Below are 229661 nucleotides of genomic sequence, written 5' to 3'. Positions count from 1 at the left end.
AAAGGCCGGTTCCCCCACCGGCCTTTTTTTATTATCCAGGCTTATGCAAACTGTCGCGCGACCCTCTCAGGTTCCACGACAGTTCTTTGGCACTTAGCCGTTCACTGCCAGACGCTTTTCTTCCCGGCCGGTCTTCATGCGCTCAGCCAGCAGGAACGCAAGTTCCAGAGCCTGATCGGCGTTCAAGCGCGGATCGCAATGGGTGTGATAACGATCCTGAAGGTCGCCTGCCGTCACGGCGCGCGCGCCACCGGTGCATTCGGTGACATCCTTGCCCGTCATTTCCACATGGATACCGCCGGGATGCGTGCCTTCGGCGCGATGGATCTGGAAGAAGCTTTCCACTTCCGACAGAACGCGGTCGAACGGGCGTGTCTTGTAGTTGTTGAGCGTGATCGTATTGCCATGCATGGGATCGCAGGACCAAACAACCTTGCGGCCTTCACGTTCGACGGCGCGGATGAGGCGCGGCAGGTGCTCTGCAACCTTGTCATGGCCAAAGCGGCAAATCAGCGTCAAACGACCGGCTTCATTCGTCGGGTTCAGGATGTCGATCAGCTCCAGCAGGCCATCCGCTGTCATGGAGGGGCCGCACTTCAGACCAATCGGGTTCTTGATGCCGCGGCAGAATTCCACATGCGCGTGGTCAGGCTGGCGTGTGCGGTCACCGATCCAGATCATGTGACCGGACGTTGCGTACCAGTCGCCGGAGGTGGAATCAACGCGCGTCAGCGCCTCTTCGTAGCCCAGCAGCAGCGCCTCGTGGCTAGTGAAGAAATCCGTTTCGCGCAGGCTGTGATTGTTTTCCGAAGTAATGCCAATGGCCTTCATGAAGTCCATCGTTTCAGAAATACGATCAGCAAGCTTGCGATAACGCTCGCCCTGCGGGCTATCCTTGACGAAGCCCAGCATCCACTGGTGCACATTGTCCAGGTTGGCGTAACCACCCATGGCAAATGCGCGCAGCAAGTTCAATGTCGCCGCAGACTGGCGGTAGGCCTGCAATTGCCGATGCGGGTTCGGAATGCGCGCTTCTTCGTTGAATTCAATGCCGTTGATGATGTCGCCGCGATAGGATGGCAGCTCAATATCACCCTGCTTTTCAATGTTCGAAGAACGCGGCTTGGCAAACTGGCCGGCAATACGGCCCACTTTCACGACCGGTTGCTGCGCACCGAATGTCAGAACGACAGCCATTTGCAGGAAGGCGCGGAAGAAATCGCGGATGGTATCGGCACCATGTTCCAGGAAGCTTTCGGCGCAGTCGCCGCCCTGCAGCAGGAAGCCATTGCCCTCAGCCACATTGGCGAGAGACTTTTTCAGGCGACGCGCCTCACCGGCAAAAACGAGTGGCGGGAAGGTTGCAAGCTGAGCTTCGGTTGCCTTCAGCGCACCCGCATCCGGATAATCCGGAACCTGCTGGATCGGTTTGTGCCGCCAAGAGTTCGGGGTCCAGTTTTCTGCCATCGTCGTCCGTCCTGTTGTGCCGGCCCTGCCCGGTGCCGTAATCAAGTCGGCGGCTTATAAACCTTTGTCCTCACCTTGCATAGGCCCGTTAACGACTCCTGCCGTCTCTGAGGGGATAGCCGGACCGATGAGTGCCTTGCCTCGCTGCTCCCCTTTCTGCGTCCCCTTGCTGCCTGCGTCAGCGGGGAGAGAACCGCAACGCTGCATGCCGGAACGCAGATCAGATGCAGCCGCACGCCAACCGGGATTTCTTCAACCAAAACGCGCTGTAACCGACTGGATTATATTGGAAAATGATCGATTTGACCTGAGGCTTTTTATCAATCGTCAACCACGCTCATTCCGGAAATTATAAGCCTTTGTCCTATATTGTGTCATCGTGATTTAAACTGGATGAGCAAACGTTGGCTATGCTTAACTTTAACGGCAAGACATTTTCAGGCCGGCTGCAACTACGGCCATTCCATAAATTTGTCCGCGACGAGGCCGGTAATTTCGGCGTCCTCAGCGCTTTGATCATGGTTCCGCTCATTGGCATCGCCGGCCTCGCGGTCGATTTCGGCATGGCCCTTGATGAACGGCAGGCCTTTATGAATGCTGCCGATGCCGCAGCAGTCGGCGCTCTATCTGAAAAATCACCGAGCGTCGCACAGGCCATGACGATGTCGAGCGACGGAGAAATCAAGATTGGCACGCAGGATGCCGAGAGGCTGTTCCGGGGCCAACTTCCCGCCAGTCTTTCAAGCAAAGTGACCTCTGTTAGCGTTACCATTGAACGCAAAGGCACAGCCCTCACCTCGAAAGTCGCGTTCAATGCGGCCATTCCCACCACGTTCCTCCGCATCATTGGCAAAGAGGCTTTTCCGATCGCTGGCGCTGCCTCCGCCAGCTATCAAACCAACGCCTTCATCGATTTCTTCATGCTGCTGGATAACACCCCGTCGATGGGTTTGGGCGCTACGCAAAAGGACATCGACAAGCTCAAGGAAAATACATCTGCGCTTCTGCGAGAGAGGCATAGGGCACCTCAAGGCTGTGCTTTTGCCTGTCATGCCACGAACCCCGATTACGCATTCGAAAACACTCTGGAAAGTGCCAGGAAGATGGGCATCAGATTGCGTATCGATGTGGTGAAAAGTGCAACGCAAGCTCTGACGGAGGATGTGGAGAAATACCGGCTCCTCGCAAACCAATATCAAATGGCGCTCTATTCTTTCGGCACCACAGCAGACAATGTTCGGCTGACAGAGATTGCAGGCCTCACCACTGATATGGTGAGCCTTCGCAAATCGGCTTCCATGCTCGACCTCATGTCCACGCAGAAAAACAACTACAATGACAACCAGTTGACTGACTTTAGGAGCACATTCTCAGCGCTGAAAAGCAGAATTGGCAAAGGCGGTGGTGGCACCAGCGCCTCAGATCGCCAGAAGATCGTCTTCCTCGTATCAGATGGCGTAACAGACGCCGCCAAGGCGGACTGTTCCCAGCCGTTGAAAGATGAAACGCGCTGCATGGAAGAAATTGATGTGGACGATTGCAACGAATTGAAGAATAACGGCATCAAAATTGGCGTCGTTTACACAACCTACCTGCAAATGCCGGACGACGGTTTCTGGACTAATCGCATCAAGCCGTTCGACAAGAAAATCTCGCCCGCAATGCAGGCTTGCGCCTCTCCCGGTTACTTCATCGAAGCCTCGCCGGATCAGGATCTCACCGCTGCCATGCAGACGCTGTTCCGCAAGCTCTTGAGCGCGCCACGCCTCACAAGCTGATAAGGAAAAGGGAGGCCTCACGCCTCCCTCACCTCATGTCAATCAATCCGCTCGCCACCTTTGACACGGTAGCTTGGCTTGTACATCGTCACCAGCTCTTCCGCCGCCGTCGGGTGAACAGCCATGGTGCGGTCGAAATCGTCCTTGGTCACGCCAGCCTTTAATGAAATGCCCAGAAGCTGCGCCATTTCACCGGCATCATGGCCAAGCACATGGGCACCGACCACCTTACGGTCGGCGGCATTGACGATGAGCTTCATGATCATTTTTTCCGCACGCCCCGAAAGCGTTGCCTTCATCGGGCGGAATTCGGCGCGATAGATTTCGATCTCCTCGAACTTCGTGCAGGCTTCTTCTTCAGACAGCCCAACCGTACCAATTTCCGGCTGCGAAAATACGGCAGTGGCGATCAGATCGTGATCCGGTGCGGTCGGGTTGTTCTTGTACTCGGTCTCGATGAAGCACATGGCCTCATGAATGGCCACGGGGGTCAGTTGCACGCGGTCGGTCACATCGCCCAGTGCAAAGATGTGGGGAACGCTGGTGCGGGAATAGGCGTCCACCACCACGGCACCGCGTTCGTTCATGTCAACGCCCGCTGCTTCAAGCCCAAGCCCTTTGGTGTTGGGGTCGCGACCCAGCGCCAGCATGATCTGGTCTGCCACCAGCGTTGCGCCCGCCTTGGTACGGGCCGTCAGTCCGCCTGCAGGCGATTGGGTCACTTCCTCGATGATATCCGTGAGAATGATACGGATGCCCTTGTCCACCATCGCCTTGTGCAGGCCCTGGCGCATATCCTGGTCAAAGCGGGAGAGAATTTCCTTGCCACGGTAGATCAGGGTCGTATCGACGCCCAGCCCGTGAAAGATATTGGCAAACTCCACGGCAATATAGCCGCCGCCTGCAATCAGGATGGATTTCGGCAATTCGTCGAGATGGAAGGCCTCGTTGGACGTGATGCAGAGTTCGGAACCGGGCAGAGAAGCATGCGGGTTTGCCGTGCCGCCCGTTGCGATAATGATGCGTTCTGCCGTCACCAGCCTGTCTGTTTTCACAAGCCGGATTGTGTGGGCGTCCACCAGTTCCGCACGCGTTTCCAGAAGCTCGGCGCCCGCATTTTCCAGCCCGCGCCGGTAGAGCCCTTCCAGCCGGTCAATCTCGCGATCCTTGGCGGCCACCAGCGCTTTCCAGTCAAACTGGCTCTCACCCACTGTCCAGCCATAGCCAGCAGCATCCTCGAAATGCTCATGATACTGCGAGGCATAAACGAACAGCTTCTTCGGCACGCAGCCGCGGATGACGCAGGTGCCGCCATAGCGATACTCCTCTGCGATGGCGACCTTCTTGCCCAAGCCTGCCGCAAGCCGCGCAGAGCGCACACCGCCCGAACCGCCTCCAATGACAAACAGGTCATAATCATAGGCTGACATGGGCTTCTCCTTTAAGCAGTCGAACTAGACGATGGTTTTGCATATAGGGGTGGTAGCAGCAAAAAGAAAAGCCCGGAACTGGCCGGGCTTTGCTTGGAAATCTGTTTGCCGCAAGCTCAGGGCTTGGCTGGCTGGCCTTCAACTTCTGCTGTCGGCGCCTTCACCTTGTTGGCATCCATCACCGTGCGCAGCTTGGCAGAGCTGTTTGCCGTCAGGTCGCGAGAAATACCATTTGCCCAGATTTCAGCGGCGCGAACGGTTTCACGCTGCACCAGCGGCAGGGTCTGGAGATATTTCTTGCCGACCGGCGAGGAATAGAAAGCGGCAATCTGCTTCAGTTCGTCGGCCGTGAAGGACTTGGCGAAGGTGGTTGCCACTTCCTTTTCCAGGTCGGCGCGACGAGGTGCGAGTGCCAGGGCTTCCGCGTCAACAGTCTTGGAAATCTGATCCTGGAAGTTCGGCGAAGCGACGGTGTATTCGCTCTTCAGGCGCTCTGCCAGGTTCGGCAGAATGTTGTCGAAGCGATCGGTTGCGTTCAGCGATGCAATGGCATCCTTCGCAGCCTTCAGGTGATCGGCGGAAACTTCCTGCGCGCTGGCTGGAGCAGCAAAGGCGGCACCCGAAAGAAGAATGGCAAGCGCCGCAGCACGGCCCAGAACCGCATGTCTGATCATTGTCTCGTTGCTCCTGTCTTTCATTTCGCTTGCAGCGTCCGCGCGCCTGCCGGCCCGGCAATGATCGCGAAAGACGCCATGTTGATGAATAACCCGTGTTCAACGACGCCGGGTATTGAATTCAATTGAATCGCCAAAGCCTCTGCATCAGGAATACGGCCAAAAAATGCGTCGAAAATATAGTGTCCACCGTCCGTGGTGAACGGCCCGTCGCCGGATTTGCGCAGCTTGATTTCGCCGGAAAGGCCAAGCCTGGATGCCAGTTTTTCAATGGCAATGCGCGTCGTCGTCAGCCCGAAAGGATTGACTTCGATCGGCAGCGGAAACTTGCCAAGCGTTTCCACAACCTTGGTCTCGTCGGCAATGACGATCATGCGCGAGGATGCCGAGGCAACGATCTTTTCGCGGAGCAAGGCACCGCCGCCGCCCTTCACAAGGCGCAGGGCTGCGTCCACTTCGTCTGCGCCATCGATGGTCAGATCCAGTTCCGGCAGCTCGTCGAGCGATTTCAGCGGAACGCCAAGCTCCAGGCAGAGCCGCGCTGTGCGCTCGGATGTCGGCACACCTTCCACTTTCAGTCCGGCGGCAACCTTCTCCGCCAGCAACCGCACGAACTCCTCGGCTGTCGAGCCGGTGCCAATGCCCAGCCGCATTCCGTTTTCGACATGTTGAAGTGCAGCTTCCGCCGCCTTGATCTTCATTTCCCGGGCGTCCATCCGCCACCAGCTCCCCGTCAGTTTCGACGTGTGCTGTTTACACGCCTCGCCCCGCAAACAAAAGTCCTGTTGTGCTTTCCTCAAGGCCAATCGACTGGCCCATGACAACCGTCAATCATAAAGAGGGCTCTGGCTGCGTTGCAAAGGCCGCATTGGCCACATAGTTTGCGGCCACAATCACAAGCAGGAAGGCTCCAATCTTGTCCGCACCCCTCGTCATCTTTGATCTCGACGGCACGATGATCGATACCGCGCACGATCTCATCGACAGCCTGAACTATACGATTGCGGCACGCGATCTTGCCCCCGTCACGTTTGAGGACCTGACGCATCTGGTGGGCCAAGGTGCCCGTGTCATGATCCGCCGCGCCTTTGCGCTGCGCGAGCAGCCGATTGATGATTCGGAGGTGGAAAGCCTGCTTGAACGGTTTCTTGGCCACTACAAGGAACATATGCCGGGCAAGAGCCGCGCCTACGACGGGTTGGAAGCCTGCCTGGATCGGTTGCAGGCTGCTGGCTATGCGGCTGCCGTCTGCACCAACAAGATGGAGGAGCTTGCTCTTCCGCTGCTGGAAAAACTGTCACTGACCAGCCGTTTCTCGGCCATCACGGGCGGCGATACTTTCGCGGTCCGCAAACCGGATGCGGCCCATATTCTTGGAACGATCGAACGGGCGGGGGCGCTGCCCGCACGCAGCATCATGATTGGCGACAGCATCAACGACATCATGGCCGCCCGCAATGCTGGCGTCCCGTCCATCGGCGTCACCTTCGGCTATTCCGATGTCCCGGTCGCCGAGTTGAAGCCCGATCACGTCATTTCGCATTTCGATGAGTTGACGCCTGAACTGGTGTCCGGCCTTCTCGCTCACCGAAACTGAGGCAGAAAGAGGCCGCCGGAGCGTCAGTTCCGGCGGCCTCTTGGCGTGGGATGGTTATTATCGGTTTTGCGCGACCGGCTTCACCAGCGCAGTGATACGGCGCACGGTCACGCGGCGGTTCTGCTGCTCGGCAGCTTCCGTCCTCACCTTGAGGTAGCGTTCGCCATAGCCCTGCGTCACCATGTTTTCCGGCGGAATGCCAAATGCATCCGTCAGAACGCGAGCAACGGATTCGGCACGGCGGTCAGAGAGAATGAGATTGCTCTCATCGGAACCGACTGCATCCGTATGGCCTTCGATCAGGAAGGTTTCCGCCGGATCGCGGTCGAGCACCTTCTTGATGGCCTCTGCCACCTTGCGCAGGCTTCGGGCCTGATTCATCGGAATCTCCGCACTTCCCGTGGCAAAGGTGATGGTATCGAGGTCGATACGGCGCACCTTGTCGCGGATACGGGCCGAATAGCGAACTTCATCGACGGAGTAGACGCGCTCCACACGCTCCACCGGCGGCTGCTCCAGAAAGCGATAGTAATCGCGATCGGGATCGGAGGTCGTGTCGATGATGTACTGGTTGACCGGGATCGTCAGGCGCATGGGTGGCAGTTCGTCGCCGGGATCACGCCATTCGTAATCGCGGTCGCCGCGCTCATCCGCCAGTTCAGGCGCATAGAACAGCACATATTCGCGGCCACGGCGATCAACGCGTGAACGCTGGATCACCTCGCCATAGCGGTTGCGAACCGTCACAACCTGAATACCGTTTTCCCGTTCGTAGATTTCGCGTGTGCGGCCGCCCGGCAGGCGTTCATATTGCGGTCCATAGCCGTCTTCGATGAAGCGGTCGCTATCGTCGTGACGAACAATGGTGCGATTGTCGATCTGGATGATCGTCCGGTTGTCTTCCACACTGCGCACATCGCGCCAACCACGCGGATCCTCAAAGCGTGGACGCTCGGTCAACCGCTCGCCGCGTTGGGTCGCGAAGGATTCGATGCGAACCGGGGCGGCGCGCTGCCCATCCGGCGCGGCCTGTGCGGCTGCATCCGACGTGGGTGGCGGAGGCGGTGGAGCGGATGGTGCGGCTGCGGGCTGCACCGACTGCCCTTGCACGGGCGCTGCATCCTGACGGGGAAGATTGCGACGCTCACGCGGAGCACCGGCAGTCGCGGGCGCTTCCTTGGCGCTGTCCAGCACGGCTGCGCCATTTTCGACGGGCAACACAACAGGCCCAGTCGCCGATGCCGGATTGTCGGCAATGGCCTTGGCGCGCTGGATTTCCTCAGGCGTCTTCGGCGCGGCAACAACCGGCTGGCTTCCCGGTGCTGCCGGGGCTGTGGCAGGGGCATCAGAGCGCTCCTGCGTTTCTGCACCAGAAGGAGGTGGCGGTGTGCCGGGTGCGGCAGCGGGCGGCGGGGTGCCGGGGGCAGCCTTTGGCGCAGGTTCAGCACCTGGGGCCGCTGGAACTGGCTGCTCACCAGGGCGTGCAGGCGCAGCGTCCGCTGGTTTCGCCTCAGGGGCTTTCGCCGCAGGCTCCGCTGGCGCCGGTGCTGGAGCCGGCGCAGGTGCCGGGTCTGCGGCCTTCGGTTCAGGCTTCGCGGCGGGCGCTTCTGCGGGTTGCTCTGCCGGTGCAGCAGGGCGGGCTGCAGGCTCCTCAGCGGCAGGCGCTTCGCGCTTGGGTTCAGGCTTCGTTTCCGCTTCAGCTTCGGGCTTGGGCTCCGCCTTCGGCTGCGGCTCTGGCTCTGCCGGGGCCTCGGCCTTCGGTTCGCGCTTCGGTTCAGGCTGCGGCTCTGGCTTTGGTTCTGGCGGGGCTTCAGCCTCCGGCGCAGGGCGTGGCTTTGGCTGCTCCGGTTCCGGCGGGGGTGGTGCAGGCTCTGCAGGCGGCGGTTCCGGTGCGGCCTCAGGTGCAGGTTCGGGCGCACGCTGCGGTTCAACCTGTTCGGCCTCACCGCCCGGGCGTGCTTCACCTTCAGGCGCATCGCCGCCCTTGGGGCGACGTAGCTTCAGTTCTTCCTCGCTCTGTCCTTCAGGTCCGGCGGGCTGATCCTGCACACGGATGATGTGGGAACGGCTCTCCACCGGCAGGCTCGGGATTGTCGGCATGGCCGCATGCACATCCGGCACGATCAGGCTCATGGAAATCAACGGCATCGCCACGCTGGCGAGAAGTCCTTTACGCTTGGGCATTGTAGCTCCCTGGCTGCATTTCGTCTTCGTCCCTTCACCCGCCACCTTCTTCTGAAACTGAGGTGGGCGGCTCGCACCAACGGCAAGACGTGGGTTTTGTTCCAGGAGAGGTTAAGGCCCTCGCGCATGAACGAAAGCTGAAACAGGGTAGCAGCAATCATTCAGACTGAGTGCTAAGCTACTGATTCCAAAATGTTATTGGCGTCATTTACCTGTCACTTGTTAAGCTTCGCTTAAGCGGAGAGTGCTGCAATCGGCGTGCGGATATTCTCCGCCAAAGAGGTCAACTCCGAGGGATTCACGATATGACGCCTGAAATGGAACTGATGCTCAAAGGCTATGGCATGACGACCGCGCAGATCCTGTACCGCATGCCGGACCACCCCACCCTGCTGCAAACCTATATCTGGCAGCATTACGATCTGGCCCCGGAATTTCCGGAGATGAAGAGCTTCCTCAAGTTCTGGCAGGAGAAGCTCGACGGACCGCTCCACTCCGTCCGCTATGTGCACCGAAAGCTCATCGCGGCGAATGAATGGCGGGCCCTGAAGGGAGAATTCATCATCCACTGAGGCCCGCGCAAGGCGCCGATCTTGCCATTGCGCCCACATCGGCTTAAAGCCGCCCCTTGAGATATAAAGAGGCGGCCATGAAAAAGATCGATGAAGAAGCGCTGGCGGAAGCTTACAACCGTGCGCTTGCCCTTGAGAAATCGGGCGATATAGACGCCGCCGTGGCTGCCTACCGGCAGGTGCTGGAAATCGACCCTGAGGATCATGGCGGCGCTGCGGTTCGCATTGCGGCCATGGGGCGCGGTGAAACGCCTCCCAAGGCCCCCGATGCCTATGTGGAAACCCTGTTCGATCAACATGCGGACAGCTTCGAGAATATTCTTGTCGAACAGCTCGGCTATGCGGTGCCTGTTCTGGTGCGCCAGCGCCTGCAGGACCTCAAGCTCGGCCCCTTCCAGCGCATGCTGGACCTTGGCTGCGGAACCGGGCTTACCGGCGGTACGCTTCGCGATATGGTCGAAGATATTACCGGGATCGACATATCGGAGAACATGGTCGAAATCGCCCATGAGAAGGATCTCTACGAGACGCTTTACGTTGCGGAAGTCGAAGACTTTCTCGAAGACAACGATGACGAAGCCTTTGATCTCGTTACGGCAACCGATGTCCTGCCTTATCTCGGCGCGCTGGAGCCTCTGTTCTTTGGCGTGGCCGAAAACATGGTCAGCGGCGGCATCTTTGTCTTTTCGTCCGAAACCCTGCCGGATGACGTTTTTGCTGGCCGCAGCTACATGGTCGGTCCGCATCAGCGTTTCGCCCATGCGGAAAGCTATGTGCGCCAGCGGCTGACGGAGACCGGCTTTGAAGTCCTGGAGCTGACGGATATCAACGTGCGTATGCAGGATGGAAACCCCACCCCTGGCCATCTGGTGGTTGCGCGCTTCAAGGGTTGAGTCTGGTTTTCTAAAACCATTCCAATTTCGTTCGAACCGTTCTAGTTTGCACACTCAATCTAGGCAGGGCGGAGATTCATGCTGTATTTTCTAATCAAGGGCCTTCACGTCGCAGCCGATATGATCTGGGTTGGCGGCATGTTGATCAATGCCTTCGTGATTGCCATGGTCCCGCCGCCCATTCGTGGTGGGGTGATTACGGCTCTGCGCCGTTACGATCGCATCGTTACCACAGGGGCACTCGGCCTCGTCTGGCTGCTCGGCCTCATCCTTGCCTTTGGCTACATCGGCTTTTCCGGTGGCTGGCTCCACCTCAAACTGTTGATCGTCGTCATGCTCTCTGCGCTGCATGGCATGCAGAGCAAGTGGCTGCGCCGCATGGAGGCCGATCCCCTGCTCGATCCTCCGGCCTTCGTGCGCAAGGGCATGCCCATTGTGCTGGTATCGCTGGTGATTGTTGTAATGCTCGCGGAAGTGAAACCCTTCTAAATTCACCGAACTCCCACAGAATGCGGTAACGGCATTAGTAATCCAGTGAGGAAAACGAAAATGGCGAAAGTAGCCTTCATCGGTCTCGGCGTTATGGGCTTTCCGATGGCTGGTCATCTGCGGCAAAAGGGCGGACACGATGTCGTCGTCTACAACCGCACCACCGCCAAGGCAGAGGCTTGGGTCTCGCAATTCGGAGGGGCGCTTGGCAAGACGCCCGCCGAAGCCGCCAAAGATGCGGATTTCGTCTTTACCTGCGTGGGCAATGACGACGATCTCCGCTCTGTCACGACGTGTCCCGATGGCGTGCTGTCCAGCATGAAGGCAGGGGCAATCCTCATCGACAACACCACCGCCTCCGCCGAAGTGGCACGAGAATTGGCGGAAGCGGCCAGCGGCAAGGGCTGCGGCTTCATCGATGCCCCTGTCTCCGGTGGACAGGCTGGCGCAGAAAACGGCGTTCTCACCGTGATGTGCGGCGGCGACGAGGAAACTTTCGCCAAGGCGAAGCCTGTGATCGATGCCTATGCCCGCATGGTTGGCCTGATGGGGCCCGTCGGTTCCGGCCAACTCACAAAAATGATGAACCAGATCTGCATTGCGGGCGTGGTTCAGGGGCTGGCTGAAGCGATCCACTTCGGCAAGAAGGCCGGGCTCGACATCGAGAAAGTGGTTGAGGTCATTTCCAAAGGTGCCGCAGGCTCCTGGCAGATGGAAAACCGCCACAAGACCATGAATGCCGGCACTTACGATTTCGGGTTTGCCGTGGATTGGATGCGCAAGGATCTGGATATCGTATTGCGGGAAGCAAAGCGCAACGGCTCCACATTGCCACTGACCGCACTGGTTGATCAGTTCTACGGGGACGTACAATCCATGGGTGGGAATAGATGGGACACTTCATCCCTTCTTGCACGCTTAGAGAGAAATAAGTGACGAATAGATATAAATCTCTAATTGCAGTAAAAAACTCGAATATTCTTAACTACAAAAGTTTTTGTGATTAAGAATGACTGCAAGAAATAGTGGGTAACATCTTACTTTTAGGATTCCTAACATTAAACCCACCATTAAGGAGTTCGGTTGTAACCTCCATACTGTATACACGCGATCTATGACAGCCAGTCACAAAACCGGCTTCAGAGGTCAACCAATGGAGCTATGACCCGTGAATTTCCTGGACAATATAAAGATCGTTAGCAAGATCGCCGTCGTGATCCTGTCGATGATAGCTGTCAGCCTTATCGTGGCGACCGTGAGCTACACCTCCAGCTCCGTTCAATCCCAAAACGCAGATATGACGGAGCACACATACAATGTGCTCTCGAAGATCAACGGCATGATGTCGGCGATGATCGACCAGGAAACCGGTATGCGCGGTTATCTTATCGCAGGGGACAAGAAGTTCCTCGAGCCACAAATTGCAGGCGCTGCTGCCTTCAAGGAAAACCTTGCCGCCGCACAGAAGCTCACCTCTGACAATCCTGCTCAGCAAACACGCTTGAAGGAAGTGGCAGCGCTGGCCGAGACCTGGACCTCCAAGGTGGTGACGCCTGAGATGGAGTTGATGAAGGATCCGGCAACATGGGAAAAGGCGCGCCAGATTGAGATTTCCGGCGCGGGCAAGGCGTCCATGGATGGGATTCGTGCCAAGGTGAAGGAGCTTTCGGATGCGGAAGTCTCTCTGCTTGCCGTGCGCAGCCAGGCAGCTACGTCTGCGGGTGAGCTGGCGCGCAACAGCGCCCTCGTCGGCGGCGGCGCCATGTTCCTTCTCTCTGTACTCGGCCTCATGCTGCTGAACGCCAAGCTGGTTCGCCCGCTTCGCTCCATCAACGATGTCATGCTTGAGCTGGCGCGTGGTCATAACGATATTGCTGTTCCTGGTCGTGATCGTAAGGACGAGATCGGCGCCATGGCGCAAGCCGTTGAAGTCTTCCGCCAAACTGCGATCAACAAGATCGAGAGTGATAAGCAGGCAGCAGAAAGCCGGTCGGCGACGGAAGCAGAGCGCGCTCAGAACGCAGAAGCGGCCCGCATTCGCGCCGCTGAAATGGAACAGGCAACTTCAGGCTTGGCAGAAGGTCTTCGCCATCTCGCCAATGGCGACCTCACCTTCCAGCTCAGCCGGCCATTCGCCAACGATTTCGAAGGTCTCCGCCAGGATTTCAACGCGGCTGTCGATCGCTTGCGCGATACGCTCTCACAGGTTGCGCTGTCGACTCAATCGATCGATTCCGACTCGCGCGAACTCAGCACCAGCGCGAACGATCTTTCCCGCCGGACCGAGCAGCAGGCCGCTTCTCTCGAAGAAACCGCCGCAGCGCTCGACCAGATCACGGCAAACGTTACCAACTCTTCCAAGCGCACGGAAGAAGCACGCCACGTTGCCATCCAGGCTAACAAGTCTGCGCAGGAGTCTGGTCAGGTCGTGTCGAACGCCGTCAACGCCATGCAGCGGATCGAGCAGTCATCCAGCCAGATCTCGAATATCATTGGCGTGATTGATGAAATTGCATTCCAGACAAACCTTCTTGCTCTGAATGCAGGTGTCGAAGCCGCACGCGCTGGCGAAGCGGGCAAGGGCTTTGCAGTCGTCGCACAGGAAGTTCGCGAACTCGCACAGCGTTCCGCACAGGCAGCCAAGGAAATCAAGGACCTCATCCGTACATCTGCCGATGAAGTCGATAATGGTGTGAAACTCGTCATGGCCACGGGAGACGCGCTGAAGGTGATTGAGGAACATGTCGTTTCAATCAACACACAGCTTGATGCCATTGCCACCTCTGCCCGCGAGCAGTCTGTCGGTCTCGCGGAGGTCAACACTGCCGTCAACCAGATGGATCAGGTGACCCAGCAGAACGCCGCCATGGTAGAGCAGGCTACCGCAGCCAGCGGCAATCTTGCCGGTGAAGCCACAAAGCTGCGCCAGTTGATCTCCAGCTTCCAGCTGGGCGGTCAGGGTTCCACCTATTCCGCACCGGCCACCGTCTCGCGCCCAGCTCCGGTTGCCGCTTCGGCCTCTGCCAACCGCGCAGCACCGGCACCTTCCCCTGCCCGCAAGCTGATGAACAAACTCACTCGCGCTGTGGGTGGCGGTGGCTCGGCTGCCGTTGCCGTCGCAGCAACGGAAAGCTGGGAAGAATTCTGATCCCAACGCCCATAACAAAGAAAGGGGCTGGCGAACCATCGCCAGCCCGTTTTCATTGGTTCGATTAAAACCGGCTCAATCCTCGCCGGCTCTCTGGTTGTCCAGCATCATGTAGTCCAACGGAAGTTCCGTCGTGTACTTGATCTGCTCCATCGCGAAGGCAGAGGATACGTCGCGAATTTCGATCTTGGCGATCATCCGCTTGTAGAAGGCGTCATAGGCGGCAATATCCGGCACCACAACGCGCAGAAGATAATCGACATCACCGCTCATGCGGTAGAATTCCACCACCTCCGGGAATTCCGCAATCACTTCGGAGAAGCGCTTCAGCCATTCGATCGAGTGACTATTGGTGCGGATCGATACAAACACCGTCACCTTGGTGTTGACCTTGGCCGGATCGAGCAGGGCCACGCGACGGCGGATTACGCCATCCTCTTCCATCTTCTGAATTCGGCGCCAGCACGGCGTCGTCGACAGCCCCACTTTCTTCGCCAGATCGGCTACGGCAAGTGTCGAGTCTTCCTGAAGAATTCGCAGGATTTTGCGGTCAAGACGATCCATTTCGGCTCCCTCTGAGATTATTTTTCTTCATACCGGGAAAAATGGAGCATGTAACCGAAAATCGTTTCAGCGAATAAGGCTATCCACACTCTGTCGCAAAATGGGAATAACCTCCTCGGCAAACCACGGGTTCTTCTTCAACCATCCACTGTTGCGCCAGCTTGGGTGGGGAAGAGGCAGAATGCGCGGCACGCTGTTGACCATGAAGCTCGCCCGCCAGTTGCGCACGGTTTCCGTCATGGTTCGCCGCGCCAGAGTGCCCATATGCCAGCCCTGCGCATAGCCGCCCACAGCAATCACCAGTTCGATCTGTGGCATGGCCTCCAGTGCCGCGCGTCGCCAAAGCGGCGCACATTCGGTCCGCGGCGGCAGATCGTGCCCTTTCTCGTCATAGCCGGGAAAGCAGAAGCCCATTGGCAGAATGGCAATGCGTTCGGCATCGTAAAATTCCTCGCGGCTCACACCCAGCCATTCGCGCAGACGGTCACCGGACGCATCGTTGAACGGAATTCCGCTTTCATGCACGCGCAAACCGGGTGCCTGTCCGGCAATCAGAATTTTGGCGGTGGAGGAGAGAACAGCCACCGGACGCGGTTCATGCGGCAGTTGATGTTCCAGCCCCCTTGCTGGCACGTCTCGGCACAGCCTGCATGCGGCAATGGCATCAGCCAGCAGCCTCAGCCTATCTTCTTCCGGCAGTTTCAAAGCCACCTCAGCGATAGAATTTCCGTCACAGCGCCCCACATACCCTCACTGGCAGCAGCGTCATTCTCTATGCGCTTACGGTCTCGCCACGCCCGTGGATTTTCGAAAGCACCAATCCAGATGCCCCTGCGGTCAATTTCCGCCTGATGCTGCTCTCTTCGATAGGTCAATAGCGAGGTTGAAAGCGCCATTCCAGCGCGCACCATGGCTGCATTCACATTCTGGCCATTGCCGTAGCAGGTCACGAGAAGACGGTGGTATCGGTCCGTTTGCGAACCCTCACATTGCATCTCGTGGTCTTGCATCAGCTTCGCAAGCGCCTCTCGTGCCGCCCGCCCGCACGGCCAGCTCTGGCCGTTTGCGTCACCGCAGGTCTGGTCAAGCTCAGGCGCATCAATGCCTGTCAAGCGAAGGCGATGCCCCGCCTTTGTCAAGGTGTCGCCATCAACGGCATTGAAAGGTCCAACCAAGATCTCCCGGGGCTCACTGCCGCTCAACCGCGCCGCGATGAGGGTGAGAAGCCCGAGAAAACAGGCTGTCAGCAGCAGATCCTTGCCCAGCCGCATCCGCCGTCGGCTGCGATACTGTGTCATCTTATTCCTGACGTAAATACAAACGGAAGCTTGTGAAAGATGGCAAACAAATTCTTTCTGGCAGGATCTTCTTAAGATTTCCTCGCTAGGGTGTTGCCAATCCGGATTCCGATTAAGTGTGGTCATGAGTAGCGGCGTCAGTACCTCCACAGATAAGAACATCGTGGATAAATCCCGCAGCCACCGCAACAAAGCGGTCTCCAAAGCCGTGCGCGCAACACGCGAGCGCCTGCAATCCAGCGCCAATGGCAGCCATGGCTTTGCCCGCGATGCGCTGGCCCTGCACATCAACAATGTGCTGCAAGCCGCCCTCATCATCCCGGCCTTCGTCGCCATCGTTGCAGCCATCGGCACCTATATGGTGGGCGATGCCTCGCTGCTTCCCTGGGCGCTGCTCACGCTTGCGGTGCACTCGATCAATCTCCTGCTTGCACGGCGCGCGTCCCGGCTGGAACTCACCTCCGCCAACACGTCGCGCTGGCAGCGCCTTTTCCTGTTTGGCCAATTGTTGATGGGCCTTTGCTGGGCCATTTTCGCAGCCAGTGAATGCGATGCCTGCGGCGCGGAAAACGGCTACTATTTCTTCAAGGGCGGCGCATTGCTGCTCGCCATTTCCATCACCGCCATCAGCAATGTGTCCCTGCGGCTGGCGGTCATTGTTGGCTTCATTCCACCCCTAATCGCGCTCAGCGTCGTATCGATCACGGGTGAGCGCGCGATGGATATCGCCCTCAGCGGCATGTGCGCAACGGCGGTTCTGCTCTTTCACTACATATCCGACAGGTTGTATCGGTCCAACCTGACGCTGATGTCCTATCAGTCGGAGAAGGACGATCTGATCGCCGAGCTGGAAGTGGCGAAATCCGTCTCCGATGAGGCGCGCCGCCGCGCGGAGGAGGCCAATCTGGCGAAATCGCGGTTTCTGGCCTCCATGTCGCATGAATTGCGCACGCCGCTGAATGCCATTCTGGGCTTTTCGGAAGTCATGAGTTCGGAAGTGCTCGGCCCCATGGCCAACCCCACCTACAAGGAATATGCTGCCGATATTCATCGCTCGGGTCAGCACCTTCTCAATCTCATCAATGAAATTCTCGATCTCTCCCGCATCGAGGCTGGCCGCTACGAACTCACGGAAGAGGCGCTATCGCTTCTGGAAGTGGCCGAGGATTGCATCGGCATGGTGCAGCTGCGTGCCCGCGCCAAGAACATCACCATTCATCAGCAGTTCGAACCCAATATGCCGCAGGTCTGGGCGGATGAGAAATCCATCCGGCAAGTGCTGTTGAATCTTTTGTCCAACGCCGTCAAATTCACCAATCAGGGTGGCGAAGTCACCGTCAAGGTGGGCTGGACAGCGGGCGGTGGCCAGTATGTCGCCATCAAGGATAACGGCCCCGGCATTGCGGAAGAGGAAATTCCGATCGTGCTGTCCGCCTTCGGGCAGGGCTCCATCGCCATCAAGAGCGCAGAACAGGGCACTGGCCTCGGGCTTCCCATCGTACAGGCCATTCTCGCCAAGCATGATGGTCAGTTCATCTTGCGCTCCAAGCTGCGCGAAGGCACGGAGGTCATTGCCATCCTGCCCGCCACCCGCGTGCTGCAAAGCGTTCCGGCCGTGGCCGATACGCAAGCCGTGGAACCGCGCCGCAAGAGCTTCGCCTGATACCTGGCGCTTTTCCAGTTTTCAAACGAGTAACAATAGAAATGGGCCGCCCTTTCAGACGGCCCATTTCAGGATAACTTTTTGCCTCAGTGCGCGGTCGGTGTGCTTGCCGTGCTCACGCCCGCTTGCGCAAAGGTTGCCATGCCGGAATGGCAGGCCGCAGCGGATTTTACGATGCTCGCGGCCAATGCCGCACCGGTTCCCTCGCCAAGGCGCATGCCCAGCGCCAGAAGCGGCGTTTTGCCCAGCTTCTCAATCGCCTTCATGTGTCCTGGCTCACCGGAAACATGGCCAATCAGGCAGTGGTCAAGCGCGGTCGGGTTGGCAGCCTTCAGAATGGCGGCGGCAGCGGTTGCCACATAGCCATCAATCAGAACCGGGATTTTCTCCACGCGGCAGGCGAGAATAGCACCCGCCATGGCAGCCACTTCGCGGCCACCCAGACGACGCAGCACTTCCAGCGGGTCTGACAGATGACCCTTGTGGAAGGCCACGGCCTGCTTCACGGCAGCAATCTTGCGCTGCAGAACCTCGCCTTCGGAACCGGTTCCCGGCCCCACCCAGTCTTCCGCCTCACCGCCGTAGAGCGCAAGGTTGATCGCAGCCGCAATCGTGGTGTTGCCAATGCCCATTTCACCGATGCAGAGCAGATCGGTGCCGCCAGCAATCGCTTCCATGCCAAAGGCCATGGTCGCGGCGCAATCGCGTTCAGAAAGTGCCGCCTCGCAGGTAATGTCCCCCGTCGGGTAATCCAGCGCCAGATCGAAAATCTTGAGGCCCAGATCGTTTGCGGCGCAGATCTGGTTGATGGCAGCACCACCGGCGGCAAAATTCTCCACCATCTGCTGCGTCACCGATGGCGGGTAAGGCGTAATGCCGTGCTTGGCAACACCGTGATTGCCCGCAAAAATCGCCACCAGCGGGCGGTTGACCGCCGGGGCGCGGCCGGTCCAGGCGGCCAGCCAGAAGGCAATCTCTTCCAGACGGCCCAGCGAACCCTTGGGCTTGGTCAGTTGTGCGTCGCGTTCGCGAGCTGCAACCAGTGCCCGCGTATCGGGGCCCGGCAGCTCACGCAGCAGCGCGCGAAAATCGTCGAATGGCAAGCCGCTCATGCTCATCGGAACACTCTTCCTTCATCTCGTCACATATCGCCCTTTGAGCGGACGATGGAATCTGATTTGCTGCGCCTTCCATAATCAGCCACGCCCGGAGGAACAACTGCAAAACGCCCGTGACTTCATGAATGATCTGGCACGCTCGGTCGCTTTCCTGTCGCGACTGCCGGTCCCCGCGCGGTTTTTCCTCGGTCACGATGGTTCCGTGTCCCGTGCCTGCCGCGCCTTTCCTCTTGCTGGCTGGTTGATTGCGCTCATCCCGGCGCTCGTTCTGATGCTGCTCGCCAGCTGGCCGGAAGCACGTCTCATGGCCTGCCTGCTTTCACTCGTCCTCCTCGCTCTCATGACTGGCGGGCTGCATGAGGATGGGCTGGCCGATAGCGTCGATGGGCTTTTTGGCGGGCGGGATCGCGACCATGCGCTCACCATCATGAAGGACAGCCGGATTGGCAGCTTCGGCGTCATTGGCCTCATCGCAAGCTTCGGCCTCAGGGCCTCGGCGCTTGTCGCCCTCTGCGGGCTTGGCAGCAATGGGCTGGCTGCTCTTGCCCTTGCCGCTGCGGCCTCATTTTCACGCGGGCTTATGGTCTGGCATTGGGCGAAACTGCCGCCCGCCAGACAGGGCGGAACAGCGGTTGCGATGGGCCAGCCGGAGGCAAAAGCCACACGTTTCGCCTTGGGGCTCGGCACCTTCCTTACCCTGCCCTTGCTGGTATCGGGCGTCTCGCCTCTCTCGCTTCTCGCAAGCCTCGGCCTCAGCCTTGGTGCCGCCCATATCTTCACCACCTATGTTCAGCGCAAGATTGGCGGGCATACCGGCGACACGATTGGCGCCACACAGCAGATCACGGAAATGACATTGCTCTTCGCTCTTGTTGTCACCTTTTGAACACACGATATTGGCGTCATGATTACACCTTGCATTCTCGTCTGCTCGCTCGACATCGACACCGGCCTTTGCGTGGGCTGTGGCCGCACCGGAGAAGAGATCGGCGCATGGACCAGCCTGAGCGATGACCAGCGCCGCGAAGTCATGGCTGAACTTCCCTCCCGATTGGCAGGCATTGCCAGCGCTTCCGAGATTTATCCAGCCAAGGAACCCGCCTGATGCTGTTCGTTATCCTTGGCATCCTTGGCGCTGGTCTTGTCCTTTTGATCTTTAACAATTCGTCCGGCCAGACCTTCGGGCTTGCCAATGACGATTTTGCCAGTCTTGTCCAACTGTCTGCCATTGCAGTTCTGCTCTCGGCTGGTGTGCTGGCAGGCCGGCGCGGTCGCGCCTCGGAGGCCTTGCGCAACATCGCTGTCTGGCTGGTGGTCGCGCTGGTGCTGGTCGCGGGCTATCTCTACCGCTACGACCTGCAAAGTTTCGGTGCCCGCATGACAGCCGGGCTGATACCCGGCAGTCCGATGGTGATGACCACAAGCGAAGGCGGCAAGGAGGTCATCCTCTATCGCGCCCGCAATGGGCATTTCCAGGCGCAGGTGAGTGTGGACGGCAAAACCATCCCCATGCTGGTGGATACCGGCGCAAGCTCCATCGTGCTGTCGTGGGACGATGCGAAAGCGCTCGGTCTGGATATGGATGGCCTCTCCTTTACCGTTCCCGTTCAAACGGCAAATGGTCAGGCCATGGCGGCTCCCGTCCGTCTTGCCTCTGTCGCCATTGGCCCTATTCAGCGCAACAGCCTGCGCGCCCTGGTGGCCGAGGATGGGCGGCTGGAGGAAAGCCTGCTCGGCATGAGCTTCCTGTCCACCCTTGGTTCGCTTCAAATGCAGACGGATCAGCTGCGTCTACGCGACTGATCCGTCTCTAATCGCTTCTGCTTGTTCACTTCCGCAGCCGGTAGCCGGTTCTGAAAATCCAGAACAGCAGGCTCAGGCAGACGGTGAGGAAGACGCCGATCATCACGAGGCTGATGAGAGGGTTCACATCGGAAATGCCGTAGAAACTCCAGCGGAAGCCTGAAACCAGATACAGAACCGGGTTGAGGTGGCTGACCGTCTGCCAGAAGGGCGGCAACATGTCGATGGAATAGAAGCTTCCGCCAAGGAAGGTCAGCGGCGGCACGACCAGCATCGGCACGAGGTTCAGCTGCTCAAAGTTATCGGCCCAGACACCGATGATGAAGCCGAACATGGAAAAGGTGATCGCCGTCAGCACCATGAACAGCAGCATCATGAAGGGGTGCTCGATGCTCAGATCCACGAAGAAGGACGCCGTGGCCAGAATGATGAGGCCGATGATGACACCCTTTGTTGCGGCGGCTCCCACATAGCCGATCACGATTTCCGCCATGGAAACGGGGGCCGACAAAATTTCGTAGATCGTGCCGGTGAACTTGGGGAAGTAGATGCCGATCGAGCCGTTGCTGATGCATTGACCAAGCAGCGTCAGCATGATCAAGCCGGGCGTGATGAAGGCTCCGTAAGATACGCCGTTCACCTCCCGGATCTGCGATCCGATGGCCGTGCCGAACACGATGAAATAGAGCGATGTCGTCAGGACTGGCGAGATCACGCTTTGCAGAAGCGTGCGCTGCATGCGCGCCATTTCGAACAGGTAGATGGATTTGATCGCTTCCCAGTTCATGCGCGGTCTCCCACCAGCGATACGAAAATGTCTTCCAGCGAGCTTTGATGGGTCGAGATATCGCTGATGCTTAAACCTTCCCGCTCAACGGCGGCCAGCACGGCACCGATGCGGCTTTCACCGGCACCATTGCCATATTCATGGATAAGGGCGCGTCCCTCTTCCGCCAGCGTCACGTGCAGCTCGGCAAGCGCTGGCGGCAGCGCCGTCACCGGCTCCTTCAGCTCAAGGCGCAATTGCTTGCGGCCCAGCTTGTTGAGAAGGGTCCGCTTGTCTTCCACCAGCAGGATTTCACCCTTGTTGATGACACCGATCCGGTCGGCCATTTCCTCGGCCTCTTCGATGTAGTGGGTCGTGAGGATCACCGTCACGCCGGTTTCGCGCAGACGGTTGATGGCAGACCACATGCCGCGGCGAAGCTCGACATCCACGCCCGCCGTCGGCTCATCCAGAAAAAGCACGCGCGGCTCATGCGCCAGCGCCTTGGCAATCAGCACGCGACGCTTCATGCCGCCGGAAAGTTCGCGCAGCTTGTTGTCGCGCTTTTCCCACAGGGAGAGGTCCTTGAGGATCTGCTCGATCAGCTTCGGGTTCGACTTTCCGCCATGCAGGCCGCGTGAGAAATTCACCGTGTTCCACACGGTCTCGAACTGGTCCGTGGTCAGCTCCTGCGGCACGAGGCCAATCAGCTTGCGCGTTTCGCGAAAATCGCGAACCACATCATGTCCGCCAACCATCACCTTGCCGCCACTGGGCATGGAAAGGCCGCAGATGATCGAAATCATCGTGGTCTTTCCGGCACCATTCGGCCCCAGCAGCGCAAGGATTTCCCCTTGCCTGATGTCGAGGCTGACGCCCTTCAGGGCGACAAAGCCGTTATCATAGGTCTTGGTGAGATTTTGAATGGATACAATCGCGGACATCGCGTGCTCAAAGCTTTCTACAGGCGGTACTTGTACCGCTTATATAGGCACAAGCATCCGTTTTGCAGGGGGAGCTCGCTAGAACACAGTGTCAACTTTTGCGCGGCGCGAATGTATGCTCCTGCGTGGGAAACTGACCCGCCCTTACCTCACGCGCATATTCTTCCGCCGCCTGCCGCACCTGCGGCGCGAGATCCGCATAGCGTTTCACGAAACGCGGCTTGAAGGCATCGAACAGCCCCAGCATGTCATCGCACACCAGCACCTGCCCGTCACAGGCGGCTGATGCGCCAATGCCGACCGTCGGCGCCGGAATAGAAGCAGTAATGGCCCGCGCCACCGGCTCCACAGTCCCCTCGATGACAATGGCGAATGCACCGGCTTCCGCTACGGCTTGAGCGTCGCGGGAAATCTTTTCCGCTTCCGCATCGGTATGACCAAGGGCGCGGAAGCCACCCGCCGTGTTCACCATTTGCGGCATCAGGCCCACATGCCCGAACACCGGAACGCCCCGGCTGGTGAGGAAAGCGATTGTTTCGGCCATTTCCGCCCCGCCCTCCAGCTTCACGCCGTCGCAGCCGGTTTCCTGCATAATGCGCACGGCATTGCGGAACGCCTGCTCTTTTGATTCCTGATAGCTACCGAAAGGCATGTCCACAATCACACACGCCGCCTCGGCACCGCGCATCACCGCTTTGCCATGAGCAATCATCATGTCCATCGTCACGGAAACAGTGGTCTCCATGCCATAGAGCACCATGCCGAGGGAATCGCCCACCAGAAGCAGGTCGCAATGGGCATCGAGCATGCGCGCCATCGGGGTTGTATAGGCCGTCAGGCAAACCACCTTCTCGCCACCCTTCATCGCGCGGATTGTGGTAGTCGTCTTGCGTTTCATCTTGGCAGAGGCGCTCATGGCGTTTCTCCCGTCTGAGAAATTGAAATGACCCGATTATCGAGAAGCCTCGTCGTGCCGATGCGGATGAACAACGCAATGAGAACCGGCTGATCCTGCACCGTCTCCACCCGCTCCAGCGTTTCCGGGTGCCGCACCGCCACCACCTCCGGCACCGCCAGCGGCTCTGTCCGCACAAAAGCCATCAGCTTTTCTTCCAGCTCCAACGGGTCACCCACACCAGCGTGGATCAACCGCTCAGCCTCATCCAGCGTGCGCGGCACGATTACCGCCGCCTGGCGTTCCTCGGAAGAGAGATAAACATTGCGCGATGAGCAAGCCAGACCATCCGCCTCGCGCACGGTCGGCACCGGCACTACGCGCACCGGCTGCGCCAGATCCTCCACCATGCGGCGGATGACCTGCACCTGCTGGTAATCCTTCTCGCCAAAATAGGCGGCATCCGGCTGCACGAGGTTGAACAGCTTCGTCACCACGGTCGCCACACCGGCAAAATGGCCGGGCCGAACCTCGCCTTCCAGCTGGCTGCCGATGGAAGGCACATCCACCACCGTTGCCATGGGGCGCGGGTACATTTCACTTACCTCAGGCGCGAAGAGAATATCCACGCCCTCCACTTCCAGCATGGCACTGTCGCGGACCAGATCCCGCGGATATTTTTCCAAGTCCTCGTTGCGGCCAAATTGCAGTGGGTTGACGAAGATGGATGCCACAACGGCAGAATTCTCTTCCCGCGCACGGCGCACGAGGGTCAGGTGACCAATGTGAAGATAGCCCATGGTCGGCACAAAGCCGATGGAACGTCCTGCACCGCGCAGAGCCGCAATGGCTTGCCGCAATTCGTCCCGCGTCTTGATGATCTGCACGCTCGCTCCCCAGACCGTGTTCAGTCTAAAACGGCCCTTTACAGCAGAGAGCCGCCAAGGGAAAGACGCCTGCTATCAATCGCAGTAACGGTTGCCTGAAGCCCGGCTTCTCAGATCGAAGTGGAAGTGGTTCCAGTGTTCCTTGTTGCTGCCTGGACCCAGCACCGTGTTGAAGTATTTGCAGCTATCGCTACGCACCGATTTCAACAACGCACCCTCGCGGAAGGAGAATAGCCCCTTCTTGCGCACGTCAATCTCGTGGCCGTTCTTCAGAACGAAGCGACCGACATCAATCGCATTGCCACGCGCGTGTTCAGACATGGGGTTGTAGCGCTGGCGGCTATTGTTCATGCGCCGGCAGGAATAGCCACCCATAGGCTCGATACGCCCAACGCCGGTGAGGTAGCGGATGCGGGCCGCTGGTGCCAGCTCGTTCTTTACCCATTGGGCAAAGGCAAGTGTCGTCTGGCAGTTCAGTGTCACGGCCGGGCTCACCTGGATATTGCCAGAAAGCCCGACCAGTTCCACCGGATAGTCTATCCCACAGCTTGGCCCATCGGAAATGCGCGGCTTGTCGCGAAACTGAACGCCCAGCCGCTTGAGTTGCGCACGGCAACTCGCTTCGGATGCAGGCATGGGCGAAATATCGGTGCGGGACGATTGCGGTGCTGCCGTCGGGTTGCGCGGCATCAGCATCGCCACTTCCTGCGGGCTTGCTTCCTGAACCCGGCTGGGTGCGACCACGGGGCTGCGGTCATTCCAGCGCGGAGCCGTCTCGGCCACATCCTGCCGGGCAGGCCGCGCAGTGCGTTTCTGCACCGGTGGCGGTGCAGGGGCATATTCGTCCGCAATCGGCTGTGTAGCTGCAACAGTCCGCCTCTTCACTGTGTAAGGCGCATTGGTGCCAATGCCGTCCACCACCGGCTGGCTGGAAGCACCTTCTGCAATATCATTGTTCTGCTCCTCGGCCAGTCCCACAACGCGCGGTTCGGCGGTTGGCGCCGGTGTCTGGTTCACGCCCAGCGCATCGTCGGCATTCACACCGTTGGCGCTATAGGTCAGGGTGCCAAGGCTGCGCGGGGGCGCTCCCATCTGGCGCGGTTCCGGGGAAGCAGCGGCCATTTGCTGCGGCGGCTCCATGGCGTGATAGGCGTAATCGGTCTGCGCAACCGGCTGTGGCTGCGCACCATAGCCCTGTGCCGAATATTCCTGCTGCACCGGCAGATGGGTGGGCTTGATGGCGCTCACGCGGGAACCGCGATCAATCGGCGCGGGCGGCACAAGGCCATCCGCCGTGCAGCTCATCAAACTGCTGGAAATCAGAAGGAAGGCCAATGCCCGCCGGGAGTTTGAAGCATACGCCATACCAGGCCTCATCATGCGGGAAAGCCACACATGGAAACCTTAGGCAATCACGGTAAACAAAGCCTTGCCGCATAGAGGTCATTTCAAGGCAGGAATGCGCCAAAACACCGTCTTCTGCCTCAAACATAAACGAAAAGGCCACCGGAGAAAGAAGGGATGGACTTGCTGCTTCATCATCAACCGCTCTATCCTGCATCGCAACATTTCAGGAGCAACGATGTCGAAGTCCCCATCTGATCATGCCACCGGCGAGCTTACCTTGCGCACCCTTGCCATGCCGGGCGATGCCAACCCCGCTGGAGATATCTTCGGCGGCTGGGTCATGGCCCAGATGGACCTTGCGGCAGGCATCCGCGCGGGCGAGCGCGCACGTGGACGTGTCGTCACGGCTGCCGTCAAGGAAATGGCGTTTCAGCGTCCGGTCAAGATTGGCGATACGCTGGGCATTTACACGGAAATCACCCGGATCGGGCGAAGCTCCATCACGCTGAATGTCGAAGCCTGGGCCAACCGCTCCCGTCGCGGCACGGTGGAAAAGGTCACCGAGGCCACCTTCATCATGGTCGCGGTGGATGAGGATGGCGAACCCATGCCGGTGCCGCCAGCATGAGGTGCCCTCCTAGAGATGGAGTCTGAATTATAAAGGGTCGCTTATCATAAGTTCCTGATGATAGTTCTGAAGCGTCGAGAATCTGTATTCTCTCAGCACATTCCTATCACCGGCATTTGCTGCTTTGATGTACTTTTTGATATATTTTTCAAATCGTTCGCGGATAAACAGTTCTCGATCTGCGATTTTCACAAATTCGTCTTGGGGAATATGAAAAGCCTCGTCGGAAACGTGGCTCTCATCCTTGATGAGAACTGCTTTGGAGTAGTCGAGACCCTTGGTGTCCTTCGTCAGGAATGAAGAACGATGAGTGATGTGAGAACGCAGCGGAATCCCAAACAGCATACCGTTCTCTAGTCTCACCATGACCACGCCATAGCCACGAGTCTTCTCGGCAGCAACATCGCCACCGGCACCAGTGTGCAGAGCCTCTACCAACCCGCTGTTTTCATTAAAAAAATCGTCATTAAGTTTAACAATCTTGATGATCTTCATGAAAAATTCCGGCAATAAAAAAAGGCCCGAAGGCCTTTTCTTGTCAGTCGATGGGTATTTCAGTTTTTAACGTGGGGCACACCCTACCTCCACATCAGTCAACGGGTATTTCAGTTTTTAACGTGGGGCACACCCTACCACCACATCACGCTACTGGTTATATCGCTTCATCTCAGCTTACGTCAAGAGACGGCCTGGGTTGCTGGCAAGCTGGCCACCCCTTTCCTCACGCCCATCACACCCGCAAATAGCGCGAACCGGGATCGAAGTTCAGCCCCGGAAACACCTTGCCGGAAAGGTTGGCGGGTGTCATGTCGAACTGGCGGTGCAGCAGGGCTGCGGCCAGTTCGCGCAGGTCGCTGGTTGGGGCAAGATCCCTCCCCCCCAGCAATTGGCTTTCGTCCAGCCCCGGCCAGTCCGCCATCACCTGGGCGGCCTGCAAGGCCCCGCCGGAAAGAACGGCAACACTGCCGGTGCCATGTCCGGTGCCACCCTCATCGTTCACCGTAACGGAACGGCCAAACTCGGTCATGGCGAGCACAATGGTTGTCGCCCATGCACTATCGCCCATGCCATCGCGCAGGCCGTTGATGGCGGTTGCCAGAAGGGATGCCTGAAGCGCAAACTGCTCCTTCTGGTGCGCGTGCGTGTCCCAGCCAGTCAGGGAAAAGCTGGCAATGCGGTAATCGTCCTTCAGCAACGATCCAGTCAGCCTGCCCAGTTCAGCCGCGCCGGATATACGGGTGGCGGGATCGTAGAGCGGCAGCGGCGGATTGAAATCCAGAGCCTGTGCCATGGCGGCATGAAATGGCGCATCCCCCTCATAGAGCCTGAGCAGCGCCTGCGCCTCGTCCTGTGCCAGGGCAAAATCGGCCTGCGTCGTCCAGATGTCGCTCTGGTTCGCGCCCGCCATGATCAGTTCCACGGAAGTGGTTATGTCCACGGCCTTTCGCGATGTAGAGCGCGGAATAAACGCAAGCGCGCGGTTCAGCCAGCCGCTGCGCAGGCTTCGCACATCCGTGCTTCCCGTTTCCAGCACATCCTGCGCGTCAATATGGCTCTGCCCGCCGCGATAGGAGGTGGCAACCGCATGCACGAAGGAAAGTTGCCTTGTCTGCCACAGCGGCATCAGAGCCTCGGCGGCGGGGTGCAGTCCGTAAAAGCCGTCAAGATCCAGCAATCCGGTGGCAGGCGTCAGCGCCAGTTCCGGCCGCAGGCGGGCAAAATCTGCATCGCCATAAGGCTGCACCAGATCAAGCCCGTCCATTCCGCCACGAAGCAGAATGACGATGAAACGATGATCGCCCTGCACGGCGGCAAAGCTCACGCGGGAGGCCAGCGGCAGTGCCGCCATGCCTGCAGCGGAAGCCAGAAAGCCACGGCGGCTCAAGGGAATAGGCGTGCCGTTCGTTGCCATTGAACATCAGCTCCTGTTGAACTGCGGGGAAGCAAGGGCAATGGTATAGGCATGCACCTTGTTCGGCGCATCGGCCACGCATGCACGGGTATGATCGCTGACGCCATCACCCAGCGCAGATTGAAGAAAATCCAGCGGCGAAACATCCTGTGCCAGCATACGAACAGCCATGCGCGCCCAGGATATGCGCTCTGTCAGTTGGTGTGCCGAAAGCCAGCTTCCGGCATCGTCAGGAAAACCATTCGGGCTTGGTGGTTCCCAGACCGGCTGGCCCATCCGTCGCAGACTTTGAAGCGTCAGCAATCGCGCCGCACTTGGTTGGCGCCGGGGCACCACCACCTTGCCATCGGGCGGCGCAACGGCATCTCCGCCCTGATCGTCGTCGGCTTTCACCAGCGCCTCGAACTGCCCGCCCTTCACATCGAAGGCCCGCAGCGCGGACACCACGAAACCAAAGGGGGTCACAACCTTTCTGGCCTCCGGCGCAAATGCGAGAGGGTGTTCCAGCATGGCTTTGTAAACGGCGCTCAAATTCCCGTCACTGGCCTGCCAGGCTGCAACCATGCTTTCGACCAGATCCGCAGGCACTTCGTCAGCAATGAAAGAGCTGGCCAGTTTTCCGCATACGTGCTGCGCTGTGGCCGGATGCTGCGCCAGATCCGCCAGCATCTGCATGTGATCGGAGCCGTTACGCGCCGTATCGCTATAGCTTTTACCCAGCAGCTTCTGCGCGCCGGGCTCAGCCCGTCCGGGACGGTTGGAAACTTCCAGCGTGCGGGCGTCCACCGCCAGCCCCGTCAGAATCAGTGCCGCGCCCGTCACGTCTTCCGGTGTAAAGCCCCCATGCGGTCCCAGCGTGTATGTTTCCAGCAGTTCCTGGGCAAGGCTACGGTTCAGCGTGCCGCCGCTGCGCTCTGCGGCAGGCGATTCCGGGCCGACGGAACTGGATTGGTCGAGATAGATCAGCATTGCCGGATGCAGCACGGCTGCCCGCAAGAGATCGACGAAACGGCCCCGCAAATGCGGGCGAATGGCTTCCGCCTCGAAAAGCGATGTCAGAAGACGCAGCTCATAGGTCTTGGTCGCATTGATCGAGAAATGATTGACCCAGAAACCGGCCAGGCGTTCGAAGAAGCCATTTTCCGAAGCAACCGCCTGCGCCACCCGCGCCAGGGCATCGCGCCGCAGCAGGCGCTCTGCCTCATCCTGCGTTTCCTTTCGCAGCGAAGGGTTTGGCCGTCCGTCCTGTGCCGCCCGTGCCTCCACAAGCCTGACGGATACAAGCCGCCCCACCGCCTCCCGGCGGCCCGTATTGCCTTCATGCGGAAACCGGGGCCTGGCCGCGCTGCCGCGTTCCAGCTGCAGCATCAGACCCGCAACATCTGCCGGGGGTGTTTCGCCCGGCTTCAGTCCATAGCCGAACCGTCGTGCCGCAATTGTCGCGAAGGAAATAGCCATCCAGTTACCTTGTAAACTCTGTGTTATTTAACCCGCAGGCGCGCGGCAATGCTGCCCTCTTATGGAAAGTCCGAATCCGATCGACGCAACAAGGGGCCAGCGAATGCGGCCATTTTCGGGACAATGTGATTCTTCCTCGGCAAATTAGCCAGTCTGGCCGGACCATCCAAGGTTTGTGACGAACCTGCGACAGAAAATGGGGCACCGGCTATGCTTCGCAAGGATTGAGAGTTTCAGTTTAAGACAATCTTATCGAGCCTGCATATACAACAACCGGCGTTGAAAAACTCTCTGCTCGCGGCCACCGGGAGGCAACGATCACCCAAGTGCAGTCACATGGTCTGTCAGCAGAAATATGTCAGGTCCAGGCCGAAACCGTCTGGAGCCGATGCCTTTACACAATCGCCACCAATGCAGGCATATCGGTTACGGCCTGTGCTCTCCTTGCCATTCGCGGCAATTCGGACGCCACTGCCTATTACTGGCTCGCCTCCATTGCGATCACGCTTTTCATCCGCTACCTGTTCTATGTCGCTATCCGCTGGACCGATCTCAATCGGGTAGCGCCGCATATGGCCTTGAAGCTGCTCAGCTTCGGCGCCTTCCTCACGGGTATCGCCTGGGCCTCCCTGCCCTTTGTTGTCCCACAGTTCGATCCACTGACGACGGATGCCTGGCTCTATCTGATCATGCTGGGCATATCCATCGGCGCGGGGCTGCTTGGCATTGGCTATCGGTGGCTGTCGCTCTGTTTCTCCATGCCCATCCACCTCTCCGTCGTGGTGTCCGTTCTGCTGGCCGGGGGCGCATTTTCCATCGTCATCACCATTGATGTCGTCGTGCTGACCCTCCTGCTCTATCGCGCCTGCTGCGGCAACGAGACCGCCTTTGTTGAAAGCGTTGCCCGCAAGCTGGAAGCTGCGGCCCTGTCCTCCTCGCTCACGGCTGCGCATTCGGAAATGATGCAGGCCAATGCCCGCCTTGAACTGCTGGCGAATTGCGATCCGCTGACGGGTCTTGCCAATCGCGCCGCCTTTAATGAAACCCTTGCAAGGGCTATTCGCGAGGCTTCGAAGAACCATGCGAAGCTCGGCCTGCTGGTTCTGGATCTCGACCGATTCAAACACGTCAACGATACGATGGGCCACAAGGCAGGCGACGACCTGTTGACGGAATTCGGCCAGCGCCTTCGGAACGCCCTTCCCACGGTCAATACCTTCATTGCGCGGCTTGGTGGTGATGAATTTTCGATCATCGTGACCGGCAGCGATGCCGTCTGCGAAGCAACGCGCGCCGCCGAAATCGTTCTCAGTCAGGTGCGCAAGCCGTTCAACCTGAATGGCCAGACCAGCACCATCGGCACTTCGGTGGGACTCGCGCTTTATCCTGAGCACGGAACGGACGCCGATGAGCTGTTCGTCTCGGCGGACATGGCGCTGTATCGCTCCAAGGAACAGGGCCGGGGCCGCTGGCGCAAATTCGATCCCATGCTGCGCGCGGCAGCCGAACGGCAAAGACAGATCGAGACCGATGTGCTGCGGGCCATCGAGGCCGGTGAGCTTGAAGCATGGTTCCAGCCGCAGGTCTGCCTGCACACCCATACGGTTCTCGGCTTCGAGGCGCTGGTGCGCTGGCACCATCCCACGCTCGGCTTCATTGCGCCGCCGGAAATCGTTCAGGCCGCTCATGCCATCCACTCGTCCGACCGGTTGACGGGCGCCGTCACCGATGCCGCCTGCACCCTGCTGCGTGCCCTGCCAGATATGGGGCTGCCGAATGCGACTGTCGCCATCAACGTCTCGCCGCGTGAATTCGCGCTCTATTCCGTATCGGAAATGCTGGCCGCGAAGGTTGCCCGCCATGGCATTCGCCCGAACCTGCTGGAGATCGAGATCACGGAAGAGGCGCTGCTCGATACGGTCATTGCTGGCGCACAGCTGAAACAGCTTGAGCAATCCGGTTTCACGCTGGCGGTTGATGATTTCGGCGCGGGCCACTCCTCCCTCACCCGCCTGATCGACCTGAAGGTCGATCGGCTGAAGATCGACCGCGGCATCATCAGCGGCCTGGAGCGTTCGGATCGCAACCGTGCGATCATCTCCGCGCTGATCCGGCTGGGTGAGGCGCTTTCCATGTCCATGCTTGCGGAAGGCGTGGAAACGGAAAGCGAGGCAGAAACGCTGCGCACGCTGGGCTGCTGGATGGGGCAAGGCTATCTCTTCGCCCGGCCCATGCCGATGCCGCGCATTGCCAGCTGGCTGCGAGAGCATGGGGAGAAGCAGGGCGCCGTCTCCCGCGTCGTCGCGTAACCTCAGAGCCGCTTGAGGCAGAAGGAGAAGTGGGCATCCGGCTCCACGGTCAGAAACTCGAACTGCCAGCCATAGTCGACGCAGAACTTGTTGACCGCCTGCACCACGCCATACACCACCGGCTTGATGACATTGCCGGTGCAGAAATCATGGCCGCAAATGCGCCCGTCGCGCTTCACCTTGGCATCGCAGAGAACCAGCTCGTTCCAGGTATTGGCGAAGGAATGGTCGGTGTCGATATAAACCCAATCGAACGTACCATCCGCGAAACCCGGCAGCATCTCCGTCGAGCCGCCCAGATGCAGCTGCACCTGCCCGCTTTCGATCTGATCCGCGAACATGCTCTTCACCCGCTCGTGCCCCTCGTTGTAGCGGTTGAGGTCCCACGGATCGATGAGATGCAGGGTCGCTGGCCGGTTGAATTCCATGATCTCCTGCGAATAATCGCCGAACGCCACGCCGATTTCCGCCACCACGCCGCCATGCGGCAGCCGATGCAGTAGCTCGGTGCGGTTGGGCAGCAGGCGGCAGTTTTCCGTGTGGTGCAGGGAAAGCATGGTGCGCGGCGTGCTATTCTTCAGCGCGATCCGCTTTTCGAGGGAAAGCATGGGCAGTGACTCCGTTTGCGAGTCAATTATGGAAACATGTTCTCGGATACAAGTCACAGCGCACTGTTCCCAATTTGTTTCGCGCCTACCCTTCCAATTTGGAAGGAGTCTCGCCATATTCGCGGGCATGGCCAAAGCGACGAAAAACACCCCATCCAAAAATCCCGGCACTGGTTTCGAGGAAGCGCCGCAAAGCGCGTTCGAGGGCGCGCCGCTCTCCGGTTCGGTTTCGGATTGGGTGAAGCAGCTTGAGGCGGAAGCGGAATCGTCCGCGGTGGAAACGCAGCGCGAAATCGCATCGAAAGCGGGCAAGCACCGCAAGAAGATAGAGATCGCTGCGCGTGAGGAAGCCATTCGCCAAGCGAAGGAAGAAGAAGCTGCCAGAGCGAAGCGCAGCGGCCAAGCGGCCGCCGCCGGTCGTCCGGCGCCCCGTGCGGAGGCCAGCCCGAAGGGCGGTGCGGCCGTGAGCACAAATAAAAACACCACGTCGCAGAAAACCTCCCGCGGCGTCTCCATTGGCGCCTCGTCGGATCCGCAAACCCGGGCGGCAGCGGGCCTGAACCCGGTCGCGGGCATGGATATCAGCCTGGAGGATGCGCAGTCGCTTGCCCCCGGCGCGGTCACCGCCACGGTGGATGCGCTGGCGAAGCTTATCGAAAGCGGCAATCCGCTGTTCAAGGATGGCAAGCTGTGGACACCGCACCGCCCTGCCCGTCCGGAAAAGTCGGAAGGCGGCATCTCCATCCGCATGGTGTCGGAATACCAGCCGGCGGGCGATCAGCCCACGGCGATTGCGGATCTGGTGGAAGGCATCAACGGCGGCGAGCGCAGCCAGGTTCTGCTGGGCGTCACCGGCTCGGGCAAAACGTTTACGATGGCGAAGGTCATCGAGGCCACGCAGCGGCCTGCGGTCATCCTCGCGCCGAACAAGACGCTGGCGGCGCAGCTTTATTCGGAGTTCAAGAACTTCTTTCCGGATAACGCGGTGGAATATTTCGTATCCTATTACGATTACTACCAGCCGGAAGCCTATGTGCCCCGGTCGGATACCTATATCGAGAAGGAAAGCTCCATCAACGAGCAGATCGACCGCATGCGCCACGCGGCCACGCGCGCGATTCTGGAGCGGGATGATTGCATCATCGTCGCCTCTGTCTCCTGCATTTACGGTATCGGCTCGGTGGAAACCTATACGGCCATGACCTTCCAGATGCAGGTGGGAGATCGTATCGATCAGCGGCAATTGCTGGCAGATCTCGTGGCCCAGCAATATAAGCGGCAGGATATCAACTTCGTGCGCGGCTCCTTCCGGGTGCGGGGCGATACGATTGAGCTTTTCCCCGCCCACTTGGAAGATGCCGCCTGGCGCATTTCCCTGTTTGGCGATGAGATTGACAGCATCACCGAGTTCGATCCGCTGACGGGCCAGAAAACGGGCGATCTGAAATCGGTCAAGATCTACGCCAACTCGCACTATGTCACGCCGCGCCCCACCTTGAACGGCGCGATCAAGGCCATCAAGGAAGAGCTGGCGCAGCGTCTGGCAGAGCTGGAAAGAGCGGGCCGCCTGCTGGAGGCGCAGCGTCTGGAACAGCGCACGCGCTATGATATCGAGATGATGGAGGCCACCGGCTCCTGCAACGGCATTGAGAACTATTCGCGCTATCTCACAGGCCGCCGTCCGGGCGAGCCGCCGCCCACGCTCTTCGAGTATATTCCGGATAACGCGCTGATTTTCATCGATGAAAGCCATGTCACCATTCCGCAGATCGGCGGCATGTACAGGGGTGACTTCCGGCGAAAGGCCACGCTGGCGGAATATGGCTTCCGCCTGCCCTCCTGCATGGATAACCGCCCGCTGCGCTTTGAGGAATGGGATGCCATGCGCCCGCAAACGGTCGCCGTGTCGGCCACGCCGGGCAATTGGGAAATGGAACAGGCTGGCGGCGTCTTTGCCGAACAGGTCATCCGTCCCACGGGCCTCATCGATCCGCCGGTCGAGGTGCGCAGCGCCCGCACCCAGGTGGATGATGTGCTGGGAGAGATCAAGGAAACCTCGCTCAAGGGCTATCGCACGCTGGTCACGGTGCTGACGAAGCGCATGGCGGAAGACCTCACCGAATATCTGCATGAACAGGGCGTGCGCGTGCGCTACATGCACTCGGATATCGATACGCTGGAACGCATCGAAATCATCCGCGATCTGCGCCTCGGCGCGTTTGATGTGCTGGTCGGCATCAACCTGCTGCGCGAAGGTCTGGATATTCCGGAATGCGGCTTCGTAGCCATTCTGGATGCGGATAAGGAAGGCTTCCTCCGCTCGGAAACCTCCCTTATTCAGACCATCGGTCGTGCGGCCCGTAACGTGGATGGCAAGGTCATCCTCTATGCGGATAATGTCACCGGCTCCATGAAGCGCGCGATGGAAGAAACCACCCGCCGCCGGGAGAAGCAGATGGCCTACAACACCGAACACGGCATCACGCCGGAATCGGTCAAGGCCCGCATTTCGGATATTCTGGATAGCGTGTACGAGCGAGACCACGTGCGCGCCGATATCTCCGGTGCAGCAGGCAAAGGCTTTGCCGATGGCGGCCATCTGGTCGGCAACAACCTCCAGAGCCACCTCAACGCGCTGGAAAAAAGCATGCGCGATGCCGCCGCCGATCTCGATTTCGAAAAAGCCGCTCGCCTGCGCGACGAAATCAAACGCCTCAAGGCCGTCGAACTGGCGAGCATGGATGGTGAGGATTGGTCGGCGCAGCCGACGGAACGATCCAGTGAATCGGTCCGAAAAACGAACGCCCGGAGCCATAGCGAAGGGCCAAGCGGCGGCGAGTCAATTCAGACCAACAGCGAAACCTCCTACTTCGCCAAACCCTCGCTGGATGATATGGGCCCCGGCACAGACACGGCCAAACCACTTTTCCGCAAAAGTGAGGAGAGGTCCGCGCAGCGGAGCAATCGATCCAGTGAATCGATTGCAGCAACGAACGCCCGGAGCCAAAGCGACGGGCATCACGGCTCCCTGTTTCGCAAGAATAGTTTAGATGAAATGACCGTGGGCCGAACCGAAAAGCCCCTGCCCGGCAAACTGCCGGAAAAGCCCGAAACCGCATCCACTCGAAAAGCCCCCCTCCTCGAAGGCCAACCCGAACGCATGAACTCCGACGACCCCCGCCCCCTCGTGCGCGGCAAAGTCGGCGCGGGCTCCTACGAAGATCCGATGGACCAAAAGCGCAAGGGCCGCACCAAGGGCAAGACAGGCAGACCGGGGCGGTAAATCAAGCTAGCGAAACGACCGCCCTCACGGAGAATCTCGGCACCAGCCGCAAGTCGATCTCACCCTTTAGTTGGGGTCCGAAAGACGGGCAGAGACACGCGGCTCTGCCCCACAATCCGGCAGGACAGAGGGGGGGCTTGCCCGCAATCCATCAAGACCGAGGCGACCGTTAAACCTTCCAAGCCCACCACAACCGCCCTATATCCCAGCCATCATGATCTTCGAATTGATTTATGAACTCTTCGCCTCATTGCTTTTCGATAGCCGCCCCAAATCGTGGTTTTGGCGGGCAGTCAAATGGCTGCTGATTGGCTTGTTTTTCGCATTTGTCGGGTATGTGTTGTATCGGGTTTATAATTAGATGGAGCCTTAGCTTATAAATCTGACTGAGGCTAATCGTCGCCCAACGAAGCGCTCCAATCCACCCATAGTTGGATATTGCATTTTCAAGCCCCGCGTGTATTTTTCAACGAAATTTTGGTGTTTAGGGTTGTTAGATACGCATGGATGACGACAAGACTCTCTACTGTATTAAGGGATTTCGCTCCCTGCTTGATTTTCAGATCCAACTTAATTCTGGTCTGAACGTGATTGTCGGACCAAATGGAGCAGGAAAGACAAATTTTATTGAATTTCTTGACTTTATAAATTCACTAATTCGCTTCGGCGCCGCTAATGCAGTATCGATGAGCGGAGGCGTTTCGAAGGTTTTTAGTACGGAAAATTTTAATAAAAAGACCCCTTTACTTTCCTGCGAGATAACATCTACCGCTCTAATTAACACATCCGAAGACAAGATAGAATTAAATAAGAACTTCAGGTTCAGGTATTTTATAGAAGTAAAATTTAACAAAACAGAATCACAAATATACATCTCTAAAGAAAAAATCACTGTCTACAAGTGCCACGATCCGCACGAGACGGTTGTTTCACTGCAAAAGGTTGGTTCAATACAAATTACTAGAAATGGTATAAGCGATTTTTTGGAGCCAAAACTACACATTACAGACCGCATATATGCTAAAAGTGAAAGAAATCCTTTTTCTTACACGAGACCTATCTATGGCCGAAAGGAAATAAAGGACGCTTTCGACAGGACGGACATTCAGTCTCTCGAACCAGATCAAAGTATTCTATCTGTAAGGCCCGTTTTTTCCGCGATCGACGCAATGCGAAGAGTAATCGGGAGAGGAAAATCCTTTAATATTATACCTGAAAAAGCGCGTAACGCTGATCATATAAGCAGATCACCATTTATAGAACCGGACGGCACAGGACTATCTTCGGTTCTTTATTTTTTGAAAAAGCTGAAGGATGGTAATTTTGCGAAGGCACCATATGCATTTCGTGTACTGGATCCAGATGCGTTTAGCACAGTGATGCACTGGACCAACCTAGTATTGCCGGAGCTTGAAGATATTAATATTACTCAGGACCTTCATTTAGGTCGTTACGTTGTTACGCTTTCAATCCGTAAGGAGAAGCCGCTTCGCGTTTCCATCCAAGCAGCAAGCGACGGCACAATCAAATGGCTAACTTTGATTTGCTTGATTGTTACGAACAGAGGCATGGGATGCCTCGAGGAGCCAGAAAACTTTCTACACCCTAAAATGCAATCTTACTTAGTTGAGATAATACGAGATTCGATAAACGAGCATGGAAGAGACTATTTTATAATCACTACCCATAGCGAAACACTGATTAATTCCTGCAAACCAGAAGAATTGATCATCTTCCAATTCGGCTCTTCAGGCACAAAATGTATAAGGTTATCACACCCAAGCAAAATTAAGGCGGAAATAAACGATACCGGGTTTGGCTTAGGTTACTATTATGCAGCTAATGCACTGTAAAAAATACTTAACATTTATAGAAGGCACTATGGAGAGAATGTTTGTTAACAACAACTTTCCAAATGTCCACGTGATCCCTATCCAGAACGGCGACAGCTGGACTGTTGAAAGTCTCGCAAAGCGTATCGTCAGCATGTTCAAGACGAAAAACATGGAAACGGATAAAATCGTTGTGTGGCTTGACCGCGAATCTCAAGTTAGGTCCTCCGACGAAATAAGACAGATTATTGCCTCTGCATTTCAAGGGATTGGTGTCGAAGAGCACAAACTAGCAATCTTCATACCTGACAAGATGACAGAAAACTTAATTCTTGCAGATGAGGATCTGATTAGGAGCGAGTTCGGGATCGAAGATTACAGTTATCCAGGAGACGGCACACACGGAAAGTCTGAGCTCAAGAATCTTTACGAGAACTATAAAAAGAAGAAGTACAAGGAAACAGATCACGGCGTGCAGTTGTTAAAGAAGACACACTTGTCGAGGGCATGTCAGGCAAGCCCACCTGTTCAGCAACTTCGCGATGCGTTGCCGCAAAACTGTTGGTGGAATAGATAAGAAAAGCAGATCATATGCGTTTGACGTATCTATTTTGGAGATTATTCTAGGCAGCATTTTGAAGGCGCTTTCTCCGCTGACCTTATATATGTTACACGTGTTAGCACAAATCCCACCACACCCCACAAAATCAATCACTTACCATTTTTCCATACACCACGCCAAAACCTGTGTTTCAATTTGCCCGTTCCGCAACGGTTACACCAGCAGGCGTGCTGGCGATGCGGGGCCGGCGCGGGTGTGGGGGGCAAGACGCAAAACCCTCATGTCCGGGTACGCGGAAAATGGTCTCCCTCTGGCGACAACGGGGGAAGCGGTCAGGCGTCGGACGTCAGCCTGTCCCTTCATCTCCGAAGGAGCGCGCCGGGCGTGCCTGTGCGGCACACATGGGGAGTGGTGAGGGTTAGGCTTCGCCGTCTGTAGTCCGGCCGGTTTCCGGTCAGGCGGCGGTCAAAGGGCTTCCCCCATCATTCCAGGCAGAGAGACCGGAGTCGCGTGCAAAAACCGCTGAACGGGGCGCTGAGAGGTGTCACTTTTCCCATACCATACGAGGCAGCTTTCAGCGCCCCGGCCATATCAGAGTTTCAAACCACGGGCTGAACAGGCCGCGTGACCATAAAGGCACGTCCGGCGAAGATGGCGCGCTTTTATGTCTGGCGGCGCTTGAGAAATCAGGACCAGGAGCGGGAGGCGGAATGGGCAAGTTTCGGGAAATCAGTGAAAGAGAAAACTATTTTCGCATCCTGGCAGAAGGCACGGCCATGCCCGCCTTCCGCTGTGAGGTGCGGGCCTGCCGCCGCGCTCAACGCTGCGTCGGTCCTCTTGCGGAAGGATGCCTGCCCGTCTGCTTCACTCCGGTGACCGAATTGCCGAAACCGGTCGAGGATTTCCTCATGCTCGTCGCGGACATGGCCAGTTCATTCGGGGGGAGAAAGAATGATCTGGCTTGGCTTTGTAGCGCCGATCCCGCTCAGCTCCTCATGGCTGAGAAGATCCTGTCTTGCGCCTTCGCGCCGAAGAGAGCCAAAGCCTTCCGCCACTGGCTGGCGAAAGTATCTGCCCCGCCGAAGCCGAAGCCCGCGCCTACCCTCGCGCCACCGCAGCAACAGCCTCAGCACACACAATACGAAACCCGGCGGTATGATGAGCCAGAGCGCCTTGATGACATCTGGGGATGCGCGGAACGTGGCCAGCAGATCGGCAGCGAAACTATAGTTATCCGTCATCCTGATGGCTCCCGCACGGCCTTCGCCCCATCGGTAGAAAGCCATGCAGCCAGCAACAGCCAGCACAGCCGAGTTACCGCAGGGCACAGCACACGAAACACGAACGGAGAATTTGGCACGCCAAAGGCCAGGTTGCTTGGATAAGGCCCCTGGCGGCCGGGGAGTTGGAAAGCCGAGAACAATCGACCGCCCCGACCTTTGGGTGCAAGCACCTTGGACATGCGTCAGGGCCTCCCCAGCCATAGAAGGTGGAGAGCTTATAAGCCAAGCTCAATCACTCAGCCACCAAATAGTAGCTGAGAGGACATCTCGTATCGCGGATGCCAGCCGATGTTCTTGGGGTTTCCACGCCCCAGGACAGACCCGTTCAAGCCGGTCCCACAACCACGTTATGTCACTGTGGTTGTGGCATCCACTGCAAGATGTGACAGGTTTTTTCCGTGGATGCGTATGTCTTCACGCTCTTTGCCAGCGGCCACTGCCGGAACATCCCTCCCCCTCATCTGTTTTCACTGCTCCCAACCAAGAGGAGAAACCCATGGCTGAACTGGCTCACACCTTTGTCGAGGCGTTGAAGCGTCTGGAGGCAGAGCGCGATGTGGATGGCATTTCCGGTCTGTTTGCCGCGGCGGCGGAAATTTCCAATCCGCTGGTGCAGCATCGTCACGGCGAGGCCAATGGTGCCAAGCGCTTCTGGTCACAATATCGCGATAGCTTCGACGCGATCGCGTCCGATTTCCGCACGGTCAAGGAGGCCGACGGCACCTCTTTTCTGGAATGGACCAGCACGGGCTCCATGAACGGGCAGGATTTCACCTATGGCGGCGTCAGCGTGCTGGAGCATGACGGCGAGAAGATCACCGCCTTTCGCACCTATTTCGATACGCGCCATCTGCCTGTCGCCCATGCCTCCGGCGGCGCGGGAACGGGCCGGGTGCAGATTTCCGGCAAGAGCAATGGCGGCACCTCTTCCGATACTGAGCAGCAACTGGCGGATACGCCCGCCGATAGCAACAGCGATCTCGACCGCGCCCAGCGGGAAGCGGCAGAGCAGCGCGCCAGCGGCGGTTATAACTGATCGGGCGCTAGTTGGGCGCGGGCGGGTCCGGTCCCTGTCCGCGCCATCGTCCAACGTCTGCAAAGACAAATCACACCGCGTTAAAGGGTCATAAAGTCGGATTTGCCATAAATGCCGCAAACAAGCATTGACTAAAGGAAGTAGAATGATCGGCTTCGTCAACACTCACAACCAGCCCGTGTTCATCAATCCGGCGCAGGTTTTGTATGTCACCGTTTATGAAGCCGATGTGTCGATTATTGCGCTTGCCCTGGCTGGCAATGGTGGCAAGCCGCTCTCGCTCTATGTGCGCGGCAATGTCGATTATGTGCAGCGCCGCATTTCCGGCCATATGCAGGAAGATGTCTGATTGTTTATCCGGCTAATCTTTCCGCATCCGCCTTTGGCCCGGCGCTGAGATCGACGGCGGCAAAGGCGGTGGCGATCAGCTCCGGGCTTGCGCCCGGCTTGGTCGCTTCCGATGAAAGTATCTGCCGGAAGCGCCGCGCTCCCGCGAAGCCCTGAAACAGCCCCACCATATGCCGCGTGACATGGTGCAGCCGCCCGCCCGAGGCGATCACCTCATCCGCATAGGCCATCATCGTGTCGCGCAGCGCCAGCCAGTCGAAGTCTCGCTCCGCCTCGCCATAAATCGCCGCATCCACGCCCGTCAGCAGTCCGGCATTCTGATAGGCGGCGCGGCCCAGCATCACGCCATCCACATGCTCCAGATGCGCCGTCGCCTGGGCCAGATCCTGAATACCGCCATTGATGCCGATGAAAACATTCGGGTTCGCCCGCTTCATCGCATAGACGAGATCGTAATCCAGCGGCGGGATCTCGCGGTTCTCCTTCGGGCTGAGGCCCTGCAGCCAGGCTTTGCGGGCATGAATCCACACCGCATCGCTTCCCGCTGCAATCACCTTGCCCAGAAATTCCGGCAACACCTCTTCCGGCTGCTGATCGTCCACACCGATCCGGCACTTCACCGTCACCGGCAGGCTCGTCACCTGCTTCATGGCCGCCACGCATTCCGCCACCAGATCCGGCGTCTTCATCAGGCATGCGCCAAAGGTGCCGCTCTGAACCCGATCCGATGGACAGCCGACATTCAGATTGATCTCGTCATAGGCGAAATCAGCAGCAATCTTCACCGCCTCCTGCAATTTGGCCGGATCGGACCCGCCCAGCTGCAGAGTGACCGGATGTTCCGCCGCATGGTGCGAAAGAAGCCTTTCCCGAGGCCCATGAATAATCGCATCCGCCACCACCATTTCGGTGAACAGAACCGCATTGCGCGAAAGCTGCCGGTGCAGAAACCGACAATGACGATCCGTCCAATCGATCATAGGCGCAACTGCGAAAACCGGAGCCGTGAAGTAAGCGCTGTTCTTGTCTGCGGCGGTCATTTGCAACTCGTTCTTCTTCACTCTTCGCTTCAGGCAGCGGAAATCCGTCCATTCGCGGCGTCCTTTACCACGGCTGTCATGTCAGCGGTAGGCGCTTCCTTTTCAAGGATGCTCGACTGAAAATAGAAACTCTAAAGGAGCGCAATTTTCTATTGAAGAAAGAAACTATAGATCGCCTAAAAGATGACAAATTAAATCTTGTTTATGCGGGAATTGCTGTTTATACGACCACTGTTTTTCAATGGGCTGATGGGCCATAGCAGGGGAATGAGTAACCGATGAAGCGTTTGTTGGGGCTAGCGGGATTGTGCACGGCAATGGGTTTGACAGCGAGCCCGGCGTTTTCGGCATCCACTCAATATCCGCTCAAGCTGGAAAATTGCGGCGTCAACATCACCATCAACAAAGCTCCCGAACGGGCTATTACCCTTGGCCAGAACAGCGCTGAAATCATGCTGATGCTTGGCCTTCAGGACAAGATGGTCGGCACAGCCTTCTGGCCAAACAAGGTTATGCCGGAGCTGGCGGAGGCCAATTCCAAGGTGAAGGTGCTGACGGTTGAATTCCCGACATTCGAATCCATTCTCGCCCAAAACCCGGATTTTGTGGCTGCTGCCCTGCCAAGCCTCATCGGCCCTTCGAGCAAGGTCGCAAAACGCGAAGATCTGGATAAGGTTGGTGTCACCAGCTATCTCTCGCCAAGCATGTGTGTAAAGCCCGGCGTCAAAACAGACAAATCGGGCTATGGTGATCGTTCCGCTCTTTGGAACATGGACGCGCAGTATAAAGAGATTGAAGATGTAGCCCAAATCTTCGACGTTCAGGACAAAGGCGCGGCTGTCATCGCAGATTTCAAGAAGCGTGAAGAAGCGCTGAGGGCACAAGCTCCGAAGGATGGCAAAAAGCTCTCCTATGTCTTCTGGTTCTCCAGCCCCTCGCCGTCAGCCGATGCCTATCTGGGCGGCAAGAACAGCGCCTCCGGCTTCATTGCAGATGTGCTGGGCGGCACCAATGCGATTTCGTCTGAAGCAGAATCGCCTGCTCTGAACTGGGAAACCATCATTGCTGCCGATCCTGACGTCATCGTCGTTGCGCAGGTCGATCGTAACCGCTGGGATCTTGACAAGGCGGAAGCCAAGATCAAGTTCCTGAAGTCTGACCCAGCAACGAGCCAGATGAAGGCTGTCAAAAACAATGCCATCGTGGTGATGAACGGCCAGGCAATGAACCCGAGCGTGCAAACCATTGGCGGTGCTGAAAAGATTGCTGAACAGCTGAAGGCGCTCGGACTGCGGTGAGCATCGTGGCGGAACAGAGCAGGTCGGTTACAATCGCGCAGCAGCTTCCCGTTGCTGCCGGTTTGCTCGTTGCCTGTTTTGCCGCAATCAGTCTGGTTGTCGGCATCAGTGTAGGAATTGGCGACATGCCAATTCCTCTTTCGACCACCTACGCAGCCATTACCAACAAGCTTGGCTGGACGTCGATCGAATTGAACCGCATTCATGAAACGGTGATCTGGGATTACCGGCTTAGCCGGGCTCTTGTCGCGGTTTTCTGCGGAGCAGGTCTCGCACTCTCCGGTGCGATCATGCAATCGATGCTGCGTAATCCACTAGCCGAACCTTATGTGCTTGGCATTTCCGCAGGCGCTTCGACTGGCGCTGTGGCTGTTGCCATTCTCGGCATTGGCGCTGGTGCGGTCTCCATGTCTGCAGGCGCCTTTGCCGGTGCTTTTGCTGCGTTTTTCCTTGTTGCCATTCTTTCCAACGGTGCGCGCGGCGGGGCCGATCGCACCATTCTGGCGGGCGTTGCGGCGTCGCAGCTCTTCAATGCAGCAACATCCTATATCGTCACCACCTCCGGCAACGCGCAGCAGGCGCGTGATGTGATGTTCTGGCTTCTGGGAAGCTTTGGTGGCGTTCGCTGGCCGGAATTCACCCTGGTTTCCATTGTGGTCGGTCTGGCCCTGATCGCCTGCATGCTCTACTCGCGTGTTCTCGATGCCTTTGCTTTCGGCGATGAATCGGCGGCAGCACTTGGCGTCAATGTCGGCCGTACGCGCATTATTCTTTTCGCACTGACAGCCATTATGACAGCGACAATTGTCAGCATGGTGGGTTCCATCGGTTTCGTCGGCCTCGTCGTGCCGCATGCCGCGCGCTTTGTGGTTGGCCCCCTGCACCATCGGCTATTGCCAGCCTGTGCCATAACCGGCGCAATTTTCATGGTGTTGGCAGACATCGCCTCGCGGACACTCATTCCGCAGCAAGTCCTGCCCATCGGGGTCGTAACTGCGCTTGTTGGCGTTCCCTTCTTCGCGATTATTCTTTACAGGCTTCAGCGAACCCCATGACGATCAAGGCTGATAATCTGGTCTGGAAGATCGGTTCCAAAACGGTCGTAAACGGTGTTTCTTTCACGGCAGAACCGGGAAAGATGCTTGGACTTTTGGGGCCCAATGGATCTGGCAAGACCTCACTGCTGCGCCTGATTGCTGGTTTGAAGCGCCCCAATTCCGGTCGCATCACGCTGGATCAGGCGGATCTTGGCTCCATTGGCCGCCGCACCATTGCCCAGCGCGTGGCATTTATTGAGCAACACGCGACCACCAATTCCAATCTGCGGGTTGTAGATGTTGTCAAGCTCGGCCGGTTTCCCCACCGTTCCATGTTTTCCGGCTGGACCCATGAAGATGACCGCGCTGTGACTGAAGCGCTGGAACGGACCGGCATGACAGCCAAGCGCCACGATGCATGGCAAAGCCTTTCCGGCGGTGAGAAGCAGCGCACCCATGTGGCGCGCGCGCTTGCCCAGTCTCCAAAAGAATTGATTCTGGACGAGCCGACAAACCACCTTGATGTTCAGCACCAGATCAGCCTTTTGCGCCTTGTGTCCGCCCTACCCGTAACGAGCATCATCGCTCTGCACGATCTCAATCATGCGGCCATGTTCTGCGACAATCTGATCGTGATGCAGGAAGGCAAGATTGTCGCGGCAGGTTCACCACAAGAGGTTCTGACTCGCGATTTGCTGAAGAGCGTGTTCAAGGTCGAAGCATATGTGGAAACATCGCCGCATCACGCGCGGCCCCATATCCACTTCGCACGATAAATGTGATGTGAAGAGACTTCTCATCCGCCGCATTTTTTCGGGGCCATGCTGTGAACCACGTCACTGAAAATCCGACTATCGGGATCATGCTGCGAATCCTGAGCGGCTTTCTGTTTGCCGCCATGTCCATCTGCATCAAGATGGTGGCAAATCAGGTCCCCGTGGGACAGATCGTATTCTTCCGGTCCGCTTTCGCGCTGATCCCACTTGTCGTGTTTTTGTGGGTGAGGTCTGAATTTCCCCGCGGGCTTTATACCAAGCGTCCCTTCGGTCACCTTCTGCGATCAAGCCTCGGTGCTGCTGCCATGTTCGCATCCTTTGCGTCCATTGCGCGGCTTCCATTGGCGGAGGCAACCCTGCTCAGCTATCTTTCCCCGACCTTCACCAGCATTGCCGGCGTGTTGCTGCTTTCCGAGCGGCTGACAGTGTGGCGCATCGGTGGCGTTCTGTTCGGTCTGGCTGGCGTCATTGCGCTTGTCGGGCCGGAGCTTACCCATATTGAGCTGAATGGGGAGCGCATGTGGGGCTACATCTTCGGGCTTATGATGGGGATTTTGACAGCGTTCGCTCTTATCATGGTTCGAAACCTGAGCCGCACCGAAAACCCTGGTGCCATCGCGTTTTATTTTGTCATCGCCTCAATGGTGGGCGGACTCTTCACCATCCCCTTCGGCTGGGTCGTACCGGATCTGTTCGGGTTATCCATTCTTGTTCTGGCGGGTCTGTTCGGCGGATTTGCCCATATTGCCATGACGCTGGCTTTCCGCCATGCCGAAGCTTCGCTTCTTGCACCCTTCGAATACCTCGCGATTTTGTGGCCAATCCTGGCGGATGTGATCCTGTTTCACATCCCGCTCTCTTTCGCATTCCTGATTGCTCTGCCACTGGTTTTGACCGGAGCAGGCCTTGCGGCAATGGAAGGCCGCAGAACCCGCCGCAGGGATGTGCGTGACTAAGGCACCGACGAGACGCCAGCCTCTTCCTGAACGGGTGATCCTGAGATCTACGAGATAGCATCTCGGGGCCAAGAGAAACCACCTGCAAAGCTCTCTTCTCTTTGCTTTCGCGCAGTCCGGACGCAAAACCGCTAACGCACTTTTGCTGGACCTGCGCTAGATGCCGGGATGGAGATCGATGACCCGTGTGGACACTTTGCGGGCCAGTTCGGGATCATGCGTGACCATCAGAACAGCAAGGCCGGTCTCCTCGACGATCTCCAGCAGAAAATTCATCACCTCCTGCTGGCTGACCGGATCCAGGCGTGAGGTAAATTCATCCGCGAAGAGAAAAGCTGGACGCAGCAGCAAGGCCCTCGCAAGAGCAAAGCGCTGAAGCTCGCCGCCGGATACCTGCGGCGGCAAGCGATCAAGAAGCCCTTCCTGCAGTTTCAGGCGAACGCACAATGCCTCCACCTCTTGCCAGCTTCGCCCGTGCAGGCGCACGAGATCCTTCAGCCCTGCCCGAATGGTCTGATGCGGTGCGAAAGCTGCGGGTGGATCCTGGTAAAGCTTCTGAAAGCGCAGCGGAGAAAGCTCACCATCACGGGTGACAACACCTGCGTCAGTCTTGATAAGGCCGAGGAGAATGTTGCCTATCGTTGTTTTTCCGCAACCGCTTGGCCCTACGATCGACACCACCTCACCTGCGGACACTTCGATGTTGAAGTTGGAAAACAGCAGCTTGTCGGCGAAACGTTTCTGCAAACCGCTTGCGACAACGACCGTCTTGCCCGTGGAAGCGATTGACCGATCTTCCCAGTTCTTCGGATCGGCGGCAATCAGGGCCCGCGTATAGGGATGATTGGGGTGCTTCAGGATCTGCTCTGCCGCGCCATATTCAATCAGCTTTCCATCCAGCATCACACCAATGGTTCCGCCGATCGCTTGAGCCACGGCAACATCATGGGTGATGGTGATGAGCAGGCGTCCGGCATCCGCTTCACTGCGCAGCCCTGCGGCAACCGCATCGCGCATGGCGCTATCCAGCCCCTTTGTTGGCTCATCTGCAATCAGCAACTCCGTGCCAGCCGCATGCGCAATGGCAATGGCGACGCGCTGTCCCATTCCGCCCGATATCTGGAACGGATATAATTCGCCAGCCGTTGCGAGCGAAACCTCCGAGAGGTTCTTTCCGGTATCGCGCTGGCTTTCGGCCTTGCTCTTGCCCTTCACATAGCGATGAACCTCAGCAACCTGCGCACCCACCCGCATGGTCGGATCGAGCGCCAGCCATGGCTCCTGCGGCAGCAGGCCAATACTTGCGCCCCAGCGGCGGCGGCGCTGCGCAGGCGTTTCCCGCAACAGATCGGCACCGTTGAAGATTATGCTGCCGCTTGCCGTAAGCCCTTCGGGAAGATTCCCCATCACCGCCTGCGCGACCAGGGACTTACCGGAGCCGCTTTCGCCGAGCAGGGTCAAGGGCCTGCCCTTTTCCAGCGACAGCGTTACACCGGATACGATGGCGCCCTCTGCCGTGTGGATGGAAAGATCGCGGATCTGGACGCTGTTTTTCAATTGAACATTCATGCTTTCTCTCCCTGCGCCGTCATTTGCAGGCCGAGCACCAGAAGGAAGATCAAGGCAGCCGGCAGAAGAACATGCAGCGGCGCTTCCCCGAAATAGGGCAGAAGCTCTACAATCATGCTTCCCAGTTCCGGTGTTGGCGGCTGCAGGCCCACACTGATTGCACTCAAGGTGGAGACGGCAATGATGGCCGTTGCCATGGCAAAGGTGGACAGCGTGGCGATCATGGGTGCGATGACCGGCAGAACATAATGGGTGAGTATGTAGCGCGAGCTGAAGCCAAGCATGCGCGCCGCCTCAATATGCGGCAGGGCGAGGATTGAGCGGGTGCTTGTTTTGGTGACCCGATAGAACTCGACCCAGAGCGTCAGGGCGAGCCCCAGAAAGAGCGGACCATAATTGCCGGGCGAAAAGGCGAGCAGCAAAAGCACCAGCATGAGGCCCGGCAGGGCCAGCAGCACCGTTGAGAGAAATTCAAGGCCGCGCTCCAGCCAACCGCCGCGCCAGGCGGCCAGCAGCCCGAGAAGAACACCCGGTATGGCGGCAGCCAGCATGGTGAGGAAGGCAAGACCAAAGGAAAGGCGCGCACCATGGGCCAATCGCGCCAGAAGACTGCGGCCGTAATGGTCTGCCCCGAGAAGATAGTCGCCGCCAATCGGCGCAAGGCTGGCGCCAAAATCCTGCGCTGCCGGATCGGCGGCAATAACCATTGGCCCGAGGATGGCAAAGGCGGCAAGCAGGAGCAGAAGGGCAATGCCCGCACGGCGAACGACGTTGACGCCCTCTGCCCGCGAGGAAACGGATTGGTTCAGAACAGTCATGCTTCTTTCCCCGCGCGCGGATCGAGCCAAAGAATTGCGAGATCGACGATGGTGGCAATGGCGACAAACATCAGGCCCATGGTCAACGCAGTTCCCTGCACCATCGGCACATCGCGCTCGATAATGGCGTGAACCAGCGCATGCCCGATGCCGGGATAGGCAAACAGGGATTCGACAACCACAACGCCTTCAATGAGATAAATTGCCTGCAGACCCAGATAGGAGACCACCGGGATGGAGGCATTGCGCAGCCCGTGACGGCGCACCACGACTGATTCCGGCAAGCCTTTGTAGCGTGCGAAAGCGAAATAGGGTGCCCTGGCAACGGCGGCGACGGCATTTCGCGTGACCCGGCTGGACATTGCGGCCAGACCGAGCGCGAGCGTGAGCGCTGGCAGCAGCATTTCACGCGGGGAACCGAAGCCGGCAGGCGGCAACCAGCCCAGCTGGCGTGAAAAGATCATCATGAGGATGAGACCGAGCACGAAGGGAGGAATGGCCCTGAAGGTGACGGCTGCCAGCAGGCCGCCGCGATCTGCCGCCCCACCGGGCTTGAGACCGGCGAGAAGACCGATAACAGGCCCGATCAACAGCGATAGCAGGAGCGCTGACAGGGCAAGCCAGACCGAGGCACCCAATTGTACATACAGTTCATGCGAAACGCGGCTGCCCGTGACCAGCGAATGGCCGAGATCCAGCTGTGCCAGATTTCCCAGCCAATCGAAAAACTGCACGACCAGCGGCCGATCCAGCCCGAGTTCCACGCGGACCTTCTCCGCCGCATCTGCAATACGCGCATCCGGCCCATAGCGACCTGCCGCGATACGCATGGCCGGATCCCCCGGCAGAACGCGCATCAGCACAAAACACAAGGCCCCGACCGTCATCGCGACAATGGCAGCCTGCCCCAGGCGAGGAAGAATAAACCTCTTCATCATGTTACCTTCACTTTGCCCAGTGGACAGAAGAGAGGCGGTAATTCACCTCGAACGGATCGACATCCACGCCGCTTATGCGCTTGCTGGAGGCAATGGCCAGCTCAGACCAGGTGACCGGAATGGTGGGCAATTCCTGTTGCAGGATTTCCACGGCCCGCTTCTGGAGCGGCGCACGAATGGCAGGGTCACTGGTGGAAGCCAGCTGGGACACGATCTCCTGCATGTCCTTGTTGTCCCACCCCATGGAACCCCAATCGCCACCGCCGGGGCCGTAATCCTGCAAGAGCGCGCCGACCGGATCGGGAACGATGGAGAACAATCTCGACACCAAACCCATTTCAAGCGTGCCATCCTTGTGGCGTGCCGGGATTTCGGAACTGTTGCCGACGGATACCTTGACCTCGATGCCGACCTGTCGCAATTGCGCCTGCAGCGCCGTGGCGATGGGTGGCAGCTCCGGCCAGCTGGCATAGGTGAGCATGGTGACACTGAAACGCTTGCCATCCTTTTCAAGAATGCCATCCGCACCCGGCACCCAGCCCGCCTTCTTCAACAGCTCTCTGGCATGCTCGATATTCTTCTGCTGCGGCTGGATATCCTGGAAATTCCAGCCCTGCATGGAGGGCGGGAAAAGCTGTGTCGCGGCCAGATTGCCATTGCGGAGGATGACCTTGCTGATGCCAACGCGATCTATGGCTTCGCTGATGGCCTGACGCTCTTCAACCTGATCGAAGAAAGGCGAGGCAGTATTCAGCTTCAGAAGCCGCGTGCGCGGAATGGTGGCCACCTGAACCGTGAGTTTGGGATTGGATTTCAGCCGATCAACGGAAACCGGAAGCATGGAAAACACGAGATCGGCTTCGCCGCTCTCTGCCATCAGAGCGCGCGTTTCCCCCTGCCCTACAGCCAGATAATTCACCTCGCTGATGCCCGGCTGCCCGCCCCACCACTGGCCCGACGCCTCAAGCTCCATCCGTGCAGGCGGCACCAGGCTCTTCACCTTATAGGGGCCGGTACCGATGATCTGCGTTACTTTTCCTGTCGAATCGAAGGAGGATGGAGCAAGGATGATCGTGCTGAAATGGACAAGGAATGCGGGCAAAGCCGAGAAAGGCTTGCTGAGCGTGAAGCGAAGCTCCTGCTCACCTGCCGAAATGTCCACGATGGGTGCCTGGCTGAGAAGACCAACGCCACCCAGCGAACGCTGAAGAATTGCCGCCGCCGCCTGTGCGGTAACCGGCGTGCCATCATGAAAGACCGCATGCGCACGCAGTTTGAAGGTCCAGACAAGGCCATCCCCGGAAACCGACCAGGATTGCGCCAGACCTGGCGCCAGCTTCCCCTGCCGGTCTGTCGTGACCAGGGTTTCCGCCACCTGAAGGCGGCTGAAGATATAGCCCGTCTGCGCCGGTTCGAGACCTGCAATTTCCCAAGGTCCGGCAACCTTCAAAGCCTCAGCCTGCGCATGATCCACGGGCATGGATGCGCCAAGCGCCAGCATGAGGAAGAGTGCTTTGGTGATGCGCATGATAATCTCCGTTCCGGCGAGCCTTCCAATGTTGATGGCTCCTTATGTAACGTTATTACATACGTCAACCTCGATGTGATGATATAACATGCGGAAGATGTGGATATGCAAAATCCGAGACAAGCTTTCTGTCATCGTCTACTGAGAGTGGATGGATAGAAGGATGCCTGCATGACCAACACCGTGATCCCCTTGCCCGCTCCCACACTTCTGCCCGTGACGAGAACGGATGCGCTTTTTCCTGTTCGGCGCGTTTACTGCGTTGGCCGCAATTATGCCGATCACGCTATCGAAATGGGCCACGACCCCTCGCGCGAGCCGCCCTTCTTCTTCCAGAAGAACCCGCAAAACCTGGTGACCGATGGAGTTTTTCCCTATCCGCCGCTCTCGCAGGACGTTCACTTCGAAGTCGAGCTGGTCATGGCTCTTGGCAGGGGCGGACGCGATATTCCTCTGGAGCAGGCACTGGATTGCGTCTGGGGCTATGGCGTCGGCATCGATTTTACCCGCCGCGATCTTCAGGCCGAGCTGAAGAAGGCCGGAAGGCCGTGGGAAGCGGCAAAAGCCTTCGAGGCATCGGCGCCGGTTTCCTCCCTCATTGCTGCGGCTGAGATCGGGCATCCGCAATCCGGTGCAATCTGGCTCGATGTGAACGGCGTGCGCAAGCAATCCGGCGATCTGGCGCAGATGATCTGGAAGCTGCCGGAAATCATTGTCGAACTTTCCAGGCTCTTTACGCTGGAGGCAGGCGATATCATCATGACAGGAACACCAGCCGGTGTCGGTGCCGTCTCGCGTGGCGACACGGTGACATGCGGTGTGGAAGGCGTGGCAGATCTTTCTGTCAACGTGGTGTGAAATAGGAAGGGAGGAGAAGACCGATGGCGCTTTATGGTTTGGGAGAATATGAGCCGAAGCTTCCCGCCTCGGGCAATTTCTGGATTGCCCCCACTGCTCAGGTGATGGGCAAGGTTGCGCTTGGCGACGAGGTGGGCATCTGGTTCGGCGCGGTTCTTCGCGGTGACAATGAATGGATCACCATCGGTGCACGCACCAATATTCAGGAAAACACCGTTATCCACACAGACTGGGGATTTCCCACCACCATCGGCGAAGGCTGCACCATCGGTCACAGCGCCATCATTCATGGCTGCACGATTGGCGATAACTCGCTGATCGGCATGGGTGCCACTGTTCTGAATGGCGCAAAAATCGGCAAGAACTGCCTCGTGGGTGCCAATGCGCTGGTCACGGAGGGCAAGGAATTTCCGGATAATTCGCTGATCGTCGGCTCGCCCGCCAAGGCTATCCGAACACTGGATGAAGCGGCCGCGGCGAAGCTCCGGCTTTCTGCAGAAAGCTATGTGCAGAACTGGAAGCGGTTTGCCGCGGAGCTGCGTCCGCTCTGACGGAGCTTATCAATTCGAGCAGGAGGCGCAGAGGCCACGGACTTCAATCGTGGTCTTCTGCGGCTTGAAGCCGCTCTTTTCCGCCCAGCCCGCCAGGCGACCATCGATCGTGTGATCGTGGAACTCGCTCACCTGCCCGCAGCTTTCGCAAATCGCGAAGGCCACCGTACCGTGCTGACAGCAGGCATGTTCACGATGGGCACAGGCGACAAAGGAGTTGATGCTTTCGAGGCGATGCACGAGCCCCATCTCGAGCAGCTTTTCCAGAGCGCGATAGACCTGAAGCGGCGCGCGAAACCCGTGTTCACGCAGCTTGTCCAGAATCGTATAGGCGCTCATCGGGGTCTCGGCATGCGATAGCACGTCCAGCACCAGAGACTGGTTCTTGGTCAGGTTCGCCGTGGTCATCGAGATCCTCCGGGCTCTGCCTTCGCTTCGGCCGCTGCGGAGCGGGGCCAGGGCAAAAGGCTTGCGATGAATAGGAGCAGTGCGGCCACCACGATGGATGGCCCGGACGGCGTATCCTGATAGAGCGAGCCAAACAAGCCCAGCACCACCGAGATGACACCAAAGAAGGACGCCAGGACCGCCATACGCTCCGGATTGGGCGAGAAGCGACGGGCAGTTGCGGCTGGAATGATCAGAAGTGCGGTGATCAGCAGAATACCGACGATCTTCATGGCAATGGCAATCACCAGTGCCATCAGCAGCATGAAGAAGAAGCGCGCACGCTCAGGCCGCAGCCCTTCCGCCTCTGCCAGTTCATGACTGACCGTGGAGGCAATCAAGGGACGCCACAGAAAGGCAAGCCCAGCCAGAACCATGATGCCTCCTGCCCAGATCATGACGATATCACTGACGCTGACAGCCAGAATATCCCCAAACAGGTAGCCGATCAGGTCAATGCGCACCCAGGTCATGAAAGCGACAATGACCAGCCCGATGGCAAGTGTGGAATGCGACAAAATGCCGAGCAGGGAATCTGCCGATAGCGCGTTGAATCTCTGCAGGGACAGGAGCAGCAGCGAGACGAGAACGCCGACCGCAAAGACGCTGAGCAGCAGATTGACCTCAAACAGCAGCGACAGCGCCACGCCCAGGAGGGCCGAATGCGCCATCGTATCGCCAAAATAGGCCATTCGCCGCCAGACCACGAGGCAACCGAAGGGGCCGGCTGTGATTGCAAGACCGATACCGGCAAGCAGCGCCCGAACGAAGAAATCATCCAGCATGGTGCTTCTCCGCCGAGTGTTCGTGACCGTGATCGTGTGCATGATCATGGTGGTGGTGATCATGGTGGTGATGATCGTGCGTATGATCGTGGTCGTGATGATGACCATCGCCGGGGTGGCAATGGTCCGTCACGCTACCATCGCTATGGCGCACGCGCCCATCCGGCAGATGGGTATGGTCATGATGATGATCGTAAAAGGCAATGCCCGGACGCGAGACACCGAAGAGACGCCGATAATCCTCGCTTTGGCTGACCACCGCCGGTGTGCCACGGCAGCAGACATGGCCGTTCAGACAGATCACCGTATCCGTTCCCGCCATGACCACATGCAGATCATGCGAGATCATCAGAATACCGCAGCCGCTGCGTTCGCGAATATCGCCAATCAACTGGTAAAGCGCGGTTTCACCGGCAAAATCCACACCCTGCACCGGCTCATCCAGCACAAGCAGATCAGGATCTTTGGCAATGGCACGCGCCAGAAGCGCCCTTTGGAACTCGCCACCGGAAAGGTTCTGAACTTCGGCCTTTCTGAGATGCGGGATCGATACGGCGTTCAATGCGCCCTGTATTTTGTCTTCGCTGATGCGGCCTGTGAGATGCATCAGGCGCTCAACCGTCAGCGGCATGGTGCGATCGACCGAGAGCTTTTGCGGCACATAGCCGATCTTCAGCCCTTCCGCACGTTGAACCTGCCCTTCATCCGGCTTGAGAACGCCGATAGCGAGCTTCGCAGTGGTAGACTTGCCTGCGCCATTGGGGCCAATCAGCGTTACGATTTCGCCCTGGCGAATTGTGAGATCGACACCCCGGACAAGCCAGCGTCCCTGCCGCTGGAGACCGGCGCTCGCCAGCGAAACCAGCAGTCGATCCTTTTGCGGTGGCCTATTCAGCATTCAACTTCCTGACTGAGATTGCACCCTGCTATCGCACACGCTATAGGGTAACGCAACTTATGTAATAGTGTAACGGCTGCCTGAAAAGGACCCCCGCGTGAAGATTTTGCCCGCTTCCCTCTTCGCATTCACAATGCTTTCCTGCGCGACCCCTGTGCTTGCCGCACCGGAGGTCGTGGTCTCCATCAAGCCGATCCATTCCCTGGTGGCAGGCGTGATGCAGGGTGTAGGCGAGCCCAAGCTGATCGTCCAGGGCGCGGCATCTCCTCATACCTACAGCATGAAGCCATCCAACGCCCAGACGCTTGAGAAGGCAGATATTGTGTTCTGGGTGGGCATCAACCTCGAGACCTTTCTCGACAAGCCTCTGGACGCGCTGGGCAAGAAGGCCAAAGTGGTTTCACTGGCGGATTCACCCAATGTAAGCCTGCTTCCCTTACGTCAGGGCGGAACCTTCGAGACCCATCAACATGAGGCGGAGGACGGCGACGCCCACGACCACGCAGGCGCCCACGGCCATGCGGAAGCCCACAAGGACGCCGGAGCCCACAAGCATAACCACGCTCATCAGCACGCCGAAGCGGATGGCCACAAGCATGGGGACCACGGACACGATCACGACGCCCATAACCATGACGACCACGGCGACCATGACGATCACAACCATTCGCGCTTCGACATGCATATGTGGCTCGATCCTCACAATGCAAAAGCCATGGTCAAGGAGATCGAAGCCACGCTCTCCGCATCCGATTCTGCCAATGCAGCGGCATACAAGAAGAACGCCGAGGCCCTGATCGCGCGCATCGATCAGATGGACACGGACATCGCCACGAAACTCGCGCCTGTCAAGGACAAGCCTTCCGTGGTGTTCCATGACGCCTACCAGTATTTCGAGCGCCATTACGGGCTGAACGTTGTGGGATCGATTACGGTGAGCCCGGAAACAGCTCCCGGTGCGGCACGTCTTTCTGAAATTCAGGCCAAGCTGAAAACACTGAATGCGGGCTGTGTTTTTGCCGAGCCACAGTTTCAGCCGAAGCTGATCGAGGTTGTGACCGCTGGCACCAAGGCCAAGAGCGGCACGCTGGACCCCGAAGGCGCCACACTGAAGGAAGGGCCAGACCTTTACTTCCAGCTGATGCAGGGTCTTTCCTCATCCATGGCGGATTGCCTGACCAAAGCATCCTGATCAATCGAAAAGCGGCGGGTTCAAACCGCCGCTTTCTTTCTGTTATCGACCCGCGATAATGCTGGAGATGACGCCGCTGGTGATGCCGACCAGCAGGAACTGGTTCTCCACCCGCACCCAATGATAACCACGCGGCGGTGCGGAAAGGCGGTAACGGCGGTAATCCCGGATTTCGCGCAGGCGCGCACGCTCGGCACGCGACAGTTTTTGACCGCGATGCCAGCGCGGCTTCTTCACGATGGTGCGCTTCTCGATGATCGTCCGCTCGACCGTGCGGCCACGATCATGCGCCTTCGAACGGTGGTCCTGAGCCTGCGCCATGGGCGCTGCCAGAATGGTGGCAGCAGTCAACAGGGTGATGAAGCGCTTCATGTTTCAATCCTCGTATTTCATGAACTTACAAGGACATATTAGAGTTTTCTAAATGAATGGGGCGTGAACCGAATATTAAGTTTTATTAATATTAGCTTGGACTTAAGAGGATTATTTCAAGCAAAACTGGAAGGAGCGCCACAAAAAAAGCGCGGCACTCCTTCCGAACCATATTTAGCGGGACGGACCTTCACGCTCAGCCGAAGCGGCCCAGAGGTTGATATCCGCATCCTTGGCAAAGACTTCGATTTCAGCCAGTTCCGCTTCCGTAAAGTCAGGCTTATCCAAGGCCGCGACGCAATCCACCACCTGCTCCGAACGGCTGGCACCAATCAGGGCAGAGGTAACGCGACCACCACGGAGAACCCAGGCGATTGCCATCTGGGCCAGCGTCTGGCCACGCTTCTCTGCAATGGCGTTCAGGCCACGCAGGTTCTCGATGTTGCGATCGTTGAGGAAGGCTGGACGCAGGGACTTGCCCTGTGCGGCACGGCTGTCATCCGGGATGCCACCGAGATATTTGGAGGTGAGCATGCCCTGCGCCAATGGCGAAAAGACGATGGAGCCGATGCCGAGATCATCCAGCGTATCCAGGAGGCTATCCTCCTCAACCCAGCGGTTGATGATGGAATAGCTCGGCTGATGGATCAGGCACGGCGTGCCAAGATCCTTCAGAATGGCTGCGGCTTCACGCGTGCGCCTGGAATTGTAGGACGAGATGCCGACATAGAGCGCGCGGCCGGACCGCACGATGTGATCCAGCGCGCCGCAGGTTTCTTCCAGCGGCGTATCGGGATCGAAGCGGTGCGAGTAGAAGATATCGACGTAATCGAGCCCCATGCGCTTCAAGGACTGATCGCATGAGGCGATCAGGTATTTGCGGCTTCCCCATTCGCCATAGGGACCCGGCCACATGTTATAGCCCGCCTTGGAGGAGATGATCAGCTCATCGCGGTAGCCAGCGAAATCGGTCTTCAGGATCTCCCCGAAGGCAAGCTCGGCGCTACCCGGCAGCGGGCCGTAATTATTGGCAAGATCGAAATGCGTGATACCGAGATCAAATGCCGTGCGGCAGATATCCCGCTTGCGTTCATGCGGCGTATCATCGCCGAAATTATGCCAGAGCCCGAGCGAAATCGCCGGAAGCTTCAGGCCCGAACGGCCACAGCGATTGTATTTCATGCGGGAATAGCGGTCTTCAGCCGGTTGCCAGGCCATGAGTTCTCCTCCGAAATCGGACACTGAAATGGATAAGCCGCAGCCGAATGTTGACGCGGCGAAAAACAGCCGACGAAGCAAAGGGATGCCCCGTCGGCCTTTGATGCTTGATCAGGCGTTGAGGCCGCTGCCCCAGGGACCGTGATGCTTGTCCACACCATCCACGCGGTCGAAACCATGCGCGCCGAAGAAATCACGCTGCGCCTGAATGAGGTTGGCCGTGCCACGCCCACGACGATAGGTATCGAAGTAGGAAAGCGCAGAGGCAAGCGCCGGAACGGGCAGGCCCGACATGACCGCCGTGGAAACAACGCGGCGAAGCGCGCCATCCGTTTCCTGAACCAGCTGCGCGAAAGCAGGCGTTACGATGAGGTTGGCAACATCCGGATCCTTGGTGAAGGCCGATGTGATCTCATCCAGGAACTGCGAGCGAATGATGCAGCCCGCGCGCCAGATCTTGGCAATGGTTGGCATTGGCAGGTTCCAGCCATACTCCTTGGACGCCGCTGCCATGACGGCAAAACCCTGTGCATAGGCAGCGATTTTTGCCGCCAGCAGCGCATTTTCCAGATCGTCCAGGAAGGAAAGACCGTCTGTGCCAGGCATGGCCACCGTTTGCGGCAGGCCGAAAATCTTTTCAGCAGCAACACGCTCTTCCTTCTGGGAGGAGAGAACGCGGCCAGCAACGGCAGCTTCAATGCCCGTGGCAGCGACGCCGAGGTTTTGAGCCTCGATAACGGACCATTTGCCGGTGCCCTTCTGGCCAGCGGCATCGAGAATGACATCGACCATCGGCTTGCCGCTGATGGGATCGTTCGCGGCCAGAACCTTCTCGGTGATTTCGATGAGATAGGAGTTGAGACGGCCTTCGTTCCAGCGGCCAAACACCTTGGAGATTTCCGGAGCAGACAGTTTGAGACCGTCGCGCAAAATGCCGTAAATCTCCGCAATCATCTGCATATCGGCATATTCGATGCCGTTATGGATGGTCTTGACGAAGTGGCCTGCACCGTCATTGCCAAGCCAGGCAACGCAGGGCTCGCCATTGAATTTGGCGGAAATGGAGGTGAGAACCTTTTCAACGCGCTTCCAGCTATCTTCCGTGCCGCCGACCATGATGGAGGGGCCGTGGCGCGCGCCTTCTTCACCGCCAGACACGCCCATGCCGATAAAGGTCAGCGGGCTATCCTTCAGCGTGTCGAAACGGCGGATCGTATCGCGGAAATTGGCATTGCCAGCATCGATCATAATGTCGCCGGACGACAAATATGGCTCCAGCAATTTCATCTGCTGATCGACAGGATCACCGGCCTTGATCATGATGATAATGGGGCGCGGCGGGCGAATGGCCGCGACAAACTCTTCCAGTGTTTCGCAAGGGATAATCTGCCCCGCCAACTCACCGGCTTCTGCATAGAATTTGCGCGTTGCCTCCGGAGTGCGGTTGAAAACTGCGATCTTGTTGCCCTTCTCCGCGATGTTAAGCGCGAGATTGGAGCCCATGACGCCAAGACCGATAAGGCCGATTTCTGCCTGTTCCACGGAAGTGCCTCCATTGAGATTGGACGGGTGTTTTGGCACTCAACTAGGTAAGGGGCAAGGCAAAAGCCATGACAAATCGTTTAAATTTTCAGATGCGGATGGATGCTGACCGCCGCGTGCAATGGGCCGAGCGTTACTGTTGAAGTGTGGCGGGGGTGGCATATCTCGCATGAGAGGCCCGGAGGAAAGATCATGATCACAACATTCGAAACCAGAGCTATCCATGTATCGATCGCGTGTGAGTGGACAAAGGTTTACGCCTTTGCGTCCAATCCACACAACATGGCGCTCTGGGCCTCTGGATTGGGAAGCGGGCTGAAGCCCTCAGGCGATCACTGGCTGGCCGATGGTGGCCCAATCGGTGAGGTCAAGGTGACATTCGCAGCAGAGAACGATCTGGGCGTTCTGGACCATTGGGTCGAGATGCCATCCGGCCTCATCGTCTACAACGCATTTCGCATTGTGCAGAACGGCGACGGCGCCGAGGCAATCTTTCTGGTGACGCGTCTGCCGGGCATGTCTGCTGAGCAGTTCGAAAGCGATGCCCGGCATGTGGAAAAGGATTTGAGAAGGCTGAAGCAGCTGCTGGAAGAGCAGATCACCGCTTGAGGCTGTGCTTGATGTTCCAGCGGTCATGATACCAAAGCCACTGTTCAGGGTTTTCCCTGACCCAGCTTTCCACCTTGTCGTTCAGCATCTGGCCTGTTGCCTGAACGTCCACGGCACCCGTGGCGGTGCGCGGGATCTCAATCTTCGGCTCGATTTCCAGCCGATACCGATTGCCGGGAAGCCGGATGCAGCGGGCCGGATAGACCTCGCAATCAAACTGGCGCACCAGCTTGGCAAGAAGCGGGTTGGTCTGCACTGGCAGCCCGAAGAATGACGTGCTGAGCCCCTTCTGGAACTTCTGGTCTACCAGCACGCCGATGCCCTTGCCTGCCTCCAACTGCCGCGCCAGAGCAAAGGAAGAGCCCGCGTGAGACGGCACAAGCTTGCCCATTCTGGCGGAACGGAAGGAGAAGACTTTTTCCGCGATATAGGGGTTGTTCGGCGGGCGGAACATGACCGTCACGTTCAGGCCGAAGGCAGAACCCGCGACAGGCAGAAGTTCGAAACAGCCGGTATGTGCCGTGAAGACGATGAAGGGCTTGGGATCGTCACGCAGACCGAGAAACAGCGGAATGCCACTTACCTCGATACGACCCGGCTCTTTCGCCTCCGGATCGAAATCGAACAAACGGTCGAGAAACACATATTCCGCCGCAAGCCGCCCCATATTGCCCCAGCTTGCCAGCGCGATACGCTCCCGCTCCGCTTCTGATTTCTCAGGGAAAGCGTTGGCGAGGTTGACCAGCATCAGCTTGTGACGGCTGGTCATAGGTCCGACTTTCCGCACCAGCCAATCTGCGAAGTTCAAGGCGGGATCAGCCGGAAAGATCTTCAGGAAATTCAGGAAGCCGAAAGCGATCTGCGCCAGCAGCCATTGCCGGAAATGGCGCGCTGCCAGCACAATTCTCGTGATCAGCATCTTCAATGGATCAATCCATCCGCAAGATGATTTTGCCGAAGATCTGGCGGCCTTCCATGCGCTGGAGGGCCTTGTCGATATCGTCAAAGGTCACTTCCGTATCGATGACCGGATGAACGATGCCGCGCGCCATTTTCTGCATGGCATTGGCCATGTTTTCCATGCGGCAACCGAAGGAGCCAAGCAGCTTCAACTGCTGCTGGAACAGCATCATCAGGTTCATATCTGTCGAGACACCGGAGGTGGAACCGCAGGTGACCAGACGGCCGCCGCGCTTCAGGCACAGCATCGAGCCAGCCCAGGTGTCCTTGCCGACATGTTCGAAGACGACATCGACGCCCTTCTTCTTGGTGAGCTTGCGCACGACGCCTTCGAAGCGGTCGGTCCGGTAATTGATGACGTGATCGGCACCCAGTGCCTTTGCCTTCTCGATCTTGTCATCGGAGCCAACCGTGGTGATGACGGTGCAGCCAATCTTCTTGGCAAGCTGGATGGCCGCAGTTCCAATGCCGGAGCCGCCGGCATGAACGAGAATGGTCTCACCGGGTTCGAGCTTGGCATTATCGAACAGCATGTGTTCGACCGTGCCGAAGGTAACGGGCGCAAGCGCTGCACCGACCGCATCCACACCCGGAGGTGCAGGCACCAGCTGGCGGGCCGGAATGTTGATCTTTTCCTGCGCGAAGCCATCCAGATGGAAGCCGTGAACGCCGGAAACATGTTCGCAAAGATTATCCCGGCCTTCGCGGCACGGCTTGCAGAGGCCACAGGTGCGCGCACCATAGATCGAAACCAGCTGGCCCGGCAGGACATTGGCAACGCCGGGGCCGATAGCCTCGACGACGCCGGAGGCTTCCGCACCGATGGTGAGCGGCATCTTGCGCTTGGCAAAGGCCATGCCGCGCCAGCCCCAGACATCGATGTGATTGAGAGCCACCGCCTTGACGCGCAGCGTTACCTCACCAGGTGCAGGCGCTTCCGGCTCCGGAATGTCCGTTGCTTCAAGGCGTCTATCATCGATCAGTTGCAAAGCGCGCATAGATTTTTCCTTCGCCCGAAGGCGTCAAAGACTGTGTGCTGGATAGCCAATGTGTTGGAGCCGGCTTTTAAGCTGGCTCTGCTGTCATGACAAGACTTGCATTCTGCCCGCCAAACCCGAAGGAATTGGAGAGAACCGCCTTTACCTGCTGGTCCCGTTTCACATTCGGCACAACATCCAGAATGATCGAAGGATCAGGATTCACATGATTGATGGTGGGCGGCAGCGTGCCGGTCAACATGGTCTGGATCGAGAACACGGCTTCGACAGCGCCTGCCGCCGTCAGCGTATGACCAATCATCGACTTGTTGGACGAGCATGGAATGGAATCCTTCAGGCGATCCCCGAAGACCGCCAGCATGGCACCATATTCCATCTTGTCGTTTTCCGGCGTGGAGGTTCCATGGGCGTTGATATAGCCGATGGCGCTTTCGTCCAGCCCCGCATCGGCCAAGGCCGCGCGGATGGTGGCAATGGCAGGCCCACCATCCGGCGACGAGCGCGTGCGGTGGAAATGATCCGCCTTTTCACCACAGCCTTTCAGAATGCCCAGCACTTTCGCGCCGCGAGCAACCGCCGATTCCAGCGATTCCAGCACGAGGGTTGCTGCACCTTCGGCAATGACAAAGCCGTCGCGATCCTTGCTGAAGGGCTTGGATGCCTTTTCCGGCGGGTCGTTCTGCGTGGAAAGCGCCGACAGAAGCGCAAAGCGAATGAGGGCTTCGGCGCTGACGGAACCATCGGTACCGACTGTCAATGCGCGATCCGTGCGGCCCTGACGAATGGCTTCCACGCCAAGCTGGATGGCCGTTGCACCAGACGCGCAGGCTGTGGACAGCGTGACCGGCAGACCACGCGTGCCGAACGCATCGGAAAGACGCTCCGAAATCGAGCCGAATTGCGCCGCTTCCAGAAATACCGGATCCGGGCGCTGACGCATGGCCGCCAGGAAGCGGTCATAGGCATCGTCCTCACGCTCCGGCGGCGGCGCTCTGTCTGCCAGCTCGAAACGGGCGCTCCATTCCGGCTCGACCGGCGGAGCGGCGAGGAAGAGAGGGCCGTTAAAATCGCCTGAAAGACCGGCCTGCGCGAGAGCTTCCTGTGTGGTGGCATGTGCGAAGGCATAGGAGCGCTCGACAGCGTTTTCACGCGGGAGCTTGATAAAATCCACCGTACCGCTGATGCGGGTGGAGAGCCCTTCGGTGGGGAAACGCTCAATCTTGTGAATGCCGGACGTGCCGGAGGTCAGCGCTGACCAGTTGTCAGTGAGCCCCTGCCCCAGCGATGTGATGACGCCCATGCCGGTAACCGCAACAATCGGGCGGCCCAGATGATCTCTGAATGCGTTCGTGCTCATCTTTGATCCTCAACCGTTCGCGGACAGAACTGCCAGACCTTCGCCGCGGATATAGCCGACGGAGGTGACAATGGCGCGGTGTGCCGGCTGCTGCATGCTGCCTTCATGATCCGGATCGAAGGCTGGAACCGTTGCCTTGCCATCCAGCGAAAGCGCGGCCAGCGCCAGACCCAGCGGGAACTGTGCTTCCATCCCGTGCCCGGTTACGCCGCCGAAGCCGCGAATAGGTGCGCCGGGGAAAATCTTTTCCAGAACGGACTTTTCACGCGAAGCCAGTTCGCTCATGCCGCTGCTGCCGGAGAAAACGACGGCATCCTTTGCACCGCCCTCCGCCAATTGGCCGAGACGCTCCAGGCGCTGCTCGAACTTGCCGTTGTCGCGATTGCCGCGATCAGCTTCGATACCATCAATCACAGCATAGATATGCGCGCCACGGGCCTCGGCATATTCACGCGATTCCAGCACCAGAAAGGCACCGACGGAACCCATGATCATGCCGCCGCCTTCTGAGCCATCACGCGCCCAGAGCGGTGCCCATTCACCGGTTTTATGGGCGCGGATACCTTCAACGAGCAGAATGATATCCGCACGTTCGGCAACGAATGCGCCACCGACGAGAGAATGGGTGGACTGCCCAGCCTTGATGCGATGATAAGCGGTTTCAACCGCAGAGATACCGGCGGCCTCCTCACCCATAAAAGTGCGCGAGGAGCCAGTGACCTTATGAACGATGGAAATATTGCCCGCCAGCAGGTTGGAAAGCTGGGCGAGGAAAAGCGTCGGGCGCAGTTCGGTCGTCAGCTTCTCATTGAGAAGCCGCTCCCGGTCGTTGCGCTTCAGGGCCTCGTTGACGATCAGGCTATCCACCTTGATGTCACGCTCACCGCCGCCTGCCGCAACGATCATATCCATCGTTCCGCAAGCATCCGCATTGTCCTTCAGCCCTGCATCTTCCAGAGCCAGACCTGCGGCGAACACGCCAAGACGCTGCCAGTTTTCCATCTGGCGCTGGTCACCTCGCTTGGGGATCTGCTGCGACCAGTCGATTTCCGGCATGGGATGGATCGGATACGGCTTGAACCGCTCCACATCCACATGGGGAGGAAGGATCTCGCTGCCGGTCAACAAGGCCAGATGCGGTTCCTTGCCAACGCCACGGCAGGTGACGATGCCGACACCGGTAATTACAACGTCATTGGCTGACTTGCTCATTTCAGCTTCAACCTTTCGGATGCGCGCCCTCAACGGGATGAAAGCGCGTTCATTAGTCCAACTTCGCCGGCGCGCTTGCGCACGATCTCGGCAAGGGGCACTTCATCAAACGGCATGGTGCGCAATTTCAATTGCGCATCGCAGACCTTTTTGCCCGCAGACGAAATTTTTGCCTTGGTCACCGCGTAGCCGGAACCCTCGTGCTCAAGAAACACATCGATATCCAGAACCGCATCAGGTTCCACAAAGCTTCGCATTTTCGCGCCATCAACCGACATCAGAAACGGCATGGCCGCAAAATCGGAAGCAGCGAGAACGAGAAAACCGCTCGCCTGCGCCATGGTCTCAATAAGCAAAACCCCCGGCACGAGTGGCATACCGGGGAAATGGCCTTCAAAGACCGGGCTATGGCTGGGCACCACGGATTGGGCCCGGAGAGTCTTGGCATCGAGATCGACCGCTTCGATACGGTCGATCATCTGAAAATACTCAAGAAGCATTAGGCTTTGCCGCCAGCAATGGCATTTCAGCCCTTCGCTGCCCTCAACTCATCGATCTTGGCGCAGAGGTTCTTCAGAACGAAGTACTCTTCGGTGGAAACCTTGCCTTCGTTCACTTCCTGAGTCCACTGCTCGAGCGGGATCTTGATGCCGAACTCCTTGTCGATCGCGAAAACGATATCGAGGAAATCAAGGCTGTCGATTCCCAGATCGTCAATCGTATGGCTCTCAGGCGTAATGGTCTCACGATCGATTTCGCTGGTTTCAGCAATGATGTCGGCGACTTTGTCGAATGTAGCGGTCACGCTCATATCCTCTGAATTCTGTCAGTTAGAGTTCCACATAGGGAAATCCGGCTTCAATGCCAATGGCCTGCGAAGCCCGGAGCGGAATTTTGCACTGGCACTGTTGCGTAAACAGCAATTTGTTGTTGACGAGGCGATCAGGCAGCCCGGCCAGAAACAAGCGCCGCACGGATAACCGCAAGAACTTCATCCGCCTTTACGGAAACGGCGACCTTCTGGCTTGGCAGATCATCCCATGCGCCAGGCGGGAAACCCCGGCCATCCGGCTTCTGTATGGTTTGTCCGTCCGCAATGCCGCCGCAGACGACACGGATTGAACCGCTGCGGGTTTCAAAAAGATCGGGACGAACCAGATAGACGGCCGCGCAGCTATCATGAATGACCATGCCATCGCCCACGCGCGTCTTGTAAAAGTCTATATAAAGCTGTGAAATATCCGACAGAAGCTGGATATCGGAGCCGCCTTCCGCCACCATATCCGCCAGATAGCCGCTCGTCATCACCGTCTGCATCGTGACATCGAGGCCAATCACGACGACCGGCCAAGGGGCCGTCATCACCACATCCGCCGCTTCCGGATCACCATGAATATTGGCCTCCGCCGCAGGCGAGACATTGCCGTTCACATCGAATGCACCGCCCATGATAATGACGCCGCGAACGAGCTTGGTGATTTCCGGATCCGCCTTCAGGGCAAGCGCCAGATTCGTCATGCGACCGACCGCAATCAGGGTCACTTCGCCCGGATGGGCGCGCACCGTATCGATGATGAACTGGAATGCAGGACGCGAATCGGCAACCCGGTCAATGTTCTCCGGGATCGGGACATTGCCGATTCCATTATCGCCATGGATGGCAGTCGGCCAATAGCTTCCACCCCGCGAGGGATCGAAGGTCTGCCCTGCCCCTTCAGCAACGGGCGCCGGAATTCCCCAGGCGGAGCCGAGGTAAAGCGCATTGCGCGTGGTCATCTCAATCGGCGCATTACCGAAAACGGTGGTTACGCCCACAAGATCAATCTGAGGATGCTTGTGCAGAAAAAGCAGCGCCATTGCATCGTCAATGCCGGGATCGGTGTCGAAGATGACCTTGTGCATTCGGATATCCTTACTCTCAAATTTGTCCGCACAATAACTGGCGGTGGTAAAGACGCAAGACTGCCCGGCAAGCACAATCGGACGTTTTGCACCGGAGATAGACTTGCACATGGGCAGCGACGGTGACAGAAGGCGCAAGCCTCAATTCTGACTGGTCAATCCCCGTGCACGATATCGCCTTTCACCTTCTTCTGCTGCTGTTTGCGGCTGCCGTTCTGGCTGGTTTCATCGATTCGATCGCCGGAGGCGGTGGACTGGTGACGCTGCCCTGTTTGTTGCTGGCGGGGTTTCCGCCGCTGGAAGCGCTGGCGACAAACAAACTGCAGGGAACATTTGGCTCCGGTTCCGCAACCTTTGCCTATGCGCGGCGTGGCCATGTGAAATTGAAAAAGCAGATGCCGATGGCGCTCATTGCCTATGTGGCAGCAGGCATTGGTTCGTTGATCGCCTCACATGTGCCCGGACATTATCTCGCAACAGCAATCCCCTTTCTGCTGATCGGCATTGCTCTCTTCTTCGCGCTCAAGCCGAGGCTTTCAGATGAAGACAGCACGCAACGGATCACACCGACCATCTTCGCGGTAACGGCAGTTCCGCTGGTTGCCCTTTACGATGGCATTTTCGGACCAGGTGCCGGATCGTTCTACATGCTGGGCTTTGTCATGCTGGCAGGCTTTGGCATGTTGAAGGCTACCGCGCACACGAAGCTTCTCAACCTCGGCTCCAATCTTGGATCACTGACAGTCTTTGCGTTGAACGGTGCCATCTTGTGGAAGGTGGGGCTCGTTATGGGGGCTGGGCAATTGATTGGAGCGCAACTGGGTTCCGGTCTTGCCATGCGCAGCGGCGCGAAAATCATCAAGCCGCTTCTGGTCATCACCTGTATTGCGCTGGCGACAAAGCTGCTGTCAGACCCCAACCACCCCGTTCGCATGTGGCTTGGCTTCTAGACCAAAACCGCTACTTCATTTTGAGCGGTAGCCCCGCGGCAATGAAGAAGACCTCATCGGCAACCTCCGCCAGACGCTGGTGAAGGCGCCCCGCATGGTCCCGGAACTGGCGGGCCATGCGATTCTCGGGCACGATGCCGAGGCCGACTTCATTGGAGACGAATATAACCTTGCCTTGAAAATCGCGAAGGCTGGCAATCAGCAATTCAGCCTCCGCATCGACATCCGCATCCGCCATCATCAGATTGGTGACCCAAAGGGTGAGGCAATCGACCAGAATGACGTTTTGCGGCTCGGATATTTTCGCAAGAGCTTCCGCCAGTCGAAGCGGTACTTCATGAGTCTGCCAATGCTCCCCGCGCTGCATGCGATGCAGCGTAATACGCTCCCGCATCTCGTCATCCCATGCCTGGGAGGTTGCGATATAGTGGCGCGTCAGGCCGCAATCGGTGGCAAGACGTTCTGCAAAACGGGATTTTCCCGAGCGTGCGCCGCCGAGAACAAAAGAGATGCGGGCCTGGGTTTCCAATGACATGACACCCTAGAGAAGGCAGGAGACAGGCCCTGCGTTGCAAGATGCGAAAGCGGCAAATTCGTAGCTGAAGAGGTTGCCGCCTTGCTGATCGCACGCGCTTTTCGCAGGGCCCTTGAACCCCGGAGAAGCGCACCCGGCGGCGAATGCCGCCCGTCAGCGGGCTTTGACCGTGGATCCAATTGTTTGGAACAAAAATAAACGCTGCGCATCCATTGCGCAAGAGCAAGACATTGCTCGCCACGTGTAAAGCGGCTCCGGTACGCACTACCTGCCGGAGCCTCTGCGGCGCTGCCACGGCCAACTGATAGCCCGATAAGTGTTACCGAGGCGTTAGCGCCGGATGCCTTTTTCAGCAGCGACGCAATTTTCTTCAAAATGTTCTGACGCGATGGAAAGCAGGCGGGTTCACAACACCGCGTTTACCGCCCTCAACCGAGGGAAATAACTTGATTTTTTTGGTGATTGCGACACGCTGTTTTCCATGTTCGACATAGATGCAACCAGGATGATGGGATGCGACAGAGCCTACTCTTTGCCATAGCAGGAACGGCACTCGCCCTCTTCAGTGCGCCGCAGGCTGCCTCTGCCTGCGGCGAGGTGGAGATCGCCAGCATGAACTGGGAGTCGGCCGCTATTGCAGCCGAAGTGGACAAGTTCATTCTGGAAAAGGGCTTCGGCTGTCAGATCCGGCTTGTCAAAGGAGACACCATCCCGACATTCGAAACCATGCTTGCCAATGGCAAGCCGGACATTGCGCCAGAACTCTGGGTCAACTCCATCAATGAAAGGCTCTCCGAAGCCGTGCGCTCCGGAAAGCTCGCTCAGGGGGCGGAAATCCTGGCCGATGGCGCCGTTGAAGGCTGGTGGATACCGAAGTTCATTGCCGATGCACATCCATCCATTCGCACCGTTCAGGATGCGCTGGCCAATCCGCAACTTTTTTCCAAGGAGAATGGCGAAGGGCGAGGTGTTGTTCACAGCTGCCCGCCGGACTGGGCTTGCCGTGTCACAACAGCCAATCTTTTCCGCGCTGTCGGCGCACAGGACAAGGGTTTTGATCTGCTGAATACATCGAGCGGCGAGGAACTCGAAGCATCCATCGCCAAGGCAATCGCGGCAAAGACTGGCTGGCTGGGCTATTACTGGGCGCCGACCGGAATTCTGGCGCGGCATGAAATGGTGAAGCTGTCCTTCGACGTACCCTTCGACCAGCTGGAGTGGGATAGCTGCACATCGGTAGCCGGCTGCCTCAATCCGAAGGTCAACTCCTACCCCACATCGCAGGCCTTTACCCTGATGACCGCCGCCTTTGCCCAGAGGGAACCGGAGATTTCATCCTATCTGCAACAGCGCAAATGGGGAAATGCGACGGTGAGCGCGCTGATTGCCTGGAAGGACGACAATAAAGTAAGCCAAACGGAAGCAGCCCGGCATTTTCTCAAGGAAAATCTCGGCATCTGGACCCGTTGGCTTTCGCCGGATGTGGCAGAGAAGGTAAAGTCTGCGCTTTAACCATGTTTGTATGTTCTACTATTGAGAGCGACTTGCCCGGCCTGTAACTTCCAAGCAAGGAATCAAGCTTTGCGGGGTAGAACAAACATGAATGCAGTCGCTTCTATTGGCAGCCGTGAGACTGTTGCAGATGCCTTGGCCGGGATGAGCCAGGATCACGAAAACTGGCTGAAACTGATGATGGACAATCCGGCAGGTGACGATGTGCTGCTCGACGGCATCCACCTGTATCTTGATAATGCCTCAGGCGCACGCTTCCTCAATACCTTGAAGCTGCAGCAATGTGGTCAGTGGCTGGGAAACATCACGCCCGGCCGGCTTCAGATCAGGCTCATGGAAGCGGCCAGATCCAGCCAGCACCCCGCCTATACCGCCTTTCGTGAAGGCCTTCAGAAGTCCGGCGGCGTGGACAAGGCCTATCCCAAGGCAAAGGTGTAAGCCTCCGCGCCCTCCACGTCTGTCAAACTGCGTTGAGCGGTTTTGAATGCCCGAAAACCAAGTGCGAGCATCTCAGATGATTCCGCTTTGACCGGGAAATGCTCCGGTGGACAGAAAGGCCGTCCTTACGCTTGGCGAAGGACGGCCTTTTTCATGTCTCAAGCTTCAAGCCCGGAGTTACTCAGCGCGCTGCGCGCTCGACATTTCTGCCAGCATCCTGAGTGGCATTGACCGTGTTGGCAGTATCCTTACCAATGCCGCGAATCGTATTGCCGCACGAAGCGAGCGAAGCCATAGAGGCGAGAAGAGCAGCGACGACGCAGACCGATTTGACCGTCATGGTGAATAACTCCAAGAAAAAAAATGGACGACATAGAACCGGAAATTCGATTTCCGTGACTGCTAACGTACAAAGCAGGAAAAGGTTCACATCGTTGTGAGCAAATTTGCGCCTCAAGTCAGACGCCCCCGGAGCGAAGGCAACCACATGACGAAGAATACACAGCGTCTGCTCATTCTCACCGCGGGCGGCATCAATCCGCAGGTCATGGTCAACGCGCTCAAGCAGCGCTTCCCATCTCTGGAAATCATCGAAGAGGATTACGAGAGCAAGCTTTCCGTGCTGAAGCGCCGCGCAAGGAAACTGGGCTGGGCACAGGCAATTGGCCAGTTGGGAACGATGGTGTGTTCGCGACTTGGGAAAAAGGTCGCCGCGCAAAGAAGTGCCGAGATTATCCGGCAGTTCAATCTGAACCCGGGACGGGACCATGACATTCCCACCACACGCGTGACATCCCTGAACGATGCGCAGGCCGTGGCGGCGATACAGCGCTATCGGCCCGATGTGATCTTCACGATTTCCTGCCGTTTGCTTTCCCGATCGACACTGGCGGCAATCACCTGCCCCATCGTGAATTTTCATGCCGGAATCAATCCGGCCTATCGCGGCCAGATGGGCGGCTACTGGTCTCGTGTAGAAGGCGATGAAGCCAATTTCGGCGGGACACTGCATCTCGTCGATGCGGGAACCGATACCGGAGCCACTCTTGCCGAATTTCGCGTCAAACCCGCAGAGAATGACAGCATAGCCACCTACCCGCTTTTGATAACAGCCGCCGGTACGCAAATCGCCATCGATACGCTGGAAAAGCTGTTAGCGAACGAGATCGAGCCCTATTGCGCGACAGGACCTTCACATCTGCGCTTTCCGCCGCCACTGTGGACTTACCTTTGGCTGGGTTTCACGCGCAATATCTGGTAAGCCACAGCCATCCTTTGCCGCAATATGGCCAATCCACAGATTGTGGTGTCCGTTACGACTTGATGCCGGGCCGTAACATGCATTAAACATTCGTGTCTGATTTCTGGAAAGTTTGATCCAGGTCAGCTACGCGCAGGGGCGATGGCATAAAAAGAGATCAGGCAGAAAGCCTGTCTCAAGGTCTCCACCCGGCATGAAGCTGGGCGCACAGAATGGAAAGGCCGTACAGATGCATTATGACTGGAGTGGCGCCGAGCACCGTCGGCGGACTTATCTCAGATTTAGCTGGCTGGTAATTTCAGTAGCAGTGGTCCTGACAGCAGCAATTTTACACCTGAGCTGACCTGACAGCTCTCCTTTGATGCAAAAGCTGGATCTGGCAGAAGAATCGTTTGCCGAACTGCCAGATCTTCATCCACATGCGCCAATCCTCAGGCTGCATCCTGCTCCATTTGCGCATAGGCTTCACGGATTGTCTCCGAAACAGCCTTGGCAGGAATCGAGAGATCCGCAAGCGTCAGCAATCTCACATCGAAAGACATGAGTTCCGGCATTCCCTCGCGCGGCCCCAAAACCCGCATATCATCTGTCAGATAGGAGCGCGCCAGCGGTGCGACGGCGAGATCGGAAATGACCGCAGCACGCTGCGCCATGGTGCTCGCGCTGAGATAGGCAATGCGATAGGGGCGCTTCGCCTCATCCAGCTTGCGCAACGCATCCTGCCGCCAGAGGCAACCGTCTTCCCAGATCGAAACCGGCAGCGGATCCTGCAAATGGGCAGCACCGCATTTCGCTCCGGCCCAGACCAGCTTTTCGGTGTAGACAACCTCGCCTTCGCTTTGCAACTGGCGGGAGGAGGTGTTGATAAGCGCAAGATCCAGGCGCTGTTCTTCTATGCGCTTGCGTAAGTTCGTACTGGAATCGACCGTCACATCGACCATGATGCCCGGGAACTTACTGGCGAAATCGCGCAGGATACCGGGCAGAAGGCGTTCGGCGATGTCATCCGCAGCGCCCAGGCGGACAACGCCAGACAGTTCCGGCATGACGAAGCGCGAAACGGCCTCATTGGAAAGCGCGATAAGCCGCCTTGCATAGGACAGCAGGATTTCACCCTGCGGCGTAAGACTGACGGAGCGCGCATCACGCAAAAAGAGCGTCGTGCGCAACTGATCCTCGAGCTTCTTGATCTGCATGGAAACTGCCGATGGCGTGCGCAAAACCGCTTCGGCAGCCGTAGAGAAATTTCCTGTATCCGCTATCGCAATAAATGTTCGCAGCACGTCATTATCGAGCAGCGGAAGATTGGCGCGGAAAGGAACCGTCATAATCCTATCTTTCAAAAAAACTTATATTGAAGAGGATACCAGTTTATTTCCCTTACAGTCAATTGAAAGCAATTCCGCACCAGAAGAATCACTCATTTTGATATTTCACATCAAAAACATTTTCTTTTTTGATAATTTATCTCATGCGACCTTTCGAGATATCGAAAGGAGCCGATCATGTCCTGCACAACCTGCCCTGCCCTTGAAATGTCGCCTATACCTGCCGTTTCGCCCTTGAAGGGGCTGCAAAGCCTTCCGGCACGGTTCATTGATCGGCTTGCGCGAGCCTACCGCCAGCACAGGGAACTGGCTCACCTTGAAGCCTTGCCGCTTGATCTTCGCAAGGACATTGGCTGGCCGGCGGCAGATCTGTGCCGACATCGGCAATACCATTCTGCCAAACAGCCGCTCTCTTGAAGAGAGCCACGGGGCAGGTTTTATCGCCGCAATGTGAGCAGTTCCCGGCCTGTCGCACACAGAACATCTTGCGCGCCGCCGTTCGTTGCTTCAATGTCGCTTTCAGAACACTGCAGCCCGACTGTTCACGCAAGGAATAGGGGCTTGCCACGGAGCCCTCACATGACCACAAAACCGCAGGTCAAAAAAAGAACGCTAGTCTTCTTCCTCGTCCCGGAATTCACGTTGCTGCCGTTTGCTGCCGCAGTCGAAACACTGCGGATTGCCAACCGTATGCTAGGCTATAGTGCCTACGAATGGCGGCTGACCTCGGCCGATGGCCAGAAGGTCTATTCCTCAAGCGGCATCGCGGTGGAGGTTGATTCTTCCCTCACCGATGAGCGGCGCAACCTGGGCGGTGAACACCGCCCCAACATGGTGCTGATCTGTTCCGGCATCAATGTGGAGGAATTCGCGAACCGCTCGGTCTTCGCCTTTCTCCGCGAGACCTACAATCGCGGTGTTGCGGTTGGCAGCCTCTGTACGGGCGCCCATGTGCTGGCGCAGGCCGGCCTGTTGAATGGCAAAAGATGCGCCATTCACTGGGAAAACCTGCCCGGCTTTGCAGAAGCATTTCCGCAAGCGGAGGTCTACGCCGATCTCTACGAGGTCGATGGCAATCTCTACACCTGTGCGGGTGGCACAGCCTCTCTGGACATGATGCTGAACCTCATCGGTCAGGATTTTGGCGAGACGCTGGTAAACCGCGTATGCGAACAGCAACTGACGGACCGTGTGCGCAATCCGCACGACCGTCAGCGTCTGCCATTGCGGGCGCGGCTGGGCGTGCAGAACAACAAGGTGCTGCAAATCATCGAACTGATGGAGAGCAACCTTTCCGAACCCCTCTCGCTGGTCGATATTGCTGACAGCGTTGGCCTTTCCCGTCGGCAGATCGAAAGACTGTTCGCGCAGGAGATGGGGCGCTCCCCTGCCCGCTATTACCTGGAAATCCGGCTGGATCGCGCACGCCACCTTCTGGTGCAATCATCCATGCCGATTGTCGAAGTTGCCGTTGCCTGCGGCTTTGTTTCCGCCTCGCATTTTTCGAAGTGTTATCGCGAAGTCTACAACCGCTCGCCGCAGCAGGAACGCGCAGACCGCAAGCTGGTTTCCAGCACGCCGCGCGCCCGCATTTCAGCCTGACCAAACGCAAAGAGGCGACCCTGAAGGTCGCCTCTGAGCTCGGGAGGTCTGTTTACGTCAAGCCGCAGGGCGCTGCTTGTTGGCCTGATTGCTCTTGATCTGAACCAGGGTATCGAGGTTCTGATTCACGCGGCAATAGAACTCTTCGTCAATGAAGGGGCGCAGCATGAAGTCATTGCCGCCAGCCTTCAGGAACCGTGCGGAGAGCAAGCGATCCGTTGAAGACGAAACGCCGATAATGCGTAGCTCGTGTGACCCGCGAACGGAGCGAATACGGCGAGCCAGTTCGAAGCCATCGATATCAGGCATGTTGTAGTCTGTTACAACGAGGCCGATATCCGGGTTCTTCTTGAGAATATCCATAGCCTTGGAGCCATTCTCGGCTACGCTGACGCGGAAATTGTAGCGCTTCAGACGCGTGGAGAGCAGCGCGCGGGCCGTCGGGCTATCATCGACAATCAGCACGTGATGGCGATGATTGGTGAGGAAGCGGCAAACCGACTCGACCAGCATCTCCACCGCGAAGACATTGTCCTTCAGAATGTAATCGACAATATCCTTTGCCAGCAGCTTTTCACGTGTCTGCTCGTGGAACGTGCCCGTAAACACGATGGTGGGAATGTTCAGGTCCACCAGATATTCCAACGCCTCGCCGTTTTCCGCACCGGGGAGATTGATGTTGGAGATCGCGAGCGTCACCGGCTCTTCCGACAGCTCATTGGCCATCATCAGATCTTCGTAGGTACGGCAAATCTCCGCATCGATCCCGAAGATCTCTTTGAGCCGCTGGCGGATCATGGACGTAAAGACGTTCGAATCTTCAGCAACAATAATCCGGGCTTCCGGAAACTGTTCGCCTGTATACTGCATGCCGGAAATGCCAAGATAAGTCATGATCGCCTTCTATCTCCTCAACTGCTGAGAATTTAAAGCAGATCACGTTGCCAAATATTTAAACGCAAAGGTGGCGAGAAATGGATTTCAATAGAAAAGCGGCCCAAAAGAGCCGCTTTCCAAACTATGGTCAATTAAGTCTTATTCAGGCGCGCAGGACATTGTTGTCCGGATCGAATGGGCTTTCGCCCACAACCTCTGCATCGTAAAGCGAACCCAGAATTTTGACCTTCAAGCGTGTGCCAATTGCAGAATGTTCTGGATTGAGCATGGCAAGCGCCAGAGATTTCTCAACGCGCCAACCATATCCGCCGCTCGTGACGCGACCGACCACCTGACCGGCCTCGTTGTAGATTGCCTCAGAGCCGCGTGCATCGACATCCGTCGTGCCCTTGACCTCGAGCGTGCTGAAGTTCCACTTCAGGCCCTTCTCCTTATAGGCCAGCAACCCGTCACGACCGATGAACTGCTTCTCAGGCTTGATGAAGCGCTCCAGGCCGGATTCATAGGCATTGTACTCGATCGACAGTTCGCGGCCCATGTTGCGGTAGGATTTCTCCACCGCCATGGAAACCATGGCCCGGATACCGAAAGGCTTGATACCGAATTCAGCACCAGCTTCCATCAGCTTGTCGAAGATGTAGTTCTGCATTTCGATGGGGTGATGCAGCTCCCAACCCAGTTCGCCAACGAAGTTGACGCGCAAGGCATGAGCCGTGGCCACACCGACGGAGATCTGCTTCGCCGTCAGCCATGGGAAATCCTTGTTCTCAAGGCTGGTGCGGGTCAGCTTCTTCAGAAGATCGCGTGACTTCGGACCGGCCAGCACAAGCACCCCGTATTTCTGGGTGATGGGCTGCAGCGTTACGGAACCGTCCTTCGGAGCAAGGCGCCACAGCAGATCATGGTCATGCGCTTCCAGACCACCGGCGGAAACCATGTAGAAGCGGCCAGGAGCCCATTCGTAAATGGTGAACTCTGCCTTCACGCCACCTGCAGGTGTCAGTATATGCGCCAGCGTGATGCGGCCGCGCTTCTTCGGAATGGCGTTTGCGAAGATGCTTTCCAGCCATGCACGAGCACCCGGACCGGAAACCTCGATCTTGGCAAAGGGCGACATATCCAGAACGCCGACATTCTGCGTGACGTTCTTCACTTCATTGCCGACATGCTGCCAGTAGTTCGAGCGGCGGAAGGACCACTTCTCGACATAGCGCCCGTCATCCAGTGCCGGTGCATAATTGTGGTTGGTGATGACGTCCGCGCCAACGCCCTTTTCGCTTTCCGGCAATTCATAGCCTTCCGGCGCATACCAGTTCGCACGCTCCCAGCCGTAAACGGAACCGAAGACGCCACCGAGCTTCTTGAGCTTATCGTAAATCGGCGTGGTCTTCAGCGGGCGAGCAGCGGAGCGCTCCTCATCCGGATAGTGCATTGTGAAGACGTTTGCATAGGCCTCTTCGTTCTTTGCGATGAGGTAACCCTCTGTCGCATAGGGGCCGAAGCGGCGGGGATCCACACCCATCAGATCGACGGTGGGCTCGCCATCCACGATCCATTCCGCCAGCTGCCAGCCAGCACCGCCAGCCGCGGTGATACCGAAGGAATGACCTTCGTTGAGCCAGAAGTTCTTGAGGCCCGGAGCCGGACCGACAATCGGATTACCATCCGGCGTATAGGCGATCGCGCCGTTATAAACCTTCTTGATGCCGACTTCGCCGAATGCCGGAACGCGCGCAATCGCGGTTTCGATATGCGGCATCAAGCGATCCAGCTCCTCCTGGAACAGTTCGTATTCGCTTTCCGCCGAAGGGCCATCGACATAACAGACCGGCGCGCCGACTTCGTAGGGCCCAAGGATCAGGCCGCCAGCCTCTTCGCGCATGTACCAGGCGGAATCGGATTCACGCAGGACGCCCATTTCCGGCAGCCCCTGACGACGGCGCTCCTGAATGGCCGGGTGCGGCTCTGTGACGATATACTGGTGCTCGACCGGGAGGACCGGAATGTTGATACCAACCATCTCACCCGTTTTGCGGGCGAAGGAACCCGTACAGGAGATGATGTGCTCGGCAGTGATTTCGCCCTTGTCCGTCGTGACCTTCCACAGCCCGTCCGGCTGCTGCTCGATGGCCGTGACAGTCGTGTTACGGTAGATGGTTGCGCCGCGATCACGCGCGCCCTTGGCAAGCGCCTGCGTGAGGTCGGCAGGCTGGATATAGCCATCGTCAGGATGCTGGATCGCACCGAGCAGACCATCGGTTTCGCACAGCGGCCAGATTTCCTTGACCTGCTCGGGCGTCAGAATATTGACCTTGACGCCAATCGTCTCTGCGATACCGGCATAGTACATATACTCGTCCCAGCGATCCTTCGTGCGGGCGAGACGGATGTTGGAAACCTTCGAGAAACCGACATTCATGCCAGTTTCCTGCTGAAGCTCCTCATAGAAATTTACGGAGTATTTGTGCAGCTGGCCAACCGAATAGGACAGGTTGAACAGCGGCAGCAAGCCGGCTGCGTGCCATGTGGAGCCGGAGGTCAATTCCTTCCGCTCGATGAGTACGACATCGCTCCAACCCTTCTTGGCCAGATGATAGAGCGTTGATACGCCGACAACGCCGCCGCCAACGACGACTGCCCTCGCATGTGATTTCATCGATACGACCCCTCTGATATGGCCGCGAACCCGTGGCAGGTGCGGCGGAATAATACGGGCTGACTATGCAATCACAGGGGCTTTGCCAAACGCCTGTTTACGACATGGGAACCGCTTGCCGCGACTCTGGAAAAATTCCTCCGCCTCAGACGGAAGGCTTCGGATTGGCATCCTCCGCTCCAGCCAAAGCTTCCTGCGAACGAGACGCATCGGCTTGCTTTTCTGCGACGGGTGGCCTTGCCGTATAGAGTGTTCCGCTCACCTGGATATCCTGTCTGGTAAAGGGAATCTCGATTCCTTCTTCGGCAAACCGCCGCAGGATTTCGCCGCGCATGTGGTTGCGCACGCCCATGCCATCCGTGATATCCGCCACATGGAAGCGCAGCTCGAAATCCAGCGAGGAAGCGCCGAAGCGCAGGAACTCCACATGCGGTTCCGGATTGCGAAGCACCTGCGGCACACTGGCGGCAACCTCCAGAAGCAGTTCGATGACGCGACGCGGATCTGAGCCATAGGCAACACCGACCGGAATTTCCGACCGCTGCATGCGGTTGCGATGGGTCCAGTTGCCCACCGCCGCATTGATGAGATCGGAGTTTGGCACAATGATCGACTGCTTGCGGAAGGTTTCGATTTCAGTTGCGCGAACGGAAATGCGCTTCACAATGCCTTCAGTCGTGCCGGTAATGATGTGATCGCCAACCTTGAACGGCCGCTCCACCAGCAGGATGAGGCCGGACACGAAGTTCGACACGATGTTTTGCAGGCCGAAACCGATACCGACGGAAAGCGCACTGGCGACCAGCGCAAGGCTGGAAAGATCGATGCCCGCCGCGGAAACACCCACCACGACAGCCACACCGAGGCCCAGATAGCCGATACCCGTCTTGACCGAGTTGCGCACGCCCGCATCCACCTGGCTGCGCGCCATCACATTCCGGTCGATCCAGCGCTGTGCAAAGCGGGTGAGCATATAGCCCGCGAGGAACAGCAGAACGCCGATCAGGATGCCGACCAGCGAGATATTGATGTTGCCGATGCTGATCTGCGTGAAGAGCCGGATGGCGGCCGCTTCAATGTCCTGAATCTGGAAGCCCCAGGTCAGGAGAATCATGGGCACGACAAAGATGATGGCAAAGGCATAGATGCTGAGGCCAGCCACGAGACCGATCTGATCCAGCGCGATCTCATTGAGCTTGTAGCGGGCGGCCGCATAGCGCCCCACCGAGGTTTGCGCAAAGGCCCCCTGCTTGCCGACAGCCTTGCCGGACAAAATGCCGATATAGCCAGTGACCAGCAGAGCCCCCGTCAGCACGATTTGCGTCGCCATGAAGCGAGCAAGCCCGATATAGCCCGATAGCGCCGCCAGGATGAGCGCGATGCCTATGGTGCGAAGAGCGAGCGGAAAGCCGCGTGGCCACGGCCGCCCTGGGGCATCCGGGTCCATTTCCTTGGCCAGTACGGGCTTGAGGAAAGACATCATGATGATGATGGCGCCGATCAGCAGCGAGGCGGCAAGGCTTTTCACGATAGCCAGGACCACCGGAGAGTTAAGGACCTCGCCCACCTCGGTCAGTACGAAGTCCAGCCCGTTGATCAGCGACATGGAGAGGAACAGCCAGAACAGAACCCGCGCGCCGCGATTCGTGACGCGCACCAGCCGCCAATGCGGGAAATCTGGCGCCAGCACCAGCGAGGAAAGCCGCGAAACGAAAGCGACCGCCCAGACGAAGCCCAGGGAGCTACCAATCAGGGGACGGATGTCGGGCCGCAACACACCAAAACTATGCAGGAAGAAATAGGTCGAGGTCAGAAAGGCCGACAGGCTGATGGTGGACAGCACCAGCGACCAGAAGGCAAAGGACAGGCGCGTGATATAGGGCGGGTTATCCAGGCTCAGATCACGTTTCACCATTTTGCCGAGGGCGCGGTAGCCCCCGGCCAGGAACAACAGTGCCGCACCAATCGAAAGAACGATCGCCGCCACCAGCTGCAGTTTCTTGAATTTCCAGGCAAAGGTCAGCCATCCCGCCATGGTTTCCCGGAAACCGGCCACTTCTTCGCCGAAGCTTGAAGCTGCATCGACCATGACGCCCCAGGAGAGGTCCGTATGCTTGAGCAAGGCATCGGAGAAGAGACGACGGCGCTGCTCGGTGATCCTCGCCGACAGATCGCGCGCGGTATTGGCCAATTGACCGATTTCAGTCGAGGCCGCAGTGACTTCCGCGCGCTCCGCCAGAAGGCGACTGCGCTCTTCCGTCACGACCGGGGCTTCCGGCGGCTGACCTTCCTGCGGGGGATCGCCAAGCTCCTTGACGCGCGCCTGGATCTGCTCCAGCCGCTGCTTCAAGCTTGCCGTGTGCTCGTTGAGTTTTCCGAGGGTATCGTCCGCCTGCGACTTGAGATCGGCAAGCTGCAGATCATCTACATCTTTCGCACCCGATCGCGCACCAATCGAATCCAGCACTTTCCTGGCTTCGGCAACATGCGCCTGCAGCTTGGCTTCGCCCATGCTGGCGGCCTTTGGAGGAGGCTGTGGCGCATCCTGCGCAAGAGCCGCTAACGGAGTTGCCGCCGAGAGCGAAAGGGCAACGAGAATAAACAGCATCGCCCGCAAGGCAGGAAGGGTGAAACCTGGCGCAATTTTCTGCAACGTCGTGACCTCAAACAAGCGGCACCATGATGGGACCGAACGGGTGGCAAGGGATGCTTCGAGTCTTGCCGATTCGCAATGGGCGGCTCTTGAAGATGATGCAGGCGGCGGAACTAAGGCATTCATCCAGCAAAGGAACACAATGCCGCAATTTGCGTTGTCTGGCCGTCAGAGGTTCACAATGTGAGAGGGCTCCACAATGGAAGATGCAGGTATCGGCTGGATCGCAGCAATCATCATCGGTGGCATTGCCGGTTGGCTCGCAGAGCAGTTCATGAAGAGCAACATGGGCGTTCTCATGAACATTCTGTTGGGTATTGTCGGCGCAATCGTGGCCAACGCCATTCTGGGCGTGTTTGGCGTCGCGCTGGGTGGCTGGATCGGCTACCTCATTGCAGGCTTTATCGGCGCATGCATTCTCATCGCCATCGGCAGGGCCATCAGGCGCTAGGACAACATTTTCAAGGGGCCGGCCCGCTGCGGCAGGTCGGCCCCTGCCCTCAGGCCAATGTGGGCACCACCGCCCTTACGCCCAGAAGCTCGGCCAGCCCCTCCACCGCCAGATTATGATCATCCCTTTGCGGCAGGCCGGAAACCGTGACGGCACCAATGCACCCAACGCCCTTGACGCGGATCGGGAAGCATCCGCCATGCGAGGCAAAGTCAGCGGTAGAGAGTTCCCATTTCGCTTCCAGTGTCGTTTCGAGCCGTTTCAGCTCCAAACCTATGGCGTAGCTTGGCCTTAAAAGCCGCAAGGTCAGATTGCGCTTCCTGCGGATCCAGTGCTCGAAGTCCGGCCTGCCACCCGGCAGATTCGTGAAGAACGCCTGCATGCCGTTGATGGTGACATCCACCGCCAGAACCTGTCGACGCGACACGGCAAGTTCGCGCAATGTCGCACCGAGGCTCCACGCCGTATCCAGATCGAAGCGGTCAAACTCCAGGGCCCGCTCCTGTTCGGCAATAATTTCCAGGTCTTCGACTACGCTCATCGTGTTCCTCCCGCTGCTTCGCGTTTGCGGCCTAGCTGAAACACCGAAGAGGGCCAGAGCAAGCAGTTTTTCCACAAGGTGGCAAAAAGCCCGCAAATGCCGGGCTTTCCCAGAACAGGCGAAACGCGGTGCGAAAATTTTCAAACTTTTTTCGAATGGACGCTAGACAAGGCATCAAAGCCCCTTTATACGCCCCCTCACACCACGGCGCACACAACACCAAGCGCCGACGGGATGGGTGATTAGCTCAGTTGGTAGAGCAGCTGACTCTTAATCAGCGGGTCGTAGGTTCGAGCCCTACATCACCCACCAAAACACTTCAACATCTTGGAATGATTTGTTTTCCGCTGCGTGGCCATATTTTTGGCTGAGTTTTCCGTCGTGCATCAACGCAACAAAAAGCCGCCTGGTCGTGACCGGCGGCTTCCTAGATCAAGCGAGTTTTTGGCGCTTCAGGCACGCGCATCCATGGCCTGATCGACTTCCTCAAGGAAGAGGCGCTGCAATTCACTTTGCACCGCATTCATGAAAAGTCCGGCCTGAAAAGAGACCTCTTCCTCCGAAGCCCCCTGCCGGGAGAGGTTGGCAGCAAATTGCGCCATTTCAGAGCGCCAAAAGAGATTGGCTTCTTGTCCGTGGAGGTTCAGCAGCGCTTGCGCACAACGCCGGATCTCTGCCGTACGACGGTCAGCGGGAAAATGGGCTAGCGACATGAACTCTCCTATACACACTCGCTCGAATCAAACTCACTACACGCCACAATCGCCTGAAGTGGTTCTCAAATTCTAAACGAAGCCCATTGAATGCCATCTTCGTACTCTTCTGGCGCAACAAACTGACGACAATTCCGCCTCAGCACCAAGGCTTGTTGGCATCGGCCACGCCATGCACCAGCCCCTCGTGCACCATCTGACGTCCGATGGAAGCACCATTGCGCAAAACCACGCGCAACTGCCGCCCGGCATTATCCTCGTTGCGGTTAGGCCAATCGGTCAGCTCAAACGCTCCCGCATTCAGGATATCCCTGAGCCGGACTTTGGCAGCAAAGCCTTTGGAACGCTCCTGCGGGCAGCGGGCATCTTCCGTTCTGGGTGCCGAAATATCGGCAAGACTGATCTGTTGCTTCTTGAACCAGAAGGTGGCGCCATCGACCACGCAGTTATCGAGGCCCGAGGTTCCGCAGAAATAGAATGTCCCGGTAAAGCGCTTTCCGACGAGATCCGCCGGTACGACGCGGGCAGCTTCTGCCTCTGGTTTGCGCACAGGAGCCGGGACACTGGCTGGCGGCTTGGCTTCGCTGCCGCCGAAATGGGGAAGCTGAAGCGAAGCAAGCGAGGATGGCAGATACGGTTTCAGATGCCGCGCATTATCAGCGAAGGCAATCACCCCCGCCACGCCTGCCAGCGCAAGCAGCCATGGCAGCATGCCGCCACCTGAGCTTGATCTGGAACCGGATTTGCGACGCCGCTTGCGTCCCTTGGCAGATGCCGCTTGAGCCATTTTTCGCACCTCTCTGCAGGGTTCGACTGGCGCGAACCATAACGGCTCAGGTCTCACGACTTCGTTAAGACGGCCTTTACCCTACCGAGGCTCCACGCGTTTTCCATGGTTTGGAACTTCCGCTCCCATGACCGGTTTGGCCTCTGCACCATTTCGGGAGGTCAAAAATGGAACGCACGCAGTGGAGAAGACCGGTTGAAGCCGGCGGCATGGCGATTACCGATGCGCTTGAAGCGATTCGCTTCATGGATCATCGCTGGCCCCAATTGAAGGGACAGTGCTTCTCGCGCGCCCATAGCGCCTGCCTTGCGGCGCTGGATGGCCGGGTAGATGCCGATGCCGCCCGTCTGCGCTTTGCAGAGGCTGTCGAGGAAGCAAGCTTGCAAACGCCGCATTGATGGATCATGCGCGCCTCCCCGCACGCCGGGGAGGCTTTCCCGTTGTGGATGGCCGCTGTTGGTCGCGAAGTGGCAACAGCCGACGGAACAAGCCTCGACTCCGCAACGTTAGGCCGGGGAACCATAACCGCAGGCGGCACCATGCACTCAGATCCGGCAATTCACGCGCAGTCTATGACACCCTCCCCGCTCAATCCCCGCATCTATTATGTTCATCCCCTCATGTTGCGCGGCATCGAGGCATGGCGCGACCTCTTCCGGCATGCCCGCGACCTAGGCTTCGACACGGTTCTATCGGCCCCTCTTTCCCAGAGAGTGGGCGGAGCAAGCCTCTTCGTCTCATCCGATCCAGACCGGACCGATCCGGCCCTGGAACTGCCCGAGAATCTGTTCGATGCCATCCGGTTGCTGTGTGAGGCCGCCCGTGCCGAGCGGCTGGATTTCATGCTGGACGTGGTCGTAGACCGACGCCCTCTTTCAAATGCAGCTGTGGCGCGCCCGCTTTCGGACCCTCGCATTTCTCCCCTCGCCGCAAAAAGCGAACTCCTGCAGGATGCACCGCCGCAAGACCGCGACAATCACTTTCATGATTGGGAAAATAGAATCCGCAACCTTGCGGAAGCGGGAACCGCCGGATTTCGTTGCCTCGGGCTGGATCGCGTTCCACGCGATGTCTGGCTGAGGCTGAAAGCAGCCTGCGGAGACGCGCATTTTCTCGCCTGGACGCCGGGAACGGATTTTGCACTTCGCCGCACTCTGGCAGGCGGCATATTCGAGGCATGCTTTTCCTCATTGGCCTGGTGGGACATGCAGGAACGCTGGTTCCTGGAAGAATATGAGATCCAACGCGGATACGGCACACAGATAACCTTTCCCGAGGTACCTTTCGCCAAGCGGCTCGCCCATGGCATCGACAGTGTGGAAATTCGCGAACGGCGGGCGAGGCAGCGGCTTTTTCTTGCAGACCGGCTGGGCCAAGGCTTGATGATCCCGATGGGGTTCGAATTCGGCGCTTCCTCACCGCTTGATCCCACCTACGGAAGTGGCGACGGATTGCGCGGGCTGCGTGTTCAAGGATGCTACGATCTCTGCGGCGATATCCGCGCGCTGAATGCGCAAGCGACGGCGGATCCGCCGCAGCAAGCTCCTTATTTGCGCCTTGTCTCCACCGGTCAGGGAACCGTCGTCTCTCTTCTCCAGTCGCAACAGGAAGATCTGCGCAATGCGCGGAAGGTTCGGATAATCGTGCTGAACCGGGATGAACGCCGCTCCAGCGCCGCGCCGATGAGTTCTCTTCGGGAAGCGGCATCTGCCTTTCTACCGCTCAGACAGGCGGACAACGAAAACCGCGAGGTAGCCGCATCGCTTCGGCTTCAACCGGCAGAACTGCGCATCCTTGAAGGCGAGACCTCACCCGTGATCACGGGCGCTGTCGAGGTTTCGGATGCGGCAACGGCTGCGGCCGGGGCGCGTCTTGCCATCGAAAACATCACCCCTTGCGTGGATGGCGGGCGTTTTCCGGTGAAACGAATTGTCGGCGAGACCGTGGTGGTGGAGGCCGACCTGTTTGGCGATGGGCATGACCCCATCTCCGCCGCGCTTTTCTGGCACGCTGCCGACGAAGAAGCCTGGGAGGAAGTGCCCATGCGCATGGTGGAGAACGACCGCTGGACGGCTGAGTTCACGCCGCGCCGCATGGGGCGACACGAGTTTGCAATTGAGACCTGGCGCAACCCGTTCCAGATCTTTCGCTACGAGTTCGGAAAAAAGCATGATGCCCGGCTGGATTTGAACCTGGAGATACAGGAAGGCATTTTGCTGGTCCAATCGGCGCTGGCGCTTGCCGATGAGCGCGTGAAGCCTGACCTTGAGACCCTGCGGCAAGCCCTTGAAAGCGCAAATGTGGAAGAGCGTATCGCTCTCCTTCTGAAGCCGGAGACCAGCGCGCTGATGGCACGGGCAGACCGTCGACCACACCGCGCGCGCTCCGCTCCGGTGCCTCTGGATGCCGAGCGCAAGGAAGCGGCCTTCGCCAGCTGGTATCAGATCTTCCCGCGCTCGCAGAGCGGCGATCCCAACCGCCACGGCACCTTCGACGATGTCATTCAGCGGTTGCCCGCCATTCGGGACATGGGCTTTGACGTTCTTTATTTCCCGCCAATCCATCCGATCGGCACGACCAACCGCAAGGGGCGCAACAATTCGCTGAAAGCCGGACCCAACGATCCCGGCAGCCCCTATGGGATCGGTTCCGAGGCGGGTGGACATGATGCAATCCACCCCGAGCTTGGCACCTTCGAAGACTTCCGCAGACTGGTGGCCGCTGCCCGGCAGCACGGATTGGAAATTGCACTCGATCTGGCCATTCAGGCCTCGCCCGATCACCCCTGGCTGAAGGATCACCCCGGCTGGTTCGACTGGCGGCCAGATGGCACCGTGCGCTATGCCGAGAACCCGCCAAAGAAATACGAAGACATCGTCAATGTCGATTTCTACGCCAAGGATGCTGTTCCCTCCCTCTGGATCGAACTGCGCGACATCGTGCAGAAGTGGGTGGATCAGGGCGTCAAGCTCTTCCGCGTCGATAACCCGCACACCAAGCCCTTCCCCTTCTGGGAGTGGCTGATTGCCGATATTCGCAACCGCCATCCGGAGGTTGTTTTCCTATCGGAAGCCTTTACCCGACCGAAGGTGATGTATCGGCTGGCAAAGATCGGCTTCTCGCAGTCCTACACCTACTTCACCTGGCGCAACACCAAGTGGGAGCTGGAAACCTATATGCGCGAGCTGACGCAGGACGAGCCGCGCGAATTCTTCCGTCCGCATTTCTTCGTCAATACCCACGACATCAATCCGGACTTTCTGCAGGACGCGCCGCGCCCGGCCTATCTCATCCGCGCGGCGCTGGCTTCCACACTCTCCGGCCTGTGGGGTGTCTATAACGGATTCGAGCTGTGCGAGGGACGCCCCGACGCCAAGCGAAAGGAATATGCAGATTCCGAAAAATACGAAATCCGTGCCTGGGACTACGATCGCCCCGGCAATATCAAAGCCGAAATTGCAATGCTGAACCGCATTCGCCGCGAAAACCCGGCGCTTCACTCTCACCTGGGCCTGCGGCAACTGATTGCCTGGAACGACAACATCATCTTTTTCGAGAAAGCCAGCCCCACGCGAGACAATGTTCTGCTGGTGGGTGTGAACCTCGATCCCCACGCAGCACAGGAGGCAGATGTCGAGATACCGCTATGGGCATGGAACCTACCCGACCATGGCACGCTTAACCTGGAAGATCTGATCGGCGGACAGAAATTTTCGCTGACCGGAAAGTGGCAGAGGCTGCGGCTGGAGCCGCACATGCCCTTTTCCATCTGGCGCGTGCGATAGAGTTTGGGAGGATACATATGGACATGATGCAGAACCCGCAGGGCCAGAACAGCGACCAGAACCTGCTGTGGTACAAGGACTCGATCATCTACCAGCTGCATGTGAAGTCATTCTATGACAGCAATGGCGACGGCATAGGCGACTTTGCCGGTTTGACAGAAAAAATCGACCACATCGCATCGCTTGGCGCGACGGCGATCTGGCTATTGCCGTTTTTCCCATCTCCCCGCCGCGACGATGGCTACGATATTGCCGACTACGGGGAAGTGAGCCCGGACTATGGCACGATGGATGAATTCCGTGCCTTCGTGGATGCCGCGCATCAGCGCAACATCCGCGTGATCATTGAACTCGTCATCAACCATACCAGCGATCAGCATCCCTGGTTTCAGCGGGCACGCAATGCGCCGGCGGGATCACCGGAACGGGAATTCTACGTCTGGTCGGATACGGACCAGAGATTTCCCGAAACGCGCATCATTTTTCTCGATACGGAAAAATCCAACTGGACCTGGGACCCCGTGGCTGGCGCCTATTACTGGCACCGCTTCTACTCCCACCAGCCGGACCTGAATTTCGATAATCCTCAGGTGCTGGATGAACTGCTGAACATCATGCGCTTCTGGCTGGAGACAGGCATTGATGGCTTCCGCCTGGATGCCATTCCCTACCTCGTGGAGCGCGAAGGCACGATCAACGAGAACCTGCCTGAAACCCACGACATTCTGAAAAAGATCCGTGCCGCACTGGACGCGACCCATCCCGGCAAGATGCTTCTGGCAGAGGCCAACCAGTGGCCGGAAGATACAAGCGAATATTTCGGCGATGGCGATGAGTGCCACATGGCGTTCCACTTTCCGCTGATGCCGCGCATGTACATGGCGATTGCCAAGGAAGACCGCTTCCCCATCACCGACATCATGCGCCAGACGCCGGAAATTCCGGAGAACTGCCAATGGGCGATCTTCCTGCGCAACCATGATGAACTGACGCTGGAAATGGTGACCGACGAGGAACGCGACTACCTCTGGAACACCTATGCAGCCGATCGGCGCGCCCGCATCAATCTCGGCATTCGCCGCCGTCTTGCGCCCCTGATGGAGCGCGACCGCCGCCGCGTGGAGCTGATGAACGGCTTGCTTCTTTCCATGCCCGGAACGCCGGTTCTCTACTATGGCGACGAGATCGGCATGGGCGACAATATCTATCTCGGAGACCGCGACGGGGTGCGCACGCCCATGCAATGGTCGCCGGATCGCAATGGCGGCTTTTCCCGCGCAGACCCCGCGCGGCTCGTGCTGCCGCCCGTCATGGACCCGCTTTACGGCTATGAGGCACTGAATGTTGAGGCACAAAGCGTCGATCAACACAGCCTGCTGAACTGGACGCGCCGCATGTTGGCGCTGCGTGGCCGCCACCCCGCCTTCGGGCGCGGCTCCTTGCGGTTTCTGACGCCCGGCAACCGGAAGATTCTTGCCTATCTGCGCGAATATGACGGCGAGACGATCCTGTGCGTGGCCAATCTCTCCCGCCTGCCGCAGGCGGTGGAACTCGATCTTGCGGAATTCCAGGGACGCGTGCCGATTGAGCTGACCGGCATGTCGCCCTTCCCGCCCATCGGTCAATTGACCTATCTGCTGACCTTGCCGCCTTTCGCATTCTACTGGTTTCAGCTGGTTGCGGAAGCGGACGGCCCGGCATGGAGAACGGAGCCACCAGAGCAGATGCCCGACCTACAAACGCTCGTCATCCGTCGCGACATGACGGAACTCGTGGACGAGCCCCATCTCGTTCAGACGCTTTCACGAGAAATCCTGCCATCCTATCTTCAGAAGCGCCGCTGGTTTGGCGCAAAGGGCGAGCACCTGAAACACGCGCGCTTCGTTTCAGCCATGCCAATGGGCATCACGCACAACATCCTGCTGGGCGAGTTGGAAGCGGAGCTGGAAGGTCACACGGAGACCTACCTTGTTCCCCTTACCCCCGCCTGGGATGACACACAGCCTTCTGCACTCGCTCAACAGCTTGCTCTTGCGCGCATTCGCCAGGGCAGACGCGTTGGCTTCCTGACCGATGGTTTCAGCACGGAAGCCATGGCACGCGGGGTCATTCGCGGCCTGTGCGAACGCTCTGTCATTTCAGGGCGGGCGGGGACTCTGGAATTCCTGGGCACGGACCAGCTGGATTGCATGAGCCTGGCGGATGATATGCCGGTACGCTGGCTCTCGGCCGAACAGTCGAACAGCTGCCTGATTATCGCCGACATGGCCATGATCAAGCTCATTCGCCACATATCGCCGGGCATCCATCCGGAAGTGGAGATGACGCGCTACCTGACCGAGGTGGGTTACCAGAACACCGCCCCGCTTCTGGGGGAAGTGGTTCGCACCTCTCCCGAGGGCCAGCGCTTCACCTTGATGATCGTGCAAGGCGCCATCCGCAATCAGGGCGATGCATGGAACTGGATGCTGACCAATCTGCGCCGCATTCTGGATGACATCGGCATCAGCGCGCCGGATCCCGAGGCCCAGATCGATCTGCTGAAGCCGCTGGTGGATTTCAGCGGCACGATTGGCAAGCGGCTGGGAGAGTTGCACGCGGCACTGGCGCAAGACACGGACAACCAGAACTTCGTTCCCCTGCCCGCACTTGAGGAAAATTGCGAGCTGTGGCGCGCAAGCGCGGTTGGCCAGATCGACCGGGCGCTGGACATTCTGGAAGAAGAAATCGGCCATCTCGACCCCGATGTCGCAGCCATGGTCGCGCCCTTGATCGCACAGCGCCAGCATCTGATGGAACTGGCCGCGCATCTTTCCAGAGCTGCGGAGGGAACCATGATGATCCGCAACCACGGAGATTTCCATCTCGGCCAGATACTGGTTGCCGAATCGGATGCCTACATCATCGATTTTGAAGGCGAGCCCGCGCGCGAACTTGCACAGCGCCGGGCAAAGACCATTCCGTTACGCGATGTGGCGGGGCTGCTTCGTTCGCTCAGCTATCTGGCAGCAACGGCAGAACTTGAAACAGAAGCAGTTGCGGAAACGGATACGCCGGAACGCAGCACCATCATTCGCAGTTTCGTGGAAGCGGCAGAGACAAGCTTCCTTGAGAATTACTTCCAGGCAGCGGCCACCTCCCCAAACCTTCAAGTGGATGACAACAGGCGTCGGCAGATGCTGGACCTCTATCTGCTTGAAAAGGCGGCCTATGAAATCGCCTACGAGGCGCGAAACAGGCCCAAATGGCTTCCCATTCCCTTGCGTGGCTTTGCAGCCATTGTTGAACGACTCTCGGAAAGATCGGCATGAACATGGAACGTTCCGAATTGATGGCGGGCCTTGACCGCCACGCCATCGAAGCACTTGTGGCGGGCCGTCACGGAGACCCGTTCTCCATTCTTGGGCCCCATCCCATGCAGGGCGCCTGCGTTATCCGCGCCTTTTATCCGGGGGCGGAAGGCGTTGAACTGCTTGATGCTTCGGGCATGGCCGTCATTGCCAGAATGCACCGCATACACGATGCTGGCCTGTTCGCGGTCTCGGTCGCCCCAACTGAGCAATATCGACTGCGCATTCTCTGGCCCGATGCCGAGCAGGTAACGGAAGATCCCTATTCCTTCGGCCTGCTGCTGGGCGAGCTGGATCTGCACCTGATCGCCCAGGGCACACACTATCATCTGGGCCGCACGCTGGGTGCGGTGGCCATGGAGCAGGACGGCATATCGGGTGTGCGCTTTTCCGTGTGGGCACCCAATGCGCGGCGCGTTTCCATTGTTGGCGATTTCAACTCCTGGGACGGCCGCAGAAACCCGATGCGGCTTCGACGTGAGGCAGGCATATGGGAACTCTTTGTGCCGCGTGTTGGCCCCGGAGACCGCTATAAATTCGAAATCATCGATCAGCAGGGCAATCTGCTGGCGCAAAAGGCGGACCCGGTGGCACGCGCCAGCGAGGCAGCACCGGCGACGGCATCGATCGTTGCATCCAGCCAGCCCTTTCGCTGGACGGACGGCGAGTGGATGCGGGAGGCAGCCGAACGGCGCGTCGGCGAAGGTGCAATGTCTGTCTATGAGGTCCATCTCGGCTCGTGGCTGCGGATTGCCGAGGAGGGCAACCGCTCGCTGGATTGGGTTGAACTCAGCCAGAGGCTGGTTCCCTATGCTGCGGACCTCGGCTTTACCCATATCGAGCTACTTCCGATCATGGAACATCCCTTCGGCGGCTCCTGGGGCTATCAGCCGCTCGGGCTGTTCGCGCCCACCGGCCGCTATGGCACACCGGAGGACTTTGCCTATTTTGTGGACCGCTGCCATGCCTGCGGCATTGGCGTCATCCTCGATTGGGTGCCAGCGCATTTCCCGACCGATCCCTGGGGGCTTGCCCGCTTCGATGGCAGCGCACTTTACGAGCACGAAGACCCGCGCGAGGGCTTTCACAAGGACTGGAATACGCTGATCTACAATCTGGGACGCAACGAAGTGAAGGGTTTCCTTCTTGCCAGCGCGATGGAATGGCTGGAGCACTTTCACATTGACGCCCTGCGCGTCGATGCGGTCGCTTCCATGCTCTACCGTGATTATTCCAGAAATGCTGACGAATGGATTCCGAACCAGTATGGCGGCAGGGAAAACCTGGAATCCGTCGAGTTCCTGAAGCACCTCAACAGCATCATTCACCAACGCTGCCCACACGCCTTCACGGTGGCCGAGGAATCCACCGCCTGGCCTGGCGTGACAAAGCCGGTTGAAGAAGGCGGGCTTGGCTTCGACTTCAAATGGAATATGGGCTGGATGCATGACTCGCTCCAATACATGGAGAAGGAGCCTGTCTATCGGCAATATCACCACGGAATGATGACCTTTGGCATGGTCTATGCCTATTCCGAGCGTTTCATGCTGCCGCTTTCCCATGACGAGGTGGTGCACGGAAAGGGTTCCCTGATTGGCAAGATGCCGGGTGACCCTTGGCAGAAAATGGCAAATCTTCGCGCCTATTTCGGCTTCATGTGGGCCCACCCCGGCAAGAAGCTTCTGTTTATGGGCGGAGAGATTGGACAGACAAGCGAGTGGAACCATGATGGCTCAGTCGTTTGGGATCTTCTCGATCGGCCGGACCATGCGGGCCTTCAGCGGCTGGTGGGTGACCTGAACCGCATCTACAAGGCGGAGCCAGCGCTGCAATTCGGCGACCTGCATCCCGAAGGCTTCCAATGGATTGTTGGCGATGACGCCGCAAACTCAGTCTTTGCCATGCTGCGCAAACCGCACGACGGAAAAAGCCTTGTTCTGGCCATTTCCAACATGACGCCGATCCCGCGACACGGCTATCGCATCGGCGTGCCGCAGGCAGGATCGTGGAAGGAGATCCTGAACACCGATGCTGGCGTCTACGGAGGCTCCAACCTCGGCAATATGGAAGCGCATTCCGAACCGGTTCCGGCACACGGAAATCCGCAGTCGCTACTGCTCACCCTGCCCCCACTGGCGACCATCTACCTGAAGTGGAACGGGTGATACGCAACGACCAGGCCTTGTCGCGGCGACATCACCCTCTTTCGAAGTGCACCGAAACAACACATGAAACGATTCTCTCTGGCGACTGAAAAACAAGCAAATGCAATAGTTTGTATGCAAAATGACCAACCGCATTTTGGTAGGGATTAATGCGAATAGGCGCTTGAAGTCAAAAGAGGCTGTCCATATTAGCTCTTCAGTAAGGATTAATATGAATGACTCTTGAAACTCTGCTGGACTGTCAGGAGCGTGGCTCCAATGCCCGCATTCTCGGGGCTGTTGCGCATGAGAACCCTTATCTCGATCGGACACGCCTCAACATACCCGATGACGAACGTCGGCTTCTTCGTGATGCCTGGAACTTTGGTTGGCAGGTAGAAGATGCTGCGCGTCAAATTGGGACGGGCATTTACCTTTCGTTAAGACACGAAGCAGCTTTGGCCGCAGGTCGGATGGCTGGCGCTTGAGCCGAATCGGACGCGCAGTCTATCTGACACGAGCCGGTATGATACCGGTCAGGGGCTCGCGGACCCCCTACTCATCATGAGTTGGTGAGCCCCGCCTTCGCCAGGCGTCCGCAACATGGCGAGCATGCAAGAGAGAACGACCAGCGCGCCTTCGGCGACTTAGGCGTTCCCGGCGCTTCCGGTGCCGCCGAGCCCGACAAAGGCAATCCCACAGACGCTACAGCACAGTCAGAACTCCCCCTTTCGGGGAGCAGAAGACCCGCTTGCCCTCAAGCGTGGTCAGCGAGTTTCCCGACCGCTCGAATCCGGCTGGGATGCAAAAAGAAAACCCCCGGCTTTCGCCGAGGGTTTCTCCATAACAGGACTTGAAGCTTGGCTTACTCGGCGTCGCCTTCAGCAGCCTTCTTCTTCGGAGCAGCCTTCTTCTTCGGAGCAGGTGCTTCCTCGCCTTCAGCAGCGTCCGAAGCGTCTGCCTTTGCAGCCTTTTTCTTCGGAGCGGCCTTTTTCTTTTCAGCCTTTTCAGAACCTTCAGACGCGTCTTCATCGTCTGCGAGCAGTTCTTCCTTCGAAACGGTCTTGTCCGTTACGTCAATCTCGGAGAGCAGCTTGTCGATGACCTTCTCTTCAAAGATCGGCGCACGCAGCGAAGCGGCTGCACCCGGCGTATTGCGGAAATAGTCGAGAATTTCGCGCTGCTGGCCCGGGAACTGCTGCAGCTGAGCATAAAGCGCGCGCTGCATTTCTTCTTCGGTTACTTCAACGCCAGCCTTCTCGCCGATTTCGGACAGAACGAGGCCAAGACGAACGCGACGCTCTGCAAGCTTGCGATATTCTTCGCGTGCTTCTTCTTCCGTCGTGTCTTCGTCGGCGAAAGTCTTGCCGGACTGTGCGAGGTCGGTGTTGATCTGGCGCCAGATGTTCTCGAACTCGGCGTCAACCAGCGTCTGCGGCGTTTCGAACTTGTACTGTTCGTCGAGCTGGTCGAGGATCTGACGCTTGACCTTCTGACGCGTGACATTGCCGTACTGGCCTTCGATCTGGCCACGTACGATTTCCTTCAGCTTGTCGAGCGATTCGACGCCAAGCTTGGACGCCAGTTCGTCGTTCAGCTCAACGGCTGCCGGAGCTGCAACTTCCTTGACGGTGATGTCGAAAGTAGCTTCCTTGCCGGCCAGGTTGGCAGCAGGATATTCAGACGGGAAAGTTACGGTGATGACCTTTTCATCGCCAGCCTTGACGCCGACGAGCTGGTCTTCAAAGCCCGGGATAAACCGGCCGGAACCCAGAACCAGTTCTGCATCTTCGGCAGCGCCGCCATCGAAGGCTACGCCATCGACCTTGCCGAGGTAGTTCATGGTAACGCGGTCGCCATCAGCAGCAGCGCCTTCCTTCTTTTCGAAGGTGCGCGCGCTTTCAGCAATCTTCTCGATCTGCTCGGTGACTTCCTCGTCGGAAACTTCCACCACTTCACGGGTGACCTTGATGCCGCTCGTCGGCTGCAGCTCGATGGCCGGGATCACTTCGTAGGACAGCGTGAATTCGAGGTCAGCCTCAGCGCTGAGGATCTTCTCAGCTTCCGCCTCGTCTTCCGTCATCTTGATGCTTGGCTGCGTCGCAGACTTTTCGCCACGCTCGGACAGGATCGCGCTTGGGCGGTCACGAACGATCTCGTTGACAAGCTCGGCCATGATCGACTTGCCGTAAACCTTCTTCAGGTGCGCGACGGGAACCTTGCCAGGACGGAAGCCGTTGATACGAACCTTGTCCTTGGCCTCGGCCAGGCGCTCGTTCATGCGCTGTTCCATATCGCTGGCCGGGATAACGACCTTGATTTCGCGCTTCAGCCCTTCAGCGAGCGTTTCGATAACCTGCATTGTCATACCTTCATAATCATGCGGCGGTGCTCACACAGCCGTGGTTTCCATGAGCACGACGCCGGAGCTTCGCCGGTCGTGGCTTCTATGCAATCTCGTTTGCGCTGGGGTCTCATGCGCCAACCGGCCAAAACGGCCTGCGGCGACAGACTGTCGCGACTTGGTGCGGGTAGAGAGACTTGAACTCCCACGCCTTGCGGCACCAGAACCTAAATCTGGCGTGTCTACCAATTTCACCATACCCGCGCCCCAAAACCGCGTCGAAATCCTCGCGCAGAGGCCTTCCGGAGCGCGGGTCTCTATAACAACCGTTTTTCTGCCACGCAAAGGAAAAATGACAATGCCAACAGCAAGAACTGCAAATGCCGCTTTCACCGATCCTTGCCGGCATATGGTGGGCATTGTCACCGCACCACGGACCAGCATGAGCAAGACATGTACAGAGCGCATGGCTATCATGCCAATATCGCACTGCACAAAATTGCGGTTCCGTCGTATACATTGTTCAACAAAGGGCGAAAGCCTGACGATATTCGACTGATCGCCTCTCCTCCTCCCAGCGATCGTCGATAAGACCGGTGTCTCCTCCTCCCAACGCCGGTCACCCCTAACGACGCCCACCGGATCTCCTCCCCCGGTGGGCGTTGTTCGTTTTAGCACCCCTCAAAAAGCAAACAGCCGCCCAGCCACCCCAGAGAGGGCCGAATTGTGGCATCCTGCCCACATTTGCGCCACAACCCTTAATGCTTTTGGCCAAGCATTGCACGCCTCGCATAGGTGGCATACGGGATGCGCGCTGTTCTTATTCGCAGCGTAGCATATACTGCACTTAATCGATTGAGACGCACCTGCGTTGCAGCTCAGCAAACCATGAGGACAAGACCATGAACATCGCACGCTCGCTGAACAACTGGCGCAAGTATCGCCAGACCGTAACGGAACTGGCCCGCATGTCGGACCGCGAACTGAATGACCTCGGCATTGGCCGCTCGGAAATCCGTCGCGTTGCACGCACGGCTGTCGGCATCTAATCGCCGAACATCCCCGGGCCCTGCCCACCTCAAAAGCCTCCCCTTGCGGGAGGCTTTTTTGTTGCCGCGCCCGCGCTGGAACGCTTCCAGTGAAAGCGAAATCAGTTGAAATGCCCTACCGCTTTTGTGTATTCGCAACCTGGACGCAAAACCGCTGACGCGCTTTTTGCCAGACGGCTTCTGGGCACTGCACAAATTCTGTCCTTCTGCCCTCAAACGCCGCCAATTTCAGCACCATCCTGCACAAATGCATAGCAGTCGCCTGGATTTTGCACTGCACAGTCCTGTTTTACGGATGTATAAGGAACTCATCGCTCAGCCACTAACGGACCTGAGCAGAACCGAACCTGAGGAACCTAAAATGAACCCGATTCGTCTCGCAAAGAGCTGGGTCAGCTACCGCCGCACGATGAACGAACTCCGTGGCCTTTCGAACCAGGCCCTGTCGGATATCGGTCTGACGCGCCACGACATCCGTTCGATCGCTGCACGCTCATTCCGCTAATACAGCGCCCTCCTCGGCTTAGCCGGAGGTGCAGCAGATAGTGGTGAATGCATAGCCCCCTTGCAGATGGCTCGGGGGCTTTTTGCTGTCCGGATGTCAGCGCGTGTCTATCCGCGATGGCCGATGGGGATCCTCTCGCTCTCGCTTATTATGCGTTCCATTCAGCCTGTGAACGTAAATCCCGCCTTGCGGCGTGCTTGATCTTCTTGCCTGAGGATGACCGCGCGCCGCCCTCTGTGGCACGCAACGCTATAATCCTTCGTAGATCACCGATTTGAGCCTCTGGATGGGCGTGTGCAGCAAGACCGGCGCCTAGGGGCAAGCTTAAAAACACGGCAATCGCCAAGAGCCGGATACATCCGTTCCGGCTCTTATTCGTTTCTGAGTTCCTGAACTGAAAACAGTACATCGCTGAGACCGATCAGAACCGTAGACCAGACCAAAAGCACCACTGCGCCTCCTATAAACCCTGCGCCCCCTGCCGTCTGGATGGCATCGCGCATTCGTCCGGCAACCTCGCCTGGAATCCACCACAACTCCGGTGAGGGCCCAAGATAGGCACCGATCATGACTGTTGAGAGTGACAGGACAAATACGATGAGGACCGACGCCATGGATGAGCGGAACAGAATCGTCAGCAGTGATGTCAATGCGGCCAGCACCAACAGTTCGAGGCACGCGGTCAGCAGCGAAAGCAGGAACTGCGTCAGGCTGCTTGGCGCCACCGTAAACGACAAGCCACCATCGCCTGCCATTGCCACCACGCCGGTCAGCGCCACATCCCCTGCCAGCACGAGCGCCATGCTCAGGAAGAGGCAGAGAAACGCGGCGATGAACTTCGCCAACCAAAGCTGGGCACGGCTTCTTCGCGGTATGAGGTGACGCCAGGTGGCGTAGCGGTAATCGACAACGAAGATCGACGCGACACCAAGCGCAAAGAACAAGTGTGCGAGGCTATTGCCTGAAATGCTCAATGACTTGGCGGCAGTGGCAAGCAGATCAATGCCTTCCGCACTATTCATGCTGCCCATTCGGCGAAAGACCACGGCCTGCATCAGCATCTTCGCAATCAGGGCAAAGAGCGGCACGATGAAAAAACCGGCAGCAAACAGGCTCCGCTGTCGCCCGATTTTTTGCAATTCAGCCAGAATGAGATGCATCATGAGCGAACTCCATTTCGCTCGTTCCGCGTCTGCGCAAGAAAGAGCGCCTCCAGATTGGGGCGAACCCATTTGGCCTGGTGGATATCAAAGCCCTGCAACACGAGGGACTTTAGTAGGTCCGGCACCTGCGATCGCTCGATATTTACCCCTATGCCCTCGCCTTCAACCCACGCCGTATCCCCAAGACGATCCAGCACCGCCGCATGGGGTTTTGCATCCAGCCAGAGATACTCATTACCCCCCAGAAGATCAGAGACACGCCCCTGGGAAACCACCTCGCCGTGGCTTAGGATGGCGACCTGATCAGCCACCTTTTCGACCTCGTCAAGAAGATGGCTGGAAAGCAGAACGGCAATACCCTCCTGCTTCGCCAGGTCTTGTATCAGACTTCTCATTTCAATCATGCCATCAGGGTCGAGGCCATTGGTCGGCTCGTCGAAGATGACGGCCTGGGGCCTGGCAATGAGTGCTGCGGCCACCCCCAGCCTCTGGCGCATACCGAGCGAAAACCCGGAAATCTTCTGATCTCTTGCATGTGACAGGTCAACGCGACGAAACAGGACATCCAGATCGGGACGCAGACCAGATACATTCGCGAGCACCGCAAGAAATTGCGCCGCTGTCATGTAGGGATAGAAGGTGGGAGACTCGATCAAGGTGCCAAGTTTGGCTCTTCCTTGGGCATCCGCCGGCTTCTCGAAGAGAGAAATCTGGCCGTGATCAGCTTTGATCAGACCGCAGATAATGCGCAGCAAAGTGCTTTTGCCTGCGCCGTTCGGACCAAGCAGCCCGTAGACTGCCGCCTCCGGCACGTCCAGGGATACGGCAGTCAGGGCCTGAACCTGCCTCTCTCCCCAACCAAAACGCTTAGAAACTTCGAAGAGAGAGATCGCATTCAAGGCACTTGTTCCCTATTGAAACTCGAAGATCTGGCGGAAGACGCCAGGTGCGATGATCGAAAGCGGGTTGACGATGAGTTGCGGCTTCTCAAACGGGCCGCTGACCTTGAAGGTGATGCCGAGCAACCCGCGATCACGCCCATTGCCCAGAATTGTTCCGATGATCGGCAGTTCCGCAAAAAGCCGGTTGAGACCATAAGCCGGCATGAAAGTGCCAGTCATATCCATGCGCCCCGCCGCATCGCGCAGCATTCCCTGGAATGTCGCCCCGATCTGCTCGCCCCGGACAACGCCATTCTCGACGGCCAGCGCGCCACCGCGATAAACGATCCGTGCAAAGGCACGCTGGAATTTCGCGGAACTGACGTCGATGTCCTTCTTCACGGCCGAGTTCAAGCTGCGGCCATCCTGCCCCGGTGTCGAGACCATGGACTGCAAGCGGCTCTCATTGGCCAGCGAAAAGCTCCGAATATCGATATTGCCGCTCCAATTGGGACCAGCCTCATTCTCCAGCCGTATATTGAGAAGGCCACCACGCATATTGTTGTAAAGGTTGGCAAAGCGCGCCAGAGACCCGGCATCGCTGCTGGTCAGCGTTATGACATCGCCTCTACCGCCAGTGCCGGTCTTTGCCACCACGGCCTGTCCGCTGTCTGTCACCCCGGCAAAGTCGAGCGACTGCAGATCGCCCTCTCGCACAACGATTTCGCCATTGGCATTTCCGATAACTTCGTCATTGAAGCCGATCACGCGGTCCAGCTTGAGTTTCACCCGCGCCGCCGTGCTGTCCTTGCCGTTGGAAGAGCTTGCATCGTCGCGATCTTTGAGCTTCGCCAATACAGGTCGTAAATCCGCTGTATTGCCGCTGGCGGTGATATCAAAGCCTCCCTTGTTTCTGCGGATTGCAACCGCAAAATCATCCGATGGCGAGAGCTTTACGCGGGAGAACTCTGCGGATGAGAGGCTGCCATTGCGCACAGACACATCACCGCCCACGCCGAACCCGTCACCGGACAGTTCCAGTTTGCGGATATCGACATTCCCATCCTTCGCGGAAACTTCCAGCGTTGCCTTGGCTGGCACGCCACTGCCCTTGCTCCAGCCCAGCCAGGGCACGGAAAGGCGGCTGCGGGATAGATCGACCTTCAGCGCCTGGCGGTTGGCATCCAACCGCGTCAGTTCAAGGTCAATGCTGCCGTTGATGATATCGGAAAGACCAGGGGCAAGCCTTTCCCTTTGCTCATTATTCAGCGTGCCCGTCACAACCAGCTTCTTTTCCGCCTTGGAGCGATCGTTGAGCGGCTGCACCAGTTCGATATCAGCTGGCACGCCGTCGATTTCAGCATCGGCGTCGATGCGAACGGCCTGAGAATCCACGGAGAGCAATCCGTTCGCCTTCGCGATGTTGCGCCCTTCCACGGCCTTCAGCAGCTTCACGTCTTCCAGGTCGACTTCGGCCTTGAACGTCGGCTCAGGAGGCTGGTGATCTTTGATCAAGCCGAATCTTGCGCTCACGTTTACGCTTGCTTTCCCGGAGAAATCCTGCGGCGCAAAATCCGTACCCTTGAGACCTTCGATCGGCTTGAAAGAAGCCGCTTCAGCAATCGCATCGGCATTGCCTGAAAGGTTCAGTTGCAGATCGGCCATCAATGGCTTTGCGTAGGTGGACGCCATCTTGAAGGTCCCGCCATCAATATCCACCGAGCGACCGGACGGAAAATAGGAGGATGCCTTGGAGACGTTCACGGCCAGATGCTCGCCCTTTAGATCGAAGTGGCCAGCGATGTTACGAATGGGGGGAATATCACCCGTCAGGTTCAACCTCGTATCGGCAATATCGAAACTGATGCGCAGTTCGTTGGCATCCAGTTCCATCGGGATGCCTGGCCCCTTCATGCGGCCTTCCGGAATGAACACGGCGATGGAGCCATTGGTGACCGTTCCGCCAAACATGTTGGCCACCACCCAGTCGCGCGGCTTGCGCGCCATCCAGAATGGCCACAGCTGCTTGACTGCCGCCACCTCCATCTTCGGAAGCTGGCCGCCAAAGCTTATTTCAGGCGAAACCTTTCCCGGAAAATGGATCTTGAGCGAAGCGGCCATCTGCCCCATTGGGCTGGACACCTGCATGTCATCGAATTCCAGACGCCGATCTGCGGTCAGAAAGCGGCCAGCCGCCCGAAGGTCGAAAACAACGGGAGCTTCACCACCTGCCTCGCCCTGCGCATGGCCGCCGCTGATCAGTAGATCGAGGCCAAATCCTGGCCGTTTCTCTTCCTTGTTGAGCCTGTCGAGATCGACAACCGCGCCGGTGAGGGGAAGTCTCGTGGGGCCGAAACGCAGCTCGGAGGGTAGAATCTCGATTGAATTCTTGGCGAAATCATAGGCAACGCGCATCTCTGCGCCTGAAAGATCCTGCGGATAACCATCGAAATAGATCTTTCCGGGCGCATGTGTGATTTCAGCCTTGATCGCGGGCCTTGTCTCAACTGTATCGCGCGAGGCCGTCAGGTTAACGTCCACGGACCCTTCCAGGCCCTCGCGCGGCGCGCCATCAGGCATGCGCTGTAACAGAAATGGTGTCAGATCAAGGCTGGCAATCTTGGCCGTCAATGCACGGGTGACGCCATTTTCCGCAACAGAACTCACGCTCAAATCGGCACGGCGCCCGTCCAGATGCATGATCCCCTTGAGCGCCACCTGCCCCTCATCGTTGAGGCTGAGGTTCAGCTCGTCAATCACGAGGGTGGAAACATTGCCCTCACGGTCGGGAGGGAACTGGATGTTGATCCCCGCAATGCGGACGGAATTGGTTTTTGTTCGCTCGATCAGGCCCCGTGCCTCATCAAGACGTTGAAATGCCTGCTCCAGCGTTGCCGGCAGCAAATCAACCCTCGTCGTTGATAGATCCATCGGCTCGCTTGCCGGGAGCAAGGCGGTATCGAGATTGATCGTATCCGCCTCCAGATGACGGATCGACACACGCCCGCTGGCCAGCGCCAGGGGATCAATGGCCAAGCGGATCGAGCCGGCATTGGTCAGATGCGCGCCGGTCGCAACCTCGATGATGTCAACCTTGCGGGCCTCCAGTGCCAGCCGAAAATCCGAATCGAAACGGATGGCCGTTGAACCTACGGTCGCCTGATAGCGCGGCCCAATAGCACTGTTCAGAGCGGCCTGTGCACGGCTGTTCAGCGCTCCGTCGATTGCGCCGGTTTCAATGGCAAAAAAACCGCTGGCGACAGCCGCAACGGCGAGCAGCACAAAAATGACGCAGAACTTCATGAAGCTGCGCCACCGCGATGTCGGCACAGGGCAATGCACGATCAATGGATCATGCGTCTGCGCAGACGGCATCTTGTGCAATGGAATCAGATCCTTACGGCGGAAACTGACTTTTTCCCCTCGAATTTCCGCCATGTCGCTCCGAATTTTGAAGAGGCACGAGAATCAGGTGATCTGGACCTGAGCGGCGCCAGTATATACCGATTACGGCAAGATTGACCCCACAAGCTGGCGAAAGAAAGGAAAACAATGTCCGGACCCGCAGTAGGAGATACCGCCCCCGATTTTACGCTTCCGCGCGATGGAGGCGGAACGATTTCCCTTTCCGCTTTCAAAGGAAAAGCGGTCGTCGTCTACTTCTATCCCAAGGACGATACGAGCGGCTGCACCGTTGAAGCACTCGATTTCACCGCGCTTGCCGCTGAATTCGACAAGGCAGGCGCTACCATCATTGGTATATCGCCAGATTCCGCCGCAAAGCACGACAAGTTCATCAAGAAGCACAGTCTTGGAATTGCGCTGGCCGCCGATGAAGAACAGGCTGCCGCCAACGCCTATGGCGTGTGGAAGGAAAAAAGCATGTACGGCAAGACCTATATGGGGATTGAGCGTTCCACCTTTCTCATCGACAGAGAAGGCAAGATCGCCAGAATATGGCCGAAAGTGAAAGTTGCAGGCCATGCGCAAGAGGTGCTTGAAGCCGTCCGGGCCTTGTGAGACATCACGGAGCCATGACACAGGCTCCTGACAATTATCTTCCTTCCGTGACCTCGTTGAGAGGCGGCGCCGTAGCTGCGATCGCCTCCGCCGATCTCGACATCAAGACCGCTCTGGCGCAGAACGTTGCCACACGTTGGTTCGAGCGCCGCCTTTCGCTGCGCTCGCCGCTCGATCCAACCGTGCCGGAGCGCCCCGGCAGGCCGGATAAGCCGGAGCTTGTGCCGCCGAAAGCCGTGGAGAAACGCTCGCTTCATACACTCAACGGACGGATTGCAACACTTCATGCCATCGCCCATATCGAGCTGAATGCCGTTGATCTGGCGCTGGATATCGTCGCCCGCTACGCCACGGAACCGGTTCCGTTTTCCTTCTTTGATGGCTGGATGCAGGTAGCATTCGAAGAGGCCAAGCATTTTCGAATGGTTCGCGACAGGCTGCGCGCGCTCGGTGCCGATTATGGCGACATGCCCGCTCATGATGGCCTTTGGCAGGCCGCCCACTCCACGCGCAATGACCTGACGGCGCGCCTTGCTGTGGTTCCTCTGATCCTGGAAGCACGCGGGCTGGATGTTACCCCCTCGCTCCAGGCGAAGATGCGCGAGACCGGCGATCTCGAAACAGCCTCCATTCTCGATGTCATCTACAATGACGAAAAGGGCCATGTGGCCGTGGGTGCCAAGTGGTTCCGTTTTCTCTGCGCCCGTGAACGAAAGGATCCTGCCGCCACCTTCAAGGAACTGGTCAGGCTTAACTTTCGCGGTCCGCTGAAGCCACCCTTCAACGATCTGGCGAGAGCAGAAGCAGGGCTCACACCTTCCTTCTATCGCTCTCTGAGCCCGATCAGCCACGCATAAGCTCGCCGACTTAACTACCTGTTAACCTTAACGCGATGTAGTCAAACGCGTTAACTTCAGGCGATTCAGGTGCGGGGAATTCAAGTGGCAAGAGATGGCGACCATCGCATCTTTGGCAAACGCCGCACCGAGCACATGCTGATCCTCGCCTCCGGCGAGCGCGTGCGCCACATGACGATCCGCCCCTGGATGATTGTCACAACGCTGAGCTCCTTCGCGCTTGTCACACTCTGCTACCTCGGAGCCACCGCCTATCTCGTTCTTCGGGACGATCTGATCGGTGCGTCGATGGCGCGTCAGGCCCGCATGCAGAATGATTATGAGGATCGCATTTCCGCGCTGCGCGCCCAGCTGGATCGAATCACTTCTCGCCAACTGCTCGATCAACAGGTCGTGGAGCAAAAGGTGGAGCAATTGCTGCAGCAGCAAGATGCTCTGTTCTCCAGGCACGGAAAGCTGGGCGGACTGATGCAAAGGGCGGAAGATTCCGGTCTCTCCGTGCCGGGCACCAAGGCATCCGCTTACCACCCTGAGGACCTCCAGCAGCAAGGCAGCCTGAAGGGTGGACACAAAGCTATAGAAGGCATCCTCGGAACCTCAGGCGCAGCTTCGATCAAACCCGCACAGCCTTCCGGACAGGAGAGCGTTGCCGACCAGGCCGACCGGGTATTCTCGAAAGTCACGCTGTCTCTGAAGAATGTCGAACAGGAACAACTGAAACGCATCCGCAGCCTCACCGCCAACGCCTCCCGCACAGCAGAGGCCATGGCGTCCATCATGCTGCGGACAGGCGTGCAGGTGCCCGAAGCAGGCGCTGGCGGAATAGGCGGACCTTTCGTGGAGCCCGTCAGCGCCAACTCCTTCGACACCTCGATAACCGCGCTGGATCAAGCCTTGAGCCGCCTGGAAAGCGTGCGGAAGGCAGCGGTCAGCCTGCCCTTTGCCAATCCTGCTCCCGGCCATGAAATCACCAGCGGTTTCGGCAACCGAATCGATCCCTTTCTTGGGCGGCTGGCCCTGCATGCCGGTGTCGATTTTCAGGCAGATCTGGGTACCACCGTCAAAGCAACCGGTTCAGGCAAAGTGGTCAATGCAGGCCCAAGCGGCGGTTACGGCAACATGATCGAAATCGACCACGGCCAGGGAATCACCACCCGCTATGGTCATTTATCGTCCATTCTTGTTGCTGTGGGCGATACCGTATCGGCCGGAGAGACAATCGGACGCGCCGGAAGCACCGGGCGCTCCACCGGGCCGCACGTTCATTATGAGGTGCGCCGCAATGGCGACGCCATCGACCCGATGCACTTTCTGAACGCCGGCCTTAAGCTGACCACATATCTGAAATAACGAATGACTTAATCATAATTGATCAAAATGCCGTGCCCGATTCATCAATTCGGCGCCGGACCTTACGGCTTTTCTTGACTTTCCACACCATTGCGCTTATCTCGCGGCATCATCGGACGCTATCGCGGTTCCGATCAAACCATGTTCCTCGTGAACCTGAACGGAAATAGTTTTCTCTTTGACCACATTCGCTGATCTCGGCCTGAGCCAGAAAGTCCTCTCTGCTGTCACCGACGCGGGCTACTCAACGCCCACGCCAATCCAGGCGGGTGCGATTCCGCACGCGCTCCAGCGTCGCGACATCTGCGGGATCGCGCAGACAGGGACCGGCAAGACAGCGTCCTTCGTTCTACCGATGCTAACCCTGCTGGAAAAGGGTCGTGCCCGTGCCCGCATGCCGCGCACGCTGATTCTGGAGCCAACGCGCGAACTCGCAGCGCAGGTTGCGGAAAATTTTGAAAAATACGGCAAGAACCACAAGCTGAACGTGGCTCTCCTGATTGGCGGCGTTTCCTTTGAGGAACAGGACCGCAAGCTGGAGCGTGGCGCGGATGTGCTCATTTGCACCCCCGGTCGGCTGCTCGATCATTGCGAGCGCGGCAAATTGCTGATGACCGGCGTCGAGATTCTGGTCATCGATGAAGCCGACCGTATGCTCGACATGGGTTTCATCCCGGACATCGAGCGCATCGCAAAGATGATCCCGTTTACACGTCAGACACTCTTCTTCTCGGCGACAATGCCGCCGGAAATCCAGAAGCTGGCTGACCGCTTCCTGCAAAATCCCGAGCGCATTGAAGTTGCACCGCCATCATCCACGGCAAAGACCGTGACACAGCGGCTTGTAGCCTCCCACAACAAGGATTACGAGAAGCGCGCCAAGCTGCGTGATCTGATCCGTGCGCAAGACGACTTGAAGAACGCCATCATCTTCTGCAATCGAAAGAAGGATGTTGCGGATCTTTTCCGCTCCCTTGATCGACATGGCTTCTCGGTCGGCGCTTTGCATGGCGACATGGATCAGCGTTCGCGCACGACCATGCTTGCCAACTTCAAGGATAACAATATTACCCTGCTGGTTGCCTCTGATGTCGCCGCTCGCGGTCTCGACATTCCGGATGTGAGCCATGTTTTCAACTTCGACGTTCCGATTCACGCCGAAGACTATGTCCACCGCATTGGCCGCACGGGCCGGGCTGGCCGTTCCGGCCGCGCCTACACGCTCGTGACCAAGGCGGATACGAAATATGTCGATGCCATCGAAAAGCTCATTGGTGAGACGATCGAATGGCAGGATGGCGATTTGTCAGCGCTGCCCGCGCCGATGGAGAGCCACGACAATGAGCGCTCTCGCAAGGGACGTGACAAGGACAAAGGCCGCGGCAAGCGCGGTGCCGGTGCAAAGAGCGAATCTCGTCATCAGGACGACACGCAGAAGGCCGGTTCGGACGTAACGGAAACAAGGACGGAAAGCGTGAGCGCAGAACAGCCGAAGGTAGATAATCGCAGGCATAATCAGGGTCGCAACAGCCGCCCCTATCCGGCGAATGACGACCATCGCGAGCGCCGCAGAAACCATCATCGCGATCACGACGATGGCCCGACGCCGGTTGGCTTCGGTGACGACATTCCCGCATTCATGCTGATCGTTGCCAACGCCAAGGTTTGACCTTGGCCGCCGGTCTCCCAGGCGTTGACTTTCCCGGTCTCGGCACAGGGCTTGTTATCGTTCGCGGTGACGGCAAGCTGCTGCTCTACAAGCGTGTGAAGGCACCCGAAGCCGGCCACTGGAACATCGTGGGCGGCAAGGTTGATCACATGGAGCATTCCTCCGTTGCTGCAAAGCGCGAAGCCGAAGAAGAAACCGGTCTGAAGATCGGTTCCGTTCGGTTTCTTTGCCTTTCCGAGCAATTGATCGAAGCGGATCGCCAGCATTGGATCTCTGTGATCTATCTGGCGGAAGATGTGGCTGGCGAAGCTCGGCTTGCAGAGCCGGACAAGCTATCGGAATTTGGCTGGTTTTCCCCGGATAAGCTTCCCTCTCCCTTGTCGGCATTTGCGAAAGCTGCGGTCGCAGCACTCGCTGCAAATCCGTAATCGCGTGATGCTTCAGCGCTTCCTGCTGCCCGACTTGGTGGCAGCTCTTTCGCCTGCCTCGCAGGCCAATCTTGCCCAGCGCACCATCAGGTCTGGATCGTCCAAAGCCTCGTCAGGCACGGACCAATAGGGCATGAGCACAGGCTTGCCGCGCTTTCCTTCATAAGACCATTGCCGCGCACCGGCAGCGGCAAAAAGCGGTGCGCTTTCCTCATCCGCCTTCAACAAAACCTCATCGTTCAGGTCTATGGCGAAGATCACGCCGTGGCGGTAGATGCCTTTGCCGCCGAACATGCGGCGAATGGTAATGGGCGCAACAGCTTCGAACATTTCCTCAAGCGCTTCATTGTCCATAGCTTATCCCCGCAAAACGCCGCCTGCTCTTTCAACCGCCTCCGCCGTGTCTACATCGAGATGAGCTGCCTCACCAATTTCAATATCGACAACAGGCAAGCCACAGGTCTCAATCACCTGACGCGCCCCAACATCGCCTTCCAGAAGCGCAATTTCTGAAAAGGTCACGCGCGGCAGAATGACGGGATTACCACGCTTTCCGCCCGCAGACGCACGAATGATGGCACGCCCTTGCAACCTTCGAAAGGCCGCCACCAGCGCCGCGAGATCATCCTCGGAAACGGCGGGCATATCGGCAAGAAGCACCATGACGCCAGCGACATTCTTGAAGGCTTCGGCCAACAGGCCGGATTTGATTGAACTCGCCATGCCGGAGGCAAAAGCCTCGTTGCGCACACACTCGATGGGCAAATCGGCAAGCGCGGCCTCGACATCCGCCGCGCGAAAGCCGGTAACGGCCACCAGAGGCCCAGCCTGTGTGGCAAGGGCACGTTGGGCCATCCGCCGCACCAGCGGCACACCATCGAACTCAGCCAGAAGTTTATGGCCCGCACCGCCCATGCGGCGTGCCTGCCCCGCTGCCATCAGCATCATGCCGACCGATAGCTCCTCTCCCTTCCAAGGGGAGATTTCACGCGGTTGCGGCCTGCTGGGAATTTCCATCAACAACCCTCCAACACCCCAACCCGTCAGTTCATTGCGTGAAAGTGTGAGACCGCACAACAGTCGATCCAGCACCCAGTCGAAGCCATTTTCCTTAGGTGACCGGGCACAACCTGGTGCCGCAATCAGAGGGACATCGCCTTTATGCCCCAGCACAAGGAGATTGCCCGGATCGACCGGAAGCCCCACCTGATCGACAACGCCACCCGCCATGCGCATTGCGCTCGGCAGAACATCTTCAGCATCACACACTGCGGATGCACCAAACAGCACGATCATTTTGGGACCGGAGCCATCCATGTCGGCCAGCGCATCCAGAATAGCCTGCGCAACCGCCTTTTCATCATGCGCCACACGCCGCTCCGAAACGATCACGCTGCCGGAAGCAGCCAGTCTTCGCTGCAAAAGTTGCGCCGTCTTATCGAGAACCGAACCCTTCAACACCGGCAATTGCGTCTGGATCAGCGCGACGGAATACTGCCTGTAGGCTTTGACGTGCATGAAGCTCTCTCCCGCCGCCAAAGCCGCAGCCAATTCAACCTTTGCACCGTCCACCGCCAATGGGATGATCTTGATCGTTGCGACCATATCTCCCGCCTTCACGGGTGCTGCATCTTTCAGGCAGGCAAGGGTAATGGCTGGGTCCACAGTGTTGAATGCATCCACCTGCGCTTTATCGACGGTGAACAGCCCATTGGCGCTTGCGTAGAAATTCACCCGGCCGGTTGCAGGTGCCGATGCATCAATATTCTCCGCTCTGATGGCCGAGGCAAGCGCACCAGCCGCCTCGTCCTCCGTCATGTCGCCGGGTTCCAGTTTCGCCACGACGACCTCTTCGATGCCATTGTCCCGCAGAAGCTGCACACAGGTCGAAGTCAGAATTGTCCCCTTCGGCAGGCGGCCTTGCGGATGTGCAACGCCGTGCGCGAGCAACGCACCCTCCGCCTCAGCCAGAGGCACAGGCCCGAACTTCATGCGCTTCTCCCCGGCAGCGCGCGAAGGCGAAAGGATTGTACAATCTCTGCCATAATGGCGAGGGCAATTTCCTCGGGGGTTGAAGCCCCTATATCGAGCCCGATGGGTGCCTTGATGCGGCCGATCTCTTCCTCTGCCAGCCCCATGTGTCGCAATCGCTCAACACGCTTTGCATGGGTTTTGCGGCTGCCTAATGCCCCGACATAAAAGCAATTGCGGCGCAGCGCTTGCGCCAGTGCGGCATCGTCGATCTTCGGATCGTGGGTCACAGCAGCAAGCGCGGTGTGGGCGTCCAGCGGCGTCTTTGCCAGCACATCTTCCGGCCAGTCGGCAATCAGATCCACGCCTGCAAACCGCTCGGGCGTGGCGAAGGCCGTGCGAGGATCTACGATCGTCAGATCGAAGGAAAGCATGGGCGCCAAGCGCGCCAGTACTTGTGTGATGTGAACGGCACCGATGGCAACAATACGCGGCGGCGGCAGGTGAACATTGAGAAAGACCTCGCCGGTCTCTGTCTGGCAGAGGCCGGATCTGCCGCTGCGGAAGGCAGTTTCGACGGAAGAGGCAAGTTCGCCCGCAACCGCCTCACCTTCCTCAACAATCTCGGTCAAGCCAGACGCGAGATGCGTCAGCACCACAATGGCCTGCCGCTTCTCCCGCGCCTGATTGATGCGCTTCAAGATGTCCAACTCCATCAGGAGAGCCTTTCCACGTAAACGCGAATGCGGCCACCACAGGAAAGACCAACGCGCCACGCCGTTTCATCCGCCACGCCAAATTCGAGGATCCTTGCTTGGCCGTGGTCCAACACCTCCAGAGCTTCGGTAATGACCGCGCCTTCCACGCAGCCGCCGGAGACCGAGCCTTCGAACTGACCTTCATCATCAATGACCAGATGGCTACCGACCGGACGGGGTGCGGAACCCCAGGTTTCGATTACGGTCGCCAGTGCCACGTTTCGGCCTGCCTTCTTCCAGTCTTCCGCAATCGTCAAAGGATCAAGTTCGCGCATAAAGATCTCTCCCTTCGAGATAGCGTCTGGGATCATGGTTGCGGCCAGGGCCAGCGGCCCCAAGCGCGGACGCAAGCTCTGCAAGAGAGCTTATGTTGTGCACCGCCCTCAATTCGTCCACATGGGGTATCATCGCCAGAATACCTTTTGCCTTGGCCTCGAAGGCATCGAAACGCAGCAGCGGGTTCAGCCAGATCAGGCGCCGCGCGCTTCTGTGCAAGCGGTCCATTTCCGCTTCCAGTTCTTCCGTGCCTTCACGCTCAAGGCCGTCGGTCATCAACAGCACCACGGCACCGCCGCCCAGAACGCGACGGCCCCATTCCTTGTTGAATCGACGCAGCGACAGCCCGATGCGGGTTCCGCCAGACCAGTCCTCCACGGCATTCACACAGGCAGCCAATGCCTCATCCGGGTCACGCTGGCGAAGCATCCGCGTCACGTTGGTGAGCCTTGTCCCAAAGAGAAAGACATGCATGCGCCTGCGTCGCTCCATCAGGGCATGGCAGAAGTGCAGCAGAATGCGGGAATATTGGCTCATAGAGCCGGAAATATCGATCAGGATGACGAGAGGCGGTTCACGCCGGCGCACCTCTCTGAATTTCGGCAGAAGAATATGACCGCCGCTGCGCATGGCCTGGCGAAGAGTTGCCCGCGCATCAATCCTGCCGGGGCATCTCGCCGGAGTAAACCGCCGCGTTGGTACGGTCTGTAGTGGCAGCGCGAGCGACGCGATGATTGTTCTTGCCTCAGCCAGTTCCGCTGCCGACATCTGGGCGAAATCCGCCTTCCGCAGAACTTCCGAAACGGAGGCGGTGAAGCGGGCATCCGTCTCAATTTCCTCTACCTGCTTCTCCGATTGAGCTTCGCGGTGCTTGGCAACCAGCGCATCGCTGACACGAGAGGCGGCGGGTCTCGGCTTCTCCTTCTCGTGAGTGGCCGCAGCACGCGGCGACATCATCTGGATCATTTTTTCGATCAGATCGCGCCGCCGCCAGAACAGCCGGAAGGCTTCATCGAAAACGGCAACGTCCTCACGGCGCTTGACGAATATGGATTCCAGAGCCGCTCGAAACTCCTCGCGCGAGCCGATACCGACCAGCCGCGCCGCTTCCACCGCATCGAGTGTCGATTGCGGCGACGTCTTCAAACCCGCTCGACGCAGCACGCGGGAGAAATGCAGGATGTTCTCTGCAAGCTTTCCTTCTCCCGGCGGCACCGGCGGCAAGATCGCTCCATCACGAGGTGCCAGACCGCTCATCGGCTCATCCCGCAGCCCGAAGTTCCGCCTGAACCTCTGACAGGATGCGCGCGCCCTCCCCACCCTTGATGCGTGCGATGTCATCCTGATACTTGAGCAAGGTCCCCAGCGTATCCGCAATCGTTTCGGGGTCCAGTGCCAGACGATCCAGCTCCGTCAGCGCCGTTGCCCAATCTATCGTTTCGGCGACCCCGGGATTCTTGAACAGATCGACCATACGCAGCTTTTGCACATAAGCGACAACCTCTCGCGAGAGCGCTTCCGCCGCCTGCGGCACCTTGCGTTGCAGGATTGCCATTTCCTGCGCCGCATCAGGATAGTCCACCCAATGATAGAGGCAGCGACGCTTCAGCGCGTCATGAATTTCGCGCGTGCGGTTGGTTGTGATGATGACAATTGGCGGCTCAGCCGCGCGGATAGTGCCAAGTTCAGGTATCGTGACCTGATAATCGGAAAGCACTTCCAGCAGGAAGGCTTCAAACGCCTCGTCTGTCCGATCCAGTTCATCGATCAGAAATACAGGAGCAACCTCGCCTTCCTGCGACAAGGCTTGAAGCACCGGCCTGCGGATCAGGTGACGCTGCGAATAGAGACTGGCCTCGATCCGCTCCCTGTCATCAAGGCCCGCAGCTTCGGACAGGCGAATATCCAGCATCTGCGCCGGGAAGTTCCATTCGTACACCGCCGAGGAGATATCGAGGCCCTCATAGCACTGCATACGAATGAGCGGGCGATGAAGCGCCTTGGCCAGCGCCTTGGCGATTTCCGTCTTGCCGACACCTGCCTCGCCCTCGAGAAAGAGAGGACGCTTCATCCTCAGCGCAAGAAAGACGACCGTGGCGAGGCTGCGCCCCGCCAGATAATTCTGCTGCCCCAGCAGGTCGATCGTATCATCGATCGACGCTGGCACCTGATGCACACGCTCCTCAGCCATACGTCCTCCCAACGTTAAAGAGGATGCTACATTGCGTGGAAGGAACGGTCCAGATAGATCAACGGCGAGGCTGCCGGTCCCAGATGCATGGCCACCACGGTGCCGATCATGACGAAATGCGTTGCGATTCGGCGGATTTCCAGAAGCCTGCAGTCAAAGGCGGCAACCGCATCGGTCAGGATCGGAGCGCCGGTGGAAAGCGTGGTCCACTGCCCGAGCGCGAACCGATCCTCGGTGGGGAGGTTTTCGAAACCGGCAAGGGCACGCGCAAGAGGCTGGTGATGGACGGCCAGCGCATTGAGCGCAAAGCGGCCGCTTTCCTCAAAGATCAGGTTTTTTGCGTTGTCGGCGTTAAGGCAGGCCAGCACGGTGGCAGGACTATCCGAAATGGAGCAGGCCGCCGTTGCAGTCACCCCGCGTCGCACACCATTCCATTCGGTCGTTACCGCTTGAACATGGCCTGCATAACGCGCCATTCCATCCCGGTAGATAGCTGGATCGACGGCCTCATTCGTCAGCCTCTCGGAAACTGTCACTCATATCCTCCCGGCGGTCATGCGCCATATTGGTCGATCTATCGGTTCGAATGGCGGAGCTTTTCCACGCAAGCCTGCCACTGTCTACCGAATTCCTTTGACGCCGTCATCGCAGCCGCTAAATGTTGCCCCATGCGCGCAAGACCGAACGCCTCTTTTCACATCCTGGGCATCACCGCCTTCTCGCTTCTGCTGACGGCGAAGCTTGCCGGAGCAGCGACGATTGGAATCGTCGCCCCCCAGACTGGTCCCTACGCATCGTTGGGCGAACAGATCATACGCGGCGCATCCGCCGCTCTTGGTGTTCAGGACCGGGCTGTGACCATTCACGAAACATGCGAGCCCGGTAGCGGCAAGGCAATTGCCGAACAGCTGCGCAACGAGGGCATTGAAATCGCAATCGGTTTTCTATGCGTGGAAACGCTGGCCGATGTTCTACCGGAGCTGAAGGACAGCCAGATTCCGGCCATGACTGTTGCCGTCCGCTCCCGCCTTCTTGCGGAAGACGCGCAACGCAACGGATGGCCCTTCTTTCGTCTTGCCCCGGCAGACGGGCAGGAAGCCGCGGCCATGGCGGATGCTGTTCTCACGCACTGGCAGAACCAGTCCGTCGCCTTGGTGGATGATGGAACAATCTACGCCCGCGACCTCATCTCCGCCGTTCGCCAGAAACTGGAAGCAGGTGGCATAAAGCCGGTGTTTGTCGATACCTTCCGTCCAGGTCAGGAACAGCAGCTTGCTCTGGTGCGCAGGCTGGCAAAGGCAGGCGCAACCCGTGTCGTCGTTGGCGGCGATCGCTCCGATGTCGCAATCATGGCCCGTGATGCACAGAAGGAAGGCTCCAGCCTCGTCTTTATGGGCGGCGATGTGATGAGAGCAGCGAACCGGCCCGTGCCCTTAAGCGATGGCGTGCTGGCGGTGGCCCTGCCCGATTATGCGAAGCTGCCGGATGCGGATGATGCGGTGTCGATCATGCAGATCGCCGACTTCGTGCCCGAGGGCTATGCCCTGCCCGCCTATGCTGCTGTACAGACGGTCATCGCCGCAGCGGAAAAGGCGAAAGGCGAAGATAAACGCCTGGAAAGCGCGCTGCACGGAACAAGCTTCAACACCGCCATCGGCACCATCAGCTTTCAGCAGAACGGCGAACTGGCAGACAATCCCTTCCGTCTGCAAGAGTGGCGACACGGCGGATGGCTACCCTTCGATCAGGTGACCGAGTAGGGCCTAACACGTGGATAACTCGCCCCCGCACCTGCATGCACCGTAACGCTCGTTAACAATGCCCCCATTGCGGTGATTGTACCTCGCTTGGCGCAGTGGTAGAGGGCTGCAACGAACTGCGCTGGAGGAAGATGATGCCTGCACCCGTCCTTATTGCACCTTCGGTCCTGGCTGCCGATTTCTCGAAGCTGGGTCAGGAGGTCCGAGATGTCGTTGCGGCGGGTGCCGATTGGATCCATCTCGACGTTATGGATGGGCATTTCGTACCCAATATCTCCTTCGGTCCCGATGTCATCAAATCGCTGCGCCCACACACGGATGCCTATTTCGACTGCCATCTGATGATTGCACCGGCAGATCCCTATCTGGAAGCCTTCGCCAAGGCTGGCTGCGACAGCATTACCGTTCATGCAGAAGCAAGCCCTCATCTTCACCGCTCGCTGCAGACCATCCGCGCACTTGGTAAGAAGGTGGGCGTAACCCTTAATCCTGCGACACCGCTCTCCGTTCTGGAAAACGTGCTCGACGATGTGGATCTGATCCTCATCATGAGTGTCAATCCAGGCTTTGGCGGCCAGAAATTCATTCCCGCGATGAACGAAAAGATCCGGTCGGCCCGCGCGCTCATCGGCAAGCGGCCCATTGATCTGCAGGTCGATGGCGGCATCACGGTGGATACAATTGGCGCTGCAACGGAAGCGGGCGCCAATGTCTTCGTTGCTGGGTCGGCGGTCTTCAAGGGCAATAGCGTCGAAAGCTACAAGGCCAATATTGACGCCCTGCGCAAGGCGGCGGAAGGCGGCGCGAAGTGAGAACAAGGGCGGACGCGACAAACAAGTGCCGCGTCAGCCCGCAACGACTTGTGCTTTATGCGCTCTGTTGGGGCGTCGTCTGCGCCCTGCTCGTTGTTCTGAATCTATTCTTGGCCGGTCGGCTCGCCACGCTGCACCTTCCCTCGCTGCTGGCAGTATTTTCCGCTGGCGGTGCGGCGGGCTGGCTGCTCTCCGCTCTCCTGCTCCTGGCGGGCCAATCGTTTCTACGGGGCAGGTTTCTGCGCTTTGCCCTCGCCTTCCTGCTGCTGTTCTGTACGACGCTTTTCCTGACGTCCGGATTGTTCGCCCTTCACTATCGCTCATTCTACGCGCAGTGGCACGCAGACGCGTTCAGCAGAGACTGGATTCTCCAGTTCATTTTCACCTCCGCATCAGCAACATATCAGTTCTTCGTCATAGGAACGCGCCTGTTCGGAGTGGCATCCATTCCTGCTTTCCTGGCGGGAAGCGCCATTCTTATCAGGTCCATCCGTTGAGATTGGCACCTTCCTTTGGTAAAGCGGGCCAACTTACACAGCCGCAAGGAACGAGCTTAAATGATCCCGCGCTATTCCCGGCCAGAAATGGTCGCCATCTGGTCCCCCGAAACCAAGTTCCGCATCTGGTTTGAAATCGAAGCTCATGCTTGCGATGCCCTGGCAGAGCTTGGCGTGATCCCGAAGGAATCTGCCCGGACGATTTGGGAAAAAGGTGGTGCAGCAGAGTTCAATGTTGCCCGCATTGACGAGATCGAAGCCGTTACCAAGCACGACGTTATTGCCTTCCTCACCCATTTGGCCGAGTTCATCGGGCCGGATAGCCGCTTCGTGCATCAGGGCATGACATCCTCCGACGTGCTCGATACGACGCTCAACATCCAGCTGGTTCGCGCCGCAGACCTTCTGTTGGCAGATATGGACCGCGTTCTGAATGCGTTGAAGACCCGCGCATTCGAGCACAAGGATACGATCCGCATCGGCCGCAGCCACGGCATCCATGCCGAACCAACCACCATGGGCCTTACCTTCGCGCGCTTCTATGCCGAGATGCACCGCAACCGCGAACGCCTCGTCAATGCCCGCGCCGAAATCGCAACCGGTGCCATTTCAGGCGCTGTCGGCACTTTTGCAAACATTGATCCGCGCGTCGAAGAACATGTCTGCGCAAAGCTTGGCCTGAAGCCGGAGCCGGTATCGACGCAGGTTATCCCGCGCGATCGTCACGCGATGTTCTTTGCCACGCTCGGCGTCATTGCCTCGTCGATCGAAAACGTCGCCATCGAAATTCGCCACATGCAGCGCACCGAGGTTCTGGAAGCGGAAGAATTCTTCTCGCCCGGCCAGAAGGGCTCCTCTGCAATGCCCCACAAACGCAATCCGGTGCTGACCGAAAACCTCACGGGCCTTGCACGGCTTGTGCGCATGGCAGTCACGCCTGCCATGGAAAACGTTGCCCTCTGGCACGAGCGCGACATTTCGCACTCCTCCGTGGAGCGCGGCATCGGTCCAGACACCACCATTACACTGGATTTCGCACTGAACCGTCTGGCTAACGTTATCGAGAAGCTGGTCATCTACCCGGACAATATGCTCAAGAATCTCAACAAGTTCCGTGGGCTTGTTCATTCTCAGCGTGTTCTGCTTGCGCTTACGCAAGCTGGCGTCTCTCGTGAGGATGCCTACCGCCTCGTACAGCGCAACGCGATGAAGGTCTGGGAGCAGGGCAAGGACTTCCTTGAGGAACTGCTGGCCGACCAGGAAGTGCGCGCTGCACTTTCCGAAGATGCACTGCGCGAGAAGTTCGACCTTGGCTACCATACCAAGCATGTCGACACGATCTTCAAGCGCGTCTTCGGCTGAGCATATCAGCAAGCGGCGGCCATAATCCGCCGCTTGCTTTCTATCGATATTCAAAGCAGCGCTTTACTCGCAGCGATACCGCGCATCATCCTTCGCGTCAGCGATGCCCGATGCTTTTGCGATCTGCGGATAAGGGCAATAGATTGTCTTTGTACCGACGAGTTTCCCCGCCTCCTTATTTTCGGAACTGATGCCAGCGGATACCGCTTGCGGTGCCTCGCCCTTTTCCACCCACGCCACCAGCGGCGAAAAGAAGTCGAAATCGTCGAAGGACGGTCCGCCCGCACCATGCGGCATGCCGGGGATGCGGTAAAGGCGAACGAAATCACTCGCTGTATTGGCATTATTGACGTTAAGCTTCCGGTACCAGTTAATCGTATCAACCACGGAGAACACTGGGTCGGCCTCACCGTGGAAGACGATCATCTTGTTGCCAGCATCACGAAATGCCTCAAGTTTCGGGTTGTCAGAACTTGGCGGGATCATGAACTCCGCAGCTGACTCCTTGAATTTGCCGCTGGTGGCAAAAATCTTGGGCGCATCCTTATCGAAGTCGAACTTTGCCAGAAATTCAACCAGGTCATCCGGCGTTCCGCCAACCGGAACCGGCGGTGTCGTGAAAATCTGTGCCAGTGAAGCGGCACCCATCACGCTGATGATTGGCCGCTTGCCCCAGGCTTCCACTGGACTTTCCAGCTTCCAGGTGCGCCAGTTCATTGATGCCATACCAGGATCCCAGGTCCAGCGGCTATAAAGCGCTTCACCCTTGCTATTGACCGGCCCTTGATGGCTTTTGATGACGGCTGCTACCTGCTTTTCGCTCAAGCAACCGGAAGTGCCCTCCTGTTTGCATTGAAGTGTTCTCGGATCAAATTTTGCCTCGCAAGAATCGGCATCCGAAACGAGGCCATCCTCTACTCCGTCCAAGGTGTCGCAGGTTGAAAGAATTGCACCGGCCAACAGTTCCATGTCCTGGCGGGAAAACGCCTTGGCGAGATCAGCGTTCACAGATTGCCAGGCCTGGACATCCCAAGCGTGCTGAATAGCTGCCTTAGGCAGGTTGAAGCCTGGATAGCCAACCAGCAATCCATCAAAAGCGTCCGGCATTCTGCTCGCCGCCATCAAGGCGTGACGCCCGCCGTTCGAACCACCTACGCCATAGGCATGGACAACTGCCTTGCCGTAATACTTCTCAATGAATGCCCGCGCGAGCGGTTGAAGCGTGGCAACGGCTTTGTAACCATAATCCAACCTCGCTTCAGGGTCTAAACCGAATGCCGCACCACCCGCGATACCCTTCTCAGGGTAGGCTTCGCCATCATGTCCTGCATTGCTTGAGATGACTGCAAAGCCACGGGTGAGCGCATTCTGCTTCTTGTCACCACCCATTAGCCGCCCCAAAGCGGGAACGACCACGCCATCATTGCCACCATTGAACTGGTGAACCATGCTGCCATTCCATTGATTTGGAAGCCGTATTTCGAAACGGATTGAGTATGTCTTGCCGTCCACGCCCTTTCGCTCAGGGGTCGAGCCACGTATCAGGCAATGGGCAACAGGAATGCCCTCCGTCGAGGGTGTCGCTACTGCCTCATTGATCACCAGCCCTGGAACCGCCTGGGCGTTACTGAGCGCATCCTCACACGTTTTGGCAGTGGCGGCATCAGCCATGCAGAGCAGCGTCAGAAAAGATACACCTGTACAAATTGCTTGCTTCATAATTTCCCTCCCGGTTTCACCATCGCCACCCCTGCGATGAGAAGATCATAACAAAGAATGAGAAGTAGAGTAGTATGTGTCGCATACAAATTTGGGGCAAATGGCAGGCTTGACGTGAAGGAAATGCGGCAGCACATAAGCGCCATGAAAGCATCAGAAGCAGATATTCTCATCATTCCCGGCTATACCAATTCCGGGCCGGCTCACTGGCAGACACGTTGGGAGTCCAAGCTACAGACCGCGCGCCGCGTTGAGCAGGCCGAATGGTCCAAGCCTGTGCGTGAAGATTGGGTCGCCCGTGTCGCGGAAGAAGTGAATGCCTCCACCCGGCCTGTCGTGCTTGTGGCACATTCGCTCGGCGTGCCGACAGCAATTCATGCCGTTCCCCTGTTTCGCAACAAGGTTGTCGGCGCTTTCTTCGTTGCCCCACCGGATGTGGCCAATCCGGAGATAAGGCCAAAACATCTGATGACATTTGGCCCCTACCCGCGCGATCCATTGCCTTTCCCATCGATTACCATTGCAAGCCGCAATGATCCCTTTGGCAGCTATGAGCACGCCGATGATATTGCCAATGCATGGGGCTCACTGCTGATCGATGCAGGAGAAGCTGGCCATCTGAATGCAGAATCCGGTCATGGTCCATGGCCGGAGGGCACGATGGTATTTGCCAAGTTCCTTGCAAACCTAAAACCCTGAAATCCTGAAACTGCGATTGACGGCGGCAACGAATCTGCGACTGTGTACAGTCGTCGGGCTAAGTTAGGCTGCGCTTAACCTAACCGATTATGGATTACACCTATCCGGAAACGGGGTTGGCTGAGCCGTGGAACTGGGAAATGCACTTCCTGCGACTGCCCAAGGCCGGTTGGCCGCATTTTTGGAATGCGTCGACCATATGCCGTTGGCGACAGCCGTGGTGGAGCCGGATGCCGGTCGCTTTGTGCATGCCAATCGATCCTTCAAGGAGACCTGGTTCACGCCCGGTGCTCGAACGCTGGCCTCGCTGATCGAACAGGAAAATCCGGCAAAGATTGCCAAGCTTCTGTCTCCAGCCCCCCTGGCACCGGACAAGAGCAGAAGCGAGGTTCTTCGCATCTCATTGCCAGAAGGTGGCGTGGCATGGGTGCGGATGTTTGCTCGTCCGTTTCAACTCGATATTGCAGAAAATGCCACGCTGTTGATGGTTCAACTGGTTGACCTCACCAGCGACAAGCGCATGCTGGACGATCTCGTCGCGCGTGAGACACGGTGGAACAGCGCGCTTGTCAGCTCTGCATCCGGAGTTTGGGATCATGACTACCGGGCGGGCAGAAAATATTATTCGCCGACATGGCGGCTGATCCGTGGAATGTCACTGGAAGATCCCCTGCCGCCTTCGAAAGAGGCCTGGCTGGAACTGGTACATCCGGAGGATCGCGCTCATACGCTTTATGCCATGGAACGACAGGAGGCCGGAGACCCGGATTACCTCGTTTTCGCCTATCGCGAAAAGCACAAGGATGGCCATTACGTCTGGATTGAGTGTCGTGGCGCATGCGTCGACCGCGACGAAAGCGGACGGGCGATGCGCGTGGTCGGCACGGACACCGACATTACAAGCCGCAAGGAAACCGAGCAACGCGCAGCCCGGGCCACCCGCCGTCTGGAAATGGCGCTTGCCATTTCCGGTGTTGGTGTGTTCGAAGCGGATCTGACATCCGGCGATGTGGACTGGGACGAGCGCATGTATGAGATATACGGCGTCGACCCAGCCATCAGGATTAACGTTGGCCAGACATGGGAAAGCTTCCTGCATCCTGACGATGCGGCACGCGTTCTCGCACGAGTCGAAACGCATCGCGCGTCACATGATTGCTTCTCGGATCAGTACCGCGTGAGACTGTCGGATGGAACGGAGCGCGTCATCCGCAGCTTCAGCATGATGTTCATCGATGTCGACGGTCACACCAAGCTTGTCGGTGCGAACTGGGATGTGACCCAGGATGTGCAGATGCGTGAAGAGCTTGAGCGGGCAAAGATGCTGGCCGAGGCACGTGCTACAGAACTGGAAGAGACGCGCAGCCAGATCGAGCATAACTCCCTGCACGATTATCTGACGGGCCTGCCCAATCGGCGCTTCCTGGATAGGAGGCTGAAGCAGGAGAGTGAAAGCTGCGCATCGCAGGAACGTGCGCTTGGCGTCCTTCATATTGATCTCGATGCCTTCAAGCAGATCAATGACAGCTTTGGACATAGCGCAGGCGATGCCGTTCTTTGCCATGCTGCAATGGTTCTGAGGGAGGCGGCAGAAGCCACTCGTTTCGCCGCTCGGTTAGGCGGAGACGAGTTCGTCTTGATCGCCCCCTTCACAGGCAGCAAGGCACAATTGGCAGACATTGCCGAGAGCGTCCTGCATGGCCTGCATAAGCCTTTCGTTCATGAGGGCAATCAACTTTGCCTCGGCGCAAGTATAGGAATTGCCTGGGCGGCAGGATCGCGCATCGACTGCAATCAGGTTTTACAGAATGCCGATATTGCGCTCTACCGCGCCAAGGGCAGCGGAAAAAACCGCTACGCATTTTTCTGAGTTAGCCGCTTTTCATCTCTTCGAGAATTTCTTTGAGCAAACCATGCATGCGCGTTGTCAGTTCTGCGTCATCAAGCGGTAGTTTGGCATCATCAAAATCGCGGCGCAATTTCATGAGAAGTTCCGCATCTGACGGATGCTCGATGGCCCAGTTGGCGAGGTTTTCGGCATAAAGAAGAGGATCCTGTTGCCCCAGCACCTCGCCCGCCCAAAGACCGATCATGCGGTTTCTGCGAACCTGAGCCCTGAAGCGGAAGGCTTCCTCAAAGGAGTATTTCAGCTCCTGCGCCTTGGCGCGCTCTTTCAACGAAATTGTATTCATGCTCCGCTCCGCCCGCAGCCCTTTGGTTAAGATAAGGATATCAGAAGAGAATGATGCGCCTCAATATTTGCCGAAGGGTATAGCAACACGGTGAATAAATGCCTCCATCGCGCTTTCAGGCTGCGCCGAAAGGATCAAGCTGCATTGTGAAATGAGAGGATTTCCGTTATTGGACCGCTCAACCGAATTTCCACAGCGCCGCACCGGCGCACGAACAACGAGACAAGAAGTCATGAACCGTCGCCGCCGTATCTACGAGGGCAAGGCCAAGATCCTGTATGAGGGCCCCGAACCGGGTACGCTGATTCAGTTCTTCAAGGATGATGCCACCGCTTTCAACAAGAAGAAGCACGATGTCATCGACGGCAAGGGTGTTCTCAACAACCGTATCTCCGAGTACATCTTCACCCATCTGAACAAGATCGGCATTCCCACCCACTTCATCCGCCGCCTGAACATGCGCGAGCAGTTGATCAAGGAAGTGGAAATGATTCCGCTGGAGATTGTCGTGCGCAATGTCGCCGCGGGCTCTCTCTCGGAACGCCTCGGCATTGAAGAAGGCGTCGTATTGCCGCGTTCCATCATCGAATTCTATTACAAGTCGGACCAGCTCGCGGACCCAATGGTGTCTGAAGAGCACATCACCGCTTTTGGCTGGGCCAATCCGGCCGAGCTGGATGACATCATGGCGCTTGCCATTCGCGTAAACGACTTCCTCTCCGGCCTCTTCCTCGGCGTCGGAATCCAGCTCGTCGATTTCAAGATCGAATGTGGTCGTCTCTTCGAAGGCGACATGATGCGCATTATCCTGGCGGACGAAATCTCGCCGGATAGCTGCCGTCTCTGGGATATCGAGACACGCGAAAAGATGGACAAGGACCGCTTCCGCCGCGATCTGGGCGGATTGCTGGAAGCCTATTCCGAAGTGGCTCGTCGCCTCGGCATCATCAATGAAAACGAACCGATCCGCGGTACGGGTCCGGTTCTCGTACAGTAATCTCTCAGGGAGCAAGCAGTGATCAAGGCACGCGTAACCGTTACTCTGAAGAACGGCGTTCTCGACCCGCAGGGCAAGGCAATTGAAGGCGCGCTCGGCAGTCTCGGCTTTGACGGCGTTCATCAGGTTCGCCAAGGCAAGGTCTTCGACCTCGAATTGGACACTTCCGATCGTGCCAAGGCTGAGGAAGAGCTGAAGGCCATGTGCGAGAAGCTTCTGGCAAACACTGTCATCGAAAACTATTCGATTTCGCTGGCCTGATTGCCCGCACAAGACGGCGCTTCTTCGCAAGGCGCCGCAACTCCCGATCAGGATTGGAAGGCGACTTTGTATCGCCTTCATCGAGGAATAGAGACTTAACTCCCGCTCCTTTTCTGGAGCCAAGGCAAGGTTGAACGCCCCATGAAGTCCGCCGTTGTCCAGTTGCCCGGCCTGAACCGTGACCGCGACATGATTGCTGCCCTGACCCGCATCTCGGGACAGGCGCCCGTTACTGTCTGGCAGACGGAGACCGAAATTCCCGATGTCGACCTCATCGTCATTCCCGGCGGCTTCTCTTACGGCGACTACCTGCGCTGCGGCGCGATTGCAGCGCGTATGCCGGTTATGGAGGCTATCCGTCGCAAGGCCGAAGCAGGCGTAAAGGTCATTGGTGTCTGCAACGGCTTTCAGATTCTCGTGGAAGCGGGCCTGCTGCCCGGCGCATTGATGCGTAACAGCTCACTCAAATTCGTCTGCAAGCAGATCAAGCTGGAAGTGGTGAATGCCGATACGGATTTCACCCGCGCTTACGCTCAGGGCCAGATCATTCGCTGCCCTGTGGCCCATCATGACGGCAATTACTATGTGGACGATGAAACGCTGAAGTCCATGCAGGATAACGGCCAGATCGTATTCCGCTATGCGGAGGGCACGAATCCGAACGGGTCGCTGCTCGATATCGCAGGCGTCATCAACGGCAAGGGCAATGTGCTTGGCATGATGCCCCACCCGGAAAACCTCATTGAAGCGGCACATGGCGGCACGGACGGCAAGGGCATCTTCGCCTCCGCTCTCAACGTTATTGCTGCTTGAAAAGCGCTTCATTATATCAGGATTGAACATGCGCCAGTTGACGTGCAGCCTCGCCCTCTTCGCGACCGTTCTTGCGCTGGCCGCATGTCAATCCAGCAAGCCACGGCCTCCATCAGTCGATCGCGCAGCCCTGCCGACCATGGAACGGGTTGCATTGGCCGCCAATAGCTGCTGGTTCAAATCCGGCGATAGCACCTTCAGGGACTATCGGCTGGCACCGGAGCTGAACTCCTTCTCCGGTCGCCCACGCATTCTGGCAGTCCCCAGGCACAGCCCCGAATCGCGCCCATTGCTGGTTGTACAGGCGGAAGGCAACCCTGCGCGACTCGACGCATTCGGCCCTCTGGCAGACGGCGCGGCAGGCGAGCGAATCAAACGTGATGTGGTTCGCTGGGCAAACGGTGCAAAAAACTGCTGAGTGGCGCAGTTTAGCCCCGAAGCAGCGGCCTTTATACCTTAAACACGAAGCCGGATCGCTCAAGACCGTTCTGTAGTTGCAACAGTTCCCGCTATTTTGTTCCCGAAGCGCTTCTCGATCTTTTTGCCGCTTGCCATCATTCGTTTTGGACCGTCTAACTTCCGATCACATGCGCGTGCTTCACGACGCAGACACGTCGATCCGGGGGTAAGACCGTCAATGCAATCCATTACAGGATCCAACCTGTTCCGCTCACTGGCAGCGGCAACTTTCATGCTTATCGCTCATCAAGCACAGGCGGCGGATACGGCCTCCGCTGGCGGCCCGCTGGAGAAGCCAATCTTCGACGAAGCGCGCTTCGGGGCACTTGTTGCGGCAGACAAGACCTACACCAATGACGAAAAGGGCGCATTCATTTCCGGAATGGTCTTCTTCGACCCCTGGGATCACAACAATGCCCAGGGCTTCGAGAAGTTCATTCGTCCGCGCATTCACGTCGGCGGCGACATCAGCACTGCAGGCGAAGCAAATCAGGTCTATGCCGGTTTTTCATGGACAGTTCCGCTTGGCCAGTATCTCTTTGTTGAAGCCGGCTTCGGCGGCAGCCTGAACGACGGCAAACTTGAGATGGACGGAGGGCGCGGCCCCTTCCTCGGATGCCACACGCTGTTTCATGAATATGTCGCGGCAGGCGTGAACATCACTGAGAACTGGCGCGTCGTTGGCACGCTTTCGCATTCTTCTCATGCCAATCTGTGCGGCGAGCCAAACAACGGCCTCACCCGCGGCGGTGTCATGGTCGGTTACAAGTTCTGATCCTGTCAGGTTTGACAGTCATGAATCATATGGGCGCGACAGGAAAATTCCTGTCGCGCCCAATTGTCTTCTAGGTTAAAGAGACGCCAGCCCGGACCGCCTGTAGGGAAGACGATGACTATTTCGAACCATATCGCCATCACACCTGAACTTATTGCAGCACACGGCCTCAAGCCGGATGAATATCAGCGCATACTCGACTTGATCGGGCGTGAGCCGAGCTTCACGGAGCTTGGAATTTTCTCGGCCATGTGGAACGAGCATTGCTCCTACAAGTCTTCGAAGAAGTGGCTGCGCACGCTGCCAACCAAAGGCCCGCGCGTCATTCAAGGACCGGGTGAAAACGCTGGCGTCGTCGACATAGACGATGGCGATTGCGTCGTCTTTAAAATGGAAAGCCACAACCACCCCTCCTACATCGAGCCCTACCAAGGCGCTGCCACCGGCGTTGGCGGCATTCTTCGCGATGTCTTCACCATGGGCGCGCGTCCCGTTGCAGCTATGAATGCGCTTCGCTTCGGCGCACCGGACCACCCAAAGACAAAGCATCTCGTTTCCGGCGTCGTGGCCGGAGTTGGCGGCTATGGCAACTCCTTCGGGGTGCCGACCGTCGGCGGTGAGGTTGAGTTCGATCCCCGTTACAACGGCAATATTCTCGTCAATGCTTTTGCAGCTGGCCTGGCGAAAACAGACGCCATTTTCTACTCGAAGGCCGAAGGCGTTGGTCTGCCGGTGGTGTATCTCGGCGCAAAGACCGGACGCGATGGCGTCGGCGGTGCGACGATGGCTTCGGCGGAATTTGACGAATCCATCGAGGAAAAGCGTCCAACCGTGCAGGTTGGCGATCCCTTCACCGAAAAATGCCTGCTTGAGGCATGCCTTGAACTCATGGCGACCGGCGCAGTTATCGCGATCCAGGACATGGGCGCCGCGGGCCTCACCTGCTCAGCAGTTGAAATGGGTGCAAAGGGCGACCTCGGTATCGAGCTTGATCTCGACAAGGTTCCAGTTCGCGAAGAGCGTATGACGGCCTATGAAATGATGCTTTCCGAGAGCCAGGAGCGCATGCTCATGGTTCTGCGCCCTGAAAAGGAAGAGGAAGCCAAGGCCATCTTCGTCAAGTGGGGCCTGGACTTTGCCATCGTCGGCAAGACCACCGATGACCTGCGTTTCCGCGTCATCCACCAGGGCGAAGAGGTTGCAAACCTGCCGATCAAGGAACTGGGCGATGAGGCCCCGGAATATGATCGCCCCTGGCAGCCCTGGAATGCGCGCCCGGCGCTTCCCGCCGATCAGGTTGCTGCCCCAACTGATTATAATGACGCTCTTCTCAAGCTCGTCGGCTCACCCAATCAATCCAGCCGTCGCTGGGTCTATGAGCAGTACGACACCCTGATCCAGGGCAACTCTCTGCAGTTGCCGGGCGGCGATGCAGGTGTCGTACGTGTCGAAGGCCATGCCTCCAAGGCGTTGGCCTTCTCATCGGACGTTACCCCCCGATACGTCGAGGCAGACCCGGTTGAGGGCGGCAAACAGGCGGTCGCCGAATGCTGGCGCAACATCACAGCGACTGGCGCGGAGCCTCTTGCTGCGACGGATAACCTGAATTTCGGAAATCCGGAAAAGCCCGAAATCATGGGCCAGTTCGTCGGTGCCATCCAGGGCATTGGCGAAGCCTGCCGCGCTCTCGATTTCCCGATCGTTTCGGGCAATGTCTCGCTGTACAACGAGACCAACGGCGTTGCCATTCTCCCCACACCCACCATTGCTGGCGTGGGCCTTCTGCCCGATTGGTCCAAAATGGCCCGCATCGGCACAGCCAACGACGGCGACGTGCTGATCATGATTGGTACCGACGGCTCGCATCTCGGCTCGTCCATTTACCTGAGAGACATTCTGGGCTCGACGGAAGGACCTGCCCCTGTGGTCGATCTTGCTGCAGAACGTCGTCACGGCGATTTCGTGCGCAGCATCATCCGGAATGGACAGGTCACTGCTTGCCACGATATCTCGTCAGGCGGTCTCTTGCTGGCGCTGGCGGAAATGGCCATGGCATCGCTGAAGGGTGCAAAACTTTCGCTGGAAGAATGCCGCGGCCTGCCGCATGCCCTCCTCTTCGGTGAAGATCAGGCACGCTACGTCATTGCGGTTTCGGCAGACCTTGCGAACTTCGTGCGTGCAAGCGCCGAATCTGCAGGCGTGCCGTTCCGCACACTTGGCAAGGTCGGCGGCGAAAATCTTGTAGTCGATGGGCTGGTCGATATTGCCGTGACGAAACTGGTCAATGCGCATGAGAGCTGGTTCCCCACGTTTATGGCGTGAACCATCTCAAAGCTCTTTGAGAATCCGGTAGAATTTGGCAATCTGGCGAGCAAGACATGCAGCCTTACATGGAAGGAATAAGCCAATGCCAATGCGCCCCGGAGAAATTGAAGACATGATCAAGGCTGGGATCCCGGGTGCCAAAGTCACGATCCGGGATCTCGCTGGCGATGGAGATCACTACGCCGCAGAAGTCGTTGCGGAAGCCTTTCGCGGCAAGAGCCGCGTTCAGCAGCACCAGATGGTGTATGAGGCTTTGAAGGGCAATATGGGCGGCGTTCTGCATGCCCTGGCGCTACAGACTTCTGCACCCGATTAATCGGCTTCGTACGTGATAATCTATCATGGAAATTGATAGCATCCAGTGGATTACTTGACTGGAAATCCCGGTAATCCATGTTATTTAGACCTCAATAAAGTCCGGACCTTGAACCCGGATGAGAAAGGAAATCAATCATGAGCGGAATTCATGAGCTGATCGACAGCGAAGTGAAAGGCAGCGATGTGGTGCTTTTCATGAAGGGCACCCCACAGTTCCCGCAATGTGGCTTCTCCGGCCAGGTTGTGCAGATTCTGGATTACCTGGGCGTAGACTACAAAGGCATCAATGTGCTCGCGGATCAGGAAATTCGTCAGGGCATCAAGGACTATTCCAACTGGCCGACCATTCCCCAGCTCTACATCAAGGGTGAGTTTGTTGGCGGATGCGATATTGTCCGCGAAATGTTCCAGTCGGGCGAGCTGCAGTCTCATTTCCAGGAACAAGGTATCGCTGTTCGCGGCGCTGCCTGAGGGGCCTCCTGCCGACCTGTTCGGCAATCATCTTTTCAAGATCGAGGCGTCGCACCCCTGCGGCGCCTTTGCATTTTCAGGAATACGCACGTGACACTTGCTACCACCACGGCGCCCGTCCGCTTGAAGGGCATGGGCAAACCAGAGTTCATTGCCATGATGGCGATGCTGATGGCGCTTAACGCTCTTGCCATCGATATTATGCTGCCCGCTCTTCAGGAGATCGGTGCCGCATTGAATGTCGATGACGTGAACGAACGCCAGTTCATCGTATCCTCTTATCTTTTCGGCTTTGGCTTTGCGCAGTTGCTGTATGGCCCTCTGTCCGATCGGTTTGGGCGTCGCGCCCCCATGATATTTGGCCTCTCGCTTTACATCATATGCTCATTGGCAATCGTTATGGTTCCAAGTTTTGCCGGGCTTCTTATTCTGCGCTTTATCCAGGGCGCTGGCGCGGCATCCACCCGCGTCATCACCGTATCCATTGTTCGCGATGTTTACGGCGGCAGAGCCATGGCTGAAGTCATGTCGCTGATCATGATGGTCTTCATGATTGTGCCGATCATTGCGCCTGGAACCGGACAGCTCATCATGCTGGGCGGCAATTGGCACATGATTTTTCTCTTCATTGGCATCATGGCCATGCTGGTTCTTGCCTGGATGGTGATGAGATTGCCGGAAACCCTTTCTCCGGACGATGTCCGTCCACTCACCATCAGTTCCATCCTTGGCGGCTTTCGCATCGTGCTCACCGACCGTATCGCTCTGTGCTACACGATTGCCGGTACCTTCATCTTCGGTGCGCTGTTCGGCTTCATCAATTCGGCGCAGCAAATCTATGTCGGCATCTATGGTCTGGGACCATGGTTTCCGGTGGCATTTGCTGCCGTCGCCGCCTTCATGTCGCTGTCATCTTTCGTCAATTCGCGCCTCGTCGGTCGCTTCGGTATGCGCAAGCTCTCCCATGCCTCGCTTCTCGGCTTTATCCTCGTCACCTTCGTGTGGCTGATGGTGCAGATGTTGAGCAGCGAACCCATGCCATTCCTGCTTTTCCTGGCCTTCTTTGCTCTGGCTATGTTCCAGTTCGGCTGGATTGCTGCGAACTTCAATTCGCTCGCCATGGAGCCGCTCGGGCACGTGGCAGGCACGGCATCCTCGGTACTTGGCTTTATGAGCACCGTCGGGGGCGCGGCAATCGGTGCGGTCATCGGCCAAGCCTTCAACGGCACAGCCTTGCCCATGGTGGCTGGCTTTTTCTGTGTTTCGATCATCGGATTGGTCTTCGTCCTGATCGCCGAAAAAGGGCGCCTCTTCCAGGCACATCACCCCCGTACCTGAAAAGGCGGACCATATAAAAAAGAAAAGCCTCGATATCCGCACGATATCGAGGCTTTTTGGTGGATGACTTCGGGCTTACCCCAGGATCTCGCGTTTCAGCATATCCCAAGTCTCCTTATTAGATGCCGCCAGCAGGCCGCCTTCGAATTCGTGTGGACGATAGGGGGAGCCATCCAACTTGGCCACATGCCCACCAGCCTCCTGCACGATCAGGGAGCCACCCACGTGATCCCAAGGCATCAGCTTGTTGTAGAGTACAAAATCCACATGACCGCCGGCCAATATGCGGTACTCCTGTGCGGAGCAGCGATAGCTTGCAAAGAACCTCAGCTTTGCCAGGTTAGTCAAAAGCTGAAGCCGCTGCTCCGCATAGAAATAGGCAGCAGACGCCATGCCGTACGTGGCCTCAAGCGGCTTGGCTGCGGCAGTCGCCAAACGCACAGCGTCTCCATCTGGCCTGCGTAGAAAGGCACCGCCGCCCTTCTCAGCCATCACCCAGTCATCTCCCATTGGATCGTAGATGATACCCGCAATCGCCTCGCCCTTGTAGACGACGGAAGCCATGACGCCGAAGGCTGGCACGCCAGCCGCAAAATTGAAGGTTCCATCCACCGGATCGACGATCACCGCGAGTTCCGCATCTGCAAGCCTGTTCAATAAACTCGCATCAGCGGCAACACTCTCCTCGCCAATGAACAAAGCATCCGGAGCAAACTTCGCAACTTCCGCTTTGATGTAGCGTTCAGCCTGCTCGTCAGCCTCAGTTACCAGATCCGTGGCTTCGGATTTCGCACGCACCTCATGCGCGCCGAGGCGGCGAAAGCGCGGCAGAATTTCCTGCTTCGCGGCCTGCCTCAATACATCCGCAAGCGCCATGATATCAACGGGCATGAGTGAACCTCAATCTCTGGGAGACGGTGCAAGAGCCGCAAAATCGAACAATTGCGGATCGAGCAGATGGGAAGGATTGACGTGCGAAAGAGCACGCAGCATCCGGTCTTTCCGGCCAGGCATTTGCGTTTCCATATTGGTCAGCATCTGCTTCATTGCGTTGCGCTGCAAACCGTCCTGCGATCCACAGAGATCACAGGGAATGATCGGGAACTGCATGGCAGCAGCAAATTTTGCCAGATCCTCTTCCGCGCAGTAAGCCAGCGGGCGAAGAACGAAAAGATCGCTCTCGTCGTTGAGCAATTTCGCGGGCATCGCCGCCAGTCGCCCGCCATGAAAGAGGTTCATGAAAAATGTTTCGAGAATGTCATCGCGATGATGCCCCAGAACAAGGGCATCACAGCCTTCTTCGCGAGCAACGCGATAAAGATTACCGCGTCTCAACCTCGAACAGAGCGAACAGTAGGTGGCGCCCTCAGGCACCTTCTCCTTCACGACTGAATAGGTGTCGCGATATTCTATCCGATGGCGCACACCCAGATTTTCCAAATACCCCGGAAGGATATGCTTTGGAAAATTCGGCTGGCCTTGATCCAGATTGCAGGCCACAAGCTCGACCGGCAACAGGCCGCGCCACTGCAGGTCCATTAGCAGCGCCAGCAGCGAATAGGAGTCCTTGCCGCCTGAAAGGCCAACCAGCCAGCGCTTCTGCCCCTTCAGCATATCGAAATCATCAAGCGCCTGCCTAACCTGCCGCAGCAGGCGCTTACGAAGCTTGTTGAACGCTGTTGTTTGCGGCGCCTTCTCGAACAAGCCGTTCGGAAACTCGTTGGGACCGTCTTCCGCAAGATCGATCGGCTCGTTTGCCGCTGCCAGCGTCACATCATTCTCCGAAACTTGTTGCGGGCTGCAGTACTGCTTCCAACTGCAGCCCTATTCAGGCCTTCAGCCAGCCAACGCAGCAGCCACAGCTTCAATAGCCTCAGCGGCCTTCGCGCCATCAGGGCCACCGGCCTGGGCCATGTCCGGCCGGCCACCACCACCCTTGCCGCCAAGAGCAGCCGCTGCAATCCGCACAAGGTCCACAGCACTGAACTTATCTGTCAGATCGGCCGTCACGCCTGTCACCGCGCTCGCCTTGCCATCCTCACTGACAGCAATCAACAGCACAATGCCAGACTCGAGCGATGCCTTGGCTTCATCCACAAGACCCTTGAGATCCTTGGCTTCAACACCGGACACAGCCTTGCCGAGATACTTGATACCGGCAACCTCACGCACTTCGGAGGCAGAACCGGACTGTGCACCACCCATTGCGAGCTTGCGGCGTGCTTCCGCCAATTCCTTTTCCAGCTTGCGCCGCTCTTCGACGAGCGCCTCAACGCGCGGCAGAACATCTGCCGGCTGCACCTTGAGCATACTGGCCAGCGACTTCACACGCTCATCCTGCTCCGCCAGATAGGCGCGAGCACCCTCGCCCGTCACAGCTTCAACGCGGCGAACGCCTGAACCGACAGCACTCTCGCCAATGATGCGGACGAGACCGATATCACCTGTTGCACCGACATGGGTGCCGCCGCAGAGCTCGACAGAGTAAGGCTTACCCGCCTTGCTTCCTTCCAGGCCTGTGCCCATAGAAACAACGCGGACTTCCTCACCATATTTTTCGCCAAACAGCGCCATAGCGCCTTCAGCGATTGCATCGTCAACGCTCATCAGACGGGTCGTAACCGGGGCGTTCTGGAGAATGATCGCATTGGCCATTTCCTCGACCTTCTGCAACTCCTCAACGCTCATCGGCTTGGGATGCGAAACGTCGAAGCGCAGGCGTTCAGGCGCTACCAGCGAACCCTTCTGTGCGACGTGCGTTCCAAGAACTTCCCGCAGCGCCTCATGAAGAAGATGGGTCGCGGAGTGGTTGGCGCGAAGTTTCGACCGGCGAGCATGATCAACTGTCAGAACAACAGCCTCGTCAGTTTTCAGAACACCTTCGAGCACAGTCGCGGCGTGGACAAAAAGCCCCTCGCCCTTCTTTGTCGTATCGGTGACCTGCAACTTGGCATTATCCGAGGAGATAATACCCGTGTCGCCCATCTGTCCGCCGGATTCGCCGTAGAACGGTGTCTGGCTGACAACGACAAGGACCGTATCTCCGGCCTTGGCATCGCCAACAACACCGCCATCACGAAGAATGGCCTGGACGACCCCTTCGGCTGACTCGGTGTCGTAACCAAGGAATTCGGTCGCACCGAACTTCTCCTTAAGCTCGAACCAGACGCTTTCCGTCGCCTTCTCGCCGGAGCCCGCCCAGTTGGCGCGCGCTTCTGCCTTCTGCCGCTGCATGGCATCATTGAAACCAGTCAGGTCAACGCCAATGCCGCGCGCGCGCAAGGCATCCTGCGTCAGATCGAGAGGGAAGCCATAGGTATCGTAAAGCTTGAAGGCCGTTTCACCATCCAGCGAATCGCCCTTGTCGAGCGTTTCAGTTGCCTCGGACAAAAGCGAAAGCCCCCGCGCAAGCGTGGCGCGGAATTTGGTCTCTTCCAGCTTCAAGGTTTCCGAAACAAGCGCCTCGGCGCGGGTCAACTCCGGATAGGCGCGCCCCATCTCACCGACGAGAGCGGGAAGCAACTTATACATCAAAGGCTCACGCGCGCCGAGCAACTGCATGTGGCGCATGGCGCGGCGCATGATGCGGCGAAGAACATAGCCACGCCCTTCATTTGAAGGCAGCACGCCATCGGCAATCAGGAAGGCCGATGAACGAAGATGGTCGGCGATGACGCGGAAGCTTGCAGCCTGCTCGCCTTCCGCCTTGGCACCCACAACATCTTCCGTTGCGGCAATCAATGCCTTGAACAGATCCGTTTCGAAAACACTGGACACGCCCTGCAAAATGCAAGCCATGCGTTCCAGGCCCATGCCTGTATCGATAGAGGGACGCGGCAGCGGCGTGCGCTCACCGGGTGCCGTCTGCTCGAATTGCATGAAAACGAGGTTCCAGAATTCGAGAAAACGATCACCGTCCTCCTCCGGCGAACCGGGGGGACCACCCCATACATGCTCGCCCTGATCGATGAATATTTCCGAACAGGGGCCGCAGGGACCGGTATCACCCATCTGCCAGAAGTTATCGGAGGTTGGAATGCGGATGATCTTGTTGTCAGAAAATCCGGCAATCTTCTTCCACAGGGTCGCAGCTTCCTCGTCATCGGCATAGACGGTAACAAGAAGGCGATCCTTCGGCAGGTCGAAGCCCTTGGTCACAAGGTTCCAGGCCAGTTCGATCGCACGTTCCTTGAAGTAATCTCCAAAGGAGAAGTTGCCCAGCATTTCGAAGAAGGTCAGGTGGCGCGCGGTGTAACCGACATTATCGAGGTCATTGTGCTTGCCGCCAGCGCGCACAACCTTCTGCGACGTGGATGCCGTCGAGTAGGGGCGCGTCTCAAGGCCTGTAAAAACGTTCTTGAACTGGACCATGCCCGCATTGGTGAACATCAAGGTCGGGTCGTTGCGCGGAACGAGCGGACTCGACGAGACAATCTCGTGACCGTTCTTTCGAAAATAGTCGAGGAAAGTCGACCGGATTTCATTCACGCCACTCATGCAAAACCCTTCTTCACCGCCCGAGCGGTCATCATCGTTCAAAAGCCCTTGGCTTTTATCTTTCTCCCCGACACCTGTCCAGCATCAAGCATCACAAGCAAACGGCCACACAAGTTGCCTTGCGTAGCCGCCACGTCATTATAAAATGCACGCACTGAAATTAAGAGGCCTCATTCAGCGTCGAAACCTCACTCGCCATTTTCAGGACGCCGCATCACCTGGTTCCTCGCATCATTCACCCTGAATCACGCGAAGAGAAGGCACAAGCTGTGTCAAGTGCCGCCTGGAGGCATTTGATTCAGGCGTCCGAATCGCCTGCATCGTCGCCGCTATCCGGTCCACCATTCTGGAGGAAGCGATCTGCAATCAAACCGGCGTTCTGGCGGAGCGCCATTTCGATTTCACGCGCCAGTTCCGGATTGTCCCTCAGATAGGTCTTGGCGTTTTCACGTCCCTGGCCCAGACGTTGACTATTATAGGAGAACCAGGCGCCGGATTTCTCGACAATCCCGGCCTTGACGCCCAGATCGATCAACTCGCCGGTTTTCGAGACGCCTTCACCATACATGATGTCGAACTCGACCTGCTTGAAGGGAGGCGCCATCTTGTTCTTGACGACTTTGACACGGGTCTGGTTACCCACCACTTCCTCGCGCTCCTTCACAGAGCCAATGCGGCGGATATCAAGACGCACCGATGCATAAAACTTAAGCGCATTGCCACCGGTCGTGGTTTCCGGTGAACCAAACATAACGCCAATCTTCATGCGGATCTGGTTGATGAAGATCACCATGCAGTTCGAGCGGGAAATCGATCCGGTCAGCTTACGCAACGCCTGGCTCATAAGGCGGGCCTGCAGGCCGGGCAGATTATCACCCATTTCGCCTTCGATTTCAGCACGCGGCGTCAGCGCCGCCACGGAGTCCACAACCAGAACATCGACAGCGCCAGAACGCACCAGCGTATCGGTAATTTCCAGGGCTTGTTCGCCCGTATCGGGCTGAGAGATCAGCAGATTCTGAAGATCAACGCCGAGCTTGCGCGCATAAACCGGATCGAGCGCATGTTCAGCATCCACAAAGGCGCACACGCCACCCTTCTTCTGCGCTTCAGCGATTGTCTGAAGTGCCAGCGTCGTCTTACCGGAACTTTCCGGACCATAGATTTCGACAATACGTCCTTTGGGCAGGCCGCCAATACCAAGCGCAATGTCCAGGCTGAGCGATCCGGTCGAAACCGTCTCGATCTCCACCACGCTTTCGTTGGCACCGAGCTTCATGATCGAGCCCTTGCCGAAGTTTCGTTCGATTTGCGAAAGCGCCGCTTCCAGAGCCTTGCTTTTATCCACTGATTTTTCCTCTACGAGCCGCAATGAGTTCTGAGCCATTTGAAACACCTTTAGGTTATTGCAGCCCCGCTCGCAACGAAGCAGCTGTTGATGACCAATGTACTCATTTTGTTCTAATTTTCAAGAGCAACTAAAATATTGATCCAAAAAGCATTTAGGGATTTTGTTCACTTAATGTTTTCAACGCCTTGCAAGCACCATGAACTGCATACAGCCAGCGTCTCAGATGATTGTGGCGCGAAAAATCGATTCGCGCCTCGCCCTGTTCAACGCACAACGCCGTGGCGCTCCATCAGGTCTATAGCCGTTCCCACACCATCCTCGGAGCGGATTACACGACCAAGATGACGCGCACTTGCCTGCATCTTTGAACCAGCTGCGGCGGAAAAAGCTTTCAGCAATCGCTCGAAACTGGCCTTCTTCCTGGGGAGCGCGGGCGGCGCAGCGCCGAGTCGGTTCAATCTCGACGCCCAGAAGGGCTGATCGCCAAAGACGGGCATCACAACGGAAGGTATTCCGGCGCGGGCAGCAGCATGCGTGGTCCCCGCCCCACCATGATGAACGGCCATTCCCACATGCTGGAAGAGCCAGTCATGGGGCGCGCGGTCAATAACCGCTAGCTGTGATGTTGTTGTGCCAACGACACCATCCAAACCGCCCCAGCCGGTCACGATTACAGCGCGCATTCCAGTATGCTCAAGGACTTTCTTAAACAGATCGGTCAGCTCCGCCGCGCCGGCGTGATACATGCTGCCAAAGCCGATATAGACAGGCTTTTCCCCATTCTGAAGGAATTCATCGAGATGGGCCGGTGGCTGCCAATTCTCGCTCTCTGTTAGGCCCCACTGACCGACAACCTGTATGGTGTCAGGCCAGCCAGGATACCTTGGGACAAGTGTGGGGCTGACCCCGACCAGCCGAAGATGTGAGGCATTAAGCGTTTTGTAGGGGCTTCTGCGACCAAAAGGAGCAAGACCGAGCTGCGGGCGGATGTGCTCATCATAGGCGGGCTGAATGACATAAGCCATGCTGCGTCGCACGAGCCAGCCAAGGCCGTAGTTCAGGCTGGGAGGCAGCCCATACATGGAAGGCGGCAGCGGAACCGGCGGTGGATTGCTTGAAGGGAAGCTCGGCACCAGTTGGGTTTCGATACAGGCAATTCCCAGCCGCTCGCCTAAGGCACAGCCAAGTTGACTGACCATTCCGTTGCCGATGATGAGGTCAGCGCCCCTGGCGGCAACCATTCCCTGCTCAGGCCAGTTTTTCGAAATTTCCTTGAGCTTCTGCCGGAAGGCGGTCAGCATCTCCCCAATCCTGAGGGCACGTCCCATGATCTTCTTGTCCGTGCTCATCCAGTCGCGGAAATCTCCATCCAGTTCCGCAAATTCCAGGCCATGGCGTTCGATGAGGTTTCGAAACATGGGATGCGTCGCGAGACGCACCTTGTGACCCCTCTGCTTTAAGCCCGCCCCCAGCGCAACGAGGGGGCGCACGTCGCCTTCCGTGCCAATCGTAAAAATGACAATTTGCATTGATCGCTCATTGAAAAACAAAAATCGAAGTTTTGAAAAAAAATTAAGCTGCTCAAGCTTTCACACCAGGTGAAGCACGGCAAAAAGGGACGCGCTCCCACAGATGAGGGGCAGCTTCTTGTCAGCTGGTCGTATAACCGACCAGCCTGCTGAAACAGTATGAGAAGCTACAAGCCTGAGGATAGCGCCTTGGGTGTCAGGCGTCCAGCATTTCGCGAACAGCGACGGCCAACTGCTTCAACGAGAACGGCTTGGGCAGGAAGCCGAACTTGGCATCAGCCGGAAGATTGCGAGCAAAGGCATCTTCCGCATAGCCGGAGACGAAAATGAACTTGAGGTCTGGATAGGATTTGCGCAACTCTCGCAGCAGGGTCGGCCCATCCATCTCAGGCATGACAACGTCCGAAACCACGATATCTACCTTGCCATCAAGCTCTTCCATGATTTCGAGAGCTTCGGTGCCAGAACCCGCTTCGTGAACGGTATAGCCTCTGGTTTCCAGCATTCGCTTGCCGCCACGCCGCACCGCTTCTTCATCCTCGACCAAGAGAACGACTGCTGAATTTCCGGTCAGGTCCAGGCTCTCCGATGCAGGCGCTGGCTGGGCTGCGGCCGCCGTTGTCTTTGCATCGGAGGCAGTCGAACTCTGCCCGTCTGCTGACGCGGGCGCCGCAGCGGGCTGCACTTCCTGTATGTGCCGAGGCAGGAAAACGCGGAAGGTCGTACCCTTGCCAACCTCGGACTCCGGATAGATGTAACCGCCTGACTGCTTGACGATGCCATAAACCATGGAAAGGCCGAGTCCGGTTCCCTTGCCCACTTCCTTCGTGGTGAAGAACGGCTCGAAGATCTTGTCCATAATTTCAGGTGAAATGCCGGTTCCGCTATCGGCAACCTCGACCAGTACAAAATCATCGGCAGGCAAACGTGCATTGGCAAAAGATGCCACTTCGTCTGCCGTCACATTGCGGGTGCGGATCTTGATCGAGCCGCCATTTGGCATGGCGTCACGGGCATTGACGCAAAGATTGATCAGAACCTGCTCGAATTGTGAAAGATCGGTACGCACCGGCCAAAGATCGCGCCCATATTCCACTTCCAGCTTTACATTGGTGCCAGAGATCAGACGATCCACCAGCATGCGCAGATCGCCCACCACGTCGGTGAGGTTCAGGACGGCAGGCCGCATGGTCTGCTTGCGCGAGAAGGCAAGCAACTGACGCACCAGAACTGCGGCGCGGTTGGCGTTGCGCTTGATTTCCATCAGGTCCGCAAAGCTCGCATCCGATGGGCGCGCCTGCAGCAGAAGGTGATCGGAGGAGAGAAGGATAGCGGTGAGCACATTGTTGAAGTCATGCGCGATACCGCCCGCCAGTGTGCCGACGGCATTCATCTTCTGCGTCTGCGCCATCTGGGTTTCGAGAGCTTTCTGCTCTGTCGTCTCCACCGCATAGACGATTGCTACTTCCTCTGGCGCCTCATCGCTCTCATCGATCACCGCGTTGACGTAAAAGCGCACATGGCGCCCCTCATCGCCCGGATGGCGGCAATCAATCGGAGCGATATCGCCCTGGCGGTCCTTGGCGGCAGCCAGTGCGCGCTCAAGATCCTGACGTGCAGTCTCGTGAACGATGACGTCCAAATTCACGCCGGTCTCGACATCGTCACGGGAAACCACACCCGCGAAGAGGCGAAGGAAGGGTGCGTTTATGCGAAGGATTTTCCCATCGCCTCCGATGGAGGCAATCGCCATCGGGGTATTGTTGAAGAATCGCGTGAAGCGCAGGGCAGAGGCAGACTGATCGGCCCCCTCGCCCACCGGACGGTCGAGAACAATGGTCCTGCTTTCGCCCGGCGCCCCGTCGCGCATGGACGACACGCTATGGACGATCCGAACGGGCAGGCTCTGCCCGTTGGAACGACGCAAATCGAGATCGAGCGTTTCCGTCCGCGTAAGCCCAGCACTGGGTTGAACGGACTGGATAAGCGCCATGCCCTCGCCGGCGACAATATCGGAAATGCTCATGGAGCCCGGCACGAACTTCGTCAGATCCAGGCCCAGCCATTCGGCCAAGGTGGCGTTCAGATAGAAGATCTCACCCTTGCGGCCCGCGGAGAAAAAGCCTGCCGGAGCATGATCCAGGTAGTCGATCGCATTCTGCAGCTCGCGGAAGAAGCGCTCCTGGTCCTCCCGCTCGGAGGTAATATCGGCGATCTGCCAGACATCGAGCGGCGCCTTCTGCGTTTGCGGCTGCAGAATCCGGGCCTTGAGGCGATACCAATGGGCACCTGAACCGTTGCCGGAATGACGCCCCAAGGGCTTCATCAGGCGAAATTCCTCATGCGCCTCACGGCCTTCGCGAAGAGCGGCGGTAAGGCGGTAAAGTGCCTCGGTGGCCTCCCGGTTCTTGGAGAGCAGTGCCTCAAGCGATTGCGCATTGCTGGCCTTGGTCGCGCCCGTCAGTCGACCATAGGAGGCATTTGCGTAAAGAATGCGGCCACGATCATCCGTGATGAGAATACCGTCCGGATGGCTGCCCAGATAGTTCGAGGCAAACTCGTCAGACCGCGATTGCGGCATGACCTCGACGAGGCCGATGATGGAAGAAACAATGAAAAAGATGCCGACCATGGCCAGAATGCCCAGGACGCCGAGCACCATTTCATTGTCCATAGCCTGCTTGAAGACGACGAAGGCGATGGAGACGCCGATCAGAACGAGTGCGAGCACCAGCAACCGCAAAACGGTGCCGCTCCGCTGGCCTCGGTCCACCAAGGGCGCATCATAGCTGCCAGACGGCTGCGGTTTCGTCATCACACCTCACAGATTCGGCCATACACCAAGCGAAAGCCATGGAATCGGTTCACATATCCTCCATAGCAAGTTGCACGTCCCCCAAAAAGCTTTGCGCCTAAAGAAACCCGTTGAGAACAGCGTCAAGACCATTGTCTCTGCACAGTTTCCGGCCATATCTCGCGTCAGGGTGACGCTTGTATGGCGCGTCTGGCCGTGTGATCTTCTCTGCCGCCATCCGTTGGCAGATAAAGTGCGCGGCCGCCTTGGCGAGCTTTCGCCCAAGAAAAGACGCATGACGATGTTGGTACGGCCTTGAATAGGTCATTGGGAGCTGAGCAAGATGGTCGAAGACTTCATGACTACCTATGGAAGCCGCCTCATCATCGCCGTTATCGGCGTTGGTATCGGCCTTTTGCTTCTGGTGGTGGCCCTGTATCTCATCCGTCGCCGTAATGGTCCCTCTCCCTTCCTCAAGGGTGGGAGAAACAGACAACCGCGACTTCAGGTTCTGGATGCCGCGGCCGTCGACGCGCGCAGGCGCATTGTTCTCATCCGGCGCGACAATGTCGAGCATCTGGTGATGATTGGCGGTCCAACGGATGTGGTCATCGAGAGCGGAATAGGCGCGCCGCGTGACGGAATAACCATGCCGCTCGATGAGCAGCAGCCGGAGCGACTTCCCATTCCCCCGGCAGAACCCCGGCTGTTGAGTCCGGAAAAACAGGCGCAACTGGCAGCGCCTTCTGTTGCTGCGGAGCCGGTTCTCAAGACAGCGCCTCGCCCGGTGGAACAGGTTTCCCCACGCGAACCCGCCGTGAACCAGAGCCTGCACCCCGCTTCGCAAAGCAAGCCCGCTCAGGCATTCGAGCATCTGCGCCCCGCGAAACCGGAACCTGCCGCAGCGGATCTTCCGCCTGTGAAGCCCACTCCAGAACCGGAAATAAGCCGCGCCGCGCCCATTCTGTCTCCAGCCACAGCCGCCCCACTTACGGCCTCCGCCGCGCCGGATATCGGCTCTGCATCCGATGCCCTCGACGCAGCACGCCGACGGGTTTTCCAACCGGCTCAGGATAGAAGTCCCCTTTCCCCGGCAGTTGCGGCTCAGGCACAGGCGCGCCGCGAACCCCCAGCCCCCGCTGCCACGGCTTCGGATCAGCCTGCAGATGCTGCGCGCACGAAATCCGTCGCCAGCGAGTTCGACCGAATTCTGGAAGAGGAAATGGCGAATAACCTCGCCGCACAGCGGGACGATATTGTGCCAGCTGCGCCGTCCATCCCGACACCGCGCCGCGAGTCCGCCGCACCGCGCGTAACCGGGGCAACACCGGAACCATCGCTGCAAACCGAGATCGCTCGCATTTTCGGTGAAATGTCCGTGACCAAGGATGACCGTCAGGCCTGACCGGGTAGAGGCAGGGCAATAAAAAAGGCACGCGGATCAAGCGTGCCTGGAAAGTTTTGAGATCGTTTGAGGTCGTGGGGATTATTCGTCCCGGTAGACCTTTTCACGCCGTTCGTGACGCTCTTGCGCCTCGATCGAAAGCGTAGCGATAGGCCTTGCATCCAGACGCTTCAGCCCGATCGGTTCGCCGGTTTCCTCACAATAACCGTAGGTACCGTCTTCGATGCGTTGCAGCGCGGCGTCAATTTTAGAAATCAGCTTTCTCTGACGGTCGCGAGCACGCAGCTCAATGGCTCTATCGGTTTCAGATGAGGCCCGGTCGGCGAGATCGGGATGATTGGCGCTTTCTTCTGCCAGATGGTCGAGCGTTTCGCGCGCTTCTCTCAGGATATCATTTTTCCAGGCTATGAGCTTTGCTCGGAAGTATGCCCGTTGATGGACATTCATGAACTCATCATCTTCCGAGAGGACGTAGCTGCTAAGATCGATCTTCTCACTCAACGCAATTCTCCTGGAGAACAGCTCTCACGGCGCGTCCTATACTCCAAGACGATATGGTGATTCAACCCTCAGGGCGGTTCTTAAGCAATTTTTAAATTTGTCGTATAATTCGGCTAAATGACTATTCTTTCATCGATTTCAGGTTATTTGAGACATCATCGCGTTCAACCCAGAAGAGCGAGCTGTGGATAGGTTCAAAACCCAGTGGTATTGACGCCGGACCAAGGCTGTTGCTAGCTGCCTACATTACATCCTTGTTGTGAAGGCTCGATGCAAAACTCTCAGCCACCTGCCGCCAATCGCCTTTGTCTCATGCGTCACGCCCATTCAGGCTGGCCACGCCCTGGTGAGCGGGACTTTGACCGAACTCTGGACGATAAGGGTTTCGCCGAGGCCGAACTGGTTTCCCAGCTCGCGGCAGACCGCAATTATGTGCCGGAGCTCATCCTGAGTTCGACGGCTGTACGGTGTCGCCAAACGACAGAAGCACTTCAACGGGCCTTTGGTGTCGAAACAGAAATCCGCTTTGTCGACGATCTCTACAACGCTCCCATGGAGAACTATCTTTCCCTGATGGGGGCGCAACAAAACGGCTCGATCCTGCTGGTCGGCCACAACCCGGCGATGGAGGCCCTTCTCGAAGCCTTGCTTGGCCCCGACAGAACATCGGCCGTTATTCCGACGGGGTATCCGACTGCCGGTCTTGCCGTGCTCGATAAGGGAGGCACCATCATGGGATTGGCCGGCAACTGGTTGCTGACGGACTTTCTCCAGCCCTGACGCAGGTTACTGATTCGTTCATCGGGTTCTTTTTCCAGTCCTGTCAGTCTCTATATGAGAGACAACGATGGACAGAAACGGATTGAACCTTGTCTCCTTCTCTGACGACCTTCAAAGACGACGCGCTGATTGCGCTCGACAGCCTGACTGACCGGGCTGGTAACCTGCTGAACCCAACAGTGAGGCTCGGCGTCACGGGGCTATCCAGGGCCGGCAAGACCGTTTTCATTTCATCCCTTGTGCATAATCTGCTGCACGGCGGGCGCCTGCCTCTTTTCGAAGCGGTCCGATCCGGGCGGGTTTCCAGTATCCGCCTCGAACCACAGCCAGACGATGCCATTCCGCGATTTCAATACGAGGATCATATTCAGGCCCTCGTCCGCGACCGCATCTGGCCGGATTCCACACGCGCCATTTCGGAGCTGCGCCTCACCATCGAGTATCAGAGTGCCAGCGGCTGGAACCGCTACTTTTCCGCTGGCAGGCTTTCGATTGACATCGTCGACTATCCCGGTGAATGGCTTCTCGATCTGCCACTTCTCACGCAGGATTATCGCGCCTTCAGCGAAAATACAGCCGCACTTGCAAGCCGCGGCGTGAGGCGTGAACTGGCACAGGAATGGCTTTCTCTCGCAGGCTCGATCGATGCTTCCGCCCCGGCAGAGGAAGCCACGGCGAGGCGGCTTGCAGAAGCCTTCACGCGGTATCTGCGCGCTTGCAAATCGGACGAGCGTTCCCTGTCCACCCTGCCGCCCGGGCGCTTCCTGATGCCGGGGGATCTGGATGGTTCGCCCGCCCTCACCTTTGCGCCCTTGCCAAAACTCGGCGAGGCCAGATTTCCGAAGGGAAGCCTCGGCGCCATGATGGAGCGGCGCTTCGAGGCCTACAAAAACATCGTGGTCAGGCCGTTCTTCCGCGAGCATTTTGCCCGCCTGGACCGGCAGATCGTGCTGATCGATGCCCTGCAGGCCCTTAATAGGGGGCCGGAGGCCATTCAGGATCTCGAACGGGCACTTCAGGATGTTCTTGCCTGCTTCCGTCCGGGAACGAACTCCATTTTGTCATCGCTCCTCGGCAAGCGAATCGACAAGGTGCTGGTTGCCGCCACCAAGGCGGACCATCTGCATCACGAGAGCCATGATCGGCTGGAAGCCATCACCCGCCGCATTGTCGATCGCGCAATTCACCGTATCGGCATGACCGGCGCAGGCATCGATGTGATGGCGATGGCCTCTGTTCGCGCAACGCGCGAAGCAACCGTGCGCCAGGGTTCGGAAACGCTGCCTGTGATCACCGGCACCCCCATGGAAGGGGAGGAAATCGGTGGAGAGATTTTCGATGGACGGCGCGACACAGCGATTTTTCCGGGCGATCTGCCGGCCGAGACCGAGCAGATATTCCGCCAGACAGAGGCGGGCTTGGCCCAGCAGCGCCTGCCGCACCTCAACATCGTACGTTTCCGCCCGCCAAAACTCGATGAAACTGCAAGCGGCGCAACCCTTTCGATCCCGCATATCCGGCTGGACCGGGCGCTGCAATTTCTGTTGGGAGACCGTCTCGCATGACCACCAAGGACAAGGAGCCATCACAGGAACGTCGCCCCACGGCATTTTCGCTGGAAGAACAGAAGGCAGCGCCTGTTCGTCGCCCGCAAGCCTTCACAGACAATGTGAGCGTGGTTGAGGATCAGGACGACCCATTCATCGGCGCCGCTGAACTCGAAGCTCAGGCAGCGCTTGAGGCACACCCGAAAAAGCGCGGATTTTCCTGGCGCAATCTGGCATTAGGGGCGCTTGGTGCGTTCCTGTCTCTGGCGTTCTGGCTTTGGGCCGATCAGGTCATCCGTGATCTCTTCGCGCGCTCGGACTGGTTGGGCTATCTGGCTGCCGGCCTGCTGGCGATAGCGGCACTCGCCCTGGCAGTGGTCATAGGGCGCGAAGCCGCCGGGCTTATGCGACTGGGCGCCGTGCAAGCGCTGAAAAGCGAGGCCGAGGCAATCGCGCCGAAATCCTCCCCCGCAGACGCTCGGCAGATCATTTCCCGCCTGGAAAAGATCGTCGCGCACCGCGCTGAAACCGCGCGTGGACGCGCCGCACTGGATGCGACCAAGGACGACATCATAGATGCGCCGCAACTGCTGGAGCTTGCCGAGCGGGAACTTCTCTCACCGCTGGACAGGCGTGCCCGTGCCATGATCCTCGCCTCGGCAAAAAGAACCTCGATTGTTACCGCCGTCAGCCCGAGGGCCGTGGTCGATCTCGCCTATGTACTTTACGAGGTCTCACGTCTCGTCCGCTCCATGGCCGAACTCTATGGTGGGCGCCCCGGCACACTCGGTCTGCTTCGCCTGTTGCGGGATGTCATCGCGCATCTGGCCGTTACAGGCTCCATAGCTGTTGGAGACGGTCTCGCCCAGCAGGTGCTGGGCCATGGGCTGGCTGCGAAACTCTCCACACGCCTCGGCGAAGGCGTCATCAACGGTCTGCTGACAGCGCGGATCGGCATTGCCGCCATGGATCTTTGCCGTCCGCTGCCTTTTCGCGCCCTCAAACGGCCAGGTATTGGCGACTTCATGGGAGACCTGACCTCAACATCCAAGCTGCAGCAATGAGGGCCAAAAACCCTTGACGCGAGCAAAAGAAACCGCTCATTAACCATTCCAACGGTATCTTCTGCCGGATCAAGGACGCCGCTCGCCGAAGGAAAGTTAAATGGTATCGCGCTTCTTTTCGCTGAAAGGCGGGCTTTTTGCCGCCACGTTTGCCGCTCTTGCAGCAGCCATGACGCAGGCCGATGCCGCACCGCGCGACAAGGCATTTTTCGAGAATGCCGGTGGAAGCTGGTCAGGCCCCGGTGAAATCGTCGCTGGCAAATACAAGGGAACAAAGTTCACCTGCAATCTCACTGGCCTGCCCAATGCGGACGGCGATATTGGGGTAAAACTGGATGGCACCTGCCGCGTTGGCGTTTTCAAGCAACCTATGTCTGCCGTCATTACCCAGGCAGGAAGCTCCTACAAAGGCAAATTCCTGGATGGCGCCGATGGCAAGGGGCTCGATATTGTTTCCGGTGCCGTGAATGGCGACAAGATCGTCGTGGGCATCAATCGCGCCAAGCTGAATGGTGCCATGATTGCCAGAATGCAGAACAACAACGCCATGAACATCACCATTTCGGTGAAGGTGGAAGATGAAATGGTTCCGGTGATCGGCCTTGCCTTGACCCGCGACACAGATCAGATGGCTGTCGGCTCCATCGCTGCAAACAACTGAGAAGGTTTCGGCGCTGCTTCAGCAGCGCCACCACGACCGATCTTCCGAATGAACAGAAATTCCCTCTGAATCTGCCTCTGCCGCCCAGGACGACACCTTTTTTCCGCATACGGCAAGGTTTGGTGCAATCTCATTGAGTGGCATCAAAACGAATGCACGCTCCGTCATGCGCGGATGCGGAACCTGAAGCCCATCATCGTCGATAACTTCATCGCCATAGGTCAACACGTCGATATCGATGGTCCGAGGCCCCCAGCGTTCAAGCCTGACCCTTTTCATGCTCCGCTCTATCGACAAGCACAGCGCCAGAAGTTCCGATGGCGACAGCGATGTTTCCACCAAAGCACAACTATTGACGAAATCAGCCTGATCGAGCTTTCCCCAGGGGGGAGTGCGGTAGAGCCTGGAAACGGACAGGACACGACAGTTTTCCTGCCTGTCCAGCGCCTGCAGAGCCTCAGCCATGGCCTTTACCGGATCCCCCAGATTCCCACCGAGGCCAATGGCCGCAAGCACGGGCTGCGGATCACGGACGGTGTTCAACACGCACCTCAACATAATCCAGAATGCCAGGGATCGGCACGCTCGGCTTTCGCACCGTGATCGTCGCACAACGGATCATCGGAAATTTCTCGCACAGCGCCAAGGCGATATCGTTGGCAAGCGCTTCTATCAGTGCGCGCCGTGTCTGGGTCACGACATTCTCGATCACAGAGAAGGCGTGGCCGTAATGCATCGTCGATGTCAGTTCATCCTCAGCCAATGCCGTGCCTACGGGCACTTCCAGTTCAGCATCGACAAAAAAGCGCTGACCGAGGATCGATTCCTCCTTGAGTACGCCGTGACGCGCATAGAAAGCGCAGTTCTTGAGGGTAATCCTGTAGGTGCTCACTGCACATTCTCCGCATGTTCACGTCCGGCGGCCAATATGGCGTCCGCCATACGCAAGGCGTCGCGGTTCACAGCTACATTATGAACCCGAAATATTGAAGCTCCCGCCAATCGAAGAGCCACAGTTGTCGCGGCCGTGCCAACATCACGCTCGCCTGCTGCATCACGCCCCGTCACGTGCCCGATGAACCGCTTGCGTGACGTGCCAACGAGAAGCGGCATTGCCAAATCCTTCAACTCCTCGAAACGGGCCATCAAGGCAAAATCTTCCGCCCGATCCTTCGCAAAACCGAATCCGGGGTCTAGAACGATACGATCGGGCTTGATCCCCGCCTGCTCCGCCACCGACAACTGACGTTCAAAGAACGAAAATTGATCGGCCACGGCATCCGGCAGCTTCTCCGCCTCCCTGCCCCGCCCGGTATGCATCATCACCAACCCAGCACCAGTGGCAGCCACGACCTCTGCCATAGCAGCATCGAAGCGCAAGCCATAGACGTCGTTGACGATGTGCGCGCCAGCCTCAAGCGCCAGCCTCGCCGTATTGGCCCTGTAGGTATCGATGGAAATCAGCGCCTCGGTCTTTTGCGCGAGCGCGCGAATAACCGGGAGCACACGCCCTTGCTCTTCTTCGGGAGAGACTGGAACTGCACCGGGCCGGGTTGATTCTCCGCCAATGTCCAGAATTGCCGCGCCCTGCTCCACGCACGCCAAGGCGTGCTGCACAGCCGCATCCACAGTGTCATGCACACCGCCATCCGAAAACGAGTCGGGCGTTACATTGACGATTGCCATCAGATGGCCTGTCTCGCCCAAACAAAGGTCTCTGCCGCCGCCGACCTGCCAGCGTCTGTTGCCGGGAAATATCACGTCTGTCCCAATTGCCTCGAGTAACGAAGTTTTTCGTAAACTCATTGTTGCGATGCTCACGGCTATGCCCCAAGCTTGAAGCAACTGCAATCTCCACAAGGTTCATAATGTTCCCTGTCCGCCGCACCCGTAACGTTTTCGGCGCAATCCTTCTGGCGCACCTGTTCGCGGGCCCGGCGACGGCGGAACCGCAGATTGCGAAAACCTACTCCTACTTCTCCATCGGTGGAAAAACAGCGGATGATCTCGACGCTGAACTCCAGAAACGCGGACCACTGACGCGCGCAACCGGCTTTCGTCACCCAGGCGCAACCGAGATCAGGTTCGGCGGAGAAGTGACCTACATGGAAAGCGAAGGGCGCTGCACCATCGGTGACGTCAAGGTCACTCTGCGCACCCACATCACCCTCCCCCGCTGGAAAAATCGCCGTCGCGCCGATGGCACGCTTGGCTTGATCTGGGACACTCTCGCGGCGGACATAAAGCGACACGAAGAACGCCACGCTGAAATAGCCCGCAGCTATGCCCGAGATCTTCAAAGAAAACTGAAAGCGCTTTCCGCTCGGCGGACCTGCAAGGACCTTGAGGCGGATGTCAGCCAACTGACCCGGCAGATGATAGCTGACCACGACAAGGACCAGCTTCGTTTCGACACGGTGGAATCACAGAACTTCGACGCCCGGATGATGCGCCTGCTGCGCAACCGCACGGGCATGAATGCAAAAAACTGAGACAGGCTCCCGTCCCGAATCGCAACCGAAACTTGCGTCAAGCTGACCGAACCTACTGTGTTTGAGTGGCGAAATCTCGTAATGGAACAATTGCTCGTTTTAAACTAAATTGAGAAGCACTGAAGGAGATGAACGAGGTCTCTGGAAGTTAAGGTTACGTTGCCGCATGTGAGGCGGCATATGCGGCAACGACCTTCGCATAGAACTGCAAATAGAGTGTGCTTTCAGTTTAGCGCTGGCACACCGCAGATTATGGCATGATAACGGTAAATCCGTTGGTGGCTTCGCGTAGCTCGGCGTTAGACTTCCGATCAGCATCAATTATACATGATGAGAAATCCAAGCATCGGCATTTCACTTAAAGGCTTTTAACAGCGTTGCAGCAGTGGCATGCGCAAGAAAAGCATAATGCCGGAAGAGTGGTCCGATGTCGGCTCAGGCTTGAACGACACCGAGCCATGAGTTGAAAGATTAAAGCGCACAGCATGAATGCAGGATTATCAGACTCGTGGGCGACAAGTTTCTTTGCTTCCAATACCCCGCCTCACGGTCCCGTAATTGCGTTGTTCTCCCGGCGTATCGATGCGGTCGCAGCCGTTTCCTCCCTCGTCTGCGAAGGATACGCCCGACTCAGCCTCGCCTGCGCATCTTTGACGCGGCGAGGCACCTTTTTGTCCAGACTAAGGACCTGCCAATTAACGCTATGGTGCCTCAAATAGCTATAAACGACGCCCCGCAGCCTGTAGGCATGGACTCGGCAGCCATTTAGAGCGGTTCCGGACGGGCCATACCCGCGCAAATCTCACATCCCCGCATAATAATATGCTCGAAACCATGCGAGGGGATTGAGACGTCCCTGCGGTGTCTCGCAAGCAACTGGCACTGTTGGATGGAGCCTTATGCCTCCATCCAATCGTCAAACAGCTCCAGCGAGGATGTAGGCTTTTGAAGCCTCCCTATTCACCGAAAACACATCCGCTTCCAGTGGAGGTGAGATTTTTTCAGCCCTGACGCTCCGGAACGGAGACAACCAGGCCTTCCAGTTCCGGTGTGACCTTGATTTGACAGGAAAGCCGCGAGTTGGGCCGAACGTCTGCGGCAAAGTCCAGCATATCTTCTTCCATGGCGCCCGGCCCGCCAACTGTGCTGGTCCAGGCTTCATCCACATAGACATGACAGGTGGCACAGGCGCAGGCGCCACCGCATTCGGCATCGATGCCCGGAACGGAATTGCGAACAGCGTTTTCCATGACAGTTGAACCCGGCTGGGCGTCAAGGTCGAAACGCGTGCCGTCAAAGGCAACGATGGTAATCTTGGTCATGATGTCATCCCGAGAATGCAAACTGAAAGAGCGCCGAAGTCTTCCGACAATTCACAGCGCCAGTCAACGCACAGCTGATGCCAAGATCCTGCGGCCCTTGTCGAGCCCTTATCGCATCAGTTTCAGGATGAAGTTTTCCGCTTCGATCACGGCAGCGCCGAGGCCAGCGAGAATGGCTGCATCCTCCGGATGTGCTTCCAACGCCTCAGCTTGCGCAGCAACCCTGAATGCCCCAACGGCACTGGCTGCACTTTTTAACCGGTGCGCAATGGCTCCCAGTCCAGCGCCCTCCGCACCAGCCAACTCCTGCAGGGCGCAACGGGCCTGACGCATGTAAAGCTGGAGAATTTCGGTCTCAAGCTCCTTGTCACCCATTGTCTGGGTCGCCAGATGCGTAAAATCGATTGGCCGCTCAGTGCTCATACGGTTGCATGTTTCATTGGTCGGCACCTCGAACGCAATACTCAGATTGGCCATTGCCCTGTACCTCTTCCTGCCAGTAGAACCCGAGACACTGAAGTTTGACGCGTCAAAAATGGTCATCTGGTTTAAATTCGGCACAATCGCGGCAGCTTTTCTGCTTCTATGGTTAATTTTAGCTAACTTGGTTCAAATGCAAGCGAATCCGAGCCAAATGCGGTTTAAAAATTGTTAACAACATCCCCAGTTCCATAGGCGTGGCTTTGCCAGAATTGTGTCAGGACAGGGAATGTGCCACTACAGTACGATTGAAACAGGTGTGGAAAGATTATCCTACCTGCAAAGCATAGTCGGGTAAGCCTTTTTTATGACCTGTTTGCAAGGAAGGCAGGCCCGAAGTGAGAATGGGTGGCACTTCGTTATGAGAACGTTGTGACATCAGGCAGATTGATGGTTTCGCAAGCGGCATCAGAGCGGACACCGCAATCGGCCGGACGAGTATGTAACGAGGCGTAACCGCATGGCTAAGAATCCGCACAGCGAGTCGATCGACGATACTGCATTCCAGGCATTGGAAGATGCGTTGAAGATCGATTTCAACGACGAGCCTGAGCCGGCGGCAGCGCCTCTCAAGAAAACCGTTCAGGCCCGTCAGGAGGCACAGGTGCAGGAGACTCCGCAGCAGCGTGCCCAACCACCGCAGAAACGAAGCCGCCCGAGCGAGACTCCGCGCCCTGCCCCGGCAGAGCCCGTTGCACCGAAATCCCCTTCTCTTGCACCTGCAAACGATAGCGGCCGCCGGAACGCGTCTTCCATTCTTCGCTCCCTGGAAAGTGGCTCGATGCGCGCAGCGCTGCGCAATGCGGCCATCGTATCACTTCTGTGGACTGTAGCCGGCTTTGGTCTTGCTCAGGTTCTTCTGGGCACTGCCTTCTGGAATGTCGGCTCCATCGCCGATCTCGTCTCACAGCCAGGCATTGTTGCGGTCATCATCGGCATCGTCGTGCCGATCATGCTCATTTTCGCCTTTGCGATCATGATGGCGCGCGCCCAGGATTTGAGAAATGCCGCCCGCTCCATGGCAGAAGTCGCTCTGCGACTTGCTGAGCCGGAAACCATCGCGACCGAACGCATCATGTCTGTGGGACAGGCCGTTCGTCGTGAAGTATCCGCCATGAACGAAGGCATTGAGCGCACCATTGCTCGGGCATCGGAACTTGAGACGCTTGTTCATTCGGAAGTCAGCGCGCTCGAGCGCAGCTATGCAGACAATGAACTGCGTGTGCGAAGTCTGGTGCATGAACTGGGTTCGGAACGGGATGCCATCGTCAATCACGCGGAACGTATTCGCTCGTCCATTGTCGGCGCGCATGACCAGCTGAAGGAAGATCTGTCGCTTGCGACCGAAGAGATCGCGGTGCGCCTTGCCACGTCTGGCGAGGCCTTCGCATCCATGATCGACACACGCGCCGCGACTTTGATGGAGAAGTCCAACGCTGCCGGCGAAGCATTGGGTACGCTTCTGGCCGCCAAGACAGAGAGCCTCGTTCAGGCCCTGGCAAGTACCGGCACTTCGCTGACGCAGGAATTCGATACGCGCCTGGAAGCCTTGGGAACGACCCTTTCCGAGCGTGGCAACGAAATACTCCTGAATTTCGAAACACGTGCCTCGACACTGGACGCCAGCACCGAGAAACTGAATGCAGCGCTGAATGAGCGGACCCGCCTGCTGAACGAGACCCTACTGGCCCGCACCCGCGAAATCAACGATACACTGACAGACGGAGAGCGGCAGATCACTGGCCAACTGGGCACAGTGCTGACCAAGCTCAGCACTTCGCTTGAAGACAAGAGCGCCAGCTTCCGCCAAAGTCTTCAGAGTGCAGCCGATGACGCCATCATGGATCTCGATCTGCGCACCGGTCTGTTTGAAGATCGCCTACAGGGATCGATCGGCCAGTTGAGCGCGACGTTCGACAACGGCCTTGAGCATTTCACCACCGCATTCGACCAGCGTTCCGGTACCTTGTCGTCCAAGCTGACGGAAAGCCTTTCGCGCATCAGCGAGACTGTAAACGGCGGATCGGAATCCATCGAAGGCATTTTGTCGACCAGCATCGAGCGACTGGGTTCCACTCTGACCGACCACTCGCTCACCCTTGCCACAACCCTTGGCACGAGCCAGGAGCTGCTAGCGTCAACGCTGGAAGGCGGTTCGAGCCAGTTGAGCGAAGTGCTGGACAGCCGCACGCGCAAACTCACCGAAGAACTGGCAGAACGCAATCGCGCTCTGGGTGACACGTTTGACAGCCGCACCAAGGCTTTGGTCGATGATCTGGATGCACGCAATCGCGGTCTGGCGGAACAGTTCGAGAACCGTACCCGAGAGTTTGCCGAAGGTCTCGACAGCCGTAGCGCAGCGCTGGCGCAAACCCTGGATTCTCGACGTGATGCCTTGAACGAAACGCTGGATAGCCGCAGCAACGCGTTGATCAACGATCTGGACGACCGCAGCCTGCAGATCGCTGGCGCGATTGCCGCCCACACAGCCGAGCTCAGTGACAATATTACCTCCGCGCATGAACGGATCGATTCCGTTCTTTCAGAACGCAGCCGCGCCCTCACCTCGGCCCTGGATGAAAGCCGCACACATCTGGAGGACACGATCACCAGCCGGTCGAGCGCTGTAATCGACGCAGTTACCTCAAGTCAGGAACGCTTCACCAGCGCCATTGAGAGCAGAACAGCTGCGCTCGAATCCGCCGTCGCCGGCACACCGGAGCGCATGGCCACATTGCTGGACGAGCGCATCGACGGCATGAGCCGCGTGCTGACCGAAGGACACGCCCGAATTGAAGGCGACCTCTCCCGCCGCATGAGCGACATGAGCGAACTCGTTGGTGGCGCAAGCGACCGTATCGCCGAAACCCTGAATGACCAGACGCTGGCACTTTCCACCACGTTGTCTCTTGGCGAAGACCGCTTCGGCGATGTTATCAATGCCCATGTTGATACTGCGTCCCGCACCTTGGCGGATGCACATGCCCGAATTGAAGGCGACCTTGGCCAGAGGGTAGAACAGCTCACAAACGTTGTTGGTGGCGCGAGCGACCGTATCGCTGAAACGCTTGACGACAGAACCTTGGCTCTGTCCACCACTTTGTCACTTGGAGAAGACCGCTTCGGCGACATTATCGGTGCCCATATTGATACTGCGTCCCGCACCTTGGCGGATGCACATGCCCGAATTGAAGGCGACCTTGGCCAGAGGGTAGAACAGCTCACAAACGTTGTCGGTGGCGCCAGCGACCGTATCGCCGAAACGCTTGACGACAGAACCTTGGCTCTGTCCACCTCTCTTTCACTTTCCGAAGATCGTCTCTCCACCGTGCTTGAAACGCAGGCGGAAGCTATCGCTCGCACGCTTTCGCAAGGCAATGATCGGATTGAAGCAGATCTCGGCCACCGTGCCGCGCAACTCAGCCAGATCGTGAGCGGCGCAGGCGAGAGAATTGGTGAAGCTCTGGACGACAGAGCTTTGACGCTCAGCACGACCTTTGCACTGAACGAGGATCGCCTGTCGATGCTCTTTGAGGAGAAGGCTGCTTCACTGATGAGCACTGCGGAACAGGCAGATGCCCGCATCGAGCAGAGCTTCACCGCAAGAACCGATGCAATCCGGTCCGCCTACGAAGATAACCAGCGCATTCTGGACAGAACCCTCGCCGAGAGACACGAGCAGATTGCGCTGACCCTAAGCAGCGGTTCAGACACTCTGAACCAGACAGTTGGGAACGCCGCCGACCGAATCCAGAATACGCTTGAAAACGGAACCTCTCGCTTCGAACAGAGCATCGAACTGGGCGCATCTCGTGTGGAAAGCGCTGTCACAAACGGCCAGGAGCGCATTTCCAGCGTGCTTGGCACAGCAGCAGATCAGATGGCGCAAACCGTCGATCAGGGTTACGATCGCTTGCGCGCAACGCTGGATGAGCGGAGCCAGATGATTGCCTCCACGCTGACTGAGGCACAAACAAATCTTGGCGAACTCTTCTTCGACCAGGCCACGGCGATCGGGGCAACAATTGCAACCAGCGCCAGCATGTTGGAAATGTCCATCGAAAGCCAGGGTGAAAGCCTTCGCAGCGTGATCGACACTGCCAGCACCGATCTGGAAGGCCGTCTGCGGAACACCGCAGGTGAAATTGCCGGTCGTCTTGGCGAAGCCGCTCGAGACATCAACCAATCCGCAGATGCCTTCTCTAGCCGCGTAGAGCAGACTGTCGGCGGCGTCTCGACCGTGCTGGATCAAACCGGCCAGCGGATCGAAAATACGTTCAACGGCCTGGAAGATCGCATTCGGACCCAGATCGAAACAGTCTCAGCGACCGTGGATCATGCCGGACGGGATCTGTCCGAGCGTCTTGGCGAACGGACAAACGAACTTCAGCGGGTAAGCTCGGAGAGCCTGGAACGGCTGGCGGAGACTGTCAGCAAGGGTACAAACGATTTCGAACGCATCAGCACGGAAGCGAACGAGCGGATTGTCGGTGCCTTCGACAGCGGCACAGCGCGTGTCGACGAGCGTCTCTCCACAATGGAGCGCGCCATCGGCATTGGTCTTGAGAATGTTAGCAAGACGATTGAAGGCAAGGCGTCCTCACTGGCCACATCACTCAGAGATGCAGTGGGCACTGCAGCGCGTGAGTTCGACGCCGAAGCAATGCGCTCTGCCGAGGCGCTGAGCAAGGCAGGTGCGCAGTTCTCTGAAGATCTGGGCAACCGCAACGAAGAATTTGCCCGCGCGCTGGAGGCTCGTTCCACGGAAATCGCAGGCCGTATCGGCGAAACCCAGAATCGCCTGGCCGGTCAGGCTGCAGCCGTTGCTCAAGCCTTCTCGGAGGCTGGTAATTCCATCGCCAACAAGATGGCCGAAGCCGGCGGTCTGGTGGAAAAGCAGGTTGGCACACTCGCCCAAACGCTCGACACTGCCGAACAGCGGCTGGATGCTCGTGCAGAAGCTATTCGCTCTCGCCTGACGGAAACAACCAGTGAGATTCACCAGGCTGTGGAAGCCGTCGACAAGGCACTCGAAGCGCGCGGCGAAGCCATTCGTACCAGCCTCGATAGCCGCTCGCGCGATCTGAATTCGATGCTGGCGTCTCGCTCGGCAGAGCTTTCCCGTCTCATCGAGGAGCACGCCCGTCCTCTCGTCAACCAGTATTCGGATGTCGGCCGCACTGCAGCCGAACGTCTGGCCGCAGCGGCAGAAGAAAGCGCCGGTCGCGTTTCAGCTGCGGCTGAACAGCATGCACAACGCCTGCGCACGGAAAACACGGCGATCGTTGAGGCACTGACTGCCCGCACCAATGAGACATTGGCTGCGATTACGGAGCGCACGCAGCAGGCTGCAGGTACACTGCGCACTGTTGAACAGAATCTCGTCCGCAACGCGACTGACATCATCGACCGGCTGGAAAACAGCAACTCCGGCATCACGACGCTCATCGAACATGCTGCACGCGAAATCGGCGTCACGATCGATGCAGCAACAGCGCGTCTCGCTGAGGCAGATAGCAAGCTGGATACGGCTGCGGCCCGCTTCACGGAACGCACGACGACTGCCGCCGATATGGTCGCTGGATCAAGCCGACTGCTCGACACCAATGTGGAGCGGCTCGGCAATATTTCTGGCAATACGCTGACGCAGGTTGGCACCATCGTGAACCGTTTCGACGACTATACGAAGGTGCTCGATCAGGCTGCAACCCTGCTGGGCGCAGCACAGTCCAACCTGTCGAGCACGCTGACCGAGCGCCAGGACGCCCTCCGCGCCCTCTCCGCAGGTCTCGTAAAGCGCTCGGAGGAGATCGAAGCGAATATGCGCAACATCTCCGCAGTGGTCGAAGGTGCTATCCAGCGCGTGGAAGAGCGCTCGTCCGAAGTGGGCGGCGTCATTCACAAGAACCTTCAGGGTTCATTCGCGGACCTCAATCGCTCGCTCGATGAAGCACAGAAGCAGGCAAGCCAAACGGCCGACGGCATGCGTAAGGTGCTTGGGGCGGCCAGCCATCAGGCAACGCAGGCCATCGAATCGACGCTGAGCGAAGCTGAGAAGCGCTCCAACGCCTTGGCTGAACGGATGCGTGGCAGCATTGCCGGCTCTCTCGCCGACGTCGAGCGCCAGTTGGCAGAGGCTGCGGGCAAATCCGATCAGGCGGCAGACCATCTGCGCGAAACGCTGCGCAAGGCTGTTGAGGACGCCCTGCACCGCTTCTCGGGCGCAACGGATGAGATCCGCAAGGCATCTTCAGAAATTCGTCGCGAACTGGACGATACGCGCAGCGAATTGAAGCGTGGTGCATTCGACCTGCCGGAAGAGGCTAAGGAAAGCGCTGCTGCAATGCGACGTGCCGTCTCTGAGCAGATCAAGGCTCTGCAGGACATTTCCGCGCTCGTTGGTCGTTCCAGCCAGGCGCTGGAAGTGTCACGCCCTGCCCCGGCTGCATCGGCACCTCGCGCGCCCGCACCGGAGCCGGTCTATGATGCACCTCACCCGGTTCAGGCACGCGTGCAGGCAGCAGCGCCCGTTCAGCGCCCGGCGTCAGCTTCCCTGGGCCAGCCAAACGACCGGGGAGGCAACTTCGCTGGTGGTCTGCGCGGCAGCCTGCCGCTGGAGAGAACGGTCGCAACTCAGCGTCAACCCGAGGCGCCAACCCAGCGCAGCGAGACGGGCGGCTGGATCAGTGACCTGCTGCGGGGTGCATCCCGTGACGATGGACCAAGCGAACCGGCTCCGGCACGTCAAGCCGCACCGCGCTCCTCTGAACAGCAAGTTCGCAACGGCGATAATCGCAATCCCCGTCATATGGTCGAGTCGCTCAACTCGCTCTCGGTCGATATCGCCAGAGCCATCGACCACGATGCCTCTGTTGATCTGTGGCGTCGCTACCAGCGCGGAGAGCGCGACATCTTTACCCGTCGCCTTTACACGCTGAAGGGTCAGCAGACCTTCGACGACATCCAAAGCAAGTATCACCGCGAGCCGGAGTTCCGCACTGCGGTGGACCGTTACATCGCTGACTTCGAAAAGCTTCTGGCCGACGTTGCCCGGACAGACAAAGATCGCAGCGTAACGCAGAGCTACCTCACCTCCGATACCGGTAAGGTCTATACGATGCTCGCGCACGCAGCGGGCCGGTTCAATAGCTAAGCTTGCATTTGGAACTGACGAAAAAGGAAAGCGGTCGCAACATCAGCGGCCGCTTTTTTCGTTCGACGGACGAGCTCTTTGAACACCAAACAACCTTGCCCGTTCTTGGGACCAAGGGCAGCGCCTGTGCGCTGGTCAGCGATGTTGTGTGACCTGTCGGGGCTGCACTTCACAGCAACCGTAGCGAGCTTTTATGGCAGCATGACTGATGACTTGCGAACCGGACATAGACTGAAACCCATCCTATCCCCTGCATCTGCTGAGCCGGCGGCTCGCCAAATCTGGCATCATGCCCATCAGGTCTCTATTGAGACACGTAGAGGGCGCTTCCCAAAGAAAAGGCATTGAATCCCGAATAGAAAAAAGGCCCCGGACCTGATGCCCGGAGCCTTAAATCATGTGTGAAATCAGACGGCGAAAGTGATTTGACCTGGCCCGAAGCGTTTCGCGATCGCGTTTCGCTTTTCACTCTCCAAGCCATCATTCTCACGCATATCGCATTGCAAAGCCGCTTCGCAGCTTCGCGCGAGGTACTTTAGAACTTCACTTTCAACGAGGTCGAGACCGCCGCAACCATGTCGTTGCCGAACTGGTATGATGCATCTGTACCATACTGGACGCCATTGATGGTGGTTGGGCCGGAACTGCCGGATGTCAGAATGCCAAGAACGCCCGCGAGGCGAAGCTCCACATTCTTTGTCGGCGCATAGGCAACTGCGGCACCCAGAGACCATGTATCCGTCTGCGTACCAAAACCCTGGCTCGTGCCGCGATCCCATGTCAGGCTGACCGCGCCGCTCCACTGCTCATTGAACTTGTGGCCGATACCGCCGCTGACCGTCCAGCCGTCGCGGTAACCAAGCTCTAGCGAGGTGACCTGGGTGGATCTATTGCAGACAGGCGTACCCACCACACAGAACGGAATTGTCTGCAGCTGGCTCCAGTCAACCCACTTGACCGAACCGAAAGCCAGCCAGTCAGGCGCAATACCGGTCTGGAGCTTCAGTTCCAGTGTATCCGGCAGTTTTTGGGCACCGTAGACATTGAAGACGCGACCATTGACCTGCGACAGGTTCAGCGTGCCGGTGATATCGTCGAGGTTTACCTCGCTGTTGTAGACGAGGCTCGCGCGGAATGCATATTCTGGAATTTCGTAAGCGAGACCTGCGCGCCAGCCCCACGCGCTGTCTTTCAGCTCCAGACGCCCGATACCATTACCGACAATGCCGGTGAAGCCTGCAGGAGCTACCAGACGCTCCTTGAAACCATCGACTTCCTGATAGAACGCACCGCCGATAACACGCAACTTGCCCGGACCAACGTCGAAACGGTAAGAGCATGTGACTGCGTAGTTATCACTCTCAACTTTGGTTTCGGTGTTTTCATTCGCACCGCGCCAGTTGCGACCAGGCTTTGTATGCGCACCCCAAGGCTGAGAGTAGTCGAACATGCAGTCTGCGCCATCGCCAATGGCTGCCTTGATCCCCACGCGCGGCACCCAATAGTTTTCAGAATCGTCCGCCGTCGTGGTTCCACCGTTGAGGCCGTTAGATCCAAGACCATCCGACCTATCGACATCCTGAACATTCTTCACTTTACGCTGAGGCGCAACGAATGTCGCAGTGGATTCAATTGCAACAGAAGAAGGATCGAAGAGCAGATCAATGTTGTATCCACCGCGCTCCAAGCCGCCCGCCAAAGCGGTCGTGTGCAGGGAGCCGTAGGCCGCAAGTGCCAAAACGCCCTTCATAAAATGCTTCTTCATCATAAGTCTCCCACTCCCGAATAAGTACCCTGATGCAGCCTAACCGCCGGAAATTAAAACACAACTTCGCCACTTTTTGTCGCAACGCAAAAATGGACCAGCCTGATTTACGTAACTTTCTCAACAAGGGGTTGCTAGCCCCCCTTTATTCGAATGGTTTTGCGCTGATCCGTACTTATAGCGCCAGTTTTAGCAAATGATTTTCAGTTCCGCAGAAAAGTTGCGGTTTCGCAACAGTGCGGCAAATCAAACGTTTTGTGACAATTTATTGCGAATGTAACAGGCCTGCGGCTCTCAAAAGGCAGAACGGCCATCGGTAATCGCTACCGATGGCCGCTCCGGCGTGAAATCTCTCAGACTTTTCAGCCTGCTTCACTGACTCGCTGAAGCGCCGTCTGAAGACTTGCCTGCTGAACCTCAAGCTCGGCAAGACGCTCACGTTCTGCTGCGACAACCTCAGGATCGGCATTGGCAACGAACTTCTCGTTGCCGAGCTTCTTCTGTGCCCGGTCAATATCCGCATTGACCTTGCCGAGGGCCTTTTCGATCCGCGCCTTCTCAGCCGCCAGATCAATCAGACTACCAAGAGGCAGGCATGCGGTTGCCTCACCGATGACCACCTGAGCTGCGCCACGCGGCGCAGTTTCAGCAAGCTCGATGCTTTCCACACGGGCAAGCCGCTCAATAGCCGCGCGGTGACGCTGCAACCGACCTTCCGTAAGTGCCGAGGCACCGACCATGATCAGTGGCGCTTTGGCGGAAGGCGGCACGTTCATTTCCGAACGGGCGGAACGAAGACCCGTCACGAGGTCGACCAGCCAGTTGATTTCCGCGGCGGCGCTTTCATCGACGAAAGACGGCGCTGGCCATTCCGTATGGCAAAGCAGCTCCGAGCGTTGCGCCGTATGTGCCCAAAGCTCTTCCGTCATGAACGGCATGAAGGGATGGAGCAGCTTGTAGGCTTCCTCCAGAACATAGGCCACGCAGGCCTGGGCTTCCGCCTTGGCTGCCTCATCCTCACCAGAGAAGATCGGCTTCAACAGTTCCAGATACCAATCGCACACCTGATTCCAGACGAAGCGATACAGGGTTCCCGCAGCATCGTTGAACCGCTGCGTTTCAATTGCTGTCGTCACGTCTGCGATGGTGGACGAGAGCTCCGTCAGGATCCAGCGGTTGACCGTCAATCTTGCCGCTTCCGGCTGGAAATTCGGATCACGCTTGACACCATTCATTTCGGCAAAGCGCGTGGCGTTCCAGAGCTTTGTTCCGAAATTGCGGTATCCGGCAATACGCGCTGGGTCGAGCTTCACGTCACGGCCCTGTGCGGCCATGATCGCCAGCGTGAAACGAAGCGCATCCGCGCCGTATTCGTCAATCAGTTCCAGCGGATCAATCACATTGCCCTTGGACTTGGACATCTTCTGCCCGTTCTTGTCACGAACAAGAGCATGGACATAGACCGTATGGAAAGGCTCGACCGGATTGCCGTCCTCGTCCTTCATGAAATGAAGGCCCATCATCATCATCCGGGCGACCCAGAAGAAAATGATGTCGAAACCTGTGACCAGGACGCTGGTCGGATAATAGCGCGCCAGCTCAGGGGTCTGATCCGGCCAGCCAAGAGTGGAGAAAGGCCAGAGCGCTGAGGAGAACCAGGTGTCGAGAACATCTTCATCCCGCGTCAGAATCGCGCCGGGTTCGAAATTCTCAAGCCTTTCCTGCACCCAGGCCTTCCAGGGGCCTTCATGGGCAAGATAATGCTGAACAGCCGCATCGAGCGCCTCTTCCTCGGTCTTCTCAACAAAGACCTGTCCATCCGGACCGTACCATGCAGGGATCTGATGGCCCCACCAGAGCTGGCGCGAAATGCACCAGGGCTGGATGTTTTCCATCCACTCGAAATAGGTCTTGTCCCAATTCTTCGGAACAAAATTCGTGCGCCCTTCGCGAACGGAGGCAATCGCGGGCTCCGCCAGCGTCTTGGCATCCACGAACCACTGGTCCGTCAACATGGGCTCGATCACCACGTTGGAGCGGTCACCAAAGGGCTGCATGATCTTCTTGTTTTCAACGAACGGGATCTCGTTGCCTTCTGCATCCGTGACAGTCACGGCAAGGCCTTCCGCGTTGATGGCATCCACGATGCGCTTGCGCGCTTCGTAGCGGTCAAGCCCGCGATAGTCCTCTGGAACGAGATTGATCTCGTCAACCTCCGCCTCTGACGGAAGACGGCCAGAGCGAGCAATCTCGAGCGCCAGCTCGACGCACCGCGCATAGGGTTCACCATCGTTGCGAAGACAAGCCTGCGTATCCATCAGGCGGTAGAGCGGGATATTGTTGCGCTTTGCGACCTGATAATCGTTGAAGTCGTGCGCTCCAGTAATCTTTACCGCACCGGAACCGAAAGCAGGATCTGGATACTCATCCGCAATGATCGGGATCAGGCGGCGATGCTCCTTCGGCCCAACAGGAATTTCGCAGAGCTTGCCGATAATGGGCGCATAGCGTTCATCGGCAGGGTTCACTGCAACAGCGCCATCACCCAGCATTGTCTCGGGGCGCGTCGTCGCAATGGAAATATAGTTTCGCTCTTCCTGGAAAACGACGTTACCGTCAGCATCCTTCTCGACATAGGTGTAGGTTTCACCACCTGCGAGCGGATACTTGAAGTGCCACATGTGGCCATCGACTTCGCGGTTCTCGACTTCGATATCCGAGATCGCGGTTTCGAACTTCGGATCCCAGTTGACGAGCCGTTTGCCGCGATAAATGAGGCCCTGCTTGTAGAGAGTCACGAAAACTTCCAGAACAGCCTTTGAAAGGCCCTCATCCATGGTGAAGCGCTCGCGCGACCAGTCACAGGATGCGCCAAGGCGCTTCAACTGGTTGAAGATCAATCCGCCGGATTCGGCCTTCCACTCCCAGACTTTCTCGATAAAGGCCTCGCGACCCAGCGCGCGACGGCCAGGCTGCTGCGTTTCCGCAAGCTTGCGCTCAACCACCATCTGAGTGGCGATTCCGGCATGGTCCATGCCGGGCTGCCACAAAACATCCTTGCCGCGCATTCGCTCAAAACGAACCATGATGTCCTGGAGCGTATTGTTGAGCGCATGCCCCATATGCAGGGAGCCCGTCACATTCGGTGGCGGAATAACGATGGTGAAGGTTTCCGCGCCGGGCTTGGCATTGGCACCAGCACGAAACGCATCCGCCTCATCCCAGGCAGCGGCAATCTTCGGTTCAACGGAGGCAGAATCATAGGTCTTATCGAGCATTTTCCGACCAGAATTTTCGAGTTCTCTTTGCTGGGTGTAAATAGGACTGCAAAAAGCGAGTCAATAAAAAAGGCCGCCGGGATAAGCGGCGACCTGGACTGCTGCAAGATCGTAGCGGCAGATCTTACCGTCTTGGTCCCCGCGCAACACGTTCGATTTCCTCACGCACAAGGCGTTCCACAAGCGTTGGCAGGTTGTCATCCAGCCATTCGCGAAGCATCGGCTTAAGCATTTCTTTCGCCATGTCCTCAACCGTCTGACGCTCAAGGCCATTCACGACATCGGAAAGTTCACTGAAAGACCGGGCAATCTGCGCTCCCGCTTCATCGGAAATCAGAAGGCTTGCCTGCTCAATACGCGCAGGCAGAGAATCCGACGCTGGGGCAACAGCCGGAGCCGCAACAGGCTCAATTTTCGCAGAGGCCGCCTGAACAGCCGGACGCTCCTGCGGGTACTCCTCGCGCTGAGGAACTTCGACAGGAACAACGCGGGGCACTGGCTGCGCAACGGCACGTTCCGCGACAGGCTCGGAAACCATGGGCTGCACGTTTGGCTGCACACGCTGCGTCATCGGCTCAGGCACGCGGCTGGCGGCTGCACGAACGCGTGCGGCAACATCCGCCAGAGAAAGGGTTTTCTCCTGCGGCTGAGATGGCACCGCTGCAGCACTCTTGTTTTCCATCGTCATTCTCGAATGCTCGGCACGAACGGTTTCCGCGAATGCATTGCCTGGATCGTTGGCAGGCGTCTGGGACATGTAGCCACCGACGTCATAATCCGACTCAATGTCGAACTCTTCCTCCTGATCATCATAGGAAGAAGCTTGCGCGCCCCTGACTGCTTCGCTTTCGCTCACCGGATCATTGCTTTCAATAATCCTGCGGATCGAAGCAAGAATCTCCTCCATGGAAGGTTCGCGCGCAACATTTGGCTGAGCCATCATCAATCCCGATCTCAAATCTCGCCCCTGGCTTATGGTCAGGAACCGGTTGCCGAATCAGGGGAAGTTTACGCGAAGCTGGCCTTGCGTCACAATCTGCGCTGATGGACACGGCGATGACATGCACAGCTTTATTGTCGGCCGAGGACGAATGAGACGAGCTTCAAGCCTGTTTTGAATGTAAACCAGCAGCACAAACAAAGGGGGCGGCTCTCGCCGCCCGATTGTTTAGCCTGTATCACGCATCAGAGCGCTCTTTGCACCTGATGTATCGGCTCGACCGCAGCAAAGCGGCGTAGCGCCGGATTTAGAAAACGAATTCGGACACCTTCCGGAAGCCAGGCAGGGGCTTGACGGACGTGTTGAAATAGGTGGCTTCCGATACAACGCCGTGCTCTTTCGTGTAGACGCGCGCGCTCGACGCATTTCCGTAGCCAACCACTGTGATCAGACGGCCACCATCGGTCAGCTGTGCGAACAGGGCTTCGGGAACAATTTCCACGGCACCGCTGATCAGGATCAGATCATAGGGCGCTTCGGCCGCATAACCCTGCTCCAGCTCACCCTTCACCACCTGAACATTCTCAAGACCCAGCGCCGAAAGGTTGGCGGAAGCCGCTTGCACGAGCGCCTCATCGCTTTCAACAGCAATGACAGAACCTGCCAGATGCGAGAGAAGCGCGGAGGTGTAGCCGCTGCCAGCGCCGATTTCAAGAACGAGCTGTTCCTTGTTGATCTCTGCCAGCTGCAGAATTTTTGCCAGCGGCGAGGCCTCCATCAGGAAACGGCCCGGAGCAATCTCGATATCGCTGTCGATATAGGCCAGAGGCTTCATCTTCTCCGGTACGAAAGCTTCGCGCGGAACGGTCAGGAATGCCCGCAGCACAGAATGCGACGTTACGTCGGTGGTGCGGATCTGGTTTTCCACCATCTTGATCCGTGCTGCTTCAAAATCGATCATGGTGCTCGCCTCTTAAAAGCGTGTTTCTGCGCTCGTATTACTGATGGATAGAACGCCTTTCAAGACCGCTTGCATCAAGTGCGGCTGGAATTCGCCGCAGTGCAAGGCAAAATGCACGGAACAAAGCCGCGCAGTCGGGGTTGCTCTTAGTGAGTAACAGCAAGAAGGAGGCAACCATGCCGACGACATTGCCCAAGGATAACCCGGCCGAGACGCCTCGGGGCCCCACTCCAGCCCCCGGCGTACCGGATAGAACACAGGAAAAGCCGCCCCTGACACCCGCACAGGATCCGGCGGATACAAAAAACCCCAACGATCCGACCTTGAACCCGGCTCTTCTGCCGATCGGCGACCCTGCGGGTGCCGCTTAAAGACCCTTCCGCCAGGGCACGCCACACATCCGTGCCCTGGCAAAAGCTCGCCTTATACCAAATGTCGATGATAGAAACCGATGGCGCCGGAGCGATTTTGGTTTGCGGCAAGGAGAAAACCACAGTCGGACCCGACGGTCCGGCGCGGATTTTCGACAATGTCCGTGAGGCCAAAAGCGCCCGGTCCTTCGGATGGGCCGGATTTCCTCCCCCGACTGTGTCGCAATCCTCGACCGATGCTTAAGCATCGCTCTCCGGCGTGCTCCTCGTCGGATGAAGGCCTCCGGGCCCACGCAATCGGTTCATATCATCGACATTTGGTAACCTTTCCGATCTGGAAGCATTGCCGCGTGAGGCCTGCCAAGAGCAGTTTGACGGAAAACACGTGTCAGCACGGAAACTTCACGGCCAATGGAGAGTTGGGTCTTCAGAACACACGAAGCAACTGGAGGATAGCATGCTTCTCAAACTCATTTCCGTTTCGGCCTTGACGATCGGGCTGGCAACATCCGCAATGGCACAAAGCTCGGGTGGGTCCGGTGGATCCGGCAGCGCAGGCAGTTCCGGCGCGGGCTCTTCCGGCGCAGGCACGGCCACTGGTACGACGGGATCTGGCACAACTGGATCTGGCACAACTGGATCTGGCACGACTGGATCCAGCAATGGCGCAACAGGCACGAGTGGCACCGGCACAGACTCAGGTTCATCGGGCACCGGTGGAACAACTGGCACAAGCGGCAGCAGCGGTGCGGGATCGACGACGGGTACAAGTGGCTCGCAAACCGGTTCATCGGGCACAGGGTGCTCCAATCTCAATGCCTCTGGCACGCCTGGCAATACATCCAGCACCGGCTCCGCCAGTGCGGGCACGGCTGGATCGGCTGGCGCAACGCAGCCGAATTGCTAACCATCAGCCCAATAAATATCAGCCCAAGTGGATTGGCTCAAAAGGGGGGCCCGCGCAGGCGCGGGCTTCACACAACACGGGAGCAGAAACAGTGAACAGCGAGGCATTTCAACCATGTCGTTCGAGGGAGACGGTGCTAGCCTGTGCAACCCCTGACTTTTCTTCCGCCGAAGAGATCCGTGTATAAAATTGGGCTGCGCCAACTGACCCCCCTTGCGCTGCCTCTCAAATCATTCTAAATGCCCGCCACCACTTCAAAAGACTTATCGCGATGGCCTCGTGGCGGAGTGGTGACGCAGAGGACTGCAAATCCTTGTACCCCGGTTCAATTCCGGGCGAGGCCTCCACCTTCTTCATAAAATCCGTAGGATTTAATCGCTGCTTCGGTGGCGCGCATCACCCATTCGGTTCGCGCTTTACCGGGCCTGCTGAATCTGCTGGGTCGCCGTCTCGCGGATGAGCTGGGTCGCACGCTGCCCTATTCCCTTTAGATGCATGAGCTCCTGATCGCTCAATCCTCGCAGCCTGTTCATGTCGCGCACACCATTTTTCCTCAAGGCACGCACCACCCATTTGGGCAGGTTGCTTTTCGCAAGAGACTCTCTGTCGCCCGGCATGTCCATGATCCGCTCGATTGTCCGCTGGTATCAGCCGTCAAACCGAACCGAATGACTCGGGTTGCACATCAACCGACAAAATTTGGCGAGCGTAGATGGAGAACCTTCGCGAGCCAGCTCACGGATGCCTTTTCGCCTTTGTTTTCTCCAGGAAACCGGGACTGATTGCGCTGACAGTTTCAAGAAAAGTGGCAAGGCCTCTGCAACTCTGGTATTGTTTGCCTTGTTCGTATCGTGAAGGAGCGCGGGACGAATATCGGCATCGGTTGGAGGAGACCGTCATGCAGTATTTCAGCTTTTTTACCGCCCTTAACCCCTACGTGCTCGGTGTGCTGGCATTGGTGCTCGCCTGTGGCGCAATGGACTGGTGGCGTAGCACACACTAATCCGTGAAACGCGGCACATTGCATCTGCCTTCATCATCCGGAAGCTGCTACGTCTTGGCCAGTGTCAAGAATAGCGGAGCGTAATAGTGCAAACCAGCCGTGGATTTGAAGATTCAGCCAAGCCATTGAGCGATACCCTTCGGGAACTGATCGAGGGCATACGTGGCAATACGGTAACGTTGCGGCAACTGATGGATGCAATCGGAGAGCAAGGTCTGCTGCTCGTCTGCGCCTTGGCCTCCCTGCCCTTCCTGATACCCGTCTCAATCCCCGGCGTCAGCACGGTATTTGGCGCTGCAATCATTCTCGTCAGTATCGCTGTCTTTCTCAACCGCCTGCCGTGGATGCCAAAACGCATCCTGGATCGGCAGCTGGAAACATCCAAGCTCCTGCCTGCACTGCAGCGGGGTGTCGGTATTGTTTCGCGAATCGACGGCTATCTCAAGCCGCGCCTGCTGGCGATGACCAGCACCTCCTCGGTGAACCGCCTGAATGCACTCTCCATTACACTGGGCGGAATCCTGCTGATGTTTCCGCTCGGACTCGTGCCTTTCTCCAACACGCTGCCAGCCATTGCGATTCTTCTCACAGCCGTTGGAATGATTCAGAGAGACGGGCTCGTGATCTTGGGCGGATACCTGTTTCTGTTCGCCACCATGATTTATTTCAGCGTGCTCGGCTTTTTTGCCCTGAGGGCGGGACAAGGCCTTGCGTCATTCTTCAGCTGATTGATTCGTCTTCTTGTCCTGACGTCGCCGGGCCCACCAGATGGCAACCCGTCGACGTCCCCTTCGCACATAGGCAAGGTCATGCGACAGAACGATCAGGCCAAGGGGCACCATCCAGAAGCCCAACACCGGCAGGAAACCAAGGCAACCACCAGCAACCAGACCTGCGCCGATGCTGACCCGGCCCGCCTTTGACCGGGGCAAAGGCATGCTGGCGCGACCGAGATGAAGGCGCCCGGTGCGCTGATCTATTCCAAAGCTTCGCCTATGCTCATTCCCTTGCAAAAGGCACCTCTTGCTGTTGATTGGCCTCAGCGGCAGATGGGAAAGGGATGTGGATAAAACAAGCTGACGAATTTTTTTTGAAAAAAGCTCTTGGCAAATCGAACCAGCCTGAGTATTACCCCGCTCACCGCCGCGGCGACGCGGTTTTCCCTGGTAGCTCAGCGGTAGAGCACTCGACTGTTAATCGATAGGTCGCCGGTTCGAATCCGGCCCGGGGAGCCAGTTTGAGAAGTAAGCACCTGTTTTCGTTGAGATAATCCGAGGACAGGTGCTTCTTCCCCACTTTTTCTCCCCGCTTTAAAACGCCGCAAACCGCCGATCCTGAGACCGACGGTTTGGGCTGACCTGCTGCGCTTCCTTGCGGAAGTTGGTGGGCCGCGCTGGTTCGCTCATGCCGCCCTATGGGCCGGATTGCCCCAAGGGTGGTGCCGAGGCGGCATGAAATCTGTAATTTGCTCTAGTTTTGTAGGTCGCGATAGCAACCGGGACGTAACAAGCGAACGTCCGCGACCACGAGCGCGGGCGCAAGGTCGACAAAAGAGTTTACGTCGCATCGTCGGCTAAAAAAATCCGGGTTGTCGCGTGTCATGACGATGACACCGCCCTCGCGTCGGCATCGAAATACTTCTGAGCGTGCCATCACGTAGACACCCTCACAGCAAAATGCGTCAACGGCGACGCAGCACAGAATATCGTCCAGGCGGTAAGTCGGGGCCATCGCGTCGTCAGTAACGCGATGGTGAAAATCGGCGCGAGGCGCGCTTTGAATATTGGCGAGCTGCGCCCCACGTCTTGGGACAAGCCGTCTTGGCAGGAGCAGTCTGTCGGAGGGTTGTCCAATCGGGTCGGTTCGCATCCTTGCGCCTCGCTGTTGATTTCGTATCAGTGTGTTTGTACACTGTACCGACACGATAGCTATTTTTGGTTCCGTGTCAATACATATTTGTACAAGGTACCAAAATGAAGGCTGTTCAATTAAAAATGGCGCGGGCCGCGGTGGGTCTAGGGGTTCGCGAGTTGGCCCGGCTTGCTGGCGTAACTGCGAACACAATCACACGAATCGAGAACGGAGCGGACGCGAAGCAATCGACTCTGGAAGCACTGCGCAAGGTGCTAGAAACACATGTTATCTTTCTAGCTGATGGCGAAACGACTACGGGCGGCTTGGGCGTTCGCCTTCGCAATCCTTCCGATTGAACATTGACTCGGGGCATTTCAGCGCGTTAGCTTTCAACTGCGCTTCACCAACGCCACGCGGCTCCCCCAGCCCGGCCCACCAACGAATGGGTAACTCTCCGCCTCTCGGCGGCGCCAATTGTGGAAGGTGAGCCGTGCCGCTGAAACTAATCCGACGAAAAGATACACCAAATTTTTTGGCTTCGCGGCTGCCGCGCCTGACGGAGAAGAAAGGCTAGGCGAATGGAAGCGCCGAAGAACCCGCCAATGAAGATCGAGCCCCGCCTCCTGTCCCGCCCACAAGCCGCAGCGCTTTGCGGTATTGCCCCATCCACGTTCTCAATGTGGGTGCGCACCCACATCATGCCGCCGCCTATTCCCGGCACGCGTAGATGGGACAAGGCGGCAATTGAAGACAAACTTAACGCCATCGGCGGGCTCGCCGTGAACCACAATCAAGAGGACGAATTTGACCGATGGGAACGTGAACACGGCAAGTTCGGCAGCGGCAGTTTTTCCCCACCACGCACGCCCAACCCAAATCCCAAGCGCGGCACCGTGGATAGCTGGCGAGCACGCAAGGCGGAACGCGACAAACTCAAGCCGCGGCACGGGCTGAATGCGGTGCAGCTGCGCGTCCTCGCCTTTATGATCGACCACCCCGATTGCACTACGACCGACGTGATACCCGATGCCGGCGTGAAAACGATGGAATACATAGCCAAGGTCGGCTGCGTGCGCGCTGGCGGCAAGGATGCGGACGGAAGGCAGCATTGGCACATCACCGACGAAGGCCGCACGGAAATCTACCGCGAACGGACGTGGCGCACCCGTTCCTGATGTCTGCGCATAGAAGCCTCGCCGCCTAGCCGGTCGCTTTCGGGGCAGAGTACGGTTGACTATCCCCACACTATACGCAACCCTACGTACATGGCGCTGGGGGAACGTTATGAGCCTGTGGGGTTGGCTGTTCGGATATAGCTCACCGAATGCGAACGAAACGGCGCCTTTAGGTGCGCAAGCTTCGGGGCGTTTTGGGCAGCATCGTCACATGCCCGATGGGAATTGGGTGCAGACAACGACCGTTGTGAAAGTTGCTGGTGTCCAGCACCGAAAAAGGGACGTTTCCGCTTTCATAGCTGCGGTCAGAGCAGCGGAAAGGGGCGGATTGATATACGGCGTGAGGCTCATTCCCGAGCCCAGTAATAGATATGACGCAAACGCCATCGCTGTGATGGGATTCGCTGGCCAACGTGAATGGCAAATCGGCTACCTCGAAAGGGATCTAGCCAGAGAGATAAATCGCGACCTGATCGATAAAGGTTTACCCGTGGCGGGCGAACTCTATGCAGTCTGGGTCGGAGATAACGGTTTTGTTGACATCAGCATCATCGTGCTTGCGCCACCAGGCAACGGCTTGAAGGCTCGGCTCCGTAGACGGTCTGGCTAACTCATCTAGGCGGTTTGGGCGGCTCTGGCTGTAAGAAGCCTCGCCGCCCGACGACTCCAATCAGGCGGATGTCCAAGTCCCCACAAGGCTCTCAACAATCCAGTCAGAAGTTCCTAATCCCCTGAGCTTAGCGAATGCACCGATATCAGTAGCGGCACTCGTTAACTGCGTTTTGGTTCCGCCCGACCCGATACTGAACCTGTTTGCGGAACTGGTGTTGAGTGTGAGACTGAAACCAACCGGCTTGTAGATCATAAGTTCACAGTTGTGAAATGGTGGGGGGACAGTATAATTCATGGCCCCAGACGCGTTCATAATCAGCGTTTTGCCAGTATCAAACGTTGAGTAATTTCCCGTAGTATCAGTGTACTCACGCTCGCCACTGCCAAGTATTTGCACGTTGCGTGAACCTGAAGCGATACTGAACTTTCCTGTGCTGCGATCGAGGTCTTTATCGTAGTTAACACGCATTTGCGCCAGACTGCTCGGCGGGTCAATGAGATAGGAGGTCGTCATCGTTGCGTCGAACACGTCGGGACCAATCTGACCCGTTAACTTCGCGGCAGGTGCAACACGCCAACCAATGCCCGATCCACTGAAGCGGTTTGACTTGCCGTTAATTACACCCCCAAGCAAAACAAATCCTAGGGCTTCATTGTGCAGGAAGTTACTACTGATTTCCATTTGACAGTTCAGAACATAAGCAGCTTCCGGCGCCCCAGGACCAAACTGATTATCACACAGGCTCCCTGTGCAATTTTCCAGATAAATCCAGCGATCCGACGCACCGAACCCGACAGAACCGTGCATCATAATTCCGACTAAGCTTACAGTGTTTACGTTTCTCAGATCAATTGCTGTCGTACTTGCCTTGCGTATCGGATTGATTACCCCACTGAACTGGAAGTTATAGCGAGCCTTATCGGCTCGATGCTCTACGTACTTGGCGCCGCAATCGTAAAAAACGTTGGTTGCGTCGATCTCCGTGCAACTTCCGCCGAAAGAGATATCAGTCGTCATCGCACGGGAAGACACCGACTGGCTGATGTTCACGGTATACGTGCCAACCCCTCCAGATCCAGTGCCAAGTTCGGTGATCGCGGTTCCCTCAGCAACACCTGTGCCGTATAGCCTTTGCCCTACGTCAAGATTGCCCTCGTTAAGGGCTGTCACAGTCAAGGTATTTCCGCTGATGGAACCAGTCAGTCTAGATACGACTTTCTCCCCGTTAGTAGAAGGGGAGTAGACGCTGATATTGGCACCACTGAAGGTGCAATCTTTCGGGTGGAAGAACTCTTCGTACGCGATTGACACGTTGGAGCGCGCCGTAAATAGCGCTGTCCCGCCCGTCTTGCCGAAACTGTCAAAACTTACGCGCCGCGGGGACGTGCCAACGCCACCCATGATGTCAAGCATGTCACCTGTGAACGATGCGCTTTCGTAGCAGAGGTCTAAATCTTCAAGTCCGCCGCTTCGCCCGCCGTTGCCATACCAGCGTAGACCATATCCAGAAGAAGCTCCCCGAATAAGCAGGGTGGTCAGCCCACGCATATAGTTGGTGCGACCAGAATTGCCCTGTCCTCGGATGATGAAGCCAATATCTTGATCCGTAGCGAGCATATCTGGCTTAACGCAGAAAATTCCTCTTCCGAGATTGAGAACACCGGAGGCATAGGCGGTGATCGCTTTGCCGCTGATACCATCCGTACTCAGGGCGGTTGACCTACCACGAAGGAAGGCTCGCCCATTGATGATCGCCTGCGTGGTAACCGTCCCGTCATCTGCAAGAGCCGCAGCATCCGTCTGGTGACCCACAGCACCGAACATCTCCGCATAGATCGGTTGACCGTTAGCCAACTCATACCACGCTGTCCCGCCACCGCTTAGTGTGATGGAGAACTTTCCGGCGTGGCTTGGCCCGGATGCAACCTTCTTGTAAAGAGCGCCGCCACCATCTCCAGCAGCGGAATAGCCAGCCGTGCGTATGTAGTCCGGGGCCACAGCAGGAGAGAACGCAGAGGCAGCCGCAAGCGTGGCGAACTGTGGATCGAGCACGGTGGTCATCGCGCCAGACGCAACCGTCGCCGCAGCTTCTGCACGGTCAGCCTCCGCCGCGGCTTGATTTGCAGCCGCTTCGGCGGCGGCTTGGATCGCAGAGCTAGCCTGATCGCTAACAAGCCTGAATGTAGAACCAGACACACGACCAAGCAACAACATGCCGGAGACCAAGCCGCCTGGTACGATGTCGTTGCCGCTGTTGGCCTTCACGGTCAGGGCGGAGCCACCGTTGAACGCTACTGTCACCGGACTTGCCGTGTTGTTTGCCGCAACATTCAGCAGCACAAGAGCGGATTCCGAGACTGGAATAGCCGTGGTGGCTACGATGGCGTTTGCCGTACCGGCGCCAGAATTGCTCGCCACAATCAAGCTGTAAGGCAGATCAGCAACGCGCGTCCATGAACCAGAGCCGGAAGCGCCCGACTTGCGATAGATGCCGTTGTATGCCGCCGTAGCGTCATTCACCACCCACGCCAACGTGTTGGCCGCATAGGCAAGCGACGAGTAAAGGTTTGCGCGCGTGTCAAAGATTGCCGCTGAGGTCGCAATGGAGTCAACAAGCGCCTCAATTTCCGTGCCCCAAACCTGCACTTCCTGCAAAGACGGCGAGCGCAGCTGTCCGTTTTCATTGGCAGGCGCAAAGATATCCTGTGACTGGTAGGAAAGCAGTGCCATTAGCGCGCCTCCTCCGGCCAAAACTCAGTTGAGCCGCAAGAAAAATACTTAGTTAGATTCGCCGCTTCTTCATCCACCACAGCATCTCGGCGGTTGACAACTTCGGCAAAAACTTCGCGAGCTGCCGCGGGCGTTAGCGCACCCGATTTGACGAGCGCATCAGTGAGGTTTCCAGCAAACACGCTGAGCACATATGCAGTGGAATTTGACATGGTTCTTCCCTCCAGCCGGTGCGACCGGCGGTTTGGTTGGTCTCGTGTGTGGTTGGTGTGAAAAAGCCCGCTCAGTGGCGGGCTGTGGTCTCGGCCTATTGACTTCGCCCGCACGCCATCGGAAGTTGAGTTGCGTGTGGGGGATGATCGATGAAGTCGAAGTTGCTGGTGCCATTCGTGGCTGCGCTTGCCCTTGCCGGATGCGGCACGACTGCGCAAAACTCTGATGTAAGTCTGACGCGCACTTGGGTTGAGCCCAAGAAGGACGTGCGCGATACAGTGGCCGTTGCTATCGTTGACACTGGCCCGCCACTCGGCGCCGCTACCGCTCGTGTGTCCGGCCATTCATGCAAGAACAAGCTTTGGGATCCAGACCCAAGCCCAGAAAACGCTACCGCATTGATGAAGCAGGACGCAGCGGCAAAAGGCTTTGACACCGTGCATTCCGTGCAAGTCGTGCCGGACCCGGGCGCAATAGTTAAGAATTGCTGGTCGGCTGTTATCGCAACGGGCATAGCTTTCAAGCGTGCTCCGCCTGCCACGCCCTGAGCTATGGGCGTGGCATTCCCTTAAACCGCAAACAACGACAAATCGGACAAATCCGCATCGTCGTAGCTTGAGCGGCCTGAAACGCCTTGCGCGGCGCGTCCGTTGGCGATGATGGCGGCAACTGCGGGGTCGATCTTGTCGATTGATTTCTCTTTCAGCGGGCGCCGGTTTCCGCTGCCGTCGGTGTAAAGCACGACATTGCCTACAGCCCAACGCAGCAGCGGATTTCCGCCATGAACAAGCTTTCGGTCAAACATGGCCGCTTCGAAGTCAATAACAGGGCGGGCGAAAGTGGCGATGTTCTGCGGAAACTCCGCCACCGGCAGTCCATCCGCCTCAAGCGACTTCATCACGTCTTGAGCGTGCCACCGGTCAAAAGCGATTTCTTCGACTTGGAACCGCTCACAGAGGCCGCGGATGTAGTTTTCCACCAATTCGAGGTCGATGGCGTCTCCAGGGCATTCCGTGAGGTAGCCTTGGTCGCGCCATAGCGGATAAGGAACGCCGTCAGTGCGTTTGCGAATTGTGCCAGCCGGACAGAACGATTGAACGTGCAACGCCGTCCGTCCGTCCTCCATGGGGATGGCAATGGCGACTGCGCAGAGGTCAATTCTCTTTGCCAAGTCGACACCCACCCAAGCGGGCCGCCCCTCCAATTCGGACAGATCAAGCTCGCCTGCGTTCTCGTCCCAAACGTCGAGGGACCACTCCGGGTTAGCAGCGCCGTCCAGCCACACGTTCAAGTGCAGTTGACGGATCATTTCGCGATCGGCTGGCCTGTGTTCGGCTTCCCGCACCATCTGGCGCAAGCCGACAATGTCCGGGTAGGGCGGGTTACAGGATAGGCCAGGATTCACGCGATGCCACACGGCCTCGTCGCGCCAGTCTTCCTTCGGATCCGCCTCGAATATAATGGGCAAGAAGGCATCGTCTTCAATCTGACCGGTCGCTACTGCCTTCGCATATTTGTACGTCTCATACGCGATGTTCTCGTGGCCTATGCCTGCCGTGGTCGTAACTACCAGCAAGCTGCCCGGCGTCTTCACAAGGCCTGTCTTGATAGCGTCCCAAAGGTCGCGTTTTTTCCAGGCGTGCAATTCGTCCACCAGTGCGAAAACTGGCGTGCGTCCGTGAGCGGTTGCGGCATCCGCTGACATGGCGCGGTAAAATGCCGAAGACTTTCGGTGCGTTATCCGGTTCTTGGTGTCCTGCACATGGAACGCAGCTTCGAGCCTTGGATGAGCCGCGATCACGCCCTTCATCTCTTCAAGCGCGATACGCGCCTGATCGCGGTCAACGGCTGCGCTAACCACCTGCGACCCCGGAACGCGCTCCGGCCCTAGCGCCAGCAGGCACAAAGCAGCGCCAAGTGTCGTCTTGCGATTGCCGCGAGGAATGAGGGCGAAAACCGTCTTGATGCGGCGGGTGCCGTCCGGCTTTGTGTCGCCATAGACCTTTCGCACAAGCCTTTCGACCCACGGATCTAGCTGAAATGCTCGACCAGGCGCGGTGCTCTTGGGGTGCTTCAGCGCGCGAAGAAAATCAACGGCGCGCTGCCCTTTGCCGTGCGGATCTGGAATTGGTGAATCGTCAAAGAGCCAGGACGGGTGACTAGATGGAAGATAAGGCGTCGTCTTCGTCATCGATTGCGGCGCCTCCCTTATTTCGCGCCCGCGCTGCAGGCGTAAGTCCGAGCTCGCTGGCGAGCCGGCGGCTGGCCTCGATTGCTTCTTTGATAATGGTTGTTTCTGGCCGGCGCTTGAGCTCGCCCGTGGGCGACAGGTAGGTCAGCCCCTCGGCCTGCAGGACCGCTTCAGCCTCGCGCTTGCGGGCCACGCAGAGGCAATAGTCTTCGACCGTAGAGAGCTCATGGTTCGCGATCCGGCCTCCCTGCACGAGGCGCGGCATGATGCGTCGCCATTCGGATTTGGCATGCGTAGGCAGCCACGAGGGAGCGGCTGGCGCCTTTGTGAGCGCGCCGTCTATCGTGACGAAATCGGGCTTACGTCCTCGTGTCATCGGCCTACTCCCATGCGTAGCTGCGCCGTTCGCGCACGATTTCCCAAACTCCGAACGGCGCTTCGAATAGGTTTTCGCCAGTTGCTTCCCGGTTTTCGTACCAGTGAGCAACCAGCGCGCGAACGGCCTGTTTCAGATCGTCGGGAACGGTGGTAAATTCTTCTTCGATGACATATCCCAGCAGCGTCTCAAGGTGAGCGACGGCAGCCGGAATCTGGTCCTCAATTAGTGCGTCGTCGTCGTCATGGAGCAGACGCAGATGCTCCTTTACGTCAGCCAAAGAGACGATTGCCATAGGTTGAAATTCCCATTTAGAGTGAATCGAGAGCGACGTGCCCACGCTGGTCCCAGGTGGTTTGCGGGAAATTGACGACCGACCCCCCGGTTGTGGCGTTGGTCGACCCGCCTGGGCCTGTTTGGCCTTGGATGCAAACCAGCGTCACGGCTTTCGCCCAAACGCACCTTCAGACTTGATCGCCTTCCGACGGTTGCATGTATCGCGATAAGGCTGCCAATTGGAGCGTGACCAGAACAATCGCTTGTCACCTTTCGGCGCTATGATGTGGTCCACCATATTCGCAGCCTGTCCGCATCCGCAGGCACACAGCGGGCTTCCAAGCGCAGCAAGCCACGCCTTGGACTCTTGAGCCCACTTGCCGGTGTATCCTCTAGCCGCCGCGCTACCACGGGCCGCATCAGCGGCCTTCTGTCGTGCTGTGGCGCGTCGTTGGCTGCAGTCGCAGCGCGTGCCTTTCGGTACCGCAAAGCCGCACGGACAGATGACGTTGACCATTGATTGATCCTCTAGGTGCAAGGCCGCCAGGATCACCCTGACGGCCAGCGAGGCGAAGCAGCCGCCTCGTGCGCAGGGGTCACAACTCCCCACTTCCGCGTAAACGCGCGCGATGATGTCGATGGCGGGCGCGCACGTTCTTTAGGTCGCGCGGCGCAACCTCGGATACCCCCGCCGATAGGTTATGCTACAGGCCGCGAAGCAGCATGGCCCTTAACGACCACGGCACCGACCGCAATGGACGTGCCGGAATTCTTCGTGGTCACCAGGCGGATGTAACGGCGGTTGCCGACGTATCCTTGCTTGTAGACAGACGACGCAGCCAGCGCGGTGGGCAGCGTGCCAATCAGGTCGGCAGCAGCAACGTCGCTGAAATCGCCGGAAGTCGTCGTGTCCGACTCCTGGAGCTTCGCAGTGAAATTGCCAGAGGAAACGATGGCGCCCGTACTGATGACGACGGCAGCGGAATCGAAACCGATTAGGTCGATGGCCGCGCTGGTGTCGGTAGCCGAAAGCACCTGGGGGGCGAGCGCCTGAACGACGCCTAGATTATGCGAAAGATCGCGCATGGTCATTCCTTTCCAAACGGAGGAAGGGCAGCGCTAGGCCGCCCGATGGCTGATTAGGATGCCGAAACCTTCAGCTTGCGCAGCGCTTCAGCCATCACGACGTCGGCACCGACGCGGCGCCGTGCATGGAACCGAACCTTCCCGGTGGTGGCCTGCGTGTATGGATCACGCAGCATCGACATCGCGACACGGTCATAAATTCGGTAAGCACGGTTGAAGTCGCCAAAAACGATCGGGAACGCGTCGGCGGCAATGTCCGGCATGTCGATTGCTTCTACAATGGGACGCCCGAGAAGAAGCGACGGCTGGCCTGCCTGATAGCTTGGTTGCCACAAATACTGGTTCGTGGAGTCCTTCAGTTTCATGATGGCGGCAAGAGTTGTGCCATTCATCATCCAAGCGCCGTTGTTGCGATAGAATGCCGGGAGATCATACATGAGGCTGATGAGGCTATCCGCAGTGATAGCGGTGCCGGAACCAGAGATAACCTCCGTGATGCCGGCCGCGGACATGATGCCTGTGGGCTTTTTGAAGCCGTTGCCGTTGACCAGTGCGACACCTTCAAGACGGCCGAACTCTTCTGCGAGGTCACTGGCGACTTCGGCTTCGACGTTGATGGCCGCGTCCTCAAGAAGTTGGACGGACACGTCGACATAGGCGGCCATTTCGTGAACGGGAATCTCAACCTGACCATATGTCGAGTTGGTCTCGCTGCGGGTTTCTACTTCTCCGACCCAGCTTGCCGTCGGCGTGCCGGTGCGCTTCGGCAGGATGACCGACGAGGCAGCGGTAGAACCAACGCGGGCTGCCATGCGAACCGGGCTGTATTCAACAAGGTTCTTCAGGATTTCCGTCTGAAACTCTGCAGGCGCCAAATAGCCGCCGCGGGTGTCGTCGGACACGACAAGCGCCTTGACCTCGGTTGCGTCCATACGTTCGACGCCATGACGCAGGAAGCCGGTGAAGGCCTTGCGTTCCGGAGTGGGTTCATTGTCGTTCGCAGCGCGGAGAATGTTAGGTCGTGCCAATGCGGTTTCGGCGGTTTCGAGCCGCTTGGTAACGGCCAGGATGTTGTCGTTTGCAGCCTTGAGCTCGACGGCCAGATCTTCAATGGTCTTGGTTTCGGTGGTCATGGGGAATTCCTTCACGGAAGAGATTAGCGCGCCTGGGTGCGCGGGGATTGCGACGAGGGACACTTCCATGAGGTCCAGGTCGGTGATGGTGCGGCCGCCACCTTTGCGAGGCGCCGCCTTTTTCGTCATGAAGCCGACAGACAGCCCCGTGACCGACTTCGCACGCAGAAGCGCACGAACTTCCTTGGCCCGTGCGACGTCGTCGACGAGCAGCCTGCCTTTGACCTTCAGGCCGTCCGCCTCAACGGCGACGCTTTCCCACGTGCCGACGACCTGCGCCTGGTCATGAGCGAAGAGCATGGGGAGAGACTTGCCGATGGCACTGGCGAAGGCTGCAGGCTCAATGATGTCGCCAACGCGGTCAGCGCTGGAAAAGTCCCAGGCCTTGCCTTCGACGAGGCCGGTGTCATCCGCCGTGAAGGCGGCCTTGAACTCTAGAAATTCGACGGTCACGCCGCCTCCTTTGGTTGATTGTCATTGGCTGGCGCGGTGTCGATGGCGGGATTTGCGAAAACGTCGCCACCGTCGCGAGGTGGCATGCCAAGCCATTCGCGCGCTTCGTTGGGGTTCATCACGCGTGCCGTGATAAGCGTGGAAATCGAAGTGGCGCGAGCGGTTAGATCTGCTTGGCTGGTGTCATCGATATCGAACATGAACCGATATTCGACACGCTCGGCATCGGTGAGCAGCGCGCGGTTAAATGCGCCCTCAAGGATCCGCAGCCATGGGATTAGTGTGTATGAAATGAACTCTTTGCCCTGTTGCTCGGAATTACCCCAGACATTGCGAGAGAGCTCATAAAGCATGCCTGGCGGCACACGGAAGGCGCGGGCAATTTCCAAAATCTGGAACGTGCGGCTGGCCGTGAACTCGCCGTCAACCGACGTCAGCGCCATTTGCTTGTAGGTCATTCCGTCCCAAAGCAGACCGGTCTTTCCTGCGTTGGCGGAACCACCAAAAGCGGCTTTCCAACCGGCCAAGATTTCGCGGGCCGACTTTGCACCAATGGCCTTAGGGCTTTCGATAACCCCGCCCGGACGCGCACCATTCGACCACAGGCCATTGGCGTACGCCTCCATTGCGCTTGCCGTGGCAATCGCGCTGCGGGCCATCGTAAGGGGACACTTCGTGAACGGCCCGCGAACATGCAGCACGTAGCCCGCAGCAACCGGCTGGCCGCTTATCCTGTATTTCGGCTCGCCTGTTACGTCGTCGTAATCAACGGTGAAAACGCCGTCGCGATACTGGATGATTTCGCGCGGTTCGCCGTTGACTTTCGTCACGTAGGCAACTCCGCCTTGATCCTTGGTGAGCGCGCCGGCCACCAAATCGCGGATGATCTCGAATCCGGACGTCCAGCCGTTCGCTTGCCCGGTTAGAAGCTTCATCGCCGGATGGTCTTCAACGTCCGTTTCGGAACCGCCGACTTTCCGCTTCAACTTGACGTCCAGGCTTGCCGCGGCTTCCGAGATGATGCGAACGGCAGCGGACACGGCTGGCACTGACAAGGCTTCCGCGTTGCTGATCGTCGTGCCGGCGGGGATGGCGCCGAACAATTCGAGCAGTTCGGCGGTTGGATCGCCAAGGGATTTCTCTTCGATGACTACGGCAGGCGCCGGCTTACTGAATGGCCAGGGCATCGATTGCCTCCATTATTTCGGCGGCAATGCGCCCTATGGGAACGGTGATGAAAGACGACGACGGCAGCGGGTCAGGGAGGCCCGTTAGAACGCGTCCTGACGTTGCCGACACACTGGCGACAGGAACCACCAGAAGCGCGTCCGGGGGCGGCTGCGTGCCGGTGTGTTCGAAAGCCTGCGCAATCGCCGTATTCCAGGCACGTCCGGCGCGTTCCAGTTCGTAGGCAATCCGGAGAACTGTGATATCGCGCACCGAAAACCAGCGCCGCCCTTTCCGCTTTTCGGAAAAGAGCGTGGCGAGCGGGTTGGCGCGAGAGATGATGACGTCAAGGTGCGTGCGGTGGAGGCCAACGCATTGCGCGGCCTCTGCGACACTGAAGTCGCGAGAAGTCCAGGCCATTGAGGCCTCCTATCAACGGTTAGTTTTTCGATTGGGCAAAAATAAAGCCGCCAACCCCAAAAGAGGCTGGGCGGTGATCTGGAACGGTGGCCGCAGCGGTGAAAAGGAATAACCACCGCTGCGGCTCGATCGACACCAGCAGCGCGCAGCGCGCTGGCGGATCTAATTGCCGTCCGTACATCCGGGAGCGGCAAAAGAAAAAAGACGGCTCACCCCTTGGTGACTTCAGTGCGCGTGGCGGACCCTATGCTGCGTCTATAATACTGCCCGCAAATTCAGGGTTTGGGTACGTACTCGCACCGATGCCGGTGGTCTCACCCCTAGTCAGTCGGGAGGTGTGCCAGTCCGTACTCAGGCTGCTATGGGGGATTTCTGGAAGCGTTTGCTTCCTGCCCCTAGTCACTCTGGCGACATTCGGCGCATGCGTCACGCCAACTGGCTTCGCTTTATGTTGCCCGTGGCGTCGCGGTTTGAGTGTACACTCAGGTAGCAATGGGGGTGGGATTTCTGAAAGCAATTGCTTCCCACACCTACCGCGCCGCGGGGTGTGCCAGTCCGTACTCAGGCGGCAAGGTCGCGGCGCGACACCTTCACTGTTACACCCTGCGGAAATGAAGAAAGGGACAGTCACGCCACATAATTCTTGATTGCTCGCGCGAGATTGTCGGGCCGCAATCACAGAACATCACCCCGCCGTCTGATTTCACTTTCAACGGCCAGGAAGACCGAGCCGCTTGAAGCGAATTCCACGACGAACGCGGGGTCGCCGTCATCGTCCTTGGTGATGCCGATGACACGGCAGGGCGCCCATTCTTGTTTGACCTTGCCGTTAGGTTGCTCCACCCACATGGGGCGCTCGGCGATATATGGTGTCACTGCAAACATTTGTTTTCATCCTGGTAATCTCCTCCGGTTGGTTGTTGCGGGCCGCCCGCTCTTGGCGGCGGGTCGGCTATGGGCGTGAAGGGTAAGCCCGCCCGTCAGGGGCGGGTGTGAAACCCCTTCACACCCTACAGGGGGTACAAGGGGGTGTGTGGACAGGGCAGTCTGAAGGGGTCTGAAGGGGTCTGAAGGTAGTCTGAAGGTCAGTCTGAAATCTCGCTTTCAGACACCACAAGATGCCGCGTGCGGCGCGATGCTGGACCGTCCTCGACGATTCGGATTCGTCTCGCGTCAAGTAGTCGCTGCTGTGCCGCCACCAGTTCCTTTTTCGATATTCCAGCGCCATCGGGGTGCGCGGCGATGAGCTTCGGTGCATAAGTTGCTGATGGGCTAGGGCTCAGCTTCTGGCCTTGCTGAAATAGCTTTGCGAGCGTTTCAATAAAAACGCGGTCGGCCTTTGCAGCCAATAGCATTGATCCAACGTTCGGCTTGCCATCGTCTAGGACAAAAGCACCATCCTTCCAGCGTAGTCGAAGCTCCTTGCCGGCTTCGCCATAGTTCGATTTCATAACCTTCAGAATTCGCAAGTCGGCGTCGTCCTTGTCCCGCGTCAGATACAGCCGCGAACGAACGCTATTGGACCAGCCGGTGGACCCGGAAATGCCGGTGCCGGTCTGCATTCCCTGTACCGATGGGTGTGACAGCAGAACGATGGCGCACTGCAGCTCAATGGCAAGCTTGCGAAGCATTGCGATGAATTGGCGGACCTGCGCGCGCTTGATCTCGTCGCCGCCAAACAAATCCGCGCTCGTATCCAACACGATAAGACGCGGCGTGAATTCCGCCGCAAAGGAAGCGATGCCGCGCCAAAGAGGAGTCGGCTCCATCGTGCCACTTTTGTTGGGAACGGAGAGCAGCGCGTCCCGCTCGGCAAGCGGAACCAGCCGCAGCAAAAGCAAATGGTCCAGATCCTTGCCGTGCGCCTTGGTGATGTCGGCCAGGCGCCGCAGGAACTCGTCCTGATCGTCTTCAGCGCCGACATACAAGGCGCGACCTGCCCACGGTTCAAGATTTAAGGTGTCCAGCGACATGGCCGCGGCTGCTGCAAGTTGAAGCGCCAGCAGCGACTTGCCGACACCACCGTCCCCCGAAAGTAAGGTGACCTGGCCCATCGGGATAAGATCCTCGATAAACCACTGCCGCGGCGGGATTGGCTGGCCATGCCATTGCGCCGGATTAACCAAGGGAAATGTGTCGGCGGCCCGCGTGTTGTCGTTTGCCGCCTTCAGTTTGACGACCTTCAGCCCGCTGTTGGCAACAATTTCCTTTGTGCCGCCGACCGTCACAATTAGAGAGGTGAATGAACCGGCGCGCTCGACTGTGGCGGGGCCGAATGTCTCATGGGTAACTTCGTCACCCGGCTGCAATGGTGAAGCATCAGGCTGCTTTGCAAGTGCTGACATTGTGTTCGGCTTCTCCGTAAAGTGCTGCCTGAGCGGCGCGAGCTAGGGCTGCGGCAAAATCTGGTGCAAAGGTGGCAACGTTGCTGGCGCGCGTGGATGGCGCATAAACACGCGGGCCGCGCGGTGTCTTCACCAGCTTCAGCCCGAACATTCGGATATCGTCGGACAACTGCGCATCAAACAATGCGAGTGTGTTTCCGCCCTCGTCACAAGGGCGGATTGAGAGAATTTTCATCTGGGTTTCCTTTTGGTGGTGGGGTTATTTGGGGTAGCCGTCCAGGCCATATGGAGTATCCACCATGGCCCTAAGGCGACCCATGGTGGAAGCCCATCCGTTGAACGGAGACGGCACTCCGTTTCGCAGATCCAGCGTGAACTGACTTAAGTACCTTTTCGCTTGATAAAGAACATCCAAAAGATCCTTGTCATTCGGCCATGTCATCTCAACATAGCTTTCAACGCGGGAGAAGTAGTCCCATCCGACTGCTGTATCCTCAACCGAAGCTGCTCCTCGGAACGCTCTAGTTGCAGCGTCTACCAGATCCAGAATGTCGTTAGGTTGATCCGTCTCCGAGCTCATGCCGCCACCTGCCGCGCCGAAATCTTCGCGGCAATCCAGGCGGTAACTTCCTCCCGCACGAAGGCAATGCGACGATCGCCGAGATCAACGGCAACAGGGAACCGCCCTTCCGCGCGGTAACGGTTCAGCATGGTGCGAGACATGGACGTCATGCGGCATGCGTCGTTTAGCGAAATGAGTGCGGGGGTATTATCGTTGTCTGATTTCATTTTTTCCTCCAATAGGTGTTGACAGGGGTTTGTAACCGATGCTATCCAGACGGTGAATTATTCCGCCGGTGTAGTTATTGATGGCGGTTACATTGCCCGTTGTCAACGCGGCCGCTTTGGTTGCCTTAGCCGAAACAGTATCTACCCCACTCCTCCATCAAAGTGTGGCGCCGTTGCAACGCATCTGAGCGCGCATAGCTTCTTTCCACCGCATCACCAACGGCATGAGACAAGGCCGCCTCTGCAATCTCTCGCGGCGCGTGCGCGACGTCTGTTGCCCAATCGCGGAACGTTGAGCGGAACCCGTGCGGAGTATAGGCGCCCCCGCCCGCCGTCGTGAGCGCCTTCGCCAGAGACATATCCGACAACGGCTTGCCGCTGCGGACGCTCGGGAAAACGTACTCGCTAACAGACTGCGCCTTCATGCGCTCCAAGAGCGCAATCGCGGGTTTGGATAGCGGCACGCGATGCGTCTTGCCTGTCTTCATCCTTGCGGCTGGAACGGTCCAGACTTTCGCCTTCATGTCGAATTCTGCCCAAACCGCTCCCCTCGCCTCGCCGCCGCGGGCCGCTGTGAGTATCGCGAATTCAAGGCAGCGAGCCGACACGCCTTGGACACTGGCCAGTGACTTCATGAAGTCACTGATCTGGTCGTGCGGCATAGCTGCATGGTGCCCCTCGCCCTCCACCTTGGCCGGCTTGTGCAGCACATGCTCAAGGTTGCCTTTCCATGCAGCCGGATTGTCGCCCGTCCGCAGCTTCTCCACCTTGGCCGCATCCAGCACCCGCTCGATGCACTCCCTTAGCTTTTCGGCGCTTTCCTGCTTGATGCACCAAAGCGGCTTCAGCGCAGTCTTCACGTCGTCAATGTCTATGTCCGCTATCGGTCGGTGACGGATCGGCTTCGCGTGATTTTCCAGCAGATTGCGCCATCGCGCTTCGGTCTTCGCGCCTCGCCAGCGGCCAGCCTTCACCGCTGCGTCAATGAAGCTGTCAGCGTACTCGCCGAATGTCTTTGGCTTCGGCTGCTCGGCGAGTGCCTGGCGTTTGTCACGGATCGGGTCTTTACCTTCCTTGACCATCTCCCTTGCCTTGGCGGCCCGTTCGCGCGCCTCAGCAAGGCCGACCGAATGAAGCGGGCCGATACCCATCTCGCGACGACGACCGGCGAGCGTGTATGAGAAGATCCAATACCGACCATCGCCTTTTTGAACGAGCCAGAGCCCGCCACCGTCGCGCAATTTCTTAGATTTGCTCGCCGCGATTCCCTTCACAGTCAGCACGTTCCGAGTATGGCTCCCCATTGACCTTCCCCGCTTTTTTCCCACTATTGGGTGGCGGTATGTAGATAGGCCGAATGGACGCAATGGACAAGCTACCCGTTGAAAAATATAGCGTTTTAGACTCCACTGTTGATGCAATGGTTATCTTGGTTGCTACAAAATCTCAGGCCCGGGGAGCCAGTTTCTCAGCGAAGGCTGACGGATGAAGGTCCGGTTCTTTTGAACCGGACCTTTTCTGTTTTATCCCCATCGCGATGTTACGGTTGGGTCTGACCCTGAGTAGCGGGAGCCTGGCCTGCAGTGCCCGGCGCGGGCGCTGTCTGGGTGCTGGCCGGAGCCTCCGGCCCTGGTGATGCCGGCAGCGTCTGCTGCTGCGTTGTCGACGATGTTGTGGTGGGATCCGTGCTGCGCCCCATCTGGGACCAGATGATTCCACCTATTAGCAATACGGCCACGACACCTAGCCACACGGCTGTGGAACGTGATGAGCGGCGTGTCGGTGGAATATCCGGGCCGCGATCGTTTGGGCTGTAAGCCATATTCGTTTCTCCTCACTATGGCGGTCAGTTCGACCGTGAGATCAAGAAACAACCGATGCCGGGCGAAGTTCCGCCTCTTCAGCCCGGGCACATAGACAGCCCTCCGCTCAGTCTCAAAGCCCGACTTCACAGCCCGATTTCACAGGGAGGACCGATTCGTTGACAAACGGCTGAAAATCAACTAGAACAAAGCAAGAACATTCTATCGGAGATGCTCATGACCCGTGCAGAAGAAGCCGTCAAGAATGCCCTCGCCGCCGTTGCCGCCTCGCGTGCAATGCGCCAGCGCGATGCCGAAGAGCGCCGCAAGACATTTCAGAGAATTCAGCTTGCCAGCCGCAAGCCGCTCTATGTGCCGAAGGGGGTCCAAATGCGGCTGGACCTCATCGATCCCGGCCTGGAGCCGCCAAAACCCCGCACAAATCATGGTTAACTTTTTCGGGAACAGCTCTGCGGCTCATGTGTTCTTTCCTCGGGCGACGGAAAAGCCTTCCAACAAAAAAACGAGGAGGAAGCACATGCTTTCGAAGATTCTTAGCGTATCCGTTCTTACCCTTGGTCTTGCCACCGGTGCAGTCGCGCAGACGGCGATGACACCGAATGATCGGACGATGACCAACACGGACAATATGAGCGGTACGGGCACCTATGGTGCAAACAACAATGCCGCGGGCGGTCAGGTTATCGACCCGAACATGACCTACAGCACCAACCGTGACAGTGGCACCAATCCTCCCGGCCAGTTGACGACGCAGGACAGCCCTTGTGCGGCTCCCTCCGCCACGCCGACCGAGGGTTCGTCCACAAGCCCGGTCGATCGCACCCAGTGCTAACATCTCATTTTCGCATTCCCTTGGAGGGGTGGCCGCTGGCCACCCCTTTTGCGTGAGATGCGTCTTTTCAAAACGACTATGAATTTGCGCTGGAGAGGGGTTTGGGGGGTATAGATTTGCTTGCCGAAGCGCGGATAGCATGAAAAAGCAGTGAGATTGAATTTGATACGAAGGATTTGTCGATGACCGTCCATTCATCCGTGCTCAGCGTAATTGGCAACACGCCCCTGCTCCGGCTCAAGGGGCCGTCTGAGCGGACGGGCTGCGAGATCTTGGGCAAGGCAGAATTCCTCAATCCCGGCCAGTCGGTGAAGGATCGTGCGGCGCTGTTCATCATTCGCGATGCAGAACGCAAAGGCCTCCTGAAGCCCGGCGGCGTCATTGTGGAAGGTACGGCAGGCAATACCGGGATCGGCCTGACCCTGGTTGCAAAGGCACTCGGCTATCGCACCGTCATTGTGATTCCCGAGACGCAAAGCCAGGAAAAGAAAGATGCGCTGCGCCTTCTGGGTGCAGAACTGGTTGAGGTTCCGGCTGTCCCCTACAAGAACCCGAACAACTATGTGAAGGTGTCTGGCCGTTTGGCGGAAGAGCTGGCAAAGACGGAGCCGAACGGCGCCATCTGGGCAAACCAGTTCGATAATGTTGCCAATCGTGAAGCGCATATACAGACGACGGCACCGGAAATATGGGAACAGACCGGCGGCAAAGTCGATGGCTTTATCTGCGCCGTCGGTTCAGGTGGAACGCTTGTTGGCACAGCCATGGGGCTGCGCGCAAAGAACCCCAATGTGAAGATCGGAATTGCAGATCCTGAGGGTGCCGCACTTTACGAATTCTACAAGAATGGCGAACTGAAGTCGGAAGGCTCCTCCATCACCGAGGGCATCGGGCAAGGGCGGATCACCGCTAACCTCGAAGGTTTCGCGCCGGATTTCGCCTACCGCATCCCTGATGCAGAGGCCCTGCCATTGGTGTTCGATCTCGTCGAGAAAGAGGGCCTATGCCTTGGCGGCTCTTCAGGCATCAACATCGCGGGTGCCATGCGGCTTGCGGAAGAGCTTGGCCCCGGCCACACCATCGTGACCATTCTGTGCGATTATGGCAATCGCTACCAATCAAAGCTGTTCAATGCGGATTTTCTAAAGTCCAAGGGCTTGCCGATCCCGCAATGGCTGGTGCAGAAAAGCGAGATCACTGTTCCGTTTCAGCCAGCCTGAGTGAGTTCGATTATCATGAAAACCGTTGCCCTCTACCGAGACGATTTTTATCTTTCGACGGCAGAGGGCACGGTTACCGCCATCCATGAGGGCGGCAGCATCGAGCTGGACCAGACCTGTTTCTATGCCGCATCCGGCGGTCAGCCTGGCGATACCGGCTTTCTTGAGCGCGCGGATGGCACAAGAATTGGCCTCGCCCCCACCCGGCATGGCGAGAGCAAGGACATCATCATCCACGTTCCCCTGCCGGACCAGCCTCAGCCACTGGTCGGTGAGAAACTTGTGCTGCATGTGGATTGGGCAAGACGTTACAAGCTGATGCGCATGCACACCGCCTGCCATCTGCTCTCGGTCGTATGCGAATACCCAATCACAGGCGCAGCCGTTGGCGAAGACGAGTCCCGCGTCGATTTCGACATGAGCGAGACGATAGACAAGGATGAGGTAACCGCTCAGCTCATGAAGCTGGTCACGGATAATCATCCTGTTTACACGCAATGGATCACGGACGAAGAGCTGTTGGCCAACCCGTCGATTGTGAAGTCGAAGAACGTTCGCCCGCCAATTGGCCTCGGCCGGGTCAGCCTCATCTGCATCGGACAGGACTCCAGCGTTGACAGCCAGCCCTGTGGCGGCACACATGTTTCCGAAACCCAAGAGGTTGGAGCGATTCACATCGCGAAGATCGAGAAAAAGGGTAAGGAGAATCGTCGCTTCCGCATTCGCTTCGGTACACCTGCCGAAACGGCATGATAGCGTCCTCTCCTTCCCATCAGGAGGAAGAGCATGAGCGCTGAAAAGAGCCGTTTTGTCGTATCGAGCGATTGGGTGCAAAAGCAGCTCGGAACCCCCAACTTCCGCGTCATCGATGCATCCTGGTACCTGCCCGCGCAAAAGAGGAATGGAGCTGCAGAATATGCCGAAGGTCATATTCCCGGCGCCGTGTTCTTTGATCAGGATGCCATTGCAGACCACTCCACCGGCCTGCCACACTCTCTTCCCTCGCCGGAATTCTTCGCCTCCGAGATGGGCAAGCTTGGAATTTCCGAAACGGACGTGATCGTCGTTTACGATGGACCCGGCTTCTTCTCCGCGCCACGCGTCTGGTGGATGCTGCGGGCCATGGGTGCCGAGAAGGTCTATGTGCTGGATGGCGGTCTGGACGGCTGGAAACATGAAGGGCTACCGCTCGAAACGGAGAGCCCGAGGCCGGAGGCCACCACGTTCACGCCTCGTTTCCGCGGACGCCGCGTGACCAGTCTCACCGAAATGCGCGATATCGTGGACAACGGCTCGGCGCAGATCATCGATGCCCGCGGTGCGGGTCGCTTTACCGGCGAGGAGCCGGAGCCACGCGCAGGCATGCGCTCCGGCCATATGCCGGGGGCTCGCAGTCTTCCCGCCGGATCGCTCTCCGAAAACGGCCACTTGAAGGATCTGGATTCGCTCCGTTCCATGATGGATGAGGCGGGAATAGATCTCACGCGCCCCGCGGTCACCAGCTGCGGTTCGGGCGTAACGGCTGCGGTGGTGACATTGGCGCTGGAATCTCTGGGCCACACCAACAACTCTCTTTATGACGGCTCCTGGTCGGAATGGGGCGGTCGGGATGATACCCCGATTGTGACAGGCCCTGCGGATGCGATCGAGAAGCCTGTGCACGGCCCGATCAAGACACGCATTACGCAGCTGGAAATGACGTCCCCGCCGCGGCAGAGCCTGCCGATGCCGGTGAACTTGCATACCGCCCTCATGCGGACACAGGATATCCCCCTGCACTACTACCGATACCTCTATCGCCAGATCGGTAAACGCTGGCACTGGTACAACCGGCTGCGGATGAGCGATGAAGAGCTTTCCGCGCTGCTGCACAATGACAAGATTTGCCTGACAGTCCTCTATGTGAATGGCGCACCGGCAGGCATGTTCGAACTCAACCAGATCGGAGACGACTTGGTTGAGCTGTCCTATTTTGGCCTCTTCGAACACGCGCTTGGCCTTGGCATCGGCAAATGGTTCCTGCTGCAGGCCCTCTACTCCGCATGGCAGATGAACCCGAAGAAGGTGACGGTTTCGACGAATACACTCGATCATCCGCGCGCCCTGCCTCTCTACCAGATGATGGGCTTTGCGCCTGTCAGCACCAGCGAAGCCTGGATTGAACCCATGTCTGATGCAGAACTGCTGGCCCTGGCAAAGCGAGATTGAGAATGGAAAATAAAAACCGCTGAGGCCGCAATGGCCGCAGCGGTTTTTCCAAGGCTGCAAGTCGGCATAAGCGATTGCTTGGACCGCCCCTCAATTGGCGGTTCGCTCTCGATATCAGGCGACGTTCAGCACGCTCTCCGGCGCCGTCACGTCATAACCCAGCGCTTCGGCCACGGGCTTGTTTGTCACCTTGCCGCGATGAATGTTGAGCCCGTTGCGAAGATGGCGATCTTCGGCGATGGCGCGCAAGCCGCGATCCGCTAGAGCCAGGCCGTGCACCAGCGTTGCATTGTTGAGAGCATGAGCAGAGGTAACAGGAACAGCACCGGGCATGTTCGCCACGCAGTAGTGAATGACGCCGTCCACTTCATAAGTGGGGTCAGAATGCGTGGTCGCGTGAGATGTCTCGAAGCAACCGCCCTGGTCGATTGCAACATCCACGATCACCGCGCCCTTCCTCATGCCCGTCAACATCTCCCGCGTGACGAGTTTGGGGGCAGCTGCACCGGGGATCAGAACTGCACCGATAACGAGATCCGCAAAATAGACCTCCTCCTCCAATGCGTCGATGGTGGAATAGCGGGTGTGAATACGGCCATGGAACATCTCGTCCAGCTGGCGAAGGCGCGGCAGCGAACGATCGAGAATGGTAACATCGGCACCGAGACCGACCGCCATTCGCGCTGATTGAAGCCCGACAACGCCGCCGCCGATGACAGTCACCTTGGCAGGAAGCACGCCCGGAACGCCGCCGAGAAGGATGCCTCGGCCGCCATTTGCCTTTTGCAGTGCGGTGGCACCGGCTTGAATAGCCAGCCTGCCCGCAACCTCGGACATGGGCGCCAACAGGGGTAGGCCTCCGCGCTCATCGGTCACCGTTTCGTAAGCAACGGCTGTCACACCGGAAGCGAGAAGCCCCTTCGTCTGCTCGGGATCCGGCGCAAGATGCAGGTAGGTGTAGAGAATCTGTCCGTCGCGAAGCTGCGCCCACTCGGCTGGCTGAGGTTCCTTCACCTTCACCACCATGTCGGAACGCTCGAATATCTCCTTGGCGGAACCGACAATTTTTGCGCCCGCCGCGATATAGGAGGAATCATCGGCCCCGATACCGGCGCCAGCCTGCGTTTCGATGATCACTTCATGCCCATGCGCCACATATTCGCGCACCGCGCCAGGGGTCAGGCCAACTCGATATTCATGGTTCTTGATCTCTTTGGGGCATCCCACACGCATAGACAATCCTCTCCCGTTTAACAGCAGCCTCTTCCTCCCGGCTACCCAAACAAGTGCATCAAAAAAACCAGACAATGTCCTTGCGAAGATGGCGGGTAAGAGTATCTGTTTTCGTCAGTATTTGCGTATGTCAGCCCTTTTTTCGTGGATTATTCGAATGCCCGATCTCGATACTATAGATCTTGCGATCATGAAGGCATTGCAGGCGGATGGACGGATGTCCAATGCGGAGCTGGCCCAGAAAGTTGGCCTTTCTGCTTCGGCCTGTTCACGCCGACTGGACATTCTGGAGAAGACGGGAATTATCAGCGGCTATCACGCACGCCTTTCGCACAAGGCGCTGAATTACACGCTGATGGCTGTGGTTCACATCTCTCTTTCCGGCCAAAGCGCCAAGGCTCTGGCCGAGTTCGAAGCAGCGGTGAAACTCTGTCCGAATATTCTCGTCTGCTACCTGATGTCAGGAGAATATGATTACATCCTGAGAGTGGCGGCAAAGGATCTGGCCGACTATGAGCGCATCCACCGCGACTGGCTCTCTGCCCTCCCCCATGTCGTGAAGATAAACTCGAGCTTTGCGCTGCGCGAAGTCATTGATCGGCCCAATATCGGCCTGTAAAGCAGCTGCTCCCATCCGATGAAATTGCAACCCTGCGCTGAGGAGGCTCGGCGCAGCAGCGCAATATATTCGAATACATTAATATTATTGATTCGAGAATATTTGCCATATCATGCGCAAATCATAATAAACAATAGCATTGAATGCTTCAACCTAAAGCAAAAAACCACCACAACCACAGAACAATCCAGTAGAAAACACAGCATATCTAAAGACATAGATCGAATTTTACGCTTTTAATTTACCCAGGTTTCATTCGCATTCCACAGGCTTAGGCGGAAGAGACTGATTTAAAACAGGAATTTTTCATATATGGCACATGGACAAGGCGATGGACGGCGCGCTGAGCGCATGCGTTGTAACTTCCGCAGTATTGTTTATTTCATGGATGAAATTGTTGATGCCTCGGTTTCGGATATTTCGAAAACCGGTCTCTGCCTGAACTTGAGGGGCTGGCTTTCAGCGAAACCCGGCGCCACCATACAACTGCGCTGTAATGAACTGGGGCTTATCGAAGGAACGATACGCTGGTATCGGGCGGGCAAGATGGGCATCAAGCTCGCTGAGAGCTCCAATACGCAGGCCCAGGTCGCCTCGTTTTTCAAGCATTATTACAAGCCTCAGATGCCTGTTGTTGCGGCACCGGCAAGGATGGTAGCTGGGCGAAGATAATGGCAGATCACACCAGAATGCCCCTCATCGGGCGTGATGTTTCCCGCCAGAAGAGACCTCTGAATTAGAGAGCAATAACTGTCATTTTCCTGATGCGTTGGCGTGGCAAGGACCCTAAACTTGCGCCGCAAACGACTGAGGGAGTTCTCCATGTCTTTCCTGATCAACACACCCGCCATGACCCGACGCTCGCTTCTGAGCGGCATTGCCGCCGGTTCAGCGCTCGTCATGCTCCACCCCTTCGCGGCCCGCGCTGCCGCCAATCAGGCACATCTGCGCATCATGGAGACCACTGATATTCATGTGAATATCATGCCCTACGACTACTACGCCGATAAGCCCAACGACACGATGGGACTGGCACGCACGGCGAGCTTTATCGAACAGGTTCGCGCTGAAGCGGGCAATTCCATGCTGGTCGATAATGGCGATCTGCTGCAGGGAAATCCGATGGGCGATTACATGGCCTATGAAAAGGGCATGAAAGCCGGCGATCTTCACCCGGTCATGAAGGCCATGAACGCACTGGGCTATGACTGCGGCACGCTTGGCAACCATGAATTCAACTATGGTCTTGAGTTCATGTTCAATACGCTGAACGGCGCAAAATTTCCCATTGTCTGCGCCAACTTGACCAAGGGACAGCTGGCATCGGTCCCGAAGAAGGACGAGCTGTTCTTCAAGCCCTATGTCATTCTTGAGAAGCAGATCAAGGATGGAGCCGGCACCGTATCTCCGATCAAGGTCGGCTTTATCGGCTTTGTGCCTCCGCAGATCATGGTGTGGGATGCCAAGAACCTGGAAGGCAAAGCCCAGACACGTGATATCGTACAGGCTGCGAAGGCCTGGGTTCCCGCGATGAAGGAAGAGGGGGCGGATATCGTGATCGCCCTCTCCCATTCCGGCATCGATGCGACAGGCCAGACCGAGCGCATGGAGAATGCTTCGCTCTACCTCGCGGGCGTGGATGGTATCGATGCCATTTTCACAGGCCACCAGCATCTTGTATTCCCCGGCCCCAAAGATTTCGAAGGCGTTGCCGGCGCAGACGCCAAGAAAGGCACGCTGCAGGGCAAGCCCGCTGTCATGGCAGGCTTCTGGGGCTCCCATATGGGCCTGATCGATCTGCTGCTGGAAAAGGATGGCAAGACCTGGAAGGTCGTCGATTTCACAACGGAAGCACGCCCGATCTATCATCGTGACGAGAACAAGAAGATCGTTGCCGATGCCAAGGACCGACCGGAGATCGTCGCCGCAGTCAAGCCGGAGCATGAGGCAACGCTTGCCTATGTGCGCCGCCCCGTAGGCAAGACCTCTGCACCGCTTTACTCCTATTTCGCTCTGGTGGCGGACGATCCCTCCGTGCAGATCGTGGCAAATGCCCAGATCTGGTATGTGAAGAACCTTCTGAAGGATGGTGAGTACAAGGACTATCCGGTGCTTTCCGCCGCCGCCCCCTTCAAGGCAGGCGGGCGCAACGGACCTGATTACTTCACCGATGTCCCTGCCGGTGACATTGCGATCAAGAACGTCGCTGACCTCTACCTCTATCCAAACACGGTTCAGGCTGTTCTTGTTACCGGCGAACAGGTGAAGAACTGGCTGGAAATGTCTGCGGGCATGTTCAACCAGATCCCGCTGGGCGCCAAGGATGCTCCGCTCCTCAACAATAAGTTTCCATCGTACAATTACGATGTAATCGACGGCGTGACCTACCAGATCGACCTGTCAAAGCCCGCACGCTTCGACAACGACGGCAAGCTCGCAAACCCCGATTCACACCGTATCGTCGACCTGAAATTCGAGGGCAAGCCGATCGATCCGGCCCAGAAGTTCGTCGTCGCCACCAACAATTACCGCGCCGGCGGCGGTGGCAAATTCCCGGAAATCGCAGCTGATAAAGTTATCCTGGTTGCGCCGGATACCAACAGGGATGTCATCGTGCGCTATATCATCGAACAGGGCACGATCAATCCATCCGCCGATGCAAACTGGTCATTCAAGCCGCTGGCAGACACTACGGCAATCTTCGACAGCGGACCGAAAGGACGGCAATATACTGCCGCTGTCAAAGGAGCCAAAATTGAAGATGCTGGTGAGGGCGCGGAAGGCTTTGCCAAATTCCGCCTGGTTCTTTGACACGAGCGATCATTAAACCGGCCTAACCTTTCGGCCCTTGTGGAAATATGTCGTTGTGACACGGCATTCTTGACACAACACAATTTTACCCGGAGCCGTCGGCATGCCGACGGCTTTTTTATGGCATTTTTTTCGTCTGCCACCGTACCCAAAAACCACGGCAATCAGGGGGTGCTATAGGGAATAACTATCTGAAATCAAAGAGCGCATCCGGTCAGAGCATTTGCTCGCGGCCAGCCAGCGAGAGCCATGTCCGTCATTCGTCAGTCACAAATCCCGAACAGACTCATAGAACTCTTACCGGCGTCTGAATTTGAACTGCTCGCGGCTCAGTTCGAGAAAGTGGCCCTCCCGCGCGGCTTTGTCATCGTGCGCTCCGATGCCCCTATCGATTATGTTTACTTTCCCTCTTCCGGCATCGGCTCTGTCGTCACCATTTCACCGGAAGGGCACAAGGCGGAAGCAGGCATGTTTGGCCGCGAGGGCTTTGCCCCCACATCCGCAGGTGTCGGCGGCACAATCAGCATCCATGAGGTCCTTATGCAGATGGAGGGCGAAGGAATACGCATTTCTGCTGGCACCCTCACGAAGCTACTACCGCAATGTCCCGTCTTCTCTAACCTGCTGGCCAGGTTCATTCATGTCTTTGGATCACAGATTTCCTTCACTGCGCTCTCGAACGCCGTTCACACGGTCGACCAAAGACTGGCGCGCTGGCTTCTCATGTGCCACGACAGAATGGATGGGCACGAAATCGCACTGACGCACGAATTCATATCGCTGATGCTGGCGGTTCGGCGACCGAGCGTCACCACCGCGCTGCACATTCTGGAGGGGCAGAAACTCATCCGGGCCGAGCGCGGTCGCATCTCGATCCGGGATCGAGCCGCACTGGAAACGTTCGCCGGAGATGCCTATGGCAAGCCGGAACAAGAGTACAACCGGTTGATCGGCGATTTTCTGGCCGAGCCAGAGGTGAAAGTCCCTTCTTTGCTGACCTGAGAGGATCAGTGCTTCACGAGCTCGAGGGTCTCGGTGCGCGCACCCATGCCTTCAAAGATATAGGAATGGCGTTCAGCCTCGCCGTAGGCATCGGCTGCAAAGCTTTCCATTGCGGGCCGATTGCGAATGGTAATCAAGCCACGTTCCGACCTGATGAAGCCCCGCCCCTCCAGCATGTGCAGCGCAGTTGTCACGCTTGGTCTGCGCACCGCCAGCATGATGGCAATGAACTCGTGCGTCAGTGCGATCTCGTTGGTATCCACGCGGTCGTGGCACATAAGGAGCCAGCGGGTGAGCCGCTCCTCGACAGAATGAATCGCATTTGACAAGGCAGTGGAGGTGACTTGCGTGGCGTAAGCCATGGTTGCGGTTTGAATGAGGTGTTGAAACACCGTCGATTCTGTCATCGCACGGTGGAAACGGGGAACCGGCATCACCCAGCAGCTGCTTTCGATCTGGATCGTGATTTCATTGATGTTGCGTGCAATGCCCCCCGCAATCCAGGGAGGAAAGAAACCCTCGCGACCGATCAATCCAGCCTCTGCGCGTTTGCCCTTGGGAGAGACCGCGACAACCGACCCGATGCCGGAGGTGGGGAAGTAGACGAGATCGCTTAGGGAGTTGAGTTTGCACACCATAGCCCCATGCGGAAGCTCGACCAGTTCCAGCGCGTCGGAAAGCATGTTCAATTCTGCCGCTGGCAGGGCCGATAGCAGGTAGTTCCGCGACGATTGCGGGTTCAACTGTAGCATCGTTTCACCTCCACTTGGCGGCGGAAAAGGCCGGCCCCCCTCGGAAACCGCATCCTACCGCCTCCGTACGCTACCGTACCGGAACCTCCGATTTCCGGTTCCATTAACGGAATGAACAAGGAGTGGACGATGACACGCGGCACCGCCGATCAAGACCCTCGACGATCTCAAGAACTCTTGGACCTTCTGGAAAGTTCCCTCCCAGTCGTGCAACGAATGGCATCTCGCTATTTTCAGTCTCCTTCCGATGCCACACGTCTCAGCGCAGAAACGCTGGAAGCGGCAAGAAAGTTCATTTCCACCGGGGAAAATTTTGAAAACCTGCCTGCATCGCCGGGCTTGCGATATTGGCTCTTCAGGTTGATGCACGAAGCGGCTCGTGCAAGGCTGGACCCAAAACCTAATGGAGCGCGCGATCCCGCTCCTCACCAGCACTCTCGACAATAAGAGCCGAGATGATCGCCCTGATGTCGTTTTCTTTTTCCGTCAGCAAATACGGCTGGCTTGCGCCTGTCGGAAGCCGTGAATTCATGACAAACAAAAAAGGCACATCGAACATCATCAGGCGTTCCGAAATATCGAAAAGCTCGGCCGCATCCAGGCTGACATCCATCAGCACACCGCCTGCGCGTCTCGCCATTTCATCATGAAGATCATGGCATGCAATCGGACCGACAAGCACGGCCCCGAGAGCAAGCCAGGCAGTGCGCACCTGCTCTGAGATGAAGTCGGGAGGTCCAACGACGATAATTTCGAAGCGCGGCACTTTGAATAAAGCCTCCTCGGCTTTGGACGTCATCCATAATTACGTCGAGCCTTCGATATCGGATCAGCCTTGCGTGGCACTTTTACCGCTTCCCCTAGGGGCAAAGGGACGTCAACCGGACGAAAAACCAGAGCTATCAGAAGACAATTACAGGAGCGACTTGTTTCGTCTTCCAAAGTACCGACGCTTGAAAAAATAGGAAATGCCAACGAACGACACCCGTGGCACGGCACTTTTGGCCGTGGCCGGATCACTGGGCATTCCAAGAACAATGTCCGTTAATCCGAGTTGCCAAAAGCCGTTACCTCAAATCACACATTAGAAATATTGTTCCAGAGACAGGTCTATTCCGCCGCGGCTTTTGCCTGCGGCGCACGCGATTGATGCAAAAGGGAAGTCATTTCCCGTTTGTCGGGGCACTGCCTCAACCGGGTGGCCAGCGCCTGGATCAGCCAGGCCGTAGCAGGGCCGGGAGGGCTTGCGATCTTATGGATTGCATAAAGCGGATATTCGCCGGTTTCGTAAGCATCGATATCCAGGGCCACGAGACGGCCGCTGGCGAGATCTTCACGGATAAGGGCCGCGGGTAGACCGCCCCAGCCAAGCCCGCCCCTGATCAGTTGATGCTTTGTCGCAATGTCTCCGACGCGCCATACTTTGTAGGAAAGAACATTGAAATCCTTGCCCTGCGTCAAACCCGACGCATCGGTCACGACAAGCTGAACCTCCTCCCGCACCTCACGCAATTCGATCTGCCGCCCGATCTGCGCCAGTGGGTGCTGTGCAGCTGCGACAGGTATCATGAAGGAGTGGCCGAGCTTTTCGACCGCCAGCCGGTCGTCGGCTTTCGGCAGCGAACCACCCACGCCGACCGAGGCGCGACCGGTGGACACCATGTCCATCACCATGCCCAGTTCACCGGAGCCGAGACTGAGTGATACGGATGGGAACCGCTTTCCGAACTCCGACAACGTTTCGATGACGGCCTCGATGGGCACCATGTTGCTGATGGCAAGAGATACCTCCGCTTCCAGCCCTTGCTTCAGCGATTTCGCCCGTGCCCGCATCACCTGCAAATCAGAAACCAGTCGACGGGCATCGGCCAGAATAGCCCTGCCAGCTTCTGTCAACTGGGCACGCCGCGAGCCATTTCGCTCGAACAACACCACCTCAAGCTGGCTCTCCAGATTGGCGATCGTATAGCTCACAACAGATTGCGCCCGGTTGAGCTGGCGAGACGCCGCTGAGAAACTGCCGGTTTCAGCCACAGCAAGAAAAACCTGCAACTGATCGAGGGTGGGATTGGCGTCCATAATAACCATCCATAGTTTCGATGGATAACTTCGATATTATCTCGATTTTCTTGATGACTGTCTATCCCTATGTTGCACCGCAAAGGCCGGACCTCCGGCACTTCGTCAGGCAATCCAACTTCTCAATGAAGGCGGAATATTTAAGGAATTCAGGATGTCCAAGCTTCTTCTCATCACGTCCAGCCCGCGCGGCGAAGAATCCATCTCCAACAAGGTTTCTGCTGATCTGGCTGCAGCGCTGGCTGCAAAGAGCGGCGCGGAAATCATTCGCCGCGACCTCGCCAGCAACCCAATTGCTCACCTGGACACAGTCACCACCAACGCTATCCGCAAGTCTCCCGCTGAGCGCAACGCGGAAGAAGCTGCCGCTGCCGAGGTTTCCGACAAGCTGGTGGCCGAGCTTTTCGCGGCCGACCAGATCGTCATTGGCACGGGCCTGATCAACTTCAACATCTATTCCGGCCTGAAGAGCTGGATCGATAACGTTGCGCGTGCTGGCGTGACCTTCCGCTACACGGAAGCAGGCCCGGAAGGCCTGGTCAAGGGCAAGAAGGTTTACATCGTTCTGGCCGCAGCCGGCGTTTACTCCGATGGCCCGGCAGCGTCGCTGAACCACGCAGTACCCTACCTGAAGACGGTTCTCGGCTTCCTCGGCATGACCGATGTTGAAGTGGTCTATGTTGAAGGTCTCGCCTTCGGGCCGGAAGCTGTCGAAAAGGCAATGGCAGCAGCAGAAAGCCGCACCAAGGAACTGGCGCAAGCCGCCTGAGAAACGCTTCCCCTAAAGCGTAAAAAGGAAAGGGCCGCAGTGCATGTTGCGGCCCTTTCCTCGTTTTGGGCAATTCCATTCAGGTCGTGCGCTGTTCCGCCCCGTCCGCGAAAAGCGACGATCCGTTCTGATCGATGATCTGTCTTGCCTTACGGAAGGTGCATTCCAGGGCGTCTTCCTGTGACGTGAACATATCGGCACGGATAAAGGTGCGAACCAGTGTCTTTCCCTCCACATCCTTCTCAATTCGTCCGGCAAGGCGCAATTGCGAGCCCTCGCGAAGAGGCTCCGCATATATTCTGCAACCTGCATGTTCCTGTGGCTCTGCCTGTGCCACAGGCTTGGCCCCTGCATTTTCCCCACCGGAAAACATGGAGGCAATCTTCGAAAAAATGGATGGCATGCTGCGCCTCGCTCAAGCTTGGTTAGATGATTAGGTTCGCCAGGATTTCATTGTCGGTAATGTCTTCGAAGCCAAGACCCGCGGCATCGAACCGTTCAATCAGTCCCGCAAAATTGGCAGAGTCCGTTGTCTCGATACCGATGAGAATGGAGCCGAAGTTACGTGCCGATTTCTTCAGGTATTCGAACCGTGCGATGTCATCCTGCGGGCCAAGAAGGTTCAGGAAATCTCGCAAGGCACCGGGGCGCTGCGGAAGGCGCAGGATGAAGTACTTCTTCAGGCCTGCATAACGCATGGCCCGCTCTTTCACATCCGGCAGTCGCTCGAAGTCGAAGTTGCCGCCCGATACGACAGCCACGACATTGCGACCTCTGATGCTCTCGGAAGGCATGGTCGCCAGGGCAGCCAGCGAAAGGGCGCCGGCAGGTTCCAGAACGACCCCCTCGATATTCAGCATCTCCGTGATCGTTACGCAGATGGCGTTTTCAGCAATCGTCATAACCTGATCGGCCGGGAAGCGCTTCAGGACTTCAAAATTCAGATCGCCAATCCGCGCCACAGCGGCACCATCGACAAAATTATCTACCTTGGACAGCGTGACCGGGTGCCCGGCAAGCAAGCTCTGTTTCAGGCTCGGCGCACCAGAGGGCTCAACAAACCTGAAGCCATCATCGACAATGCGATTCTGGAAATAGCTGCTGATGCCCGAAGACAGGCCTCCTCCGCCGACCGGCATGACAATCAGGTCAGGAAGCACGCCCTCCGGCATCTGCTGCTCGATTTCGGCAGCAACCGTTGCCTGACCTTCGATGATATCCGGGTGATCGAAGGGGGGAACCATGGCTCCACCAATCTCTTCGACAAATGCACGAGCCTCGGCATAGCACTGATCGAATATATCGCCCACCAAGCGGATGGAAATGAACTCACCACCAAACATGCGGGTCTTTTCAATCTTCTGCTGCGGCGTGGTGACGGGCATGAAGACAACGCCTTTGACCTGGAAGTGGCGGCAGACAAAGGCAAAACCCTGCGCGTGATTGCCCGCCGATGCGCAAACAAATGTTTTTTCACTATCGCCCGCGGCAATAGCCTTACGAAAAAAATTGAACGCACCGCGAATTTTATAGGATCTGACGGGAGAGAGATCCTCCCGCTTGAGGAAAATGTTTGCCCCAAACTTCCGGCTGAGGTGCTCGTTAAGCTGGAGAGGCGTCTCAGGAAAAATCTGGCGCAGTGCCTCCATAGCCTCAATCACTGCCTGCGCTGCCATCGCTATCTACCCATAAATGTTCAACTTAAACCCGCTATGCCACAGGTGGCGCGGAGAGAGAACCCCCAGACCATTACAGCTTGGATGACGTTGCGGCAAACAAGCGTCATCCTCGGCAGAGAACAATCTGATCAAGCTTTACTTAAAAATGGATAGCTTTTGATACCCCCCTCAGTTGAGGGGGGCTTGTTGCTACACCTCGGTTTTATGAGACATAATCACTAACCGTTTTAATGGAACAATACGCATGGAAGACGCAAAATCTGCCCTTAGATTATTCAATCAAGCTAACATAGCGATAGCACGAGCCAAGGATGTAGAGGGAGCAGTTGCGGAGCTTTCGCGCATTTACCAGATTTCACATATTAGTTACTTGCTGGCACATAGCCTTATTGACCAGGTGGACGCTCCGTTTTTGCGCTCAACCTACCCGGCAACATGGATTGCTCGCTACATCACGCGCAATTATGCCAAGATTGATCCCGTGATTGTGCAAGGCTTCCGGCGAACAGAGGCGTTCCACTGGGATGAACTGGCCTTCACACCAGCAAGCATGGAATTCATGGCAGATGCCTATGCCCACGGCGTGGGGCTTTCTGGTTATTCTATTCCCGTTCATGATCGCGCCGGTCGCCGCGCCATGCTGGTCTTTAACAGCTTCGAGACCGAAACATGGCGAGCGACCGTGGCAGCGCACAGCCAGTATTGGGCAGAACTGGCAGCGGCGCTGCATCGAAAAGCGCTGGTGGAAATGTATGGCGAATCTGATCCGGTCCCGGCTCTCACCCCCAGGGAGATCGAAACCCTGCACTGGGCTGCACTCGGCAAGGATCACAAGGCCATTGCTCAGGAGCTGGCAATTTCAGAACATACGGTGCGGGACTATATGAAGTCAGCGCGGCAGAAACTCGGTTGCGCGAATATTCCTGAGGCAATTGCGAAGAGCATACAGTTGCGGGTGATTGCGCCGCATCGCGGCTTCGGTCGCGGCGAGGCGCCGATGCCGCTTGGCACGGTGAAATCTGCGCCGGTACGCGAGTTCGACGACTGCACGCGCCTCATGGCAAAATGCCTGGAGCTTCGGCACGACGCCAAGAAAACCCGCGACGAGCGCATCTGCTTCCTCCTTGACAGCCTGGTCGAAGCACTGGCGGAACGCGCAAACATAAAGGCGATTGAGGATCTCGCAGCGGTCTTTTCGACATCCGAGCGACGTGTTCGGTGAGCTCTGGGTGAGGTCATATGCGGTTTGGTGCGGACGGCGGGGATCGAACCCGCACAGATTGCTCCGAGAGATTTTAAGTCTCTTGCGTCTACCAGTTTCGCCACGTCCGCATTCTGTGCTTTAATCAGCGGGTTCCGTCAAAAATGCAAGACCGGCGGGAGCAAATTCGGTTCCGTAGATACGGTCTTTGGACATTTTCCCACTCTTCCCATAAGAGGATCTGCGTCCCATATCCGTCTCAGAGCGCCCATTTACAGCGTCAAGAGAGGATCTCATCATGAAGATAGCAAGCCTATTGCTGCTTTCGGCAGCCTTGATCACCGGCTGCACAACCACGGAACTGGAACCGATCCCCGGCAGCATCACCTATCAGGGTCAACCTCGGACAAAGCTCACCAAAGCGCCCGTTGGCAGTACCTTCTCCCATGATTTTTATCAGGGATCGCGGGTGGTGGAAGAGACCTATCAGATCCAGCCAGACCGCAGCCTGAAAATCGTTCGCCGCGAATATCGCACCATTTTTCCAGATTAAATGATCCGATAGCCGCAGAGCCTGCTGCTCTCCCTTGCCGGATGCCGCCGCAACGCTATGTCGTGGACACCACAGAGGTTTCCTGCATTGAAGTACCGATTTCTCATCGTTGAAGACAGTCTTCTCATCGCCATGGATCTGGAGGAAGCAATCGCCCGATCCGGCCATGAGGTCATCGGGATTGCGCCAGACGTGAAGGTTGCGCTGAACTATGCCAAGGAGGCGGATATCGCCTTCGTCGATGTTCGGCTGGCCGATGGCGAGACCGGACCGGAACTGGCCCGGCATCTGGTGGAACGCGGCCTGCTCGTCATCTTCGTCACCGGCAATCCTATGCTGGTCGAAGGACGCGATGCGGGCGCACTTGGGGTGATTGCAAAACCGCTGACCCATCAAGCGGCGGCAGATGTCATTCAATTCGCAGTGGATTGGCGAAACGGTCGTCAGCGAAACCCGCCTGCCCGGCTGAAGCTTTTCCGCCCGCCTTCACCGGTTGCCTGAGAGGGGCGCGATTTTCGCGCGCCCCGGACCTGGCTGGTGTCAACCCGCCAGCTTGGCAGCAATTTTTGCAACATGCGCGCCCTGGTAACGTGCGCCTTCCAGTTCTACCTGCGAAGGCTGACGCGAGCCGTCGCCATCGGTAATGGTGGACGCGCCGTAAGGTGAGCCACCCTTGACTTCCTCAACGCCCATCTGACCCGCGAATGCATAGGGAAGGCCTGCAACGACCATGCCATGGTGCAGGAAGGTCGGAATGAACGAGAGAATGGTCGATTCCTGCCCGCCGTGTTGTGTCGCCGTGGATGTGAACACCGAGCCAACCTTGCCCACCAGCTTGCCCTGGAACCAAAGCCCGCCTGTCTGATCCCAGAAATTGCGCATCTGCGAAGCAACGGTTCCAAAACGCGTGCCCGCACCAACGATGATCGCATCGTATTCAACGAGATCGTCAACCTTTGCCACGGCAGCCGGCTGATCCAGCTTGTAATGCGAAGCCTTTGCCACCTCTTCCGGCACCAGCTCTGGCACGCGCATCACCGTTACATCGGCGCCTGCGGACTTCGCGCCCTCTGCCACTGCATAAGCCATGGTTTCAATATGTCCGTAGGTCGAGTGATAGAGAACGAGAACCTTTGTCATGCAATTCCTCCTTGAGGGGTTAGCGTCGTGGTCTGAAACGTAGAATGAGCCGTATACTTATGCAGCTATATACAACCTTCCAGTGCCTTTATGTGTCACGCAGTGTTCAACGTTATGATAAAAAAATATATTGCCTGCATCCCAAAGCCATCTTTGCCATGACGGCCCTTCTGAAGCTGAACGAGTCAGCTTAAACCAAGTGAGCATTCCCACCTGACGAGGTATCCATGACATCGAAGATCGTAACGGCCGCCATGCTGGCGATTGGTGACGAGCTGCTCTCGGGTCGCACCAAGGACAAGAATATCGGCCATCTGGCCGACGTGCTGCTTTTGTCAGGTATCGATCTGAAAGAAGTTCGCATCGTCTCGGATGAGGAAGACGCCATCGTCGAGGCGCTGAACGCTTTGCGCAGCCGCTACACCTACGTCTTCACCTCTGGCGGCATTGGGCCGACGCATGACGACATTACGGCAGATGCCGTCTCCAAGGCCTTCGGTCTCCCCTGCGAGCACGATGCGGAGGCCATGCGCATTCTGGGCGAAATGTACAAGCGCCGTGAGATGGAGTTTACCGAAGCGCGCCAGCGCATGGCGCGCATGCCACGCGGGGCGCGACATATTGCCAATCCGGTTTCTACTGCGCCGGGCTTCATTGTCGAGAATGTTTTTGTCATGGCGGGCGTGCCACAGGTCTTCCAGGCGATGGTGGATAACATTCTACCCGAACTTCAAACCGGCGCACGAATGCTGACACGTTCGCTCCCCTGCGGTTATGGCGAAGGAGATATCGGAACCCTGCTGGCAGCCATCCAGAAAACGCATCCCGAAACGAGCATAGGCTCCTACCCCAAATATGACGGCAAGCGCTTCTCCACGGAGCTGGTTGTGCGCGCACGCGAACAGGATAAGCTCGATGCGGCAGCAGACGCCATTCTCGACATGATCCGTCAGCTTGATTATGCACGCGCGCAGGGCAATTCCGGGCCGGAAGCCTGAGATATCGACACTGCTTGACCCAGCTCAAGGTGCGGCCCATGTCTTATAGGAAGGTGGAGCGTAATACTTCACCATGCTAAAGAAGGAGATGCCTCCATGGGTTACCGCACGATTTTGGCCGTATTGGATACGGAGCGCAATGTAGGTCCCGTTGCAGATCTTGCCATCGGACTTGCGCAACAGTTCTCCAGCCACATCATTGGCATTCGGGCAGAAACCCTGGCAACGGTTCCGCTGATTGCCCCCATGGAAATTCCGGATCCGGCCGCTATCGAAGCTTTGCAGAAGGTGGCGCAGGAAGAAACCCGCGCGATCGAGACCGCTTTTCGCCAGAAGCTGGACGCCTCGGGTATTGCCTACGAATGGCGTGCATTCGTCTCGCCTGCCGGAACCAGCGCAGAAAGCGTGCTGGAGACGGCAAGAACCTGCGATTTGATTGTGGCACGGCAAAACGACGCGAAGCACGAGGCAGATAACAGCGCTGATATAGAGACTTTTATTCTCGAAAGCGGAAGGCCGGTTCTCCTCCTTCCCTTCGCCCTCTCCCGCATCGCACCCGTTCGACGCGCGCTCATTGCCTGGAATGGCTCGCGGGAAGCTGCCCGCGCAGCCTTCGATGCACTGCCGTTTTTGAAGCATGCGGAGAGCGTCGAGATCTTTTCGGTCGATCCGCCGGACATGCCCCGCCAAAATCCGGAATTTGCAGGCGCCGATCTGGCAGCAGCGCTATCGCGCCACGGCGTCAAGGTCAGCCTTCACACCGAATCCAACTGCCCGACACCAATCGCAGAAGCCATCGAGAACCGCTTGAGCAACGAAAGTGTCGATCTGCTGGTCATGGGCGGATATGGCCACTCCCGCTGGTGGGAAATGCTGTTTGGTGGCGTAACACGCTCGCTTCTGGAATCGATGACAGCCATGACCTTGATGTCGCGATAATCCACGCTCCATCCGTCTTGCCTAATTGTAGGATTTGCCGCTAATAGCAACGGCCAACGGTGCAGCATCTATTGCGCACCGCGGGCTGCCCGGCTGAACGACGGTGCGCCTTTTGTAACAACGCGCCTTCGGAGCACTTTCATTCATGTCTCTTCCAGAAAAAGCCTTTCCCGTTTCATGGGACCAGTTCCATCGTGATGCCCGCGCCCTCGCCTGGCGGCTCGCCGGGATGAACCAGGAATTTCGCGCTATCGTCTGCATCACGCGCGGCGGGCTCGTTCCGGCTGCCATCATCTCGCGTGAACTGAATATCCGCCTGATCGATACCGTCTGCGTCGCCTCCTATCATGACTATGTCAACCAGGGGGAAATGAACCTGCTGAAAGGCATCGATCAGAGCCTGATGGTGGATGGCGGCAAGGGTGTTCTGGTGGTGGACGACCTCACGGATACCGGCAAGACCGCTTCTGAAGTGCGCAGCATGATGCCGAATGCCCATTTCGCCTGCGTTTATGCAAAGCCCAAGGGCGTGCCGACCGTCGATACCTTTGTCACCGAAGTCAGCCAGGACACCTGGATCTACTTCCCCTGGGATATGGGCTTCACCTATCAGGAGCCAATCGCCAAGGGCCACAAGGGCTAAACTTAGCTATATCGAAACAGAACATCAGGATAGAGTTTCAGAACCGCCTGATGTTCTATGGCTCTCAAGCATTTAAACACTACCGATAAATGCAACCCCATACCGAAGAATGCGGTTTCGCAATTTGAAGTCGACGTTTTATTTTTCCTTAGTAATCCCAGGAACGCGTGGCTCAGGGCGACCTGAGCGCCGAACTGCAAGACCTGCGTCCAGGCTTCGAGAAATTGCGCACTGACTTCAATCGCATGCTTCAGGCTGTCGCTGCCACCATTACCAAGATCAAGGAAGCCGGCGGAAACGTGGAAGGCGGTGCCGGAGACCTTTCCAATAAAGCGGAGCAGTTGGCCGGCGCACGACTACTGGCAGGCAAAGACGCAGTTTCGTAGATGCCGTTGAGAAGGACGAATCGACTCAGTCGCTCCAGGCTCAGGTCTCCCTGCCTGTCATAGATGAAACTGGAGCCGCAATTGGCGAAATCACCATCGGCATCAACGCCCAGGCGCTGTAAACTCACATATCTTCCCAGTAAAAGCATTGAGACACAGGTCCCGGGGAGCCGCTGTCACACGCAACCCCGGGACCGCTGTTTCCGGCTCTGCCGCGAAATGGCTGAGACCGCATCATTTGGACGTCGTCACTGCTGTTAGACGACGAGCTCAACATCGATAACGCCGGGGGCCGACTTCAGTGCCGCGGCCACTTCGGGCGATATGCGATACCTTTCCGTCAATTCCACTTCGATCTCACGCTTGCCGTCATCCTTCACGACGATAAAGGAGACAAGACCGTCACCCCGTGCATTCAGATGCTTCACCACCGTCTTCAGCGGCCCGGAATCGCGGACATAGACACGGAGCGCCTTCTGCATCTGGACTGACATCTCTTCGAGCGATTGCACAGTCTGAATCCGAAGCCCGATACCTTCCGGTCTCTCATCCGCCTGAACCGTGATCACGAGCGATTTTCCTGGCTCCAGAAGGTCTCGATACTGGTTGAGCGCTTCCGAAAAGAGCACCGCTTCAAACTGGCCCGTTGCATCCGAAAAAGTGACAATGCCCATCTTGTTGCCAGTGCGGGTTTTCCGCTCCTGGCGCGAGGTCACGGTTCCGGCCAGGCGGCCCGCACTCGCTCCGGCTTTCACCGCTGCGGAGAATTCGGCGAAATTCTGCACCCGCATTTTGGCCAGCACCTGCGCATAGGTATCGAGTGGATGGGCTGACAGATAGAAGCCCAACACCTGATATTCGCGCATCAGCTTTTCAGAAGCCGTCCAGGGGTCGAAATTCGGCAGAACGAGCTTTTCCGGACCCGCCGCCGAGGAGGAGCCAAACATGTCGCTCTGGCCGCTGGTCTTGCCTTCTGCGGCACGCTGCGCATAGCCGATAATGCGGTCTAGCCCTGCTACCAACTCCGCCCGGTCCTTGCCAAAGCAATCGAAGGCTCCGGCGAAGATCAGGCTTTCCAGCACGCGCCGGTTCACCTGCTTCGGATCGATGCGGAGGCAAAAATCCTCCAGGCTGGCGAATGGCTTATCTCCCCGCACAGCGACAATGTGCTCCACAGCCGCTTCGCCGACGCCTTTGATGGCAGCAAGCGAATAGAAGATGCAGTTTTCTCCCGTTTCGAACATACGAAACGAGGTCTGGATCGAGGGCGGTACGACCTTGATGCCCAGGCGAGACGCATCCTGTCGGAAATCGTTCAGCTTTTCCGTATTGGCCATATCGTAGGTCATGGAGGCGGCCAGAAACTCGACCGGATAATGCGCCTTCATATAGGCCGTCTGATAGGAGACGATGGCATAGGCAGCGGCGTGCGACTTGTTGAAGCCGTAATTGGCGAACTTTGCCAGAAGATCGAAAATCAGGTCGGCCTGCGGCTTGGACACTTCGTTCTTAACGGCGCCATCCACAAAACGGGCACGCTGTTTATCCATCTCCTCCTTGATCTTCTTACCCATGGCGCGGCGCAGAAGGTCGGCTTCACCGAGCGAATAGCCGGAGAGCACCTGAGCAATCTGCATGACCTGCTCCTGGTAAACGATAACGCCCTGCGTCTCCTTCAGCAGATAATCGATTTTAGGATGAATGGATTCGATCTCTTCTTCGCCGTGCTTTCGGGCGTTGTAGACCGGAATGTTTTCCATCGGGCCCGGACGATAAAGAGCCACGAGCGCGATAATGTCCTCGATGCAGTCCGGTCGCATGCCAAGAAGCGCCTTGCGCATGCCAACACTTTCCACCTGGAACACCCCGATGGTTTCCCCGCGTGACAGCATCTCATAGGTCTTCTTGTCATCCAGCGGGATCTTGGCCAGATCCACATGGATGTTGCGCTTGGCCACAAAATCCACCGCCGTCTTCAGCACGGTCAGCGTCTTCAGGCCCAGGAAGTCGAACTTCACGAGCCCAGCCTGTTCAACCCACTTCATGTTGAACTGCGTAACCGGCATATCGGAACGCGGGTCTCGATACATGGGAACGAGCTTGGACAGCGGACGGTCGCCGATCACAATACCGGCGGCATGGGTTGAGGCGTGGCGGTAAAGCCCTTCGATTTTCTGCGCGATATCGAGAAGGCGCGCCACAACGGGCTCCTTCTCCGCCTCTTCCTGCAAGCGCGGTTCTTCTTCAATTGCCTTGGAAAGCGGGGTGGGATTGGCCGGATTGTTCGGCACAAGCTTACAGATCTTATCCACCTGCCCATAGGGCATTTCCAGCACGCGCCCCACGTCACGAAGCGCGGCGCGCGCCTGCAGCGAACCGAAGGTAATGATCTGCGCCACCTGCTCGCGACCATATTTCTGCTGCACGTAGCGGATTACCTCTTCGCGGCGATCCTGGCAAAAGTCGATATCAAAGTCGGGCATCGAGACGCGCTCAGGATTGAGGAAGCGCTCGAACAGCAGAGAGAAGCGAAGCGGATCGACATCCGTAATCGTAAGTGCATAGGCAACGAGCGAGCCAGCACCGGAACCTCGCCCCGGCCCGACTGGAATGTCCTGGTTCTTTGCCCATTTGATGAAGTCCGAAACGATCAGGAAGTATCCCGGAAACTTCATTCTCTCGATAACTGACAGCTCAAAATCGAGCCGCTCGCGATAATCCTGCTCCGTATAGCCAGCCGCCATGCCCAATTCTGCCAGCCGGCTCTCCAGCCCCTCGACAGACTGGCGGCGCAGCTCGGCCGCCTCAGCCCGCTCCGCCTCTTCCGCATCGTCGGTTGCACCTGTGAAGCGAGGAAGGATGGGTTTGCGCGTCTTCAGGATGAAGGAGCACCGATGCGCAATCTCAACGGTGTTCTCCAGAGCTTCCGGCAAGTCGGCAAAGAGGGCTGCCATCTCGGCACGGCTTTTCAGGCAATGATCCGGAGTGAGGCGAAAGCGCGTATCGTCTGACACGATAGCGTTATGCGCGACGGCCATCAGCGCATCATGAGCGTCATATTCGTTCTTGGATGGAAAAAAGGCCTCGTTGGTGGCGACCAGCGGAATATCGTTGTCATAGGCCAGTTCAACCAGCTTGCGTTCATGCCGCTTGTCGTAATTGGTATGGCGCTGCAGCTCAATGTAAAGCCGATCACCAAAGACTGCCTTCAAACGTAGCAGGCGCGCCTGTGCCTGACTGGCATGCCCATCCTTCAACAAGGGATCGATCGGCCCGGAGCTGAAGCCTGTCAGGGCGATGATACCCTCGGCTCCCTCTTCCTCCAGCCAGGACATCCGGATGTGGGTGGCCTGACTGCCCTCGCCGCCCAGATAGGCGCGACTGACGAGATCGACAAGGCGTTCATAGCCCGTCGCATTGGCGGCCAGCAGCACCAGCGATGGCAATTTGGCGAGGCCGTTGCGCTTCTCGTCTCCCTGATCTTCCATATCTATGGAAACCTGGCAGCCGATGATGGGCTGAATGCCCTCATCCATGGCCTTCTGCGAGAACTCAAGCGCAACGAAGAGATTGTTCGTATCGGTAATGGCGATGGCCGGCTGGCCATCGGCGGAGGCCTTGCTCAAGATCTTCTTGAGAGGCAAAGCCCCCTCCAGCAGGGAATAGGCCGAGTGAACCCGAAGATGAACAAATTTCGGCGTTCCTTCTGCCGAAACTTCCGCACCTGCAGTCAATGCAATTGTATCCGCCATTCCACTCGCCGTTTCATGTTCCTGAATCGGCTGATTGTCGGCTCTCTATCCGCCAGAGTCCAGAAGGAGCTTGGAGCATCAACCGAAAAGGATGGCTTCCTCACATGGAGAGCACAATGACGCAGAGGCTTGCGAGAAATGTCATGATGGATGCAAAAGCTGCAACATCCCGGATCAAGTCAGTCATAACGCTCTCCTTTTCCGTTATGTTTCCACTATGTTCCGCTAACGTTCTCATGTCAACACAAAGAACGAAAGAGGAACACATGAGATTAATGGAATATGAAAAAGCCAGTTGTGAGCACCCTTCCGGACTCTGTATGCTGATCGGCAATGGGGGTGCGAAACATGAAGCAGAGCATGGAGAGCCTGGTCTCAGAACATTGGGATCGCAATGCAGAACAATGGGCGCGGGATGTTCGTGCTGGCTTTGACACCTACCGCGATCACTTCACACTGCCCGCATTTCTCGCCATCTTGCCCGACCTGACTGGGCTCACTGTCATCGATTTTGGCTGTGGCGAAGGTACGAATACCAGGTTGCTCGCGCGGCAAGGCGCTCTGATGACGGGTATAGATCTATCCGAGCGGATGCTTGCTTTGGCCACTGCACAGGAAGAGGCGCAACCTCTCGGCATCACCTATCGACGAACATCCTTTAGCCATTGCCCGGATATTGCCACTGGAAATTTCGATGCTGTGATCTCCACCATGGCACTGATGGATGGACCGGATTTCGCGGGGGCGATGCGCGAGGCTCACCGGATCCTGAAGCCCGGCGGCTTTCTCGCCTTCAGCATTCTTCATCCCTGTTTCATCAGCGCGGGACTGCGCTGGATCACGAATCCGTCCGGAGAGACGGTTGGGCTTGGGGTTGCCCATTACTTCCGAAGGGAAAGTTTTGTCGAGGAATGGAAGTTTGGCGATAATCCTGACAAGGCCAATGCAGAGCCTTTCGCCGTGCCGCGCTTTCCACGCACACTCAGCGACATTCTCAATGCCGTCAGCGATGCGGGCTTCATCATCAAAAAGATCGACGAACCAATGCCCACCGAAGACGCCTGTAAGCACTTTCCGCGCTTCCGACGCTGGCGAGACCTGGCTGCATTTTTGTTGATTGTGCGGGCGGAAAAGCCCGCCTGATCCCCGAGGGTCACAATCCAATCAAACGGGCCTTGCAGCCCAACCCATCGGGCAACAACCCAGCCTGATCGCGTTTGCTCCTAAAACGTATCGCATCTAGCAGAAACACGACAACGTTCTTACTCTCTGTTTTTACGCATTTTCGGACGAAACAACCGCTACGCACTTGTCCCGGAAAGGCTCCACAGCTAGCGCACGCACAGTAAGAGTGCGCGAGCGGCCTTGCGCCACATGCCTCAGAATTCCTTTATCTTTCCACCTTCGATCGTCACGCGGCGGTCCATTCTCCCGGCCAGTTCGTGATTATGCGTGGCGATCAGCGCTGCAAGCCCGGACTGACGCACCAAGGCTTCCAGAGCATCGAAAACATAGGATGCCGTTTCCGGATCAAGGTTTCCCGTCGGTTCATCCGCAAGCAAAACCAGCGGAGCGTTTGCCACAGCACGGGCAATTGCCACGCGCTGCTGCTCGCCGCCAGACAGTTCCGCCGGACGATGATCTGCACGGTGACCGATACGCATGTAGTCGAGAAGTTGGGCGGCGCGCTCGCGTGCCTCCTTCTTTGGCAGGCCCGCAATCAACTGCGGCATCATGATGTTTTCCAGCGCCGTGAATTCCGGCAGCAGATGGTGGAACTGATAAACAAAGCCGATATCGCCGCGGCGTATTGCGGTGCGGCGGTCATCCGGCAAGCCACCGCAGGCTTCGCCGTTAATATAGATCTCGCCGCCATCTGGATGTTCCAGCAGCCCTGCCAGATGCAGAAGGGTGGATTTGCCCGTGCCGGACGGAGCCACCAGAGCGACAATTTCGCCCGCGCGCAATTCGAAATCGGCTGCCTTGAGAATGGAAAGGACGGTTTCCGCCTGCCCGTAATGCCGATCGACGCCTGCGAGCTTCAATACTGTTTTGCGTGCCATGACCCGATGCCGATCCTATTCGTAACGAAGTGCCTGAACCGGGTCGAGCCGTGAAGCTCTCCAGGCGGGAAAGATGGTCGCAAGGAAGGAGAGAACAAGCGCCATGATGACCACAGAGGTGGTTTCGCTGAGGCTCATTTCCGCCGGTAGCTGGCTGAGGAAATAGAGTTCGGGATCGAAGAGAACCGTTCCGGAGACCCAGGAGAAGAACTGCCGGATGGACTCGATATTCAAACATACGACCACGCCCAGCAACACGCCCGCAAACGTGCCGACGATACCAATCGCCGCCCCTGTCATGAAGAAGATGCGCATAATCGCACCCGAGCTTGCCCCCATGGTCCGCAGGATTGCGATGTCGCTTCCCTTGTCCTTCACAAGCATGATCAAGCCGGAAATGATGTTCAGCGCCGCCACCAGAACGATCAGCGTCAGGATCATGAACATCACGTTGCGCTCCACCTGCAGCGCGGAAAAGAAGGTCTGGTTGCGCTGCCGCCAATCGGTCAGGAAGATCTGACGGCCTGCCGCCTCTTCGATGAGCGGCCGCATTTCATCCACCTTGTCAGCATCCTTGAGGTAGATTTCAATGGATTGCACCAGGCCATCCGCGTTGAAATAGGCCTGGGCTTCCGCCAGCGGCATGTAGATCATGGATGCATCATATTCCGACATGCCGATCTCGAACACGCCGGAGACGCGGTAGGACTTCACCCTTGGGGTGACACCCATCGGGGTCACGTCGCCTTCGGGCGAAACGAGCGTGATTTGATCGCCCGCGCCAATCCCGAGTGAAGCGGCCAGGCGAGAACCCACCAGCACACCGTCACCGGTTGCAAACCCAGTCAAATCGCCGGAACGGATGTTCGAGGAAACCTCCTGCAGCTTCTCCAGATCCTCGGTACGAATACCCCGCACCAGCGCACCAGAACCTGCGCCCTGCTTGCCGGAGGCCAGTGTCTGACCCTCTACAAGCGGCAGGGCCATGGTGACACCTGGAACAGCGGAGAACCTCTTTGCAAGCTGGGCATAATCCGTCAGCGGCTGATCGACCGGCTGAACGATGACATGGCCGTTAATGCCAAGAATGCGAGAGATTAGCTCGGTACGGAACCCGTTCATCACCGCCATGACGATGATGAGAGTTGCCACACCGAGCATGATACCGACAAAGGAAAAGCCGGCGATCACAGAGATGAACGTTTCCTTGCGGCGCGAACGCAGGTAGCGCCAGGCTACCATGCGCTCGAAGGAAGAAAAGGCTCCGGCGGAAGGAATGACTTCCTGCTTTTGAACCGCCGTTTCCGATGCGCCCTTGCCCATATCTTCTCCTGTGACTGCCCAAATGCGGCGCGGACCGACTGTGGCTTCAGGCGGTCAAACGATTAAGTGCGGCTTCAACCGTCATGGTTTCACGCGCACCGGTCTTGCGATCCTTCACCTCAACCTCGCCGGTTGCGGCAGAACGCGGGCCGACAATCAGCTGTACGGGAACGCCGATCAGATCGGCTGTCGCAAACTTCGTACCGGCACGATCATCCGTATCGTCGTAAAGAACATCCTGACCTGCATTGGTGAGGCCGGTATAGAGGCTCTCGCAAACGCGGTCGCACGCATCATCGCCTGCCTTCATGGTGATGATCATTGAATCGAATGGCGCAACCGAGGCTGGCCAGATGATTCCATTCTCGTCATGCGAGGCTTCGATGATGGCGGGAACAAGGCGAGTCGGACCGATACCGTAGGAACCCATGTGGACAAGATGTTCCTTTCCATCCGGTCCCTGCACTTTCGCGCCCATTGGCTCTGCGTATTTCGTGCCGAAATAGAAAATATGCCCGACCTCGATGCCGCGCGCGGAAAGACGCTCGCCCTCAGGGATGGCGTTGAAAGCAGCCTCGTCATGCATTTCAGAGGTTGCCGCGTAAGCGGAGGTCCACTTGTCGAACACGGCCTGCAATCCGGCAACATCGTCGAAATCGGTATTTTCGCCCGGGATCTCGAACTCGATGAAGCTCTTATGCGAATAAACTTCCGATTCGCCCGTATCGGCCAGAATGATGAACTCGTGGCTGTGATTGCCACCAATCGGGCCGGTATCCGCACGCATCGGTATCGCGCGCACACCAAGCCGCGAGAAGGTGCGAAGGTATGCCACGAACATCTTGTTGTAAGAATGGATCGCATCTTCGCGCGTCAGGTCGAAGGAATAGGCATCCTTCATCAGGAACTCGCGCGAGCGCATCGTGCCGAAGCGAGGACGGATCTCGTCACGGAACTTCAGCTGGATGTGATAAAGATTGAGCGGCAGGTTCTTGTAGGACTTCACGTAGGAACGGAAAATATCCGTGATCATTTCCTCGTTGGTCGGCCCGTACAGCATGGGGCGGTCCTGACGGTCCTTGATGCGCAGCATTTCCTTGCCATAGGCATCGTAGCGCCCGCTTTCCTGCCAAAGCTCCGCGGATTGCAGCGTCGGCATCAGCAGCTCGATGGCACCAGCCCGGTTCTGCTCTTCCCGAATAATCGCATTCACCTTGTCCAGAACACGCTTGCCGAGCGGCAGCCATGAATAGATGCCCTGGCTCTGCTGGCGGATCATGCCCGCACGCAGCATCAGGCGGTGAGAAACGATCTCCGCTTCCTTGGGGTTTTCCTTCAGAATTGGCATGAAGTAGCGGGACAGACGCATTGCGTTTTCCGTGTTTTCGGCTGCTCGCCCTCGGGCAAGAATCAGCATCTTGATGAGCGTAATTTGGTGATGGCTACATAGCCTTTAAGACAGGATATGGGAACCCGGCAGCTTTGGGAAACAAGCCGTCCATCACAGAAGTTGGCGTTGATTTGCGGTCAGTGACAGTGGCAATTGTGCCAATAGTATGACAATTAAACAGTCCTTCCGATTTCCTCAAAAAAATCGATCGAGTGTGTCAAAACTGCCAAAATGGCTAGTGACAAAGGCTAAAGGTTGAGCTAGGTTCGGCTCATAAAAGAGGCAGGGAGTTCAAATTTCTGCCAATCGCGGTCAAGTCTTGGGAGGATCAGATCTTAGGCGCGCTCGTTCGCAGCCCCGGTAACGGTTGAAGATCACGCGATACTTTAAACAAGGCTTCACAGCCTTGTTTTTTTTTGGCTTTCACACCGCCCGCAAGCTTTGAAGCATTTATCTGAGAAAAGTGCGTAGCGGTTTTCTCAGATAAACGCGCAAAAACAAAGGGGTCAGAGCGTTGTTCCGTTTCCGTTAGATACGAAAACGCTCTAAGCCGGATGTTCGGCAGCACTTCCCGCCTCTAAATCCACTTCGCCTGCACGGTTGACAAGAGCTCTTTGCCCCACCTTCATGAGCAAAAAATGGCAAGCGTTTCAGGTTCTTCCAAAATCCGGCACGATGCGCGGCAGCGAATTCATACTAAACCCGAAATAGGTCGAGGACACATACCACGCCGCATAAATCAGCGCGGAAAAAATGCTCGTCAGAAGTACGACCCTGCCGCCCCGGAACTTTGCTGGAGCACTTTCTACAGTACCCAGAACGACATCTTTTTCATCTGCCTGCGTGCGCAGCCCTATGGGCAGGACGATGAATAGAACCGTCCACCAGATGATGAAATAGACAGCAAAAGCTGACAAGATCTGGGTCATATAGCTCTTCTACCCCTTCCATGTGCTGGGATTATAACGCAGCGAAACACATCAGAATACGCCTCAGGGTGCGGCATATCGGCATCGCCGATTGTGCGATCCTCAAACCTGCTCAAGCTCGATCAGCGTTCCCTGAAAATCCTTGGGGTGCAGAAAGAGAACCGGCTTGCCATGCGCACCGATCTTCGGCTGCCCGTCCCCCAGCACACGCGCTCCGTCTTGCCGAAGCTGATCCCGCGCCTTCAGAATATCTTCCACCTCGTAGCAAATATGATGCATGCCGCCGGAAGGATTCTTTGCCAGAAAGGAAGCAATTGGAGAGTCGGCCCCAAGCGGTTCCAGAAGCTCCACCTTGGTATTCTCCAGCTCGACGAAAACAACCGTGACGCCGTGCTCCGGCAGGGCTTGCGCCTGGGAAACCCGCGCACCGAGCGTATCGCGGTAAATGGCTGCCGCAGCTGCCAGATCGGGAACCGCAATGGCAATATGATTGACACGTCCCAGCATAAGCCCTCCCCGGCCTTCAGCCATCCAATCCGACTCAGGCGAACCTGTTTACGAAGACCGTGACGACAGGTTTCTTGCCCCAGGCATTGTTCGCAGCGGCACGAACCGCACGGCGAACCGCCTCACGCAGCATATCAAGATCCTTGCGGCGCGCCCTTGGTATGCTTTCGATCGCGCTTAACACGGCGTCATAGAGGGTGTCTTCCATGTCCTCGCCCTCATCGTCATATTCCGGCAGGCCAAAGGGCACGATCTCGGGATCATCCTGAAAATCATAGCGAGCATCCAGAACGACACTCACCGCGACGTGACCGACATAGGCAAGCTTCCGGCGATCGGAAATGCCCATCTCCTCCTGATCGCCAATCAGCTTGCCATCCTTGAAGATGCGGCCATGCGGCGCATCGTCCACGACTTCGGCTGGCCCCGGCGCCAAACGCAGCACATTCCCGTTGCGGACACGCGGCACATTCGTGATGCCAGCGCTCAGCGCCAATTCGCGTTGCGCCGTCAAATGAGCCGCCTCACCGTGCACGGGCACAAGCACCTGTGGCCGGATCCATTCATACATCTTGAGCAGCTCATTGCGCCGAGGATGACCGGATACATGCACCAAAGCCTGACCGTCGGTGACAATCTTGACGCCCTGCTCGATCAGGCCATTCATGATTTCCAGAATGGCCTTCTCATTGCCCGGAATGGTACGGGACGAAAAGACGACGGTATCGCCAGAAGTGAGCGCTACATTACGCATCTCGTCACGCGCAAGCTTGGCAAGCGCGGCACGTGGCTCTCCCTGACTACCGGTCAGGATAATGACGACCTTGTCACGCGGGATGTAGCCATATTCCTCTTCGGCGATGAAGGGCTTGATGTCATCCATGATCCCAATATCACGGGCAACATTGACAACGCGCTTGAGAGAGGAACCCAGCAGCAGCACATCCCGACCCGCAGCCTCGGCGGCGAGCGCGATGGAGCGAATGCGGCCCACATTTGACGAGAAGGTCGTGATCGCAACGCGTCCCTCAGCCTCCTCGATGACCTTTCTCAGCCCCTCGGAAACCTCTTCTTCCGAGGGAGAGACGCCTTCACGCATGGCATTGGTCGAGTCGCACATCAAGGCCAGAACGCCTTCATCGCCAATGGCGCGGAAGCGGTTCTCGTCCGTTAACGGACCAAGCGAGGGCTCTGCATCGATCTTCCAATCGCCGGTATGCACCACATTTCCGAGCGGTGTGCGGATCACCAGCGACATCGGTTCCGGAATGGAGTGGTTGACGGCTACCGCCTCAATTTCGAACGGCCCGACGGTGATACGGTCTCCCGCCTTGAAAATCGTGACAGGGATCTCGGCCCGCGTCCCCTCGTAATCACGCTTGGCCTCCAACATCCCAGCCGTGAAGGGCGAGGCATAGACCGGCACGTTCAGGCCAGGCCACAGGTCGTTCAGTGCACCGTAATGATCTTCATGGGCATGGGTAATGATAATACCCTTGAGACGATCGCGCTGTTTGGCGAGGAAGCTGATATCCGGCAGGATGAGATCGACGCCGGGAAGCTCCGGCCCGGCAAAGGTCACGCCGCAATCCACCATGATCCATTGACGCTTTTCCGCCGGGCCATAGCCGTAGAGAGCGAGATTCATACCGATCTCGCCCACGCCGCCCAACGGCAAGAACACCAATTCGTCCTGCTTCACCATTACTCGCTCAATCCGATTAAAGTAAAAAAACGTCGCCCGCAGCGATCAGCTGCTGACGGCCTTCTGCTTCCAGTATCAGAAGTCCCTGATCATCGATACCGACAAACCGCCCATCCAGCGAACGATCCGGGAGATTTACCCGGATCAATCCACCAATACCGCATGCCGCCTCCCGCCAAAGACGCGTCACCTCGGCAACACCGCGTCCGTGATCCCACAGCTTGAGCGCCCAGGCCATCTCCCGATAGAGACAGGCAAACAGCTCATCCGCTCCCTGCGATACACCCTGTTCGGAGAGTGACGTTACGCCGTAAGGCGCATCTTCAGGACGATAACGGATATTGATGCCGATCCCGGCCACGACGGCACGCTGGCCGCTGGCCAGCATTTCCGCCTCCAGCAAAATGCCACAGGCCTTTTTGCGACCAATGAGCACATCATTGGGCCACTTGATCTCGAGGGCTTCGGCAGTTGACGGAAGCACAGACTTGAGTGTCGCATGAACGGCAACGGAGACTGCCAGAGGCAAGGAGGAGAGCAAGGCTGCGTCAGAAGGGTCGAGCAACAAGAGGCTCGCATAAAGATTACCACCTTCGGAGGCCCAATGACGGCCACGACGCCCACGACCGGCGGTTTGCCGTTCAGCGGTGATCCAGAGCATTCCCGGATCGCCTTCTCGTGCTGCCCGCAAGCATTCGCTATTGGTGGATGTCACCTCGCCCAAAGCGAGGTGACGAAACGCGTCGAGGGAGTATTCGCCCCCTCCATTGGTCCCCATCAAAAGAAGGACCTTGCGGCGGCCGTGGCAGCATTTCCAACCGGACCGCCAAACAGCACATAGGCCGTGACGAAGAGGCCGGACAGACCGAAGACAAGCCGAAGCTGGCCAGTGCTGCGGGCAAACTCACTCACCGGCGCATCGAACCACATAACCTTCACCAGACGAAGGTAGTAATATGCGCCGACGACAGACGAAAGAACGCCAATCACAGCCAATGCATAGAGCTGGGCTTCAATTGCCGCGACGAATACGAAGTACTTGGCGAAGAAGCCAGCCAAGGGCGGAATACCTGCCAGAGAGAACATCAGAGCCGTGAGCACGACAGCCATGAACGGATTGGTCGAGGAAAGCCCGGCCAGATCGTCAATGTTCTCAAGCACTGTATCGTCCTTGCTGCGCATCGACATGATGCAGGCGAAGGTTCCAAGCGTCATCACCATGTAGATCAGCATATAGAGTGCAACGCCCGAAACACCCGTTTCAGAGCCAGAGGCAAGACCGACCAGCGCATAACCCATGTGACCGATGGAGGAATAGGCCATCAGGCGCTTGATATTCTTCTGGCCGATAGCCGCGAAAGAGCCGAGCAGCATCGACGCAATGGAAATGAAGACGACCACCTGCTGCCAATCGGAGAAGACCGGCATGAATGCCTCGGAGACGACGCGCACGAAGACGGCCATGGCGGCAACCTTCGGGCCTGCTGCAAAAAAGGCCGTGACGGGTGTGGGGGCGCCTTCGTACACATCCGGCGTCCACATGTGGAACGGAACCGCGGAGATCTTGAACGCCAGGCCGGCGAGGATAAAGACAAGGCCAAAGACAACGCCGAGCGAACGCGTTTCCGCAGTCAGCACAGCAGCAATGTTATCGAGGCCCGTATTGCCGGTGAAGCCGTAAACCAGCGACATGCCGTACAACAACATGCCGGAGGAAAGCGCACCGAGAACGAAATATTTCAGGCCCGCCTCAGTGGAACGGAGGCTGTCGCGGTTGAATGCTGCGACAACATAGAGCGCCAGCGACATCAGTTCGAGGCCCAGATACACCGCCAACAGGTCGTTAGCGGAAATCAGCAGCATCATGCCGAGCGTCGCCAGTGTCACCAGCACAGGAAATTCGAACTGGTCGAGCTTGTTGCTCTTGGCATGGCTCATCGACATGATCAACGCCGTCAGCGACCCGATCAGGGCAATCACCTTCATGAAGCGAGCAAAGGAGTCGAGCACGAAGGCCCCCCCCCAGGCTTCGCCCTCAACCGGGCTAAACACGAGCCAGAGAGTCGCTGCTGCCATCAAGACAACGGCAAGACCCGTAACGAGCGACGACGCACCCGACCGCGAGTAGACACCAATCATCAGCAACACCAAGGCACCGATCGCAAGGATCAGTTCCGGCGTCGAGATCTGCAGGCTCGCAAGGAGAAGTTCAGCAGTCATGTCTAATCGTGTCCCGTATCAATGCACGACGAGTGCAAGTTTCTGCGCAGCCTGCAGGGCAGCGGAGTAGTTATTAAGCAGAACGTCTACGGAAGCTGCTGTCGCATCGAAGACAGGAGCAGGATAGACGCCGAAGAAGATCGTCAGCACCACCAGCGGGTAAAGAATGATCTTCTCGCGAGTGGAAAGATCCAGCATTCCCTTGAGGCTTTCCTTGTCGAGCGCACCGAAAATAACCCGACGATAAAGCCAGAGAGCGTAGGAGGCCGACAGGATAACGCCTGTCGCTGCAAAGAGAGCCACCCAGGTATTCGCCCGGAACACACCGATAATCGTCAGGAACTCACCAACGAAGCCGGAAGTGCCCGGCAGGCCAACATTGGCCATGGTGAACACCATGAAGGCAACAGCATATTTCGGCATGTTGTTGACGAGGCCACCATAGGCCGAAATCTCGCGGGTATGCAGGCGGTCATAGACCACACCGACGCAGAGGAAGAGAGCACCCGAAACAATGCCGTGCGATAGCATCTGGAAGATTGCACCCTGAACACCCTGCGCATTGGCTGCGAAGATGCCCATGGTCACATAGCCCATATGCGCAACCGAGGAATAGGCGATCAGCTTCTTGATGTCGTCCTGCATCATCGCCACCAGCGATGTGTAGATGATGGCAAGAACAGACAATGTGAAGACGAAGGGCGCGAAATAATCCGAAGCCAGCGGGAACATGGCCAGCGAGACACGGATGAAACCGTAACCGCCAAGCTTCAGCATCACGCCAGCCAGAATGACAGAGCCAGCCGTTGGCGCTTGCACGTGCGCATCCGGCAACCAGGTGTGAACAGGCCACATCGGCATCTTCACCGCGAAGGAAGCGAAGAAGGCAAGCCATAGCCACGTCTGCATACCAGCAGGGAAGCCGAACTTCAGAAGCTCGGTAATATCGGTCGTACCAGCCTGCCAGTACATTGCCATGATAGCCAGCATCATCAGCACCGAGCCGAGAAGCGTGTAAAGGAAGAACTTGTAAGACGCGTAAACGCGATCCTTGCCGCCCCACACACCGATGATGATGAACATCGGAACCAGCGTCGCTTCAAAGAATACGTAGAAGAGCACGATATCCAGAGAGACGAACACGCCGACCATTACGACTTCCAAGAGAAGGAAGGCGATCATGTATTCCTTGATGCGCTTTTCAACGGACTCCCAGCTGGCGAGCACGCAGAAAGGCATGAGGAAGGTCGTCAGGATGACAAACAGCATGGAAATGCCATCCACGCCGAGATGGTAGGCAATACCTGTGTTTAGCCACTGATGCTTCTCAACCATCTGGAAGCCCGGATTGGCGTTATCAAAGCCAATCCAGATGAAGAGTGAGAGTACAAACGTCGCGACAGTCGTCAGCAGCGAAATGTTGAGGACATTCCGGCGGGCACTGGGGCCCTCCCCTCGCATGAACAGCAAGAGAAGAACACCAACGAGCGGCAGGAAGGTGACCGTTGAGAGAATCGGCCAATCGGTCATCAGAAGGAACTCCTCAGCATCATCCACGTGACGAGAGCGGCAATGCCAATCAACATCGCGAACGCATAGTGATAAAGGTAACCGGACTGCAGGCGAACAATACCGCGCGTAATGTCAACGACACGCGCCGCAATCCCGTTCGGACCATAGGCGTCGATGACAGCGACGTCACCCTTCTTCCAGAGGAAGCGACCAAGCGCCTTGGCGGACCGGACGAAGAGGAAGTCATAGAGCTCGTCGAAATACCACTTGTTCAACAGGAATTCGTAGAGCACGCGATGTTGAGCAGCCAGACGCTTCGGCGTCTCCGGCGACTTGATGTACATGAACCAGGCGGTGATGAAGCCGGTCAGCATGGCGACAAACGGGCTCCACTTCACCCACAGCGGTACGTGATGGAACTCTTCGAGGATCTCATTGCTCGGAAGCGTGAACAATGCGCCTTTCCAGAATTCATTGTACTCGTGGCCGAAGAAATGCCCTTCGAAGACAACGCCAGCGAAAATCGCGCCAACGGTCAGGAACGCCAAAGGCAGCAGCATGACCAGCGGAGATTCATGCACATGGTGCATGACCTCATGCGAGGCGCGCGGCTTGCCGAAGAACGTCAGGAACGCCAGACGCCAGGAATAGAAGCTGGTGAACAGTGCTGCAATCACGAGAAGCGTGAAGGCAAAACCGGACACTGCCGAGTGAGAGGCGTAGGCAGACTCGATGATGACATCCTTCGAGAAGAAGCCGGCAAGCCCGATCATCGTACCGGGAATACCAACGCCAGTAAGCGCGAGCGTTCCGATGGTCATGGCCCAGAAGGTATAGGGAATGTGCTTTCTGAGACCGCCCATGTAGCGCATGTCCTGCTCGCCATCGACAGCGTGAATGACAGAACCAGCACCCAGGAACAGCAAAGCCTTGAAGAAAGCGTGCGTGAACAGATGGAAGACCGCAGCACCATAGGCACCAACGCCAAGCGCGACGAACATGTAGCCGAGCTGCGAGCAGGTCGAATAGGCAATGACGCGTTTGATATCGTTTTGAACCAGGCCCACGGTTGCCGCGAAGAAGGCAGTGATCGCGCCAATGATAGTGACGACCGTCAGAGCATCCGGTGAGAGTTCAAAGATTGGGGACATGCGCGCGACGAGGAAAACACCCGCCGTCACCATGGTCGCGGCATGGATAAGCGCAGACACGGGCGTCGGGCCTTCCATGGCATCGGGCAGCCAGGTGTGCAGCAGAAACTGAGCGGACTTACCCATCGCGCCCATGAACAACAGCAGGCATACAGCGGTCAGCGCATCAGCCTTGTCCAGCTGCATCCCGAAAAGATTGATAACCGCCTGCCCTGCATCGGCAGCGCCTTCCGCAGGTAGATAGGTCTGTGCCGTCGCAAAGATCGTCTCGAAGTTGATCGACCCGAACAGGACGAACACGCCGGAAATGCCAAGGACGAAGCCAAAGTCACCAACGCGGTTAACGATGAACGCCTTCATGGCCGCAGCGGATGCAGATGGCTTTTTGAACCAGAAACCAATCAGCAGATAGGATGCGAGACCAACACCTTCCCAGCCAAAGAACATCTGCGCCAGGTTATCGGAGGTTACCAGCATAAGCATGGCAAAGGTAAACAGCGACAGGTAGGCAAAGAACCGCGGACGATGCGGATCGTGGTGCATGTATCCGATCGAATAGATGTGCACCAGAGTCGAGACCGAGTTCACGACGACAAACATGATTGCTGTCAGCGTGTCGATGCGGAACGACCACTCAAAATCCAGCCCGCCGGACTGAATCCAGCGCAGCACCGAGACCTTGATAACTTCATGCCCCTCTCCGTGCGCCATGGCGACGTCGAAGAAAACAATCCAGGACAGTACGGCGGCGATTATCATCAAACCGCTCGTTACGAATTCCGATGCCTTGGCTCCGATCGAGCGGCCGAAAAGGCCGGCGATCAGAAAGCCGATCAGGGGAAGAAAGACGATAGCCTTGTAGATCATGACCTGATCAGCCCTTCATCATATTGACGTCTTCAACCGCGATCGAGCCACGGTTACGGTAGAAGACCACGAGTATTGCAAGTCCGATCGCCGCTTCTGCAGCGGCAACCGTGAGAATGAACAGCGCGAACACCTGCCCGACGATATCGTTCAGGAAAGAGGAGAACGCGACCATGTTCAGGTTCACGGAAAGAAGAATAAGTTCGACCGACATCAGAATGATGATGACATTCTTCCTGTTGAGGAAGATGCCGAACACGCCAAGCGTAAACAGGATGGCGCTAACGGTCAGGTAATGAGAAAGTCCGATTTCCATATCGCTGTTCCTTGATCGCGCTTAGAGACCGCGGCCTGATTCAACCTTGGCCACTTCGATGGCCGTCGCGGGGGTACGCGCAACCTGCTTCGAAATATCCTGGCGCTTGATATTCTGCCTGTGACGCAGCGTGAGCACGATCGCGCCGATCATTGCGACCAACAGGACCAGACCGGCCACCTGGAAGAAGTAAACATAGTTCGTGTAAAGCACGTCACCGAGCGCAGCCGTGTTGGTGCGCGCTGCCGGAGAGGGAATAGGCATCGTGATCGACTTTGCCGCCTCAGGCGAAAGCACGGAACCACCGACCACCAAAATGAGTTCGGCTGCAACAATCAGACCGACAAGCGCACCGACCGGTGCATATTGCAGAATGCCGGAGCGCAGCTGAGCGAAATCGATATCCAGCATCATCACGACGAAGAGGAATAGAACGGCAACCGCGCCGATGTAGACCACAAGCAGGATCATCGCGAGGAATTCAGCTCCCGTCAGCAGGAACAAGCCAGCTGCGTTGAAGAAAACCAGGATCAGGAAAAGCACGGAGTGAACCGGGTTCCTGGCCGAAATGACCATGAACGCCGACGCCACCGCGACGAAGGCGAACAGATAAAAGAAAACAGCCTGCAAACCCATGGTGGTGCCTTTTCGTCTTCTCTGGTGAGACGTGCTCACCGTCAAAACCTGGCGGTCGACCCGGCCAGGCATATCATCCAGAACATGTGCCACGCGCCCCGCAAGGCGCTTGCATTATCATTCGATCAGCGGTACGGCGCATCCATTGCGATGTTACGCGCAATCTCACGCTCCCAGCGGTCGCCGTTATCCAGCAGACGCTGCTTATCGAAATAAAGCTCTTCGCGCGTCTCGGTGGAGAACTCGAAATTCGGCCCTTCGACGATGGCATCAACCGGACATGCTTCCTGGCAGAAGCCACAGTAAATGCACTTCACCATGTCGATGTCGTAGCGGACCGTCCGGCGCGTACCATCGTTACGGCGAGGACCTGCTTCGATCGTGATTGCCTGGGCGGGACAGATCGCTTCGCAGAGCTTGCAGGCAATGCAACGTTCCTCACCATTGGGGTAACGGCGCAGAGCATGTTCGCCACGAAAACGCGGGCTGACCGGACCCTTTTCAAACGGGTAATTGATCGTCGCCTTCTGCTTGAAGAAATACCGCATCGACAGGAAAAACGTCGAAACGAACTCCTTCAGGAAGAGCGAGCTGATCGATTGAGCCAGACTTGCCATTGTATTCTCCAGTGAGCCAGCCAGTCGGCGCCTTGTCAGGCGCCAGCCGCCAGCTTGAGCACGAATGCAGTAATGATGACCATAGCGAGCGACAGAGGAAGGAATACCTTCCAGCCGAGACGCATGAGCTGGTCATAGCGGTAACGCGGTACGAAGGCCTTTACCATAGCGAACATGAAAAACACCATGCTCGCCTTGAGGATGAACCAGATAATTCCAGGGACCCAGTTGAGGAACCAGACATCGACCGGAGGAAGCCAGCCACCGAGGAAAAGGATCGTGGTCAGGGAGCAGATCAGCAGGATTGCTGCGTACTCGCCCAGCATCAACATCATGTATGGCGCGGATGAATATTCGACCATGTAACCGGCAACGAGTTCCGACTCAGCTTCCGGAAGATCGAAGGGCGGACGGTTGGTTTCTGCCAGGCCCGAGATGAAAAAGATGACAAACATCGGGAAGAGCACCAACCAGTGCCAATCCAGGAAAGACGCCGGCAGACCAGCCATCGTTCCGATGCCCGTCTTCTGTGCCAGCACGATGTCGGTCAGGTTCAGCGAACCCACGCACAACAGAACGGTCACAATCACGAAGCCAATCGAGACTTCGTAGGAAACCATCTGCGCAGCAGAGCGAAGCGCGCCCAGGAACGGGTATTTCGAATTGGATGCCCAGCCCGACATGATGACGCCATAGACTTCAAGCGAGGAAATCGCGAAGACATAGAGGATGCCAACATTGATATTGGCGATCACCCAGTTCTCATTGAACGGGATGACGGCCCAGGTTGCCAGCGCCAGTGTCACCGAGACCAGCGGAGCCAGAAGGAAGACACCCTTGTTGGCGCCTGCCGGGATAATCGGCTCCTTGAATACGAATTTCAGCAAATCCGCAAAGGACTGGAAAAGGCCGAATGGACCAACCACGTTTGGTCCGCGGCGAAGCTGCACCGCGGCCCAGATCTTGCGGTCTGCCAACAGAATGTAGGCAATGAAGAGCAAGAGACAGACGAGCAGCAACAGCGACTGCCCGATCATGACCAGCGCCGGCCAGAGATAGCTTGCGAAGAAAGAGTCCATGTTTTTCAGCCTTTACTCTGCCGCAGCCTTGAAGTTGTTGCGGGCCAGCGCCGAACACTCAGCCATCACGGCCGAAGCACGTGTGATTGGGTTCGTGAGATAGAAGTCTTTGACCGCAGACGCAAACCCAGACTTGCTGAAGCTCACCGGTTTTTTGGCGAGTTCCGCAACATCATTGGCAGAACCGGCTGCAATCTCATCCAGCGCGTTGAAATGCGGATAGGATTCGTAGAGCTTGCGACGCAGTGCCGAGAGAGAATCGAACGGCAGTTTCTTGCCAAGAACATCGGAAAGCGCACGCAGGATCGCCCAGTCTTCACGCGCATCTCCCGGCGGGAAGCCAGCGCGATTGCCCATCTGGACGCGGCCTTCGAGGTTCACCCATGTACCGGATTTCTCGGTATAGGCCGCACCTGGAAGAATCACGTCTGCATGATGCGCACCCGCATCACCGTGGCTGCCGATATAGACCGTGAACTTGGCGTGCTTGGTCGCGAACTCCATCTCGTCTGCACCGAGCAGGAACAATACGTCCATCGAGCGCAGCATGGTCGCGGCATTCGCACCATTGGCACCCGGCACGAAGCCGAGATCAAGACCGCCCACGCGGGAGGCTGCCGTGTGAAGAACGCCAAAACCATTCCACTCTTCGGTCACGGCGCCAACGGAAACAGCGAGCGAGGCCGCGGCAGCAAGAACTGCCGCACCGTCATCGCGCGCAGCCGCCGCGGGGCCGACAATGATCATCGGATTCTTAGCATTGCGCAGCTTCTCAACGAATGCATGCGCACCATTCACCACATCGTTCAGCGTTTCCGGACCGGCACCCAGATATTCATAAGAGTAGCGCAGCTCACCCGCTTCACCGATAACGCCGATCGGGAAGTTACCGCGCCGCCAACGTTTACGAATGCGAGCATTCAGAACAGCTGCCTCGAAGCGAGGATTGGAACCGATCAGCAGAAGGGCATCAGCCTGCTCAATTCCTTGGATCGTCGGGTTGAAAAGATAGCTGGAGCGACCGAGAGCGGGTTCGAACTTGGCGCCGTCCTGACGGCAATCCATGTTCTGTGAACCGAGCGCGACGAGAAGCTCCTTGAGCGCGTACATCTCCTCGACGGAAGCCATGTCTCCGGCAATTGCACCAATGCGCTGGCCGGTTGTTGCTGCCACCGCAGTCTTGATCGCGGCAAAGGCTTCCGGCCAGGTTGCCGGCTGCAAACGCCCATCACGGCGCACATAAGGCCGGTCGAGACGCTGCGTCTTCAGACCATCCCAGATGAAACGGGTCTTGTCGGAAATCCACTCTTCATTCACCGCCTCGTTCACACGCGGCATGATGCGCATGACTTCACGACCACGCGTATCCACACGGATTGCAGAGCCGACGGCATCCATTACATCGATAGACTCAGTCTTGCCGAGCTCCCAGGGACGCGCCGTGAAAGCAAAGGGGCGCGAGGTGAGAGCGCCGACCGGGCAAAGATCGATAACATTGCCCTGCAATTCCGAGGTCATGGCCTCTTCGAGATAGGTCGTGATTTCTGCGTCTTCGCCGCGACCGATCAGGCCGAGTTCAGAAATGCCGCCAACTTCCGTCGTAAAGCGAACGCATCGCGTGCAGTGAATGCAGCGGTTCATCACCGTCTTCACAAGCGGACCGATATACTTGTCCTCGACTGCACGCTTGTTCTCGGTGTAGCGCGACGCGTCCATGCCGAAGGCCATGGCCTGATCTTGAAGATCGCACTCACCGCCCTGGTCGCAGATCGGGCAGTCCAGCGGATGGTTGATCAGCAGGAATTCCATAACGCCTTCGCGGGCCTTCTTGACCATCGGCGTGTTTGTGTAGACTTCCGGCAGTTCGCCATTCGGGCCACCACGGATATCACGCACGCCCATGGCGCAGGATGCAGCAGGCTTCGGCGGGCCGCCCTTTACCTCGATCAGACACATGCGGCAGTTTCCAGCCACGGAAAGCCGCTCGTGGAAACAGAAGCGCGGCACTTCGGCACCAGCTTCCTCACACGCTTGCAACAGCGTGAAGTGATCCGGAACCTCGATCTCTTTACCGTCAACCTTGAGCTTTGCCATCGTCACTTACGTCCTGTTTCCAGTCCCCTGCCCTTTCAAGGGCGGCGACACATTCCGTCACCGCAGCAGCGACTTCGCCTGCGCGATCCAACCATCTTTTGCAATCCGACCATCCAGCCCAAGCTCACGGTCGAAATGCTCTACATTTTCTTCGCTCCACCCGGCAATCTGCTCAATACGCAGCACACCCATGCTGTTGAGCAGACCTTCGAGTTTAGGGCCTATGCCCGAAATCCTCTTCAGGTCATCCTTTGCGGGCACCGAACCCTTGCGAGCTTTGACCGCGGATTTTGACCCGGCCGCCGAGGAGGCACCTCCCCTGCCAGCTACAGCCTTTTTCGCCGCGACCGGCCTTGCCCGTTTAACCTTCGCCTCTGCCAGCTCAACAGGTCTTTCAACCTTAGCAGCCGGGGCAGTCATCACAGGCTCCGGCGCTACACCGTCTGGCTGCGCCTCCCCCGTCGAGGCAGCATGACCCTGCTGCTTTGGCGTATTTTCGAGAGCAACCTGCATCATGCCGAAGAAGGCATTTGCGACCTGCGCCCCGATTGCCATGCTTGCCATTGTCATGGCCGTCATGAACTCGGCAGGATTAGCGGGAGCCTTGTCCACGAAGGGAAGCGTGAAACCGAGCGTGGATTTGCCCGTAGCATTCTCACCAGTCTCGCTGTGACCCCTCGCTTCCATGATCGCTTACTCCGCCGCCTCCATAACCGCGCCGTGGCTCGTGGCATTTGCCGTATATTGGTCGATCCGCTTTTCAATGTCCGGGCGGAAGTTACGGATCAAGCCCTGGATTGGCCAGGCAGCCGCATCGCCAAGAGCACAGATCGTATGTCCTTCGATCTGCTTGGAGACCTGGAACAGCATGTCGATTTCGCGCTTCTGCGCGTTACCCTTCACCATGCGCTCAAGAACGCGCATCATCCAGCCGGTGCCTTCGCGGCACGGTGTGCACTGGCCGCAGCTCTCATGCTTGAAGAAAGCGGCGATGCGCCAGATAGCCTTGATGATGTCGGTCGACTTGTCCATGACGATCATGCCGCCGGTGCCGAAGGACGACTTCACTTCGCGCATGCCGTCAAAGTCCATGATGGCGTCCGCCATGTCTTCGCCCCGAACAACAGGACAGGAAGCGCCGCCAGGAATGACAGCCAGAAGATTGTCCCAGCCGCCCCGAATGCCGCCACAGTGACGCTCGATGATTTCGCGGAAGGAAAGACCCATCGCCTCTTCAAAGGTGCATGGCTTGTTCACATGGCCTGAAACCATGAAAAGCTTGGTGCCAACATTGTTCGGACGACCAATCGACGAGAACCAGGAAGCCCCGCGGCGCAAAATTGTCGGAGCCACCGCAATCGACTCGACGTTGTTGACCGTCGTCGGGCAGCCATACAGACCCATATTGGCCGGGAATGGCGGCTTCAGGCGCGGCTGCCCCTTCTTGCCTTCCAGGCTTTCCAACAGCGCTGTTTCTTCACCGCAGATATAGGCACCGGCGCCGTGATGGACGAATACGTCGAAATCCCAGCCACACTTGTTGTTCTTACCGAGAAGACCGGCATCGTAGCACTCGTCAATCGCCTTCTGCAGCTCTTCGCGTTCCCGCATATATTCGCCGCGGACATAGATATAGGCCGTATGTGCACCCATGGCAAAACCGGCAATCACGCAGCCTTCGATCAGCGTATGCGGATCGTGGCGCATGATGTCGCGGTCCTTGCAGGTGCCCGGCTCGGATTCGTCGGCATTCACCACGAGGTAATGCGGACGGCCATCGGATTCCTTCGGCATGAAGGACCACTTCAGACCTGTCGGGAAGCCGGCACCACCACGGCCACGCAGACCCGAAGCCTTCATCTCTTCGATGATCCAGTCACGGCCTTTTTCGATGATCTGTTTCGTGCCATCCCAGTGGCCACGACTCATGGCGCCCTTCAGGGACTTGTCCTTGAGCCCGTAGATGTTGGTAAAGATGCGATCCTGATCTTTCAACATGATCTATTCCACCAGTCCGCCGCCTCTATGGTCGGCAATTCGAATGCAATATGCGCGGGTTTCGCCCAGCGCGGCCCGAATGGCAAGAACTTATTCTTCGCCTTCGGTTGTCTTCTTCCGAGCGCGCTTCGGCTTGGCCGTTCCGGCAACTTCGCTGCCCTCTGCCGGTGCGCCTTCTGCGGCGCTGCCCACGGCTTTGGTGTCAGGCTCGTTTGCGTTGGTGCCAGAAAGTGGCTCACTCTCCACCTTGCGCGCATTGGCTTCAGCCCCAGCGGGGGCCGTTACCGGCGTCTTGATGGAGGCGTTGGTTTCTGCCGCAGTATCCTTCGGACGGGCAGCATCTGCCGGAGGAACCGATGCGGCGGCTTCCGCTGGCTTGGGTTCCAGATTGGTCCGAACAGGCTTTATCTCGTCGACCAGGGTGACGGGACCGCCTTGCGGTGCAGACGTATGGCGATCGATCTGCGGGCCGGTTTTCACCTCGGCTCCCTTGCCAGCATCGAAAGCGTCAATAATCTCTTCGAGACGCTCCGGCGTAAGATCCTCGTAGGCATCCTTGAAGATCATCACCATAGGCGCGTTAACGCAGGCGCCCTGACATTCAACTTCTTCCCACGAAAGTGTGCCGCTTTCGTTACGCACGAAGGGCTCCGGGTTGATCTTGCGCTTGCACACATCCATCAACGCCTCGGAACCTCTGAGCATGCAGGGCGTTGTACCGCAAACCTGCACGTGGGCGCGCGTGCCGATCGGCTTCAGCTGGAACTGCGTGTAGAAAGTGGCGACTTCCAGCACGCGGATATAGGGCATTGAGAGCTTCTGCGCGACGAATTCAATCGCCGCACGGGTTACCCAACCGTCCTGCTCCTGCGCGCGCATCAGAAGTGGAATGACTGCGGATTGCTGGCGGCCCTCCGGATATTTCCGGATCGTCGCCTCAGCCCACGCTGAATTTTCAGCGTTGAAGGCAAAGGCTGCCGGCTGGAACTGATCTTCGGCTAGTCGACGAACGGACATTCTTTCTCACGCCTTATCAATTGATGGATGCGCAGCGCGTTCTCGTCACATTGACGAATTCGCAAGCGTAGCCAGATTTTCCCTTTTGCATGAATACGATCAGTTTCGATCCATTCGGGACAGCTGACTTGATTTCATACTCTCTGGACAGAAGTTCCGCCATGGTGGCGTCGGCATCGCGGGTTGTATTGATCGCGCCATCCAATGCTTGCGCTTGGGCTGACACCGAGGCAACAACGATCAAACAGAATGCGAGCGCGCAACGCACCATTAGCGATCCACCTCTCCAAACACGATGTCGAGCGAACCGAGCACGGCCGAAACGTCGGCCAACTGGTGTCCGCGGCACAGGAAGTCCATGGCCTGCAGATGGGCATAGCCAGGAGCGCGGATCTTGCAGCGGTATGGCTTATTGGTGCCGTCCGCAACCAGATACACACCAAACTCACCCTTCGGCGCTTCGACCGCGGCATACA

At 57.7% G+C, this 229661-nt stretch carries 211 protein-coding genes, 5 tRNA genes and 1 pseudogene (1 of these 217 running past the window's edge); 95 read left to right on the top strand and 122 right to left on the bottom strand.

Going from position 1 to position 229661, the window contains the following annotated elements; translation table 11 throughout:
* Nucleotides 1-93: 93 nt before the first annotated feature.
* Nucleotides 94-1467 (bottom strand): class II 3-deoxy-7-phosphoheptulonate synthase, encoded by a 1374-nt coding sequence (locus tag ACFSE1_RS01940; protein ID WP_377395749.1) that lies wholly within the window; start codon nt 1465-1467, stop codon nt 94-96.
* A gap of 410 nt (nt 1468-1877) precedes the next feature.
* On the opposite strand from ACFSE1_RS01940, the gene ACFSE1_RS01935 reads away from it, so the two are divergent.
* Nucleotides 1878-3245, top strand: coding sequence for a TadE/TadG family type IV pilus assembly protein (locus tag ACFSE1_RS01935; protein ID WP_377396559.1), 1368 nt, complete (start codon nt 1878-1880; stop codon nt 3243-3245).
* Nucleotides 3246-3283: 38 nt separating this feature from the next.
* Here the strand turns inward: ACFSE1_RS01935 and gor are convergent, their stop codons facing one another.
* The 3 genes from gor to rpiA all read right to left on the bottom strand — a co-directional run bounded on the left by gor (nt 3284) and on the right by rpiA (nt 6065).
* Nucleotides 3284-4675, bottom strand: a complete 1392-nt coding sequence (gene gor / locus ACFSE1_RS01930; protein WP_377395746.1) for a glutathione-disulfide reductase — start codon at nt 4673-4675, stop codon at nt 3284-3286.
* Nucleotides 4676-4791: 116 nt separating this feature from the next.
* Entirely contained in the window at nt 4792-5349 is a 558-nt protein-coding gene (locus ACFSE1_RS01925) for a DUF2059 domain-containing protein (RefSeq protein ID WP_377395743.1), read from the bottom strand.
* A gap of 20 nt (nt 5350-5369) precedes the next feature.
* Complete coding sequence (gene rpiA / locus ACFSE1_RS01920; protein ID WP_377395740.1) at nt 5370-6065, bottom strand: ribose-5-phosphate isomerase RpiA; 696 nt, start codon at nt 6063-6065, stop codon at nt 5370-5372.
* Nucleotides 6066-6241: 176 nt separating this feature from the next.
* Here rpiA and gph point away from each other — a divergent pair, with 176 nt between their 5' ends.
* Nucleotides 6242-6946, top strand: coding sequence for a phosphoglycolate phosphatase (gene gph, locus ACFSE1_RS01915; protein ID WP_377396557.1), 705 nt, complete (start codon nt 6242-6244; stop codon nt 6944-6946).
* A 57-nt stretch (nt 6947-7003) separates the two neighbouring features.
* On the opposite strand, the gene ACFSE1_RS01910 is transcribed toward gph, so the two are convergent.
* Entirely contained in the window at nt 7004-9130 is a 2127-nt protein-coding gene (locus ACFSE1_RS01910; protein WP_377395737.1) for an OmpA family protein, read from the bottom strand.
* A 305-nt stretch (nt 9131-9435) separates the two neighbouring features.
* Between ACFSE1_RS01910 and ACFSE1_RS01905 the strand changes: the two genes are divergently transcribed.
* The 5 genes from ACFSE1_RS01905 to ACFSE1_RS01885 all read left to right on the top strand — a co-directional run bounded on the left by ACFSE1_RS01905 (nt 9436) and on the right by ACFSE1_RS01885 (nt 14232).
* Complete coding sequence (locus ACFSE1_RS01905; protein WP_377395734.1) at nt 9436-9702, top strand: usg protein; 267 nt, start codon at nt 9436-9438, stop codon at nt 9700-9702.
* Between the two features lie 77 nt (nt 9703-9779).
* Nucleotides 9780-10595 carry a class I SAM-dependent methyltransferase gene (locus ACFSE1_RS01900; protein WP_377395731.1) on the top strand — a complete coding sequence of 272 codons (816 nt, stop codon included), beginning with the start codon at nt 9780-9782 and terminating at the stop codon, nt 10593-10595.
* Nucleotides 10596-10673: 78 nt separating this feature from the next.
* A complete protein-coding gene (locus tag ACFSE1_RS01895) occupies nt 10674-11084 on the top strand; it encodes a CopD family protein (protein WP_377395728.1) in 411 nt (136 codons plus the stop codon).
* Nucleotides 11085-11144: 60 nt separating this feature from the next.
* Nucleotides 11145-12020, top strand: coding sequence for an NAD(P)-dependent oxidoreductase (locus tag ACFSE1_RS01890; protein ID WP_377395725.1), 876 nt, complete (start codon nt 11145-11147; stop codon nt 12018-12020).
* A gap of 232 nt (nt 12021-12252) precedes the next feature.
* A complete protein-coding gene (locus tag ACFSE1_RS01885; protein WP_377395722.1) occupies nt 12253-14232 on the top strand; it encodes a methyl-accepting chemotaxis protein in 1980 nt (659 codons plus the stop codon).
* Between the two features lie 75 nt (nt 14233-14307).
* On the opposite strand, the gene ACFSE1_RS01880 is transcribed toward ACFSE1_RS01885, so the two are convergent.
* From ACFSE1_RS01880 to ACFSE1_RS01870, 3 genes are all read right to left on the bottom strand, one after another.
* Nucleotides 14308-14796, bottom strand: coding sequence for an Lrp/AsnC family transcriptional regulator (locus ACFSE1_RS01880; protein ID WP_377395720.1), 489 nt, complete (start codon nt 14794-14796; stop codon nt 14308-14310).
* Nucleotides 14797-14862: 66 nt separating this feature from the next.
* Nucleotides 14863-15495, bottom strand: coding sequence for a uracil-DNA glycosylase family protein (locus tag ACFSE1_RS01875; RefSeq protein WP_377396555.1), 633 nt, complete (start codon nt 15493-15495; stop codon nt 14863-14865).
* A 2-nt stretch (nt 15496-15497) separates the two neighbouring features.
* The gene (locus tag ACFSE1_RS01870) at nt 15498-16094 is read right to left on the bottom strand and encodes a thermonuclease family protein (RefSeq protein ID WP_377395716.1); all 597 of its coding nucleotides are present in this window, start codon (nt 16092-16094) and stop codon (nt 15498-15500) included.
* A gap of 124 nt (nt 16095-16218) precedes the next feature.
* Here ACFSE1_RS01870 and ACFSE1_RS01865 point away from each other — a divergent pair, with 124 nt between their 5' ends.
* The gene (locus ACFSE1_RS01865; protein WP_377395713.1) at nt 16219-17757 is read left to right on the top strand and encodes a sensor histidine kinase; all 1539 of its coding nucleotides are present in this window, start codon (nt 16219-16221) and stop codon (nt 17755-17757) included.
* Between the two features lie 86 nt (nt 17758-17843).
* On the opposite strand, the gene cobT is transcribed toward ACFSE1_RS01865, so the two are convergent.
* Complete coding sequence (cobT, locus tag ACFSE1_RS01860) at nt 17844-18875, bottom strand: nicotinate-nucleotide--dimethylbenzimidazole phosphoribosyltransferase (protein WP_377395710.1); 1032 nt, start codon at nt 18873-18875, stop codon at nt 17844-17846.
* Between the two features lie 100 nt (nt 18876-18975).
* On the opposite strand from cobT, the gene cobS reads away from it, so the two are divergent.
* The 3 genes from cobS to ACFSE1_RS01845 are packed head-to-tail and all read left to right on the top strand — an operon-like array spanning nt 18976 to nt 20678.
* The gene (gene cobS / locus ACFSE1_RS01855) at nt 18976-19761 is read left to right on the top strand and encodes an adenosylcobinamide-GDP ribazoletransferase (RefSeq protein WP_377396553.1); all 786 of its coding nucleotides are present in this window, start codon (nt 18976-18978) and stop codon (nt 19759-19761) included.
* 18 nt (nt 19762-19779) lie between these two features.
* On the top strand, nt 19780-19980 hold the full coding sequence (locus ACFSE1_RS01850; RefSeq protein WP_377395707.1) for a DUF1289 domain-containing protein: 201 nt from the start codon (nt 19780-19782) through the stop codon (nt 19978-19980).
* The gene (locus tag ACFSE1_RS01845; RefSeq protein ID WP_377395704.1) at nt 19980-20678 is read left to right on the top strand and encodes a TIGR02281 family clan AA aspartic protease; all 699 of its coding nucleotides are present in this window, start codon (nt 19980-19982) and stop codon (nt 20676-20678) included. The genes ACFSE1_RS01850 and ACFSE1_RS01845 overlap by 1 nt, the downstream gene beginning before the upstream one ends.
* Before the next feature lie 25 nt (nt 20679-20703).
* Here ACFSE1_RS01845 and ACFSE1_RS01840 read toward each other — a convergent pair whose 3' ends face one another.
* The 5 genes from ACFSE1_RS01840 to ACFSE1_RS01820 all read right to left on the bottom strand — a co-directional run bounded on the left by ACFSE1_RS01840 (nt 20704) and on the right by ACFSE1_RS01820 (nt 25535).
* Nucleotides 20704-21465: an ABC transporter permease gene (locus ACFSE1_RS01840; RefSeq protein ID WP_377395702.1), complete on the bottom strand. Its 762-nt coding sequence runs from the start codon at nt 21463-21465 to the stop codon at nt 20704-20706.
* A complete protein-coding gene (locus ACFSE1_RS01835) occupies nt 21462-22388 on the bottom strand; it encodes an ABC transporter ATP-binding protein (protein WP_377395699.1) in 927 nt (308 codons plus the stop codon). The genes ACFSE1_RS01840 and ACFSE1_RS01835 overlap by 4 nt, the downstream gene beginning before the upstream one ends.
* A 91-nt stretch (nt 22389-22479) precedes the next feature.
* Nucleotides 22480-23304, bottom strand: a complete 825-nt coding sequence (gene panB, locus ACFSE1_RS01830) for a 3-methyl-2-oxobutanoate hydroxymethyltransferase (RefSeq protein ID WP_377395696.1) — start codon at nt 23302-23304, stop codon at nt 22480-22482.
* Nucleotides 23301-24170, bottom strand: coding sequence for a pantoate--beta-alanine ligase (panC, locus tag ACFSE1_RS01825; RefSeq protein WP_377395693.1), 870 nt, complete (start codon nt 24168-24170; stop codon nt 23301-23303). Before panC ends, panB begins: the two co-directional genes overlap by 4 nt.
* A gap of 75 nt (nt 24171-24245) precedes the next feature.
* Nucleotides 24246-25535 (bottom strand): extensin-like domain-containing protein, encoded by a 1290-nt coding sequence (locus ACFSE1_RS01820; RefSeq protein ID WP_377395691.1) that lies wholly within the window; start codon nt 25533-25535, stop codon nt 24246-24248.
* A 217-nt stretch (nt 25536-25752) separates the two neighbouring features.
* Between ACFSE1_RS01820 and ACFSE1_RS01815 the strand changes: the two genes are divergently transcribed.
* A complete protein-coding gene (locus ACFSE1_RS01815) occupies nt 25753-26145 on the top strand; it encodes an acyl-CoA thioesterase (protein ID WP_377395688.1) in 393 nt (130 codons plus the stop codon).
* Between the two features lie 27 nt (nt 26146-26172).
* Here the strand turns inward: ACFSE1_RS01815 and tenpIN are convergent, their stop codons facing one another.
* The 3 genes from tenpIN to ACFSE1_RS01800 all read right to left on the bottom strand — a co-directional run bounded on the left by tenpIN (nt 26173) and on the right by ACFSE1_RS01800 (nt 29515).
* Nucleotides 26173-26640 (bottom strand): type III toxin-antitoxin system TenpIN family toxin, encoded by a 468-nt coding sequence (gene tenpIN / locus ACFSE1_RS01810; protein WP_377395685.1) that lies wholly within the window; start codon nt 26638-26640, stop codon nt 26173-26175.
* Between the two features lie 235 nt (nt 26641-26875).
* On the bottom strand, nt 26876-28057 hold the full coding sequence (locus ACFSE1_RS01805; protein ID WP_377395682.1) for a DUF1501 domain-containing protein: 1182 nt from the start codon (nt 28055-28057) through the stop codon (nt 26876-26878).
* 6 nt (nt 28058-28063) lie between these two features.
* A complete protein-coding gene (locus ACFSE1_RS01800; RefSeq protein WP_377395679.1) occupies nt 28064-29515 on the bottom strand; it encodes a DUF1800 domain-containing protein in 1452 nt (483 codons plus the stop codon).
* Between the two features lie 326 nt (nt 29516-29841).
* Here ACFSE1_RS01800 and ACFSE1_RS01795 point away from each other — a divergent pair, with 326 nt between their 5' ends.
* Nucleotides 29842-31824, top strand: coding sequence for a putative bifunctional diguanylate cyclase/phosphodiesterase (locus ACFSE1_RS01795; protein WP_377395676.1), 1983 nt, complete (start codon nt 29842-29844; stop codon nt 31822-31824).
* A gap of 2 nt (nt 31825-31826) precedes the next feature.
* Here ACFSE1_RS01795 and ACFSE1_RS01790 read toward each other — a convergent pair whose 3' ends face one another.
* Nucleotides 31827-32432: a class I SAM-dependent methyltransferase gene (locus tag ACFSE1_RS01790; protein ID WP_377395674.1), complete on the bottom strand. Its 606-nt coding sequence runs from the start codon at nt 32430-32432 to the stop codon at nt 31827-31829.
* Between the two features lie 127 nt (nt 32433-32559).
* On the opposite strand from ACFSE1_RS01790, the gene uvrB reads away from it, so the two are divergent.
* From uvrB to ACFSE1_RS01775, 3 genes are all read left to right on the top strand, one after another.
* Nucleotides 32560-35715 (top strand): excinuclease ABC subunit UvrB, encoded by a 3156-nt coding sequence (uvrB, locus tag ACFSE1_RS01785; protein WP_377395671.1) that lies wholly within the window; start codon nt 32560-32562, stop codon nt 35713-35715.
* Between the two features lie 503 nt (nt 35716-36218).
* Nucleotides 36219-37568 (top strand): AAA family ATPase, encoded by a 1350-nt coding sequence (locus tag ACFSE1_RS01780; RefSeq protein ID WP_377395669.1) that lies wholly within the window; start codon nt 36219-36221, stop codon nt 37566-37568.
* Entirely contained in the window at nt 37549-38124 is a 576-nt protein-coding gene (locus ACFSE1_RS01775) for a DUF4276 family protein (RefSeq protein ID WP_377395666.1), read from the top strand. Before ACFSE1_RS01780 ends, ACFSE1_RS01775 begins: the two co-directional genes overlap by 20 nt.
* Nucleotides 38125-39041: 917 nt before the next feature.
* On the opposite strand, the gene ACFSE1_RS01770 is transcribed toward ACFSE1_RS01775, so the two are convergent.
* Nucleotides 39042-39350, bottom strand: coding sequence for a hypothetical protein (locus tag ACFSE1_RS01770; RefSeq protein ID WP_377395663.1), 309 nt, complete (start codon nt 39348-39350; stop codon nt 39042-39044).
* A 538-nt stretch (nt 39351-39888) separates the two neighbouring features.
* Here ACFSE1_RS01770 and ACFSE1_RS01765 point away from each other — a divergent pair.
* Nucleotides 39889-40428 carry a nuclear transport factor 2 family protein gene (locus ACFSE1_RS01765; protein WP_377395660.1) on the top strand — a complete coding sequence of 180 codons (540 nt, stop codon included), beginning with the start codon at nt 39889-39891 and terminating at the stop codon, nt 40426-40428.
* Between the two features lie 145 nt (nt 40429-40573).
* On the top strand, nt 40574-40777 hold the full coding sequence (locus tag ACFSE1_RS01760; protein WP_377395657.1) for a hypothetical protein: 204 nt from the start codon (nt 40574-40576) through the stop codon (nt 40775-40777).
* Nucleotides 40778-40781: 4 nt separating this feature from the next.
* Here ACFSE1_RS01760 and dusA read toward each other — a convergent pair whose 3' ends face one another.
* Nucleotides 40782-41816: a tRNA dihydrouridine(20/20a) synthase DusA gene (dusA, locus tag ACFSE1_RS01755; protein ID WP_377395654.1), complete on the bottom strand. Its 1035-nt coding sequence runs from the start codon at nt 41814-41816 to the stop codon at nt 40782-40784.
* Between the two features lie 317 nt (nt 41817-42133).
* Here dusA and ACFSE1_RS01750 point away from each other — a divergent pair, with 317 nt between their 5' ends.
* From ACFSE1_RS01750 to ACFSE1_RS01735, 4 genes are all read left to right on the top strand, one after another.
* Nucleotides 42134-43114 (top strand): ABC transporter substrate-binding protein, encoded by a 981-nt coding sequence (locus tag ACFSE1_RS01750; RefSeq protein WP_465269744.1) that lies wholly within the window; start codon nt 42134-42136, stop codon nt 43112-43114.
* A gap of 62 nt (nt 43115-43176) precedes the next feature.
* Nucleotides 43177-44169: a FecCD family ABC transporter permease gene (locus ACFSE1_RS01745; RefSeq protein ID WP_377396551.1), complete on the top strand. Its 993-nt coding sequence runs from the start codon at nt 43177-43179 to the stop codon at nt 44167-44169.
* The gene (locus ACFSE1_RS01740; RefSeq protein WP_377395648.1) at nt 44166-44927 is read left to right on the top strand and encodes an ABC transporter ATP-binding protein; all 762 of its coding nucleotides are present in this window, start codon (nt 44166-44168) and stop codon (nt 44925-44927) included. Before ACFSE1_RS01745 ends, ACFSE1_RS01740 begins: the two co-directional genes overlap by 4 nt.
* A 50-nt stretch (nt 44928-44977) precedes the next feature.
* Nucleotides 44978-45883, top strand: a complete 906-nt coding sequence (locus ACFSE1_RS01735) for a DMT family transporter (RefSeq protein ID WP_377395644.1) — start codon at nt 44978-44980, stop codon at nt 45881-45883.
* A gap of 156 nt (nt 45884-46039) precedes the next feature.
* Here ACFSE1_RS01735 and ACFSE1_RS01730 read toward each other — a convergent pair whose 3' ends face one another.
* From ACFSE1_RS01730 to ACFSE1_RS01715, 4 genes are read right to left on the bottom strand one after another with little or no spacing between them, the layout of a single operon-like run.
* Nucleotides 46040-47452: an ABC transporter ATP-binding protein gene (locus ACFSE1_RS01730; protein ID WP_377395641.1), complete on the bottom strand. Its 1413-nt coding sequence runs from the start codon at nt 47450-47452 to the stop codon at nt 46040-46042.
* Nucleotides 47449-48270 (bottom strand): ABC transporter permease, encoded by an 822-nt coding sequence (locus tag ACFSE1_RS01725; protein ID WP_377395638.1) that lies wholly within the window; start codon nt 48268-48270, stop codon nt 47449-47451. The genes ACFSE1_RS01730 and ACFSE1_RS01725 overlap by 4 nt, the downstream gene beginning before the upstream one ends.
* Nucleotides 48267-49205 carry an ABC transporter permease gene (locus ACFSE1_RS01720; RefSeq protein WP_377396549.1) on the bottom strand — a complete coding sequence of 313 codons (939 nt, stop codon included), beginning with the start codon at nt 49203-49205 and terminating at the stop codon, nt 48267-48269. Before ACFSE1_RS01720 ends, ACFSE1_RS01725 begins: the two co-directional genes overlap by 4 nt.
* A 10-nt stretch (nt 49206-49215) precedes the next feature.
* On the bottom strand, nt 49216-50736 hold the full coding sequence (locus ACFSE1_RS01715; protein ID WP_377395635.1) for an ABC transporter substrate-binding protein: 1521 nt from the start codon (nt 50734-50736) through the stop codon (nt 49216-49218).
* Nucleotides 50737-50907: 171 nt separating this feature from the next.
* Between ACFSE1_RS01715 and ACFSE1_RS01710 the strand changes: the two genes are divergently transcribed.
* Nucleotides 50908-51594 carry a fumarylacetoacetate hydrolase family protein gene (locus ACFSE1_RS01710; protein WP_377395632.1) on the top strand — a complete coding sequence of 229 codons (687 nt, stop codon included), beginning with the start codon at nt 50908-50910 and terminating at the stop codon, nt 51592-51594.
* Nucleotides 51595-51617: 23 nt separating this feature from the next.
* Nucleotides 51618-52145: a gamma carbonic anhydrase family protein gene (locus ACFSE1_RS01705; RefSeq protein ID WP_377395629.1), complete on the top strand. Its 528-nt coding sequence runs from the start codon at nt 51618-51620 to the stop codon at nt 52143-52145.
* 9 nt (nt 52146-52154) lie between these two features.
* Here ACFSE1_RS01705 and ACFSE1_RS01700 read toward each other — a convergent pair whose 3' ends face one another.
* Genes ACFSE1_RS01700 through ACFSE1_RS01690 form a run of 3 tightly spaced genes read right to left on the bottom strand, consistent with a single transcriptional unit; the run spans nt 52155 to nt 54275 of the window.
* The gene (locus ACFSE1_RS01700) at nt 52155-52553 is read right to left on the bottom strand and encodes a Fur family transcriptional regulator (protein ID WP_377395625.1); all 399 of its coding nucleotides are present in this window, start codon (nt 52551-52553) and stop codon (nt 52155-52157) included.
* Nucleotides 52550-53377, bottom strand: coding sequence for a metal ABC transporter permease (locus ACFSE1_RS01695; RefSeq protein WP_377395622.1), 828 nt, complete (start codon nt 53375-53377; stop codon nt 52550-52552). The genes ACFSE1_RS01700 and ACFSE1_RS01695 overlap by 4 nt, the downstream gene beginning before the upstream one ends.
* Nucleotides 53367-54275: an ATP-binding cassette domain-containing protein gene (locus ACFSE1_RS01690; protein ID WP_377395619.1), complete on the bottom strand. Its 909-nt coding sequence runs from the start codon at nt 54273-54275 to the stop codon at nt 53367-53369. Before ACFSE1_RS01690 ends, ACFSE1_RS01695 begins: the two co-directional genes overlap by 11 nt.
* 97 nt (nt 54276-54372) lie before the next feature.
* Here ACFSE1_RS01690 and ACFSE1_RS01685 point away from each other — a divergent pair, with 97 nt between their 5' ends.
* Nucleotides 54373-55467 carry a zinc ABC transporter substrate-binding protein gene (locus ACFSE1_RS01685; RefSeq protein WP_377395616.1) on the top strand — a complete coding sequence of 365 codons (1095 nt, stop codon included), beginning with the start codon at nt 54373-54375 and terminating at the stop codon, nt 55465-55467.
* Nucleotides 55468-55509: 42 nt separating this feature from the next.
* Here ACFSE1_RS01685 and ACFSE1_RS01680 read toward each other — a convergent pair whose 3' ends face one another.
* The 3 genes from ACFSE1_RS01680 to gndA form a co-directional block, all read right to left on the bottom strand.
* Complete coding sequence (locus tag ACFSE1_RS01680; protein WP_377395612.1) at nt 55510-55839, bottom strand: RcnB family protein; 330 nt, start codon at nt 55837-55839, stop codon at nt 55510-55512.
* 174 nt (nt 55840-56013) lie between these two features.
* Nucleotides 56014-57057, bottom strand: coding sequence for an L-glyceraldehyde 3-phosphate reductase (mgrA, locus tag ACFSE1_RS01675; protein ID WP_377395609.1), 1044 nt, complete (start codon nt 57055-57057; stop codon nt 56014-56016).
* Between the two features lie 111 nt (nt 57058-57168).
* Nucleotides 57169-58599, bottom strand: a complete 1431-nt coding sequence (gndA, locus tag ACFSE1_RS01670; RefSeq protein WP_377395606.1) for an NADP-dependent phosphogluconate dehydrogenase — start codon at nt 58597-58599, stop codon at nt 57169-57171.
* A 192-nt stretch (nt 58600-58791) separates the two neighbouring features.
* On the opposite strand from gndA, the gene ACFSE1_RS01665 reads away from it, so the two are divergent.
* Nucleotides 58792-59208 (top strand): SRPBCC family protein, encoded by a 417-nt coding sequence (locus ACFSE1_RS01665; protein ID WP_377395603.1) that lies wholly within the window; start codon nt 58792-58794, stop codon nt 59206-59208.
* Here ACFSE1_RS01665 and ACFSE1_RS01660 read toward each other — a convergent pair.
* The 7 genes from ACFSE1_RS01660 to ACFSE1_RS01630 all read right to left on the bottom strand — a co-directional run bounded on the left by ACFSE1_RS01660 (nt 59198) and on the right by ACFSE1_RS01630 (nt 65637).
* Nucleotides 59198-60133, bottom strand: coding sequence for a lipid A biosynthesis lauroyl acyltransferase (locus ACFSE1_RS01660; RefSeq protein ID WP_377395600.1), 936 nt, complete (start codon nt 60131-60133; stop codon nt 59198-59200). The two genes, ACFSE1_RS01665 and ACFSE1_RS01660, sit on opposite strands and share 11 nt — an antisense overlap.
* Nucleotides 60134-60137: 4 nt before the next feature.
* Nucleotides 60138-61166, bottom strand: coding sequence for a zinc-binding dehydrogenase (locus tag ACFSE1_RS01655; RefSeq protein ID WP_377395597.1), 1029 nt, complete (start codon nt 61164-61166; stop codon nt 60138-60140).
* Nucleotides 61167-61233: 67 nt separating this feature from the next.
* Nucleotides 61234-62523, bottom strand: coding sequence for a beta-ketoacyl-ACP synthase (locus ACFSE1_RS01650; RefSeq protein ID WP_377395594.1), 1290 nt, complete (start codon nt 62521-62523; stop codon nt 61234-61236).
* 9 nt (nt 62524-62532) lie between these two features.
* Nucleotides 62533-63735, bottom strand: a complete 1203-nt coding sequence (locus tag ACFSE1_RS01645) for a beta-ketoacyl-ACP synthase (RefSeq protein ID WP_377395591.1) — start codon at nt 63733-63735, stop codon at nt 62533-62535.
* Nucleotides 63736-63764: 29 nt separating this feature from the next.
* On the bottom strand, nt 63765-64235 hold the full coding sequence (locus ACFSE1_RS01640) for a 3-hydroxyacyl-ACP dehydratase FabZ family protein (RefSeq protein ID WP_377395588.1): 471 nt from the start codon (nt 64233-64235) through the stop codon (nt 63765-63767).
* Nucleotides 64236-64261: 26 nt separating this feature from the next.
* Entirely contained in the window at nt 64262-64546 is a 285-nt protein-coding gene (locus tag ACFSE1_RS01635) for an acyl carrier protein (protein WP_137137101.1), read from the bottom strand.
* A 131-nt stretch (nt 64547-64677) separates the two neighbouring features.
* Nucleotides 64678-65637 (bottom strand): nucleoside hydrolase, encoded by a 960-nt coding sequence (locus ACFSE1_RS01630; protein ID WP_377395584.1) that lies wholly within the window; start codon nt 65635-65637, stop codon nt 64678-64680.
* Between the two features lie 164 nt (nt 65638-65801).
* Between ACFSE1_RS01630 and ACFSE1_RS01625 the strand changes: the two genes are divergently transcribed.
* Nucleotides 65802-66587 (top strand): TSUP family transporter, encoded by a 786-nt coding sequence (locus tag ACFSE1_RS01625; protein WP_377396547.1) that lies wholly within the window; start codon nt 65802-65804, stop codon nt 66585-66587.
* Nucleotides 66588-66597: 10 nt separating this feature from the next.
* On the opposite strand, the gene cobU is transcribed toward ACFSE1_RS01625, so the two are convergent.
* Nucleotides 66598-67122, bottom strand: a complete 525-nt coding sequence (cobU, locus tag ACFSE1_RS01620; RefSeq protein ID WP_377395581.1) for a bifunctional adenosylcobinamide kinase/adenosylcobinamide-phosphate guanylyltransferase — start codon at nt 67120-67122, stop codon at nt 66598-66600.
* Between the two features lie 513 nt (nt 67123-67635).
* Between cobU and ACFSE1_RS01615 the strand changes: the two genes are divergently transcribed.
* On the top strand, nt 67636-68634 hold the full coding sequence (locus ACFSE1_RS01615; protein ID WP_377395578.1) for a glycine betaine ABC transporter substrate-binding protein: 999 nt from the start codon (nt 67636-67638) through the stop codon (nt 68632-68634).
* Nucleotides 68635-68721: 87 nt separating this feature from the next.
* Nucleotides 68722-69072 (top strand): hypothetical protein, encoded by a 351-nt coding sequence (locus tag ACFSE1_RS01610; protein ID WP_377395575.1) that lies wholly within the window; start codon nt 68722-68724, stop codon nt 69070-69072.
* A gap of 181 nt (nt 69073-69253) precedes the next feature.
* Here the strand turns inward: ACFSE1_RS01610 and ACFSE1_RS01605 are convergent, their stop codons facing one another.
* Nucleotides 69254-69367 carry an entericidin domain-containing protein gene (locus tag ACFSE1_RS01605; protein WP_377396545.1) on the bottom strand — a complete coding sequence of 38 codons (114 nt, stop codon included), beginning with the start codon at nt 69365-69367 and terminating at the stop codon, nt 69254-69256.
* 192 nt (nt 69368-69559) lie between these two features.
* On the opposite strand from ACFSE1_RS01605, the gene ACFSE1_RS01600 reads away from it, so the two are divergent.
* Nucleotides 69560-70333, top strand: coding sequence for a formyl transferase (locus ACFSE1_RS01600; protein WP_377395572.1), 774 nt, complete (start codon nt 69560-69562; stop codon nt 70331-70333).
* Between the two features lie 431 nt (nt 70334-70764).
* Here ACFSE1_RS01600 and ACFSE1_RS01595 read toward each other — a convergent pair whose 3' ends face one another.
* Nucleotides 70765-71661: a LysR substrate-binding domain-containing protein gene (locus tag ACFSE1_RS01595; protein WP_377395569.1), complete on the bottom strand. Its 897-nt coding sequence runs from the start codon at nt 71659-71661 to the stop codon at nt 70765-70767.
* 177 nt (nt 71662-71838) lie between these two features.
* On the opposite strand from ACFSE1_RS01595, the gene ACFSE1_RS01590 reads away from it, so the two are divergent.
* Nucleotides 71839-72078, top strand: a complete 240-nt coding sequence (locus ACFSE1_RS01590) for a hypothetical protein (RefSeq protein ID WP_377395566.1) — start codon at nt 71839-71841, stop codon at nt 72076-72078.
* Nucleotides 72079-72240: 162 nt separating this feature from the next.
* A complete protein-coding gene (locus ACFSE1_RS01585) occupies nt 72241-73263 on the top strand; it encodes a GlxA family transcriptional regulator (protein ID WP_377395563.1) in 1023 nt (340 codons plus the stop codon).
* 57 nt (nt 73264-73320) lie between these two features.
* Here ACFSE1_RS01585 and ACFSE1_RS01580 read toward each other — a convergent pair whose 3' ends face one another.
* The 3 genes from ACFSE1_RS01580 to ACFSE1_RS01570 form a co-directional block, all read right to left on the bottom strand.
* Nucleotides 73321-74157, bottom strand: coding sequence for a response regulator (locus ACFSE1_RS01580; RefSeq protein ID WP_377395559.1), 837 nt, complete (start codon nt 74155-74157; stop codon nt 73321-73323).
* Nucleotides 74158-74302: 145 nt separating this feature from the next.
* Nucleotides 74303-76816 carry a GcvT family protein gene (locus tag ACFSE1_RS01575; protein ID WP_377395556.1) on the bottom strand — a complete coding sequence of 838 codons (2514 nt, stop codon included), beginning with the start codon at nt 76814-76816 and terminating at the stop codon, nt 74303-74305.
* Between the two features lie 145 nt (nt 76817-76961).
* Entirely contained in the window at nt 76962-79469 is a 2508-nt protein-coding gene (locus ACFSE1_RS01570; protein WP_377395553.1) for a mechanosensitive ion channel family protein, read from the bottom strand.
* 199 nt (nt 79470-79668) lie between these two features.
* Between ACFSE1_RS01570 and ACFSE1_RS01565 the strand changes: the two genes are divergently transcribed.
* A complete protein-coding gene (locus tag ACFSE1_RS01565; protein ID WP_377395550.1) occupies nt 79669-79920 on the top strand; it encodes a GlsB/YeaQ/YmgE family stress response membrane protein in 252 nt (83 codons plus the stop codon).
* A gap of 49 nt (nt 79921-79969) precedes the next feature.
* Here the strand turns inward: ACFSE1_RS01565 and ACFSE1_RS01560 are convergent, their stop codons facing one another.
* The gene (locus ACFSE1_RS01560; RefSeq protein ID WP_377395547.1) at nt 79970-80461 is read right to left on the bottom strand and encodes a heme-degrading domain-containing protein; all 492 of its coding nucleotides are present in this window, start codon (nt 80459-80461) and stop codon (nt 79970-79972) included.
* A 236-nt stretch (nt 80462-80697) separates the two neighbouring features.
* On the opposite strand from ACFSE1_RS01560, the gene ACFSE1_RS01555 reads away from it, so the two are divergent.
* A tRNA-Lys gene (locus tag ACFSE1_RS01555) sits at nt 80698-80773 on the top strand.
* Nucleotides 80774-80913: 140 nt separating this feature from the next.
* Here the strand turns inward: ACFSE1_RS01555 and ACFSE1_RS01550 are convergent.
* Nucleotides 80914-81174, bottom strand: a complete 261-nt coding sequence (locus ACFSE1_RS01550) for a DUF6074 family protein (protein ID WP_377395544.1) — start codon at nt 81172-81174, stop codon at nt 80914-80916.
* A 139-nt stretch (nt 81175-81313) separates the two neighbouring features.
* Entirely contained in the window at nt 81314-81961 is a 648-nt protein-coding gene (locus tag ACFSE1_RS01545) for a thermonuclease family protein (RefSeq protein WP_377395541.1), read from the bottom strand.
* 167 nt (nt 81962-82128) lie between these two features.
* Here ACFSE1_RS01545 and ACFSE1_RS01540 point away from each other — a divergent pair, with 167 nt between their 5' ends.
* The 5 genes from ACFSE1_RS01540 to ACFSE1_RS01520 all read left to right on the top strand — a co-directional run bounded on the left by ACFSE1_RS01540 (nt 82129) and on the right by ACFSE1_RS01520 (nt 91728).
* Complete coding sequence (locus tag ACFSE1_RS01540; RefSeq protein ID WP_377395538.1) at nt 82129-82359, top strand: DUF982 domain-containing protein; 231 nt, start codon at nt 82129-82131, stop codon at nt 82357-82359.
* Between the two features lie 141 nt (nt 82360-82500).
* The gene (locus ACFSE1_RS01535) at nt 82501-85746 is read left to right on the top strand and encodes an alpha-1,4-glucan--maltose-1-phosphate maltosyltransferase (protein WP_377395535.1); all 3246 of its coding nucleotides are present in this window, start codon (nt 82501-82503) and stop codon (nt 85744-85746) included.
* Between the two features lie 17 nt (nt 85747-85763).
* Nucleotides 85764-89057: a maltose alpha-D-glucosyltransferase gene (gene treS / locus ACFSE1_RS01530; RefSeq protein WP_377395532.1), complete on the top strand. Its 3294-nt coding sequence runs from the start codon at nt 85764-85766 to the stop codon at nt 89055-89057.
* Nucleotides 89054-91261 (top strand): 1,4-alpha-glucan branching protein GlgB, encoded by a 2208-nt coding sequence (gene glgB / locus ACFSE1_RS01525; protein ID WP_377395529.1) that lies wholly within the window; start codon nt 89054-89056, stop codon nt 91259-91261. The genes treS and glgB overlap by 4 nt, the downstream gene beginning before the upstream one ends.
* Before the next feature lie 215 nt (nt 91262-91476).
* Nucleotides 91477-91728 (top strand): CrpP-related protein, encoded by a 252-nt coding sequence (locus tag ACFSE1_RS01520; protein WP_377395526.1) that lies wholly within the window; start codon nt 91477-91479, stop codon nt 91726-91728.
* A 377-nt stretch (nt 91729-92105) separates the two neighbouring features.
* On the opposite strand, the gene tig is transcribed toward ACFSE1_RS01520, so the two are convergent.
* Nucleotides 92106-93602, bottom strand: coding sequence for a trigger factor (gene tig / locus ACFSE1_RS01515; protein ID WP_377395524.1), 1497 nt, complete (start codon nt 93600-93602; stop codon nt 92106-92108).
* A 161-nt stretch (nt 93603-93763) separates the two neighbouring features.
* Nucleotides 93764-93848: transfer RNA gene (locus tag ACFSE1_RS01510), tRNA-Leu, on the bottom strand.
* 638 nt (nt 93849-94486) lie between these two features.
* Between ACFSE1_RS01510 and ACFSE1_RS01505 the strand changes: the two genes are divergently transcribed.
* Together ACFSE1_RS01505 and ACFSE1_RS01500 are read left to right on the top strand one after the other, a co-directional pair.
* Entirely contained in the window at nt 94487-94633 is a 147-nt protein-coding gene (locus ACFSE1_RS01505; RefSeq protein ID WP_377395521.1) for a DUF1127 domain-containing protein, read from the top strand.
* A 361-nt stretch (nt 94634-94994) separates the two neighbouring features.
* Nucleotides 94995-95138 (top strand): DUF1127 domain-containing protein, encoded by a 144-nt coding sequence (locus ACFSE1_RS01500; RefSeq protein WP_377395518.1) that lies wholly within the window; start codon nt 94995-94997, stop codon nt 95136-95138.
* Between the two features lie 371 nt (nt 95139-95509).
* Here the strand turns inward: ACFSE1_RS01500 and ACFSE1_RS01495 are convergent, their stop codons facing one another.
* Genes ACFSE1_RS01495 through ACFSE1_RS01485 form a run of 3 tightly spaced genes read right to left on the bottom strand, consistent with a single transcriptional unit; the run spans nt 95510 to nt 100620 of the window.
* The gene (locus tag ACFSE1_RS01495) at nt 95510-96301 is read right to left on the bottom strand and encodes an ABC transporter permease (RefSeq protein WP_377395515.1); all 792 of its coding nucleotides are present in this window, start codon (nt 96299-96301) and stop codon (nt 95510-95512) included.
* On the bottom strand, nt 96298-97200 hold the full coding sequence (locus tag ACFSE1_RS01490) for an ABC transporter ATP-binding protein (protein WP_377395512.1): 903 nt from the start codon (nt 97198-97200) through the stop codon (nt 96298-96300). The genes ACFSE1_RS01495 and ACFSE1_RS01490 overlap by 4 nt, the downstream gene beginning before the upstream one ends.
* Before the next feature lie 12 nt (nt 97201-97212).
* Nucleotides 97213-100620, bottom strand: a complete 3408-nt coding sequence (locus tag ACFSE1_RS01485; protein ID WP_377395509.1) for a YhdP family protein — start codon at nt 100618-100620, stop codon at nt 97213-97215.
* A 114-nt stretch (nt 100621-100734) separates the two neighbouring features.
* Between ACFSE1_RS01485 and bcp the strand changes: the two genes are divergently transcribed.
* From bcp to ACFSE1_RS01460, 5 genes are all read left to right on the top strand, one after another.
* Nucleotides 100735-101202 (top strand): thioredoxin-dependent thiol peroxidase, encoded by a 468-nt coding sequence (gene bcp, locus ACFSE1_RS01480; protein WP_377395506.1) that lies wholly within the window; start codon nt 100735-100737, stop codon nt 101200-101202.
* A 14-nt stretch (nt 101203-101216) separates the two neighbouring features.
* The gene (locus tag ACFSE1_RS01475; RefSeq protein ID WP_377395503.1) at nt 101217-102059 is read left to right on the top strand and encodes a ferritin-like domain-containing protein; all 843 of its coding nucleotides are present in this window, start codon (nt 101217-101219) and stop codon (nt 102057-102059) included.
* Nucleotides 102060-102194: 135 nt separating this feature from the next.
* Nucleotides 102195-103409: a M23 family metallopeptidase gene (locus ACFSE1_RS01470; RefSeq protein ID WP_377396543.1), complete on the top strand. Its 1215-nt coding sequence runs from the start codon at nt 102195-102197 to the stop codon at nt 103407-103409.
* A 178-nt stretch (nt 103410-103587) separates the two neighbouring features.
* Nucleotides 103588-105078, top strand: a complete 1491-nt coding sequence (locus tag ACFSE1_RS01465) for a DEAD/DEAH box helicase (RefSeq protein WP_377395499.1) — start codon at nt 103588-103590, stop codon at nt 105076-105078.
* A gap of 2 nt (nt 105079-105080) precedes the next feature.
* A complete protein-coding gene (locus tag ACFSE1_RS01460; RefSeq protein WP_377395496.1) occupies nt 105081-105506 on the top strand; it encodes an NUDIX domain-containing protein in 426 nt (141 codons plus the stop codon).
* A 12-nt stretch (nt 105507-105518) separates the two neighbouring features.
* Here ACFSE1_RS01460 and ACFSE1_RS01455 read toward each other — a convergent pair whose 3' ends face one another.
* From ACFSE1_RS01455 to ACFSE1_RS01425, 7 genes are read right to left on the bottom strand one after another with little or no spacing between them, the layout of a single operon-like run.
* On the bottom strand, nt 105519-105860 hold the full coding sequence (locus ACFSE1_RS01455) for a TfoX/Sxy family protein (protein WP_377395493.1): 342 nt from the start codon (nt 105858-105860) through the stop codon (nt 105519-105521).
* A 3-nt stretch (nt 105861-105863) separates the two neighbouring features.
* Nucleotides 105864-107498, bottom strand: coding sequence for an NTP transferase domain-containing protein (locus ACFSE1_RS01450; RefSeq protein ID WP_377395490.1), 1635 nt, complete (start codon nt 107496-107498; stop codon nt 105864-105866).
* Nucleotides 107495-108193 (bottom strand): XdhC family protein, encoded by a 699-nt coding sequence (locus tag ACFSE1_RS01445; RefSeq protein ID WP_377395487.1) that lies wholly within the window; start codon nt 108191-108193, stop codon nt 107495-107497. The genes ACFSE1_RS01450 and ACFSE1_RS01445 overlap by 4 nt, the downstream gene beginning before the upstream one ends.
* Complete coding sequence (locus tag ACFSE1_RS01440; protein ID WP_377395485.1) at nt 108193-108510, bottom strand: XdhC family protein; 318 nt, start codon at nt 108508-108510, stop codon at nt 108193-108195. Before ACFSE1_RS01440 ends, ACFSE1_RS01445 begins: the two co-directional genes overlap by 1 nt.
* On the bottom strand, nt 108497-109768 hold the full coding sequence (locus ACFSE1_RS01435; protein WP_377395482.1) for a vWA domain-containing protein: 1272 nt from the start codon (nt 109766-109768) through the stop codon (nt 108497-108499). Before ACFSE1_RS01435 ends, ACFSE1_RS01440 begins: the two co-directional genes overlap by 14 nt.
* 4 nt (nt 109769-109772) lie before the next feature.
* Nucleotides 109773-110702 (bottom strand): AAA family ATPase, encoded by a 930-nt coding sequence (locus tag ACFSE1_RS01430; RefSeq protein ID WP_377395479.1) that lies wholly within the window; start codon nt 110700-110702, stop codon nt 109773-109775.
* Between the two features lie 26 nt (nt 110703-110728).
* On the bottom strand, nt 110729-111178 hold the full coding sequence (locus tag ACFSE1_RS01425) for a flavin reductase family protein (RefSeq protein ID WP_377396541.1): 450 nt from the start codon (nt 111176-111178) through the stop codon (nt 110729-110731).
* Between the two features lie 192 nt (nt 111179-111370).
* On the opposite strand from ACFSE1_RS01425, the gene ACFSE1_RS01420 reads away from it, so the two are divergent.
* The 4 genes from ACFSE1_RS01420 to purB all read left to right on the top strand — a co-directional run bounded on the left by ACFSE1_RS01420 (nt 111371) and on the right by purB (nt 115133).
* Nucleotides 111371-112462 (top strand): branched-chain amino acid ABC transporter substrate-binding protein, encoded by a 1092-nt coding sequence (locus tag ACFSE1_RS01420; RefSeq protein ID WP_377395476.1) that lies wholly within the window; start codon nt 111371-111373, stop codon nt 112460-112462.
* A gap of 134 nt (nt 112463-112596) precedes the next feature.
* Entirely contained in the window at nt 112597-113274 is a 678-nt protein-coding gene (rpe, locus tag ACFSE1_RS01415; RefSeq protein ID WP_377395473.1) for a ribulose-phosphate 3-epimerase, read from the top strand.
* Between the two features lie 50 nt (nt 113275-113324).
* Nucleotides 113325-113771, top strand: a complete 447-nt coding sequence (locus ACFSE1_RS01410; RefSeq protein ID WP_377395470.1) for a hypothetical protein — start codon at nt 113325-113327, stop codon at nt 113769-113771.
* Nucleotides 113772-113831: 60 nt separating this feature from the next.
* Nucleotides 113832-115133 carry an adenylosuccinate lyase gene (purB, locus tag ACFSE1_RS01405; RefSeq protein WP_377395467.1) on the top strand — a complete coding sequence of 434 codons (1302 nt, stop codon included), beginning with the start codon at nt 113832-113834 and terminating at the stop codon, nt 115131-115133.
* 63 nt (nt 115134-115196) lie between these two features.
* Here purB and ACFSE1_RS01400 read toward each other — a convergent pair whose 3' ends face one another.
* A complete protein-coding gene (locus tag ACFSE1_RS01400) occupies nt 115197-116852 on the bottom strand; it encodes a tannase/feruloyl esterase family alpha/beta hydrolase (protein WP_377395464.1) in 1656 nt (551 codons plus the stop codon).
* Between the two features lie 144 nt (nt 116853-116996).
* Here ACFSE1_RS01400 and ACFSE1_RS01395 point away from each other — a divergent pair, with 144 nt between their 5' ends.
* Both ACFSE1_RS01395 and ACFSE1_RS01390 read left to right on the top strand, forming a co-directional pair.
* Nucleotides 116997-117551, top strand: coding sequence for an RBBP9/YdeN family alpha/beta hydrolase (locus ACFSE1_RS01395; RefSeq protein WP_377395461.1), 555 nt, complete (start codon nt 116997-116999; stop codon nt 117549-117551).
* 199 nt (nt 117552-117750) lie between these two features.
* Nucleotides 117751-119421, top strand: coding sequence for a sensor domain-containing protein (locus ACFSE1_RS01390; RefSeq protein ID WP_377395458.1), 1671 nt, complete (start codon nt 117751-117753; stop codon nt 119419-119421).
* A gap of 1 nt (nt 119422) precedes the next feature.
* Here ACFSE1_RS01390 and ACFSE1_RS01385 read toward each other — a convergent pair whose 3' ends face one another.
* A complete protein-coding gene (locus ACFSE1_RS01385; RefSeq protein WP_377395455.1) occupies nt 119423-119743 on the bottom strand; it encodes an ATPase inhibitor subunit zeta in 321 nt (106 codons plus the stop codon).
* A 232-nt stretch (nt 119744-119975) separates the two neighbouring features.
* Between ACFSE1_RS01385 and purC the strand changes: the two genes are divergently transcribed.
* The 9 genes from purC (at nt 119976) to ACFSE1_RS01340 (ending at nt 127500) form a co-directional block, all read left to right on the top strand.
* Nucleotides 119976-120740, top strand: a complete 765-nt coding sequence (purC, locus tag ACFSE1_RS01380; RefSeq protein ID WP_377395453.1) for a phosphoribosylaminoimidazolesuccinocarboxamide synthase — start codon at nt 119976-119978, stop codon at nt 120738-120740.
* Between the two features lie 18 nt (nt 120741-120758).
* Entirely contained in the window at nt 120759-121001 is a 243-nt protein-coding gene (gene purS / locus ACFSE1_RS01375) for a phosphoribosylformylglycinamidine synthase subunit PurS (RefSeq protein WP_377395450.1), read from the top strand.
* A 141-nt stretch (nt 121002-121142) separates the two neighbouring features.
* The gene (gene purQ, locus ACFSE1_RS01370) at nt 121143-121814 is read left to right on the top strand and encodes a phosphoribosylformylglycinamidine synthase subunit PurQ (protein ID WP_377395447.1); all 672 of its coding nucleotides are present in this window, start codon (nt 121143-121145) and stop codon (nt 121812-121814) included.
* A 28-nt stretch (nt 121815-121842) separates the two neighbouring features.
* Nucleotides 121843-122232: a hypothetical protein gene (locus ACFSE1_RS01365; RefSeq protein ID WP_377395445.1), complete on the top strand. Its 390-nt coding sequence runs from the start codon at nt 121843-121845 to the stop codon at nt 122230-122232.
* Nucleotides 122233-122451: 219 nt separating this feature from the next.
* Entirely contained in the window at nt 122452-123048 is a 597-nt protein-coding gene (locus ACFSE1_RS01360; protein WP_377395442.1) for an acyloxyacyl hydrolase, read from the top strand.
* A gap of 114 nt (nt 123049-123162) precedes the next feature.
* On the top strand, nt 123163-125370 hold the full coding sequence (purL, locus tag ACFSE1_RS01355) for a phosphoribosylformylglycinamidine synthase subunit PurL (protein ID WP_377395439.1): 2208 nt from the start codon (nt 123163-123165) through the stop codon (nt 125368-125370).
* An 85-nt stretch (nt 125371-125455) separates the two neighbouring features.
* Nucleotides 125456-125689 (top strand): BolA/IbaG family iron-sulfur metabolism protein, encoded by a 234-nt coding sequence (locus tag ACFSE1_RS01350; RefSeq protein WP_137133860.1) that lies wholly within the window; start codon nt 125456-125458, stop codon nt 125687-125689.
* Between the two features lie 137 nt (nt 125690-125826).
* Nucleotides 125827-126162 (top strand): Grx4 family monothiol glutaredoxin, encoded by a 336-nt coding sequence (grxD, locus tag ACFSE1_RS01345; RefSeq protein WP_377395436.1) that lies wholly within the window; start codon nt 125827-125829, stop codon nt 126160-126162.
* Nucleotides 126163-126294: 132 nt separating this feature from the next.
* Nucleotides 126295-127500, top strand: a complete 1206-nt coding sequence (locus ACFSE1_RS01340) for a multidrug effflux MFS transporter (protein WP_377396539.1) — start codon at nt 126295-126297, stop codon at nt 127498-127500.
* A 75-nt stretch (nt 127501-127575) separates the two neighbouring features.
* Here the strand turns inward: ACFSE1_RS01340 and ACFSE1_RS01335 are convergent, their stop codons facing one another.
* From ACFSE1_RS01335 to cckA, 6 genes are all read right to left on the bottom strand, one after another.
* Entirely contained in the window at nt 127576-128391 is an 816-nt protein-coding gene (locus ACFSE1_RS01335) for an inositol monophosphatase family protein (RefSeq protein ID WP_377395433.1), read from the bottom strand.
* Between the two features lie 9 nt (nt 128392-128400).
* Nucleotides 128401-129267, bottom strand: a complete 867-nt coding sequence (gene ttcA, locus ACFSE1_RS01330) for a tRNA 2-thiocytidine(32) synthetase TtcA (protein ID WP_377396537.1) — start codon at nt 129265-129267, stop codon at nt 128401-128403.
* Nucleotides 129268-129336: 69 nt separating this feature from the next.
* Nucleotides 129337-131997, bottom strand: coding sequence for an alanine--tRNA ligase (gene alaS, locus ACFSE1_RS01325; RefSeq protein ID WP_377395430.1), 2661 nt, complete (start codon nt 131995-131997; stop codon nt 129337-129339).
* Between the two features lie 298 nt (nt 131998-132295).
* Nucleotides 132296-133384 (bottom strand): recombinase RecA, encoded by a 1089-nt coding sequence (recA, locus tag ACFSE1_RS01320; protein ID WP_377395427.1) that lies wholly within the window; start codon nt 133382-133384, stop codon nt 132296-132298.
* 227 nt (nt 133385-133611) lie between these two features.
* Entirely contained in the window at nt 133612-134877 is a 1266-nt protein-coding gene (locus tag ACFSE1_RS01315; RefSeq protein ID WP_377395424.1) for a glycosyltransferase, read from the bottom strand.
* Between the two features lie 196 nt (nt 134878-135073).
* Nucleotides 135074-137692, bottom strand: a complete 2619-nt coding sequence (cckA, locus tag ACFSE1_RS01310; protein ID WP_377395422.1) for a cell cycle histidine kinase CckA — start codon at nt 137690-137692, stop codon at nt 135074-135076.
* A gap of 337 nt (nt 137693-138029) precedes the next feature.
* On the opposite strand from cckA, the gene ACFSE1_RS01305 reads away from it, so the two are divergent.
* Complete coding sequence (locus ACFSE1_RS01305) at nt 138030-139076, top strand: flagellar biosynthetic protein FliO (RefSeq protein ID WP_377395419.1); 1047 nt, start codon at nt 138030-138032, stop codon at nt 139074-139076.
* A gap of 81 nt (nt 139077-139157) precedes the next feature.
* On the opposite strand, the gene dksA is transcribed toward ACFSE1_RS01305, so the two are convergent.
* Nucleotides 139158-139577 (bottom strand): RNA polymerase-binding protein DksA, encoded by a 420-nt coding sequence (gene dksA / locus ACFSE1_RS01300; protein WP_377395416.1) that lies wholly within the window; start codon nt 139575-139577, stop codon nt 139158-139160.
* 270 nt (nt 139578-139847) lie between these two features.
* Between dksA and ACFSE1_RS01295 the strand changes: the two genes are divergently transcribed.
* From ACFSE1_RS01295 to ACFSE1_RS01280, 4 genes are all read left to right on the top strand, one after another.
* Entirely contained in the window at nt 139848-140357 is a 510-nt protein-coding gene (locus tag ACFSE1_RS01295) for a SixA phosphatase family protein (RefSeq protein ID WP_377395413.1), read from the top strand.
* Between the two features lie 89 nt (nt 140358-140446).
* Nucleotides 140447-141922, top strand: coding sequence for a YcjX family GTP-binding protein (locus ACFSE1_RS01290; protein ID WP_377395410.1), 1476 nt, complete (start codon nt 140447-140449; stop codon nt 141920-141922).
* Nucleotides 141919-142968, top strand: a complete 1050-nt coding sequence (locus tag ACFSE1_RS01285) for a YcjF family protein (RefSeq protein WP_377395407.1) — start codon at nt 141919-141921, stop codon at nt 142966-142968. The genes ACFSE1_RS01290 and ACFSE1_RS01285 overlap by 4 nt, the downstream gene beginning before the upstream one ends.
* Nucleotides 142969-143068: 100 nt before the next feature.
* Nucleotides 143069-143629: a hypothetical protein gene (locus ACFSE1_RS01280; protein WP_377395404.1), complete on the top strand. Its 561-nt coding sequence runs from the start codon at nt 143069-143071 to the stop codon at nt 143627-143629.
* An 18-nt stretch (nt 143630-143647) separates the two neighbouring features.
* On the opposite strand, the gene folK is transcribed toward ACFSE1_RS01280, so the two are convergent.
* The 3 genes from folK to folP are packed head-to-tail and all read right to left on the bottom strand — an operon-like array spanning nt 143648 to nt 145315.
* Entirely contained in the window at nt 143648-144187 is a 540-nt protein-coding gene (folK, locus tag ACFSE1_RS01275; RefSeq protein ID WP_377395401.1) for a 2-amino-4-hydroxy-6-hydroxymethyldihydropteridine diphosphokinase, read from the bottom strand.
* Nucleotides 144156-144521, bottom strand: a complete 366-nt coding sequence (gene folB / locus ACFSE1_RS01270) for a dihydroneopterin aldolase (protein ID WP_377395398.1) — start codon at nt 144519-144521, stop codon at nt 144156-144158. The genes folK and folB overlap by 32 nt, the downstream gene beginning before the upstream one ends.
* Nucleotides 144518-145315, bottom strand: a complete 798-nt coding sequence (folP, locus tag ACFSE1_RS01265) for a dihydropteroate synthase (protein ID WP_377396535.1) — start codon at nt 145313-145315, stop codon at nt 144518-144520. The genes folB and folP overlap by 4 nt, the downstream gene beginning before the upstream one ends.
* A gap of 182 nt (nt 145316-145497) precedes the next feature.
* Between folP and ACFSE1_RS01260 the strand changes: the two genes are divergently transcribed.
* On the top strand, nt 145498-146121 hold the full coding sequence (locus ACFSE1_RS01260) for a DUF922 domain-containing Zn-dependent protease (RefSeq protein ID WP_377395395.1): 624 nt from the start codon (nt 145498-145500) through the stop codon (nt 146119-146121).
* Between the two features lie 1001 nt (nt 146122-147122).
* Here ACFSE1_RS01260 and ACFSE1_RS01255 read toward each other — a convergent pair.
* Nucleotides 147123-147443, bottom strand: coding sequence for a 2Fe-2S iron-sulfur cluster-binding protein (locus ACFSE1_RS01255; RefSeq protein WP_377395392.1), 321 nt, complete (start codon nt 147441-147443; stop codon nt 147123-147125).
* A 108-nt stretch (nt 147444-147551) separates the two neighbouring features.
* Nucleotides 147552-147920, bottom strand: coding sequence for an Hpt domain-containing protein (locus tag ACFSE1_RS01250; RefSeq protein WP_377395389.1), 369 nt, complete (start codon nt 147918-147920; stop codon nt 147552-147554).
* 463 nt (nt 147921-148383) lie between these two features.
* On the opposite strand from ACFSE1_RS01250, the gene ACFSE1_RS01245 reads away from it, so the two are divergent.
* Nucleotides 148384-155076: an apolipoprotein A-IV repeat region-like domain-containing protein gene (locus ACFSE1_RS01245; RefSeq protein WP_377395386.1), complete on the top strand. Its 6693-nt coding sequence runs from the start codon at nt 148384-148386 to the stop codon at nt 155074-155076.
* 535 nt (nt 155077-155611) lie between these two features.
* Here the strand turns inward: ACFSE1_RS01245 and ACFSE1_RS01240 are convergent.
* The 4 genes from ACFSE1_RS01240 to ACFSE1_RS01225 form a co-directional block, all read right to left on the bottom strand.
* On the bottom strand, nt 155612-156844 hold the full coding sequence (locus ACFSE1_RS01240) for an OmpP1/FadL family transporter (RefSeq protein ID WP_377395383.1): 1233 nt from the start codon (nt 156842-156844) through the stop codon (nt 155612-155614).
* 359 nt (nt 156845-157203) lie between these two features.
* On the bottom strand, nt 157204-160119 hold the full coding sequence (locus ACFSE1_RS01235) for a valine--tRNA ligase (protein WP_377395380.1): 2916 nt from the start codon (nt 160117-160119) through the stop codon (nt 157204-157206).
* A gap of 124 nt (nt 160120-160243) precedes the next feature.
* Entirely contained in the window at nt 160244-161059 is an 816-nt protein-coding gene (locus ACFSE1_RS01230; protein WP_377395377.1) for a PopZ family protein, read from the bottom strand.
* Nucleotides 161060-161366: 307 nt separating this feature from the next.
* Nucleotides 161367-162020, bottom strand: coding sequence for a protein-L-isoaspartate O-methyltransferase family protein (locus ACFSE1_RS01225; protein ID WP_377395374.1), 654 nt, complete (start codon nt 162018-162020; stop codon nt 161367-161369).
* 176 nt (nt 162021-162196) lie between these two features.
* Here ACFSE1_RS01225 and ACFSE1_RS01220 point away from each other — a divergent pair, with 176 nt between their 5' ends.
* The 3 genes from ACFSE1_RS01220 (at nt 162197) to ACFSE1_RS01210 (ending at nt 163645) form a co-directional block, all read left to right on the top strand.
* The gene (locus ACFSE1_RS01220) at nt 162197-162391 is read left to right on the top strand and encodes a hypothetical protein (protein ID WP_377395371.1); all 195 of its coding nucleotides are present in this window, start codon (nt 162197-162199) and stop codon (nt 162389-162391) included.
* A 457-nt stretch (nt 162392-162848) separates the two neighbouring features.
* A complete protein-coding gene (locus ACFSE1_RS01215; protein WP_377395368.1) occupies nt 162849-163298 on the top strand; it encodes an oxidoreductase in 450 nt (149 codons plus the stop codon).
* A 273-nt stretch (nt 163299-163571) separates the two neighbouring features.
* Nucleotides 163572-163645, top strand: a tRNA-Cys gene (locus tag ACFSE1_RS01210).
* A 69-nt stretch (nt 163646-163714) separates the two neighbouring features.
* Here ACFSE1_RS01210 and ACFSE1_RS01205 read toward each other — a convergent pair.
* On the bottom strand, nt 163715-163921 hold the full coding sequence (locus ACFSE1_RS01205) for a helix-hairpin-helix domain-containing protein (RefSeq protein ID WP_377395365.1): 207 nt from the start codon (nt 163919-163921) through the stop codon (nt 163715-163717).
* A 466-nt stretch (nt 163922-164387) separates the two neighbouring features.
* Here ACFSE1_RS01205 and ACFSE1_RS01200 point away from each other — a divergent pair, with 466 nt between their 5' ends.
* Entirely contained in the window at nt 164388-165029 is a 642-nt protein-coding gene (locus tag ACFSE1_RS01200; protein ID WP_377395362.1) for an exopolysaccharide biosynthesis protein, read from the top strand.
* Here ACFSE1_RS01200 and ACFSE1_RS01195 read toward each other — a convergent pair.
* Nucleotides 165015-165239: a hypothetical protein gene (locus tag ACFSE1_RS01195; protein ID WP_377395359.1), complete on the bottom strand. Its 225-nt coding sequence runs from the start codon at nt 165237-165239 to the stop codon at nt 165015-165017. The two genes, ACFSE1_RS01200 and ACFSE1_RS01195, sit on opposite strands and share 15 nt — an antisense overlap.
* Nucleotides 165240-165461: 222 nt before the next feature.
* Between ACFSE1_RS01195 and ACFSE1_RS01190 the strand changes: the two genes are divergently transcribed.
* From ACFSE1_RS01190 to ACFSE1_RS01175, 4 genes are all read left to right on the top strand, one after another.
* Nucleotides 165462-165536: transfer RNA gene (locus ACFSE1_RS01190), tRNA-Asn, on the top strand.
* Nucleotides 165537-166274: 738 nt separating this feature from the next.
* A complete protein-coding gene (locus ACFSE1_RS01185; RefSeq protein WP_377395355.1) occupies nt 166275-166511 on the top strand; it encodes a helix-turn-helix domain-containing protein in 237 nt (78 codons plus the stop codon).
* A 222-nt stretch (nt 166512-166733) separates the two neighbouring features.
* Nucleotides 166734-167330, top strand: coding sequence for a hypothetical protein (locus ACFSE1_RS01180; RefSeq protein WP_377395352.1), 597 nt, complete (start codon nt 166734-166736; stop codon nt 167328-167330).
* A 109-nt stretch (nt 167331-167439) separates the two neighbouring features.
* Entirely contained in the window at nt 167440-167940 is a 501-nt protein-coding gene (locus ACFSE1_RS01175; RefSeq protein ID WP_377395349.1) for an HIRAN domain-containing protein, read from the top strand.
* Between the two features lie 60 nt (nt 167941-168000).
* Here ACFSE1_RS01175 and ACFSE1_RS01170 read toward each other — a convergent pair whose 3' ends face one another.
* Entirely contained in the window at nt 168001-170673 is a 2673-nt protein-coding gene (locus ACFSE1_RS01170) for a hypothetical protein (protein WP_377395346.1), read from the bottom strand.
* A complete protein-coding gene (locus ACFSE1_RS01165) occupies nt 170673-170885 on the bottom strand; it encodes a hypothetical protein (protein WP_377395343.1) in 213 nt (70 codons plus the stop codon). Before ACFSE1_RS01165 ends, ACFSE1_RS01170 begins: the two co-directional genes overlap by 1 nt.
* Before the next feature lie 150 nt (nt 170886-171035).
* Between ACFSE1_RS01165 and ACFSE1_RS01160 the strand changes: the two genes are divergently transcribed.
* Nucleotides 171036-171434 (top strand): hypothetical protein, encoded by a 399-nt coding sequence (locus ACFSE1_RS01160; protein WP_377395340.1) that lies wholly within the window; start codon nt 171036-171038, stop codon nt 171432-171434.
* Nucleotides 171435-171454: 20 nt separating this feature from the next.
* On the opposite strand, the gene ACFSE1_RS01155 is transcribed toward ACFSE1_RS01160, so the two are convergent.
* From ACFSE1_RS01155 to ACFSE1_RS01095, 13 genes are all read right to left on the bottom strand, one after another.
* Nucleotides 171455-173077 carry a terminase large subunit gene (locus tag ACFSE1_RS01155; protein ID WP_377395337.1) on the bottom strand — a complete coding sequence of 541 codons (1623 nt, stop codon included), beginning with the start codon at nt 173075-173077 and terminating at the stop codon, nt 171455-171457.
* On the bottom strand, nt 173046-173453 hold the full coding sequence (locus ACFSE1_RS01150; RefSeq protein WP_377395334.1) for a phage terminase small subunit P27 family: 408 nt from the start codon (nt 173451-173453) through the stop codon (nt 173046-173048). The genes ACFSE1_RS01155 and ACFSE1_RS01150 overlap by 32 nt, the downstream gene beginning before the upstream one ends.
* Nucleotides 173454-173457: 4 nt before the next feature.
* Nucleotides 173458-173748: a head-tail connector protein gene (locus ACFSE1_RS01145; protein WP_377395331.1), complete on the bottom strand. Its 291-nt coding sequence runs from the start codon at nt 173746-173748 to the stop codon at nt 173458-173460.
* Nucleotides 173749-174428: 680 nt separating this feature from the next.
* Nucleotides 174429-174815: a hypothetical protein gene (locus ACFSE1_RS01140; RefSeq protein WP_377395328.1), complete on the bottom strand. Its 387-nt coding sequence runs from the start codon at nt 174813-174815 to the stop codon at nt 174429-174431.
* Nucleotides 174816-174868: 53 nt separating this feature from the next.
* Complete coding sequence (locus ACFSE1_RS01135) at nt 174869-176401, bottom strand: phage major capsid protein (protein WP_377395325.1); 1533 nt, start codon at nt 176399-176401, stop codon at nt 174869-174871.
* Nucleotides 176398-177588, bottom strand: coding sequence for a phage portal protein (locus ACFSE1_RS01130; protein WP_377395323.1), 1191 nt, complete (start codon nt 177586-177588; stop codon nt 176398-176400). Before ACFSE1_RS01130 ends, ACFSE1_RS01135 begins: the two co-directional genes overlap by 4 nt.
* A complete protein-coding gene (locus ACFSE1_RS01125) occupies nt 177569-177988 on the bottom strand; it encodes a hypothetical protein (RefSeq protein WP_377395320.1) in 420 nt (139 codons plus the stop codon). The genes ACFSE1_RS01130 and ACFSE1_RS01125 overlap by 20 nt, the downstream gene beginning before the upstream one ends.
* A 675-nt stretch (nt 177989-178663) precedes the next feature.
* Complete coding sequence (locus tag ACFSE1_RS01120) at nt 178664-178873, bottom strand: hypothetical protein (RefSeq protein ID WP_377395317.1); 210 nt, start codon at nt 178871-178873, stop codon at nt 178664-178666.
* 200 nt (nt 178874-179073) lie between these two features.
* Nucleotides 179074-180333, bottom strand: coding sequence for an AAA family ATPase (locus tag ACFSE1_RS01115; RefSeq protein WP_377395314.1), 1260 nt, complete (start codon nt 180331-180333; stop codon nt 179074-179076).
* Nucleotides 180308-180568, bottom strand: a complete 261-nt coding sequence (locus tag ACFSE1_RS01110) for a hypothetical protein (protein WP_377395311.1) — start codon at nt 180566-180568, stop codon at nt 180308-180310. The genes ACFSE1_RS01115 and ACFSE1_RS01110 overlap by 26 nt, the downstream gene beginning before the upstream one ends.
* 24 nt (nt 180569-180592) lie before the next feature.
* On the bottom strand, nt 180593-180913 hold the full coding sequence (locus tag ACFSE1_RS01105; RefSeq protein ID WP_377395308.1) for a hypothetical protein: 321 nt from the start codon (nt 180911-180913) through the stop codon (nt 180593-180595).
* The gene (locus ACFSE1_RS01100; protein ID WP_377395305.1) at nt 180910-181122 is read right to left on the bottom strand and encodes a helix-turn-helix transcriptional regulator; all 213 of its coding nucleotides are present in this window, start codon (nt 181120-181122) and stop codon (nt 180910-180912) included. The genes ACFSE1_RS01105 and ACFSE1_RS01100 overlap by 4 nt, the downstream gene beginning before the upstream one ends.
* A gap of 125 nt (nt 181123-181247) precedes the next feature.
* Nucleotides 181248-182405: a tyrosine-type recombinase/integrase gene (locus ACFSE1_RS01095; RefSeq protein WP_377395302.1), complete on the bottom strand. Its 1158-nt coding sequence runs from the start codon at nt 182403-182405 to the stop codon at nt 181248-181250.
* A gap of 756 nt (nt 182406-183161) precedes the next feature.
* Here ACFSE1_RS01095 and ACFSE1_RS01090 point away from each other — a divergent pair.
* From ACFSE1_RS01090 to sseA, 5 genes are all read left to right on the top strand, one after another.
* Nucleotides 183162-183377, top strand: a complete 216-nt coding sequence (locus ACFSE1_RS01090) for a hypothetical protein (protein WP_377395299.1) — start codon at nt 183162-183164, stop codon at nt 183375-183377.
* Nucleotides 183378-183462: 85 nt separating this feature from the next.
* Nucleotides 183463-183777, top strand: coding sequence for a hypothetical protein (locus ACFSE1_RS01085; RefSeq protein WP_377395296.1), 315 nt, complete (start codon nt 183463-183465; stop codon nt 183775-183777).
* A 182-nt stretch (nt 183778-183959) separates the two neighbouring features.
* Nucleotides 183960-184997, top strand: coding sequence for a cysteine synthase A (locus ACFSE1_RS01080; RefSeq protein ID WP_377395293.1), 1038 nt, complete (start codon nt 183960-183962; stop codon nt 184995-184997).
* A 15-nt stretch (nt 184998-185012) separates the two neighbouring features.
* Nucleotides 185013-185750, top strand: a complete 738-nt coding sequence (locus tag ACFSE1_RS01075; protein WP_377395290.1) for an alanyl-tRNA editing protein — start codon at nt 185013-185015, stop codon at nt 185748-185750.
* A 33-nt stretch (nt 185751-185783) separates the two neighbouring features.
* Nucleotides 185784-187205 carry a 3-mercaptopyruvate sulfurtransferase gene (sseA, locus tag ACFSE1_RS01070; RefSeq protein ID WP_377395287.1) on the top strand — a complete coding sequence of 474 codons (1422 nt, stop codon included), beginning with the start codon at nt 185784-185786 and terminating at the stop codon, nt 187203-187205.
* 114 nt (nt 187206-187319) lie between these two features.
* Here the strand turns inward: sseA and ald are convergent, their stop codons facing one another.
* Complete coding sequence (gene ald / locus ACFSE1_RS01065) at nt 187320-188438, bottom strand: alanine dehydrogenase (protein WP_377395284.1); 1119 nt, start codon at nt 188436-188438, stop codon at nt 187320-187322.
* A 157-nt stretch (nt 188439-188595) separates the two neighbouring features.
* Between ald and ACFSE1_RS01060 the strand changes: the two genes are divergently transcribed.
* The 4 genes from ACFSE1_RS01060 to ACFSE1_RS01045 all read left to right on the top strand — a co-directional run bounded on the left by ACFSE1_RS01060 (nt 188596) and on the right by ACFSE1_RS01045 (nt 192870).
* Nucleotides 188596-189057, top strand: coding sequence for an Lrp/AsnC family transcriptional regulator (locus ACFSE1_RS01060; RefSeq protein WP_377395281.1), 462 nt, complete (start codon nt 188596-188598; stop codon nt 189055-189057).
* Between the two features lie 312 nt (nt 189058-189369).
* Nucleotides 189370-189729, top strand: coding sequence for a PilZ domain-containing protein (locus ACFSE1_RS01055; protein WP_377395278.1), 360 nt, complete (start codon nt 189370-189372; stop codon nt 189727-189729).
* A gap of 150 nt (nt 189730-189879) precedes the next feature.
* Nucleotides 189880-191868, top strand: coding sequence for a bifunctional 2',3'-cyclic-nucleotide 2'-phosphodiesterase/3'-nucleotidase (locus tag ACFSE1_RS01050; RefSeq protein WP_377395275.1), 1989 nt, complete (start codon nt 189880-189882; stop codon nt 191866-191868).
* 249 nt (nt 191869-192117) lie between these two features.
* Nucleotides 192118-192870: a Crp/Fnr family transcriptional regulator gene (locus ACFSE1_RS01045; protein ID WP_377395272.1), complete on the top strand. Its 753-nt coding sequence runs from the start codon at nt 192118-192120 to the stop codon at nt 192868-192870.
* A 5-nt stretch (nt 192871-192875) separates the two neighbouring features.
* Here ACFSE1_RS01045 and ACFSE1_RS01040 read toward each other — a convergent pair whose 3' ends face one another.
* The 3 genes from ACFSE1_RS01040 to ACFSE1_RS01030 all read right to left on the bottom strand — a co-directional run bounded on the left by ACFSE1_RS01040 (nt 192876) and on the right by ACFSE1_RS01030 (nt 195701).
* Nucleotides 192876-193622 carry a Crp/Fnr family transcriptional regulator gene (locus tag ACFSE1_RS01040; protein WP_377395269.1) on the bottom strand — a complete coding sequence of 249 codons (747 nt, stop codon included), beginning with the start codon at nt 193620-193622 and terminating at the stop codon, nt 192876-192878.
* 400 nt (nt 193623-194022) lie between these two features.
* A complete protein-coding gene (locus ACFSE1_RS01035; RefSeq protein ID WP_377395266.1) occupies nt 194023-194388 on the bottom strand; it encodes a hypothetical protein in 366 nt (121 codons plus the stop codon).
* A 344-nt stretch (nt 194389-194732) separates the two neighbouring features.
* Complete coding sequence (locus ACFSE1_RS01030) at nt 194733-195701, bottom strand: LysR family transcriptional regulator (RefSeq protein ID WP_377395263.1); 969 nt, start codon at nt 195699-195701, stop codon at nt 194733-194735.
* Nucleotides 195702-195855: 154 nt separating this feature from the next.
* On the opposite strand from ACFSE1_RS01030, the gene ACFSE1_RS01025 reads away from it, so the two are divergent.
* The gene (locus ACFSE1_RS01025; RefSeq protein WP_377395259.1) at nt 195856-196470 is read left to right on the top strand and encodes an FMN-dependent NADH-azoreductase; all 615 of its coding nucleotides are present in this window, start codon (nt 195856-195858) and stop codon (nt 196468-196470) included.
* A 79-nt stretch (nt 196471-196549) separates the two neighbouring features.
* On the opposite strand, the gene ACFSE1_RS01020 is transcribed toward ACFSE1_RS01025, so the two are convergent.
* Both ACFSE1_RS01020 and ilvA read right to left on the bottom strand, forming a co-directional pair.
* Complete coding sequence (locus tag ACFSE1_RS01020) at nt 196550-196873, bottom strand: HlyU family transcriptional regulator (protein WP_377395257.1); 324 nt, start codon at nt 196871-196873, stop codon at nt 196550-196552.
* A 22-nt stretch (nt 196874-196895) separates the two neighbouring features.
* Entirely contained in the window at nt 196896-198146 is a 1251-nt protein-coding gene (ilvA, locus tag ACFSE1_RS01015; RefSeq protein ID WP_377395254.1) for a threonine ammonia-lyase, read from the bottom strand.
* Nucleotides 198147-198393: 247 nt separating this feature from the next.
* Here ilvA and ACFSE1_RS01010 point away from each other — a divergent pair, with 247 nt between their 5' ends.
* Complete coding sequence (locus tag ACFSE1_RS01010; RefSeq protein ID WP_377395251.1) at nt 198394-199371, top strand: helix-turn-helix transcriptional regulator; 978 nt, start codon at nt 198394-198396, stop codon at nt 199369-199371.
* A gap of 25 nt (nt 199372-199396) precedes the next feature.
* Here ACFSE1_RS01010 and ACFSE1_RS01005 read toward each other — a convergent pair.
* A tRNA-Leu gene (locus tag ACFSE1_RS01005) sits at nt 199397-199481 on the bottom strand.
* Between the two features lie 167 nt (nt 199482-199648).
* Here ACFSE1_RS01005 and ACFSE1_RS01000 point away from each other — a divergent pair.
* A complete protein-coding gene (locus tag ACFSE1_RS01000) occupies nt 199649-199903 on the top strand; it encodes a hypothetical protein (protein WP_377395248.1) in 255 nt (84 codons plus the stop codon).
* Between the two features lie 57 nt (nt 199904-199960).
* Nucleotides 199961-200404, top strand: coding sequence for a response regulator (locus ACFSE1_RS00995; protein WP_377395246.1), 444 nt, complete (start codon nt 199961-199963; stop codon nt 200402-200404).
* A 39-nt stretch (nt 200405-200443) separates the two neighbouring features.
* Here ACFSE1_RS00995 and wrbA read toward each other — a convergent pair whose 3' ends face one another.
* Nucleotides 200444-201043 (bottom strand): NAD(P)H:quinone oxidoreductase, encoded by a 600-nt coding sequence (gene wrbA / locus ACFSE1_RS00990; RefSeq protein WP_377395243.1) that lies wholly within the window; start codon nt 201041-201043, stop codon nt 200444-200446.
* Nucleotides 201044-201270: 227 nt separating this feature from the next.
* On the opposite strand from wrbA, the gene ACFSE1_RS00985 reads away from it, so the two are divergent.
* The 4 genes from ACFSE1_RS00985 (at nt 201271) to ACFSE1_RS00970 (ending at nt 204009) form a co-directional block, all read left to right on the top strand.
* Nucleotides 201271-202041, top strand: a complete 771-nt coding sequence (locus ACFSE1_RS00985; protein WP_377395240.1) for a competence/damage-inducible protein A — start codon at nt 201271-201273, stop codon at nt 202039-202041.
* 96 nt (nt 202042-202137) lie between these two features.
* On the top strand, nt 202138-202980 hold the full coding sequence (locus ACFSE1_RS00980; protein WP_377395237.1) for a universal stress protein: 843 nt from the start codon (nt 202138-202140) through the stop codon (nt 202978-202980).
* A 145-nt stretch (nt 202981-203125) separates the two neighbouring features.
* Nucleotides 203126-203623, top strand: a complete 498-nt coding sequence (gene gpt / locus ACFSE1_RS00975) for a xanthine phosphoribosyltransferase (RefSeq protein WP_377395234.1) — start codon at nt 203126-203128, stop codon at nt 203621-203623.
* Nucleotides 203624-203790: 167 nt separating this feature from the next.
* A complete protein-coding gene (locus ACFSE1_RS00970) occupies nt 203791-204009 on the top strand; it encodes a hypothetical protein (protein ID WP_377395231.1) in 219 nt (72 codons plus the stop codon).
* Nucleotides 204010-204266: 257 nt separating this feature from the next.
* On the opposite strand, the gene dnaE is transcribed toward ACFSE1_RS00970, so the two are convergent.
* Nucleotides 204267-207761 (bottom strand): DNA polymerase III subunit alpha, encoded by a 3495-nt coding sequence (gene dnaE / locus ACFSE1_RS00965; RefSeq protein WP_377395228.1) that lies wholly within the window; start codon nt 207759-207761, stop codon nt 204267-204269.
* Between the two features lie 348 nt (nt 207762-208109).
* Between dnaE and ACFSE1_RS00960 the strand changes: the two genes are divergently transcribed.
* Nucleotides 208110-208904 (top strand): class I SAM-dependent methyltransferase, encoded by a 795-nt coding sequence (locus tag ACFSE1_RS00960; protein ID WP_377395225.1) that lies wholly within the window; start codon nt 208110-208112, stop codon nt 208902-208904.
* A gap of 236 nt (nt 208905-209140) precedes the next feature.
* Here the strand turns inward: ACFSE1_RS00960 and ACFSE1_RS00955 are convergent, their stop codons facing one another.
* The 20 genes and pseudogenes from ACFSE1_RS00955 to ACFSE1_RS00860 all read right to left on the bottom strand — a co-directional run.
* On the bottom strand, nt 209141-209824 hold the full coding sequence (locus ACFSE1_RS00955; RefSeq protein WP_377395222.1) for an ABC transporter ATP-binding protein: 684 nt from the start codon (nt 209822-209824) through the stop codon (nt 209141-209143).
* A 15-nt stretch (nt 209825-209839) separates the two neighbouring features.
* On the bottom strand, nt 209840-211147 hold the full coding sequence (locus ACFSE1_RS00950; RefSeq protein ID WP_377395219.1) for a lipoprotein-releasing ABC transporter permease subunit: 1308 nt from the start codon (nt 211145-211147) through the stop codon (nt 209840-209842).
* 46 nt (nt 211148-211193) lie between these two features.
* Nucleotides 211194-212516, bottom strand: a complete 1323-nt coding sequence (gene proS / locus ACFSE1_RS00945) for a proline--tRNA ligase (RefSeq protein ID WP_377395216.1) — start codon at nt 212514-212516, stop codon at nt 211194-211196.
* Between the two features lie 671 nt (nt 212517-213187).
* The gene (locus ACFSE1_RS00940) at nt 213188-213466 is read right to left on the bottom strand and encodes a DUF1467 family protein (protein WP_377395213.1); all 279 of its coding nucleotides are present in this window, start codon (nt 213464-213466) and stop codon (nt 213188-213190) included.
* Nucleotides 213467-213568: 102 nt separating this feature from the next.
* Nucleotides 213569-213973 (bottom strand): methylmalonyl-CoA epimerase, encoded by a 405-nt coding sequence (gene mce / locus ACFSE1_RS00935; protein WP_377395210.1) that lies wholly within the window; start codon nt 213971-213973, stop codon nt 213569-213571.
* Between the two features lie 34 nt (nt 213974-214007).
* Complete coding sequence (locus ACFSE1_RS00930) at nt 214008-215678, bottom strand: ribonuclease J (RefSeq protein WP_377395207.1); 1671 nt, start codon at nt 215676-215678, stop codon at nt 214008-214010.
* A 16-nt stretch (nt 215679-215694) separates the two neighbouring features.
* Entirely contained in the window at nt 215695-216456 is a 762-nt protein-coding gene (locus ACFSE1_RS00925) for a biotin--[acetyl-CoA-carboxylase] ligase (RefSeq protein WP_377395204.1), read from the bottom strand.
* Nucleotides 216456-217898 (bottom strand): NADH-quinone oxidoreductase subunit NuoN, encoded by a 1443-nt coding sequence (nuoN, locus tag ACFSE1_RS00920; protein ID WP_377395201.1) that lies wholly within the window; start codon nt 217896-217898, stop codon nt 216456-216458. The genes ACFSE1_RS00925 and nuoN overlap by 1 nt, the downstream gene beginning before the upstream one ends.
* 18 nt (nt 217899-217916) lie before the next feature.
* Nucleotides 217917-219428: an NADH-quinone oxidoreductase subunit M gene (locus tag ACFSE1_RS00915; protein WP_377395198.1), complete on the bottom strand. Its 1512-nt coding sequence runs from the start codon at nt 219426-219428 to the stop codon at nt 217917-217919.
* Nucleotides 219428-221428 carry an NADH-quinone oxidoreductase subunit L gene (nuoL, locus tag ACFSE1_RS00910; protein ID WP_377395195.1) on the bottom strand — a complete coding sequence of 667 codons (2001 nt, stop codon included), beginning with the start codon at nt 221426-221428 and terminating at the stop codon, nt 219428-219430. Before nuoL ends, ACFSE1_RS00915 begins: the two co-directional genes overlap by 1 nt.
* 7 nt (nt 221429-221435) lie before the next feature.
* Nucleotides 221436-221744, bottom strand: a complete 309-nt coding sequence (nuoK, locus tag ACFSE1_RS00905) for an NADH-quinone oxidoreductase subunit NuoK (RefSeq protein WP_007772674.1) — start codon at nt 221742-221744, stop codon at nt 221436-221438.
* Between the two features lie 21 nt (nt 221745-221765).
* The gene (locus ACFSE1_RS00900) at nt 221766-222380 is read right to left on the bottom strand and encodes an NADH-quinone oxidoreductase subunit J (RefSeq protein WP_377396534.1); all 615 of its coding nucleotides are present in this window, start codon (nt 222378-222380) and stop codon (nt 221766-221768) included.
* A 125-nt stretch (nt 222381-222505) separates the two neighbouring features.
* Entirely contained in the window at nt 222506-222997 is a 492-nt protein-coding gene (gene nuoI / locus ACFSE1_RS00895) for an NADH-quinone oxidoreductase subunit NuoI (protein WP_377395192.1), read from the bottom strand.
* A gap of 35 nt (nt 222998-223032) precedes the next feature.
* Nucleotides 223033-224076, bottom strand: coding sequence for an NADH-quinone oxidoreductase subunit NuoH (gene nuoH / locus ACFSE1_RS00890; protein ID WP_377395189.1), 1044 nt, complete (start codon nt 224074-224076; stop codon nt 223033-223035).
* Between the two features lie 12 nt (nt 224077-224088).
* The gene (gene nuoG / locus ACFSE1_RS00885; protein WP_377395187.1) at nt 224089-226170 is read right to left on the bottom strand and encodes an NADH-quinone oxidoreductase subunit NuoG; all 2082 of its coding nucleotides are present in this window, start codon (nt 226168-226170) and stop codon (nt 224089-224091) included.
* A gap of 57 nt (nt 226171-226227) precedes the next feature.
* Entirely contained in the window at nt 226228-226857 is a 630-nt protein-coding gene (locus ACFSE1_RS00880) for a 5' DNA nuclease (RefSeq protein WP_377395184.1), read from the bottom strand.
* 6 nt (nt 226858-226863) lie between these two features.
* Nucleotides 226864-228168, bottom strand: a complete 1305-nt coding sequence (nuoF, locus tag ACFSE1_RS00875) for an NADH-quinone oxidoreductase subunit NuoF (RefSeq protein WP_377395181.1) — start codon at nt 228166-228168, stop codon at nt 226864-226866.
* Nucleotides 228169-228297: 129 nt separating this feature from the next.
* Nucleotides 228298-229185, bottom strand: a pseudogene (gene nuoE / locus ACFSE1_RS00870) (NADH-quinone oxidoreductase subunit NuoE); the annotation flags it as partial.
* Nucleotides 229186-229201: 16 nt separating this feature from the next.
* A complete protein-coding gene (locus tag ACFSE1_RS00865) occupies nt 229202-229456 on the bottom strand; it encodes a hypothetical protein (RefSeq protein WP_377395178.1) in 255 nt (84 codons plus the stop codon).
* Nucleotides 229456-229661, bottom strand: partial view of an NADH-quinone oxidoreductase subunit D gene (locus ACFSE1_RS00860; RefSeq protein ID WP_377395175.1) — the 3' end only. The gene runs 985 nt beyond the window's last position; the window shows 206 of its 1191 coding nt (coding positions 986-1191); its start codon lies off the right edge, out of view — the gene reads right to left on this strand; it ends in the stop codon at nt 229456-229458. The genes ACFSE1_RS00865 and ACFSE1_RS00860 overlap by 1 nt, the downstream gene beginning before the upstream one ends.

It is taken from the genome of Affinirhizobium helianthi, from assembly GCF_042680945.1.
Classification (GTDB): Bacteria; Pseudomonadota; Alphaproteobacteria; order Rhizobiales; family Rhizobiaceae; genus Neorhizobium; species Neorhizobium helianthi.
The sequence above is the reverse complement of the archived record's forward strand: the minus strand, read 5'-3'. Positions and strand labels throughout refer to the sequence as shown.

Bases quoted from the DNA above. Each gene is read 5' to 3' on its own strand.
- ACFSE1_RS01940 (WP_377395749.1), bottom strand. From the start codon at position 1,467: ATGGCAGAAAACTGGACCCCGAACTCTTGGCGGCACAAACCGATCCAG.
- ACFSE1_RS01935 (WP_377396559.1), top strand. From the start codon at position 1,878: ATGCTTAACTTTAACGGCAAGACATTTTCAGGCCGGCTGCAACTACGG.
- gor (WP_377395746.1), bottom strand. From the start codon at position 4,675: ATGTCAGCCTATGATTATGACCTGTTTGTCATTGGAGGCGGTTCGGGC.
- ACFSE1_RS01925 (WP_377395743.1), bottom strand. From the start codon at position 5,349: ATGATCAGACATGCGGTTCTGGGCCGTGCTGCGGCGCTTGCCATTCTT.
- rpiA (WP_377395740.1), bottom strand. From the start codon at position 6,065: ATGGACGCCCGGGAAATGAAGATCAAGGCGGCGGAAGCTGCACTTCAA.
- ACFSE1_RS01910 (WP_377395737.1), bottom strand. From the start codon at position 9,130: ATGCCCAAGCGTAAAGGACTTCTCGCCAGCGTGGCGATGCCGTTGATT.
- ACFSE1_RS01905 (WP_377395734.1), top strand. From the start codon at position 9,436: ATGACGCCTGAAATGGAACTGATGCTCAAAGGCTATGGCATGACGACC.
- ACFSE1_RS01900 (WP_377395731.1), top strand. From the start codon at position 9,780: ATGAAAAAGATCGATGAAGAAGCGCTGGCGGAAGCTTACAACCGTGCG.
- ACFSE1_RS01895 (WP_377395728.1), top strand. From the start codon at position 10,674: ATGCTGTATTTTCTAATCAAGGGCCTTCACGTCGCAGCCGATATGATC.
- ACFSE1_RS01890 (WP_377395725.1), top strand. From the start codon at position 11,145: ATGGCGAAAGTAGCCTTCATCGGTCTCGGCGTTATGGGCTTTCCGATG.
- ACFSE1_RS01880 (WP_377395720.1), bottom strand. From the start codon at position 14,796: ATGGATCGTCTTGACCGCAAAATCCTGCGAATTCTTCAGGAAGACTCG.
- ACFSE1_RS01870 (WP_377395716.1), bottom strand. From the start codon at position 16,094: ATGACACAGTATCGCAGCCGACGGCGGATGCGGCTGGGCAAGGATCTG.
- ACFSE1_RS01865 (WP_377395713.1), top strand. From the start codon at position 16,219: ATGAGTAGCGGCGTCAGTACCTCCACAGATAAGAACATCGTGGATAAA.
- cobT (WP_377395710.1), bottom strand. From the start codon at position 18,875: ATGAGCATGAGCGGCTTGCCATTCGACGATTTTCGCGCGCTGCTGCGT.
- ACFSE1_RS01850 (WP_377395707.1), top strand. From the start codon at position 19,780: ATGATTACACCTTGCATTCTCGTCTGCTCGCTCGACATCGACACCGGC.
- ACFSE1_RS01845 (WP_377395704.1), top strand. From the start codon at position 19,980: ATGCTGTTCGTTATCCTTGGCATCCTTGGCGCTGGTCTTGTCCTTTTG.
- ACFSE1_RS01840 (WP_377395702.1), bottom strand. From the start codon at position 21,465: ATGAACTGGGAAGCGATCAAATCCATCTACCTGTTCGAAATGGCGCGC.
- ACFSE1_RS01835 (WP_377395699.1), bottom strand. From the start codon at position 22,388: ATGTCCGCGATTGTATCCATTCAAAATCTCACCAAGACCTATGATAAC.
- panB (WP_377395696.1), bottom strand. From the start codon at position 23,304: ATGAGCGCCTCTGCCAAGATGAAACGCAAGACGACTACCACAATCCGC.
- ACFSE1_RS01820 (WP_377395691.1), bottom strand. From the start codon at position 25,535: ATGGCGTATGCTTCAAACTCCCGGCGGGCATTGGCCTTCCTTCTGATT.
- ACFSE1_RS01815 (WP_377395688.1), top strand. From the start codon at position 25,753: ATGTCGAAGTCCCCATCTGATCATGCCACCGGCGAGCTTACCTTGCGC.
- tenpIN (WP_377395685.1), bottom strand. From the start codon at position 26,640: ATGAAGATCATCAAGATTGTTAAACTTAATGACGATTTTTTTAATGAA.
- ACFSE1_RS01805 (WP_377395682.1), bottom strand. From the start codon at position 28,057: ATGGCAACGAACGGCACGCCTATTCCCTTGAGCCGCCGTGGCTTTCTG.
- ACFSE1_RS01800 (WP_377395679.1), bottom strand. From the start codon at position 29,515: ATGGCTATTTCCTTCGCGACAATTGCGGCACGACGGTTCGGCTATGGA.
- ACFSE1_RS01790 (WP_377395674.1), bottom strand. From the start codon at position 32,432: ATGCTTTCCCTCGAAAAGCGGATCGCGCTGAAGAATAGCACGCCGCGC.
- uvrB (WP_377395671.1), top strand. From the start codon at position 32,560: ATGGCCAAAGCGACGAAAAACACCCCATCCAAAAATCCCGGCACTGGT.
- ACFSE1_RS01780 (WP_377395669.1), top strand. From the start codon at position 36,219: ATGGATGACGACAAGACTCTCTACTGTATTAAGGGATTTCGCTCCCTG.
- ACFSE1_RS01775 (WP_377395666.1), top strand. From the start codon at position 37,549: ATGCAGCTAATGCACTGTAAAAAATACTTAACATTTATAGAAGGCACT.
- ACFSE1_RS01770 (WP_377395663.1), bottom strand. From the start codon at position 39,350: ATGACGGATAACTATAGTTTCGCTGCCGATCTGCTGGCCACGTTCCGC.
- ACFSE1_RS01765 (WP_377395660.1), top strand. From the start codon at position 39,889: ATGGCTGAACTGGCTCACACCTTTGTCGAGGCGTTGAAGCGTCTGGAG.
- ACFSE1_RS01760 (WP_377395657.1), top strand. From the start codon at position 40,574: ATGATCGGCTTCGTCAACACTCACAACCAGCCCGTGTTCATCAATCCG.
- dusA (WP_377395654.1), bottom strand. From the start codon at position 41,816: ATGACCGCCGCAGACAAGAACAGCGCTTACTTCACGGCTCCGGTTTTC.
- ACFSE1_RS01750 (WP_465269744.1), top strand. From the start codon at position 42,134: ATGGGTTTGACAGCGAGCCCGGCGTTTTCGGCATCCACTCAATATCCG.
- ACFSE1_RS01740 (WP_377395648.1), top strand. From the start codon at position 44,166: ATGACGATCAAGGCTGATAATCTGGTCTGGAAGATCGGTTCCAAAACG.
- ACFSE1_RS01730 (WP_377395641.1), bottom strand. From the start codon at position 47,452: ATGAATGTTCAATTGAAAAACAGCGTCCAGATCCGCGATCTTTCCATC.
- ACFSE1_RS01725 (WP_377395638.1), bottom strand. From the start codon at position 48,270: ATGACTGTTCTGAACCAATCCGTTTCCTCGCGGGCAGAGGGCGTCAAC.
- ACFSE1_RS01720 (WP_377396549.1), bottom strand. From the start codon at position 49,205: ATGAAGAGGTTTATTCTTCCTCGCCTGGGGCAGGCTGCCATTGTCGCG.
- ACFSE1_RS01715 (WP_377395635.1), bottom strand. From the start codon at position 50,736: ATGCGCATCACCAAAGCACTCTTCCTCATGCTGGCGCTTGGCGCATCC.
- ACFSE1_RS01710 (WP_377395632.1), top strand. From the start codon at position 50,908: ATGACCAACACCGTGATCCCCTTGCCCGCTCCCACACTTCTGCCCGTG.
- ACFSE1_RS01705 (WP_377395629.1), top strand. From the start codon at position 51,618: ATGGCGCTTTATGGTTTGGGAGAATATGAGCCGAAGCTTCCCGCCTCG.
- ACFSE1_RS01700 (WP_377395625.1), bottom strand. From the start codon at position 52,553: ATGACCACGGCGAACCTGACCAAGAACCAGTCTCTGGTGCTGGACGTG.
- ACFSE1_RS01695 (WP_377395622.1), bottom strand. From the start codon at position 53,377: ATGCTGGATGATTTCTTCGTTCGGGCGCTGCTTGCCGGTATCGGTCTT.
- ACFSE1_RS01690 (WP_377395619.1), bottom strand. From the start codon at position 54,275: ATGCTGAATAGGCCACCGCAAAAGGATCGACTGCTGGTTTCGCTGGCG.
- ACFSE1_RS01680 (WP_377395612.1), bottom strand. From the start codon at position 55,839: ATGAAGCGCTTCATCACCCTGTTGACTGCTGCCACCATTCTGGCAGCG.
- mgrA (WP_377395609.1), bottom strand. From the start codon at position 57,057: ATGGCCTGGCAACCGGCTGAAGACCGCTATTCCCGCATGAAATACAAT.
- ACFSE1_RS01665 (WP_377395603.1), top strand. From the start codon at position 58,792: ATGATCACAACATTCGAAACCAGAGCTATCCATGTATCGATCGCGTGT.
- ACFSE1_RS01655 (WP_377395597.1), bottom strand. From the start codon at position 61,166: ATGCGCGCTTTGCAACTGATCGATGATAGACGCCTTGAAGCAACGGAC.
- ACFSE1_RS01650 (WP_377395594.1), bottom strand. From the start codon at position 62,523: ATGAGCACGAACGCATTCAGAGATCATCTGGGCCGCCCGATTGTTGCG.
- ACFSE1_RS01645 (WP_377395591.1), bottom strand. From the start codon at position 63,735: ATGAGCAAGTCAGCCAATGACGTTGTAATTACCGGTGTCGGCATCGTC.
- ACFSE1_RS01640 (WP_377395588.1), bottom strand. From the start codon at position 64,235: ATGCTTCTTGAGTATTTTCAGATGATCGACCGTATCGAAGCGGTCGAT.
- ACFSE1_RS01635 (WP_137137101.1), bottom strand. From the start codon at position 64,546: ATGAGCGTGACCGCTACATTCGACAAAGTCGCCGACATCATTGCTGAA.
- ACFSE1_RS01630 (WP_377395584.1), bottom strand. From the start codon at position 65,637: ATGCACAAGGTCATCTTCGACACCGATCCCGGCATTGACGATGCAATG.
- cobU (WP_377395581.1), bottom strand. From the start codon at position 67,122: ATGTCATTGGAAACCCAGGCCCGCATCTCTTTTGTTCTCGGCGGCGCA.
- ACFSE1_RS01615 (WP_377395578.1), top strand. From the start codon at position 67,636: ATGCGACAGAGCCTACTCTTTGCCATAGCAGGAACGGCACTCGCCCTC.
- ACFSE1_RS01610 (WP_377395575.1), top strand. From the start codon at position 68,722: ATGAATGCAGTCGCTTCTATTGGCAGCCGTGAGACTGTTGCAGATGCC.
- ACFSE1_RS01605 (WP_377396545.1), bottom strand. From the start codon at position 69,367: ATGGCTTCGCTCGCTTCGTGCGGCAATACGATTCGCGGCATTGGTAAG.
- ACFSE1_RS01600 (WP_377395572.1), top strand. From the start codon at position 69,560: ATGACGAAGAATACACAGCGTCTGCTCATTCTCACCGCGGGCGGCATC.
- ACFSE1_RS01595 (WP_377395569.1), bottom strand. From the start codon at position 71,661: ATGACGGTTCCTTTCCGCGCCAATCTTCCGCTGCTCGATAATGACGTG.
- ACFSE1_RS01590 (WP_377395566.1), top strand. From the start codon at position 71,839: ATGTCCTGCACAACCTGCCCTGCCCTTGAAATGTCGCCTATACCTGCC.
- ACFSE1_RS01585 (WP_377395563.1), top strand. From the start codon at position 72,241: ATGACCACAAAACCGCAGGTCAAAAAAAGAACGCTAGTCTTCTTCCTC.
- ACFSE1_RS01580 (WP_377395559.1), bottom strand. From the start codon at position 74,157: ATGACTTATCTTGGCATTTCCGGCATGCAGTATACAGGCGAACAGTTT.
- ACFSE1_RS01575 (WP_377395556.1), bottom strand. From the start codon at position 76,816: ATGAAATCACATGCGAGGGCAGTCGTCGTTGGCGGCGGCGTTGTCGGC.
- ACFSE1_RS01565 (WP_377395550.1), top strand. From the start codon at position 79,669: ATGGAAGATGCAGGTATCGGCTGGATCGCAGCAATCATCATCGGTGGC.
- ACFSE1_RS01560 (WP_377395547.1), bottom strand. From the start codon at position 80,461: ATGAGCGTAGTCGAAGACCTGGAAATTATTGCCGAACAGGAGCGGGCC.
- ACFSE1_RS01550 (WP_377395544.1), bottom strand. From the start codon at position 81,174: ATGTCGCTAGCCCATTTTCCCGCTGACCGTCGTACGGCAGAGATCCGG.
- ACFSE1_RS01545 (WP_377395541.1), bottom strand. From the start codon at position 81,961: ATGGCTCAAGCGGCATCTGCCAAGGGACGCAAGCGGCGTCGCAAATCC.
- ACFSE1_RS01540 (WP_377395538.1), top strand. From the start codon at position 82,129: ATGGAACGCACGCAGTGGAGAAGACCGGTTGAAGCCGGCGGCATGGCG.
- ACFSE1_RS01535 (WP_377395535.1), top strand. From the start codon at position 82,501: ATGCACTCAGATCCGGCAATTCACGCGCAGTCTATGACACCCTCCCCG.
- treS (WP_377395532.1), top strand. From the start codon at position 85,764: ATGGACATGATGCAGAACCCGCAGGGCCAGAACAGCGACCAGAACCTG.
- glgB (WP_377395529.1), top strand. From the start codon at position 89,054: ATGAACATGGAACGTTCCGAATTGATGGCGGGCCTTGACCGCCACGCC.
- ACFSE1_RS01520 (WP_377395526.1), top strand. From the start codon at position 91,477: ATGACTCTTGAAACTCTGCTGGACTGTCAGGAGCGTGGCTCCAATGCC.
- tig (WP_377395524.1), bottom strand. From the start codon at position 93,602: ATGCAGGTTATCGAAACGCTCGCTGAAGGGCTGAAGCGCGAAATCAAG.
- ACFSE1_RS01505 (WP_377395521.1), top strand. From the start codon at position 94,487: ATGAACATCGCACGCTCGCTGAACAACTGGCGCAAGTATCGCCAGACC.
- ACFSE1_RS01500 (WP_377395518.1), top strand. From the start codon at position 94,995: ATGAACCCGATTCGTCTCGCAAAGAGCTGGGTCAGCTACCGCCGCACG.
- ACFSE1_RS01495 (WP_377395515.1), bottom strand. From the start codon at position 96,301: ATGATGCATCTCATTCTGGCTGAATTGCAAAAAATCGGGCGACAGCGG.
- ACFSE1_RS01485 (WP_377395509.1), bottom strand. From the start codon at position 100,620: ATGGCGGAAATTCGAGGGGAAAAAGTCAGTTTCCGCCGTAAGGATCTG.
- bcp (WP_377395506.1), top strand. From the start codon at position 100,735: ATGTCCGGACCCGCAGTAGGAGATACCGCCCCCGATTTTACGCTTCCG.
- ACFSE1_RS01475 (WP_377395503.1), top strand. From the start codon at position 101,217: ATGACACAGGCTCCTGACAATTATCTTCCTTCCGTGACCTCGTTGAGA.
- ACFSE1_RS01470 (WP_377396543.1), top strand. From the start codon at position 102,195: ATGCTGATCCTCGCCTCCGGCGAGCGCGTGCGCCACATGACGATCCGC.
- ACFSE1_RS01455 (WP_377395493.1), bottom strand. From the start codon at position 105,860: ATGGACAATGAAGCGCTTGAGGAAATGTTCGAAGCTGTTGCGCCCATT.
- ACFSE1_RS01450 (WP_377395490.1), bottom strand. From the start codon at position 107,498: ATGAAGTTCGGGCCTGTGCCTCTGGCTGAGGCGGAGGGTGCGTTGCTC.
- ACFSE1_RS01445 (WP_377395487.1), bottom strand. From the start codon at position 108,193: ATGGAGTTGGACATCTTGAAGCGCATCAATCAGGCGCGGGAGAAGCGG.
- ACFSE1_RS01440 (WP_377395485.1), bottom strand. From the start codon at position 108,510: ATGCGCGAACTTGATCCTTTGACGATTGCGGAAGACTGGAAGAAGGCA.
- ACFSE1_RS01435 (WP_377395482.1), bottom strand. From the start codon at position 109,768: ATGAGCGGTCTGGCACCTCGTGATGGAGCGATCTTGCCGCCGGTGCCG.
- ACFSE1_RS01430 (WP_377395479.1), bottom strand. From the start codon at position 110,702: ATGGCTGAGGAGCGTGTGCATCAGGTGCCAGCGTCGATCGATGATACG.
- ACFSE1_RS01425 (WP_377396541.1), bottom strand. From the start codon at position 111,178: ATGGCGCGTTATGCAGGCCATGTTCAAGCGGTAACGACCGAATGGAAT.
- ACFSE1_RS01420 (WP_377395476.1), top strand. From the start codon at position 111,371: ATGCGCGCAAGACCGAACGCCTCTTTTCACATCCTGGGCATCACCGCC.
- rpe (WP_377395473.1), top strand. From the start codon at position 112,597: ATGCCTGCACCCGTCCTTATTGCACCTTCGGTCCTGGCTGCCGATTTC.
- purB (WP_377395467.1), top strand. From the start codon at position 113,832: ATGATCCCGCGCTATTCCCGGCCAGAAATGGTCGCCATCTGGTCCCCC.
- ACFSE1_RS01400 (WP_377395464.1), bottom strand. From the start codon at position 116,852: ATGAAGCAAGCAATTTGTACAGGTGTATCTTTTCTGACGCTGCTCTGC.
- ACFSE1_RS01395 (WP_377395461.1), top strand. From the start codon at position 116,997: ATGAAAGCATCAGAAGCAGATATTCTCATCATTCCCGGCTATACCAAT.
- ACFSE1_RS01390 (WP_377395458.1), top strand. From the start codon at position 117,751: ATGCCGTTGGCGACAGCCGTGGTGGAGCCGGATGCCGGTCGCTTTGTG.
- ACFSE1_RS01385 (WP_377395455.1), bottom strand. From the start codon at position 119,743: ATGAATACAATTTCGTTGAAAGAGCGCGCCAAGGCGCAGGAGCTGAAA.
- purC (WP_377395453.1), top strand. From the start codon at position 119,976: ATGAACCGTCGCCGCCGTATCTACGAGGGCAAGGCCAAGATCCTGTAT.
- purQ (WP_377395447.1), top strand. From the start codon at position 121,143: ATGAAGTCCGCCGTTGTCCAGTTGCCCGGCCTGAACCGTGACCGCGAC.
- ACFSE1_RS01365 (WP_377395445.1), top strand. From the start codon at position 121,843: ATGCGCCAGTTGACGTGCAGCCTCGCCCTCTTCGCGACCGTTCTTGCG.
- ACFSE1_RS01360 (WP_377395442.1), top strand. From the start codon at position 122,452: ATGCAATCCATTACAGGATCCAACCTGTTCCGCTCACTGGCAGCGGCA.
- purL (WP_377395439.1), top strand. From the start codon at position 123,163: ATGACTATTTCGAACCATATCGCCATCACACCTGAACTTATTGCAGCA.
- ACFSE1_RS01350 (WP_137133860.1), top strand. From the start codon at position 125,456: ATGCCAATGCGCCCCGGAGAAATTGAAGACATGATCAAGGCTGGGATC.
- grxD (WP_377395436.1), top strand. From the start codon at position 125,827: ATGAGCGGAATTCATGAGCTGATCGACAGCGAAGTGAAAGGCAGCGAT.
- ACFSE1_RS01340 (WP_377396539.1), top strand. From the start codon at position 126,295: ATGGGCAAACCAGAGTTCATTGCCATGATGGCGATGCTGATGGCGCTT.
- ACFSE1_RS01335 (WP_377395433.1), bottom strand. From the start codon at position 128,391: ATGCCCGTTGATATCATGGCGCTTGCGGATGTATTGAGGCAGGCCGCG.
- alaS (WP_377395430.1), bottom strand. From the start codon at position 131,997: ATGAGTGGCGTGAATGAAATCCGGTCGACTTTCCTCGACTATTTTCGA.
- recA (WP_377395427.1), bottom strand. From the start codon at position 133,384: ATGGCTCAGAACTCATTGCGGCTCGTAGAGGAAAAATCAGTGGATAAA.
- ACFSE1_RS01315 (WP_377395424.1), bottom strand. From the start codon at position 134,877: ATGCAAATTGTCATTTTTACGATTGGCACGGAAGGCGACGTGCGCCCC.
- cckA (WP_377395422.1), bottom strand. From the start codon at position 137,692: ATGACGAAACCGCAGCCGTCTGGCAGCTATGATGCGCCCTTGGTGGAC.
- ACFSE1_RS01305 (WP_377395419.1), top strand. From the start codon at position 138,030: ATGACTACCTATGGAAGCCGCCTCATCATCGCCGTTATCGGCGTTGGT.
- ACFSE1_RS01295 (WP_377395413.1), top strand. From the start codon at position 139,848: ATGCAAAACTCTCAGCCACCTGCCGCCAATCGCCTTTGTCTCATGCGT.
- ACFSE1_RS01285 (WP_377395407.1), top strand. From the start codon at position 141,919: ATGACCACCAAGGACAAGGAGCCATCACAGGAACGTCGCCCCACGGCA.
- ACFSE1_RS01280 (WP_377395404.1), top strand. From the start codon at position 143,069: ATGGTATCGCGCTTCTTTTCGCTGAAAGGCGGGCTTTTTGCCGCCACG.
- folK (WP_377395401.1), bottom strand. From the start codon at position 144,187: ATGTTGAGGTGCGTGTTGAACACCGTCCGTGATCCGCAGCCCGTGCTT.
- folP (WP_377396535.1), bottom strand. From the start codon at position 145,315: ATGGCAATCGTCAATGTAACGCCCGACTCGTTTTCGGATGGCGGTGTG.
- ACFSE1_RS01260 (WP_377395395.1), top strand. From the start codon at position 145,498: ATGTTCCCTGTCCGCCGCACCCGTAACGTTTTCGGCGCAATCCTTCTG.
- ACFSE1_RS01255 (WP_377395392.1), bottom strand. From the start codon at position 147,443: ATGACCAAGATTACCATCGTTGCCTTTGACGGCACGCGTTTCGACCTT.
- ACFSE1_RS01250 (WP_377395389.1), bottom strand. From the start codon at position 147,920: ATGGCCAATCTGAGTATTGCGTTCGAGGTGCCGACCAATGAAACATGC.
- ACFSE1_RS01245 (WP_377395386.1), top strand. From the start codon at position 148,384: ATGGCTAAGAATCCGCACAGCGAGTCGATCGACGATACTGCATTCCAG.
- ACFSE1_RS01240 (WP_377395383.1), bottom strand. From the start codon at position 156,844: ATGATGAAGAAGCATTTTATGAAGGGCGTTTTGGCACTTGCGGCCTAC.
- ACFSE1_RS01235 (WP_377395380.1), bottom strand. From the start codon at position 160,119: ATGCTCGATAAGACCTATGATTCTGCCTCCGTTGAACCGAAGATTGCC.
- ACFSE1_RS01230 (WP_377395377.1), bottom strand. From the start codon at position 161,059: ATGGCTCAGCCAAATGTTGCGCGCGAACCTTCCATGGAGGAGATTCTT.
- ACFSE1_RS01225 (WP_377395374.1), bottom strand. From the start codon at position 162,020: ATGATCGATTTTGAAGCAGCACGGATCAAGATGGTGGAAAACCAGATC.
- ACFSE1_RS01220 (WP_377395371.1), top strand. From the start codon at position 162,197: ATGCCGACGACATTGCCCAAGGATAACCCGGCCGAGACGCCTCGGGGC.
- ACFSE1_RS01215 (WP_377395368.1), top strand. From the start codon at position 162,849: ATGCTTCTCAAACTCATTTCCGTTTCGGCCTTGACGATCGGGCTGGCA.
- ACFSE1_RS01205 (WP_377395365.1), bottom strand. From the start codon at position 163,921: ATGGACATGCCGGGCGACAGAGAGTCTCTTGCGAAAAGCAACCTGCCC.
- ACFSE1_RS01195 (WP_377395359.1), bottom strand. From the start codon at position 165,239: ATGCCTTTGCCCCGGTCAAAGGCGGGCCGGGTCAGCATCGGCGCAGGT.
- ACFSE1_RS01185 (WP_377395355.1), top strand. From the start codon at position 166,275: ATGAAGGCTGTTCAATTAAAAATGGCGCGGGCCGCGGTGGGTCTAGGG.
- ACFSE1_RS01180 (WP_377395352.1), top strand. From the start codon at position 166,734: ATGGAAGCGCCGAAGAACCCGCCAATGAAGATCGAGCCCCGCCTCCTG.
- ACFSE1_RS01175 (WP_377395349.1), top strand. From the start codon at position 167,440: ATGAGCCTGTGGGGTTGGCTGTTCGGATATAGCTCACCGAATGCGAAC.
- ACFSE1_RS01170 (WP_377395346.1), bottom strand. From the start codon at position 170,673: ATGGCACTGCTTTCCTACCAGTCACAGGATATCTTTGCGCCTGCCAAT.
- ACFSE1_RS01165 (WP_377395343.1), bottom strand. From the start codon at position 170,885: ATGTCAAATTCCACTGCATATGTGCTCAGCGTGTTTGCTGGAAACCTC.
- ACFSE1_RS01160 (WP_377395340.1), top strand. From the start codon at position 171,036: ATGAAGTCGAAGTTGCTGGTGCCATTCGTGGCTGCGCTTGCCCTTGCC.
- ACFSE1_RS01155 (WP_377395337.1), bottom strand. From the start codon at position 173,077: ATGACGAAGACGACGCCTTATCTTCCATCTAGTCACCCGTCCTGGCTC.
- ACFSE1_RS01150 (WP_377395334.1), bottom strand. From the start codon at position 173,453: ATGACACGAGGACGTAAGCCCGATTTCGTCACGATAGACGGCGCGCTC.
- ACFSE1_RS01145 (WP_377395331.1), bottom strand. From the start codon at position 173,748: ATGGCAATCGTCTCTTTGGCTGACGTAAAGGAGCATCTGCGTCTGCTC.
- ACFSE1_RS01140 (WP_377395328.1), bottom strand. From the start codon at position 174,815: ATGCGCGATCTTTCGCATAATCTAGGCGTCGTTCAGGCGCTCGCCCCC.
- ACFSE1_RS01130 (WP_377395323.1), bottom strand. From the start codon at position 177,588: ATGCCCTGGCCATTCAGTAAGCCGGCGCCTGCCGTAGTCATCGAAGAG.
- ACFSE1_RS01125 (WP_377395320.1), bottom strand. From the start codon at position 177,988: ATGGCCTGGACTTCTCGCGACTTCAGTGTCGCAGAGGCCGCGCAATGC.
- ACFSE1_RS01120 (WP_377395317.1), bottom strand. From the start codon at position 178,873: ATGTTTGCAGTGACACCATATATCGCCGAGCGCCCCATGTGGGTGGAG.
- ACFSE1_RS01115 (WP_377395314.1), bottom strand. From the start codon at position 180,333: ATGTCAGCACTTGCAAAGCAGCCTGATGCTTCACCATTGCAGCCGGGT.
- ACFSE1_RS01110 (WP_377395311.1), bottom strand. From the start codon at position 180,568: ATGAAAATTCTCTCAATCCGCCCTTGTGACGAGGGCGGAAACACACTC.
- ACFSE1_RS01105 (WP_377395308.1), bottom strand. From the start codon at position 180,913: ATGAGCTCGGAGACGGATCAACCTAACGACATTCTGGATCTGGTAGAC.
- ACFSE1_RS01100 (WP_377395305.1), bottom strand. From the start codon at position 181,122: ATGAAATCAGACAACGATAATACCCCCGCACTCATTTCGCTAAACGAC.
- ACFSE1_RS01090 (WP_377395299.1), top strand. From the start codon at position 183,162: ATGACCCGTGCAGAAGAAGCCGTCAAGAATGCCCTCGCCGCCGTTGCC.
- ACFSE1_RS01085 (WP_377395296.1), top strand. From the start codon at position 183,463: ATGCTTTCGAAGATTCTTAGCGTATCCGTTCTTACCCTTGGTCTTGCC.
- ACFSE1_RS01080 (WP_377395293.1), top strand. From the start codon at position 183,960: ATGACCGTCCATTCATCCGTGCTCAGCGTAATTGGCAACACGCCCCTG.
- ACFSE1_RS01075 (WP_377395290.1), top strand. From the start codon at position 185,013: ATGAAAACCGTTGCCCTCTACCGAGACGATTTTTATCTTTCGACGGCA.
- sseA (WP_377395287.1), top strand. From the start codon at position 185,784: ATGAGCGCTGAAAAGAGCCGTTTTGTCGTATCGAGCGATTGGGTGCAA.
- ald (WP_377395284.1), bottom strand. From the start codon at position 188,438: ATGCGTGTGGGATGCCCCAAAGAGATCAAGAACCATGAATATCGAGTT.
- ACFSE1_RS01060 (WP_377395281.1), top strand. From the start codon at position 188,596: ATGCCCGATCTCGATACTATAGATCTTGCGATCATGAAGGCATTGCAG.
- ACFSE1_RS01055 (WP_377395278.1), top strand. From the start codon at position 189,370: ATGGCACATGGACAAGGCGATGGACGGCGCGCTGAGCGCATGCGTTGT.
- ACFSE1_RS01050 (WP_377395275.1), top strand. From the start codon at position 189,880: ATGTCTTTCCTGATCAACACACCCGCCATGACCCGACGCTCGCTTCTG.
- ACFSE1_RS01045 (WP_377395272.1), top strand. From the start codon at position 192,118: ATGTCCGTCATTCGTCAGTCACAAATCCCGAACAGACTCATAGAACTC.
- ACFSE1_RS01040 (WP_377395269.1), bottom strand. From the start codon at position 193,622: ATGCTACAGTTGAACCCGCAATCGTCGCGGAACTACCTGCTATCGGCC.
- ACFSE1_RS01030 (WP_377395263.1), bottom strand. From the start codon at position 195,701: ATGGACGCCAATCCCACCCTCGATCAGTTGCAGGTTTTTCTTGCTGTG.
- ACFSE1_RS01025 (WP_377395259.1), top strand. From the start codon at position 195,856: ATGTCCAAGCTTCTTCTCATCACGTCCAGCCCGCGCGGCGAAGAATCC.
- ACFSE1_RS01020 (WP_377395257.1), bottom strand. From the start codon at position 196,873: ATGCCATCCATTTTTTCGAAGATTGCCTCCATGTTTTCCGGTGGGGAA.
- ilvA (WP_377395254.1), bottom strand. From the start codon at position 198,146: ATGGCAGCGCAGGCAGTGATTGAGGCTATGGAGGCACTGCGCCAGATT.
- ACFSE1_RS01010 (WP_377395251.1), top strand. From the start codon at position 198,394: ATGGAAGACGCAAAATCTGCCCTTAGATTATTCAATCAAGCTAACATA.
- ACFSE1_RS01000 (WP_377395248.1), top strand. From the start codon at position 199,649: ATGAAGATAGCAAGCCTATTGCTGCTTTCGGCAGCCTTGATCACCGGC.
- ACFSE1_RS00995 (WP_377395246.1), top strand. From the start codon at position 199,961: ATGTCGTGGACACCACAGAGGTTTCCTGCATTGAAGTACCGATTTCTC.
- wrbA (WP_377395243.1), bottom strand. From the start codon at position 201,043: ATGACAAAGGTTCTCGTTCTCTATCACTCGACCTACGGACATATTGAA.
- ACFSE1_RS00985 (WP_377395240.1), top strand. From the start codon at position 201,271: ATGACATCGAAGATCGTAACGGCCGCCATGCTGGCGATTGGTGACGAG.
- ACFSE1_RS00980 (WP_377395237.1), top strand. From the start codon at position 202,138: ATGGGTTACCGCACGATTTTGGCCGTATTGGATACGGAGCGCAATGTA.
- gpt (WP_377395234.1), top strand. From the start codon at position 203,126: ATGTCTCTTCCAGAAAAAGCCTTTCCCGTTTCATGGGACCAGTTCCAT.
- dnaE (WP_377395228.1), bottom strand. From the start codon at position 207,761: ATGGCGGATACAATTGCATTGACTGCAGGTGCGGAAGTTTCGGCAGAA.
- ACFSE1_RS00960 (WP_377395225.1), top strand. From the start codon at position 208,110: ATGAAGCAGAGCATGGAGAGCCTGGTCTCAGAACATTGGGATCGCAAT.
- ACFSE1_RS00955 (WP_377395222.1), bottom strand. From the start codon at position 209,824: ATGGCACGCAAAACAGTATTGAAGCTCGCAGGCGTCGATCGGCATTAC.
- ACFSE1_RS00950 (WP_377395219.1), bottom strand. From the start codon at position 211,147: ATGGGCAAGGGCGCATCGGAAACGGCGGTTCAAAAGCAGGAAGTCATT.
- proS (WP_377395216.1), bottom strand. From the start codon at position 212,516: ATGCGTCTGTCCCGCTACTTCATGCCAATTCTGAAGGAAAACCCCAAG.
- ACFSE1_RS00940 (WP_377395213.1), bottom strand. From the start codon at position 213,466: ATGACCCAGATCTTGTCAGCTTTTGCTGTCTATTTCATCATCTGGTGG.
- mce (WP_377395210.1), bottom strand. From the start codon at position 213,973: ATGCTGGGACGTGTCAATCATATTGCCATTGCGGTTCCCGATCTGGCA.
- ACFSE1_RS00930 (WP_377395207.1), bottom strand. From the start codon at position 215,678: ATGGTGAAGCAGGACGAATTGGTGTTCTTGCCGTTGGGCGGCGTGGGC.
- ACFSE1_RS00925 (WP_377395204.1), bottom strand. From the start codon at position 216,456: ATGGGGACCAATGGAGGGGGCGAATACTCCCTCGACGCGTTTCGTCAC.
- nuoN (WP_377395201.1), bottom strand. From the start codon at position 217,898: ATGACTGCTGAACTTCTCCTTGCGAGCCTGCAGATCTCGACGCCGGAA.
- ACFSE1_RS00915 (WP_377395198.1), bottom strand. From the start codon at position 219,428: ATGACCGATTGGCCGATTCTCTCAACGGTCACCTTCCTGCCGCTCGTT.
- nuoL (WP_377395195.1), bottom strand. From the start codon at position 221,428: ATGATCTACAAGGCTATCGTCTTTCTTCCCCTGATCGGCTTTCTGATC.
- nuoK (WP_007772674.1), bottom strand. From the start codon at position 221,744: ATGGAAATCGGACTTTCTCATTACCTGACCGTTAGCGCCATCCTGTTT.
- ACFSE1_RS00900 (WP_377396534.1), bottom strand. From the start codon at position 222,380: ATGGGTTTGCAGGCTGTTTTCTTTTATCTGTTCGCCTTCGTCGCGGTG.
- nuoI (WP_377395192.1), bottom strand. From the start codon at position 222,997: ATGGCAAGTCTGGCTCAATCGATCAGCTCGCTCTTCCTGAAGGAGTTC.
- nuoH (WP_377395189.1), bottom strand. From the start codon at position 224,076: ATGGACTCTTTCTTCGCAAGCTATCTCTGGCCGGCGCTGGTCATGATC.
- nuoG (WP_377395187.1), bottom strand. From the start codon at position 226,170: ATGGCAAAGCTCAAGGTTGACGGTAAAGAGATCGAGGTTCCGGATCAC.
- ACFSE1_RS00880 (WP_377395184.1), bottom strand. From the start codon at position 226,857: ATGGAAGCGAGGGGTCACAGCGAGACTGGTGAGAATGCTACGGGCAAA.
- nuoF (WP_377395181.1), bottom strand. From the start codon at position 228,168: ATGTTGAAAGATCAGGATCGCATCTTTACCAACATCTACGGGCTCAAG.
- ACFSE1_RS00865 (WP_377395178.1), bottom strand. From the start codon at position 229,456: ATGGTGCGTTGCGCGCTCGCATTCTGTTTGATCGTTGTTGCCTCGGTG.